Raw genomic sequence first — 195,813 nt, forward strand, 5'->3', positions numbered from 1 at the left:
ATTAAGGATTTAGTTAATTGTGCTGTAGACTGAATCAACTTAGAGGCGTATTGATAATCAAAAAAAGGATAACCTCGTTCTAAAAACCAATCACTCGCTATATATAATAAAATGGTTGCTTCATTGCGTTTAATGCTAAAAATTTCTGTATGGTTTACGATTAACAATTCCGTTTCAACTTTTATATTAGCTGTAAATTGTTGAATTTCTAATACTCCTTTTATTGGCAGTAATACTAGTATGCCATCTGTTACACGTTTAGTAGGGTAAAAATTATTAGAAATAATATTTAAACACTGTACTTCCATATTCCAACCTCTCTCATATTCTGTTATACACCATACATATAAAATCATTTTTATAAAATTGATTATTTCTTTTATATTTTCATCTTTTGAAAATAGAACATTCACTGTTTTAGTTTCAAAGTACATGTTTTACCATTACATAATTTTGAATATAATAATTTAATTTGTCAACATATTTTTTCATTCATCGTCCTTAATTCTAACTTTTTTATATTTTATTATTGATAAAATAAGTTGTTATATAACATTATTATGTAATCATAAATTAAAGTCATCGTTGCATGTAAATCTTATATTAGCTGAATATTGTGTAATGATCATTTTAAGATACTAGACAAATAAAAATTAAAAGCAAAATAATAATCTAAAAAACCGTAACTGAATTTCTGTAAAAATCCAGTTACGGCTCTCGCTTCTATTAGAATTTATAACTCATATTTTTTAATTTTAAATCTAATATTTACTTTTTAAATTTATTCGCAAGTCTTAGTACATATTTAATAATGTGTAATAAATTGATAAATAGGTTGAATCCCATTTCTCGTGGAGAATACTGACCACGTTTCATACGATTAAAATCATATATTGTATATAATAAGAATAATAGTAAGCCTACTACTGTAATGATTGTATGGAAAATTGGATTATGCACAAACATACCAATAATTCCAGCAACAATCAGAGCCACTAATGTTACAAATAAGTATTTACCCATTCCTGAAGCGTTATCGACAATGAAATAGCCAATTAAACCAAATGCGATAAAAGCACCTATTGCTAGTAACACATTCTTATAAAACACTTCTGGTCCTAAATTTTGCAAATAAGCTGTAAATGTAGCATAGGACAATAAACCGACAATAATTGCATATATATGTGAAATTACCAATCCATATTTACGTGCACGATTCGTTAAAACTGTAAATAAAACTAAAACTAGCAAGACGATAGAGAGTGGTTTTCTCCATTCCATGGGTAAAAACTGCCCCAAATAGCAACCAATGCCAAAAATAATCCAATAATAAATAAAGAATAACCATACTTTACCATACGCATGAGAATTGGATTTATCCTGCTTTGATTTAGATTGTTTTTGATTAATTTGTTGTGTTGATTCAGCCAATCATTTCACTCCTTAGATGTTATAACATCTTACACATTAATTAGAATGTATTCCTCAACATATCTGATTAATGTGCTTAAATGTTGTTAAAGTTTTGTTTATATAAAATACATTACTTTCATTTTCACTATTCCACCTAAAATCAAACATTTTAACTATCAATTCCAAAAAGATGTTAACGTTAATTGAATTCCACACGTTTTCTAATGTTACAAAGTCATAAATTTTTAAATGAATTTCAAAACCAAAATTTCGTTTAAAGTCCATAACAAAAGTATTTATTAGGTTTACATCTCAATGTTCTAAAATGTTAATAATGTTACATCTCTATAACAATAGACACAAGTCACCTAATTTTTGTTAGTATGTAACATGAATTCAATTAAAGAAAATCAAACAGATATATTTAATTTAAAATGAGTTATTTATATAGGTGTGAGGAGGAGTTCTTTTGAAAAAGTTTGCATTTGCAGTCACTGCTGCTTCAGGTGCAGCAGCATTTATTGCTAACCATGAAGCTGAAGCATCAACACAGCATACAGTACAATCAGGTGAGTCACTATGGACAATCTCAGAACAATATGGTGTTTCAGTAGATGAGATTAAACAAAACAATAACCTCGATAACAACATGGTATTTCCGGGACAAGTTATCGAAATTGGTGGAAGTGGTCAAAGCTCAAGTTCAAACGCTTCTTCACAAACATCAGGTGGTTCTTCACATACAGTTAAATCTGGTGAATCATTAAATATCATTGCTAACAATTATGGTGTTTCAGTTGATGCATTAATGTCAGCGAACAATCTAAATGGTTATTTAATCCAACCTGGTCAATCACTTAAGATTCCAAATGGATCAAGTGTTGGTGGTTCAGGTGGTTCTGGTAACACTGCTACACAATCGCCTTCTACTGGTAATAATTCTGCTAGTGACGCTAATTTATATGATTGGGGTCAATGTACATGGCATGTATTTAACCGTAGAGCAGAAACTGGACAACCAATTAGTACATATTGGTGGAATGCTGATCACTGGGCTAACAATGCTGCAGCAGACGGCTACACAGTAAACAACACGCCAACTGCTGGTTCTATCATGCAAAATTACGAAGGTCCAATTGGTCACGTTGCATATGTTGAGCAAGTAAATCCTGATGGCAGTATTTTAATATCAGAAATGAATTATAATACACCTCCAGGTACAGTAGATTATCGTACAATTCCAGCATCTACTGTTTCTAGCTATAATTACATTCATTAAAAAGAGGAAGCATCTTAAACCTCTAACATTAATAAATAAGCGTCAATTTCTATAAGGTTTTTATAGAAATTGACGCTTTATTTTGTTTACTTACTTTATTTATATATATTTTAATCTCGACAATCATTTATGACAACTACATAGCATTAGTCGAACACTACAAGCAAAGGCAGCGCACAGAAATGCACACACAAAAACACTACCTACTACCAATAAAGTCCCTATTATGTTGGTAGTATAAAATATTTTAGGATGATACGATATAGCATCTTGATAATTTAGTATAGTAGTGTTTATTAAATATACGTAAGTGCTTTTTTTAAGTATTTCAATATAAAATTATATATGTGTACATTATATTTTGACGAGATGCTTGAAGGAACAGGACAAGCTGAAGACTACAGGTTGAAGCTCCGTTCCTAAGAATACGAACCAACAATACGAATTATGGCATAAAACAAAGAAGCACTCAGATGAATTGAATCATCCGAGTGCTGTTTTTCTAGTATTTATGTCATAGAATCTTTATCTTGTATTTATTTTAAAGTCATTCAGCTATTTATTACTCATTTTTGTTAATATTTATAAAACAATATTAATTACAAAATATATTAAAGCAGCTAATAATGCTGAAATAGGCAATGTAATTACCCAAGTCACAATCATACGTTGTGCTGTATTCCATTTCACACCTTTAATGCGGTTAGAAGAACCCACACCTAATATAGATGAAGACACAACATGTGTCGTTGAAAGTGGGAAATGTAGTGATGACGCAACAAAAATAGTTAAAGCAGAAGATAAATCCGCTGCTGCACCATTAGCTGGACGTATTTTCATTATATTTCCACCAACTGTTTTGATAATTTTCCAACCACCAACAGCTGTACCCAACCCCATTGCAGTAGCACAGGCAATCTTAACCCATAATTGAGGCTCAGTGCTTGTACCTGTTTGGATATTCGCAACTATGAGTGCTAAAGTAATAATCCCCATTGATTTTTGTGCATCATTTGTACCATGTGAAAATGATTGTAATGAAGCTGTGAAAATTTGGAAAAATCTAAAGTTACGATTCGTTTTCGTTAGATTTGCATTTTTGAAAACTACTTTAACAATTGAATACATAATAAAACCAACACAAAACGCAATAACTGGTGATAAAAGTAATACTATGATTATTTTTGTAAAGCCTTGATAATGTAGTACAGCAAATGTACCTTGAGAAGCAATTGCTGCACCAGCAATTGATCCAATTAATGCATGTGAAGAAGAACTAGGTATTCCAAAAAACCAAGTTACTAAATTCCAAATAATTGCTGCCATAATAGCAGCTAAAACCACAACTAGACCATTTTCTAATTTAAATGGGTCTACAATATCTTTTGTTATCGTACTTGCAACTCCAGTAAATGTTAACGCACCAATAAAGTTCATAACTGACGCCAAAATAATCGCAGTTCTAGGAGTTAATGCACGTGTTGAAACAGCAGTAGCGACGGCATTGGCTGTATCATGGAAACCATTGATAAAGTCAAATATCAAAGAAAAAATAACGATAGCTACTGTGATAATCAAAATATATTCCATAAGTTAGGACTCCTTAGCTATTTTTCATTATTATTGTTTCAAAGTTATTCGCTACAGCTTGACATTTATCGGCAATTTCTTCTAAACTTTCATAAATCTCTTTGATTTTAATAAGCGTGATAGGATCAGTTTCACTGTTAAAAATATGTTTAATTGACTGACGTAATATACCATCACAGTTAGTTTCAAATTCTTTAATATTAATAGAATGAATGCGCATGTGAGATAATTTTTTATCGACAAGTAAGCCTACTGCTAATTTCATTTCAGCAATAGCTTTTTGGATATTATCAACAAATTCAGCCATATATTCATCGGTATATTCTATAGAGTACATTTCAAACATTGCTGATGTTTCTTCTATTGCATCTAAAACATCATCAATAGCGTTACATAAAGAGAGGATATCCTCACGTTCAATAGGTGTAATGAATGTTTGGTTCAAATCCGAAATCACTTGATGCATGAGCTCGTCACCATGTGATTCGTAAGTTTTAATATTATCTGAGTATGCTTTAAGGTCTAAGTGTGTATTAAAATCCATTTTACCAAATTCAATTGCTGCACGGTCTAAGTTGAAAACCATTTCTTCAAGTTTCACCATGAACTTATCTTTTTTCTTGTTAAACATTCAAAAAATCCTCCATTTACAGTGACCAATATAATCACCTTCAATAAATTTAAAAAATTACATTCTTTTCTAGACAAATTAAGATTGGCAAGATTTACAATAGACCCATTACTGTTTTAATTTTATTAAAATTATGTAAATGAGTTTTTGCTTACTAGGTTTAAAAAATCTCACAAATGTTGATTTGTCCTTATTTGAAAATAGCACAATTTTAACAATCCTACAATTAAATTTACAAATTCTTAACATTACATTTTCGTTAAATTAATAATTTTGTGTATATTGATCTGCGAAATTTATAATTTTTCAAAAATGATTTTAAAATCTATAAATTCATATATCAAAACACACAATAGCAATATTTGCATAATTACTATTTTTAAGCAACAATTATTTTTCTATATATCAAACTTAAATTAGATACAATTAGTTCAAAAGAAAGTTGATTTTTTGAATTTGTAGATACTATCAAAAATTTTATTCTGCGCTCTATTTCATCCTAAATAAAGTTAAATGTAGATATGTTTTATTTTAATTGCATCAAAGGTTGATAATAAAAAAAGACAATTTCTCCATAAAATTAGAAATTGCCTTCTTATCGTTCATCGCATCATTTATGCGTCAAACGTCGCTTTTTTAATGGTTATAGAGTTTTTTATACAATGTACATGAGCAATATCAATAATCAGATAACATGCTAACTATTTCATTTTGGTTTGGAAAAACAAATTGCACTTTCGTTCCATTATTAACTTCAGAATTGATATGAACAGTTATCCCTAATTTCTCTTTTACATTTTTCACCAAATATAAACCAATTCCAGAAGATGTCGTTTCATTACGATTTTCCGTTGAAGTAAAACCTTTATCAAAAATTCTCGGCAAATCTTTTTTGCTGATTCCTCTACCTTCATCCTTAATTTCCAACGTCACATGGTTTTCGAGTAGTTTGCCGCTTACATGAATCGTGCTGTTTTCACTGTATTTAACAGCATTGGAAAGAATTTGTCTTATCATCATGCGACACCATTTCGTATCTGTATATACTTTATAATTGTCATCAAATTCAAGTTCAAAATCTATACCTTTCGCTTGGCTAATATATCTAGTGATTTGTATTTCGTCTATAACTAAACGTTTTAAGTAAACATTTTCATAATACATATCTTTATTTTGCGACTCTAATCGAGTCAGAAATAGATGTTTATCTAGCATGTCATTGATACGTGTCCATTCAAATAAGAGTGCACGTCTTCTATTATCATCGCTTTCTTTTTCAATTAATAATTTTAAAGCAGTGACAGGCGTCTTAATATCATGCACAAAATCTGTTAACGCAGCTTCCGTAGATTTGATTTGTTGTTTTTGCTTAGTCACTAAACTTTTTTGTGTCGTAATTTGATGATATAAATATGCTAACATTTCTTCTTGGAACGGCGTATCGGCCAATGATTTATGCTTTAACGCTTCGGGTTCTATATTATCATCTAAGTGCTTATAAAACTTAACTTCTTTTAAATATGTAAATAATAAGAAAATACAGCTTAACCCTATATTTAAAATAATTATATATAAAACACTATTTACATTTAAATCATAATCTAAAAAAGCAATACCTAAAAAGATGAATTGTAAAACAAGCAACCAAAATATCCAGTTTTTACGTGAACGCAGGAATAACCATACCCATTTCATACTATCCATGAGCCATATATCCCTTACCGATTTTCGTTTCAATTGCATCTTTCATATTAATATCTGCAAGCTTTTTTCTTAACCGATTCACATTGACTGTTAATGTATTATCGCTGACAAATGCTTCATCATCCCAAAGTGCAGTTATTAATGTATCTCTAGTAACAATCGTATCTTGTTTTTTCACTAACATCTCTAAAATAATCATTTCTGTTTTAGATAAATATATGACTTGATCGTCTTTATTAATACTATCCTTAGTAAGGTCGAGTGTCGCTTGTTGCCAAGTTATGACTCTTTTCTCATCTATACTAAATTGATAAACGCGTCTATAAATCGCTTGTAGTTTAGCAATTAAAATGTTTGTATTAAATGGTTTTTGAACATAGTCATCTGCGCCTAATTCCATGCTCATTACCTGATCCATTGGATTATCTCTTGAAGATAAAAATAAAATTGGTGTGTTTGATATTTCGCGAATCTTTCTCGTCCAGTAAAACCCATCATATTTGGGTAGCTTAACATCCATAATAACTATTGCCGGATCAACCGCTTTAAACTTCTCTATTACAAGATTAAAATCATCGATACCATTAACATTAAAGTCCCACTGTTCCAACTCTTCACTAAGTTCCTTAAATAAAGTCATATCATCTTCCACTAATAAAATTTCCATAAGCTCACCTCAATTATTTTGTATATTTTATATTTTCCCCGGAGTTAATTCGACCTTGGTAATGTTTAATGCGGCAATCAATTTCAAATCCTCGCATCATTAAATCTTGGAAAGGTGATTGCATTAAGTAATAAACAGGCCAAGTTAATTTAGGAATATAATCAAACAAATGAACGATGACTTGTTGTGTGTCTTTTAATTTGCGAAATTCTAATTTCCCTTGCTTTTTTAAATTAGGTTTTACAATTCTACCACTCACAAGATGCAACGTAATGATGTCTTTTTCAGTGTTCTCTTTGCGTAGTACTAGTATAGGTTTGCGTTTGTTTTTCATGTACACAATGAAATTATCCCCTTGTTTTGCTGTATGCAACAATGTTCCTTTCGTTTCATCTAGCCACTTAAAATAATATGTTACCATTTGGCTTAATGTCCAATTCATCGGTAGTTGTATACTTAACGCACTTCTGACATCATCATATTTCGAAGTCTGTAACTCAACTGCTACGTGAGGGCGGGCGACTTCTGCCGTCGTTTCTTCTACTTCAGTACCGTATGCTGATAAACGCTGCTTCGTTTCAACATCGAAGCGACTACCACTAATATATATTATCTTACTCACACCTTGTTTGGCAGCAGCTCTCCCAAAATTATCTGCAGCTATCAAATTGATATCTCTAGCAGTTGCATGCGTCAGCTTAGCAGAATGCTTGGTTGGATCTAAATAAAATATTGCAATATCTATACCGTCCATAGCAGTTAAAACATCATTATAGTTATAAATATCTTTTTCAAGCCAAATAATTTCTTGATATTCTTTTTCTTTTGGATACTTAGACAATGTATATAAGATTCCTTCATCTTTAATGGATTCAATTAGATATTTTCCTATATAACCTGTAACACCCGCAAGCAATATATTTGGTTTCATTATACGACATCCTTTATCATATATTTTTCTTGTTTTAAATATTCCCTAGTAAATTCATGTTAATGATGTTAAGTTATACTATAACTGAGTTTTAAAAATTAGAAATGAGGAGTGGACATATATGGTTCATCAAATTCGAGAAATTGGTATCAACGATATAGAACCTTTTATAAAACTATTAAGTACAATCTATGATGAATCTGATTATTTGATATACAATCCTGGTGAGTATGCGCCCTCTAATACGGATGCTATTGCAACCTTAGAACATTATATAACTTCTCCTTCTAATGCAATTTATATTGCAGAAATCAATGGCGAACTCGTAGGATTTGCAATTGTCACTACCGAAAGTTTCGAACGTACACGACATGAAGCACACTTTTCTATGGGAGTTATAAGGCATTATCGTGAAAAAGGATTAGGACAATCATTAATTAATTCCATAGAAGCTTGGTGCTTAAACCATGACATTCACCGTATTGAAGTTGAAGTAGTTCCCGAAAATACGACCGCTGTTGATTTATTTAAAAGTGCAAACTATCAAGTCGAAGGAGAACTTAAAGATAAATTGTTTATTGATCATCGATATTATAATAAATATATCATGGCAAAATTACTAATTTAATGATTTTAATGTAATAAATTAGTAAATAGTTCCTTATTTGCAGTTTAATCGTTTTTGGATAAATATCCAAATGACAACTTCGTCTTCATCTATATTTTAACAATTAAACCATTATTGAAGTGTAGAAGATACCAACCAAACCTAGCTTGCTTACACCATTAGGTTATCACTTCCATATGTTCTGTATATCCTACTATTTCAATTTCAATCGTTTAGTCAAAAGAACGACTAAATTAAATCGAGTATATACATTATTAATAAAAAACACTTCCGTATGAATACATCTCATTTGCATTCAACGAAAGTGTTTTTTTATTTCCTTAAAACATTGATGTTATTTAAATCAAACATAGTTACATCATCGATATCTAATATGGGTTTAATTCAACTCCATTTGGATTCGCTTCTTCAGATTGATATTCCGTTTCAACGCCTGAAGAAGTTGTATTTCTGCTTAAAAACCTTAAGACGTCTTTCATATTTTGCTGTGATTCTGGCAATTCCATATGAAATTGATACTGATGTCTCAACTTATGAGAACCGTCATAAAATAATGTATCCACCGGTACGTCTGTTGACTTTAATTTTTTATAGAATTCAATATTCTGACTATAAAATGGGTCGGCATCGCCCACTGATAAAAATGTTGGCGGATAATCTTCTGTAACTTGATTGATGGTAGACATCTCACTTATATACTTAAATTGTTGTTCCCAATCTCGTTTTCCAGTATAGCTTTCCATAAAGAGCTGAATTCTTGGGAATTCTGTCGCTCTAACTGTCTTCATGTCATAAAAGCCACCAAAAAAGATAGCTGCTTTAAGCTGATCTGCTTCAAATTGTTGCTTAAAGTTCATATCCTCTCTTAAAGATTTATTCGTTTGTATTGCTGTATATTGGCTTGATAACTGCGCACCTGCAGAATCACCGCCAAAAATAACTTGATTGAAATCAATTGGTAACTCATGTTTATTTCTCTTAATAAAACTTACCGCTTGATCAATCTGTTGTAACTGGGTAGGATATTTAAAATCTGGTGCAAGTGCATAATTAATATTCACCACAATATATCCTTGTTCAGCAATTTTAGATAATAATGGGTTTTTATATTGTTTATCTCCCGCAATAAATCCTCCGCCATGCATCCAAAAGATGACTGGAAGTTTGTTATCTTGGTCTAATTCATTTGGCGTTAATATATCAAGTCGACTATTGGGTGCCCCTTTTCCATATGTGATATTTGTAAAAGCATTCACATTTTTATTATTAATTTGAACTTTTTCGTTTACTCTACTCGAGTTTTGTCTATCATACTGTAGTTTTAAAAGTACTGCCATAACTACTACAACCGTGACTATGATAAACGTTGTGATAAGGGTCCATTTATGTTTTTTCTTCATAGATTACCTTTCCTTTCGGAAGCATTGTACCATAATAAATAAATTCACAATAGTATTACAAGGATAATAAACTAGAAAACTCAGCTTGCATACGTTAGCAAGCTGAGTTATATCATATATCAATTTACAATTTTTCACTTTTAAAAGTTAAGCAATAAATTTCTTGTTTTGTCGTTTTCTACTGTAATACTTAATAAGTACTCCAATAACAACAATAAGACCAACATATCCCATTATTGGATATAAATAGTTGATTAAACCTGCGAAACCTACAAAGCTTAAACCATAAGCCACAAGTACCATAACTATGATAAAGATATGATATTTTTTACTATACGGTTCTGTAAATCTCGCTGCAAATGAATACATTAAACCAAGAATTGTATTATACATTACTGCTAACATAATTACTGATAACACTAGTGCTATCCAAGGATTAATTGCATTTGCTAATGTTAACATCGGAATATCTGCATCTTTGATTTTTGGAAATTCAGACTGTAATGCAAAGTTAATTAACGCTAATAACACGGTATAAATAATACCACCAAATAGCGCACCAGCGCCTGAAACACGACGTCTTGAAGCATCGCCGCCTATAGCGACAATAGTACTGAATCCTACCGCAAATGCAAGACCACCATAGTTAATACCTTTAAGTATACCTAACCATAAGCTGTCACTTGGTACAGTTTCGTTAACTTTACCTAATGAAATACTACCATTGAAAAGATAGTAAGCAGCAATAATAACTACTAATATAATTAAGAATGGCGTAACAATACCTAAAGCTCGTACGATTTTATTAAAGTCCATCAATAGTGTGATATATATTGCAATTACCATTATCAATGCACCTAACCACGTTGGTACACCGAAACTTTCTTGAAATGTTGATCCTGCTCCAGCAATCATAGTAACTGAAATACCAAATAAGAAAAAGATTAGTAAGTAATCTACGATTTTACTGAACGCATTTCCAAATAAGTAGTCCAAAGTTGATTCATGGTTTTGTGCGTCAAACGCAGTACCAATTTTCGCAACTTGTCTACCAATAAATCCTAAAATTAGCCCAGAAAGTAAAACACCAATATATGACCATAAGCCATATGGCGAGAAGAATTGCATAACTTCCTGTCCTGTTGAAAAGCCAGCACCTACTACGATACCGACGTAAGCGAAACCAATTTTTATAGCTTCTTTATTCAACCCCATGTGATAAATAACCTCCTCATAGTTAACACATTTTGTAATTATAACGTACTGACTGTAATTTGCAACATGAGAAAATTAAGATTTGCACAATTCATTAAAATTAAACATAATAGTTAAGCAATATATTTCTTTTTAATCATTCATTTTATCTTTTAAAAATAAATCGTCAATTCCAAGATACACTATAAATATGAATAAATTCCAATAACTTTTTGCAAATTTATACATTTCTAAATTTCATAATAATTCAAAAATTATAATGAAAAATTTTTTGAAAAAATTTTCATTGCTTCATCATCTAATGTACCAAACAAATATAAAAAATAAATTTAAGTCTTATTTTCATTAATGTTATAACAATAAAACAAAGAAAAACGAAGCAGAAACATTACTGATTTAAAATAAATACCTGAGCTATGCTCATGAAAAAGGCTGAGACAATCAATTTGTCTCAGCCTCAAAAAGTCATTTTCATATACAATTGTTTTCACATCAGAATTAAACACTATTCTATGATTTAACTGTCACTTACTCAAGTTAATGTGCATTTTTAAAACGATTAAGTTCATTGAAATCAACGACAACATTATCTAAACGTTTTGCTGTTTCTTTTAGTACATTACGCGCAACGCTATTTGTTGGATCTAGTTTAAGTATTTGACGAGAAATCTCTAATGCTTTTTTATCAGAAATGACTGGTTCAGGAACTGCATGTAATAACAACATCTGTAATAAGCTTTTTACTTCTTTGCCGTCAGTAAGTTTTATGGATGATTCTGCATGATAATATGCAGAATCTAAAGCACCTTGTAGTTCACTTAATGGATAAACGAGTAGTAGAAAAGCTAAGTCATGCATTTCTGCTGTTTCTTCAGTTTTCATCATATCTAAAATACATGTATAAAACATGATACTTTCCACTTCATGAGCGCTTGAGATATAAGCTTCTTCAAATTCCATAAAATCTGTCTGGGACATAAGACGGTATACTGATTCAAATTCGCCGTTTAAGACATGCTTTTGTATCAATTCTTTCATTGCAATGTCCTCCTAGATATCCAGATTTCTTTAACAGTTAAGTCTCATTTTACCATATCTTAATTATATATTCATATAAAAAAGAATATTTTTGTCAAGTTAATTGAAGCAGTTAGAACGACATACGCTATATATATCATTATAACTACTTGAAAGAGATCATTGATTAATACGTTGACTTAGCCAAATTTCGTATTCAACTCATCTAACACTTCATCTATAGTCTTTCCTACAGAAAGATTTACTGCTGCAGTAAAAGTACCTTCAACAATAGGGGCATCTATTTTTTCTAAACGATGCTCTCCCTCATACATCTCAATCGCTAAATCTGTATTCATTTCAGCAGAACCTATGTCATAAAAACATAATGCGTCGTCATCTACTTGATTCACCATTGTTTGGATATCATCATATGATGTGCCAATTTCACCATGCACACCACCTTGTGCTGTAATCTTAATATTCTCTCCTACCATTTGATTTACCAAAGCTTTTGTACCATCTGCTATCTCTTTACTATGGCTTACAATAATAATTTGTGTCATATTAATCAGCTCCTATTAATGCGTTTAAAATATATACACTGCTTTGTGCACCCGGGTCCACATGCCCTTTTGACGCTTCTTTAAAATAGGCTGCTCTACCTTTCGTTGCTTCTATATCCTTAGTTGCTTCTGCCAAAGATTGTAAATCTTCAAATGATAAAGTTTCACCATTATTTATCGCTTTGTTGGTACGTTCAATAACGTCATACATTGTCTTTTCATTTAACTCTACTTTCCCACGTTGCGCAACTGCCTCCGAAAATGTGTTAAGCATTGTTTTTAAATTCTCTTTATCAATTTCATCACCAACAACTTGAGACATTTTCACAAAACTAAATCCATAAAGTGGACCAGAAGCACCACCAATATTAGACATTAAAGTCATACCAGTAGATTTTAATAATGCAGACACAGAGCTATCATCTAGCTGGTCGGGCAAGGCTTTAAACCCTCTTAACATATTTACGCCATGATCACCGTCACCAATTGCTCTATCTAATTCTGTTAATAATGATTCTTTCTCTTCAAAGACATCAACTAAATTAAGCAATCTCTCTTTTAACTCTGACACATTCATTCCGCTTCACTTCCTAACCTATATTTTTTATTTAAGCATTAAAGTACGGGCTACTTGTCGGTGCAATCAATGCTTCATAAACTTGTTCCGTATATGGTAAAAATGTTATTGATAAACCTTCCATATCTAATGAAGTCATATAGTCTCCAACTAACCATAATTTCACATCTTTTTGTTTATCTTCGAGTTGTTGTGCCACGTATTTAGTTGCAATATTTAGTTCAGATAAAGGTGTAGCTCCCATACCGTTTATCATCACAATAAGTCGTTCATCATCTACCTCTTTCAATAATTCGGCAATCAATCGTTCAACGACTAAATCTACACTTTCAACTTTTTGGCGTGAGAGACCTTTTTCACCATGTATGCCGATACCAATCTCCATAGATTCATCATCTATATCAAAGCCATATTGACCTGTTGTTGGAACCAATGGTGGCGTTAAAGCCATACCTATTGATTTGATAGTTGGTAATAATTCATTTAATTTTTCTTTAATTTGCGATAGTGAGGCTCCGTTTTCTGCTAAATATCCAGCTATTTTATGCACAAATACTGTACCAGCAACACCTCTACGTTGCGCTTCATCACTAACAGCAACATCGTCTTTGACCACAACGGTTTCTACTTGGATATCTTCCATTTCTGCCATTTCTTGTGCCATTTCAAAATTCATGACATCACCTGCATAGTTTTTTACAACAAGCAGTACACCATCTCCATTGTCCACAGCTTTAATCGCACTTAAAATTTTATCTGGCGTTGGAGATGTAAATACCTCACCACACACTGCAGCATCTAACATACCTTGCGCTACGTAACCTGCATGTGCAGGCTCATGACCACTGCCACCACCAGATACAATCGCTACGCCTTTTTCTTTTTTATGTTTACGTACAACCACCGTATCAGCAATTACTTCGACATTTTTATTTGAAATCGAAAGACCATCTAACATATCTGGTAAAAATTGTGTTTTATCTTTAATGAGCTTTTTCATATTGAGGACCTCCTGTTTTCACTATTCACTTATAGTATACCCTACACACAAATGTAAACGCTAACAACTCAAAGGGTTTATTTAAAAAAAAGAGCGGGTTCTCAATCAATCTTTTTCAAAATTGATTCTAAAACCCGCCCATCTGTAAAGTTTTTCTTAAATGACTATCTAGTTATAACGAAATTTTATTGCATACTTATTTATTACACACAAACATTTAATGATTTCTATTTTCATATTTAAACTGATTTTGTTTTATACATTAAATATAAAAAATAAGGTGCGCCTATGATTGATACAACAATACCAGCTGGCATACCAGAAGGCTGTAATATCACTTGTCCGACAGTGTCTGCCAACACAAGTAAAAAGGCACCAATAAATATGGAAATTGGTAGAAACATTTGATGTCTCGGACCAACAATTGATTTAGCAATATGTGGACCTAACAAACCTATAAAACCAATAGCTCCTGCCACGGATACTGCAGCTGACGACAGAACTACTGCTATTAACAATAATACAATTCGTTCTCTACCAATTTTCACACCTACACCTTGAGCAATATGTTGATGCGTATTTAATAAATTTAAAACATTCGCTTTTAATAATAAAAACGGTATCAGTACAATGACCCAAGGTAAAAAGGCAATTACAAACGCCCATTCATCGCCCCAAATATTACCCGCAAGCCATGAAGCAATAAACTCTGATTGATCTTCGTCAAATGTTGACATTAACGTCAAGGACCCACCACTTAAAGCAGTAGCCATACCCACGCCTACTAACACCATACTTGCTGGTGTGATACCTTCTCCTTTATTATAACTAAATGAAAAAATAACTAGCGCAGTCAGTATACCACCGATCATACTTATAATTGGTAATACATATACAAAATTATCTGCATTCACTTGACCAACTACAATAAATAGTGCTATAGCAAACCCACTTCCTGCATTTATACCTAAAATACCAGGTTCCGCTAAAGGGTTTTTAGTTACACTTTGTATGATAGCTCCGCTCATTGCTAAAGCAGCACCAGCTAAAATAGTAATAACCATTCTCGGAAATCTAAATTCCATAAGTATGAGTGTGTCGGTATATTCACCTTGACCTATAAGCGTTTTAAAAAAAGTACCTATAGACATCTTATATTCACCTGAAGTCATACTCCAAGCACATGCAAATACCACCAATATTATAAGAATAATCATGGTAATGAACTGTTTATATCTTAATTTTGGGTCTATCATGAAAAGCGTCCTCCTCGTTTAACCAAATACAAGAAGTAAGGTACGCCAATAAATGAAATGATTGCACCTACTGGAGCTTCACCTAACATGCGCGCTACCGTATCAGCAACGAGTAGCAATAATCCGCCAATAACAGCAGTTAATGGCAGAACACGAGCGTAGTCTGTACCAACTAAATAACGTACAATATGTGGAACCATTAGTCCTACAAATGCTATTTGACCCACCATTGCTACGGCAATACCTGCCATAACCATGGATATAATCAAAGCAATTGCACGTGTTAAAGCAACATTTTGTCCCAATCCAATTGCTAAAGTTTCACCTAAATTTAAAATAGTTAGATGTTTACTCATCGCAATAATGATAACTAATGCAATAATAATAAATGGTGCTGCCCAAACAAGCTGCCCCCAAGTCGTACCAGAAACTCCACCAGCGCTCCAAAACGTTAAACTTTGATTTAATCTAAACAATAACGCTACACCTTGACTCAAGGCTGTTAGCAAAGCACTTACGGCAGCTCCGGCCAGTATAATTCTCATCGGATTAAAGCCATCACTTCTTGACCTGCCAATCATCAATACAATAAATCCACCCATGATTGCTCCGATAAATCCTGCAATCATAAGCACTATAAATGGTGCTGTTGGATAAAATGCAAAAGTTAGCGCTAACATAAATGAAGCGCCTGAATTTAATCCGATTAAACTCGGATCTGCTAAACCATTTTTAGTAACGCCTTGAATGACTGCACCTGAAGTCGCTAATGCTACACCTACAAGCATTGCTCCTATATCTCTTGGTATACGTATTTCACTAATAATATTATGTTGTTGATTCTTATTATCATAATTAAATATCGCATCAAATATTGTAGAAATGTGAATTTTAGCATCTCCAATCAATATTGATACCGTCAAAGCAATGACTAATAGAACCAAACTAATTATTAATGTTGTTGTGAAGCTTAATTTTCCCTTTTTTTGCGTAGCCATGATTACACCTAAATTTCTGAATAGCTTTTTCTACATAAATCATAGGTAACTAGCATAGGTTTCCCTGTTCTAGGGTCTGTACTAATCTCTACATCTATATTGAATACTTTTTCTAAGTTTTCTTTGGTTAAAACATCTTCTGTACCTCCAGCAGCAACAATGTCTCCTTGTTTCATCGTAATCAGATGATCTGAGAATCGAACTGCTTGATTAATATCATGCAACACCATAATAATAGTACAACCTTGTTCTTGATTTAATTGGGTAATTAATTCTAAAATTTCTAATTGATGTGAAATATCTAAATATGTTGTAGGCTCATCCAAGAAAATAATATCCGTTCTTTGAGCCAATGCCATCGCAATCCATACTCTCTGACGTTGACCACCACTCAAATCGTTGATAGAACGTAATCGGAATTCATAAGTACCTGTTACATTCATGGCCCAATCAATTTCCTTTTTATCTTCCGCAGAAAGTCTCCCAAATCCTTTTTGATGTGGAAAGCGACCATATGAAACAAGCTCTCCAACCGTAAGTCCATCGGCCACTTCTGGTGATTGTGGTAAAATCGCAATTTTTTTGGCAACTTCTTTTGTTGATTGTGTATGCAGATTTTCACCATCTAATTTAATTTCGCCATCTTTAATCGGTAAAAGACGTGACAATGCTTTTAGTAATGTAGACTTTCCACAACCATTGGGTCCTATAATAGATGTGATTTTACCAGTCGGAATATGAACATCTAAATTATCTACAATAACATTATCCCCATAACCTATCGTAACTTGTTCTCCTTCTAATCGAGTCATAATTTCCCTTCTTCCTAATACAAAATGTACCAAAAACAATCTATATCTATGTCATTTTTATTCTAATTTGTCCTTTAAATGATAATCATTATCACAGATGATATTATATCATTTTTTAGATATGATGACTAATAAATGTTTTATGATAGCAAGCAAAATGTATGGTTTATGAATATATTTTAAATTGCCATACAGTTTTTTTAGCAATATAAGAAAATTCTTAGTTATCGGATTATTGTAGCGATACTCAAATTAAAACCTTGATGTAGGATCTAATCCATACACCAAGGTTTTAATTAGCATTTTTTCATTTTTAATGTTCATCAATTAAGAAACCATTACCATAAACATCACGAACATCATGAATCACTAAGAATGCTTCGTTATCAATGCGTTTGATTAAACGTTTCGCTTTACTAACTTGCGTTTTAGTAATAACAACATACAATATGTCTTTTTCTTGTTTAGAGAAATAGCCTCTCCCATTTAAAATTGTCAACCCACGTCCTACCTGTTCATCAATCACTTTAGCTATTTCATCTGGTTTACTAGAAATAATCGTCATTGCTTTTTTCGTATTTAAACCTTCTATGACATAATCCATTACTTTTGTACCGATATAAAGTGAGATTACTGTAACCAACGCACTCGGAACAGGAATTACTGTTAATGAAATTGCAACAACAATTAAATCAAAGAACAACAGTGCATAAGGTGTACTAACATCTAAATATTTATTAGCAATTCTAGCTAAAATCGTTGTTCCTGCAGTTGTCCCTCCAGCAAGTACGATAATACCAATACCTAGACCTACAGACATGCCACCAAATACTGCATTAACTAAAATATTACCTGTCTCAATTTTCCAACTCACTGTTAATTCTAAAAATAGTGAGATTAATATTGTCGCTATTATCGTTAAATACATACTTCTCTTACTTAGAAACTTGTAACCTATAGCGATAAGTACTGCATTAAATACAAAGTTTGTTACACCAGGAGATATGTGAAAGGCATAATAAAGTACGATAGCTATACCGGTCACGCCTCCCTCGCCTAAATCAGCAGATATGATAAAAGTATTAACGCCTGCTGAAAATATAAATGACCCAATTATAACGAATAACAAATCTCGTACTGTTTTATTCACCCACATGACCCCCTCATATTAACTTCAATCAATTGAATATTAGCAAACTATCGAACATACCACAACAATATTTGAAAAAAATTCTGAATCACTTACTTGTAAAACCTTGATATTATAAGATTTCTTTTTATTACACTTTTAAAAGTTCAAAAATTCTGAATTTTCGGTTTACTTATACACTTTCCTTTGCTATAATAAAATTTATCTTCTTATTGATTGCCAATAAGAAGCCATCTCCTTTGTGTTGTTTATAGTAACATACAAAACAATTTTTGCTCGAGTATATTTTTAGTACCTAGTCCTTACTATTAATATACAATTAATTCATTTCCCGTATAAGCCAAGTAATATTGCATGTGTCTCCTCACGTCAATTACTTGGCTTTATTTTTTATTTTAAAATCATCATAATACATATACGAACAAGCATTAATATAAAAAAGGAGCGTTATTGACATCAATAATCAATTGATTTCTCACGCTCCTTTTTTTACCGTCTATTGATATCAACTAAGTAATTAATACAACTTTTACTTCAAGACGATCGATTATAAATTCACTGTATTTAATTTTCTTACATGATTGATAGACCTAGACAATTATTTCGACATATATCATCTTTAAGTGAGTCATTCACTTACAACCAATCATTACCAAGCAAACAAACCAACAAATCCAGCTGTCATTAACGATACTAAAATTCCTGCAAGCAACATCATTGGAACATATTGCGAAACAAAATCAGATGTTTTCTTATCTACAATGCCTTTCAATGTTCCAATAATCATCCCTATTGTTGAGAAGTTCGCAAACGATACTAAAAATGTTGCAATAACTGCACGTCTGTGTGGTGAGTATGAATCAATAACATCCTTAATTTGACCCATCACCACAAATTCGTTTGTCACAATTTTTTTCGCCATTTGTTGTGCCACTATCCATGCCTCATCAAACGGTAATCCTAGTAATAAAGCAAATGGATACATAAAAGTACCGAGAATTTGATCTAGGCCAAAACTTCCTTTTATACCAGCCCAACCACCGATAATACCTGTGATTAAATTAATAAAACGGTCAATTAAATCAGAAAGTGCAACAAAACTGATAACAAAAGCAATGATGATTAAAATCAATTTACCTGCATTTAATACTGAATCTCCTAAAAATGAGAAAAACGGCTGTTTTTCAATTTCTTCATTACGGATACTATAAATAATATCTTCTTTTTCTTCCACAGAAACAGGATTTAAAATAGAAGAAACTATAATTGCATTAATGATATTTAATGGAATAGCAGTTAGCACTAAGTCACCTGGTATCATCGATACATACGCGCCAACAATTGCACCAGATATCGAACTCATGGACATCATTGCCACTGTTAACACACGTGTTTCTTTCATGCGTTTCAATTGTTCATTTGAAACTGCTAATGCTTCTGTATTACCTAAAAACATCATTTCTATACCAAAGAAAGATTCGAATTTTGGCTGACGTGTAATTTTAGCTAAAGCCCAACCAATACCACCTATAACTTTGGGTAAAATATTAAAATACATCAAAATATCAAAAAGTGGTACTACTAATAGAATTGGAAATAGCGCACTCACAGCCATATCCATCATTTCTGTATTTGTCCAACTGGCAAAAGCAAATCCCGTACCTACATGTGCAGAATCAATAACCCATGATATACCATTTGCCAATAATTGAACCGCTGACTTCCCCCAAGGGAAATACATAAAGAACCATGCTAAGAATAAGTTGATTACGACTAAAATGCCAATAGATTTCCACTGGATATCTGATTTCTTTCTGGAAAAAAGTACAGCAATACCTAAAAACACAATTAACCCAATAATATTAATAAGTAAAAACATCATACACCCACCATTTCTTATTGAATAAATAACTACTTGAATATTTAAAAGCAACACTCGATTATGTATAAGAATTATTAAGATGAGTATATCTGCTCTCGCTCATTAAGTTAATTATCAATTTTAATTATATAGCAGCGAATATACTCATCTTAAATTTTGTAATCCATTTATTTAATTTCATTCTTGATAAAAATCTATCATTCCCCAAATGATTGTCACTTATGAATTCACAATAATTATACCATGTATGTACATTATATAAAATAAAAAATTTATGGTTCGTTTATAGTCAAAAAATATATTTATCCAGCATCCAATCATACGTGTTTTCAATATTACTTCGTTAAATTTTGTGTATGAACAAATTGTTGATATTTTTCATGATTACCAATCAAATCCTGATGAGTGCCTATGCCTGTCACACTACCGTTATCAATAAAAATAATTTGTTCAGCTTTTTTAATTGTAGATAGTCTGTGTGCAATCACGATTGTTGTTCTGTTTTCCATCAATTCTTCTAAAGCATCTTGAATCTTTCGCTCACTTTCGCTGTCTAAGTTAGCGGTTGCCTCATCCAATAATAAGATATCTGGATTTTTAACAAAACTTCTGGCAATATCTATACGTTGACGTTGGCCACCTGACAATTTCAAACCTCGCTCGCCAACAATTGTGTCATATCCATCTTCAAACGCTATAATAAATTCGTGACAATTTGCTAATTTTGCATAGTAAATTAATTCATCGTTTGAGACTTCACGATTAATGCCATATAAAATGTTGTCTCTGATTGAGCCATTCATCATTGAATTAGATTGCATGACATAACCTATTTTCTCACGCCAATGACCTAGATCTATATCATAAATCGATTGGTCGCCATAAGTGATATCACCTTGTTCTATGTCATACATTCGTTCAATAATATTGAAAATTGTACTCTTACCTGAACCAGAAGGTCCTACAAAAGCAGTAATACTACCAGATGGTATATCAAAACTCACATTTGTAAGAATTGGTTTATTACCGTATTTAAAATGTACATTTTCAAATGTTAAATTACCATCAATCATTGGTTTTGCTTGTTCTATTTCAAAAACTTCAGTAGGTTCTTCCATGATTTCATATATACGACTACTTGCCCCTACAGCCTTTTTATAATCTGTAACCAAAGTTGATAAATTAATGATAGGTTGCGTAAGTTGAATAACATAAAAAATCATTGCAATTAAGGTTCCTGCTGTGATTGCTCCAGTAGAAATTCGAATTGCACCAAAACCTAAGATAACTGCAATCGTTAAAAGCATAATTACACCAGATATAGGTTGTATAATAGCTGTAATCTTAGCTTGCTTTAGTCCTAAAAAGTATATTTCTTGTAAATTCTTATGAGCATTATTTAACTCAATTTTTTCAGTACGTGAAACTTTAACTAAGCGCATTTCTGTTAATACACGACCTAGTAAGCCACTGAAATTCGCAATCTCTGCCTGTGTTTTTTTAGAAATATTTTGCATAATTTTACCTAATGGAATCATAATTAATACAAATATAGGTATCGTGATAAAAGTCAGCAAAGTCATTTGCCAATCCATCACAAATAACATTATTAAAGAGCCGATAATAGTCAATACTGAAGGCAATAAGTTGGGCAATTTTTGTGAAATAAATTCATTGATTACTTTTGTATCGTCTGTCAAACGACTCATCAATTGTCCACTTTCATTTTTATCAAAAAAGGGCATTTTTAAGTGAATGATGTGTTTCCATAAAACGGATCGAATTGCATAAATGATTTTCTCACCAATTTTACTCAATAAATACAGTCCTATACCGCTAAGCAACGCATTCATAATAAATATAGAAATAAATGCTATGATAAACATCCAATTAATATTTTCAAAAGAAAATTTATCTACGAGCTTACCTGTAAAAAAAGGAACTACTAGTCCTGTAATACTACCTAATGAAGAAATTAAAACAGCTATGATAATAAGTCCAACAGGCCATGATAATTTTTTAAATAAGTAGAATAATGGATTCTCTTGATTCATATCTAAATTACCTCTTCTAAAAATATTTTAAATTACCTCTTACTTACATTAATTTTGAGCAGATTAATTTTAAAGTATTAAGTTAAATTAATTTCAATTTATTTTATCATGTTTTACACAATAATTTTCAATAAATTAGTTATAAAAAATATTCTTCTGTTTAATATTTTATAAACTACATACAATATGCTAAAATACCTCTATTGCAATAAAACAGAACATATTAAGAGGGAATGTAATTATGAGAAAGTTAATTCTGGCAATTGTAACTGTACTCTTCGTCGGTTCAATTATAACACCTTTTGCCAACGCTGAAACAGTCACACCTACACAGGCGGCAAATCAATATGGTTATAATGTTACTGATAATTATCAACCTGAAGGTGCAGTAAATATTGCCCAAACCGGTCAAATTCTTTACCAATATAACGCTGATAAAGATTGGTATCCTGCTTCGATGAGCAAATTGATGACCATGTATTTAACACTCGAAGCCGTTAATCGTGGGGATTTATCTTTAGATGATAAAGTTAAAATCACAGACAAACATTACAGCATGTCTACCTTGCCTGAATTAAGTAATACCAAGCTTTATCCTGGAGAGACTTACACGATTAAAGAGTTACTCCAAATCACTGTTTCAAATTCAAGTAATGCCGCAGCGCTTATATTAGGTCAAGAAGTATCTGGAAACCTTTCAGATTTTACAGATGCAATGAACAAAAAAGCAAAATCAATAGGTATGAAAGATACACATTTTGTTAATCCAACAGGTGCTGAAAATAAACAATTAAAAGACTTTGCACCAAAAAAATATAAAAATGAAGAGAATAATACATCAACCGCTAAAGATTTTGCAATTTTAGCTCAACGTACCATTCAAGATACACCAAAAATCATTTATTTCACTAAACAATTAGCTCCAACGCAACACGGTGTTACATATTACACGTTCAATCACTCTTTAGAGGGTGCGGATATGAGTTTAGAGGGGACAGATGGTTTAAAAACTGGCTCTAGTGACATTGCAGATTACAATCACACTATCACTACAAAAAGAGATAAATTTAGAATTAATCAAACAATAATGGGTGCTGGTAACTATGACAACTTAGGTGGCGAGAAACAACGTAATATGATGGGCAATGCCTTAATGAATATGTCTTTTGATCAATATAAATATAAAAAAATTATTTCAAAAGGCAATCACAAAATTAATGGAAAAACATATTATGTAGAAAAAGACTTATACGATGTACTTCCAAATGATTTCGATAAAAATGATTATAACTATGTAATTGAAGATGGTAAATTGCATATTGAATATGATCGAAAATTTATTTCCGATAAATACGGCCCACCAACTGTTAAAGTAAGCAAACCAATTATGCATCAAACTACGACAGTTGTGAAAACGACGTGGGATGAACATCCAATCCTCACTTTATTAGGAACGATATTAATCATAGCTGCAATCGCAATTATTATTTATCTTATTATCGAAACTTTCAAAAACAGAAAAAATCATAAATAAAGTCATGAATTATCAATGCCAAAATGATACCCCGAAAAGATGCTTTAACTTAGAAATCTTCTCGGGGTTTTTCATAGCTTGATCGTTCGATGACAAAACAAGTTGAGGCTGAGACATTACAATGTCCCAGCCTCACTTAATATATTTATTTAACATATGATTTATTAAAATTATAATTCAATATCAACAAATGACTGCTGATTTATTTTTCAGCATCACCATAAAGTTCTTTCTTGATTTTAGTAGTAGAAATACCTTCTGTACGGTTAAGGTAAATCACTTCACATTTATCTTTCAAGAAGTCAAACTCACCTTCCCAGTCGTGCCCCATTACAAAAGTATCTATTTCATAGCGATCGACGTCGATTTCTTTTTGTCCCCAGCCACTTTCAGGGATTACAAGATCAACATAACGAATAGACTCTAGCATCATCTTTCGTTGTTCATAATTATAATAAGACTTTTTATTTTTAATGCGATTAAATTCATCTGTAGATAGTGCAACTACTAAATAATCGCCCATTTCTCTAGCTCTTCTTAATAATTCAATGTGACCATAATGTAATAAATCATACGTTCCATAAGTAATAACACGTTTCATACGCTCATACTCCTTAACAAAATTTAATTAAAATTTACATTTTTTAAAAGTATAGCACACTGATTTGAAGTTTACGAACTATACCCAAAATTCATTTTTTTAATATTTGTTTTAATTTCATTTTACCTCTGAATTTTACACGTTTCGGTAACACTTCCATTTGAAAACGGTAATAATTCGGTCTACCAATGCCTACATTAAGTAATGCTTCTCGCCATTTTTTATATAACGCTTTATTCCAATTTTTTCCACATTGTTCAACAACCCTAATTATTCTAAACATTGCTTCTCCTGAATAATCTGCTTCTTGCATATTATTCATATAAGACGTTACGACATCTAAAAATGGTTCTGTTAATTTTTTATTATTTGTGAGAAATGCTTGCAACAAGTAACTGACAATGAGTTCATCCATACGATAACTGTAATAAATCCGTTCTTCTCTTAATAACAATGTGTGCATCACTCTATGTCTTACTTTAATCGCATCGCTCATATAATTTACAAAGCGATCTGCTCTTTGATCTGTCACCGACCCTTTTTCTTCATGATAACCATACACAATAAAAGGTAATAATTGCACATCTCGTGCTTTCTTATAAGCTGATATCATAAATGTATGCTCTTCACAAAACACTACATCTTCATCGAAGCGTAAATCTTTGAATGTCGCACTAAATAACTTGCCTCCTGGACCAATAGATTGCATCATTTCAGGACATTGTGCTAAATTCACTTTATCAAATTTTTGTATGGGTTGGTGTGTATAAAAACTTTGCCATGCACCTTTATTTAGTCTTCCAATTTGTCCTAGTACAATATCTACATGTTCATCCTGTTGAAAGTAATCTGCCATAGCATCGATACTATTTGGCAAAAATTCATCATCTGCATCTAAAAACATAAAAGCATCACCAGTAACATACTCCAATGCCTTATTTCTGCTCACAGCTGCACCTTGATTTGCTTGATTAATAATACGAATGTTTTTGTATGCTTTTTGTAGTCTTTCTAAAACTTGTTTACTTTCATCTGTTGATCCATCATTGATACAAATAATTTCATAATCTTGCTTTGTATCCACCGAGCTTATTGCTCTTTGAAGTGTATTTGCTGCATTATAGACAGGTATGATAATTGATATTTTCATGTTTTCACCATTTTCTCTATATGATTTATAACCTGAGTTAAGCTGTTTTGAACATTATAGTCATGCCAATTTTTGAACAATGGCATTAATGCACTTGCATGTGTTTGAAGTATATGAACGATGTCTTCTTCGCTATATGCTTTGTAAAATTCCGGAATTTCATAATAATATGAATTTAGCCCCCGTACTTTTTCATAATTTGCTTCATCATAGACATAAAAAAGTGTCGGCTTATTTAACAAACTTGCTTCTATTGCTAATGAGCTATAATCTGTGATGATAACGTCCGCCATAACCATGAGCGATTGTAGACTAATATTGTGTTGCTCATCTTGAGGTAGTGATGGATGTAACTTACTCATCAATGTGTATGAAGGCAATGCTGTTTCAAAACGCGCCTTATCAATAATCTGATTGGCTTGGTGATGCTCGCGATACGTTGGCACATAAAGCGCTAATTTATCATTGATACCATATTGTAACTTTAATGCTTGCTGCTTTTGTTTGATATCTAAATTTACATATGGAACAAGACGAGGCAATCCAGTTCTTAAAAATTGATCATCTTTCGCACCAAACGCGGATTTAAAACAATTCACCATTGGTTCGCCCCCTACTAAATATTTATCAGTAGCGCGATAAACATTTTTATATTGGTTCACCATTTTTTTATTATTTAAATCTACTTGGTGGTCAGTAAGTCCAAAATTTTTCAGTGCACCAACTGCGTGCCAAGTTTGAATGATTGTCTGTTGCGATTTCTTTTTGAAACCGCCAAACAATAAATAATATGTATCTATCACAATAATTTTTGCCGTACTCAAGGCCTTTATATGTTTAAAGACTTTTTTATTGCCCGCAGGTATAAATGTCACATTATCTAATTGTTCAACATATTTTCTATTACTTTCCTTGGCAATCACTGTCACTTCATAAGATTTTCGATTTAATGCTTCGATGATTGGAAGTACATCTTCAACAAATGTCATCATGACGACAATATGATGATGATTTATTTTTTCTTTATATATATCAAATTTAAAAAACTAATGATTGTCATATAAAGTTTTTTATTAACTGTCTCAAATTTCCACCGCCGGTAATTATTTATTCTCTTTTATTATAGCTATTTTATATTTAAAATTATAGAAAAATCCTTTAATGACTTTTAAGCCACCAAAGGATTAAATATAAATCGTCTTTGTCTGAATTCAATTACATAAAGTCTGCAAAATGATCTCTATAACGCATATGCAATATAGATCCTATGACAAATAAAAATACAATGATAAAGAAGTTATAAAATGTTAATTCCCAATGTGTAACAAAATACCATTCGTTATATAGAACCGATGCACGATACGCCTCAGCAAGATAATAAATTGGATTCAGTTGCATAACATCTTTAACAATACCTTCTGGCGGTACAATTAAAATAGATGAAGCAAAGAATACCATTCTCATCAATGCTTGAATTGCTGGTTGAGTATCTTTTACTAATACACCTAACGTAGAAGTAAACAATGCTACTGTTGTAGTAAAAATTAATGCAAATGGTACATATAAAAATAATTGTAATGTATAAATAGATGGATAATAACCACCTAACATACATAATAAAATAACAGCAACTAATAGTGCGATATGACCATAGAACCTACTCATCACTATATATGATGGTATAATTGATAACGGAAAATTCATCTTAGCGACATGGTTATATTTACTTGCGATTGATTTCGTACCTTCCAAAATACCTTGGTTCACAAAGAACCACATACTAATACCAACGAGCAACCAATAAATAAATGGGACACCCTCGATTGGATTATTAGTTCTAATTCCTAGACCAAATACAAACCAATAAACCATAATTTGCATTGCTGGATTAATTAATTCCCAAGCCATACCAAGGTAATTATTGGTGTTAGTAATTTTAACTTGGAATTGTGCTAACCTTTGAATTAGATAGAAATTTTTAAAATGCTCTTTTAAGACTACCCACACTGCACTCATTTAAATAAACCACACTTTCAATCAATTTGCTAATCATAATTATGCTATAAAAAGTCTACATTCAAATCTAATATACGCTTTGTTATTCATCTTAACAACCTATATTTAATTGGGTAAATTAAATATTTTATGTAATAAAAGCGGATGTGCTTACTCATATGATTGTTGTATAATAGAAAAACAACGAAGCTAAAATAACCTCATTTTAGTTGATTTTATAACTTAAATTCAGTAAACTTTAACAATTGTATAAGAACGTTATCTTAAAATTTGTACTCACTTACTTTACAATAGGTTAATAAATTTAACAACTCATATATAATATAATATACTATATACTATCTGCAAATAAGGAAGGTAAAATTATGAATGTATCGGTTAACATTGAACATGTAACTAAAGAATACCGCATCTATCGCAATAATAAAGAGCGTTTAAAAGATGCCTTAGTCCCTTTTAATAAAAACAAGACATTTTATGCGCTGAATGATTTGTCATTAACAGCATACGAAGGTGATGTTATAGGCCTTGTAGGCATCAATGGGTCAGGTAAATCTACGCTTAGTAATATTATTGGTGGTTCCCTATCTCCTACTGCTGGAGATGTGAATCGCCACGGTGAAGTTAGTGTGATTGCAATTAATGCTGGTTTAAATGGACAGTTAACAGGTATTGAAAACATAGAATTTAAAATGTTATGCATGGGATTCACAAGAAAACAGATTAAAGCCTTAACACCTGATATTATTGAATTCAGTGAACTAGGAGAATTCATTTATCAACCTGTTAAAAAATATTCTAGTGGTATGCGAGCCAAGTTAGGTTTCTCAATTAATATCACGACAAATCCAGACATTCTTGTCATTGACGAAGCATTATCAGTTGGAGACCAAACTTTTGCACAAAAATGTTTAGATAAAATTTACGAGTATAAAAAGCAAGGTAAAACTATTTTCTTCGTAAGCCATAATATGAAACAAGTGCGTGAATTTTGTACTAAAATCGCGTGGATAGAAGCTGGTAAATTAAAAAAATTCGGTGAACTAGACGAGGTTTTACCCGAATACGAAAAATTCTTAAACGGTTTTAAAAAATATTCCAAAGAGGAACAAAAAGCCTTTAGAAGTAAATTGGATAACTCAAGATTTGAAGTGAAATAATTTTATTGACTGTTAAATATCATAGATAACGACTGCACAATTGCATGACAATTTTAATAAATAAATCATAACTAAAATAAACTTATATTTGCTAAATATATCAAAGTCATTGTAGTAAAAAAATCGGCTATAGCTTAACAATGCTATAGCCGATTTTTTATTGCTTTGCTTTTTGCTTAATCACTTTAAATACAAACTTCGGTATGGCTTTCATTCTACCAAACCGTTTCCAATCAATGATAAAACGATAAATCCATTCGATATTTAATTTACGAAATATTTTGGGCGCTCTTTTTTTCGTTCCACTAAAAACTTCAATAGATCCGCCTACACCCATTAGTAATGTCTGTTTAAAATAATGATCATGACGTTCAATCCATTGTTCTTGCTTAGGATAACCCATACCAACGAAAACATAATCTGGATTAAATGAACTCACGCGTTTCAATACCGTTTCATCTTCTAAATTAAAATAGCCATGGTGATAATCAAAATGAATATTAGGGTATTTTTCACTTAATTTCTTCACAGCTTGAACGACAACCTCATCTTTTGCACCTAATAAAAAGACTTTTTGATAATTAGCATTAGCAATTTTCAAACATGCTTCCATTAATTCTATACCTGGAACACGTTCTTTCAAAGGGGTTTTAAGCAGTTTTGAAGCCATAACTACACCTGTACCATCAGGAATGACATAGTCTCCTTTGTTAATTAACTTACGATATGCTTCATTTTCAGTAGAAAAGTCAACTATTTCAGGATTAGCAGTTACAATAAATAAATTATTTTCAGATTGTGATTCAAAAAAAAGCTTTATACGGTCACGCATTTCTGTCAGCGTTACATTATCGAATAAAACAGATAATACGTTTACCTTTTCTAATTTATTAGCTCTTGTCATAATTGGTTATCTCCTAACTCAATTCTTTTTCTCGTTACCCTATAATACATTACTTGTAATATGAATACCGTTACTCTCGCATATATTACAATATTAATAAAACCTAGGTCAAACCGCTTTAAAATATAATATACATCAAAAGTCCAAATGATTTATGGATGATCTTACTTTATACTATTATATGTGAGATACTGTTTGATTATTATCGTATCTCGTAAAATATTAAATTTTCGTATTCTAAAAATGAGGTATTTCATGTCTAAGCTAAATGCGTTTTTCAGTTCTTCTATTCAATTACATCTTTATTGGATTGTTTTAGTGGCTATAATCTATATCATCATACATACTTATCGAAATAAACCTATCAACCAATTTTTAGATATCTATTTTAACTATATCCCTGTATTAACACATGAGTTTGGACATATATTATTTAATAAATTGAGCGGTGGACGAGCGAGAGACTTAGTGATTGTGGCAAGGCCAGCTGAGCGTCTAGCAACATCTCAACAAGGCTACGCCATAACACAATCAAAAAATAGTATTGGTCAGTCCATCACTACATTCGGTGGCTACGTTATGCCGCCATTGATGTTATATATAGGATTTCTATCTACGCAATATCAATATCCAAGCTTGTTTATCACTGCCTACCTATTAATATTTATATATTTTGTATGCTTAACATCTAGAAAGCTATTACCAATGTTCATAGTAATACTTTTAATTTTTTTATTATATTGCTTATTTAAAAGTGATAATCAATTAGCGATACTTTATGTTATATCCATTACACAACATTTTATCTTAGGTGTTTTATTAGGAGAAGTTCTTCAATCATCTTGGACAATATTCAAATTGACTTTCTCATCAAATGACATCACTTGGGATGGTAGCACTTTAAAAGCATTGACTCGTGTTCCAACCTTCCTCTATAGCTTCATTTGGATAGCGATCAATTTATTTACTGTATATCAATTATTCCGAGTTTACTTTATTCCTTAGACCTCTTCAAAAAGAGTCTAGGACATAAAATTATTGGGTAAGTGAAAAAGCCAATATCCATTGAAATAATATAAAAATCGGCTTTAATAGGTTGTATTTTGATAAGACTCTTGAGACAACAGGACAAACTGAAGACGACGGGCAGAAGCTGTCCTCTAAGAAAGCGAGCCAACAATACGCCGCAGCATTGAATAACAAGAAGCACACAGATAGATTGAATTAAATCATCTGTGTGCTATTTTTTAGGATTTATGACTCAGACTTTTTTCCTTTCAATATCACTATTAACTATTAAATATGACTACAATGTCCTTTTCAAGCTTTGTCTTATGCTTATTAGATAGACGATTTCAATTTTTTAAATCCTTCTAAGTTGCATATAAAAAACTTCAGTATGCAAATTCTTATTTTTCTGCATAAATATGTTCTGCATTATCATAACTCAGTACTGTCACTTTTTCTTCTTTCTGCACCATTACCACTTTATTGGTATCATCTTTATCTAATATTTTTATTTGTTCCCCAATCAATATGGATTTACTTGTTAAATAAACTAACAATTCTGTTCTATCTCGCACACGTTTTATCGTCACTATATCACCAGCTTCAAACGACAATAAATTTGTAGTATATATCTCTTTATATTTATTATCTCTAGGGATAATACCACCGTGCGGACAAGTGATTGGGTAATCTAATAATTTATCTAAACGTTCTACAAATAAGTGTGAAACTTTGTGTTCTAGCACCTCAGCTTCCTGATGTACCTCTTCCCAATTATATTCTAATATCTTAATTAAAAATAATTCTAATAATCGATGTCTTTTAATGATATCTAAGGTATATGTCAAACCTTCTTCTGACAATTGCACACCTTTATATGGCTTCGTTTCTACAAATCCCGATTTTTCTAAACGATTCACCATTTCACTTACAGATGGTGGTTTGATATTTAAATACTGGGATAACGTCTTGTTTGAAACGAAAGAATGATCGCCATTATGAGTCAAAATTGCTTTTAAATAATCTTCTTTTTCTTCAGTTAGCATGGTTTCACCTCTCAAGTCATTCACTTTATTGTATCACGAATCTACTTGACACGCTAAAAGTTAATGTTATATTATAAATTAAATTAGGTTAGCCTAAAATTTAATTTAAGGAGGTAGAAAAATGTTAGAAATTAATAACTTAAATCTCACTTTAGGGAATAAACATGTCTTGGAAAACATTAATTTAGAAATTCCCGTAAAAGGTGAAATTATAGGTATTATGGGACCCAATGGAGCAGGAAAATCTTCCTTACTCAAATCAATTATTGGTGAATTTAAGTCAACAGGTATCGCTAATTTACATAACATTGCTATACAACAAACACTTAAAAATGTTACATACATCCCACAAAAAGCACATATTGACTTAGACTTTCCAATTAAGGTAGAAGATGTTGTGCTCTCAGGTGCCTATAAAGATATTGGTTGGTTTAGGTTTGTTACCCCTAAAACAAGAGCTAGACTTAATCAACTACTATCAACATTAGAATTACAAGATTTAAGAAATCGACAAATTTCTGCACTCAGTGGAGGTCAATTACAAAGAGTTTTAGTAGCTAGAGCACTCATGACAGAAAGTACACTCTATCTTTTAGATGAACCATTTGTAGGTATCGATTTCCATAGTGAACAAATCATAATGACTCAATTAAATGAGCTTAAAGAAGCTGGGAAATTAATTTTAATTGTACACCATGATTTATCTAAAGCAGAAAAGTATTTTAATCGTGTTATTCTTTTAAACAAAACAATTCGTTTCTTTGGAGAAAGTCATGTTGCGATGCAACCTGACCATTTAAACGAAACTTTCTTAAACCCCACACAGGAAGAGCAACAAAAGTCAGAATCGGCATAAATAGAAAGGAAGTAACACGATATGGAATTTTTTCAACACCTATTTGAATACAAATTTTTAAGCAATGCATTGATTATTTCAATTGTTGTAGGAATCGTTTGTGGTACAGTAGGTTGCCTCATTGTATTAAGAGGCCTGTCCCTTATGGGAGACGCAATGAGTCACGCAGTTTTACCTGGGGTCGCATTATCATTTTTATTCGGCGTTCCTATGTTTGTTGGAGCGTTAGTGACAGGTATGATTGCTAGTATCTTTATCGGATTCATTACCAAAAGTAGTAAGACCAAACCTGATGCTGCGATAGGTATTAGTTTTACAGCATTTTTAGCTACCGGGGTCATTTTAATTAGTCTCATTAATAGTACCACCGACTTATATCATATTCTTTTCGGTAACCTATTAGCAGTGACACACGCTACTTTTTGGTCAACAGTCGTAGTTGGTTTAATCGTTATGATTTTAATTATAACTTTCTACAGACCATTAATGATATCCACATTCGACCCAATTTTTAGTAGAATGAGTGGTTTAAACACTACATTTTTACACTATTTCGTTATGCTATTGCTCTCACTCGTTACGGTAGCAAGCATACAAACAGTAGGTATTATATTAGTTGTCGCTTTATTGATTACGCCTGCTTCAGCTGCATTTTTAATCGCTAAAAAATTACATACGATGATGATCATTTCTAGTCTTATTAGTGTTATAAGTTCAATTGTCGGTATGTATTTTAGTTATATTTATAATATTCCAAGTGGTGCAACTATCGTCTTATGTGCGTTTATCATTTATATCATTATTTTCACTTGTAATAAAATGCAATTTTTCACAAAAAAAGGAGCAATTTAATGAAAAAACTATTAACAATTACAATGATTCTTTTATTATTTTTAAGTGCATGTGGTAAAGGAAACAACGATTCTAATTCTCAATCACATGAAAAAATAAAAGTTGTAACAACAAACTCAATCCTTTATGACATGGTCAAAAATGTTGGAGGCGATAACGTAGATATTCATAGTATCGTCCCAATCGGTCAAGATCCACATGAATATGAAGTAAAACCAAAAGATATTAAAGCATTGACAGATGCTGACGTTGTGTTTTATAACGGGCTAAACTTAGAAACAGGTAATGGTTGGTTTAAAAACGCATTATCACAAGCTAATAAGTCATATGAAGATGGTTCTGTTGTTAAAGTTTCAAAAAATGTTAAACCTTTATACTTAAACGGTGCTAAAGAAGGCGATGAATCAAAACAAGATCCACACGCTTGGTTAAGTTTAGATAATGGTATTAAATATGTAGAAGAAATAAGCAAAGCCTTGATTAAGAAAAATGACAAGTATAAAGATGATATTCAAAGTAATACCAAAGATTATATCGCTAAGTTAGAAGATTTGAAAAAAGAAAGTCATGATAAATTCAACGATATACCTAAAGAACAACGTGCAATGATCACAAGTGAAGGTGCTTTTAAATATTTCTCAAAACAGTTTGATATTAAACCTGGTTATATTTGGGAAATCAATACCGAAAAACAAGGTACCCCTGAACAAATGAAGCAAGCTGTAAAATTTGTTCAAGACAATAACCTTAAACATTTACTTGTAGAAACGAGTGTAGATAAGAAAAGTATGCAAAGTCTAAGTGAAGAAACAAACTTAGATATTTATGGAGAAGTATATACAGATTCTATAGGTAAAAAAGGCACTAAAGGAGATTCATATTTTAATATGATGCAAGAAAATATCAATACTGTTCACGGTAGTATGGAATAAAATAAGGCTATTTAACCTACATTGTAGGTGAATAGCCCCATACCGTACGTTTCCCTCCTAATGACGTACGGTATGGTGGTATTCAAGCCTTAAATCATCTATCTCCCTTAACTCCATCAATGGTTGGCTCCTCCCCCCATTGATGGAGATTTTTTTAGTCTTACTTTCAGCTTTGCTGAATTAGTAAGACTTATGCATGAGCAGCAGCTCAGGTAATCCTTAATACCATCGTTGTCGGGTTAAACGACGACATCTGTTTAATAAAATTAGATATCGTCGCTCATTCCCTTAAAACTTGAAAAGAAGAGGTAACTCATGACTTCTTTTATTTAAGTATGAATTAAACTTGCTAATTTATGCGCTTTAATCTGTTAAACTATCTACGATAATCATTTCATCATAATTAATCGCTTCACGTAATTTTAGCGCAGTAACTTCACTAATTTCTTCATCTTCAGAAAGTTCATTCAAAACACGACGCTGTTCTCTAAGTGCACCCAATTTAATTTTAGTAATTGAAGTTTCACTTTTTGGATTAAAGAAATTAGAAGGCGTTAAGTTTTCTATTCTCATTAAATAACTATCACAAATCATACCAACTTCTAATTTATTTGCTTCAGTTGTTTCCTTACCTAAACGACTGACTACACGATAATGCACTGTTCTCATAACATTAGAAATTTCTCTCAAGTTTTCAATCACTGATAATGAGGAAGCTGCATTTGTTCTCACTTTTGTTTTAATTCTACTTTTTAAGACAAACGTTTTCACTTCAACTTTAATACGTTGAATGAGAGATGATTGTTTATAAACCTGAGTACGTTCCGCATAGCGCATATAGTTATCTAGGATATTTGTTGTTATATCGCCATTAGATACCAAACTATTCAACGTATTATTTTCAACATCAAAAGCAATTTTTTGTAATCGTTCTAACTCTTTAGTATTTTCATCTTCGTTCTCAACAGTTTTAAGAAATGCTAATTTGTCATGGTATTCTTTGATAACATTTCCATATAAATAACTTGATTCTTCAGAGGATAATTTATTTAAGTGTTCTATAACTTTTTCTAGAATATACACCCGTGCTTGTTTAAAGTTCATACCGTGTTGCTTTGGTTGAACCGCATTAGGTGTCACAATAGGTAATAAAACCTGTGCAATAATTAAACTCATAATGACCATACCGGATGCGATAAATAATAAGTCATCTCTAAATACGAAAGAATGATGATCAGCCAACATATAAGGTAATGTCAAAGCAATTGCTAAAGATATTGTCCCGTGTACGCCACACAATGTCATAATAAAAGCATACATACCACGTTTTGGTGGTTTCTCAGTGACTTTCGTATTATCTTCATAATTCGTTAGTATTTTTTGGAATGGACTAATTGGTAAATAAAAATAAGGATATAAAACAAACACCCATAAAAATCTAAATAAATAAATTGCTAAAGCAATTAAAACTGTGACTACAATTAGAAAAATAAAATTATGGGGTTCATTTTCTATAATTCTGCCAACAAGTTCTGGAACTAAAAATCCTAAAATGGAAAAAACAAAACCGTTTAATGCATAACCCAATATATTCCAAGTATGGTTATAACTCATTTGTAATCTAGTACGTGCCTGTGCAATACGGTCACGTTCAAACCCATGAACCAAGCCTGCTACTACAGCTGCAATAATGCCTGACGCATGAAACATTTCAGCAACGAGATATGTAATAAAAGGCGTCACAAGTTGTATAAACGTAAACATATTTATATTTTCTATACCTCTTCTAGAAAGTGATACTCTAAACCTAACAAGTGCCACGCCAATAATTAAACCTACAATAAATCCACCAATAGAAGATATTAAAAACTGTTCAACAGCATTCACCATTGAAAAGCCACCCGTAATCAATGCAGCTACAGCAATTTTAAAAGATATGATACCAGCAGCATCATTTAATAATGACTCACCCTCTAAAATTGTCATAGAGCCTTTAGGGAGTACTTTACCATTCGTAATTGCTTGAACAGCAACGGCATCAGTTGGACATAAGATTGCGGCTAGCGCAAACGCAGCAGCTAACGGTAACTCGGGCCAAATCCAATGCACAAATAAACCAACTACGATTACTGTGGTTACTACAAGACCTAATGCCATCATTAAAACAGGTTTGATATAACGTCTTAAATGTACACGAGAAACTTTTACACCTTCAACAAATAATAGCGGTGCTATCAGAGCAACCATAAATAATTCTGAATCAAAATGGAATTCGACGGGAACTGGGGTAATATACAGTAACATACCGAGTATAATTTGTATAAAAGCTAAAGGGATTTTAGGTAATAAAATATGAACTAAAGAACTTGCGATTACTACAGCTAAAAATATAAGTATTGTTTCAAATATTTGCATGGTTTCACCTCTTTTCAACATTTAAACTTTCATAATTGCTGAGGTTGAAACAAAAATACAATCGTTTTATTTATGAACATATTGTGTCTCAAACTCTTTCATATCTTTGTTTGTATGAACAATGATATTTGTCAGATATGTACTTTTTAACATTAACACAATTACAAATATATATAATTTTATCATTTTTTTAGCAGCCGCTAAAATGTATTGCACTTCAACAATGATAAAATTTTGTTATTCTACAAACACCACGATGCCAATCAAATAACATCATATATAGAAACAACAGCGGGTTGGAAATCAAACTTAACTTTGATTTCCAACCCGCTTAGTCAAATACATAATTCCCAAATCAGTTATTTTCAAGCAAATAAATAGATGCTTAAATAACTGATTTATTTAATTTAATACATATCCTGATCTTTTTCATTCATTTTACGTCTACGCTCTTCCCGTATTTGAGCACGCTTTTTCAATTGTTCAAATGTATCATTTTCTGAAGCGCTTAATAAGATACTTGTTTGTTTAGGTGCATCACTTTTCCTGTACATATAAGCGCCCGTTCGGTATGCCGCTCTTGATATCAAGTGTCCACCTACTGGAGATGTTAAATTGATAAATACCAATGCCAAAATCATCCGAACACTTAAATAACCTTGTGAAGAAATAAAATAAATGACAACACCTACAAGTGTTAACAATACTGATAATGTTGAACTTTTCGTAGAGGCATGACTTCTTAAAAAGACATCTTGGAACTTAATCAAACCGATCGCACTAATTAAAGCGATAATACTACCCAAAAACATCATAAAAGCTGCAATTAAATTAACGATTTCGCTTGTTATTTGCATTAAAGACATGCCCCCCTTCTATAAATCTTGAAATAGAAACGGTGCTTACAAACGAAATGATCGCAATCAATAAGATAGAATCTAAGAAAGAAAATGTACCAAAGACAACACTTAACACACCGACAGTTGACATTAATATAGCACTAGCAGTATCAAATGCAACCACCCTATCAGCTGTCGTCGGTCCTTTTACTAACCGAAACAACGTTAAGATAAGTGCTATCCCAAATAAAATAATTGAACTTGTAATAAAGAAATTTATCAGTGATTCGATCATTCTGCCACCTCCAATATGAGTCCTTCATATTGTCTTATACTTTTAAGCAGTTTCTGTTTTTCTTTTTCAGAGATATCAATTGCATGTATAAAAATCTTTTTTCTCTCTTTTGAAATTCTAATAACCGTTGAACCCGGTGTAATGATAATTAGAATAGTCAAAAATGAAACTTCCCAATCAGTTTCTAAAGTCGTTTCATACCTAACTAAACCAGGATTTAAGTCTTTCGTTTTAAATAAAATGTAGTTGATTGTTGTCATACTTGATGTAATTAACTGATATAAGTATACCGTTAAAAATTTAAATGCTACCCAAACCTTTTTCAAATAAAATTGTTGGCCAAAAAAACGATGTAGGATATAAATAACGACTAAACCAATAAGATAACCTGAGAAGAAGGTAGAAGCTTTAAATGATTCTTCATCTTGAAATAACACCCATAAAAATGCAATGACCATATTAAGTAAGACTTGTCTCATTATTTCTCCTCCTTCACTAAATGAGGATTGACCATTTTTTCATATAATCCATCATCCATGTTTAAATGGGTAGCATTGTCAGTTACTTTGAAAATCAGTGGAGCTGCCAGCCCCATACCAATAATTGCGGCTACAAGGATACCAATCAAACCTTTACGATATTTAGGAATTGGTTTGAAGTCTATATGTTCACCTTTATCATCATTACCTAAATACATTGTGAAGAAAATTCTAAACAAGCTAAACATACCAATCAGGCTAGTTAAAATCATCAAAGTTAAACCTATATAATTACCATTTTCAACAGCACCTTTAAAAATAAACACTTTTCCTGGGAAACCGCTAAATGGAGGAACACCGCCAATGGCCAAAATCATTACCACAAATGCCACACCGAAGAATGGTTCTCTTTTAGCTAAACCATATAAATTTTTATATTGTCGATAACCAGTAATATATACTAAGCTACCAATAATAAAGAATAGTAAAGTTTTCACAACAATGTCATTTGTAAGATAAAAAATAGCACCATTGACACCTGAAATTGTATTTGAACCTAGACCTAAAATAATAAAACCGATAGAAAGAATCACTTGATATGCCGCAATTTTTTTAATATCTCGATAAGCTAAGACACCAAATGCGCCAATCAACATCGTGATACAAGACAAGACAACCAATAGTGGATGTGTAATACCACTATAATCATCAAATAACAATGTGAAAAAACGAATCAAGGCATAAGCGCCGACTTTTGTCATTAATGCCGCAAATAATGCTGCTAATTCAGTATTTAAAACAGCATATGCTTTTGGAAGCCACATGAATAATACAAGCGCAGCTTTTGCACCAAATGCAATTAAAAATACCATTGAAATAATTACTACTGAACTTTCACCCTGCATCTCAGTTAATCTTTGCGCTACTAAAGCAAAGTTTAAGGTGCCAGTAAGTTTATATAGTAAGCCGATACCTAATAATAATAACCAAGAACCTAAAATATTAAGTACAACGTAAATAATCGCTGCACGTAATTGTTCTACTGATTGTCCTAACGTAATTAACACAAACGACGCGAGCAACATTACTTCAAACATAACATATATATTAAATAAATCTGCAGTTAAAAATGAACCAATAACGCCTACTGTTAAAAACAGAATAAAACTCGGTAAGTAATAGCGAATTGCTCTTTTTTCTCTGCTACCAAAACCATACGCCATAATTAACGTAACGACAAAACTAGATGTCGTGACCATGAGTAAACTCAATGAGTCACCAACAAATTGAATACCATAAGGCGCTTTCCAACCACCAAAATCTAAAGCAATTGGCTTATGTTGCATAACATAAATCAACAACAATAAAGATATGATTGTCGTAATAGACATTGTGCCGATTGAAAAAATTCTTGATAATCTGCTATGTGTACGGATAAATACGAGTACAAGTGCACAAATTGCTGGAAGAAGTAATGGCAGAATTAACAAATTACTCATCATTATCGTCATCACCTCTTAACACATCAATTTCATCTTCTTTAGTTACTCGATACGTTCTATATACGAGTACAAGTAAAAATGCAGTCATAGCAAAACCTATCACAATAGCAGTCAATACAATAGCTTGTAATAACGGATCTACGAAGTTTTTACTCCCTTCACCAATAAGCGGTTCTACCATATTCTTACCATAGCGTCCCATGCTCATGATAATTAAATTTCCTGCGTGTGTATAAATTGAAATACCTATAACGATACGGATTAAATTGACTGATAATATCATATACGTTCCTATAAATATTAAAAAGCCAATCACCATTAACAATATCAAATTCATGAGCGACCACCACTTATGGATAGCATCACTGTTACAACAACGCCTACGACCGCTAATACAATACCTGCTTCAAAAAGTGTCACAGTCGTTAAATGTACTTCACCTAATATCGGCAATTGGACATATGCATCGGTTTGGTAAAGGAACGGTTTACCAAAAAACATTGGTATCACAGCAGTAGCAAATGATACTAATGAACCGATAATCATTAATATCCTAAAATCAAGTGGTAAGGCGACTAATACTTGTTTAACGTCGAAGGCCAAGAACATAAGTAAAAATGCAGAACTGAATACAAGTCCACCGATAAATCCACCACCAGGATTATTATGTCCTGCTAAAAATAAGTAGAACCCGAACGTTAACAATATAAATACAACAATTTTAGTAATTGTTCGTAAGACTACATCATTCTCTTTCATCTTGACCCCTCCGTTCTTTAAAGTTAAGTAATGTATAGATACCCAATCCAGCGATGATTAATACCATACCTTCAAATAAAGTATCCATAGCACGAAAATCACCAAGAATCGCATTTACAATATTTTTACCGCCTGCCAGTTTATATGCATCATGATAAAAAGTTGAAATCGTTGGCATCGTTTCACCCTGTTGTGCAATGAAGACAAGCGTGACTACAGTAACTGCCATCATCAATGAAACGATAATTTTAACAGCTTCTCGTTTCTTATGAACTTTTGAGCGTGGTACGTTTGGTAAGCGTGAAAAACTAACAATAAACAATATTGTAGTTATTGTTTCTACCACTAATTGTGTCAATGCTAAGTCTGGTGCTTTCATTAAAATGAAGAATATCGTTACACAATAACCAATAATACCGTTTAATATTACCATCGTTAAACGTTGACGAATAAACGTTAAAGCAATACCTAAAATAAAAACAACAATTAACGTGATGATTTCTAACGGCCCGAATTCACTGACATGTATCTGTTTAACGTCAGGAAAACCAGCTTGGATGATGCCATAAACAACAACTATAATGAAAACAGCTAACGTTAATATAATATAATGATTCAAACGGTTATTCATCAATGTACGAATACTGTACCCTGAATAATTTTCAAATTGCTTATATGAGTCTAAATAAACATCTGTTATAGATTTGACTCTAATTTTTTCAGATTGTTTTTTCCAATCAATTTTAAGCGCCGCTATAAAACCTACAACAATAACAATAAAACTTAACAATAGCGGTAAATTAAATCCGTGCCATTGTGAAATATGCGGTGCAACAGCATCTACTTTTTCTCCAATTGTGATACTTCGTAATGCCGGTAAAATAATATGATGTCCAAATAAATTTGGCACAAAAAACACTATCGGCAACAAAATCATCATAATTGCAGAAGGTAGCGTAAATAGAAATGGTTCATGAGGATTTTGTACTGGTGAATCATTATGTTTAATGTCTCCCCAAAAAACTTCCTTAATCATGTAAACTGCATAAATGAGCGTGAAAATACTAGCAACCACGCCTATTACTGCAATAATAATTGTTAAAATGATATTAAATTGTGGTAATTGATATGAACTTACTAAACCATCAAAAAACATTTCTTTACTTAAAAAGCCATTAAGAAATGGAATACCAGCCATAGATAAAGCTGAAAGTAACATAACCACATGCGTAATTGGCAGTACTTTTCTTAATCCAGATAATCGACGTATATCCCTTGTACCAGTTTCATGATCAATGATGCCGACACCCATAAACAAGGCACCTTTAAATAATGCGTGATTCATTAAATGGAAAAGTCCAGCGAAGAGAATAAGGCTATATACTTTAGACAGTTCACCTGTCGTATGTTGTGCAAAGCCACCACCGAGACCGACCATAGAAACAATCATACCTAGTTGACTGATTGTAGAATAAGCTAAAATACCTTTTAAATCATATTGTCGCGTAGCATTAACTGCCCCAAAAATCATCGTTATCAAACCAACAAAAGTAACACAATAAATATAAAAGTCACTTAGCCCTAAAACAGGTGTGAATCTAAATAGTAAAAATATACCTGCTTTTACCATTGTGGCAGAGTGTAGATAAGCACTCACGGGTGTCGGTGCTTCCATAGCTTTTGGCAACCAAATATGGAACGGGAATTGTGCTGATTTCGTAAATGCACCTAAAAGCAACAAGATAATAATCGGTATAAACAACTGACTATCCGCTATTTTATCACTTTGTGCGATTATCGATGTAATAGAATTTGTACCCGTAACAATATAAATCATGATAAAACCTGTTAATAGTGCAAGACCACCAAAAACTGTAATCATAAATGATTGGATAGCGCCAAATTGACTTGCACCTTTCCCGTACCAATAGGCAATGAGTAAGAAAGATGATACACTCGTCAATTCCCAAAATACATACATCAAAATTGTATTATTTGCTGTAACAATACCCAGCATGCTGAACATAAATAACAAGATATATATATAAAAACGTGGTAAATGATCATGTTCTTTTGATAAGTATTGTGTAGCATAATAAAATACTGCTAGACCAATGAGTGATATTAACAAACTAAAAAATAAACTTAATCCATCTAATCTAAAATCTATATTAATATCCAATAATGTAAGCCAAGGGATTTTAATTGCTACAAATTGCCCTTTCATTACTTGTGGCAATTGCCATAGAAAGTAAATAGAAGAAATGATCGGAGCTATTAAAGCGATTGGCCCAGCAAATTTATGAAAACTTCGTTTCGTCATTGTGAGCAAAAGTACCATCATAATTAAAACAATAGCACTCATTAAATAAACTAAACTCATCCTATACCCCCTTTAACTATAATTTACAAATTTAAAGCAATCGTTGTTTTGCTAGCTTTTGTAGAAATACCTATAAACTTCATCGTTTCAAAAGTTGTTTGATGTCCTAAGTACTTTTGAATAATCGATATTGAAATACCCGATTGATAAGCATGATATGCAAATGTTTTACGCAACGTCGTCAAACCAATATGTAACATCCCCAAATCTTCTGCAGCAAGATGAATAATACGATAAGCTTGCTGTCGGGATAGACCTTTCAATGTCCTATTAGACTGAAATAATAACTCATCATTCTTCAATTGTTGTTCTGATATATATGTCATTAATTCATTTCTCAAAGTTTCTGGTAACCTAATTTGAATTTTAGGTGCATGCATCTCTACCCAATAGTGTTTGATATCATCATCCTCTATTTTTACATCACTTACATTTAAATTTAATAATGAGGAAAGTTTCACACCAGTATGTATCGCAAACTTAAACAATAGATAATCACGCATGGATTTGGCTTTTAAAACCTCATACATCGCTTTTATCTCATTAGTATTCCTAATAGGATCTACTTGATTCATAAATTCACCTCTGAATTAATTAATGTTGCATATTTAATGATATAGCATGTTTTTGTCACATGAAAGTATTTTGTCTAATTTTTTCAAATTTTTTTAACCTATTTAAACTTAAACAACGATATATATAGTGAAAGGAGGTTAGACAAATGAATCAAATTAGTCACTTAGCCGTCACTATGTCGCGTCTAACATATGACAAAGATGGAAAAGCCACACAGTTTAAACGTCACTTCGCAAATCTGAATACGCAAGCAACAACGGATCAAATTAAAAGTTTTAAATCTATCATCGAACAAATCACTGGCGAAAAATTTGAAACAGTAGAAATCATCAAAACTGAAACAGTTAATTAAGGAGGTTAAACACTATGAGTCAAACGTTAGAACTTATATTCAATGATGCTGTTAACAAAGACATTAAATTACAATTACCCAAAATAGAGCATTTCATCAATGAAAGTACGGTTAAAGATGGAATGAATAAATTAATTGCTTTAGATATCTTACGCCCTAAGTCGGGAATCCCTACAACAGTACGAGCTGCACAAATCATAGATAAATCTACAAAATTAATTTTTGAAAACTAAATCAATTATTTTTGAAACATATACAATTTTCTAGTGAAGTAGAATAGTCACAAAAAGTTGATGTAAGCAAATTACACAAGCAATAGCAGCAGCCCTATGTACCTATACATGAGGCTGCTCGTTTGTTTTAAATAAAAAAAGTGACAAAACAACGAATCAAATTGTATTCGCTGTTTGTCACATATACTATATTATCGATGATTACTTTTGTTTCTAAGCGGTCTTAGCCTAACAGTATCACCGAAAAAAATTTTACTTTTCCCTAATTTTTTACACATTGCGTACTGACCAAAAACTTCTGTCACTTGAGCAAGATTCTTATATGATTTTCTAGGATTTAATACTTCAATAAATTGTTCTTTTTGAATACCTTCATTACTTCCCGCACCTATAAAAAAAGTCTCTTCATCTAATAAGCGTATGATCGAAAGTTGTTTCAATGTAAATTGTCACCACTTCTATATATTTTTAAACCATCAAAAATTCATCTTACTAATTTTTATAGGTCTTGATGTTTAATTTCAATTTAATAATTTTCTTTTTATTATAACATCAACATAAGCATTTTATTATATTTCATTAATTGTGTACATTATTTTATACTTTTCTTCTCTTCGATAAATAGAAATGAGCATAGGAAAATCCACACCTTTCCTATATAATATAATTATCTTAGGAGAAAGCGTGATTTAATGATTTTTTTATATTTAGTGGGAATTGTAGCTGGGATGGTTGTTCCTTTTCAAACTTCGATTAATTCAAGATTAAGTCTTTATACGAAATCTTCATTCTATGCATCTACAATTTCGTTTGCTACTGGAACCATCTTTTTAATCTTAATCAATTTAGTTACCAATCCACATGTCTTTACTACTAACTTTTATACGAATCAGTCATTGAGTTACATATGGTTTGTCGGAGGTATATTAGGCGTTATTTTTCTTACAGGAAATTTATTATTGTTGCCAAGATTAGGGGCCTCTTTAACCGTCGTAATGACAGTTGCTGGTCAAATTATTATGGGCGTTACAATTGATACTTTTGGTTGGTTTGGCGCAGATGTTGAACCTTTTACTATTTTTAAAGTACTTGGCATTCTCTTTTTAATGCTCGGAATTATACTTATGAATTATGTGCGTAGCAACCCGAAAGATAAAAACATGAATACGCAAGTATACATTTGGTTAATTATCGGTTTCATATTCGGTTTTTGTCCACCAATACAGACCGCAATTAACAGCGCATTAGGTCAACAGTTACATTCATCGATTTTAGCATCTTTAATTTCATTTGCGATTGGTACCATAACATTATTCATTTTAACTTTGCTCTTTAATAGAACGCTTAAAATGACGGCGTACAATCAGCACAAAGGTAAATTAAAACCAATTTATTTCATTGGTGGTGTTCTTGGCGTGATTTTTGTCACTACTAATATTATATTGATGCCACATCTCGGTGCTGCCTTAACAACAATTATTGTGATGTTAGGTCAAATGTTAATGGGCATAATTATTGATCACTTTGGATTATTAGGCACATATGTGAATAAAATTACGAAACGAAAAGTCGTTGGAATCATCGCCATGATGATTGGCATAGTGCTTTTAAGATTATTTTAAGTCATAACAGCTTAAGATGAAGGATAGTAGTTAATTTAGTTTAAAATGATTATGTCGTGCCACCTGCAATAATAGCAATGGTTCGGTGAACTTAATAATGAGAGGCTAAAACAATTAATTTGTTGTAGCCTCTTTTTTCTGTGGCGCAATCATTATAAACGCAGTATAATCAGTACAATAATACATCTAGAGGTGACCAATCTTTGAAACGTATCTTTATCATATTAGCCACATTATTAACCCTTTTTAGCACAATCGCCCTGTCCCTGTGGTTTTATTTAAAATCACAAAGTAATAACTTTGAAAAACAAATTGAAACAATAAAAGTGACTTATAAAAAATCACCACTTCTTATCGGAAGACAAGAACCTTATCAGTTAGTATCAATCAATTATAATCCTTCTCAAGGCGCTATCCACGACTGGTTCGTAAAAACCGAATCAAAAGTAGCACAAAACCAACCACTTTTTGAGTATTATAACCCTCACATTGAACAACTCATCACACAAAAACAAAAACTATTAGCTCAACTCACTAAGACGAGTAAACCTACTTCAACAGAACTTATTAACTTAAAAACTGAAATTTCCCACTTACAATCTAAATTGCGCACTACAATTTTTTCACCGATTTCTGGCACTATTATTATAAATCCATCGCGTATGTTTTCACAAAATCTTTCCTTTATTCAAATCTATGATCCTAAGCCTGTCATAAGAGCAGAAATTTCTGAGACAGAAAAAAATGTCTTACATATCAAAGACAAAGTGAAGATAACGAGTGATTTTACAAATAATAGTTTTGGTACGATTACACATATTGCTAAACTTCCAATCAATCAAACAAATTTATCTAAACCATCTAAATATTTGCTTGAAATTTCACCAAATTCTGATTACTTTTTTGGTAAACATGTAAAAATCGAAAAACCAACTACACAGATAGAAATACCAAGTACTGCAATAGGTAATGGACAATTTGTTTATTTACTAAGTAATAAAAAATTTATTAAAAGAGTTATTAAATCAGAAAAATCGGGTAATAAAAAAACTATGCTTATCATTGAAGGTTTAAAACCTGGAGATATCATAGCTAAAAATGTTGATACTGTGCGGCCCAAAAATTAGATGTACACAGTATAAACACATTAAATCTTTAAAATATAATTTGTTTTTTACAGTTTTTATCAAATAGTGGTAAATTGTAAATGTATAGCAATTATTATAATTAAATGATTGGTATTTAAATAATTGAATTAATAAATTTAAACATTACCGTACCGTTTAATCAGTTTTTTGTTTACTTGCTATTTTAATTTAGTTATAATAAACTAAATAATGCTAGTTTTAATATATTTTACCCAAATATATTAGAGCTGTAAATTATGACAAAAACTTTGTATTCAACTTTGAATTAAGACAAATTATTATACAAAAACATTTTTAATATGTATATTAGATTGGGCATATAAATTAGGGAGGAATTAAGAATGGCTATCACCAAAATTAACGATTGTTTTGAACTATTAGCAATGGTAACGTACGCTGATAAATTAAAAAGTATTATCAAAAAAGAGTTTTCAGTAAGTTTCGAAGAATTCGCTGTATTAACATATATTAGTGAACACGAAAGTGAAGAATATTATCTAAAAGATATTATTAACCACTTAAATTATAAACAACCTCAAGTTGTTAAAGCAGTTAAAAATTTATCTCAAGAAGATTATTTTGATAAGAAACGTAATGAACATGATGAAAGAACAGTTTTAATATTAGTTGATTCTAAACAACGCAAAAAAATCAATGAATTATTATCACGTGTTAATAAGCGTATTCAAGAAGCAAATGACGAAAAAGAAGTATAACTAACTTTAGCTTCCCACATATCATACCTATCAACACCAAAAACCACTTCGCTGAACGAATTCAGTGAAGTGGTTTTATATATGTTTTGAAAAATTTTTAATGTTTCATCCTACCTGATTTGTGCACTTTTATGTTATTGAATGTATTAGACTTTTTAACGCTAAATATTTATCGTTTGAAATCAAAAAATAAACATCGCATTGCTTCATCAATATCAGCGTTCTGAATATTCATTTGTTTTTACAAACGCTAAAAATACCTCTAGAAAGTGAATGGGTTCTTCTATATGAGGTGCATGTCCTGACTGGTTAAATTCAACCATTTCTAAATTGTGAAACACTTGATCGTATTTGCGTTTCATTTCTTGAGTGATCAATGGATCATAAATTCCATTTACAATTAATGTGGGAATATTGGTTTGTTCAAGTACAATATTTTGATTAAATACAGGGAATTCCATTAATGCTCTTGTTGCTACTGCACTTTCTTCAGCTGACTGTCTATTATAAATCAACTGGGACTGAAACCATTTTTTAGCTTTTTCTTGATCTTTATACATATAAGGTAATAATAAGATTAAAGATTCAGATTTATCAAAGCCTTCTATTTCATCTTCATGTTCAATCATTAATTTATTTAACTCTAATACACTATCAATAAGATTACATGCAATTAACGTTAATGATTCAACCTTGGATTCATATTTATCGACAAAATGTTTAGCAATCAGTCCACCCATATCATGACCTACTAAATGGGCTTTTTCAATATTTAGCTGTTTCATTAATAATTTCAAATCTTCTACGTGGTCTTTTAAATGATATGCATTCGATTTTGATGATTTACCATGTCCTCTAACATCATAAGTAATAACATCATAATTTTCTTTTAATTCATCTTTCAAAGTACATAGGGAAGCTAGATTACCATCTAAACCATGAATTAAAATTACAGGAAAGCCTAGACCCTCACGGATGTATGCCAATTCAGTGTTACAACTAATCTGTACTTTTTCCATTGTGGGCCACCTCCTTATATGATTTATATACCCTCGTTTTATAACGCATATGCTCAATTTCAAATATTTAACGGCAATCTTTATCTTCACTCTGACCTTATAATCTCGCCTTTTAAAACTAAAAAATACTCAACCCACAATTAATGTTTTTGACACATTAAATGCAAGTTGAGTATATACAACTGATTACACAATAATATCAGAAACCCATAAAGTAACTTTAATTTCTGGAAGATATTCTAATTGTGTAATAAATGATAACAATTAATAACAATACCCAAATGACAATAGACGCAATTTGTGTAATCACAGGATTACTAATCATCGCATCTATTGTTTTTTGACAAAACAACAACCCAATACCAGTAAACTCTAATCTTTTAAAATAGATGCCAGAAATACTAAATATGATACCTACAAAAAAGATAAATTGATGTGCATATAATGATACAGCGACAATGCCTAAATTAAACCCAAAAGCGTGTGCAAATACTAAGATAAGCGCTGCTGCTGCAACACTCAGCCCTATCACTCTTTCAAATTTATTACTATAGAGATAATTTTTCCAATCAATTCTCAAATAAATGAAGATTGAAATCGGTAAAATAATTAAACAATAAAAAATTGATAATCCAGTCGCTGCTTGGAACGGTACATACTGTTTATCATATAGATAGGATAATAAAATAAAATTGATAATAAAAAATACAATTGGGTTTAATTGTAAAGTAAATAAATTGCGTTGAATCGTTAAAATTATTTCAGCTGGTGATTTCTTTCTGTATTCGATATAATCCAAATCTTGTGCTTCTGATTTCTTTAACTCTTTTTTTAATTTTCCTTTAATATCATCGATAAGATTGGGAGAAAGACCTTTATGAGTGAAATAATCATTGATATTTTCTATTAATACTTTGTCATTAACTCTCATGATAGGCTCCTTTTTGTTAAATAAGTGCTTTATTCATTAATAAAATTAGACTTTCGCTTATTGTAACAATAAAATAACCGACAAGTATATAGCTTTAAACTTGTCGGTTTTGATTCATTTTAATAATTACAAGTGAAGATTATTTACTAATATCAATGCGATAAAGTTTAATATTTTTATCATTAGGTGATGGCGAACTAAATTGATAAGATACTTGATTATCTTGAACATATCCAAAGTTGCCTGTTACTTTATTATAATGTTCACGTGCAACTGCTTGGTTGCTTACAGCATTTTTCACTTCTTTATATGATGGTCCATTTGTATCGTTGTAACTCATTGATACACGTGTGATTTTACCATTATTTTTCTTACCATCTGCAGTTACCACTAGCACACCATTATCTTTTTTAAATTCATAATAATGTTCTGTGCCATCAGGTTTATATGAATAAATTGGTTTTTTATTATTTTTTAATACTGATTGAATAGAACTTCCTAATTTCGCACCTTCTAATGATCGATCTCCATGTTGCAATTCATTAACACTTTGGATAGAGTTCCCTGATGCTGCTTCAACATTTCCTGCCGAAATACCAGAAAATGCCAAACCTGTAACTAAAACTGCTGCACATAATTTTTTCATAAGCACTCTCTCCTTTATATTTAACTTACCTTCATTGTGCTTATTCACATTGTACTATAAATATTACTAAAATAACAGTAATGTTACAAAAAGATTACAAAACAGTGTATTGCTGTAATCTTTTCTAGGCATCTATCAAAGCTGAATAATTTAAGATGCTAATTGAAGATGTTGTTCTATAAACTTTCTTACTTCATTGATAAATTTATCTTTTTCTTCTACGAATGGATATAATCCTGATTCTTCAAAAACTTCAAATTGGGTATTTCCGATATAATCCGCAACTTCTTTTGCTTCGAATACTGTAGTTCTTTCTCCATGCTGTCCAACAATAATTAATGTAGGTAAATCTAAAGCTTTTAAATAATGCATGACATTATTGTCAATAAATGATTGTTTTACCGCTTCTATTTCTGCTTTCGTAGACATGTTGTTCGTATTTTCAATTTGCTTTAAGAATTTTTTAGCTTTTCTTTTGGAATAATATAATTGTTTATCAAGGAATTTTTGTTGTGTCTCATCATCCCAATTTCTAATTTTATCTGAATACTTTCTATATAATCGCTCTTCAGGCGTGATGTCATTCAATAGTGTAGGATTCACCATCGTTAATGATGACACTAATTCTGGGTATTGTGTAGCAAATAATGCGGCAATAGAACCACCTAATTCGTGAGCTATGATAGAGCATTCATTAATATATAAATAATCTAATAATTCCTTAATATCTTTCGCATATGTTCTAAATTTGATGTCATTCGGTTTGTCAGAATAGCCATGTCCTCTTAGATCAATGAGTACTACCTGATATGCTTTATTAAATTTAGTTTCTAAATCATTAAATACTGAAAAGTTATCAAAAGCAGTATGAATCATGACTATTGCTTTACCTTCACCACTCGTCTTGTAATTTAAAGCAACACCATCACTTGTTGTAAATAGGTTCATCATTTATCTCCCTTTCTTATTAATTGATAAAATGGAAAGTAATTCTTCCGTAGTTTTAATCGTAAAATCTACTTCTTCTGGTAAAGGTGTTAGATCATTTTCATTATCTTCATTAAACCAAACACTAATCATACCCATGGCCCTTGCAGGTGCTACATCATTGAGTGGATCATCACCAACATATATTGTTTCTTCAGGTTTGGTACCTAATTGCGACAACATATCTTCAAAAATTTTAGGATGGGGCTTGCGGTAACCTACAGTTTCAGATGTAGATAAATAATTGATACTATCTTCGATACCTAAAGCGTGCAGACGAAATTGTTTGATTTTTGACTTACCATTTGCAATCACACCAGTCAAATAACCATTCTCTGTTAATTTTTCTAAAGTATACTGTGTATCATAATATGGAAATACATATCTGTAAAAATGCATTTCAAAATCACTAAACAAATCTTTCCAAGTTAGTCGATCTACATGAAAATCTTTAATGAGCGCCTTATATAATTCAGGTTTATCGTGATCTTCATCATCATCTAGTGCTATAAATTTACGTTTGAAGTCTTCCAATTGTATGCGTACAAAATAGTCATGAAACCTTTCAAACTGCTCTTCTATAAATTTTTCTCGAGATTTCTTTCTGTCTAATAATGTCCCTTCTAAATCAAATACAATCGCTTTTACCTGAGTTAAATCCATAATCATAACCTCTTCAATCTTAGGTTTACCTTTTACTTAACCTTAATTAATAAATATCATTATATCGTATAAACCATCTCGAGACGATAGTAATCCTTAAGTTTATTCTATGCTCCGTGTCTGAGTGATCATGATGTAAAATAGTACTGGTATGCCTAATAATGCTAAAATAATACTAGCAGGAATTTCAAATGGGCTTAACAATATACTTCCTAACCAATCCGACATTACCATCACTATACCACCTATAAACATATTTAGTACCATTTGTTGTCCAAGATTGAACTGCTGACCCTGACGTCGTACAAGCTGTGGAATAATCATACCTATAAAACCAATGATGCCTACATATGCGACAATTACTGCAGTAATCAATGAAGCAATTAATAACACGCAATATGTTAATGATTGTACATTTAAACCTAAAGATGTTCCTTTCAAATGGCCTAGCTGTAATATCTTAATTTTTGGTATTAAACTACATAATACAATAATACCGATGAATAACGTAATACCTATATATATTACCTCGTTATACTCTGCAGATGAGAAACCGCCAAACATATAATTCACAATATTATTCATCTTCTGTTGATTAAAAATAATCAATACATAAAGAAATGCATTAAACAATGCACCTATCATAATACCGGATAAGATGAGTGTCCTTATCGGATAGCCTTTAGACATAGCAGTAGTAAGTGAGATCACTGTAATTAATGTTATAACACTAAAAATAACAGAAAAAACTGGTAACCATAAAAACGATAACCCTAATACTACAGCTATACCAGAACCAAAAGTTGCCCCACTTGCTAAACCTAATGTAAAGCTGTCGGCTAATGGGTTATTTAATAGCGTCTGAAACATATGACCTGCTAATGTTAAACCAATACCTGCTAATAATGCTTGAAGTGTTCTAGGCACTCTAACTTGAAATAATATAGATTGTGACAATGCTTCATTAATATTACCGATATTCCAAAGCATGCTTAGTAGCATACTGATAATGAGTAGGACGATACAAATAATAAGTGCTTTATTATATTTCATGTCTTTGCCACGCTTTCAATAAAATCGTTCAGTTATATTGAATGATAAAAATATTTATTGTTCGTTATTAAAATAGTATATATTTTTATGCTAAAAGTAAATATCACATGATAAGAAATTCATAAAGAAAACGTCAATTCTATATCATTTCTATAGCAATTGACGTTTATTTGTTAGCGAAAGCTATTTAGTTCCTAGGCTAATCTATCTTTGTGTTTTAGTAAATTACTATTCATAAATAGCTTCTTTCAATTTTTTCAATCCATCATCTATACGTGGACCTGGTCTTGATATTTCATCACCATTAACAGCTTTAACTTTATTGTGCTGTACCGCTTTAATTTGATTAAAACCACCACGTTTGTTAATCATTTTTTGATATTCAGATGATGAAATACCCATTGTTGATATCATCAAATCTGGATTTTGCTTAATAATATCTTCTTTACTCACCTTCTGCCAACCTTTTAAATTAGAAAAACTGTTTTCTGCTTTTAATTGTGTCAGCATATCATCAAAAAATGTTTCTTTACCTGCAGTGTATATTTCTGGTTCAGATGAAATTTCCATGAAAACTTTTTGCCCTTTTACATCATTAGGCACTGATTTTTTTACGTTTTCGATATTTTGTTTTGTTTCTTTAACGAGTTTTTTGGCTGCTTTTTCTTTATGCGTTACCTTACCAATTTGCATAAATGATTCATACATTTCATCAATAGATTGTGCATCTTTCACATAAACAACTTTCACACCACTATCTTTTAATCCTTTAAGTACTTTATCATTCGTCGCTTTTTGAGATTCATGTGCCAATATTAAATCTGGTTTGGCTTTCATCAATGACTCTTTATTAAGTTTCATCGCATCAAATTGTTTCTTATCTTTTACTTCTTTAGGATAATCATCTACAGTTGATACGCCTATCACATCATCACCCAAACCGAGTTCATATAAAATTTCCGTATTACTAGGCATTAGAGAAATAATACGTTTATAAGTGTGACCCTCAGATTGCCCTTCATCATGCTTTTGGTCTGACTTCGTACCACAAGCAGTTAAGACTACTACAAAAACAAGTAACAAACATAATAATTTATTCCATTTCTTCATACCTTAATCTCCTAATAGTTATTTTATTCTATATTACCAAACTCTCATCTCAATCGTTAAGTCTATTTTATGAAATTTAATTTTCAAAATAAGGATCTAAAAATGTATACTTGTTTTCATTTTTTCCATTAAAGTAATTTTTCCCAAAATTATCTAATAACGCATGAAATTCATTAGCATCTGCATTAGTAAATGTTTCAGGAAGTTCAATATGTCGCTTCAATTTCTCATAACTTTCTGTGTTGGTATAGCCTAGTTTTTTAAAAATTCTTCTAGTATAACTATCTGGAATAAAGACAACTTCTTCAAAAATATAAACTAAACACACATCTGCCGTTTCACTACCAATACCTTTGATTTCTAATAAAGCATTACGCAATTGAAGTTGATAATATGATCTTACAGCTTGATAATCAAAATCAAAACGTTTCAACCAGGCAAGTATATTCAAAATCGTTTTAGCTTTATTTTTATAAAATCCGCTTGATTTTATAAGCATTTGCAAAGATTCCAAATTCAAATTTAGCATCTGCTCTGGATCAAATTCAGTCTTCACCTTTAATTGTTCAAGCGCATAAGCAGCATTTCTCCAATTGGTATTTTGTACTAAAATCGCTCCTAATATCACTTCGATTTTAGACTCAGCAGGCCACCAATGTTGTGACCCCATATGTGAAGATAATAATTTATATAGCGACTGAATATCTAACATGTTAGCATTACCCTCCCAGTGATCACGATGAAGTAACCAATATCAAAAAAGAGCAAGTAAGGTTTGGTGATAGTACTGACGGAAATGCATCAAACTATGATTAACAAACCTAAACATGCTCTTAAATAAAGGACTACTTTAATTACATAATAATTACATTGATTCTGGCGCTGTTACGCCAACAAGGTTTAATGCATTATGTAATGTAATTCTCACTGCATCAATTAATGCAATCAACGCTTTTGTTTTTTCTAAATCATCTGTTAAAACTTTTTCATCATTGTAAAACTTATGGAAATGTGCTGCCAAATCTTGAATATAGTTTGTAATTCTATGTGGTGCTCTGTGTGTTGCGGCACTTTCAATCGTTGGTTCAAATTCAGCAATTTTTTTCATAAGCTCAGTCGCTTTATCGTTTGTGATAAACGAATAGTCTGCGTCAGTTGAAGGTTCAACACCTTTTTCTTTAGCTTGTTTTAAAATTGAACAAATACGTGCATGTGCATATTGTGCATAATATACCGGATTATCTTGTGATTCTTGCTTTGCTAATTCCATATCAAAATCAAAATGCGTATCAGGACTGCGCATCGTTAAGAAATATCTCGCGGCATCCACGCCTACTTCATCCATAATTTCACGTAAAGTAATTGCATTTCCAGTACGTTTACTCATTTTCACTTCTTGACCGTCCTGCATTAAGCGGACCATTTGCATAATTTGAATTTCAAGACGCTCGCTATCAACACCAAATGTTTCCATTGATGCTTTCAAACGCTGTATATAGCCATGGTGATCTGCACCAAATAAGTTTATTAATATATCGTTACCACGTTCAATTTTATCAAAATGGTATGCAATATCTGGTAAAAAGTAAGTATAATTACCATCTTTTTTAATCAATACACGATCTTTGTCATCTGAGAAATCGGTTGTACGTAACCATGTTGCACCATCTTCTTCGTAAGTGTAACCAAGTTCAGTCATTTTATTAAGTACTTGTTTGATTTCACCAGATTCATAAAGCGTTGTTTCGCTAAACCAATTATCATAATGTGTATTAAAATCAGCTAAGTCTTTTCTTAGTTTTTGCATTTCGTAATCGACGCCAAGTTGTCTGAATGTTTTAATACGTGCTTCTTCGTCTAAATCCTTTATTTCCGGTTGTTTCTCTGCCAAATCTTTACCAATATTGATGATATCTTTTCCGTGATAGCCACCTTCTGGCATTTCAAAAGAATCATCACCAAGCGCTTCAAAATAACGTGCTTCTATTGAACGAGCTAAATTGGTAATTTGATTACCAGCATCATTAATATAATATTCTCTTGTGACATTATAACCAGCCGCTTCTAATATATTGGCCAACGTATCGCCAACTGCAGCATTACGGGCATGACCTATATGTAAATCACCTGTAGGATTAGCCGATACATATTCTAATAAAATATTTTCACCATTTTTAACTTTTTTATGACCAAATTGATCACCATTATTGATTGCTTCAGTAATAATCGCAGTCAAATAAGCACTATCTAAATAAAAATTGATAAAACCAGGTCCTGCGATATCAACTTTTTCAACTTGTGCAGCCGTTGTATCCAAATTTTCAACAATTGCTGTTGCGATTTCGCGTGGATTACGTTTCGCTATTTTTGTTAAGACCATTGCTATGTTTGTTGAATAGTCACCATTTTTATTATCTTTTGGTATTTCGATTTTAATTTCAGGTATTTCATTCACGTCGGCAAGTTGTGCTTGTTGAATACTTTTCTTAATTTCTTCAACCAACTTTTGTTTGACTTGTTCGATTATGTTCATTTACGGCATCTCCTTGTAAGTAATTTCATATTGATAAGATCCCATCTTCTCTTCATCTTGAATTAAATCATAATGCACTTTCAATTTTCCACCATTATCATTTACAAAATGTAAAATAGAATGTGTATAAACGGTCAATGGTATGCGACCGCCACTAATTTCATACAAAGTAATCGTTTCCTCACCTTCTACAAAATGAAGGTTTAACTTAATATCACCATTGCGGATAATCTTTACTCCTGAACTTTCAATTTTAACTGTCACATTAACGATTGCTCCGTCTATCTTTTCTTGATAACGAATAAAATCGGCTTTACGTTTTTGCCAAGATCCTGTAGTAGACAATGAGAATTTTTCCTTATTATCGAATTGTTTAACCACTTGTTTCGTTTGGATTTCAACATTGTTCTCCAATGTAAGTTTCACCCTAATCTTTAAAATAATACAAACCATTATAGCATACTTGAAATATGCAAAACAGTTGCTAAATTAATTTAAATTCAATAATCTCCATTTTCAAAGTTCGTTTACAACACCTTCACAATATTCAAAAACCACACATAAAAAAAGTAGAAAAAACAAAATCAAAATCTGATTTCGTATTTCTACTCTTTTCAAATGACGCAAATATCCCAATGCATACGTTACATGCATTTAAATACCGATGTTCTTATGTTCTTCGTTTAATATCGTTGAACTCTTAAAAACCAATGATATTATACTGTTTCTAAAGCTTCATGCAATGAAGCATCAGAGTTATTCCACATATCTATATCATGCGATTTAAGAAACGCTGCTAATATTTTTTTATTTTGGTCACCTATTTGATCGATTTCAATATTATGTTTCATTGATTTATCCATCATATTTACATGTTCAGGCATACTTTTGTAACCTCTACGAATACTTCTATTTACTAATAAATAGCATGCTGTTAGTCCGGCATAGTAGGGTCCATTTTCACCACGTTCTGTTGTAACCCAACACAACCAATATTCTTTCGCCTCTTCACCTTCAACGGTCGCCTTATCTTTAATCCATTTGACACCTTTTTCAACACTAGAACGCGCATGCATGCCTGCAATATCAATAAATGCCTCTTCGTTTGCAACATCGATAAACACTGGTGCTACGTTATCTAAACTTATAGAACCAATATTGGTACCTTTGTGACCATCCAACGGATCATTTTTAATAATATTGAATTTAAATCCCTTATTTTCAGCCATCAGCTTCCACCTCCATTATTAAAACAAGTAGCGCTGCAATTGTTAAATTACAATCCTACATAAGTTGTCTATATTAAAATTTTGCCATATTTAACAAAGTGATAAAAGTCATCAATTTTTAAGTGCTTAATTTAATTCATCTAATATACTATTAATTGCATTTCTAACTTGGTCATCTTCTATATCAGAAATAAATTCTTTTGGATAATATAATTTATAATCTTGTCTGTTAATGCCAGTTATACTATGAATAACTAAGGATTGACTACTAATTTCTCTTATTTTACCATTACGTCTCAACAAATGAATCGGCTGTCTGTCTGATCCTGGACGGTCATAATCATAAGGTAAATCAGAAAAGGATTCACTTACAAAGTAATAATTCGGATCTATACCTGCCTGTATAAACAAATCTGTTAATTCTGTAATTGTAATAATAGAACCATCAAATGGCATATATTTAAACAAATCCCGATTAATAAATCTACGAGATAAATCACTTAATATAGCGTCATCTTCATTAATCCATGCTTTTAAGTAATAAACTACAACCGCTTCATCTAAATCTACATACTGTTCAATCGTCATAGATTCTTCAAAGAACGGTATAAAATCGGCAGGATATTTTTTAAAAGTGTACCCTTCATTATAAAGTTGCTTTGCTCGTTTCAAACAATTATTAAGCAACACTTCTCCACCTCGACTAACTGGATGGAAGTAAACTTGCCAATACATTTGGTAACGGCTCATAATGAAGTTCTCTACTGCATGCATACCACTTTCTTTAATAAGTACTTCATCTTTTGAAGGTCGCATCAATCTCAAAATACGTTCCATATCAAATTGCCCATACGTAACACCCGTAAAATATGCATCACGTTGCAAGTAATCCATTCTATCAGCATCTATTTGTGAAGAAATCATAGAGATGACCAATTTATTTTCATGTGTTTTATTAATAACATCAGCTACTTGCTGTGGAAAATCTTCAGAAACACGTCGTAATACACGATTTACTTCTGTCGGGCCAGTAATAATTTTTTGCGTAAATTGTTCATGATCTGTATTAAAAATCTTCTCGAAGCTATGTGAAAATGGTCCATGACCTAAGTCGTGTAATAATGCGGCACATAGTGCAAGTGGACGATCATCATTATTCCATGCTTCACGACCGTCAAACGAGTCATCAATTAATCTTCGAACAATCTCATATACACCTAATGAATGTCCAAATCTACTGTGTTCAGCGGTATGAAATGATAAGTATAATGTACCCAATTGCTTTATACGTCGTAAACGTTGAAATTCTTTCGTTTTAATCAAATCCCAAATCACTTGGTCTCTTACATGAATATATCTATGAATGGGGTCTTTAAATACTTTTTCTTCAGGTAACTTTTGTGTAGCATAAGTTGTAAAAGTCAATGTCGTCCTCCTATTCATACCTTGTTAATGTGCATCTATGATAAAGTTTTACGCATCAATGCTAAATCCATTTCTTCCCCATACATCACGTGCATATACGAGCGCACACGCTCAAACCCTTTTTGTTCATAAAAAGCTACCGCTTCATCATTCTTATTATCCACTTCTAAAAATACTTCATCATATTCATTTTGGAAATATGCCAAGCCTTCTTTCAGTAAATCAGAACCATATCCATGATGTTGCCACGAAGGTCTCACGTAATGGGCTGATAAGAATAATTCAGTGCCATATATAAAGTTAGCAAAACCAATGATCTGATCATCCTCTTCGATGACTAAAAATAATTGTTCTTCTAACCTTTTAAGTAAATGTTGTTCATTATATGAAGCAGCCAATAATTCATTTACAGTTTTAGCTGCATAGATATTTAAATAAGTATTATACCAAGCTTTTGTTGCTACATCTCTGATGCCTACAACATCTTCTGGCGCTGCTTTCCTAACTTTGTGCATGTTGGTTCCCCCTATTTATAGTAGGTAATAATACTCATATTATAACATAATTTTAGTGTTCAAAATACTTAATCTATTCATATGAAAATAGCTTGGACAATAGATAACATTGTCCAAACTATCTCTAAATATTACTTATTTAATGTATCTTGCCATTCTCGTGCGCGGTTTAATGCATACGAATCTTTATCAATATCTCCTGGTTTTTCAGCAGTTCCAATAATATAACCAGATAGCGTAGCACCTAAAAACTCTAAGCTATACTTGATTTGAGTGATACATGGCTTCGCTTTTACTTTTGGAAAATCTCCGCCGACAATAATGAGTCTAAAATCTTTTTCAGCCATTTTTGCCTTAAAATCCTTATAATTAGGATCCATTAAAGTTTCAGACCAATGATCAATGAATGCTTTCAAAGAGGCTGATATACTATACCAATACACGGGTGATGCAAAAACAATTGTATCACTGGCTAACACTTGATCTATCATTTTTTTATAATCATCTTCATAAGTATCAATCGTTGTCCCATCATGTCTCACATCTCTCACTGGATTCAATTGGTACTGAGTTAAATCAAACCATTTGTAGTCATGTCCTGATAAGGCCATTTTAGTCAATCGAGCAGTGTTTCCCTCCGGACGACTGCCCCCGAACAAAACTGTAATCATAATAATCTCCTTTTCATATATTAAAATATTCCATTAGAGATATCTTAATAATTTTACACAAAAGTTCATAAATATAACATGCGTTTACAATAGTATATTATAGCATTAAATGATTTGTAGGAAAATTTATATATATTTATATATTTCAACTAAAATTTAAAAACTTTATAAAATGGGCATAGGATAGAAACTTAATTTTCTTTTAAAAATTTCGTCATCTCAACCTGGAAATGATAACTAGAATGAATAAAAGTACACAGTGATGCCTGAGCTAAAACTTATACATAAGTCCACTCACTTATTTATTATTTTCTAGGAAATAGTTGATTTATTTTTTCAATCTCTTCTTGAGTTAAATTAACCTCTAAAGTTGTTAAATTGTCCACGACTTGATGTGGTTGCTTTGCGCCTGGAATCACGACATCCAATGAAGGCTGAGTTAAATAGAATGCAAGCACAATATGTGCAACATCTACATTATGATTATCTGCAATACCTCTCAACTCATCAATTTTCTCTAAATTTTCTTTGAATTTTTCACCTTGGAATTCTGGATTCTTAGCACGAATATCATCAAATTTTGTATTTTCAGTGTATTTGCCAGCTAAAAGACCTGAAACTAAAGGGAAATATGGAATAAATGTAATTTGATTTTCTTTTGTATATTCAAACACATCTTCATTTTCGCGATTTAATAAATTGTATTCCATTTGCACAACATCAACATAGCCGTCTTTATTCGCTTCTTTTAGTTGATCTAATGTAAAATTAGAAACTCCTATTGCTTTAATCTTACCTTCATCTTTTAAATCTTTTAATGCAGCAACTGCTTGATCTTTAGGCGTAGTATCATCTGGAAAATGAATATAATACAAATCAATATAATCTACTTGAAGACGTTTTAAGCTTTTTTCTACTTGATCTTTAAGAAATGCTGGATCATTAGACATTTTCACATTACCATCTTCATCAAAATAATGCGCACCCTTTGTGGCAATTGCAAACTCGTCTCTAGCAAATTCTTTAACCGCTTCTCCTACTAATTCTTCTGAACGTTCTGGACCATAAATATAGGCTGTATCTAACAATGTAATACCATTTCTAACAGCAGTGCGAACCGTTTCTTTACCTTTTTCTTCGTCTAAATCATTATAAAAATTATGTCCACCAACAGCATTTGTACCTAAAGCAATCGGTGATACCGTTACATTTGATTTTCCTAATTGAACTTTTTTCGTCAAAACAATCCAACTCCTTATATACTAATTTTGAAATATTTATAGAATCTCTGGCTCAAATTGTTTTTGTATCCCTTCATTACGAAAGATACTTTGACAATGCCATCAACAAACGCATGAACTGCTGAATACTATATAATATATCTCTACCCTTTTTCACTCAGTTTAATAATATGTTATACATATCGTATTTATGCACATAACAAAAATTACTTAACTTCATTAGTAATCATCGCTATTTTAATTATCTTGCCTCTCTAAAAAAGTATTGCCATGTAATTCAATTGTTTCAACTATTGCTAGCACAATTCGTTCGGAACACATATGATTTAACACGTAATGTTGAGACATAACAATATTAAGTTGCTGAATAACTTTTCTACCACTACTCAAAATTTAGCATGTTTTTGATGAGACCTTGAAGTAAAATGCTTAAAAATTACTTTTCAAAAATTTAGACATAATGGGACGTAGGACAGAATTCTAATTTTATTAAAATTATTTCGTCATCCACCTTTGCAAAGATGACTTGATTTGAAAAACATAAAATGATTTACCTAAGTTCAATCATCTACCTACAATATAAATGCACTGGGACAAATCAATTACAGAGATATACACATAAAAAAGTAGGATGCAATGCGTGTTACACCCTACTTACAAATCATTTTTATTTAATTATTGTAATATATTTTTAAAGTGTCCATTTAATTAATGTAGACGCATATGACAAGCCGCCACCAAACCCAACTAATAGCATGAGGTCACCTTTTTTAAGTTGATGCGCTTGGACAGCTAAGTCAATTGATAATGGAATCGTAGCCGATGACGTATTACCATAATATTGAAGACTCATTAGCGCTTTATCTTTAGAGAGGTTAGCCTTTTCACATATTGATTCTATCATTCTGGCATTAGCACTATGTGGTGCAAACCAATCTATGTCCTCTTTTTTATAATTCGTGTTACGTAACGTATTGTCAATAATATTCGGAACATTGCCGACAGCCCATTTATATACGCCACGACCATTTTGAACAATATAACCAGGATTTTGTAAATCTTCGCCAAACATAGTATGAGAAAGTTCTGAACAATATAAATGATGTCCTTTGTCACCGTCCGAGCCAGAACTACTAGATATAAAGCTCGTTTCATCTTCACTGTATTCTACTAAAAATACGCCTGCTCCATCACCAAACAAAATACATGTATTGCGGTCTGTGTAATCTGTAATTCGTGATAGTGTTTCCGCGCCAATAACTAGCACTTTTTTATTTTGACCAGATGTAATCAGACCATTAGCTATATTCAAACCATAGGCAAAACCTGCACAAGCTGCATTAATATCAATGGCCCCTGCATTTTTCAATCCAAGTTTCGCTTGCACATAAGATGCGACACTTGGGGTTTTATAATCTGGAGTCAATGTAGCATTGATAATCATATCAACATCATTTAATTCCACTTGATATTTCTCTTGCAAATCCAGCACTGCTTTATAACTGATATCACTCGTATATTCATCTTCAGCTACAATTCTTCTTTCAACAATCCCAGTTCTTTGTTGGATCCATTCATCAGAAGTATCAACAATCTTCTCGAAATCATGGTTATCCATTCTTTTTTTCGGTACATAAGCACCTTGCGCAGTAATTTTAGCAAACGAATTCATATCATAACTCCTTTTATCAATCTATAACTTTAAAATTTCAAATTCTTATTATTTATCATACGCTTCATACTAATGAATGATAACACAATCAATGCAACACCTATAACATAAATAATAATTTCTAACTATAAATAAATATAAATAATATTATTAATTTATAGTTATAATTTATCACATGAACTAAATGTATAATAATCTTTAATTGACTTTTCATAATTTTTAAATTAATATTCATTTTTGATAACGTTTACATTATTTTTTAAGTAAAGGAGCAACAAAATGGAAAGTGATGATATCAAGCACTTGGTTGAATCAGGTCAACTATCTGTAGGCATTGAATTAGGCTCTACGCGTATAAAGACCATTGCTATCGCACCTAATTGCGAAACAATTGCAACAGGTTCTTTTGAATGGGAGAACAAATATGAAAATGGTTATTGGACTTATTCCATTAATGATGTATGGGTAGGCATTCAAAAAAGTTATGCTGAAATGTCACAATCAATTAAGGATAACTATCATGTTCAAATTAAATCCTTAGCTTCTCTAGGAATTAGTGGTATGATGCATGGTTACTTAGCATTTGATGACAATGATGATTTATTAGTACCTTTCAGAACTTGGCGCAATAACAATGCGAATAAAGCAGCAAAATTGTTACGCGAAGATTTTAAAGTAAATATACCAGAACGCTGGAGCATCGCTCAGCTGTTCCAATCAGCAATAGATGACGAAGCACACGTCAAACAAGTTAGTTATCTAACTACCCTAGCTGGTTATGTTCATTGGTATTTAACAGATAAAAAAGTATTAGGTATTGGAGACGCATCTGGTATGTTCCCAGTTGACAGCGAACGTAAGCAATTCCGTCAAGATCTATTAAAACGTTTTAATACATTATTTCAAAATTTAGGTTACTCGCAAGACATTAACGATATGTTACCAAATGTCATTGTAGCTGGAGAAATTGCTGGTTACTTAACAAAAACAGGCGCTAAACTCATCGACCCAAATGGTGAACTGGAACCAGGGTGTCCAATGTGTGCACCAGAATCAGATGCTGCAACAGGCATGGTGGCAACGAATAGCGTAGCACCAAAAACCGGAAATGTTTCTGCAGGAACTAGTATATTTTCAATGATTGTACTAGAGAAACCGATTACTTATGTTTATCCTGAAGTAGACATTGTAACTACACCTGATGGTTATGATGTTGCGATGATACATGCTAATAATTGTACATCTGATATCAATGCTTGGGTTCATTTGTTTGAAGAAGTCTTCCAACTCATGAATGTAAAATATGATAAAAATGAACTTTTTACCAAGTTATTTGAAAGCGCTTTTAATGGAGATGAAGACTTAGGAAAATTATTATCTTATGGCTATATCTCCGGAGAATTCATAACGGATGTCAATCAAGGTTATCCGATGTTCCTACGTCACGTTGATAGTGAATTCAATATTGAAAACTTTATGAAAACACATATTTTTAGTGCCTTTAGTACTTTGAAAATTGGTATTGATTTATTAAAAGAAAATGAAGATATTCAAATTGATAGCATGCTAGGCCACGGTGGTATTTTTAAAACAGACAAAGTTGCACAATCCTATTTAGCTGCAGCATTAGAAACACCAGTCAGTGTTATGAAAACTGCTAGTGAAGGTGGCGCATGGGGTATCGCAATATTATCCCGTTATTTACTAGAAAATCAGTATACAAATTTGGCCAATTACTTAAACGTTAAAGCTTTTGATAACACTGACCAAATCACTTTAAACCCTAAATCTCAAGATGTTGAAAGTTTTAGAAATTATATTCAAAAATTTAAAACATTATTACCTCTCCAACGACAGATAGATGAGTATATTTAAAGTCGATTAACATTTTAGAAATCATATTTAAAGATTAGGAGAGATTTTTGTGGATACACTAAGTACAGATAGCTCTAAGCAATTTTTAGGCTTACCGTTAACTTTAATTTGGGGTTATATCGCAGTAGCTATTTTCATGACTGGTGATGGTATTGAACAAGCTTTTTTATCAAAATATATTGTTAGTCTTGGGTTTGAAGCACATCAAGCATCCGCAGTCTTAACACTTTATGGTCTTATTGTAGCAGTTGCATCTTGGCTTTCCGGTATTTTGGCTGAAATTTTTAGCCCGAGAAAAATAATGGCATTTGCGTTTATCATTTGGATTATTTTTCATATCGGTTTTTTAACTTTAGGGTTAGAGCAACATAGCTATCCAATGATGTTAATTATGTATGGTATTAGAGGCTTTGCCTATCCGATGTTTATCTATAGCTTCGTCGTCTGGATTACGTATTCAGCTCCAAAACATCGTCTAGCTTCAGCTATGGGCTGGTTCTGGGCAATGTATTCCGTGGGTATCGGGTTTTTAGGAACCTATCTACCTAGTTTTACAATACCTTGGATTGGATTTATGGGAACATTATGGTCTTCCATAATATTCATTTTAATCGGTGGTTTAATGGCCATGTTTTTAGTTAAAGATAGAAAAGGCTCTGAGAAAGAATCCGATAGATTAACGCCCAAAGAGATATTACTTGAATTCGCTAAAGGAATAACCATTTTAAAAAATCCTCAAGTTGCTATTGCTTGCGTAGTTAGAATCATTAACCAATTAGCCTTGTTTGGTCTTGTCGTTATCATGCCAATCGTATTCACTGATACCGTAGGATTTACTACATCAGAATGGTTGCGAATTTGGGGATTAATGTATATTGTAACTATTTTTACTAACCTATTTTGGGGTGTGGTTGGCGATAAAATCGGATGGGTACGACAAGTGCGGTGGTTTGGCTGTATGGGAATGGTGATTTCTACATTAGCATTTTACTATTTACCAATCTCGACTGGACCCAACATTTGGGTTGCTGGTGCAGTAGCGATTGTCTTTGGTTTTGCTGTCGCGGCATTTGTACCGATGTCAGCCATTTTCCCCATTTTAGAACCAAATCATAAAGGGGCAGCGGTTTCTATTCATAATTTATCTGCTGGCTTAAGCAACTTTGTCGGACCAGCTATCGCAACGTTAACCGTACCAATAGGAGGTCCTGTATTAACTATTTGGACATATGCAATTATTTATTTCATAGGATTTATACTAACTTTCTTTATGAAAGTTAACCAACCAAATCATTAAAAAGGACAGGAGTTTTAACATGACAAATATATTAGAACAATTTAAATTAGATGGAAAAGTAGCAATTGTAACAGGGGGTGCGATGGGCTTAGGCAAAGCCATGGCTACTGCATTAGCACAAGCTGGTGCTAACATCGTTATCGCTGACATTAATGAAGCGGTAGCTAATGATACTGCACAAGAAATTCGTGAAACTGAAAGCGTAGAAGCGATCGCTCTAAAAGTAGATGTTACAAATCCAGATGCTGTAAATCAAATGGTCGAAGAAGTTACAAAACAATTTAATAAAATTGATATTTTAGTTAATAATGCTGGCATGACGATTAATGCAAAAGCTGAAGAAATGTCATTTGAAGATTGGAATAAAGTTATAAATTTAAATCTGAACGGCATTTTCTTAGTTGCACAATCCGTTGGGCGTGTAATGATTAAACAAGGCTATGGTTCTATCATTAATACATCCTCTATGTCAGGACTAATTGCTAATAAACCTCAAGAACAATGTTCGTACAATGCTTCCAAAGCTGGTGTTATCATGTTGACGAAAAGTTTAGCTATGGAATGGTCAAAATACAATATTAAAGTAAACACAATTGCCCCGGGTTATATGAAAACAGAACTTACGAAACCTTTCTTTGATCAAGGTGGAGCAATGATTGAAGACTGGATGGGATTCACACCTATGGGCAGACCAGGCACACCAAATGAACTTGGTGGTATCGTTGTATATCTTGCATCTGATGCATCTTCATTTGCACAAGGTAGTGTCTTCACAATTGATGGTGGTTACACAGCACTATAAACATTAATAACATATAATGGTCTAGTTTCAATAATATATTAAATTAAAAAACACTTTTGCTCAATGCACATACAATATGTCGGCATGAACAAAAGTGTTTTTTTATATTCATTAGTACAAAAATGATTAAACTGCATTGTGCAATTCAATCATTTCATATGTGTCACCTTGAGTGTCTTTCACTTACTTTTCTTCTTAGCTAATTTTTCTTTCAGTTTGCGATCTTGTTCTTCCTTACGTCGTTTACGTTCCTCATTGCGTTTTCTAAGGCGCTCTTCCTCTTCAGGATCTCTAGGTTTTTGCAACTGTTTTTCAATTTTTTCCATAAGCTCATCTTCAGTTAAGGCTGCTAATGGGCGATTATTAACAAATGCAAAAGTTTTACGTCGACCAGGACCACAATACGATTGACAACCTATTTCTATTTCTGCATGAGGATCTAATTTTGTCAGTTTTTTCTGTAAAGATTTACAATTAACGCCCTGACAATCATCGCAGATTAAAAATTTATTTTGCAAAATCAATCCCCTCATCTTTCCAAACGTGAATGATTCACTCATTTTACTGATAAATTATGTGAAATATGCGCTCAATTTCCTATCAAAGCCACATCAATATATTTATAACGATAAATTACAACTCTAATTATTTTACTCTATTTTAAATTTTTTTCAAGTTATGCCCCATTAGATCTAAAAGTTGTGTATGAAAACATAGCATTTAACGTTCATGATACTACTTTTTTCTATATACTTTTCTGTCTGATTTTTATAATTCAATCAAAAATCGGCTGGACAAATCAATTGTCACAGCCGTGTCGCTTCTCAATTTATTATTACGATAGTATAACTTATATATGAGTTTCAACTCAACTAAAGCATTATCCCTGCTCATCCTTGCTAGGATTAGACAACGCAACATTTAAAAATTATTTTTCCTAAGTTTATTGTCCATGATAGATACTAAACTCTAACGGTTTCACTTCATTTTCTAGCCATTCTTTATAAATTGACTGTTTATCAACTTCATTATTAATGATTGTGATACCACAGTCACCGCCACCAGCGCCTGATGTTTTAGCAGCACCACCATATTTTTCAGCTACAGAGCATAACACTTTCAAATGTGCAGTTTCAATATCAATCGTAGCCTCATTATCCATGGATTGAATAATTTCACGATTCATCCGGATCATTTGCTGTACACCTTTGATATGATTCGTTTTAAAGGCATGAATTAATTTTTCTACGCAAGCATGTGAACGTTCTAAAAATTTCCCGTAAAATGTAGGGTCAGATTTCAAACGTTTCACTTCACTCACTAAGTGATGTGAAGACGCAGGCGATCCTGTCCAACCAATTAAGACTTCCATATTTTCTGGTGGTTGTAGTGGCTCAATATGTAAACCTGGCCAGTTTTTATTTAGTACTTCGTTGACAGAGGTATCTTCAATTTGTTGTGAAACCCACTCATGATCAAATGTACTATAAGCAAGCCAACCTGTGTATACACTAACTGCGATATCTCCACAAGAACTCAAACTTTGCAATTTCATATTTGCAATCACTGCAAGTTTATAAATATAAAGATTTGATAAATGCATCTCATAAAATTCATTTAAAGCTTTTACTACAGATACAAGTACTGCTGCACTTGAACCTAAACCGTATTTATGACCATTTGCGTCATCTAGATTACTATCTATCGTTAAATTAAAATGTTTTAGGTCAATGTGATTACTACTCACAAATTGCTCAAAAACTTCTATAGCTGTGATGACGTATTTTAATTGCTTTGCTGCATATAAATCAGATAAGACTATCTTATCTTCTTCTCTTTGAAATGTAACTGGTTCATGATGTAATGTCTTTGAGTGGATTGTACCTTCTGAAGCATTAGAGTCTTCAATTGAAGCCGTTACAAATCTATTAACAGCTATTAACACAGATTTATACCCAGGTTCAGTAACAGCATATTCACCTGCAATATAGAGCTTACCTGGCGCTTTTACTTGAATCATGTTATCTCTTCCTTACTCAATAATTTCAACACCTGTACGTGTAATGTCACTTGCAATAATTTGATCATCATTAAATGATTTTTTCAGTGCATCAATGACTGCCTGTTGATTTTTCTTTTCTACTAAAATTTTAACGTTGGGTCCTGCATCCATTGTGAAATAACAAGGGTAACCAGCTTCGCGACATTGATGTACAATATCCATAGCTAAATAACTATCTTCTACCATATATGTAAAAGGAGGCTGTGAACCTAAATTTGTTGCATGCATCCTCAAGCCATTCTCTTCAATAACTTCTCCTAAATACTTAAAATCTTTGTCTTTAATCGCATGCTTAACTGACGCTATGTCTTCATCTACATGATCTAACCAGTATTGGTAAAAACGAGATGTATCACGCGTATGTGACATACCAGCACGACTAGAAACTTTTTTTGTTTGATTATTGATCACGACAAATATCATTGACAAATCATCTTCCCAGTGATCTGCATCAATCGGGAAACTATATGATGATGCATCATCATGACCTTTTTCCCACTCTACAAAACCGCCATAGATACTTCTAGAAGCTGATCCTGATCCTCTTCGAGCAAGTCTAGATAATGCTTTACCCGTTAATCCAAGTTTTAAAGCTTCATTACATGCTGCTGCTAATGCGGCATAAGCACTTGCTGATGAGGCTAAACCTGCAGCTGTTGGTACGAAATTATCACTTTCGATATGCGCATACATAGATGTTTTACCCAGTTCTCTAACAATATCCATAAAACGACGAATTTTAGTTGCTTCAGCATCATCTACTGTTTGTCCATTTAAAATCAATAAATCTTTAGTATATTGTTCAGAAAAAGTTACTTTAGTCTCTGTATAAAACCGATCTAATGTTACCGACAAGCTATTATTCATTGGAATAATATAGGCTTCATCAGCTTTCCCCCAATATTTAATCAGTGCAATATTTGTATGTGCACGTGCTTTGCCACTACTAACCACCTTACTAACCTCCTAAATATTCAATCCATGTATGATGTGCACCTAACGATTGTGCACTTTCCACAATTTTTTCAGCCGTTTCTAAAGTAGAAGCTAGAACAATCATACTTCCGCCTCTACCTCCTCCAGTTAATTTACCAGCTATAGCACCTTGCTCTTTACTAACCTCTAACAATTGCTCAATTTTTTCATGACTAACAGTGAGTGTTCTTAAATTCTCTTGACACAAATTAAAGACCGTAGCAAGTTGTTCAAAGTTATGGTGTTCGATAGAATCTCGCGCTTCATGTACCAATTTGCCGATATGTTCGACAAAGCTAAGGTATCCACTATCCGCTTTACATAAATTATGTACGTCTTCTACTGCTTGTTTTGTTGAACCACGAATACCAGTGTCTATCACAACCATATACCCATTTAAATCTAAAGGCTTTAATGTAGTAACCTTTCCTTTTTGAAACCAAACTGGCTTGTTAGATACTATGGTTTGTGTATCTATCCCACTGGGTTTGCCATGCGCAATACGTTCTGCCCAATTCGCTTCTTCTATCAAAATCGCATCTGTTAAGGGTTTATTTATATAATCGAAACTCGCACGTACAAATGCGACTGCCATTGCAGCACTTGATCCTAGGCCTCTTGATGGTGGTAAGTTCGTATCTATAGAAACTTTGATGGGTGTTGCAATATCATATTTATCAATAAACCTCGTTATTACTGATTTTAAGTGTTCAGGTGCGTAAACCAATTCACCATCATACACTTCACTTTTAATATAGGAAGACTCTGATGCATTTAAAGACTCAATTAATGCACTCACTCTCCCTGTCGTAAATGGAATCGCAATTGCAGGCTCTCCAAATGTCACCGCGTGCTCACCTATTAAAATCACCTTGCCATTCGCTTCCCCATAACCTTGTTGTGCCATATTTTCAATCACCTTTAGTATTTTCTTTAAATTTAAATAATATATGCTTTGCACCGCGATTTTTATTAATCTCAATTTCATTCCTAGTTATCTTAACATTTCCCGGGAAATTTTGTGTTTAATAGCATTTCGCTATAGTATTCATGCTTTTCATTTTTAATCAAGCAACCATTACGTGCATTTTTACACAACTCAATCGATTTTCACACAAATCAAAGTATATTATCTCACAAATTTCATATATTGGCATACGTCTCGAGACATAGTTTTTTAATTTGTATCAAAATTGAACGAAATGAGCAAAAAGTTAATACCTGCTACTAATTATAAACAATACTTATTTATTATAAAACGCGATGACCTATTATTCAAAAACTTCACTTTATTTTATTAATTTATTTTTGATTTTTAACGTATACTTTCACTATATTACTTATTTAATTACTATAATTCAACAAATTATAGTCATCTTTCCATTATGCAATTATAAATAAAAAGACTAAAAACGAATACATTATATTGTATCGTTTCTAGTCTTTGTCTCATTCGTCCATTTTTTGATTAACTTTAGCATTTCGTTCAATCATCTTGTCAAAATAACCTTCATATCGTTGCCACTCATCATCCGTAATGTCTTCCATCGTCAAATTGGCGCCTAAATCTTTTAACGCATATAGTAACTGGAACATCACATCTTGAACTGTTAATGTTCTGCCTAATAATTGCGATAAAGATGCCATGCATTGAGGGTCAATATCTGGGTATTCAAATTTAGTACGCTCGCCTTGTAATGCGCGTTCATAAAATGCTTTCATCAATGCAGCGCGTTCACTGCCATCGCCTTCTACGCATAGATATACTTGGACAGCTATGCCACCTCGAACACGTCTTTGCGAAATACCGGCAAATTTCTTTCCATTTATACTTAAATCAAATTTACCTGGACAATATGATTGTTCAATCTCATAGGTCTCAATTTCAACATCATCATCTTCAAACATTTTCGACACTAATAAGTACATGACTGAAAATGCTTCATCAATCGTAATATCATGCTTGCCTTTAAAAATAAGTGAAATATTGAGTACACCTTGGTCTAATACAACACCTAGACCACCTGAGTTTCTCACAATCGCATTATACCCTCGTTCTTCAGTTAAATAGCGAATACCATCTTGCAAGTGCGGTAATCTTGAATCATGGATACCTAAAATAATTGTATGTTGATGTATCCAAGTACGTACCACACTGCTTGATAAATCTTTGCCTACACTTTCTGACAAAGTATCGTCAAATGCAAATGACTGCATCGGTGCTAAACCAGAAGAATGATCTACATAACGCCAAGTGGCACTATTAAAGTACTTACTTGCTAAATCCATTATTGTAATGTTTGTGCAGCAGTGATGATTGATAAATTATACACGTCTTCTATTGAACAACCACGAGATAAATCATTTACTGGTGAATTAAGACCTTGTAATACCGGGCCTACCGCATCATAACCACCAAGGCGTTGTGCGATTTTATATCCAATATTACCCGCTTCTAAACTTGGGAAAATAAATACATTTGCATCGCCTTGAATTTGTGCATCCGGTGCCTTTTTCTTAGCAACTTCAGGTACAATTGCTGCATCAAATTGGAATTCTCCATCAATAACCACATCTTTAAGTTGATCAGTTTCAACCTTTTCTTGTGCTAACGCTACCGCATTGGAAACTTTTTCAACATCATCCGATTTTGCAGAACCTTTTGTTGAAAAACTTAACATTGCTACACGTGGAGACATGCCAAAACTTTGAGCAGATTTTGCACTTTCTACCGCAATTTCCGCTAAATCTTGTGCTTCTAATGTAGGATTAATCGCACAATCACCAAAGATATATTGTTCTTCACCTTTGATCATAAAGAATATACCTGATGTTTTAGTTACACCTGGTTTTGTTTTTATAATTTGTAGGGCTGGACGAACGGTATCACCTGTAGAGTGCGCAGCACCACTTACTAAACCTTCAGCTTTACCAGTATATACTAGCATCGTACCAAAGTAATTTACGTCTTTTAACATTTCTTGAGCTTGGGCTTCAGTTGCTTTCCCTTTACGACGTTCAACAAAAGCTGTCACTAACTCTTGTTTCAAATCACTCGTTTCAGGATCGATAATTTCTAAGTTTGAAATATCTAAACCTTTGTCTTTAGCTAACGCATTAACATTTGCTTCATTACCTAATAAAACTGGTGTTACATAATCTGTACTTTGTAATTGTGTTGCCGCAGTTAATACGCGTTCATCTTCTCCTTCAGGTAAAACAATTTTCACATTTTTTCCTGACAATTTCTCTTGTAATACATCTAATAAAGACATATGGGCCTCCTCAAATTTTTAATACTATTATTTTTTCCATTACTATTATACGTCATTTTTTTATAGAATTCCATGTCACCAATTTGTAATCATTTACTTATGTTTTACAGTTACCTTTATGATAGAATTTTCAGTGTAGATATAGAATTATTTATAAAGGAGCGATTCAATATGCCACAAGCGCCAGAAACTTTAGATGGTTGGTATAGTTTACATTTATTATATGCTATAGATTGGGCTAGTTTACGTCTAGTCCCAGAAAATGAACGTCAAACGTTAGTTGAAGAGTTGCAATCATTTTTAGATAAACACAAAGAAGCACGTACGAACCATGTCGGCGATCACGCATTTTATAATATTACTGGTCAAAAAGCAGATATTCTTTTATGGGCATTACGTCCTGAATTAAAAGATTTAAATGCTTTTGAAAATGAATTTAACAAATTGAAAATCACTGACTTTTTAATTCCGACATACTCATATGTTTCGATTATTGAACTCGGCAATTATTTAGCAGGAAAATCTGACGAAGATCCATACGAAAATCCACATATCAAACCAAGATTATATCCAGAATTACCTCAATCCGAATATATTTGTTTCTATCCTATGGACAAACGTCGTAATGAAACTTATAACTGGTATATGTTGCCATTAGAAGAAAGACAAGAACTAATGTACAATCACGGTAAAATCGGTCGTCAATATGCTGGTAAAATCAAACAATTTATCACAGGCTCTATGGGCTTTGATGATTTCGAATGGGGTGTCACGCTATTTGCAGATGACCCACTTCAATTTAAAAAAATTGTTTCTGAAATGAGATTTGACGAAACGACGGCACGTTACGGTGATTTCGGCAGTTTCTATGTGGGTAACATTATCACCAAAGATAGTTTACCAACACTTTTTGAAATATAATTTATCACTATATTTTAACTAATGTTGTTTTTAATACAAATTACAATCTTTCTTGTTTTAGAGTATAATTTTATTTTTTATAAACTATGATCAACCCCTTCATTTAATAATGGAGGGGCTTTTTATATATCATTTTTTGCATTCATATATAACTACAATTACGTCTCAAACGTATATATTTTAGACGCACTGCCATTTATATTTTGCACTTTTAGGTACAATCACAATAAATCATTCAATACCTATGTTTGAATTTGACTACTAAATCTCAAAAGATAGCTATTGTCATAAGTTACATGTATTAGTCGCTCTTGCTTTCTACTTCGTTTGATTCGGTTCGCATGCTCCTCGCATGCATAAGTCGCTCTAACTTTCTACTTCGTAGAAAGTAGAGCGACTAAAAAAGGCACACTTGAAATAAAACAAGTGTGCCTGTCTGAATGTAGTGTGTTTGGGAGAACTTTAATCACTACTTAATTTAAGGGTCAACTGTTAAATATTGTCGCTACTCAATATTTTGTAACAGTCAACTAATACTATTTTAACCTATTTGAAATATTTGAAACATATTTGCATTACTAAAGTTGTATAAAACTCATTTTTTTAAAACACAATATGTGTCTTTTTACCTAACATATCATTTGAATAAAGTGTTACAATAAAAAATATTAACTTACTTATATATCCCATGAAAATACAGTTACGAATAGTTTAGTTAAATAAAATATAATTGGTGATTAAATGACAAGAAATGTTCAATACTCAGAAAATTATGAAGAAAAAATAGCAAAAGATGTCATAATCCTCGCTGGCAGAATCTTACTTGAGTCTGGGGCAGAAGGTTCGCGTGTAGAAGATACAATGACGCGTATTGCTTTCACGTTAGGTTATACAGAAAGTAATAGTTTTGTTACAAATACAGTCATTAATTTTATGTTACATAATGAATCTTATCCAAGGATTTATAGAATACGAACTAGAGACACCAATCTACATCGTATATCAAGAACCAATCGCGTTTCTAGACAACTTTCCGAGGGGACGCTATCAGTTGAAGATGCATATCAAGAATTACAAAAAATATATCATGAACAGAGCATTAATCATGATTTATTTTTTAAATTTATTGCCGCTGCGATTATCTCAATCAGTTTTCTATATTTACAAGGTGGTTATTTAGTGGATGTATTCACTGCACTCGTTGCAGGTGCTTTAGGGTATCTAGTTGTAGAACTTTTGAATAGAAATTTACACACTAAATTCATTCCAGAATTTATGGGGGCTCTCGTTATTGGAGCAGTGGCAGTGTTTGGAAATGCCATCATACAAGGTGGCTCTATTTCAACAATTATTATATCAGCTGTGATGCCAATCGTACCTGGTGTTTTAATTACAAATGCAATTCAAGATTTATTTAGCGGGCACATGTTAATGTTTACTACTAAATCATTAGAAGCACTAGTAACTGCCTTTGGTATTGGTGCAGGTGTCGGTACAATACTTATTATTTCTTAGGAGCAATGCTTATGTTTTGGATTTTAAATTTAATATTTAGTTATACCGCTTCACTCTTCTTCGGTATTATATTTGATGTTCCAAAATATTTATATAATGCTGTTGGAATTGTTGGTGCATGTGGTTGGATGGTTTATACATTGTTTTATGATGGTCTTGAACTTCATACAATTTATTCAAGCTTCTTTGGAAGTCTAGCATTGGGTTTACTTAGTCATGTAATGGCTCGCTATAAAAAAGAACCAGTGATTCTATTTATGGTACCAGGTATTATACCATTGGTGCCTGGAGGATTAGCCTTTGACGCTACTAAAAATCTTATTTTGTTAGACTTTAGTAAAGCTATTAACACGATGCTAGAAGTAACGCTAATTGCCGGCGCAATCGCTTTAGGCTTATTATTTGCTGATCAAATATCTAAACTCATCGTTTCTGGCACAAAATTTAGCAAAAAACACATATGAGCATTGAACATAAAAAATCTGAGGATCTTTAAAGTCCTCAGATTTTTTTATATTAGACATCATTATTTGATTTTAAAAACTCCTATCAATATGAACTTAAAGTCCACTGCTATTGATAGGAGTCGTTTCATATTCAAAATTTTTCAGAAAATCCGTTTCCAATAATTTATATGTTTATTTCATAAATAATCAATGATTAACTTCTATTTATGTGTTTGGTTCGTCACTTTATTCTCATTAATCAGATTCACTACTTCATCTTCAGAACGATTTAATATCAATTTACTTAGTTTATCATTATCCATTTGTTTTAATTTAGGATAACGAATTACGAAAAAGATTAATCCTATAATTAACCAACCAAATAATGCAATATAAGATGGCATTGATAGTCCAGCTGGTGAAACAGGAATTAATAATAGTAATAAGAAAACAAATGATACTACTGTACCTATAATCGCAAATGTCTTATATACCGGACCATAAGTGTTACTTGTTTTGTCATAGCTAAATAAACGCGCTGCTGATAAACATGTAATAAAGTAAGCGATTGAAACACCTGTAGATGACATATCAACGATCCATGTCAATGCTGTACGACCTAACCAAGGTGCAATCAATGTGATAGCTACAAGGAATATGATTGCGACATATGGTGTTTTATATTTATTATGCAGTTTACTAAATACTGAAGGCATAATACCTGAACGTCCCATTGAGAATAATAGGCGACTTGAACTCATTAAAAATCCATTTAAACCAGTAAAAATACCCATGATAATAGCAATCGCTAAAATTGCTAAACCTATATAGCCGAATGCACCACTCGTGACGGCACCTGTTAACCATAATTGCCCGTTCAAACTCGTTTCTGAGCTACTTAGCCAGCCTGTATATAAAATCATTAACACATATGTGAATGCTGCTGCTAACAAACTATACACAATCAGTTTAAACGTTTTATTTGGAGAAAAATCAAATTCTTCGGCAGTTTGTGGGATATTATCAAAACCTACATAAGCCCACGGTGCTACTGCAACTATCGTTACAATTGATGTAAGCCAGCCTTTTTCTTTGTTCGCTAATGGTTGTAAATTTTCCAATGAAAAATTATTACCAAAGAACGAGCCGAAAAATAGCAGTAAGATTGTAATGACCATTGCCACACAGAAATAAAATTGTAGTGACCCTGAAACACTCGTGCCCTTAATAGCAATAAACATAAATACAATCAATAACAATGATGCAATTAATATTTCGGTAATATAAACATCCCATCCTGCGATGGTATATAATTTACCTGTTTCTAAAACATCAGGTAATAAAAATTTAATTAATAAACTGAATGCAGTTGCGTTTAAGGCTACTACACAAATATAACCAAAAGTTAAAAACCAAGATGAGAAAAAACTTACGTATCTACCAAAACCTAAAAAGCTAAACGCAAAAGCCCCACCAGAAACTGGGAAGCGTTCAACAAGTGCGCCGTAGCTTACCGCAATTAAAATCATTAATAATGCGCCAATGACAATACCTATAGCTGCTGGAATAGGTCCAGATTGACCAATCCAATCACCAGGTAAAATAAATGCACCCCAGCCGATACATGAACCATAGGCAATTGCCCAAACAAATTTCTCAGACAAGTTTTGTTTTAAATCTCCTCTATCTACTTTCCTATCATTTTTTCCCATAAATAAAATTCACCTCATGGGATGTATTATACCCCTAAGATGAATTCTATAACAATTATAAATTTATAATTTAATCGTACCAATCACTAACATTAACCAACCTATAATAAATAAAATACCTCCAATTGGTGTAATTGCTCCAAGTATACGAATTTGAGTTAATGCTAAAATATATAGCGAACCACTGAAAAATACAATACCTAAGAATAATAGCCATCCTGCCCAATTCACATTAATTGACGTTGTACCACTTATAATTCCAATTAATAGTAAACCAAGGCCGTGATACATTTGATAAGTAGTTGCTTTTTCCCATACGGATAAATATTTATCCGATAACTTACCTTCCAAACCATGCGCGCCAAATGCACCAGTACCAACAGCCATTAAAGCATTTAAAGCACCGAGAATAATAAATAATTTCATAAAAATTAACCTCTCTTTCTTGAATTAAAAATCAAATATTGAATCTCCATTACCAATTTCATCATCTGTTACCAATTTATTAGCATTTAGTGAAGTATTAGCATTTGCAAATTTTGTCGATGAGGCAGGTACTTTTCCGCCCATTGCTTGAATTTCTTCTGCTGAGATGCCTTGCTTCTTACTTGCAGCAGTTTGTTCTACATTTCGAGATGATTTGAATGAATCAGACACTGAATACGTATTATCTTTAAAATGATGTTTGTTATTTGAACTATTTACGAGTGACGTTAGTGTATGAATGGCATAGATATGCTTTTCAAATTCTGCATCATTTTTAGCTTCATCTGCTTGAACTAGTTCTTGCTCAATAAGTTGAATAATTTTCTCTTTTTCCATTTATTTTACAACCCACTTTCACACCAGTTTATAGGTTCAATACCATTTTTTTGTAAATATGCATTTGTTAATGAATACGGTTTTGAACCGAAAAATCCGCGATATGCAGATAATGGGCTTGGATGTGGCGATTTAATAATATGATGTTTCGCTGTGTCAATCAGTTTTATTTTTTGTTGTGCAGGCTTACCCCACAATATAAACACAACATTGCTCAAATTTTCTGAAACTGTTTTAATGACTTCATCCGTAAAAGTTTCCCACCCTATGTCTCTGTGAGAATGCGCTTCTCCTTGTCGGACTGTCAAAACAGTATTTAATAATAAAACGCCTTCTCTTGCCCAATCTTGTAAATGTGGTGATTTTCTTACACAACCGATATCGTCTTCAAGTTCTTTATACATGTTTCTTAATGAAGGCGGAAATTTAGCATTCGGTTGCACAGAAAATGCTAAACCGTGTGCTTGATTTGGTCCGTGATAAGGATCTTGACCTAAGATAACAACTTTCACTTTTTCAAAAGGCGTTAAATCAAAAGCCTGATAAATATTTTCCCTATCTGGATATACTATCTTTGTCGTATATTCATTTTCTAAAAAATTATGCATTTCAGTAAAATCATGTTCTGTAGTAATTTTATGAAAAACATCCGACCATTCCATATCGCTCACCTCGATTAATATAGTAACATAAAGCACTACTTGCTCGCTCGTGTGATTAGTAGTACTCACTTTATCATAAACACAATTATAATGAATATATTTTATTTCATTTTAATATGTATCAGTAATAGAATCAAAAGGATATACTAATTTATTCATCATTGTAACCTTATTACATTGTAAACGTCATGATTTAGAATAGTCGACAAACGTGGTATGATATATATAAAAGCATATTTAGGAGTGAAAATTAATGGCATTGAAAAAAACTTTAACCATTGCTGGTTCAGATACAAGTGCTGGCGCAGGCATGCAAGCAGATTTAAAAACATTCCAAGAGTTAGGAACATACGGTATTGTTGCATTAACATCAATTGTAACAATGGATAAAGAATCTTGGTCTCATGATGTTACGCCAATTCCATTCGATGTTTTTGAAAAACAATTAGAAACAGCTATATCAATCGGTCCGGATGCAGTGAAGACGGGCATGCTAGGGACACAAGAAATTATCAAACGTGCCGGCGAAGCATATGTTGAATCTGGTGCGAACTACTTTGTAGTAGATCCAGTTATGGTATGCAAAGGAGAAAATGAAGTTTTAAATCCTGGCAATACTGATGCAATGATTGAATATTTGTTACCAAAAGCTACAGTCGTAACACCGAATTTATTCGAAGCTGGTCAACTTGCAAACCTCGGCACTTTAAAATCAATAGACGATATGAAAAAAGCTGCTGATATCATTCATCAACAAGGTGCACAACACGTTATAATTAAAGGTGGTAAAGCGTTAGATCAAGATAAATCTTATGACTTATACTATGATGGGGAAAACTACTATCAACTAACTACTGATATGTTCCAACAAAGTTATAATCACGGCGCTGGTTGTACATTTGCCGCAGCAACTACTGCATATTTAGCAAAAGGCAAATCTCCAAAAGAAGCCGTCATCGCTGCTAAAGCATTTGTTGCATCTGCAATTAAAAACGGTTGGAAAATGAACGACTTCGTCGGTCCTGTTGACCACGGTGCCTATAATCGTATAGAACACATTGATGTCGAAGTTACAGAAGTTTAATCAAATATAAACTAAGCGCACGTCCATTTCTGATGATGAACGTGCGCCTTTTTTAAGTTGATTTACTCATTTATGTTTTTATTTAACCACCGTATCCGCCATACCCAATATTCACTTCATTGACTTGGCCATCTTTCATTTCAAAGAAAACGGTTGGCCCATTATTTTGAGATTGATATGCGTATACACCTGTACCTTTAGGTTGTTTATCTGGTGTTTTAATCTTACTTAAATCTTTTCCATAAGCATCTTTGACTTGCTCATAAGTTAAGTTCCCTTTTATAGAAAAATTAACGTTACTTGCTATATTATCATCTTTTGAATAGTCTGAGAAAGTTTGGTCATATTTCTGAGTTGTCTTGCCACCCTCTACTGTTCTTGCACTTACATTCACGCCATTAAAAGTAACCTTGCCATATTTGATTCCATTTTTAAATTGTTCATTTAATAAAAAGCTAGGGTCGTTACCAGCATTTCCTTCATATTGATAATAAGGTGTTGTTGCTGCTTGTGCTTCGCTATGTGATACGCCTTCATCAGAAACGCTTATGCCTAATGTAGTTCCAAATACAATGCTTCCAGCTACAAAAGTCTTTGCAATCTTATTCATTCTGTATCACTCCATTTAAAATTTTGGAATCGCATTACGATTCGATTACAATGTTACATAAATGTTTCAAAAAGTGCAAATATAAACCAAATAAACAATATATTATTTTTGTTTTTTAATAGTATAAGCATTTAAGTGATAGTATTAATACAACAAAAATTGAAATAAAGTATTTTATGATTATACGACGTTCGACTGATAAAAAGTTGATACTGTAGACTCATGTATTTCGCATACATATCTATTATTATAATAAGTGTAGAGAGACAAGGAGGTATGACATCATGATTATCTACGAACAATCTTTTGAGAATGGTAACCCTATCTATGAAATTATCACCAAGACGTTCAAAACGATTTCTGTTAAATGCGATGAAAATTTCAGCAAGAATGAATTATATACGTTACTCTCTCTACTTGAAAGTGATGTTGATAACTTAAATGTAAGTTATTAGCTACACTTCAATACATCGATGAAAAAACAGAAGCATAAGTTCCAAGACTAAAATTAGAAGAAACAGAACAAAGAATTCCCCTTTAGAAATATGCGCCATGTATATGTAACTGTCCCATTATATATACATGGTATAACACATCCCTTATAAACACTCACCCTAAGTGGTACATAGTTAGGCAAAGATTGTCCCCTTTGTTTGCTTGGAGAGCACACTCGAAGCGATCCTAACTTATGTACCACTTTACTTATTTATATAAAACTTTAAATTCCTCAAACACTACAATAGTAGATTCGTTAAATGCCAATCCTAGAGATGCATAGTAAGGTTCAAAGAAATCAATATGTGCTTTACGCCAGTAAGCTAGTGACTTATCGCCTTCACCTTCTAAATAAGCGTGATGTGCAGAGACAGCATTAAAAGTTGTTTGATATACATGTGTTGTTTCAATCACACATTGTGGTTCCCCTTTTTTATTTAAAATCACGCTCACATCTCCCACTTGAGGTAGTGGTTCACCATCAACTTGATAAGTTTCGTAACCACTTGTCGTAGCCGTTTTTTCACCTTGTTTTACTAATTCTGCTAATGTATCCTCATCTACACCAAATGACCACGCTTCATATGTTTTGCCCTTATAAGATGGAAATAATTGTACAAATTTCTCCCAATATTGTTCTACTGTCATCATTTTCCCTCCCAAACTATGTATGTCCTTTTCCTTCTTAAACATAACATAAATAAATGATATAACCATTGCTATCCTATGTTATTCTACTACCAAAATGAGGCAATACACTAAAATATAAATATCTAGATTATTGCAAGAAATCTATTCTTTCTTGCAATAATAGTGAAATTTACTAAAAAAATAGGTACTCACTTCCTAACTCTAAAAGGAAATGAATAACCTATTTTTAAATTTCTACTATTCCGTTTTAGTATCGATAGCTAGCATACTTTTTTCTTAATAGTCATTTGTAATGTCATTCGGCTTATACGCGTTTATCGTCTGCCCACCATAAAGCTTTCTCAGGATTTTCCGTATAATAATCATATTCTTCATCGCTTTGAACATTTGGATATGAACCTTTAAGCGATTTACCTGCTGTGCTGACATGTAACAATGAAATAACGATAATCCCTATGACGCTCATTGCCGCTAAGTAATAAGCTGGTGAAAGCGGATCTCCTGTTTTCGCAACCAATGAAGAAGCAATTAACGGTGTTGTTCCACCAAATAATGATACTGACACATTAAATGTTACCGCCAATGTTCGATAACGGATATGCGTATAAAACATCGTTGGTAATGAACCTGGCATCGTTGCTTCATAAGTAGACAAGAAAAATCCTAACGTAAATATACCTACAATTATTAAAACCAACGAACCTGATTGGAATAACGCAAATGCCACAGTACTAAAGATAGCTGTGCCACATAGCCCGATTAAAAAGACTTTTTTCTCTCCGATGCGATCTGCAACTCTACCAAACATTAATGCCAATGGAATCATTACTGCCATGACAACCGTGATAAGTACAGAAACCGTTGTGCTATCTAATTTAATTATTTGTTGTAAATAAGATGGCATATATGAAGTTACCATATAATTAGTACAATTAAAGAATGCTACAGCTACAAAACATACAATAATATCTTTGTAGTAATATCGAACAATTGTGAAAAATCCGATGTTATCTCGTTTAGGTTGTGTAGCTATTTCATTTTCAAATACTGGAGATTCCTCTAATTTTCTTCTTAAATAAAAACCAAATATACCTAAAAATAGACCCAAAATAAATGGTATTCTCCATCCCCATGTAGCCATTTGTTCCTCATTTAAAAAGAAAAATAGTAAGCCACTGATTACTGATGCGGCGATATAACCTGATAATGTACCAATTTCCAAACCTGAACCTAGACCATTTCTAGATTTATCTGGTGAGGATTCAGCAACATAAACCATCGCACCTGCATACTCTCCACCAGTTGAAAACCCTTGAAGCACTCTACCTAATAATAGTAAAATTGGCGCCCATACACCTATTTGATCATATGTAGGTAATAAACCAATTAACAAAGTTGAAAATGCCATCATGATAATGGTTGTCGTTAAAACGACTTTCCTACCAAATTTATCACCAATAATACCAAAAATAATGCCACCTACTGGTCTTAATAAAAATGCAATTGCAAATGTGGCAAATGTAAATATCGTTTTTAACTGGTCATTTTCTACCGAACTAAAAAAGTTTTGCCCCAATATAACTGCTAGGTAAGAATATAACCCGAAATCGAACCATTCCATCGCATTACCAATACCGGTTGCAAATACAGTTTTTTTCGCAGTTCTAGGATTCACCTTATTAATATTACTTTTATCAAAATCTTGTTCATAATCCACGATTTAAGTCACTCCCTTAACATGTTTACTTATTATACTGAGTTCGGAGTGTATGTCAAACTGTTTCAAATTTTTTAAATTCTATTTTTTAATTTTTATACAAAAATTGTAGTTGTTTTTAAATATGGAAAAATTCATTTTATTTTTAAGTTTGTTATCTAGTTAAGGACAATTTTCAATGATTACTTATTTATTTTTCAAAATAGTAACTTTAACTTTATCATAATTATTTTTCACGATTAATTTATTATTGCTTTCAAAATCAAAATGAAGAAATTCATATGTATCAACTGGTTCAACATAATTAATTTTATAATTTTTCCAATTCAATTCATTGTATATCAATGCAATTTGTACAATCATTTGTCCTGGTACAATATGTTGATGCAAAGGATTCTCATCTTTGACAAGTCTCAAATATCGTTCTACATCGTTAGGTAATATCTGTATCATTTTTCACCTTCTCTAAAAACGTTTGCTTAATATATATACATTTAGTCAGATTTTTATTTATTTTCATTTCAAAGCTATATTTGATAAATTGACGAATCCTTTTTTGTTCGATTAATGTTAATTGCACTTGATATATGACATCAATTGCTAAGGGATGATATTGTTCAATTTCTGTTGATTTTAATAGTAACTTACTAGAAATAAACGGTTTGAACAATTCAAATTCGGGCCACAGGCTTGCACAATAAAGTGGTGAAACATCAACGCTATTCGTTTGTGCAAACAATTGATTATAAGCTTCTACATCTTTTTTTGGGAATATCATTTCTCGTTGTTCATGACCATCTTTCAAATAATGTGGCATTGCCCATACCTCCTCCAATACCCATAGTTGCAATTGTCCTATGTTTATTTTCCATATAGAATAGCCGTGTAACAAGTGCAGCACCACTTGCGCCATAAGGATGTCCAGTAGCTATCGCGCCACCATAAATATTTAATTTTTCAGCTGGTACGTTTAAAGCTTGTTGGCTTGCTAACACTTGTGATGCAAAAGCTTCATTTAATTCTATAGCATCGATATCATTTAAAGACAATTGCTGTTTTGCTAATAGTTTTTCTATAGCAGGCACAGGACCAATACCAAGTATATTTGGGTCTACACCTATAGTTACTTGGTCAATGAATGATAATCCACTGTGTATGCCATATGCTTTAGCAAGTGTTTTTTCCATGACAAGTAGTAGTACGGCACCGTCATTTTTCATACAACAATTGCCAGCAGTAATGCTCCCGTTTGGTAATAATGGCTTTAATCGATTTAGCGTTTGTTGCGTTAATTTAGGTTTAATACTTTCATCTTGTTGAAATGTTTCTCCTTTAATCATCAGTGGCGTTATCTCTTGAGTAATCTTACGATGGTTGTATGCATCAAGCGTTTTTTGATGACTGTGCCATGCGAATTCATCTTGTTCAAATCTTGATATACCATATCTTTCTGCAACATTTTCAGCTGCTTGTATCATAGATGGATCTTGGCCTTGAGGTGCAAATGATGCTCTTTCATAAAATTCTGGTAAATGTGTGTCATATACAGATTGTGGCCGCTTAATCTTCCAGGGTGCTCTGCTTGTACTTTCCACGCCACCTGCAATGTATATTGATCCTGCACCTGCTTGTATCATGCGACAGGCTTGATTTACAGCCTCTAATCCCGAACCACATTGGCGATCAACCGTCACACCTGGCACTTGTTGATTTAATCCAGCTTCTAAAAGTGCCTTTCGCGCAATATTACCTCCATTTCCGATAACATTACCTAAAATCACGTCATCTATATTATTAACAATTGCAGGGAAGTTATTTTTCAAATAATTGAATAGTGGCTGTAATAATAATTCAGGTTCTAAATGTCTCAATTTCCCACCATACTTCCCAAATGCTGTACGTTTCGCTGCTATAATTACCGCTTCATTCATTTATAATTCTCCTTTTAAATAGCATTGTTTCATACGTTCGCGCGCAATCTTTCCACTTGAGGTATAGACCATTCGCTTTACTTTAACTAGTTTCGATGGTATTTGGTAACGCGCTACATGATGTTTCATAATTTTTCTAAAATCGTTATAACGAACTGTATCATCACCGGTATATAGTAATACGGCAATTTCTCCAAATTTAGAATGTTTTTCACTGATAACAACTACTTCTTTGAATAAATTAATGGATTTTGCATGCTGTTCAATTTCAAACGGATAAACATTACGTCCACCAATAATCATACGATCATGCTTTCTACCATGTAAAAATAAATGTGCATGCGCGTCACATGATGCAAAATCTCCTGTTTCAATCCAACTATCATCGCTGACATCTTCATCAACATAACCACCAAATGACATATCACTTCTTATCTTTAGTAGGCCTATACCTGATACGTCAGGCTGTTCAATATTCACGTGCACGTTGTGAAACAATTTGCCAACAGATTCTAGTGGTGCACTATTATTGAAGTTATAACTAATAAAGCTAGCTTCTGATGTCCCAAAGAACTCAATTAGATCACTTTTAGGGAAACATTGTTGAATACGTTGACGAATATGTAAGCCAAGTTTATCCCCAGTACTTAAAATATAATGTTTTCCTTCTATTAAAATTTGAGTTGCAACGCAAGCTTGTATCATTGTTGGCACCATAAAACACGCTGTATTTACTTTTTGGTGTTGGATTGTCTGCATTAAACGCTTGGCTTCAAAATATCGCTGTCCAATAAATGTTCTACCTGTATATAATGCATAAATACATGCATATAACGATAAAGAATGCGACAACGGACCCGGAGCAACAACTGTATTTATCATTCTGTCAAATAATTGATCATTTTTGGAAAATGACTTAATCCAAGATAACTTTCCCCTATAATATGCTTTAGGTAAGCCTGTCGTTCCAGATGTAAAAGCGATATGTAACAAATCGTCATCGTCCTTGAAATTATCTTTTTGGGTCACATTATGTATACTTAAATCCTCTTCTTCCATAAGATATTGAACACCGTATTTTTCGACTAAATTGAAGGTTTGCACGCTCGACCATCTATCATCAAAAATACATGGTACACACTCACTTTTTAACAATGCTAAATAAATAATCATTGCCTTCTGCGGATGTCGTGTGACCAATCCTACAATGCTATGTTTAGGTATATTAGAAAATAAGTCACTTTTGTTATTTAATTCTTTAATTAATTCATCATATGTTAATGCTTGTTCATCAAAGCGCAAAGCAACTTGATGCGGTTGTTTCTTAGCGTGATTTTCTATTTTTTCTAAAATTTCCAAATGCAACACCCCTTTGTTAACTTTTATACAAAATATATTAACATTTAGGGCATAGAATAATATAATGAAAACATTTGGTGTCCAATGCCATAAAATCCCCAAATTTTTAATTCAAATTGAGTCATTTTGAATCTTGTTTTCCTTAAAATACAAAAAATGGCACAATTCGTGGTGAATTATCCCAATTTTAAGCATATAAAGCTATATTTCTAAATCTTTTTATTAAGTAAATGATTAAAAAAAGGGCAAGTATTCAAAATAAATACTTTTTGTATTTATTTCAATTACTTCCCCTAATTTGTTAGTAACATCAATTTATTAGTTATTCTTTGATAATCAAATATTCATATCTATTCACTCTCAGTTATCATTGAATGATTTAGTCAATATTGTTAATAATCAACGCATATGCTTTGTCTGATGTATCCTCATCTACTGTAATAGAATCTTTTTTATACCGCTTTAAAATGTTTATTACTCCCAAAATCGATAAATTAATACAAATGAAACCAATAATTCCTTTTACAAACTTCATAAATAATTCCCCTTTCCCATTACTTATATTAAACAACATAATCATACTTATTGAACTAAAAAAGAAATACTAATCGCTATATTTCATTTAAGTTTTTATCTTTATTGTCATCTTTATTTTCGATTGCATATTTCAATTTTTCTGCCAGCATATCCCCAAACGATTCTGAATAAGTATTTGTCATATGATCCATATCTCTATAAATTGCAACATTACCAATAACCGGTTTATATTGGTTATCTTCTTTGAAATATTCAGTTGGGTCAAATGTATACATATTATTATTGTTTTGTATAAACTTCTTCCAATACGATTGATCTTGTTGACTATGATAATTATTCATTTTATTAATTATTTTTTTCTCACCATACTTATCAAATTCCTCAGCAACGTTAAAATTATATGTTGGTATATCTCTAATTGCTAAAACGTCAATACCATAATCATTTTTTACAATATTGAGTTGATTTACCATTTGATCTTGCACCCACTTACTATCACTTGCAGCGGAAGTAGCATGTGAAACTACTAAGTCAATATCATCGTTGTTTTCCAAATATTTATTCACATTTTTTACCCACTTACCTTTATTCGAATCAGCTTCATAACCACTCGAAAAACGTGTGCCTGATTTAGTAATATTTAACACTCTATAATCATTTTTTTCTGCTGCTTTGATAAAGCCACCAAGCCAATGTTCTGAGTGAGAACTACCTACTAACGCAATAGTCGCTTTATAATCTTTTGTTTTACCATATTTTCCTACTTTAACATCTGTATCTTTGAGGTTTTGGTTACTTCCATCTTTGTGAGATTGTGGTAAGTCATCAAATGTATTTGCTGAGTTAGGTATTGGGTTCTGTTCTTTTACATTCAATTGTTTAAAAATAGCATTTACACCCGGATAATCTTTTGTATTGATAGGCTTGTCCATATTACTTTTATTTGAAAAATGTATTATGGATAGTGCAATGACCAATAACAAATTAATTGCTAACATCACTAAAATTGGTTTAAACGCTTTTTTGTTTATTTTATTATTTCTTATAGGCGCTTCAATATATTTAGTCATTAATAAAGATAGAACTATAGATAATAAAATAATTATAACCCCTTCTAATATTGAAGGATTTTCAGCTATTTTGTATTTGAAAAATGACAGTAATACCCAGTGCCATAAATAAATACCAAATGATATACCACCTAATTTTGTCATAATAGGTAAAGATAAAAATCTTTTCACACCATATTTAGTATCCACATTACCTGAGAGCACAATTAATAAAGCACATGTCATTGGCCATAAAGCAATGTAGCCAGGAAACATTGTAGAAACATCAAAGAGTGCCCCTGTTAATATCAATCCTACTAGACCTATCCACCCTATGATGGCAGCTACTTTTTTATTAATTTTAATACTAGCTAGGTTTACACATAACAACCCACCCAGTGCAAATTCCCATACTCTTGTAAAGGTTATAAAGTATGCGAAAGGTTGATTCACGATAGTAAGATATATCGAATAAATAAACGAAACAATAAATATGATTCCTAGAAAGAAATTGACAAGTTTCTTACCATTTGAAAGTGAATATCTTCTAACTAAAAATAGTACAAAAGTAAATAACAAAAACCAAATGATATAAAATTGTCCTTGTATGGACATAGCCCAAAAATGTTCTAATGGACTTTTCATTTGATTAGCATCTAAATAGTCGGTACTACTAAATGCCAATTGCCAATTTTGGTAATAAAATATGGAGGCTAATGATTCTTTAATTGTTTTCACTAAAATAGTCGAAGGTAAAAAGAATAAGCTTAATATTAATGTTACTAAAACAATAAATAATGCTGATGGTAGTAGTCTTTTCAACAACTTAGATATGTATGGCCAAAATTTATAATCACCTGTTCGGTTTATTGTAGAAATAATGGATGTAGTAATTAAAAAACCTGAGATTACAAAGAAAACATCTACACCACCTGATACTTTTCCAAACCAAATGTGATAAATTGCAACTAGCAAAGCTGCAACTATCCTTAAACCTTCTATTTCTGGTCTGAATTTTCTTTCTATGTCTATTAAATTTTTCCTATTTTCCATTTTGTTCTCCTTTAATTATGATCCTTTATAAAAAGAAGCAGGATAGAATTTTTCTATCCCACTCTAACAAAATCGATTAGAAACCGTACAAATTCCTAAGTATTTTTAAGAACTACTTAGGTCGTCTAAACCATCTACCTTACAAGATATTTATAGGTAAGCTTATAAATAACCAAATAAATGGTTGTACAATCAAATTACTTAAATCCAAAGTAATTATTGAGACTAAAATGTTAGCGTTCCTTCTCATTTTGTTTTTATTATTTAATTTTTTTCAAACATAATATGGTTTATTCAATAAATTCATGAACTAGATGTAACTTTGAGTGCCAGATTACCGTTGATTGTGGGATAAAATGTAGCAATTTTACCTGTAATTTTTACTTCTTTAGTAAAAGCATATTTAACATTTAATGTTTTGTAACTATCATACATAATCATAATATTAAAAATACCTAAAACTAATTTATCTAAATCTTTTTTATTTAATACAATTGTCAAAAAACCTTTGCTCAATGTAAATGTTTGAATGAATGTTGAATCTTGCCAATTTTTACGGTTTTCTAGTTGAATAGATGACACTCGTTCTTTGTCTAAGTTATGAATATCAATTTGCAAATATACATGTTCTTCAGAAACTTGTAAATTTTTCAGGTTACTAATTGGTGCGATATATTCAAAATGATAATCATCTACACTTGTTAAACTATAACGGTTATGATCGCGTTGTTCTAATAGCTTCACTCCTTGTTTCAACCATTCAAAGAAGTACACAAATTTCTCTAAGTCATTTTCATAAATAGCTTCTACAGCATTTTTAAATCTATAACTAATATTTTTAACAATTTTCTTTCTTACATAGTTATTATAATAAATACTTTTTATAATTTCAAAAACGCTTTCTTTTTCAGAATCATTTAAGTTGTTAAATACATGAGAATTACAATTATATAGCAAATCATATTCGACGATACGCAATAAAAATTTATCACGTGTTTTTGTATTTTTTATTTGTAAAGCTGCTTTAAAAATTTCAAAGTCGCTTTCCCTTTTTTTTATAAAATTCGTTCTTCTTATAATAGAAACGTTTTGAGACAATCTATTTAAATAACAACCTATATTATTAGTAGTAGTTGCACGTTTAGCCACATTAAACACATTCATAAAAAATAACTTATCTTCACCAAAGTGTAAGTCAGGTGAAAAATGAATGTTATTTTTTTTAATCAATTGACGGCTAATAAATTTACCACTAGGCCCTAAGTAATAATATAAGTATGGAATACTATTAGTTTGTTGATTAATATGGACTTGATCTGTCATAAACCGAGCATGAACTGATTGTTTATTGTCACTTACTTTTACTATTTTAGAAATAATCACATCACTTTTTAACCACTGTTTATTTTCAGCAATGTTTTCTAATATCGTAGGTTCTAACCAATCATCACCATCTAGAAAATATATAAAATCTCCTTTACTTAATTCAATTCCTTTATTTCTTGGATGTGACGGTCCACCACTGTTTTTGGGCAATCTATACATATTTAAATTTTCTGCTTCCGTATGTTGCACGATATCCCAAGTACAATCACTTGAATGATCGTCTATAACAATGATTTCATATTGTTTATTATTGAGTGTTTGGTTTACAACTGAATCTAATGTTTTTTTAATAAAATCTTCATTATTGAAGGTTGTTATGACAATCGAAAATAAAACTCTTTTCATATGTTACCTCCATGTAAATTATTTTCTTTTTGAAATTTGAATTATATTAACAATTATAGCCTATAGATTGTTATAATTATACTAATAAAAAAATATTTATTTTGGGAGGAAGTTTGTTGCAAAATATAATACAAGAAGGGTCAAACCTTAATATTTCTTTTAATGAAACAAATAGATCAATTGACAAATTATATATTAAAAACGAATATAACTCACTTTGTTATGAACCTATAGATGATACAGCTAACTTTAAGATTGATTTAAATGAAGTAATTTCTGTTTTTAAACAACAAGAGACGAATAAATTATATTTGGTCGTTGAAGAATCTGATGTAATTCTAACGACGCAAAAAAACCTGAAAGTTAATAACGCAAATTCAACTGTTTGCAATTTATCAGAAGTAACAGATGGTGACTTTTCTATCCATCCTTATATTACTAAAAATGGTTTTCTACACTTTTCAATGACTCAATATACACCTTCAAAAAATTATTTTTCAAGAAGACATATTGACTCATTTAGATTTAATAATCATGAAGCTAAAATCGAGGGACAATGTTCAATCATTAATTCAACCTTTGAAAACATAGCTCTGGTATTAGGAACACGATTTACGACTCGAAAAAAAATGATTACATTCCCAGCAAAGTCAATTACTAAAAGAAAACAGACAACTTACATAAATTTTTCATTAGATATTTATCATGAACTCATTGATTTCATGAAATATCCATTTGAAAACGGTGATATCATTGATATCTACTTAGAAATTGACATTCAAGAATCAAAATTACCTATTGAAGTTAAGTTGGGAAATCCTAGAATATTAGCAGAGCGCTTTCTTAAAGGGGAAATCATTACTGAATTCGAAAATGAAATCATCTCTATTACGCCTTATTTAACTATGAAAGGTCGCAACCTTTCATTTAGAGTCAATAGATATACAATCGATAGTTATTTAACTTATATACAAAATTTAAAAATGCCAAATATGAAATTACCCTTCAAAAAGCAAAATCAAAAGGTTTGGGTAATTGGTGAAAAATCGTATAAAGCTCAAGATAATGGTTATCACTTCTTTAAATATATGCGTACATACCATCCTGAATTACCTGTCTTTTACATAATTGAAAAAAACTCTATCGAAGCTAAAAATGTGCTTCCTTTTGGTAATGTTATTTACTATAAATCGCCAGAGCATTTCAACATTATGTTACATGCTGATTATATTTGTACAACACATCATCCCGAATTAATATTCCCTACTAATAGCGCCATTTACACAAAAAAGATTAAAGCAACTAGAGTCTTTTTACAACATGGTGTCTTAGGGGTTAAAAATTTATCAAATATTAATGGCAATCAACTGAAAGATTTCAATGTTGACCTTTTTATTGCAAGTTCTGAAAGAGAGAAAGAAATCGTAGTAAGAGATTTGAAGTTTGATAGTAAACAAGTTGTAGTGACAGGCTTAGCACGATTTGACGAACTTTTTAATCCGAAAGTTAATACCAAAGACCAAATTTTAATTATTCCAACATGGAGAGACTGGTTAATCAATTGGGAGCGACTAGAGGATTCTGAATATCTAGAAAATATCAACCAATTATTGAATAGTCCTAGTATTAAGTCTATTGCTAACAAAGGCAATGAAGTCATTTTCTGTTTACATCCTAATATGCAGCCTTTCATTGAATTATTTAATGTGCCAAATTATATTACAAGTATTAAACAAGGTGATGTTAACGTACAGAAACTAATCCAAGAAAGTAAATTAATGATTACTGACTATTCAAGTGTTGCATTTGATTTCAGCTTTTTAAACAAACCTGTGATTTATTATCAATTTGATAAACACGCATTTTTAGGTAATGAACCTTCACACCTTGATATAGAAAATGAATTACCTGGTACAATTGTTAATAATCAACATGATTTAGAATCATTGCTAAATAAAACGATTAGCAATCATTATCAAATCGATAAAGCAGTCGAAATAAAAGCAAATCGTTTCGTTAAATATCATGATCAACACAATAGCGAAAGAATTTTCGAAGCAGTCTTAAATCACAAAACAACTAACCAATTAAAAAGCAAATTTAAATATGATATATTGTCACAACATTTATTCAAACGTTTTAGAAAAAGTAAACAATACTTTAATGTAATGGATAAATATAACTCCGCTATTTCTAAGCTTGTACCAGTCAAAAAAGATTTAGTTGTATTTGAAAGTAATGTAGGCAAAGCTGTCAGTGACAGTCCAAAAGTTATTTATGACAAATTAAAAGCATATACTGACCATTACCAAATTGTATGGGTAAGTAATCAACAATTCCCTTTTAATGATCCTAACGTCATAACAGTAAAACGATTGTCACCGGAGTATTACCATTATTTATCACGTGCAAAATATTGGATAAATAACCAAAACTTCCCACATTATATTTCAAAACCTAAGGATACAATCTACATTCAGACATGGCATGGTACGCCTTTGAAAAAAATGCTAAATGATGTTGAAAGCTTTGAGGGTAGAGATGCGAACTATAAAAAACGCGTTAACGGAGCAATTCAATATTGGGATTATCTCGTTTCACCAAGTCCATATGCATCTGAATGTTTTAGATCAGCCTTTGAATTTCATAAAGATATATTAGAAGTTGGCTATCCACGCAATGATATATTCTACAATAACGATGTAGCTTATATTAATAATAAAAAAGAAAAAATCAAACAACGTTTGGGTATTCAAGATGATCGTAAAATCATCCTATACGCACCAACTTTCCGTGATGATGAAATTAATAAAGCTAAAAAGCATATCATCAACTTACAAATTGATTTACAAAAGATGCAAGAACAACTTAGTGAAGACTATATTTTAATTCTAAGGCCACATATAATTATTAGTAATGCATTAAAATTAGATAGTAGCTTAGACAATTTTGTAATTAACGGCAGTAAATATAACGATATCAGTGATTTATTCTTAATTACGGACATTTGTATCACGGATTACTCTTCTGTAATGTTTGATTTTGCTAATACTAGAAAACCTATGCTATTTTTCACTTACGATTTAGAACACTATAAAAACAGTTTGCGTGGATTTTATTTTGACTTTGAAAATGAAGCACCAGGTCCGCTTATAAAAACAAATGAAACATTAATACACGCAATTAAAAATATTGAACAAATTCAACAAGAATACAAAATGAAATACGAGCAATTTCACGAAAGATTTTGTTCATATGAGAACGGAACTGCAGCTCAAAGTATAGTAGAACGTTTCTTTTAACTAATGCACGTAATTATTATTAAAAATACAGTATATTTAATAACGTAAACAAATAAAATACCCACTCTATATGTATTCCTATTTGTTTATAATGTAAAAGATGTCAAAAATCTAATGATTAATATCAATGTTAGGAGTGAGTATTTGAAATCAAATAATCTCTATTTGATTTCTTAACTCACTCCTGTATTTATATCTAATACTATGTTCGAGAGGTGTTACCTAAATATGACCAATACATTGTCTATAATAGTCCCTTTTTTTAATAATGAAGATCACATTGAGCAATGTATCGCTTCATTAATGAATCAAACAGATAAAAATTTTAATTTAATATTAGTAAACGATGGTTCTACCGATACTTCAGAAAAGCGATTATTTAACCAAATCGATAATGATAATATAAATGTAAAGTACATTAAGTTCAATACAAATCAGGGCCATAGTCATGCAAGAAATGAAGCCATTGCTCATGTTAAAACGACTCATTTTTTATTTGTTGATGCTGATGATTTTCTTGCACCTTATACAGTTGAAATATATCTTAAATATTTAAAAAACTGTGATACCCTTATTGCTCCTATTACAGATTTTATTTTGAACATACCAACTGCATATACTGACGATACTTTGCAGGTTAATTATAAAAAAACACGAGAAAATGAAAGTAATATCTTAGCACAATATGCTATTGTTAACATTATTTTTAATACACGTATTGTGCTTCAACAAAAACTAATGTTTAATGAATCTTTGAATGTTTATTCAGATTGGTCGTTTGTCATCGACTATCTGAAATATGCAAAAACTTACGTTGATATTAAAGGAATCCCTTTCTATATTTGTGGGGAAATTTATGATCCATTGAATACAAATAAACTACGAGAACAATCTTTTGAATATTTATTTAAAGATTTTGTTAAAGCATCTCACGATGCACTTGCTCGCATCGAAGACCCAGTATTAAAACAATATGTACTTAAAAGTATATTAAAAGCTATCAAACTTTGGTTTGAACCCAGTGACCCTGATATTGAAAAGAAATATCGCATCGGTCATAAATCATTAACTAAATTAATTCCATTACTAATGCCAGCTATACAACGCGAAACCAAGTTTCTATTTAAAGTCGAATTATTATTATTACAACATACAAATTATCGATTGGCACTTTCTTTTAATAAGTGGAGATTACGTACAAGATATTTAAAAAATATCTTGCTAAACAAACCAAATAAAAACCTTTCTAAATATCTTTTATTCAATAAAAAGAAAGATGTAGACAATGAAACGATAGTGTTTGAATCTTTTAGTGGGAAAAATTATAACGATAGCCCAAAGTACATTTATGAACACATGCAACATAAATACCCTAATCTCAAATATTATTGGATTTATGACACACAAAACAAAGCAAATTTCCCTCAAGAATTAAATTTAATTGCTAAAAACAGTAAATCCTATTTCGACATTTATCGAAAAGCACATGTTTGGGTTACAAACGCTAGGATACCAGTGCACATCAACAAAAAGAATAATCAATTATATATTCAAACTTGGCATGGTACCCCACTTAAAAAATTAGCAAATGATATGAAAGTAGTACGAATGCCCAATACAACTACTGCATCTTATAAAAAATCATTTTATAACGCAACTCGCCGCTGGGATTACTTAATATCACCCAATGCCTATTCCACCGCTATTTTTCAATCAGCATTTTGGATGCAAAGAGAAAACATTTTAGAAATCGGTTATCCTAGAAATGATATTTTAGTCAATCATGCTCAGAACCAACCATATATTAATGAAATTAAAGCAAACTTAAATATACCTCTTGATAAAAAAGTTGTTTTATATGCACCAACATGGCGAGATGATGAATACGATGAAGCAGGTAATTATCAACAAACTGTACAACTAGATTTAACTAAACTCCGTGCAAATATTAGTGATCAATATATTATCTTATTACGCATGCACTATCTAATTGCAAATAAACTTGATTTGAGCGATTATGAAGACTTTATCGTTGATGTTTCCGATTATAGTGATATTTCTGAGCTTTACTTAATTAGCGATGGTTTAATCACGGATTATTCTTCCGTGATGTTTGATTATGGTGTTTTGAAACGCCCTCAATTTTTCTATGCTTATGATATAGAAAAATACAAAGAAAAATTACGTGGATTTTATATTGATTATTTCCATGAATTACCAGGTCCTATTTTCACAAACACTGATGAAGTGATTGAAGGCTTAAATCACTTTGCATATTATGCACAACAATACAGCGATAAAATAAACAGTTTTCATAATAAATTTTGTTCAATCGAAAATGGCCATGTTTCTCAATATATTGGTGATTTGATTTATAATAATATTCACAATCCTAAAAATTAATAATATTCAAACAAGCGTACGATTAAAATTAATTTGTAAAATTTCTCATAAAAAAAGAGCTAATCATTTGAGATTAGCTCTTTTCTATGAGGATGAGATTCATCGTTCACGTCCTCAACGAAAAAACGTTTTATTCTAATACACTACTCTAAATTAGCATGATTACTTTGCATCGTTTCCTCATCGACATTAAGTTCGTTCATTAAATCTAGTACTAAACTATCTAAAAAGACTTGCGCTGCTTGTTCAAACAAACTACCTAAGGGTTGTGCAGATCCTTCTGCATCATATTTTGTACCTGCAGGAAGTTCTATAACAGTGTTGGCCAATGCGCCAATTGCCGAATTTGGATTCGTAGATAATAACACAACTTCTGCATCAACAGATTTTGCTTTTTCAACTAATAATCTCAAGTGTTCCGTTGAACCTGAACCTGAAATGACAATAAATAAATCATTTTCAGTAATTGAAGGTGTAGTTGATTCTCCAACAACATAAGCAAATTTCCCAAGTTGATTTAAACGCATAGCAAAACTATTTGCTACAAATCCAGAACGTCCTTTACCTGCTACAAATACATGTTTTGCTTTAGTCACTTGCGATAAAAAAGCTTGTGTTTCACTATCTCTAACATGAGATAACGTATGATCTAACTCATCTAAAATCAAACGATAATTTGTAATTTCACTCATCTTATCTACCTTCAATCGCATCTCTACATTGTTTTGCTGCTTCAACTGGGTCATCTGCGTTAGCAATGCCGCCACCAACTACAACTAAATCTGGGTCCTCAGCTACCACTTCTTTAATTGTATCTGGTTTAATACCACCAATTACAGCAACTTTAGAATTGTTAATTACGGATTTAACTTGTCTTAAGCTTTCTAATGGTGATTCACCTTCTGCTTGTAAATCATAACCAGTATGCACAGCGATATAATCTGCACCTAATTCATCTAATTCTTTCGCACGTTTTTGTAAATCTTGTACTGCAATCATATCTACAAGTAATTCTTTATTATTTTTATGTGCTTCGTCTACCGCAGCTTTAATAGATGCATCTTCTGCAACACCTAGGATTGTAACTACATCTGCACCATACTTAACAGCTTGGCTTACTTCATAATCTGCCGCATCCATAATTTTTAAATCTGCAAGTACTTTCACACCATCGATATTATTATCTAAATGTTGTACAGCCGGTAATCCTTCATTAATCACAATAGGAGTACCAATTTCTACAATATCAACATAATCTTTAACTTTATTTGCAAGCTCTGCCGCTTCCTCTTTATTTAATAAATCAATTGCTAGTTGTAATTCCAAAATGATCATCCCTTCTTGATTTAATGATAGGCATGGAAATCATGACCTAACTTACTTTATTTAAAAACTTACGCATAAATGCTTTACCCTTAAAGTAATAATTTAAACTGAGAGATTATAAGCGAGGTGCTGCAGCGTCATCAACGTAAATTTCAACATCAGGATGTGCAAGCAGAATCGTAGCTGGAACCTGTTTATTAACTTCATGCTTAGCTAATTGTTCAATTGCTTCTCTTTTTTTCTCTCCAAATGCTAACAAAATGATTCTTTTCGCTTTTAAAATTGAAGCTAAACCCATGGACACAGCTTGTTTAGGTACTTCACTTTCATTATCAAAATAACGACTATTTGCATTGATTGTACTATCAGTTAAATCCACAACTTGAGTGGTACTATTCATATCAGTCCCTGGTTCATTAAAACCGATATGACCATTTTCACCAATACCTAATATTTGTATATCCATTGGTCCTTTTTGATTGATTAAATCTTCATATCGCTTCGTTTCTTCCATTAAGTTTTCTGCAGCTCCATCAGGAATGTGTATCAAAGATTTCGTAAAATGTGGATAACGATTAAATAAAATATCATTCATATAACGATGATAACTTTGTTCATGCGTCGCAGATAAACCGACATATTCATCTAGATTAAATGTTTCTATTCCAGATACATCTAATTGATTCTTTTGCAGTAAACTAACTAGAAATTCGTAAACTTCTACCATTGTCCCACCTGTAGCTAATCCTAATTTACTATGTGGTTGTTGACTCATTTGTTTAAACAATTCACATGCAACATAAAATGAAGCATATGCACTAGACCCTAAATTTGTGATTTTCATGTTATTGCCCTCCCAAATATATTAAATTTGTCATTAGCTATAAACAAAATGTGAATACACTTCTATTATACGTGCTTTTAATCGTTTTTACAGAAAATCGATATTTGATAAATTGTAATGATTGTTTAAAATGACTAAAAGTATAATGAGCAGACTAATACATTTTCATCGCTGTTTTTAGTAAAATAAATAGATAATCAAAATTTTATGTATAAATCTAAGTTGAAATTCATTTTTCAGGTAGAAAATGTTTCAAAGTCAGTTTACACTAAAGATTAGACTGATTATTTTTATTAACACTTGTATCGTACAATTTATTGCATAAAAATATAGGGGTTTGGAATCAAGGAGGCAAAAAGTTTGGAATCAATAATAGATGAAAAAGTACAAACATTACTTTCTTCATATGAAGATAAACCCGTGTATTTACATGTAGAGACGACGAATGGTGCATATGCTGCACATTTTGACCAACGTGTATTTAACGCGGGCACTTTTTTAAGAAATATTCAAGTCACTTTTGAGCATGCACAGCTTAAAGGTGGTAATAAAGACCCATATCGTGTAGGTTTAAAACTAAAAGATGGCGGTTGGGTCTACGTTCAAGGTTTAACACATTACGAAATAAATGAGCAAGGTGAATTTCTATTAGCTGGCTTTAACTATGAAGGTCAACTAGCTGCTGCTTTAGAAATAAGCACTCAACCATTTAAAGCATAAGGAGGATGAATCATGACAGAGGAAAGCCATGTATTAGTTATTTTTCCACATCCAGATGATGAATCATTCTCATCTGCAGGGACATTGGCACGTTATATAGATAATGGTGTACCAGTCACATACGCTTGTTTAACATTAGGTCAAATGGGACGTAATTTAGGTAACCCACCATTTGCCACTCGTGAATCTTTACCTGACATTCGTGAAAAAGAATTAGAAGCTGCGATGGCTGCCATTGGTATAACTGATTTACGCAAAATGGGCTTACGTGATAAAACTGTAGAATTTGAACCTCACGACGAAATGGATGAGATGGTACAGTCATTAATTGATGAATTAAATCCATCCGTCATCATATCGTTCTACCCTCAATTTGCAGTGCACCCAGACCATGAAGCTACAGCAGAAGCAGTCGTGAGAACTGTGGGACGCATGAAGCCATCAGAAAGACCCCGTCTACAACTTGTTGCATTTAGTAATGATGCGCCTGAAAAATTGGGTGAACCTGACATTCTAAATGAGATCAGTGATTATAAAGAGGTAAAACTTCGCGCGTTTGAAGCACACGCATCTCAAACAGGACCATTCTTAAAACAACTTGCTACACCTGATGTTTCTGGAGAAGCGCAAAGCTTTTTAGAAGTTGAACCTTATTGGACTTATAACTTTGAATCTTAAGTGGAGGCAATATCATGACAGAATTTGATTTATCAACTCGAGAAGGTCGATGGAAACATTTTGGTTCAGTTGATCCAATCGAAGGTACAAAACCAACCGTTAAAGAAGAAATGAAAGATTTGCAAAGTACGAACAAAAACTACTTATTTGAAATTGAAGAAGTAGGTATTAAAAATCTTGTATATCCTGTATTAGTTGACCGTTTTCAAACAGCTGGAAACTTCAGTTTCTCAACAAGCCTTAATCAAGATGAAAAAGGTATAAATATGAGCCGTATTCTAGAAAGTGTTGAAAAACACTATGACAACGGCATTGAATTAGATTTCGATTCTTTGTATCGTCTTTTGCGTAGCTTACAAGAACGCATGGAACAAAATGCTGCTGGCGTTGATGTTTCAGCTAAATGGTTCTTTGATCGCTACAGTCCAATCACGAATATCAAAGCTGTAGGCCATGCAGATGTGACATACGGTATGGCGATAAACAAGGAAAATATTACAAGAAAAGAAATTACACTACAAGCTGCAGTTACAACATTGTGCCCTTGTTCAAAAGAAATCAGTGAGTACTCGGCGCATAACCAACGCGGTATCATTACCGTTAAAGCAATTTTGAATAACGAAACTATTTTAACAGATGACTACAAAGAAAAAATTTTAGATGCAATGGAAGCCAACGCAAGTTCTATACTTTACCCTATATTAAAACGACCAGATGAAAAAAGTGTCACAGAACGCGCTTATGAAAATCCAAGATTTGTTGAAGATTTAATTCGCCTAATCGCAGCAGATTTAGTCGATTTTGATTGGATAGAGGGCTTTGACATTGAGTGTAGAAATGAAGAATCTATTCACCAACATGACGCTTTTGCAAAAATAAAATATAGAAAATAGTAATTATAACTATAAATTAACACAGCAAATCATCAAAAATAGGCTACTTAATTTCTAAATGATATAGAAATTTAGTAGCCTATTATTTTTTATTCAATTTTTATTTTAATTTCAAAACATTCTCTCAACAATTAAACTTTCCATCCTTACTAAATAATGTTATTTTTCTCCAAATTCATTAGTTAAATTTGTAATAGTAAAATTTTAATGGTTCATTTAAAAATACCACCACTAAATATATCCATCTACAACTAATTATAAAATAATGTATATTAACTGTTAAATTTTATTAATGTTCTATATACAATTTTCATATTAAAATAATTACAGTAGTAGTTTATAATTAATTTTTATTTTGATGTAAGTGGTGAAACCAATAAAATGGATGATACTTTTAAAATAAAACATGCGCAGTATGGCTCTATAAGCCAATTAAGCAGACCTCATTTTCTACATATTTTTTTAGTAACAGAAGGAGAATTTGTGGCTTTGAAAAACACTACTTTCCATCATTTTAAAGTAGGTGACATATTTCATATCCACGACTATGAATCCATTAAACAAATCTCTTTTAACGGTAGTTTAATCTGTCTTTCACTAAATAATTTTTACTATTATCAATACTTCCAGAAATTAAATTTTAACACGTTTAAACATATATCGTTAAAAAAAGAGATACGCCTCAAATTATTAGATATAATTGATGCGATTCAACATCAATCTATAACCAATCCGAACAATGTCATTAAAGATTTAATTAAAAGTATAAAATATTCTGAGCATCAAAATTTTCAAAGTTCTGAATTACAATGCAGTTATAAAACAACTTTAATTAAAGATGTCGTACAATATGTTAATACGCATTTAACGACTAAAATCACTTGCAAAGAAATTGCTAATTATTTTTTTGTAAATAATAGCTTTTTATCAAGAGAGTTTTCAACATTGATGAACTGTAAATTATCTCAATATATTACGTCATCTAAAATTCATGCTTCCATATGTGATTTGCTTAATGGTGATCATTTAAACATTGTTCAACAACGCTATGATTTTCGTAGTCAAAATGAATATTGTTATCTGTTCAATAATATTATTGGTTGCCAACCTTCTGATTTTAAATACCATAAGAAACTAGTCAGTAATTCAACATTTAAAATTCTATTTCTATCAACAATTTCAATTTAACGCATAAAAGCAAAATATTAAAAGTGTGGTGACAATATGAATACAATTATTTATGAAGAAAAAAGAGGATTGATTAATAAAGTAGTGAAACAAAATTTGAATCTTACGATTTCTGAGGTAATCATTTTGGATAAATTGCTCTATCTTAATAAGAATAAAATAAATGCCATTGAATTAAAAAAGTTATTACAAGTCCAAAATTCACCTGTTTCTTCACAAATCAACCATTTTATCGAACTTAACCTTTTAAAAAAATCTCGAGATCAATCTGATGAAAGATGTATTTATTTGCATGATATCAAGTTAGAAGAAATTAAACAGCTGATTGAACAGTATCATTTAATAGTTAATTCAATACTTCACAGTACTGCCTAATTAAACCTCAGCAACATAAGAGCGCATATGAAATCAAAGTAATGTTTGATTTCATATGCGCTCCAAAACCCTTTAGATTATGTACATAGTGAGATACAACTTGCATCGTAACCCCTATTCAAAAATGACTTCACATTATTTCAAGTGTTCATACGGACTATTTTTCACAAATGAAATAATTTGATCCACAAATAGTCTTGAACGTAATTGAAACTCCTCGTTATCCAAGTAATACGTACCATCATCTAATTTATTATAGTCTGTATCATGCGTCGCAATCTGCGTTGGTACTGCGATTCCGAGTAATGAACGTACTATCAAACGTAAATGAGACAATGGTTCAGAGCTTACAATTCCACCACTGTTACCGATTAATCCAACTGGTTTCATTTTAAAATCATCCATCGTTAAATGATCCAATGCATTTTTTAAAATACCAGAATATGACCCATGGTAGTTTGGTGTTCCTAATATAAAGAAATCTGCATTTCGCGCTTTCGTTTGTAATAATGTTAAATTATTTTTATACACTTCACTTGGTGAAGAAACGCCAGAGACATCCAGTTGATGAATTGGGTGTTCCGCTAGATCAAAGATCTCAACCTCAAAATATTGGTCTTCAAAATGACCTTTTAAATAATGAGCTAAAGCATTTGTATGCGAGCCCATTTTAGCACTCCCTATTATGATTAATCCTTTCATTTATCCTTTCACCTCATGCTATGATTTGTTATTTTCTCTAAGTAGTTTCATTATCGCTTTACCAACACCACTTTGTTCATTAGAGTCAGTTTCATATTTTGCGATTGCTTTAACTTCTGGAGCTGCATTCTCCATTGCAACTGAATAACCGACGCGTTCCAACATTGAAACATCATTCATATTATCACCGATTGCCATAACATTTTCCATATCAATATTTAGACGCTCTGCAATCGTGTTTAAAGCAATACCTTTTTGTGCATCTGAATGCGTAATTTCTATATTTCCGCGTGATGAAGAAGAAATTGCCAAACTTTCTGATTTTGCTAATGTTTCACTTACTCGATCAATTTTTTCTAAATCACTATCAAAAGCTAATATTTTCATCACAATTTCACCAGGTGTATCTTGAATTTTGTCATAATTCTCAACTACTTTTAATGTACCGTTATCTATACGTTTTTGAATGCCACTTTTAATTTTTTCTACATCTGCTTCTTGACCAGCACGTTGTGCAATATCAATATAAATCTCTAAGTCTCGTAATGGATTCTCAGTATAGATGCCTAAGTTGGTATACACTTGATAGAAAATGTTTTCTTTATTTAATTCTACCGTAATGCGATTTATGAGTTCTCTATTTAAATTTGAAGTGCTCATAATATTAAATGATTCATCTCTGACTTCTGCACCGTTCAAACAAATATATGGCACTTTTAAGTCTGTTTGATTGATTGGTGCATTTGCTTCATAAAATGCCCGACCAGTAGCAATGACTACAGTTATGCCTTGTGATTGTGCATATTTGATAGCTTGGATATTTTCTTCTGATATTTCATGTGCAGCGTTCAATAACGTACCATCCATATCTGTTGCAATTAAATTTATCATTGATTTACCTCGTTTCTACTTTATCTCAAAACACCGATTGAATACTCATTTACAAATTGCCATAATTTTGTAACACATTTCATATTTTACCAAATGTTTCACTATTTGTATTATCCTCTGTTCGTATGATTTTCTTTTTTTGTCTAATATCTTTAAAAAATGTCTTCAATAAATGGCTACATTCCTCTGCTAATACACCTGTAGTAACTTTGGCCCGATGGTTAAATCGCGATTCTTGCAACAGATCCATCAAACTACCTGCACAACCACCTTTTAAGTCTTGTGCACCATAGATTACTTCGGGAATACGACTCATGACGATTGCACCTGAACACATTACACAAGGTTCCAAAGTAACATAAAGTTTACAGGACGCTAACCTCCAACTATTAAGCTGTTTTGCAGCTTTTTGAATCGCAATATGTTCAGCATGTGCAGTAGGATCTTGAGTGGATTCTCGTAAATTGTGCGCTCGTGAAATAACTTCATTATCTTTCACGACAATAGCTCCAATTGGTACTTCTCCAATAGCACCAGCTTTCCGCGCTTCTTCTAGCGCAATTTTCATATAAAATTGGTCAGTATACATGTGTCTATCACCTCACATATGGTACAATATTTATTGTCTATTTTAACATTGGAGCGGTAAAAACATGAAAAAACAATTTATTGCTGTTGAAGGGCCGATTGGCGTCGGTAAATCTTCATTAGCACATAAACTTAGCCAGACTTTTAATTATTATGAAGAAAAAGAAATCGTAAATGAAAATCCTTTTCTATCCGATTTTTATGAAGATATTTCCAAATGGAGTTTTCAAACAGAAATGTTCTTTTTATGTAATCGTTACAAACAATTTCAAGATCTTGAAGCAATTTCTACAGGTATTGTAAGTGATTACCATATTTATAAAAATAAAATATTTGCAAATAATACTTTAACACCTTCTGAATTCAATAAATTCTCTAGAATTTATGATATTTTAACTGAAGATTTAGAAATGCCAAATGTGATTATCTTTCTAGATGCAGATTTAGAAATATTGAAAAAGCGTATCGCGTTACGTAATCGTAGCTTCGAACATCAGATTGAAGACGACTACTTACTTAATTTAAAACGTGATTACAATGCCTATTATCGTTCGTTAAAAGCAGATGGTGAAAGTGTCATTCGAATAGATACGACTGATTTAGATTTTATGAAGCAAGAAAATGATTATAATTATATTTTAGATTTAGTGCAACCATTGATTGGAGGAAAAGATGATGAATAAATACGGTATCCCTCAAGATGCTGTGATAACAATCGCTGGTACAGTCGGCGTTGGAAAATCAACATTAACGAAAGCATTGGCACAAAGATTAAATTTTAAAACATCGTTTGAAAATGTAGATCATAACCCTTATCTAGATAAGTTTTATCATGATTTTGAACGTTGGAGCTTTCATCTACAAATTTATTTTTTAGCAGAGCGCTTCAAAGAACAAAAACGTATGTTTGAATATGGCGGCGGCTTTATCCAAGATCGCTCTATATACGAAGATGTTGATATTTTTGCTAAGATGCATGAAGAACAAGGGACAATGAGTCCAGAAGACTTCAACACATATTCCGAACTATTTAATGCTATGGTCATGACACCATACTTCCCAAAACCAGATGTACTTATCTATTTAGAATGTGATTATGATGAAGTGATTGATCGCATCAAACAACGTGGTCGACAAATGGAAATTGAAACAGATCCAGAATATTGGAAAAAATTATTCAAACGATATGAAGATTGGATTAGTGAATTCAATGCGTGTCCAGTTGTAAGAGTGAACATCAATGAATATGATTTACATGCAGATCCAGAATCACTAAATCCTGTTATTGATAAAATCCGTCACATTATTGAAACTTATAGAAATGTAGATCAACGATAATACGTTTGTTGCTTAAAACATTTGCAAAATCAAGAATAGTACCATATAAAACAGATTTTGTAATGTAGAACAAAACGCAGGACAACAATATCTTTTGAAAGAAATCAATTCTTTCCTGCACGCACCATCAAGTTAACCCATTACCTGAGCCATTGCTCATGCATAAGTCCCACTAACCCAACAAGTTGGGAAGTGGGACTTTATTCAATATGTTTACGATAAATAATCTTTTCTATCTCGTCTTCATCTACATACTTACTATAATAATATTCATCAGTTTGGTCGAGACCAAATGTACTTGCTTTATCTTCGTCTTCAGTACCTATATATAATTGCCCCTCTAAGTCTTGATATAAATCAAAAATAGCACCACTATATCTCGCTTCTTGATATAGTTCATAAAGTTCATCAACATCATCTCTCGCTACATGTTTATAATATAATGTATGTGCAGCGTGACGATGCGTTTGTGCTTCAAAACCATGTTCCGTAGCTCGTTCATCCTCAGTGACCAACAATACTTCATTACTTACAATTTCTACAACTTTATATGTTTCACCGCGATAATTTGCATATCTTCCATCAATCATTCAACCACCTCGTTTACGTTTTTTTACAAATAGAGACTAAGACATAATAGATTCGTACCAACCCCATCCCATATTGACAGTAGGTGATTGAACTCAAAATGTGCTTTAAATCAAGTTTTTTCAATTCTAGCCATACTTGCCAAGGTGGAACGACGAAATCTATTTAATAAAATTAGATTTCTGTCCCGCTCCTATATTTTGTGGATTAGTCCTATTATTATAATATGTCCACTACACTATTTGCAGTTTCAAAAATATAATCCGCTTTAGTAAATGATTCTTTTAAACCAACACCTGTTAAAACTGCAACTTTCAACCCTAATTTAGCATTGATGCCAGTTTGGATATCATTCGCAGTATCACCGATAATGGCTACATTTTCAGGTTCTACATCATATCTATAAAAAAGTGGATTTAGCACTTCAGGATTTGGTTTTTCAACGGCATCCGCTTCAGTAGAAATCACAATATCGAAGTAATGGTCGAATTGCGTGTATTCCAAGAATTGTTCTACCCCTCTTTTAGAATCACTTGTCACAATACCTAGTTTGTAACCTCTTTGCTTTAACGTATCTAATGTTTCACTGATGCCTTCAACTAAAACATTTTCTGGCACCCTATTATCGACGAGCACTTGACTTCTTTGTTGAGCCCAACTTGTTACATCTTGATTTGCAATTTTACAAAATGCCTCAATCATTTCATCTAATGCGCCTGAAGCCATAATCGTACCTGGTTGAATTTCACCATCTATAACACCTAAATACGCATAACCTTCATCTATATCGTCAATTGCATCCTTATATGTTTCCATAAAATCATCAACGAGTTGCAATCCGATTTTCATCCAACTGCGATCAAAATATATGATTGTACCATCTTTATCAAATAATATCCATTCCATGTTTTAAACAGCTCCTATGTTTAACAATATGTATCCCTCAACTTACTACTTAATTTTAATATAAAAATCGTTCTTAAAACAAATAACTCAACTAACATACCGATTGTAAACACCGTTTAAAATCCAAATATTTAGGTTATGAGATATAGTAATACCTATAAAAGAGGTGAATAGTTTGGCGCCTAACCCTAATGTTAAAATTGAAACCATTTCTTGCGACAGTGATGATTCAATTCCCAACAACCCTAAATATACCGTGCTGCTATATAAAAATGTAATCAAACAAGAAGAAAGACCTCTAGATATTTTAAATAAAAACAATTGGTCAAACGCTTGGCGTAGCGGCATATTTCCAATACATCATTATCATAGCAATACACATGAAGTCCTAATTGTCGTTTCAGGAAATGCCATCGTACAACTAGGTGGTGAATTTGGTCCTCATGTAGATATTCAGCAAGGCGATGTCATTATCATACCAGCTGGTTATGGTCATAAACGAGTTCACAGTTATCATAATTTTGCAGTAATAGGTGCCTATCCAAATGGTCAAGATTATGATTTTTGTACTGGAAACCCTGACGAATGGCCACAAAATATAGAGAACATCAAAAACGCAAGTTTACCTGACACAGATCCAATATATGGCAAAGATGGCCCGCTATTTAAATATTGGCATTAAGTTAAACCATCGCAGACTGTCTGTTAATAGTTTTCAACAAAAAAGAAGGAGCAAGACGCTGAAATCTTTAGTAACGTGAGATTTCTGACTTGCTCCTTTTATTGTGCTGTTTATTGTTATCTTTTGGGGAGAAATTTAATATCTTGGTACGACTACTCTCCAACCATTCGGATCCTCAAGCTTACCACTTTGAATACCAACATAATGATCATATAAATTTTGAGTTACTTCTCCTGTTTCATTATTATTAATAACGATTTCAGTATCGCCGTATTTTAATTGACCAACTGGTGAAATCACCGCTGCTGTTCCAGTACCGAACACCTCAGTCAATTCACCATTATGATGCGCTTCAATCAATTCATCGATAGATACACGACGTTCTTCTACCTCATAACCTAAGTTTTGCGCTAATTCAATAACTGTTTTTCGTGTGATACCTGGTAAAATACTACCATTTAATGCAGGTGTTACCACTTTTCCATTTTCTACAAAGAAGATATTCATACTGCCGACTTCTTCCACATATTTCTGCTCTACACCATCTAACCATAGTACTTGGTCATAGCCTTGTGCTGATGCATTTGTTTGTGCTAAAAGGCTAGCCGCATAGTTACCAGCTACTTTTGCATGTCCAACACCACCACGGACAGCACGTACATATTCATCTTCTACATAAATTTTTGTTGGATTTAAAGAGTCACCACCGTAATAAGAACCTGAAGGCGATAAAATAATTAATAACTTATATGAATATGAAGGTCGTACACCTAAAATACCCTCTGTAGCAAATACATATGGTCGTATGTATAATGATTGGCCTTCTCCTTCTGGTACCCAATCACGTTCGATATCTACTAATTGTTTTAAACCTTCTAATAACGTATCTTCATCAACTTGAGGCATATCTAGACGTGCTAAAGAATTGTTAATACGTTTAAAATTTTCAGATGGACGGAATAAATCTACTTCGCCGTCATGTTTATAAGCTTTCAATCCTTCGAATACTGCTTGTCCATAATGTAATACTTGGGCCGCTGGAGAAAGTTCAATCGGTCCATAAGGCACAATTTTCAAATCATGCCATCCTTGATCAGTATCGTAATCGAAACTTAGCATATAATCTGTGAAATATTCCCCAAATCCTAAATTACTTGGATCTGGTTTTTCTTTAAGGCTTTCACGCTGTATCAATTTTATTTTTTCTGACATGACTGTTTCCTCCAATGTTCTATTAATAACTAATACATTAAATTATACCAATCAGAATAGTTTCATTCAATAATTTTCAAAAAATTTAAAAAATAACAACATCTTTGGTTAAACTAATGAAATTAATTGATTCAAGTGTAACATCATATAGAAGATAATACATAGATGTCACTGATTAAAGCATGAACGTTCACATCTTTTGAGATACTACGGAAATCGATATTGATATATCACAATCTATTAATATTAGTAACTAAGTTCAAAATTTTCATTGATATTGTGTAGTGAACGATAGGGAAAAGGCTTTTTTGAGTATTAAAAGCTGTACAAAAGTATTGTACAACACTAACACTCAAGGAACGTCATAACTGCAAGATTATATGGCTAAACCATATATCAGACAAGAAGCATTCACGTACATGATGATATAACTTCAAATATAAAAAGCACTAATCCAAAGTGAATTAGCGCTCTTACTTTTTAAAAGTTTATACCTTAATCGCTTTGTCATCGATTATTTCAAAAGTAATTATCTTACTTTATCTTTATTTGAGATTTCTTTAAGCATAACTTCTGTCATTTTAGTCAAATCATATTTAGGATTAAAGCCCCACTCTGCTCTAGCACAACTTGTATCAATACTATTTGGCCAACTGTCAGCAATACCTTGTCTGTCTGGGTCAACTTCGTAATTTAATTTAAAATCTGGGTAATGCTCTTGAATTGCCGCTTTGACCATTTCTGGTTCAATGCTCATCGCACTCAAATTATAGGCGTTACGATTAATTAATTTTACGCCGTCTGCTTCCATTAACTTGATAATAGCGTCAATTGCATCTTCCATATACATCATATCCATAAATGTATCTTTAGCAATATAGCTTGTATACTGACCTTCACGAACTGCTTTAAAATAAATATCTACTGCATAATCTGTTGTACCGCCACCAGGCTCTTTAATATGTGATATTAATCCAGGGAATCTAACACTTCTTGTATCTACACCAAATTTATCAAAGTAATATTGGCATAATAGCTCACCAGCAACTTTGTTAACGCCATACATAGAAGTTGGTCGTTGAATCGTAACCTGTGGTGTGTTCACTTTCGGTGTTGAAGGACCAAAAGCTCCAATTGAACTTGGTGTAAAGAATTGTAAGTCATATTCTCGAGCTACTTCTAAAGCATTTAAAAGACCACCCATATTTAAATCCCATGCAAATTGTGGATTTTTTTCAGCTGTTGCAGATAATAATGCCGCCATATGCATAAATGTATCTGGTTTAAAAGACTCAACAATTTCCGTCATTCTGTTTTTATCTGTAACATCTAAAATTTCAAATGGTCCATTAGCAATCGCCGAACCTGTTTCTGGTTCTCTAATATCTGTGGCAAGTACATTATCATTGCCATATAACGCTCTACATTTTACTACGAGCTCAGTACCAATTTGACCTAAAGCACCTGTAATCATTATCTTTTTCATAATCAAAAACTCCCTTGTTTATTACAGAAATCGTAATGTATTTTCGTAGTGGACAAACATCTATCATTTACAAACATTGTACTATAAAAGCGCTTTTTTGTATACTACGCGTGTACATGAATCAACTAATTATATTTTACGATATTGTCGTTGTAAGCTAATGATTGTTAAGCTTTTGACTTCTCGCTATATAGGAAATTTTTATAATATATAGATTTTGACATTTCTTTGGTAATTTGATATAAAACAAACAAATACAATATGTGGAGATGATGATATGTTGCATAACAATGCTTCATTATTAATACAAAGCAATTACTGTCTATAGTATGATGCTTTGTTTAAAATTTCTTTTCACAAAGCATCTTTTGCTTTTAAGAATTATAATGTGAAAGGAATTTAAAAAAATTGGAAAAACAAATTTATCCATATCAATTTAACTATATTAAAGAACGAATCGCACATTTACTTAATGCTTATAAATCAGTAAATGACTTAAATACAATTGCTTCTATAAAAGAAACAACTAAAATAGACATTTATCAGCAGTTTCATCAAACAGATGATACGTTGACTGAAGCGATTGAAAAATTAATGAACATACGTATTACTAAAGTACAAGTAGATAAAATATTAGAAACTTTACAGACATACGTTATACCCTTTGAACACCCTTCAAAAAAACAAGTCGAAAAAACTTTTCGTAAAATTAAAAAGCTTAAATCACCGCTTATTAGTGATGAAATTCTATTGGAAAGTACTTATATCGGATGGAACGATATCGCTTCAAACAGAAAATTTATCATCTATTATAACGAGCAAGGAACTTTAACAGGTTTTTATGGCGACATTGCTAACCAAACCGTTAAGGGCTATTGCGCAATTTGTAATAAAGAATCTAATGTCGCTCTATTTATGCGTAAAACACGTACTTCTGGTGATGGACAATATACCAAAAAAGGTGACTATATTTGTTTTGACAGTATCAAATGTAATCAACAATTGTCGGATATTACACAATTTTATCAATTCGTCGATAAAATCCACTCATAAGTTTTATAGTTCCGCTAGTATGATCATTATGTTAGTACTTTAACTTCAAAATACAAAGAATTACTTGAGCTTTCGCTCATGCATAACTCCCACTAACCCAACAAGTTGGGAAGTGTTTCAAAGGTTTACCTGAGCTTCCGCTCATGCATAAGTCCCACTAACCCAACAAGTTGGGAAGTGCTTTAAAGGTTTACCTGAGCTTCCGCTCATGCATAAGTCCCACTAACCCAATAAATTGGGAAGTGGGACTTTAATTTTTCAAATACTCAATAAAAGTACGAATGGTTTGTTCGTTCACGCGATCAACATTTGTTAAAGCTGTAAAATAAATATAATAATCAAATGGTGAGCCAATGGGAAGCATCTCAATCAAACCATTAAGTATGAACGGATCATCTTCTAGCATCAAACTCGATACAATACTTACACCCAACCCCTCGGAAACTGTTTTAATCAATACACTTGGATTATTCGTTCTAAACACAATTTTTAATGGACCATTTTCATCTTCAAATGCTTTAAAATTATTATGATAAAAATTGCGATCATACAAGACAAAAGGAAATTGTTTAATTGATTCCATTTCAACCATGCTTTTTAATGATAGTTTAGATTTTTTAGGTACAATTAATTTAAAATCAGTAGATAAATTCAATGAATGTGGGACGATGTGATGACTAAAAGTTTCATTTTCAGTTTTTCCTATAAGCCCGATATCAATCTCATTATTTTCAATCATTTTTATAATTTCTTGTCTATCACTTTCAAATACTTCTACGTCAATATGCGCATAGTCTTTTTTAAAATTTGATAAAGCTTTTGGTACAATTTTATTAAATAAGGTTGGTATCGTTGCTATTTTTAATGAACCTTTGATATTACTATGCAATGCCTCTACTTCCGATAATAAACTCGTCTGAGCTTCTAAAATATCTATAATTAAAGGTATAAGTCGCTTTCCAACTTCCGTTGGCAATGTCCCTTTACGTGAACGATTAAAAATTTTATACCCTAACTCTGACTCTAAATTAGCAATAGACTGACTCATCGCTGATTGGCTAATATGCATTGCTTCCGAAGCGTGAACAATAGATTCTAACTCATAAATCTTTTTAACATACGATAATTGTTCAAAATTCATTGTATCCTCCTTATATCAGTAAAGCTTATGTAAACTTAAAAAATTCTAATTATACATTAGTATACATTATCTATTATAATAAATGATGGTTGAAAAAATTTATATTAAAGGACGGTATTAAATATGTACGATAAACTCTGGTCAAAAGATTTTATCTTCATTACAATGACAAACTTTTTAATGTATTTAATCCATTATACATTAATCGTCACTGTCACTATATTTACAATTGATAAATACCACGCTTCAGAAAGTATGGGTGGTTTAGCAGCTGGTATATTTATCATCGGTATGTTATTTGGACGCTTAGTTTCTGGCAGAATTATCGATAATCTGCAGCCTAAAAAAGTATTAATATATGGTATTATTTTCTCAATTATTACAGTTGGCTTATACTTTGCAATCAACAGTCTTCTTATATTAATGATCGTAAGATTACTGCATGGTATTGCTTTTGGTTTATCGTCAACTGCAACTGGAACCATTTCATCTAGAATTATTCCAGATAAACGAAAAGGTGAAGGTATCGGTTATTATGCATTAAGCGTAACGACCGCTTCAGCAATCGGACCATTCACTGGTATTATATTAAATCAAAGATTTGGTTTTGAATCTATTTTTATCGTTAGCTTGGCAGTCATTATTTTCGCTTTTGTTATCTCATTGTTTATCAAAGGGTTACCAAAAGCAGAACCGTCAACAACAGACAATAATTCCAAGGAAAAAGGACTTAGTGCTTATATCCAAAAAGAAGCATTACCAATATCTGTTGTAATCATCTTCGTTGGTATCGCTTATTCTAGTGTACTATCATTTTTAACTGTTTATACAGAACAAATCAATCTTGCTACGGCATCTAGTTTCTTCTTTATTGTATATGCAGTGAGTACATTTGTTACACGTCCGTTTACTGGAAAAATTTATGATCATTACGGTGAAAATAAAGTGATGTATCCAGTATTAATTAGTTTCATGCTTGGACTTATACTTTTAAGCGCAACACACACAAGTTTATTATTGCTTATTTCAGCAATTTTCATTGGCGTTGGATATGGTACAATCATTCCAAGCGCACAAGCTATTGCTATACAACAGTCTCCAGTTAAAAAAATTGGACTCGCGACTTCTACATTCTATATGTTTGCAGATTTCGGCGCTGGTATAGGACCATTTATTTTAGGTGTGATTATTCCAATTATGGGTTATCGTAACCTATATATCACCATGGCTGCGCTCGTTATTTTATCAATTGTACTTTATTTCCTATTACATGGAAAAAAAGCAGCTAAAAACAACAATTATTAATATAATCATTTATAATCTAATCTAATCATCTAAATGTGGATGTAACAAAATTTGTCATCTACCATATACTTATATCACATTAATAAGGCAAGCAAACGAAAACGAACTGTCGTTTGCTTGCCTTATGTTTTGGAAGCATTTTTAATGCCTTTCACTTTAAATCACAGCTAAGCTGGCTTCAATTTCAGTTTTTTTCGCATCAAAATCACAATCCTGTTGTGATAATGGCTTGCCTGTTTCGGCAATACTTTTGATACTTTCGGTTTGAAATTGCCAACCAGCAAAATCTAATGTAATATGTGGAAATTCAAAAGGTAAATATTCATAAAAAATGAGTTCTACATATGATTGATGTTCAAATAATTCAAATTTCACTTTTCCAATATCCCATGTAAAACCAATCGTTTTATTTGGTTCGAAATGTGTAATACGCATTTCTAAATCTTCACTATCGTCTAAGTGAAACAACATTTTCCCGCCTTCTATTCGTTCTTGAAATGACAACTGCGGAAACCATTGCTGTATCCCTTCTGTAGTACTTAAATAATCAAAAATACGATGCACGTCACTCTTAATTTTCAAATTTATTGTTTGATAAACGCCTGATTTATCTTTAGCATACTGTATTGCCATTTTTTCCCTCCTAAAAATAGGAATATAACCTATCAGTAATCATTACTTTGGTTATATTCCCTAAAATTATTTTTATTATACTTTTTCTTTAACTTGTGATTGAATCGCTCTTTCTTTTTTCGTGTAATTAAAATAGATAAGCCCCAGTAAGATAAACCATATTGGTGATAATACAACACCCATTCTTGTGTCAGGTACAATAAATAATATCAACAACACAAAGACAAAGAATAATTGTACAAATCTTGCAGTGTGAATACCACCTGGTAACTTAAACTGACTTTCTTTGTGATGGTTAGGATTTGATTTCGCATATTTTGCATACGCATGCATGATGAACATCCATACAACAACTAACAAAATAGTTGAAATTGCCGTTACATAGAAAAATACTTGAGTCGCATTTGGAATAAAATAATTTAACAGTACAGTTATAGACAGTAATGCACAAGTGACAAGTATTGCAACAAAAGGGACACCTCTATGATTCGTCTTCATTAGCAAATGGTGTGTTTGACCTTTTTCTGATAGTCCAAATAGTATTCTACTATTCGCAAAAATACCACTATTACAAGCTGATGATGCTGCAGTAAGTACTACAAAATTGATTAAACCAGCTGCAAATGGTACGCCTATTAATGCGAATAAGCTGACAAATGGACTGTTGTTCGGATCTATATCTTGCCAAGGAATAATTGACATCATAACTGCTAAGGCCCCTACATAAAACAATAAGATACGTATAGGCACACTATTGATTGCTTTAGGTATCGTCTTATGTGGATTTCTCGTTTCACCTGCTGTAATACCTAGAATTTCTATACCTGTAAATGAAAAAACAACCATTTGAAATGACATAAAGAAACCTGAAGCACCATGTGTAAATAATCCACCATTACTATAAATATTAGATATACTCGTTTTTCCAAATGGCGTTTGAATCGCAAATATAATCATCACTACACCTACAACTATGAGTGCTAGTATAGTCACAACTTTAATAATGGCAAACCAAAATTCTAACTCACCAAACATTTTCGTACTCGTTAAGTTGAAAGTCATGAGTATCAAGATACAAGCTAATGATGTAATCCAATTTGGTAAATCTGGAACCCAATATTCTACATATTTAGCAACAGCTGTAATTTCTGCCATACCTGAAGTTATCCATGTTAACCAGTACGTCCATCCTGTTACAAAACCAGCAAAAGCTCCAATTTGATCATGAGCTATATCTGCAAATGTTTTGTATTTCGTATTAGCAAGTAACATTTCCCCCATTGCGCGCATAAATAAAAATAAAACAAAACCTACAATTATGTAAGTGAGTAATATCGATGGTCCAGTCAAACTGATAGACTGACCCGCCCCTAAAAATAGGCCAGTACCAATGGCGCCACCAATAGCAATAAGTTGAATGTGTCTATTGCTTAACTCTCTGTTTAATTTATTTGTCATAAATTTGCTCCAATTCCTTTGTTTTAAAACATAATCAACATATAGAACTTAAAATCATACCCCTTAATTTCAAATTGCAAAATACTATAAATCAAAAATGTTTGATTGTATAATATTATTTTTTCTGAAAATTACAACTATTCTTCAAAATTATTTTAAATAAAAATGTGTTATTACACTATTGCTTCATTTATACTATAAAGTTTATTAGTGAATTACTATTTTATTTATTTTTACTTTCATTGTACATCATGATATTTGCGTGCTATATCTTCGTTGTGTGTTAAAGTCTATGGTAATTGTAAATAATTCATGTTAAAAAAGTATGTCTCTTAATGCTTCACAGCTATAATAAAGTAGTTACATTATGGCATAGTTCTTAACTCAGATAGACAAGTCACAGTACAATGTGGAACAAAAAATATAGCCTTTCTAATAGATATACATGTATTTAATCATTACTATCCATTTACTCATCCCTATAAACCGATTGTAACTATAAACGATTACTCATATTTAAGTAACATTAAATTTTACTATCTACAACATCATATACCTTTCTATATCTATTAATTTTTCAGTATAATTAATCAATTATACGACGCTGTTTTTCAACACTATAAGCAATCACTTAAAGTTCTCGGCTATAATCACCCCCTATCCAAGCCTAAAACTAGACAATTTCTCTCCAAAAAATCATATATTTTGTATTAATTGAATTTTCAAACTTTTATAAAAATTCAGTCATTATGTATTGATTTTATACCTTATTATCGATAACATTTATATATAAGTAACTTATAAGCATTGAAGTAATGATAGAGGAGATAAACATGACAGAAAACAATAACTTAGTAACTTCGACTCAAGAAATTATGAAAGAAGCCTTACATAAATTAGGGTTTGACGATGGTATGTATGAACTTGTCAAAGAGCCTTTAAGATTTTTAGAAATACGAATTCCTGTACGTATGGATGATGGCACTGTTAAAACTTTTAAAGGCTATCGTGCACAACACAATCAAGCCGTAGGACCTACCAAAGGTGGTATCCGCTTCCATCCTGATGTGAATGTTGAGGAAGTGAAAGCATTATCCATGTGGATGACAATGAAGTGCGGCATCACAAACTTACCTTTTGGTGGTGGTAAAGGTGGCGTCATATGTGATCCAAGAGAAATGAGTAATTTAGAACTAGAACGTTTATCACGTGGTTATGTTAAAGCTATTTCACAATTTGTAGGACCTGCCAGTGATATTCCAGCACCAGATGTTTATACAAACCCACAAATCATGTCTTGGATGATGGACGAATACAGTAAAATCAACCGCTCAAATGCATTTGCATTTATTACAGGCAAACCGCTTTCATTAGGTGGTTCACAAGGACGTAATCGAGCCACAGCGCTAGGTGCTGTAATCACAATTGAAGAAGCTGCGAAACATCGAAATATTAATATCGAAGGTTCTCGTGTAGCGATTCAAGGTTTTGGCAATGCCGGAAGTTTTATTGCTAAAATTTTGCATGATAAAGGGGCTAAAATTGTCGCGATATCAGAAAGTCGAGGCGCTTTATATAATCCTGAGGGTCTGGATATTGAACATCTTCTAGCGTTAAAAGAACAACATGGTCGTGTAACACCATTATTTGAAGACGTCATTCCTAATGAAAAATTATTTGAACTCGACTGCGACATTTTGATTCCTGCTGCATTATCTAATCAAATTACAGAAACAAATGCCCATTTAATTCAAGCTAAAATTGTAGCAGAAGCAGCTAATGGTCCTACGACACAAGAAGCGACTAAAATATTAACCCAACGCGACGTTTTAATCATACCAGATGTACTTGCTAGTGCAGGTGGTGTTACAGTATCTTACTTCGAATGGGTGCAAAATAATCAAGGCTATTATTGGTCTGAAGAAGAAATTATCACGAAACTTGAAGAAAAAATGGTTGAAGCATTTAATAAAATTTATGATTTAGCAGAAAATAGAAAAATGGATATGCGTTTAGCAGCTTATGTTGTAGGTCTAAAACGTACGGCTGAAGCAACGCGTTTCCGTGGTTGGGCATAATACTTTATTCCCTATTCCATGTTGCAAAAAGCTGATTCAAATTTGAATCAGCTTATTTTTTATACCTTAGTTTTTACTCTCAGACTATATTTCTATATAAAAATACTTTCCTATTGAAATATTTTCATTTTCAAAAGGTTTAAAAATAGAATTTTCTGAATTTATTTGAAATAAAAAATTATCCAATATATACTTATTTACAACAAAGGGGAGGTTATACAATATGAAAAACAATATTTATGGTAATGTACCATGCTTTTTAAATAGTAAAAATCTCACATCTACAGATAATTTAGATACAGATGTCATAATTTATGGTGCGCCTTTTGAAGGTGAAAGCACTTGGGGTGACTATACTGGCGTTGAATTAGGTCCAAAGCAAATTAGAGTTTGCTCAGCACGTTACAGTCAATATTTACCAGAATTAAACCATATTGATATTAGTGAACATTTAACAATGGGCGATGTAGGTGATGTGCCTTTTGTTGCGCACAATAATCAACAAAGCTACGAAAATATTGAAAAATTCACTAAAAAGCTATGGGAAAGCGAGAAATTTTTAGTTGGTTTTGGTGGTGAACATGGTGTCACTTACCCTATTCTGAAGTCACTGGCGGAAACGGGTAAAAAAGTGGGCATTATACATTTGGATGCGCATTATGATAACATGCCCGATTATGAAGGAGAACCCTACGCACGTAACACTCCATTCATGAGACTATATGAAACAGATGGTATACGTAATGAAAGTATCATTCATACAGGTATTCATGGTCCTAGAAACAAACCAGAAACAGGCCGTTACGCTCAAGAAGCTGGTGCAGTAACACTTACGATCAATGATATTAGAGCTGCTAAGGATTTAAAACAATATGCTAGAGATATTTATGCACAGGCGAGTAAAGATGTAGATGTCGTGTATTTAACAATATGTAGTGATGTACTAGACTTTGCCTTTAATCCAGGCGGGCCAGTAGATGGCAATGGACTAAGTTCTTATGAGCTATTAACAATGATATATGAATTTGGTGCATTAGGCTTATGCGGTATGGATTATGTTGAAGTTTACCCAATGCAAGACGCTAACCAAAACTCTGCCCATTTCGTTTCAACAGCTGTATTATATGTACTTGCGGGCCATGTGAATTATTTAAATAACACAAAATAAATGAGGGGTGATGACATTGGTCAAAAATGTAAGGAAGATTATTAAATCTCTCGGTCCTGGTATGATTATCACCGCTTCATTTATAGGTCCCGGAACCGTTACAACGATGACACAAGGTGGTGCGGGGTTTGGTTATAGCCTGTTATGGGCTGTTGTTTTCTCAATTGTTGCAACCATCGTGCTCCAAGAAATGATTATTCGACTATCACTCGTAACAAGAGAAGGTTTAGGCGAAGCGATACAAGAATTATTTGCCCATAAAGTAGGAAAACTAATTATTGTATGGTTTACATTAATAGCTGTAACCATTGGTTGTGCTGCTTACATCAGTGGCGATTTAATTGGAACTTCACTTGGTGCAGCATATCTATTAAATTTACCAGAAAACCTAGTAGCACCTATTATCGGTTTTATTATTTTACTCATCGGGTTATTTGGTAATTATAAATTTTTAGAAAAAATAATGATTTTCTTGATGGTCATCATGGGCATTATCTTTATTACAACTATGATCGTCATTAAGCCTGATATTTTTGGTATTTTAAAAGGTGTATTTGTACCTACAATTCCGAACGGTTCTATAATAACTGTCATAGCATTAATCGGAACGACTGTAGTTCCTTATAATTTCTTCATCCATTCCACAGCGGTACACGAACGTTTTAATGGTATAAAAGAACTCAAATTTGCGCGTTGGGATACTATTATTTCGATTACTGTTGGTGGTATCATTTCAGCAGCTATTCTTATTGCTGCTGCCACATTAATTCGTGGTGATGAAGTCAAAAGTATTATTCAACTTTCTGGTCCACTCAAACCTGTTTTAGGCGATGCCGCTCCCTTTGCAATTAGCATCGGTTTGTTTGCAGCAGGGCTTTCATCTGCTATTGCTTCCCCTACTGGAGCGGCAGCTACAATAAGCAGCTTATTAGGGTGGAAAGGTGGCATGGAAAGCAAAAAATACAAGATTGTCTTTGCAGTCATTATCCTTATTGGTATTACAACATCCTCACTCGGATTTGAACCATTAGAAGTATTATTAGTGGCACAAGCCTTAAATGGTATTATTTTACCCATCGTTGCTATATTAATTTTTATTATCATCAACAAGAAAAATCTAATGGGCCGTTTTGTCAATAACATTTGGCTTAATATTATCGGTTTTGTTGTCGTTTTAATCGTTACTTTCTTAGGTCTTTATAGTCTAGTCGACGCAATTACTAGCTTTCTATCTTAAATAAAAAAGACGTATAGTCCAATTATATACAAAATTGGTTACTATACGTCTTTTATTTATGTTTTTAGTGATTACATTAAACGTTTTTCACTAAATTTATTATAAACCCATCTAACTAATAGCGCAGCACTGATAAACAGGCCGATATAACCGAATGTTTTAAACACGAAATTCACTAGATCGACAAAGCCAATAAAACTTAAGATAAACGCCACAATTAAAGAAATTGTTAATAGTGCAACATAACCTTTACTACTTGGTCGTGTAAATCTACTTAAAAATGGATACAACATACCGATACAGCTATTGAAAATAACACCTATCATCACCGCTGACATAAATATACCTATATAAGGGTGTATATCATTTGCCAATAATAATGTAGGAATGTCTACACTATTAGCGTTTTGGATATTAGCCATTAATCCACACGTCATAATTAATAACAATATACTAAAAGATAGGCCACCATAAAATGCTCCCCTGCGTGCTGTTTTATGACTCATAGCATCACTACCAACGATGGTTAAGAAACTAAAGCTATTGCCAATGATTAATCCTCCATAAACAATCGCATCCCACCACCATATGGAACTAGATGTTTTAGATGGTTTTGTGTAATGTTCTACCTCTGAAAATGGAATTGTAGGATTGATAATATTATAGCCCGCAATCACTAAAACTGCGATGACTAAAAATGGTGTCACTACACTTAGTATTGTCATGATTTTATTAAATCTAAGTTGTAGCACAATAAAAAGCAAAATTACAATTGCTAATGAACCTGTCCACATTGGAAGCCCAAATCCTTGATAAAGTGCAGAGCCGCCGCCTGCAATCATAACAACAGTTAAGCCAAATAAAAAGAAAATAGTTAAATAATCAATAATCTTACCTACATACTTTCCGAAAATATGGTTCAATGAAATTTCATATGTATTCGCATCCAAGCGATAACCAATTTTTGAAATTTGCCTAGTCGCAAACGTTACAATAATACCTGTAAGAATCACTGCAATATATGCATAATTTCCATGGTTAACAAAGAATTGTAAAAGTTCTTGGCCAGTTGTAAATCCTGCGCCAACTATAAAACTAAGATAAGCGAGCGCAGTCTTAACTGCTGCCTTATTATCTTTACTCATTGATCATACATCCCCTTCGAAGTTAGTTACTATGTACTATTTATCAGGTTTTCAAAACAAACAATCATTGTGCTAAAAGATTAAAAATACATATGTCGAAGCAAATAAGAGCGAGACAAACATCATACTTTTCTAGTAGATTCCTTTGTCCCGCCCAACAAAAGTAACTAGGATGAAAGTACAGTTCATCTAGTCAACTTTTCACTTCATTCAACATATAACAATCATATTCAATCAAATCAAGGCCATTTAGCGATGCTTAAAAAACACCACAACACTTTAAATTTGAACCTAAATAGCTCCTGCCTCTTCTAAATTTTTCCCTTTTGTTTCCGGTGCCATATAAATCGACAGTATAAAACCAATAAATAATAGTGCCGATGAAATATACATTGTTACACTTAATCCATAATTTTCTAAAATCATCGGAAAGAAAAATGTACTTAAAGCAGATGCTGATCGACTCACAGTAGTAGTAAAACCTCCACCTGTACCACGTACATATGTAGGGAATAGTTCATATGGATAAATCCATTGATGACTGCCCATAGCTGTATTGAAAATACCGTAAATAATAAATAGTACAAGTATCATTAAAAATGGAGCGTTGCCACCAGATACTATACCTAATGATAACAAAGCTAGCGCAGTAATCAAGAAGGGCCATATCAAAGTAGGTCTTCTTCCATATTTTTCAACTAAGTATAATGCTGGAAAAATACCTATTAAATAAAACATATTGATAGCAAATATTTTTTCCGTCCTAATTAGAAGATGTATTATATCGCAATAATATTACTTACCATGACACATAGAATAACAACAATGTTAACCAGACAATCAAACAAAAAAATCAACACTTTCATCCTTATAACAATGAAAGTGTTGATTTTTATTTGATTTATTTTATTTAATTTATACACCAGAATATGATGAGAAGCCACCATCTACTGGAACCACAATACCTGTTACAAAACCGCTCATATCATGGTCCATTAACCAATACAATGTACCTAAAATATCTTCAGGTACACCAAAACGATCCATTGGCGTTTGTGAAAGAATTTTTTGAGCACGTTCTGAATAAGAACCGTCTTCATTTCTTAGCAATGCCTTATTTTGATTTGTTTCGAAAAATCCTGGTGCAATTGCATTAACACGAATTTGCCCTGCAAAATAAGTGCTCAACCATTGAGTAAAGTTACTTACTGAAGCTTTTGCACCGCTGTAGGCTGGAATTTTTGTCAACGGCGTAAAGGCGTTCATAGATGAAATATTGATAATTGTTCCTGTTTCAGATGCCACAACATCTTTGCCGAATACTTGTGATGGTAAAAATGTTCCAGTATAGTTTAATTTAAATACATTATCTACACCTTCTTCTGTGAGATCAAAGAACGTTTTGTCGCCTGCTTTATCGTACATTTCATCATTCGTTGTCGCATCAGGATGATTACCACCGGCGCCATTGATAAGTATTGTAATTGCACCAAATTTATCATTGAATGTTTGTTTCGCTTGCTCTAAAGCTGATTTATCTAGCACATCTGCAACGAGCGCTACAGTTTGTTGTCTATTTTTATCAATTTCATCTTGTAATTCTATAATTTTGTCTTCTGAACGACCTAATATACCTACATTAGCACCTTTTTCTACAAGTGCTTTGACAAAAGTAGAACCAATCACACCTGTCGCACCTGTAATAACGACATTAACATCTTTGAATTGTGTTGCCATTATTTACTCACTCCTTCTATTAAGCCATTAATATAAGTTGCACCTAAAGCTCTATCAAACAAGCCATAACCAGCTTTACCTGTTTCTCCCCAGATCATACGTCCATGGTCAGGTCTGATAGTCCCTTTGTAATCAATATCTCTCAGTGCTTCAGTAACAGCTTTCATATCTACTGAGCCATCTTTAGATAAGTGGCCTGTTTCTATAAATGAATTATCACCAATACGTTTAACATTGCGCATGTGTACAAAATGAATGTGATCACCAAATGTACGAATCATATTCGGTAAATCGTTTTCTGCTAATGAACCTAATGAACCAGTACAGAAACAAATACCATTATGTGTATCATTACTAATAGCTAATAAGCGTTCGTAGCTTTCTTTGTTTTTAATGATACGTGGTATGCCAAATATCGGCCAAGGTGGATCGTCCGGATGTATCGCCAGATCCACATCATGTTCGATAGCAGTTGGTAACACAGCATCTAAGAAGTATTTCAGATTGTCCCATAATTGTTCATCTGAGGTTTCACGATAGGATGTAATCAGTTGATTCATCTCTTCACGCGAGTAACTTTCATCCCAACCTGGTAGATTTAAATTCGTCGTTAGTGGATCAATATCTTTAATTTGATCATGGTTATAAATCAGTGTATTGGAACCATCTGACAAGTCATAGTCTAATTGTGAACGTGTCCAATCAAATACCGGCATAAAGTTATAAGTTACTGTTTTAACACCATTTTCTGCGAGATTAATCAATGAAGTTTTATAGTTTTCAATGAGTTGATCGCGTTTCTCTGTACCAAGCTTTATTTCCTCACTGACAGGTAAACTTTCTACAACTTCAAATTTCAAACCTGCATCTTCAATTGACTGTTTTAATGCTGCAATTCTTTCTTTAGTCCAAACTTCTCCAACTGGAATGTCATAAATTGCTGTAACAATTTGTTTCATATCTGGAATTTGTCTAATATTATTTAATGTTACTGGGTCATCTTCCCCATACCAACGAAATGATAATTCCATGGTTATACCTCCTCAACGCCTTCTATTTTGAATAATTTTACTGCATTGTTATAACAAATATCTTTCACTATTTGAGTGATAGTTTCTTCTGATAATTGAATCTCACCTTTTTCAATTCTATCTCCTAAGAAATTACATAATATTCTTCTAAAGTACTCATGACGTGTATACGAAATCATGCTACGTGAATCTGTGAGCATGCCTACAAATTTAGATAATAAGCCGACATTAGCATACTCTACTAAATGTTGTTCCATACCTTCTTTTGTATCGTTAAACCACCATGCAGCACCGAGTTGGACTTTGTGATGACTATTTGTAAAGTTCCCTGCAGTTGCTTGTACCATTAAATGATCATTGCCATTATTTGGGTAAATAATGGTATCTGATAATGCATGATTTTGCTCAAGATGATCTAGTAAAGCATTTAATTTTTTAGCACTCAACTGTTCACCTACACTATCAAAACCACTATCTGGTCCTGTAATTTTAAACATGTTTGAGTTATTATTTCTTGTTGGTCCAAGGTGGAATTGTACAACCCAACCTAATTCTTCATAAACTTTACTAATTTCAGTTAATATATAACCTGCTAATTCATATTGTTCAGTTTCTGTTACTTGTTCGCCGCGTTTGAGCGCATTATAAATTTCAGTTGCTGTGTCAACCGTTGCTGTTACTAAAGGTGTCTTTTCAAAACTTTGGTCTGAACTGCGCGCACCTTGTCTATCAAAATAATGTACACGTGCTTTTAATGCATCAATATAAGTATTTAAATCTTGGATGTCGCAATCAGTCGCTTGATTCAATTGGTCAATTTTTGTATTGATAGATTCATGATTTAAGAAAACATAACTATCCGGTCTAAATGTAGGTATAACTTTAAATGTAACGTTGCTATCTTCGTTTAATAATTTATGATATTTTAAGTCATCACATGGATCATCTGTCGTACATACCACCTTAACATTACTTTGCTTAATTAGATTTTGTGGTGTATGTGAAGGTTTTGCTAACTTTTTATTTAATGATTTATATAATTTACTGATATTCACTTTATCTAAATCTGTATCCTCATTAAAATAGCGTTTTAATTCTAATGCACACCAATGATACATCGGATTTACAATCGCATACGGTAACATATGCATAAATGCTTGGAATTTATCAAAATCATCAACACTGCCTGTAATAAAAGCTTCCTCAATGCCATAAGCTCTCATTAAACGCCATTTATAATGATCTCCACCTAGCCATAACTGTGTAATATTATCATAATTTTTATTTTCGTAAATTTCTTTTGGATCTAAGTGACAATGAAAATCATAAATCGGTAAATCTTTAACTTTCTGGTATAGTTTTACTGCTGTTTTACTATTTAATAAAAAATTGTCATTAATTAAAGTCATATAATTGCTCCTTTTCTATAATCCTAATAATTTTGGAAGGAATAATGATAATTGTGGTATAAAAGTAATGATTAGCATTAAAATAATTAAAGCTACAAAATATGGAATTAAATATTTAAATACTGATTCAACACGTACACCGCCTACACTTGCTCCTACAAACAACGCACTACCAACTGGTGGTGTGATATTACCAATACATAAGTTAAAAGCGATAATGATACCAAAATGAATGGGATCAAGACCTAATACTTCTGAAATCGGTAAAAAGATTGGTGTAAATATAAGTACTGCTGGTGTAATGTCCATAAAAGTACCAATGACTAATAAGATAACGTTGATTAATAATAACAGTGCAATTGGATTGTCAGTCATTGAGATAATGCCATTGGATATTGCTTCCGGTAAGCCGGTATAACTCATCACAAGTGAAAATAACGCCGAAGCGGTGATTAGAAATAAAATCATACCGCTAATTTCAGCTGTTTCTTTGATAACGTTGGATAATTGTTTGATTTTTAAGCTTTTATAAATTAGCGAAAGTACTACAGAATATAAAACTGCGACCGCTGCACCTTCTGTTGCTGTAAAGATTCCTCCGACAATACCACCAATCACTACTACTATTAAAAATAAACTCGGTAATGCATCCAATGTTAAGAATAATCTATCTTTCCAACTAATTTTCTCTGATACTTTATAACCTTGTTTTTTCGCCATGACATAAGCAACAATCATACAAGCAATACCCCATAGAATTCCTGGAATATAACCCGCGATAAATAACGCTGCAATGGATGTCCCGCCGCTGACTAATGAATAAACAATCAATAGTGAACTCGGTGGGATAAGTAAACCTGACGGTGCTGAAGCGATATTTGCTGCTGCTGAATATTCTTTTTTATAACCTTGCGCTTTTTCCATTGGTCCCATGATACGACCCATGGCAGCAGCTGCTGCAACACTAGAACCAGAAATGGAACCAAAAAGCATATTCCCAACAATGTTGGTATGCGCTAATGATCCTGGCAATCTGCCAACGAGTACCTTCGCAAAGTTAACTAATCTAAATGCAATGCCGCCGTTATTCATGATGATACCTGCTAGCACAAATAACGGAATCGCTAACATCGTAAAATCATCAATGCCCGTAACCATACGCTGTGCTGCAGTTACGATAGTGACATCGAATGGTAAGATCAATAATAGCGTAATAATAGAACTTAAAATAATCGCTAATGCAATCGGTAAGCCAATGATAAGAAAGATGAAGAATGTGATGAATAATACTAATCCCGCAATCATTGTCATAAGCCATCACCGCCTTCAAGCTCATCACGCGCTTGAATTGTAGTCATTGTCTCTTTACTAAATAAATTATAAAATGCATAGAAAATAATAAATATTCCTGAAACTGGCAATGCACTATACATTGCAGCCATTGATAAACCTGTTGACGGCGCGATTTGAGACCAAGTTAACTTCACAACTTCAAAACCGCCCCAAATCATGAGCACGAGTGCCACGATAATTAATATAATGTCCGAAATCTTTTCCAAGTATAACTGTACTTTCTCAGGCAATTTTTCTCTGATAAATACAATGGCAATATGCTGTTTGATTCCAAAGACATAGCTTGCACTCAATAACCCAAACCATATCAACAAGAATCTAACAATTTCTTCACTCGTCGTACTCGGTGTGTTAAAAATAAAGCGTGTTGCAACTTGATAAACCGATAAAATAACCATAACAAAAAGCGTTATACCAGCTAGCGTTAACAACAATTTATCAATGATTTGCTTTGCTTTTTTCATAGCGCTGTTCCTCCTTCTCGATTAGTTTATAATCCGCTTTCGTATCCGGATTATTTTTAAATTCATCTTGAAGAGGTTTTGAAGTCGCTTTAAATGTAGATTTGTCTACATCGTGAAACTTCACGTCCATTTTTTCTGTCGCTGTTTTTTTAGCATCGCTCACTGCTTTATCCCAAATTACTTCATGTTTTTTTGTGGAATAATCTGCTGCATCTTCTAACCATTTTTGTTGTTGTTTCGTCAAGCTGTCATAGGTCTCTTTGTTCATGATTAAAATATCAGGTACGGTTGCATGTTCTGTGTAGTAATAATTTTTTGCAACTTCACCATGGTTATTCGTTGTTAAAGATGTTTCATTATTTTCTGCTGCATCAATAACACCTGATTGCATTGCAGTATACACTTCACCATAATCCATCGGTGTTGGCGTGCCACCTAACGATTTAATTAAATCTACACTTGTTTTGCCTGGCTGAACACGAATCTTCAAGCCTTTCAAATCTTTGTTGTCTTTGATTTCTTTGTCTTTCGTATAGATATTACGCATACCTGCATCATAATAAGTAATACCTAAAAATCCTTGGTCCCCTGTCGATTTAAAGAAAGCGTCTTGTACGTTTTTACGTTTCATTACGTGTCGATAATTTTCTTCTGACTCAAATAAATACGGCATATTAAATAATGAATACGTTGGCGAAAAACTTTCCAATGCCCCAGCCGAAACTTTAGTCATTTGAATTGCATTCGTCTGTGTCATTTCTATTGCTTCACGCTCACTACCGAGCTGACCATTCGGATAAATATTCACTTTTATTTGACCATGTGATTCTTTTTCTAATCTATCTTTAAAAATTTTTAATGATTTATGGACAGGATGTTCCGTTGGCTGATTATGCGCTAACATGATCTCTTTTGTCTTTGTTTTAGCAATCGTCTCCTTATTTGTAAGCAACATCGATACCATCCCCATCGTAAAGAATGCGCTTACAAGAAGGAGTGTAAATTTCTTCATAAAGATTATACCCCTTATATTGCAATTTTTATCGTTTCAGTTCTCCAAAATGCGTTGATAAATTAAATACATCACTTTCTTGTACACTTAGTGCATCTTCATTTGTCGTATGTTGTAGAACAGAACATTTCGTTGCAAAATCTACTGTATCTTCTGGTTGCCATGCTTTATTCAATCCATGTAATACACCTGCCATAAATGCATCACCAGCACCGATTCTGTTTAAAACAGTGTAAGTATATGCTTGGCCTTCAATATATTTTTCTTTTGTCAGCATAATACCTTGTAATGTACTTTGTTCTATATTTCTATTACTTGAAGCCATCAAATCAATGTCGTATTCGGATTGAATTGTTTTTGCACATGTCTGTATATCATCATCTAAATCATTAGTTTCAAGCAAATGTGTAGCATCTTTTTTTCCAAAAAATAGAACATCGACAAATGGTAAAATTGACTTTATTATTGGTACTGCTGTTTCTTTTGACCATAAGTTACTTCTAAAATTAATATCGAACACTATGTTAACGCCTTGTTGCTTTAGTTGCTTTAATACATCGACAATTTGATGACGAATCATTTTATTTACAGCTAACGTAATACCTGTAAATACAAAGAAATCTCCACTTTGAGCATTGATTTCTTCCATTACATCTTCACCATGATTCGCAAATGTTGAATGTTCGCGATCATAAATCACTTTGCCACTACGAAAGCCGAAACTCTCTTCCATATAATATGTACCAATTCGGCCATTATTATATTTCACTGAAGCAGTACCTACACGTGTTTGAAACATTTTTTGTAATGCTAAATGTCCTAGCGCGTGATTGGGTAATACCGTTAACATTTCAGTCGTATGTCCAAATTGTGCTAGTGTCACAAGTGCGTTCAATTCTGCACCACCAACATTTACTTTAAACGTATTGGCATCTTTCAACTGTTCATAATTTGGTGGCGTGTAACGTAATAATACTTCACCAAAACCATAGACCGTCATTGTTATACCTCACTTTTTATTTCTGAAATATATCTTTCTAAAGCATCTTTTCCTTCTTGTTGATAAATTTTTGTTATTTCGCTTCCAATGCCAACTGCAAAACTTCCAGCATCTAACCATGCTTTATGGTTTTCTTTACCAACGCCACCTGTAGGCACAATTTCAATTTGTGGTAATGGCCCTTTGAAATCTTTAATTGACTTAGGTGTGAATTGCGTCGCTGGGAATAATTTAAGGACTTTGCAACCATAACGTAATGATTCAACCATTTCTTTAACAGTCATACAGCCCGGAATATATGGCACATCATATAAGTTAGCGATTTTCGCTGTTTCTTTATCAAAAGATGGGCTAACGATAAATTTCGCACCATTTAAAATGGCAGTACGTGCAGAAATACTGTCTAACACTGTTCCTGCACCAATCAATGCGTCGTCTCTTTTTGATAATTCAGCTATAATTTCTATAGCGTTCGGCGTTGTTAAAGTAACCTCAATTGTGTGTAGGCCTTTATCAATAATGGTATGTGCAATATCTAAAAAAGATTTTGCATCTTCAGTTCGCATGACAGCAATGTGTTTGCCTTGTTGAATCTCTTTCATTGTATTCATTGAATCCATGTCTTCAACCCCTCAAAAATGATATCAATTACAATACCCTTCAAAATAACAACGTTGTTATTTTTGTACAAAAAAATATTGTAATGCTTATCTCTATGGTATAATTAATTTGCATTTAAATCAATCAATTTCAAGGAGAAATTTTATGGCTGTAACTTTAAAAGATGTTGCTGAAGCCTGTGGTGTCAGCTATTCCACAGTTAGTAAAGCACTTAAAAATTCTCATCTCGTAAAACCAAAAACCAAAAATTTAATTCAACAAAAAGCTTTAGAAATGAATTATATACCTAATCATTCTGCTAGAGCACTTGTTTCAAAGAAAAGTGGCACAATTGGATTAATCTGGCCTTCTGTAGATCGTGTAGCGGTTACACACCTTATTTCAGAAATCAATCACGCTATCAAAGATTTAGGTTATGTCATGTTTGTGTCGATAGACGATGTCGCTGCCGCTTCGAAAAAATTTGTTGAATTCGGTTGTGATGGTATCGTTATTTTTGATGAAGGTGACGCAACAAACTTATCTCCAGAAATTTATAACAATGTCCCAGTCGTTGCCTATGGTGTCGATCGTGACATCCCTTATCCGATTATAAACGTAAACCATTCAGAAGCGATGATCATGGCAATTGAAGCATTGATTGATCAGGACATTGATCACATTGATTATATTGGTGATGTACATACAAATGATACACGTCAAATCGCAAAAAAAGAAGCGATTGCTCAATATTGTGACAAACACAAGATAAATTATCGTATCATTGATTCTACAAGTTTGAATGCAATTGAAACGGAATCTGCCGTTAAACAATTTTTACAAACACACGCACTTGCACCAGGCATGATTTGTGGCAGCTATGATATAACAGTCGGTACAATAAATGCACTAGGACCACAAGATCACCCCATCTTGTATTCATATGACAATATCCCTCAAATTAAAAAATTAGATTACCCAGTCAACGCGATTGGCGTTCCAACCGCTGAAATTGCTCAAACGATTGTAGCAACTTTAGATAAAGTTATTAAAGATGAAGCAACTGAGTCGGCCTATCATCTTCACCCTAAAATACAAAAAAACATTTAAAATAAACATGCCCAAACCTATTGCTAAGGTTTGGGCATGTTTATATGTTTGTTTGATGTTTGACAAGAGGGTCGTTTATTAAACTGTACTGATTTAGAAGATAAGCTTAGTTTTTAAATATCATTGCTCAATAATATAATAATGAATAAGAATAGGGTGTCCTTATTTTAGTGAATGAATGGGGAGAGTTATTATATTAGTTAAATTCTATATAAATTTGTTATGAGCTTTAAATTATGAAACGCTTATATAGTTAATATTTTGGCGCTAGGGATTATCATAAATGTTTTAACTTTTATTCTTCTATTAAGCATCAGTACTTACTACCTCTATATGTCTATTATATTACGCACTGAAATATGATTAAAATACATAGTTGGAATATATAACATTCTGTTATGGAATACATGTTTCATAAACTATAGTCGCTTTGTTAAGCATCATTATCTAGTATCTTTTAAAAATTTAATCCATTCGTGAGTTACATAATTCATATAGCTATCTTTTTTCCAAATAACTCCCAAATTCCATGACACATCTGCACCTGAAATTTCTATACCCACAAGGTCTTCATTTAAAATATTTACGATACTTTCTGGTAATATACTCACACCGATGCCATCTCGAATCATATTTTCAATAAAAGTAATTTGAGACATTTTAGCAACCGTTTTTGGATGAAAACCAACTTTTCTACAACTTTCAATAATTTGATCTTTTAAATAGTAATCATCATGAAACATAATAAAACGTTCATTTTTCAAATCACCTAGATAGACTGGTCCTTGTTTCGCAAGCATCGCATCTTTGTTTACGACTAGCAATAACTTTTCATTATATAGTGGGATAGCATGGTAGATATCATTATCTACAGGTAACGTAGTAATGCCTACATCAATTTCATCATTATTTAAATAAGACTCTACAGCTTTGCCTCCACCTTCAATAACTTCGTATGTCACTTTTGGATATTTACTATGAAAATGATTTAAACTTTCTGTAAAAAGTCTCACGTTCATAATTGCTGATATACCAACTCTAATATGGCCTTTTTCTAAATTTGTTACATCTCCCATTTCTAATGATAAATCATCTAGCACCGCTAAAGCTTCCACGCATTTATCATAAAAAATCTGGCCGATATCCGTTAAAATAATATGCTTTTTTCTTCTATCAAATAAAGTGATATTAAATTCGTCTTCAATACTTTTAATATTTTTACTTATTGTAGATTGCGCAATATATAAATGCTCGGATGCTTGTGTCATCCCCCCATTTTTCACAACTTCTACAAAATATTTCATTTGCTTTATTTCCATGTTTAACCCCTCTGCACCAATCTAAGTTTCGCTTACTTGAATTTATTTTAATGACTTAATAGCTGTTTCTGCCGCTGTTTGAATAACTTTATCATCAGGTTTCGCATCTTTATCTGATTTTTTCGTGTAAATAGCAAGAATAATTGGCTTATTTTGCTTTTTTGGATATATAAAAGCTAAATCGTTTCGACTACCATAGGTTAAACCTTGACCACTTTTATCTCCTACAACATCATCCTTAGATACAGCTGCTTTTATTAACGTATCTCCAGTTTCATTATGAATCATTGTATGCTTTAGTAATTCAAGGTTGGCTTTGCTCATATTTTCACTATGTAGAAGATGATTGAACGTTGTTGCAGCTCTTTTAGGTGTGGTTGTATCATCTGTACTTTGTGGATCATATAAATTTAAATCTGGTTCGGGTCTTTGTGGATTAGATATATGGTCTCCACGATGTATGAGTGCTTGTTGAAATTCTTTAATTCCACCTATTTCTTCGATGACTTTATTATTAGCTGTATTATCACTCTGCAACATAGAAGCTTTTATTAATGCTTTTAACGTCATTTGCTTGCCGATATATTTTTCAGTGACGGGTGAATAAGCGACAATGTCATCTTTGGATATCGCTATTTTTTTATTTAGTTCTGACGTTGGCCTGTTTTGTAATAATATACCACTTGAAATTGCTTTATATGTAGATGCAAATGCAAACCGTTCACCTGATTTGTGCTGTACCACTTTGCCATTAGCTGTATTGACACCATAAACCCCTACAATTGTATCATTATCTTGTTCTATTTGATCAAAACTTTTTGCATCAGCGACCTTTCCTGTCACTGTGAGTAAAAAAAGCCCAAACAAAACACTTAAATAGAATTTTTTCAAGTTTTCAATCCCCCTATTCACATTTGAAAGCAATACGCTATACTTACGTTTAACTATAATCATAAATATAACAAAACACAATTATCTTTATTACGCCTAACCATTAACGAGTAGAAATAATTGGGACTAAATATATACTTCAGTAACTTTAAAATTTAAAAATACTGCAATTAAGCTTTTCATCAACAAAATCTGCTACATTCACTCTTAATAAATACTTTATTTTATTGACTATACAACAGAATAGGCTGAGACATTTAATTTGCCCCAGCCAAAGCATACAATTTCAATTAAAGTAACTGTTGCTATAATCTCAAAAACGTGCGATTTCAAATCATCTCTGAGTTGAATCTTAACTTTATTAATACTATTTAAACTACTGACCAATTGTTATTTCCACCAAATTATCATTTTGATCAAAGAAAGCAGTATAAAAGCCATTATTTGTTTCATATTTCACATAAGTGCCATCTTTATTGCCTAATTTACCTTCTCCTATGATTTCATTTGAAGTATGAGCCTTCTTAAATGTTGACTTAGATACTGAATCAGGTTTTGTGAAGAAAGTAAGTTGCACCACTTCATTGTCACTATTAAATTCTACGCTTGTATCATAAATTTTCTTAGAATGATCAAATTCTTTCTTGGCATTAGTGTCAACTTTATAACCATCAATCGTAACATTGTCATATTTTAAAGCACGTACGAAGTTATAATCTTGAGTAAAAGATGGATCATATGTTGTATAACCTTCGTAATTATACCAAGGTGTTGTTTGTGCTTGTGAACGAACACCATTTTCACTATTTGCACCGCTTGCGCCACCTTCACCGTGTCCCCACTTTTGGACTTGCTCTGCTGCTTGCGCTGTTGGACTACTCGTTGAGATATATGCTGCTGAAGAACCGACAACCAGTGTAGATACAACGACAGTTGCTGAAATTAACTTTCCAACTTTCCGCATAATAAATCACTCCTTATTTGTAGTCTTACATATGCAAAGTGTAATTGTTCACTTTCATCATACACCTCTCCATTTTATTTTCAAGTAAAATTACACTTTTTATGAATATTAGTACAAATTAAATATGAAAATACTTTATTGATGTAGCTTTGATGTTATGTTAAACATTTTATTGTTTATATTAGAAAAGTGCTTGAGCTAAAACCATACTGCAATGTATTTTTAATTGGTATAGTAAACATAATAAATAATTTAAAAAGGATGGTTTATCATGATCTATATTTTACAAGTTGATTTTCCAATCGATGGTCCTTTTGGACAAGAGATGTCCAGACAATTCGCTGATTTAGCGAAATCTATAAATGGAGAACCAGGTTTTTTATGGAAAATTTGGACAGAAAATGCTGATGAAAAAGAAGCGGGTGGCATTTATGCATTTGATAGTTACAAAAATGCTAAAAACTATTTAAACATGCATAGTGAGCGCCTACAATCCATGGGTGTCCCAACTGTAAATGCTAAAATATTTGCTACAAATGACGCACTTACTAAAATCACACATGGACGATTAACATAACCGTATTGGGATGATAAAATACAACAAGCCTTTCAAATGTACACACATCTCGTGTGTTTTGAAAGGCTTTTTAGACATAGATTGAACGAAAAAAATAAATATTTTTAAAAATGATAATTTTCCAGATTATTATTTATTCATTTGTGACATTTCATTGATAAAATCTTGATACGTGATTTCATTTTTAGATAACCTAGCCACAAGCATATACATTTGTTCATTTTTAGTAAATTCAGTTTTATATAAATCTTGTTCTCTTTCGCTCTCATTATCTAAAGGATTGACGACGTCCTTTGATTTTGAAAATGCATCATAATACCTAATCCCAAACAAGCGTTGTGAGAATCCATCTATATGAATACCATCTGGATTTGCCGTTAAGCCTTCTGCTGTAACAAAGTAACAATCATGTTGTTTCTGCGCGACGTTCTTGATACTGTTATTAATTTCTTGATACTCTGTAGCACTAGCGCCAAACCCTTCTTTTCCTAAAAACGTTCCTAACAATCCAATGACAAAAGTAAGTTTAGGCAATTCAAGTGCTTCTCTAAAATAATCAATGAGGTGTGATAATTTTGTTTCATATGTTTGAAATTTATTATTTTGACTATCACTTTCACCTTGATGCCATAAAACACCAATCAATTCAGACGTTTCCATAGCAAATCTCGCTTCACTTACAGCATGCCGCGTCAGCATACTTTCATCTGACCATTCTTCAATAGAAGTACCTCCATCAGCACATGGAATGAACCCTATTGTTTCATTTGGATGATCATCGAGCCATTGCTTTGCAAACGATGCAGCTGGTCCAATTCCAGCGACAGAACGATCGCTATGTATCGGTTCTTCCATCATTTGCCATCTACCATTTCTAAGCATAAAAATACGTTCATCAATGATGGGATTTACACTATCTAAAAATCCTCTTCCTGCCATATTTGATTGACCAATTAGTAAGATTGATTTCATAACGTTGTTCCTTTCAATTTTTTAGTTTTTTAATTAACTGCTAGTAGCTATTTTTCAGTGACTATTTTAAATATATGTAAGCATATCATTTTTTTCTTAAACTTACCCAAATTTCATATTAGAAAGTGCTAGGCTTTATATATAATTATTATAAAAATAAATTCATATAAACTTTACTTTTAATACTAATTATCATATTATGGAATGGATTTTGAGAGGAGTTTTTATTTTGGAGAGGAAAATGGAACTCACCTATGCTAGAGCGATATTTTGTATCGCAATAGTCATCGTCCATTGTTTAACCGGTTTAGTAAACGATTATCACATTTCACAATTTGAAAAATCATTTTATAGTTTTTTACAAGTTATTTTATTATTTGCAACACCTTGCTTTATTATTTTGTCCGAAACATTATTAGGTATGCGATATTCAACTAAAATTCCGCAAAACTTTTTACTTAAGCGTTTGAAATTTATTTTAATTCCTTATGCTATATTTGGTTTATTTATCACTTTTAGACTATTTCTTGGTGATAATTCAGATAAATCATTTTGGGAAATCTTTTTAAATATCGTAGTGGAAGGTAAATTTTTCGGATGGTTTGTACTTGTTATTTTTCAGTTTTATATATTACATCGCTTATTTTATAAATTATTGAGTAAAGTCAATCCTATTTTTGTACTTGTTGTTACCTTTATCATTAGTTTTGGACATTCTTATTTAATGTATTACAGTACTGCTTATCTTGAATTCTGGGATTTTTATCCTTTGTTCAGTAGAACCATTATTTTATATTGGCTATTTTACTTTGTTGTTGGTTTCTACTTCGGTAAATATTATGATACTGTTATTCATTTTTTAAAGCGTCATTTAGTTTGGCTTCTATTGATTTGGCTATTGGCTTTATCCTATATGGCATTTAATTTTTCTTATTTAGACGTACATCTAAATGAGTCTAATCGATTTGATTTAGTCTTATTTTCTGCAATCAGTTTTGTATTTATCGTCTATTTATCTAAATTTTTAACTCGGTTTAATTTAGTATTTGTGTTTTTAATAAGCGAAATATCATTTTTCATATACTTAGCACACCAAATCATTGTAGATTTTATTTCTAGATCGCTAGCATCATTTGTTACATTCCCACCACTATTTTTAATCTTAAGTTCTATTTTCACACTTGGATTTTGTATTGGATTAGCGATAATACTATCTTTTATTCCATATATAAGAATTGTTGTAGGAAGAAATACACTACAGCCTATGGTTATCAATAATTATAAACATCATAGTTAAAGTGTAAAAGTTACTATATAAACATGGCATTTCAAATAAACAAGCACATTATAAATTGAAGGCTTTTAAATATAAAAAGGACGCATCCATTTCATATGGATGCGTCCTTTATTTTGGGCTTGAGCATTATTTCTCATCCCTCAGTTATATGATACTTTAGTCATCTAATAAATGATAAAATTGTTCAATCGCTTCTTTATTATATAATTCTGGATCAAATTTGGCATAAACAGGTGTTTCCTTATTAATAAACTGTTGTATGCTTGTTTGTAATGATTCAGCATCATTAAAACTCAACATTCCATACTTGCCATAATCAAGTACATATTGATTGGCTGGTATATCTGATGCCAGAATATCTATACCAACAGTCAACGCCTCTAATAAGACCATTGATTGCCCTTCGTAATAAGACGGTAAAACAAACAGATCACAATCTCTCATAATATTAAATGGATTTCTTTTTTGTCCCATTAAAAATACATGCTCTGATAAATCTAATGACGTAATTAGTTTATTTAGTTGATTTTTGAGTGGGCCATCACCTAAAATGTATAATTTCGCGTTAGGATTTGCTTCCACCACGCCGCTAAACGCTTGAATCAAATTATCAAATCCTTTTTCAGGAGATAATCTTCCCATTGTCATCACTTTATAATCGGATTGATGGAACGGTACGCTTGTAATTTGCTTATCCTGTTCTCTTACAATGACACGTTCCCCATTTTTCATAAAGATATCATTATCTTCATCCACCAAATTATAAATTCTATCTAAGTTAATGGTATTCATCGATGATTTAAATTTATCTTTTGTTTTTCTATTCGCTATTTTTTTAACATTTTCCTGCTTAGTCACTTCAGACACACTTACGAGCTTATCATAATAAGGATATAAGGACATCACACCTTTTAGATTAGCGTAATGCGGTCTCACACCGTTCACTTTACGCTCCATATCCATTTTCATATCACTGTGCAAGTAGATTAATTTTCTTTTAGCTTTGCTCGCTAACAAGATTTCAGACCAAAACATCGCATAGCCACTGAAATCCATAACGACATCAAACGCTGAGTTACCAAACACTTTTCTAAATTCGCGTTGATACAAAGCATCCGGATAAATTTTTTCTTCAATTTTCGACTTGATGCCTCTATTGCGTACCAATAGGTTACGATAGTATTCTGAAGTGTTTGCCAACAATGGTCCTTTTCTTAAAATAACCCTCACATTGTCATTTAAGCTATATAGATTATCTATCACATCTTTATTTCTATTGAATCCAAGATAAACCGTAATATCATATCTATCATAATCAACATTTTCTAATAAATTCAGGATCGATGTTGTTATGCCATTAGGTTTCATACCACCTGGATATATTAAAATACGCTCTTTTCTGTTGTTTTGAACGCCATTTTTGGGTGCATCATGATGAAACACTTGATTGACAACTCTTTCCGTTACTTGTCCATCATCGTAATTCACAAATTTTTGTTTATATTTTTGATAGTTCCCCTTATATTGTGCTAGCATGCGCTGTGATTCTTGGACAGTAGCTACCAATGCTTCAATTGAGTGCACACTTGGACCTGGAAGACTATCCACAGGAAGATAAAATCCTCTGTCTTCTTCATAGGCTTTATAATCGGGTGTATAAAAAATAATAGGTTTATCTGTAACTAAATAATCAAAAAAGATACTTGAGTAATCAGTTACAAGCAAATCAACAATACTGAGTAATTCATTCGTATCAAATGTATCTTCCACTAAGTATTTTTTTAATTTTTTATTACCTACTGCTTTTTTATAAATAAACGGATGAACTTTTAATAACACTTGATAATGTGTTTGTTTATTTAATGACTCAATCAGCGCTTCAATTTCTTCAATATTATCTTCTGGTGTACTGACCGTTTGGCCACGCCATGTCGGTGAAAAGAGTAAAATCGGCGCATCTGTTAATTTAATGCCTTGTTGCTTTAATTTCTGCATAACTTCTTTTGACCGTGCATTTAGCGTTGCATCTATTCTAGGATAACCAATTTCTAAAATTGCTTCATCATTTAAACCGTCTAATTTAAATGCTTTTTTAAAAATATCTGTCGTATGTTGGTTAGGTGAAATAATATAGTCAGAACTTAAAAAGTTACGAATTGTATTTTGTGATTCTAATAAATTATGTTTGATATCTAACCCCATTGCTTTTAAAGGTGTACCATGCCAAGTATTAACATATATTTGATTTGGCTTTTTCGTAAAATACGTTGGAAACGTCGCATTATTGATGAGATATTTACACTTTGTTAAATAATGTAAATAGTCTTCACTTTCTTTAACTATAAATTTTACATTTTTATATTTACTATATTTTTTAGAAAATGCTTTTTGCATTTTTTGAGATGCTACGACCCAAATATGTATATATTTTTGATAATCAGGATTGTTCATTAAATATTTAAATATTGCATAAGGACTATCTGTCATACTTTGTCCATCTCTAACTTGATACAAAATATGCTTGTCATCTACTTCAATCGTTTTATATAGATTTGCATAATGCATAATATTTCTTGTGTATTTACTTCTAAGTTGTAATTTCAATGGTTCCGAAATGAATTTTAATTTTCTTTTTGTTTGATTTAATACAAACTTTTTCGTTTTACCAATCATTCTTCCACCTCTTAATTTATCTTATCTGTATTCGAGTAATTAATATATTCAGTTAAACCTGACATAATATCATATTGTGGATTAAATCCTAGCGCTTCCAAACCTTTGATATCAGCACAAGAATGTTTAATGTCCCCGCTTCTTGATTCAGCAAACTGATAATTTATAGTTTTATTATAAACCATTTTGAACTTATCGAAAATTTCTAATAATGATATTTGTTTACCAGTAGCTAAGTTGTAAATTTTGCCATTCGTTACTTCATTATCTAACACTATTGAAACTGCTCGCACCAAATCTTTTACGTATACAAAATCTCTCGTTTGCTCTCCATCCCCAAAAAATGTGAATGTTTCGTTATTTTTAAATTTATTATCTATAATAGATAATACACCAGAGTATGGTGAATGAGGATCTTGTCTCGGTCCATATATATTAAAGAATCTTAAAGCAGTTGTTGGCAGTTGATATAGTGTATTGTAAATTTTTGTATATTGTTCCCCAGCATATTTTTCCACAGCGTAAGGTGATTCAGGATCAATGAACGTTTCGACTTGTTTTGGCAATCCTTCGGTATTACCATAAACGGCCGCTGATGATGCAAAAATAAATTTCTTCAAATTATGATTATATTGACGATTGGCTTCTAAGAGATTTAATGTGCCATTTATATTGACAGACTGAGACTTTATAGGGTCATTTATTGTTTCTACAACACTAACTACGGCTGCTAAATGAATGACGATATCAAATTGTTCTTTCTCTACTAAGGATGTCACAAATGATGTATTAAGCACATCATTTTCAATGAAATGCGCATCATCTATAAATTCGACATTCGAACGATGTCCTGTGCTTAAATTATCTAATATAAACACCTCATTAGCTTTGTTAAAGTGTTCTGCTAAGTGCGATCCAATAAATCCAGCACCGCCTGTAATTAGTAGTTTCATTTTTCATCCTCCTATATACTCAAGTCATAATATACTTATCGTCAATTTTATTAATATAATACGTTGAACACCTTATTTTTATTATAAAAATAAAATAGTATTACAAATAAAATTATAAATTTAGTTAATTTACGTCTTCTATATATTAGTATGAGTTTAACAATTTTGACGAACAAATCAAAAGAAATCGAGGTGAAATTGTAATAATAATTGAATAATGCTACCAAGAACTTTACAAAAAATCTTTTGATCCTTATTTAAATAAAGTTATTTATAATATGTTTTATTTTTGGTCTAAGTATAGTTTGAAAATTTTGATTTTAAAAATCATTATAAAAAGCGTTCCGCCATAAGTATCCTTTAAAGTATAAAATAATACCTACATTATACTATAAAGCAATACAGCGAAACGCTTAATAATTTTACTATAGCCTATCAAAATTTTACTTTATCAACCTTATATATAAATTACTGCACGTCATTATTTTTCTGTGCTTTTTGATAAAAATAGTTAGCCACAATAATATCTACAATGGCTACACCTACAGATTTAAATACGGTAATTTCATCATCACTTTCGCGTCCAGCTAAATGAGAACTGACAATTTCACCTAGTTCGCCATATAAATCTTTTTCTCCAAACAGACCTTCTTTTATTGGGGTAATTAAATCTCCTGTTTCTTCTAATGCCGCTTCCGATGCTTCTACAATTACTTTATCTGCATTGGCTATAGCGTGTGAAGGCAACTCTTGCATATCTGATTTAAAAGAACCTACAGCATTCACATGCACTCCAGCTTCTAATGATTTATTAAAAACAGGTTGCGTGGCGTTGGTTGCAGTGACAATAACATCAGCATTAGCTATAGCATCATCAACATTTTCCATCACTGTCACATCTACGTATTGATATTGCTGTTGTACTGTTTCTGCAAATGTCACAGCTTTACGATATGTTCTGTTATATAGTTGAATACGCTTGATATCTCTAACAGCTAGTACAGCTTCAATTAATCCTTGTGCTTGATCGCCTGTCCCTATGACACATAATGTTTCTGCATTTTCACGAGCAAGGTATTTTGTAGCTACGCCAGAAATTGCGCCTGTACGAATTTTGGTTAAGTAAGAACCTTCTAATACAGCTAATGTTTCACCAGTTTCATAATCTGATAATATGACAGAACCAACAATGGTATTTTTACCTATCTTTGTATTATTAGGGGCCATTGTTACTGTTTTAAGCCCCACAACTTTCAATTCATCAGATAAAGCCGGCATAACTAGATAACGATTGTCTTCATTAAAAGGAAGTACATAACGTAAAGGGGTATCCGTCTTCCCTTCAGAATAGGCCTGTAAAGATTCGGCTACCGCTTCAACGACTTCTTCCATGTTTAATAATTCAGCTTGTTCATGTGCATCAATAAATTTCATAAGCCACCTCTATTCTTTTACATTTTCTGACTCTAAAATGTTGCTCTTCTTTTCAAATTTATTTTCAAATAAGATTATTCCTATAAATCCAACGACAAGTAAAGGAATGATAATCCAAGCCATATGATTATCGACATACACAGACACACAATATATCGCTAATAATAGCGTTATGGCCAACATATTTTTAATAAACAGCAACCAATAATCCGTTTTCACACTAAACCATGTTTGTTGCTGATTATCCTCTATTTTAATATGATATATCGTAAACTTTAAATGTGTAATCAACATATAAATAAATGCTAAAATACCGATTACCAACAAGATTTTATGAAATATTCCGTTAGGAACCACATCTGCAGCCGCTGCAAATATAATAGCGATAACAAAACTTTTCAGTTCTGCATTTTTCTTCATATCAATCCCCGCACCTTTGTCATTAATTCAATCTCTATTGTTACAATAACATAATTACGCGGAATTTTAAGTTTGGCTAAGAGCTAACTTTTTAAAAATAGATAATGATCTACCTATGAATACATCGTACAATATGTGGAAAAACATCTAACGATTCAAGCAATTTACAAAATAAGCATCTGTATACTTTTGTACTTGCTCAAGTGTGGCACCTTCTTGAAGTTCAACCAATTTCATAACTTTATCTTCAAATTTAAAAACAGCTAAATCTGTGATTAACGTATTAACAACACCTGCGCCTGTTAAAGGCAACTCACATTTTGATTTTATCTTAGATTCACCATGTTTATTCATATGGTCCATGATAACGACCACTTTTTGAGCTCCAACCACCAAATCCATCGCACCGCCCATACCTTTTACGAGCTTGCCAGGAATCATGTAGTTTGCTAAATCACCTGTTTCCGAAACTTCCATACCACCAAGAATTGCTAAATCAATATGCCCGCCGCGTATCATCGCAAATGATTCTGCATTATCGAAATAGGAAGCCCCTTTAGCAGCAGTAACCGTTTCTTTACCTGCATTAATCAAATCTGGATCCACTTCATCTTCAGTAGGATATGGGCCAATACCAAGCAAACCATTTTCAGATTGGAAAAAGACATTTTCCACATGATCATTCATCTCATTTGCTACAAGTGTTGGCATACCAATACCTAAATTTATTACCATATCACTATGAATTTCTTGTGCTGCACGCTGAATAATCTTCTTACGTTGTGTTTGTTTATCCATGTTATACCTCCTTCACTGTACGTTTTTCTATGCGTTTTTCAAAATGTTTGCCTAGATAGATATAATCCACATATACACCTGACAGATGTACATCATCTGGGTCAATTTCACCTAATTCAACAATTTCTTCTACTTCAACGACAGTAGTCTTGGCGGCCATAGCACATAAAGGATTAAAATTACGCGCTGTTTTTTCAAATACTAAATTACCAAATGTATCCGCCTTTTGAGCCTTCACAATACCAAAATCGCCTGTAATGGCACGTTCCATAATGTACGTTTCACCGTCAAATTCTCGTGATTCTTTACCTTCAGCGATCAAAGTACCCACACCTGTTTTTGTGTAAAATGCTGGAATACCTGCACCGCCTGCACGTAGTTTTTCAGCCAACGTACCTTGAGGTGTTAGTGTTACATCTAACTCACCATTGATCAGCTGTTGCTCAAATATTTTATTTTCACCCACATACGAGCTAACCATTTTATCTATTTGTTTTTTCTCAAGTAAACGGCCCAATCCAAAATCATCTACACCACAGTTATTACTTACTACGGTCAATCCTTTTGTACCTTTTGTACGAATCGCTTCAATGGCATGCTCTGGTATCCCGCATAGCCCAAAACCACCGGCAAGTACTGTCATGCCATTTTCTAAATGCTCAAATGCTGTATGTATGTCTTGAATGACTTTAGACATGTTATAACCTCACTTCTTTTTTAAAATTAATACCTAGTATTAAAAACAATTATACTTGAAATTTTTTGCGAAGTCTTTTATTTCATGTTGCCGTTTTCATAAATAAATATAAATTTTTATTTTACTTTTAAAATTAGTTTCAATAAAATTATAAAAAAGCAGATAAAGTCCGTATAATTGTGTAAAAGTAAAAAGGCCATATAACAGTCCTTTTACGGTACAATGTTTTTAACGACAAAAACATACCCAGGAGGACTTTTACATGACCCAAGTACATTTTACACTGAAAAGCGAAGAGATTCAAAGCATTATTGAATATTCTGTAAAGGATGACGTTTCTAAAAATATTTTAACAACGGTATTTAATCAACTAATGGAAAATCAACGAACAGAATATATTCAAGCAAAAGAATATGAACGAACAGAAAACCGACAAAGTCAACGAAATGGCTATTATGAGCGCAGCTTTACGACACGTGTAGGCACGCTAGAATTAAAAGTACCCAGAACACGTGATGGCCATTTTTCACCCACAGTGTTTGAACGTTATCAACGAAACGAAAAAGCCCTCATGGCTTCAATGTTGGAAATGTATGTATCAGGCGTTTCAACTCGTAAAGTATCAAAAATTGTGGAAGAACTTTGTGGTAAATCCGTCTCTAAGTCCTTCGTTTCTAGCTTAACAGAACAGCTAGAACCTATGGTTAACGAGTGGCAGAATCGTTTATTATCAGAAAAAAATTATCCTTACTTAATGACCGATGTACTCTATATAAAAGTACGAGAAGAAAATCGAGTACTCTCAAAAAGCTGTCATATAGCGATTGGAATAACCAAAGATGGCGACCGTGAAATTATCGGCTTCATGATTCAAAGTGGCGAAAGCGAAGAGACCTGGACAACATTTTTTGAATACCTAAAAGAACGCGGTTTACAAGGTACGGAACTCGTTATTTCTGATGCGCACAAAGGATTAGTCTCTGCCATTAGAAAATCCTTCACCAACGTAAGTTGGCAAAGATGCCAAGTTCACTTCCTAAGAAATATCTTTACCACCATTCCTAAAAAAAATTCAAAATCTTTCAGAGAAGCTGTTAAAGGAATTTTTAAGTTCACAGATATTAACTTAGCGCGTGAGGCTAAAAATCGATTGATTCATGATTATATCGATCAACCAAAATATTCAAAAGCTTGCGCATCATTGGATGATGGATTCGAAGACGCCTTTCAATATACCGTACAAGGAAATTCCCACAATCGACTAAAGAGTACCAATCTAATTGAACGACTGAATCAAGAAGTACGCAGAAGAGAAAAGATTATTCGCATCTTCCCCAATCAAACATCAGCCAATCGCTTAATTGGAGCCGTTCTTATGGACCTACATGATGAATGGATTTATTCTTCAAGAAAATACATCAATTTTGATAAGTAGAAATGGTAAAAACATTGTATAGCATTTTACACAGGAGTCTGGACTTGACTAAAAAGCAAGTTTCAAATATGAAACTTGCTTTTTAGTTAATCGAATTTTTTATTTAATAACATTTTATTTAGTAACATCAACTGTTCAGGAACACTATTTCTAGAAACATCAGGATGATTAACAATATGGTTATCTATCTTATTAATTACTTTAACTTTTTCTCCTTTGATTTTTGAAATCATCGAATAATTAAAAGCGACGTTTTCAGATCCTATAATATACTTTTCATTATTACTTTTCTTAGACAAATAATTATTAATGTCTCCGCTTATATCTTCTTTTCTTAACCCCTTTAAAAAATGTTCATCTTTAATATTATATTCACCAAGACTTAAAATAGGATCAACTGCCAGACATTTCAAATCTAATATAGATGAATAATATAAAGCTCCAGTTCCACCTTTTGATGCACCATAGAGAACAATATTTTTAATATCAAGATTATTTTTAACATTTTCAATCGCTTTAATAATGTCTTCTTCCATATTCGGATTATTTATTGTATTTATATAATGTGAGCCGTGTGAACAATTTAAATCCATTATCCGCATAGTATACACATTTTTAACTAAACTTCTCTCAATATTATTAAAGAATTTAGGGAACATTCTATCAGACATTAAGTAGCTATCATAAACATCACCAGGAGGCATACATGTAAAAATAATTAATAATGTAAAAGAATCTAATTTTTCATTCATTTTTTTCATCAGGTTCATCTAAAGTGTAAAAAACACTATTCTCTTGATACAAATCCTTTCGTTTCCATAGTTCTTTAATGAATTTCCTTTTATATAATTTAGAAATACCATCTTTGTGGAAATATAATATATAATCATTTTTCAGTAATCTTTTGTATAAATTGTATATTTTTTTGTTATTCCTAGATAATTCTATAATGTTTTTATCACTATTTAGAACAACTTCAATAGCTTTTGTACCCAAAATTTCAAAATCATAATCTACATAAATTCTTTGTACTGTTTTGACTTCATCTTTTAGAACTACACCTCTCCCCTTCTCCTTTATAATGATGTTCAATAATTTATTTAAAAAATCGTTATAAAACTCTTTTCTAAAATGTAAATAATATTTTCCCCATAAATGATTTTCATCTAAATAATATTGTGTTGATGTCATATCCAAAATAGAAACCGAATAGTTATTCACAATATAACTATCAAATTTATCCCAAACTTTATTCATTTCTTTAAATTCTTGTAGAGGTATATTTTTAGCTATTCTCCAATCAGTTAAAGTACTGCCATCTTTAAACAAATCTGTAAACCTGGCTTTGACTAAAACTATTTTACACTCAGGTAAATATGTCTGTATAAAATCAAAGAATTTTTCTAAAGAATTTTTCCAAATTCTAAAATATTCATTGAAATTTTCAGCTATATTAACAGGTTCTAAGTTTTTTAATTGAGGAATGTTTATATAATTCGGGTTATTTGTTATATATTGATCATCTTCTAGCTTTAACACTCCAAATTTCACATCTGGATCTAGATCAATAAGTAAATAATCTGGCTTTTCAACTTTTAACTTTTCTAAAAAATTTTTGTTAAATTCTTTATTTAATATATCTTGCACATATAAAGTTTTATCTATAAATTCTTTCGTTACTTCCAATTTATTCGGTTCGGACATCAAACTAGGTATAGTTGTTTGGTTTTGATGCCCAATAATCTGGAAATAGGCTTTATAATTTGGATTGAATTTAGTGTTAAAATTATCTCTTGTAACACATGAACCAATCGTTGCAATTTTAATCATATATCCTCCTTAATTTCAAACTTTATTTTTTAAGTATTATCCACTTAAAATATTTCATTCAATATTTTTTCGTACTATTTTCATTATCATGACACATTAATCTACTGATTAATCCTGAATAGTTTATTTGTTTTATATTTTTTATTTGTAAAGCTAATTTATACTCATTTAATGATGCTATAGGGAAATTACCTAATTCAAATATATTAAAATAAAACCCAACACTACTGTTATAGTCCTTCATGTCTTCTTGCATTAAAAATATTGGTTTATTTAAATGTGCAAAATCAAAAATTGTTGATGAATAATCAGTAATCATAATATCTGAAAGAATGTATAGTTCTTGTATATCTACAAATTCATTATAAAAACAATGAATTCTATGATCTAAGTTATTATATTGAGGCCTTAATGAACTTTCATTTGGATGTAACTTAACTATAATCTCATATTCATTTGGTAAATAGGCTAATAATTCCTTTAAATCAATACTAGTCACTTGATTACGTTTTTGTTTTCGCCAAGTAGGACAGTATAATATATATTTTTTATTTGTATTTTGCATGAAAAGGTATTTTCTTTGTAACCTTCTCCATTCTTCATCAGTTTGGAACTTTAGTAAATATTCATTTTTAGGAGCTCCATATTCCAATATTTTCAATTCTTTATTATCGTGTAATTGAAATGCAGAACTTAACAGCATACTATTTACATTTGAAGATGTAATTAGATAATCCCATTTATACATTCTTGGTTTAAATTGTGATAATTGATAATTTTTTTCTTTTTCATCGCTCAAATCACTAACCATTTTTTTTAGAGGAAAACCATGCCATGTTTGAATAAACACTTGATCTTTATGTTTATATACTTTATCCCAAGAATTACCATTTATAAATATATATTTAGACATTCTAAATTTTTCAATATAATCTTTACTTCCAAATCTAACAGGCTTAAACCCATGGTTTCTAATTTCTATATCTACAAGTGAATTAATTGAACTTACAAAAATTTCTTTATCTTCAAAGAAATTTTTAATGCCTAATGCTATATACTTTGGATCACCACTGAAATTATTCCCATGGAAAGATTCAATGAATACTTTATTTTCTTGTGGAATGATTTCATTTAGCTTTTGCTTATACAAGTTTGTTTCTTTTTGTTTATAATGCTCTTTTAACTTATTATTTAAAAACTTATTGGAAAAAATTTTATTTAAAATCGGTAAAGATTTCATTTTTTAAATTGTTCTTTTTTCTTATTCAAGTTTTTTAATTCATTCTTTTCTCTTGATTTAAGTACAAATTTTTTCCCATATTTATTTTTAAAGAAAAATTCTTTTGACATATTACTATTGTTAATTATATTTTTTAGATTATTAACATATTCATTACTATAATTTGAATTTAAAAATGTGTCATTTAATTTATTAACATCTTCTTCACGATCTGTTTTTGTATATTTACTATCTAATATAGAAGTGATTAATACACTATCTTTTCTAATATTTTTTCTAGGAATTTAATACCATTATACTGTGAATAGACCTCTTCTAAAACATTATCGTCACCAGGATAAATAAGTGCTCTATTCCCTCTAGCTAATGTTTCTAATATTGAATAACCTAACGTTTCATATGGTGAAGATGAAATATATATATAATTAAGCGGTTCTTTTTCATTAATATGAACATTATTTTGTAAATTATAATATTTCACTAAATTTTTATACAATAATTCTGATGGACCATAACCTATAATATATAGTTGAATATCATTTCTATCTGTGTTTTTACTATATAGTTTATTAATTTTATTACGTAGGAAATATCTTTAATATTATCTTCGAACCTTGCTTTTATTAAAAGATTTCTTTTCGTATTTATAGGCTTTCTCTTGAGATCAATATGTTCAGCATTTACATACTGGGAAAACACTGAGTTATATTTGTATTTCTCTATAAATTTTTCTTTTATAGTATCTGTACTTACTCTTATACTATCAATGTATTCTAAACCTAAATCCAGTGAGTCATCTATATATTCTAATGGGCCATGAATTTCACCAATTATTTTAATCTTTTTGTTTTTTTGTTTAACCTCTTTAGCATAAATAAATAGTTCTTCTCTTGTGATAATTAGTAAATCTCCTGCTGCGATTTTAATAAAATCATCAAATTTATAAAACTGAACATTATTATTATTTATACCTTCATGTATAATTAAGCGCGTTATATCGTCACTTTCAAAATCTAATATATTAAAGTAATTAACATTATTACCATTCTTCAAAAATGATTTTATTAAATTTATGTTACTTCTTGATGTGCCTTCTTTGGCAAAGATATTGTATCCCAATATATTAATATTCATTTTCTCACCTTTCGTTCCCTAATCTTTTTACTTTTAAAAATTCCCTAAATTCAATAAAAGTTATTTTCGAAATAAACTAAACTCTGCTAATTATACATTATTATTTTATTTATATCTATGTTATATTACATTTTTGAATTAAATTTTCAATTTTTAAATATTTTAAACATAAAAAAAGTTGCCATTTTCTTACATGGCAACTTTTAATAATTATGCTATTTTATGCGATTTCTATCTGGAAACGACGAACGACTGTGCCATCATCTAAAGTTGAAGATTCTATTTCTTCCCCACCATTGTGTAAGATGACAGCTGCAGAGGCTTCATTATCTTTTTCACAAGTAATCAGCGCTTCTTGTACGCCAATACGTGATAAGTAGTCTAATGACTTTTTCAAAATTTTATTCCCAAAGCCCTTGCCTCGGTAGCTCTTACGAACACCGTAGCCAACATGGCCGCCAATAATTTTTAATTTTTCATTCAAATGATGGCGAATATTGGCAGCGCCAATAATCTTATCATCATCAATTAAAAACAATGTCGTATTATCTACTGTCTCATCATTAGATTTGTTATCTGCTAATTCATGTACAATTTCTTCAAAATTATTGTATTTGGTAATATTCGTAATCTCAGGCACTACCTTTTCATCGTGATCTATCCATTCTTTCATATAATCACAATATAATGTTTCGTCAGCCATTGTTAACTCTCTAAATTCAACCATGTTGACACTCCTTCCTTTTAGTTGCTATCCCATTGGTTCGTCATGTGTATTGAGATAATACACGTAGTTGTCAGTCCATTGTCCATGTTCGAAAATAAATCCTTTTCGAATACATTCAAATGCAAAGCCTAATTTTTCAATTAACTGAATAGAAGGTTGATTATCCAAATTGATGTGTGCTTCTATTCTATGAAACTTTAAAGTCTCTTTCGTTTGTTTCACAAGTTCTGATAAAGCTTCATAAGCATACCCTTGATGCCAGTATTGATTATGGATAAAATAACCGATTTCTGCCCATTGAAATTGATCGCGGCTTAAATTTTTAATGTTAAGCATACCAAGATGACGTCCCGTTTTATCAAAGATGCCAAATATATACAAATCATCATCTTTAATCGCTTGTTGATGCTTTAAAACCATTGCCGCAAACCATGGTTCCGTGGCATCTGACATGTCTACTTGGCCTTTATCATGCTTGTATTGCGCAGGATAACGATTTACAAATCCTGACAACCATGACTCATAATCATTTTCTTCTAACGGTCTAATGATAAGCCGTTGTGTAGTGAAATGCAACCCTAAATTATTTTTCATTGAAAAACCCCTTAACATAAGGCGTCAGCAACCAAAACTATAACATCATTTGGCATAAAATCAACCTTTTAATTTATTAAAAATATGAACTGCTTCTAAGGACGATTTCACTCGTCATGAAGATCATTCATGATCATCGTGAGTATATCATTTTGTGTCATCATTTCAGTACTCAATTTCTCATTTTTACATTTAATGTATCTTTTTCAACAAACCAACTTGCAAGTTTTTGTACACTAAAATCGGTATATGCTTTTGAGTGATGTCTTCTCACGGTTTCTGCATAAGGTAAGTCGAAATAATAAATATAGCTTTTAATATGCGTACTTGAAATAATGCTCTGTAACATATTACCATATTTTTCTTTATTGAAAATACCCTCTACAATAACATATTTACAATGTGCTATGCCAAATAGTGTAATGTATTTTATTAGCTCAATTGATAAATTGCCTGGTCTATCTGAGACGTTTAACATATGGCGTCTTATTTCATCTTGACCCACGCGCATGACACCATTACCCAACATGCTTTGTAAGTTACGGGCAATAGTCGTTTTGCCACTACCAGAGTTACCTCTTAATAATATTAGTTTTGTCATTGTATCGCCCTATCCTCTAGATAAATTGTGATTTATGTATATACTTTCATAAGTGTTAAACTTATACCCTATCAAAGTGATTAAAATCAAAAAAGCTAGACCCTTTATATCCATACAAATAGGATATAAGCAGTCTAGCATTTTGTTGCTTCATTTATTTTTTATATTCATTCGTTTTATAAATTGGAGTTAGCGTTAAATTGTACCTAGTTCTTTACCTACTTTTTCATATGCCGCTAATGCTTGATCAAGCATTTCTTTTGTATGTGCAGCTGTAGGCATATTACGAACACGGCCCGTACCTTTAGGCACTGTTGGAAAGACGATGGATTTCACATAGATACCTTCATCTTTTAAGCGGCTACTAAATGCTTGTGTTTCTTTTTCGTCACCTATGATTACTGGTGTAATTGGTGATTCAGAATTACCAATGTCAAAACCTAATTTTTTCAATCCGTCTTTTAAGTAATTACCATTTTCCCAAAGTTTATCGTGTAATTCTGTTGATGCCATTAATTTCTTAACAGCTTCAGTGATGGCTTTTGTATCACCGGGCGCTAATGATGTTGAGAATAAGAATGGTCTTGATTGTGCTTTCAACCAATCGATCAATGATTGTGTACCAGCTACATAACCACCGACAACACCAATCGCTTTAGATAATGTACCAATTTGGAAGTCAATTTTATCTTGAAGGCCAAAATGTTTCACTGTACCTGCACCATTGCCCATGACACCAGAGCCATGTGCGTCATCAACATATGTGATTAAACCGAATTCTTCTGCAATTTCTACGATTTCTGGTAATTTAGCAACATCGCCATCCATACTAAATACACCGTCAGTAATATACATTACTTTATTGTATTGTCCAGATTCAACAGCTTCTTTCGCTTTAGCGCGTAAATCGTCCATATCTGAATGGTTGACGCGTATAATTTTCGCTTTAGATAAACGACATCCATCAATAATTGATGCGTGGTTTAATTCATCTGATAGGATAGCATCATTTTTATTCATCACAGCTGAAATGGCTGCCATGTTACAATTAAAACCTGATTGGTATGCAATCGCTGCCTCTGTACCTTTAAACTTCGCAAGTGTTTCTTCCAATTCGTCATGAAGGTCTAATGTACCGTTAATAGATCTTACTGCACCTGCACCTACGCCATGAGTGTCTATGGCATCTTTGGCAGCTTGTTTTAAATCTTCATCTGTTGCAAGTCCTAAATAGTTATTTGAAGACAAATTAACATAGTTTTTCCCGTTTATTTTAATCTCTGGTCCATTTGCACCTTCAATTGTATCAATTTCATTATAAAGTCCATTATCTTTTAAATATTGAATATTTTCATCTAAAAAGCCATGTAGTGACTGTACCACTGGAAATCCCCCTTTGAGTTATCTACTATTTAATCCTATCATAACCCATTTTCTTGTATCAGGAAAGTAGAATCACACGATTTATTAAAGCGTTTTCTACAATCTAATTAAAGTCACAATAATTGTCTCTACAGTAAAGTCATTTAAAATGATATAATAGAATAATCATTTTAAGGAAGAAGGGTTGAAGTTGTTTGATTGGTTTCAACTAGCAAGAGAAAAGGAAAACAGAATGATACAAATACGTCGCTATTTGCATCAATATCCTGAATTATCATTTGAGGAGTATCATACACGTGACTACATCCTAAATCAACTCAGCCAACTATCATGCGAGGTACGGTCGCCCGTTGGAAGAAATGGTATTGTCGCAACATTTAGTGCACAAGGAGACGGTCCAACGATTGCATTACGTGCTGATTTTGATGCTTTACCTATCAATGAACTCACTGAAGTAGATTACAAGTCTAAAAATCCTGGTGCAATGCATGCATGTGGGCACGATGGTCATACTGCAATACTACTAGCCGTTGCTGAAATCATCGACGCACATAAAAGCAAATTAAATGGTGATGTCGTGCTAATTTTCCAATATGGTGAAGAAATTATGCCAGGTGGCTCACAAGAAATGATTGATGATGGCTGCTTACAAAACGTAGATAGAATATATGGAAACCATCTGTGGAGTGGCTATCCTACCGGCACAATTTATTCTCGTCCTGGTGCGATGATGGCCTCTCCAGATGAATTCAACGTAACGATTCATGGTCAAGGTGGACACGGTGCGAAGCCACACGAAACCATCGATCCTGTTGTCATTATGGCTGAATTTATCATTAGTGCGCAAAAAATTGTTTCTAGAACGATTGATCCAGTAAAACAAGCTGTTATTAGCTTCGGTATGGTACAATCTGGTTCGGCAGATAATGTCATTCCAGATACTGCATTTTGTAAAGGAACGGTGCGTACTTTTGATACAGAAGTACAAGCACATGTGATGCACAAGATGGATAAGCTATTGCAAGGGTTGGCTGTTGCGAATGATATTACTTATGATTTTGATTATATTAAAGGTTATTTGCCTGTCCACAATAATCCTAAATGCTTTGACATCGTTAAACAAGCTTCAAATGAGATGAATTTAAGATTTAACGAATCTGAATTAATGATGATTGGCGAGGACTTTTCACATTATCAAAAAGTACGTCCAGGTGCATTCTTTTTAACAGGTTGTGGTAACCCTGAAAAAGATACCACACATCCACACCATAGCCCATATTTCAATCTAGATGAAAAGGCATTAAAATATAGTGCCAGCCAGTTTTTAAAAATATTAGAGTTGGAAAATGTAATTAAGCCCTAGGCCTGAATAGCCTAGGGTCTTTTTATTTCCAAATATCTTACACTTTAAATTTCAACCTTAATCATAATATTATTCAGTTGAAAAATAAATATTACATCAAAAATAAAAAAGAGCCTCCAACATGGAGACTCTTCAAATCTATATTAAAGATAAGATATCTTATTTGTAGATTTCAGTTACAACGCCTGATCCAACAGTACGTCCACCTTCACGGATAGAGAAACGTGTACCGTCTTCGATAGCGATTGGAGAAATTAGTTCAACTTCCATTTCAACATTGTCGCCAGGCATAACCATTTCAGTACCTTCTGGTAAAGTAACAACGCCTGTTACGTCAGTAGTACGGAAATAGAATTGTGGGCGGTAGTTACTGAAGAATGGAGTATGACGTCCACCTTCATCTTTAGATAAAACGTAAACTTCCGCTTTAAACTTTGTATGTGGTGTAATTGAACCAGGAGCAGCTAAAACTTGACCACGTTGGATGTCTTCACGTGCAACACCACGTAATAACGCACCAATGTTGTCACCAGCTTCAGCATAGTCTAATAATTTACGGAACATTTCTACACCAGTAACAGTTGTTTTGCTTGATTCTTCTTGCATACCGATGATTTCAACTTCTTCACCGACTTTGATTTGACCACGTTCAACACGGCCTGTAGCAACAGTACCACGACCAGTGATTGAGAATACGTCCTCAACTGGCATCATGAATGGTTTGTCAGAATCACGTTCTGGTGTTGGAATGAATTCGTCAACAGCTTGCATTAAGTCTAAGATTTTTTGCTCATAGTCAGCGTCGCCTTCAAGTGCTTTTAATGCTGAACCAGAGATTACAGGTACATCGTCACCTGGGAAGTCATATTCGCTTAATAAGTCACGAACTTCCATTTCTACTAATTCTAATAATTCTTCATCGTCAACCATGTCAACTTTGTTTAAGAATACAACTAATGCTGGAACACCAACGTTACGTGATAAAAGGATGTGTTCACGAGTTTGTGGCATTGGACCATCTGCAGCAGATACTACTAAGATAGCTCCGTCCATTTGTGCAGCACCAGTGATCATGTTTTTAACATAGTCAGCGTGTCCTGGGCAGTCAACGTGAGCATAGTGACGTTTGTCAGTAGTATACTCGATGTGTGCAGTATTAATTGTAATACCACGTTCTTTTTCTTCTGGAGCGTTGTCAATCATGTCGTATGATTGTGCAACAGTGTCACCATTTTTTGCTAAAACAGTTGCGATAGCAGCTGTTAAAGTAGTTTTACCATGGTCAACGTGTCCGATTGTACCAATATTGGCATGTTCTTTTGAGCGATCGAATTTTTCTTTAGCCATTATAAAATCTCTCCTATTCGTTAGAAAAATAATTGTTAAATTTATCTCTCATGACAGTTTCTCACCATCATGAGAAGATGATTAATTTAGTTTAAAAGGACCATACAGTACCTTTATAATGCATTTTCCCTAAAAAATCAATTAATAAAACTGTAAGCCATATAATTATGCTTTACATGTATTGTACAGACTGTCACTGCACAATACAAGTCTAATTATTCAGCTGTTTTATTACCACTGTTTTTCTTAATTATATCTTCAGAAATTGATTTTGGAACTTCTGCATAGTGATCGAAGTACATTGTGTATGTTCCACGACCTTGTGTATTAGAACGTAATGAAGTTGCATAACCGAACATTTCTGAAAGTGGTACAAAGGCATTTACAACTTGTGCATTACCACGAGGTTCCATACCATCAACACGTCCACGACGAGATGTTACATCACCCATGATGTCACCCATGTATTCTTCAGGCATTTCAATTGTAACTTTCATCATTGGTTCTAAGATAACTGGTTCACATTTTTTAGCTGCTTCTTTAAGCGCTAATGATGCAGCGATTTTGAAGGCCATTTCTGATGAATCGACATCATGATATGAACCATCAAATAATTTTGCTTTAACATCAATTAATGGATAACCAGCTAATACACCGTTTTCCATAGCATCTTTAAGTCCTGCTTCAACTGATGGAATGTATTCACGAGGAACTACACCACCAACGATAGCGTTTTCGAATTCGAAACCGCCGCCTGTTTCGTTCGGTTCAAATTCAATTTTAACGTCACCGTATTGTCCACGACCACCAGATTGACGCGCGAATTTACCTTGAACTTGTGCTGATTGCTTAAATGTTTCACGGTATGAAACCATTGGCGCACCAACATTACATTCAACGTTAAATTCTTTTTTCATACGGTCAACTAAGATGTCTAAGTGAAGCTCACCCATACCACCGATGATAACTTGTCCAGTTTCTTCGTCAGTGTGTGCATGGAATGTTGGGTCTTCTTCTTGTAATTTAACTAAAGCTGTAGTCATTTTGTCTTGGTCAGCTTTAGATTTTGGTTCAACTGATAAGTGAATAACAGGTTCTGGGAAGTCCATTGATTCCAAGATAATGTCATTTTTCTCACCACATAAAGTATCACCAGTACCAGTTTCTTTTAGACCTACCGCAGCAGCGATATCTCCTGAGTAAACTGTGTTAAGCTCTTGACGAGAGTTAGCGTGCATTTGTAGTAAACGACCTACACGTTCACGTTTATTCTTCGTAGAGTTTTTAACATAAGAACCAGAAGTTAATGTACCTGAGTACACACGGAAGAATGTTAACTTACCAACATAAGGGTCAGTCATTACTTTGAACGCTAGTGCAGCGAACTCAGCATTGTCATCCGCTTTTGCGATAACTTCTTCTTCTGGATCATCAGCACGGTGACCGATAATTGGTTTAACATCTAATGGTGAAGGTAAATAGTCAATTACTGCGTTAAGCATTAATTGAACACCTTTGTTTTTGAAGGCAGTACCAACAAGAACTGGGTAGAATTCAATATTATTAGTTGCTTGACGAATAGCGTCTTTTAATTCAGCTACAGTAATTTCTTCGTCACCAAGATATTTTTCCATTAATTCATCACTTGTTTCAGCTACTGCTTCAATAAGTGTTGCACGAGCTTCTTCAGCTCTTTCTTTTTGATCTTCAGGAATTTCAATTTCTTCAATTTCAGTTCCTAAGTCATTGTTGTATTTGAAACATTTCATTTCAACTAAGTCGATGATTGCTTCAAATTCATCTTCCGCACCAATTGGTAATTGGATTGGTTGTGCATTCGCTTGTAGGCGATCATGAATTGTGCTTACAGCATATTCAAAGTTCGCACCTAGTTTATCCATTTTGTTTACGAATACAATACGAGGAACGCCGTAAGTTGTTGCTTGACGCCAAACTGTTTCAGTTTGAGGTTCAACACCTGATTGCGCATCAAGTACTGTAACCGCACCATCAAGTACACGTAATGAACGTTCAACTTCAACAGTGAAGTCTACGTGTCCAGGTGTATCGATGATGTTTACACGGTGATCATCCCATGAAGCTGTTGTTGCAGCTGATGTGATTGTAATACCGCGGTCTTGCTCCTGTTCCATCCAGTCCATTTGTGAAGCTCCTTCATGAGTTTCACCAATTTTATGGATACGTCCAGTATAGTAAAGAATACGTTCAGTCGTAGTTGTTTTACCAGCATCGATGTGAGCCATGATACCGATATTACGAGTTCTTTCTAAACTAAAATCTCTAGCCATGTATTTTTCTCCTTCCAGTATAACTGCGAATAAATACTATAAATATGGCGATGCCCTAAGCATGCACCTAGATAGTAAACTATCAATGTGGAACATGCTCAGGGAAAACCTACTATCCTACCAACGATAGTGAGCGAAGGCTTTGTTAGCTTCAGCCATTTTATGAACGTCTTCACGTTTCTTAACTGCACCACCAGTGTTGTTTGCAGCGTCTAAAATTTCGTTAGCTAAACGTTCTTCCATCGTTTTTTCACCACGAAGACGTGAATAGTTAACTAACCAACGAAGGCCTAAAGTAGTACGACGTTCTGGACGAACTTCTACAGGTACTTGATAGTTAGAGCCACCTACACGACGTGCTTTAACTTCTAATACTGGCATAATGTTGTCGATAGCTTCTTCGAAAACTTCGATAGCTTCACGACCACTGCGTTCTTGAACTAATTCAAATGCAGAATAAAGAATTTTTTGAGCTGTTCCACGTTTACCATCTAACATAATTTTGTTAATTAATTTAGTAACTAATTTTGAGTTATGAATTGGATCTGGTAATACGTCTCTTTTTGGTACTGATCCTTTACGAGGCATAATATAAATCCTCCCTTCCTAATTATAATATATTTTCATTCTTTATAACGAAAATTTACGCAATCTTAAACTTATTTTTTAGGTTTTTTAGTTCCGTATAATGAACGACCTTGTCTACGACCGTCAACACCTGAAGTATCAAGTGCACCACGTACGATGTGGTAACGTACACCAGGTAAGTCTTTTACACGTCCACCACGTACAAGTACAACACTGTGTTCTTGTAAGTTGTGTCCGATACCAGGGATATACGCGTTAATTTCGATGTTGTTAGACAAACGCACACGAGCATATTTACGTAACGCAGAGTTAGGTTTTTTAGGTGTCATAGTACCTACACGTGTACAAACACCACGTTTTTGCGGTGAGTTTAAGCTAGTGTACTTTTTCTTTTTACTGTTGTAGTTTCTGTTCAATGCTGGTGAATCATAGTTTTTTGATTTGCTTTGTCTTGGTTTACGTACTAATTGGTTAATAGTTGGCATGAAATATGTCCTCCTCTCTTCTTTTATAATCCCACACATCCAGGTGGTTCATTTTAAAGGTAAATAAAATTTAGTAAGAAAAATCTTACTAATCTCATTTCAATAATGCAACAACAGTCGCATTAACGTTTATACCTACATACTTTCCTAAAGCTCGTTTGCTCTCGAAAAATGAGATAGATATGTTTTTTTGATTGATTTGACTTAACACGCGAGTCATTAGATGAACTTCAACGTCTTCAGCGATAATCAATGATGTCACTTGATCTTTATTCAAAGCTTTTAGCGTCTGTTTAAGACCAATAACATAGTGTTGTTTGTTAAAGCGTGCAACTTTTTCATTAGACATCTAAATATCCTCCAAAGTTCTGCTTGCATCAACCTTAATAATAATAACATCAAAATTACTGCGTAGTCAACTTTAATTAGCATTTTTTGCAGAAAATATATAAAAAAATAAAAGAGCGAAATAAAGATCAAATGTTACCATCTCATCTTTTATTTCGCCCAAAGTAAAATGGTCAGTCACTTAAGACATAGACACGTGTTGCAATCCTACAACTTCAACACATGTCTATATGTTTATACAAGCTCAAATGAATGCTAAACCATTTCATATTTTAAAAGCAATACTAGATTTCAGTTGGTTGAATCTCTTCAACAACTTCTTCTGGTGTCGCTTTATCATACTGTACATCACTGTAACGTCTCATACCTGTACCAGCTGGGATGAGCTTACCAATAATAACGTTCTCTTTAAGTCCAAGTAAGTTATCACGTTTACCTTTGATAGCAGCATCTGTAAGTACACGTGTTGTTTCTTGGAATGAAGCTGCTGATAAGAAGCTTTCAGTTTCAAGAGAAGCTTTTGTTATACCTAATAATACAGGTTTAGATGTTGCTGGACGTTTACGTTCTTTGAATGCTTCGCGGTTCGCATCTGTAAAGTTATGAATATCTACAAGTGCACCTGGAAGTAATTTCGTATCTCCAGCTTCAATGATACGTACTTTACGTAACATTTGTCTTACCATAACTTCAACGTGTTTATCATCAATTTCAACACCTTGCATACGGTAAACTTTTTGAACTTCTTTTAATAAATAACTTTCTGTTGCATTCAAGCCAGATATAGATAAGAAGTTCTTAGGTTCAATTGAACCTTCTGTGAGTGCTTCACCACGTTCAACACTTTGGCCAACTTCAACTTTTAATCTTGAAGTACCTGAAGCTAGGTAAGATTTCGTTTCATTTGCGCCTTTGATGACGATTTCTTGTTGACGATCTTTGGCAACGCTAATGTCATCTACGACACCTTCAATTTCAGTCACGACTGCTTGACCTTTAGGGTTACGCGCCTCGAAAATCTCTTGGATACGAGGAAGACCTTGCGTGATATCACTACCTGCTACACCACCTGTGTGGAATGTACGCATTGTAAGCTGTGTACCTGGTTCACCGATGGATTGGGCAGCAATTGTACCAACTGCTTCACCAACTTCAACTTTTTCACCAGTAGCAAGGTTTTTACCATAACATTTTTCACATACACCATGACGTGTATTACATGTGAATGCTGAACGGATATACATTTCTTCTATACCAGCGTCTGTGATTTTCTTAGCAATTTCTGCTGTTACTAACTCATCTGGACGAACGATGACTTCATCTGTTTCTGGATGGCGAATCGTTTCTTTAGAATAACGACCTTCAATACGTTCGCTGAATGGTTCAATCATTTCAGTACCTTCTTTAATATCAGATACAAGTAAACCACGGTCCGTACCACAGTCTTCTTCACGAACGATAACATCTTGTGCCACATCAACAAGACGACGAGTAAGATAACCAGAGTCCGCTGTTTTAAGTGCTGTATCGGCAAGACCTTTACGTGCACCATGTGTAGAGATAAAGTATTCTAACACTGTTAAACCTTCACGGAATGATGAAGTGATTGGTAATTCAATAATCTTACCGGATGGTGCAGCCATAAGTCCACGCATACCTGCTAACTGTGTAAAGTTAGATGCGTTACCACGGGCACCAGAGTCACTCATCATAAAGATTGGGTTTGTTTTTTCAAGTGATCCCATTAATTCGTTTTGAATTTGGTCTTTGGCATCAGTCCAAATTTCAACAACTGCATTGTAACGTTCAAATTCAGTAATTAAACCACGGTTGAATTGTTTTTGTACTTTTTCAACTAGTTTTTCATGTTCATCTAAAATTTGTTGCTTATCTGGTAAAACCACAATGTCAGATACACCGACAGTGATACCAGCTTTAGAAGAGAATTTGAATCCTAAGTCTTTCATTCTATCTAACATCATAGATGTATCTGTGATGCTGAATCGATTAAAGACTTCTGCAATGATATTTCCTAAGAAATTCTTGTTGAATGGTTCGATGAGTGGTTGTTCATCAAAATATGCTTTTAATCCACCCTCACCTAATTCTGTCGCAGAAACAAAGTATTTGTCTGGCGTACTGTTTTCAAGGTTATATTTTGTTGGTTCGTTAATATATGCAAATGAATCAGGAATGATTTCATTAAAGATTACTTTACCAACAGATGTTGTTAAAATTTTATGATTTTGCGCTTCTGTAAATGTTGGGTTATTAAATGAACTTGCATGCACACCTATACGTGTGTGTAAATGTACATAACCATTCGCATAAGCTTTCAACACTTCGTTTGTATCATTATAAATTGTACCAGTATTTACTGCATCTTTACGTTCTAAAGTAAGGTAATAGTTACCTAATACCATATCTTGTGATGGTGTAACAACAGGTTTACCATCTTTAGGGTTTAAGATGTTTTGTGCTGCAAGCATAAGCATACGTGCTTCTGCTTGTGCTTCTTTAGATAATGGTACGTGAACAGCCATTTGGTCACCATCAAAGTCAGCGTTATAAGCTGTAGTTGCAAGTGGATGTAGACGAATCGCACGACCTTCTACAAGTGTAGGTTCAAATGCTTGGATACCTAATCTATGCAGCGTTGGTGCACGGTTTAAAAGAACTGGATGTTCTTTAATGACGTCTTCTAGTACATCCCATACTTCATCATCCATACGTTCAATCTTGCTTTTCGCATTTTTAATGTTTGTCGCAATTTCACGTTGAACTAATTCTTTCATGATGAAAGGTTTAAACAACTCTAAAGCCATTTCTTTAGGTAAGCCACATTGATACATCTTCAAGCTTGGTCCAACAGCGATAACGGAACGGCCTGAATAGTCAACACGTTTACCTAATAAGTTTTGACGGAAACGACCTTGTTTACCTTTAAGCATATGTGACAATGATTTTAATGGACGGTTACCTGGTCCAGTTACTGGACGACCACGGCGACCATTATCGATAAGTGCATCAACTGCTTCTTGTAACATACGTTTTTCGTTTTGTACGATGATGCCAGGAGCACCTAAATCTAATAAACGTTTTAAACGGTTGTTACGGTTGATGACACGGCGATATAAATCATTTAAATCACTTGTTGCAAAACGTCCACCGTCTAATTGAACCATTGGTCTGATTTCTGGTGGAATTATTGGAAGTACATCCAATACCATCCAAGCTGGATTATTACCAGAATGTCTGAATGATTCAACTACTTCTAATCGTTTAATCGCACGTGTAAGTCTTTGTCCTGTTGCAGACTCTAACTCATCACGCAATTCTTTTAATTCTGTATCCAAATCAATTTCATCTAATAATTCTTTGATACCTTCAGCACCCATTTTAGCTGTAAATTGACCAGGGAATTTATCATAGTACTCTCTGAATTCTGCTTCAGATAGTAATGTCTTTTTCTCTAATCCAGTTGGGCCAGGATTTACAACAACATAAGAAGCAAAATAAATGACTTCTTCTAATGCTCTTGGTGACATATCTAATAATAGTCCCATGCGGCTTGGAATACCTTTGAAGTACCAAATATGTGAAACTGGCGCAGCTAATTCAATGTGTCCCATTCTTTCACGGCGCACTTTAGATTTAGTTACTTCTACTCCACATCTATCACAAACCATACCTTTATAGCGTACACGTTTGTATTTACCACAACTACATTCCCAGTCTTTTGTAGGTCCGAAAATTCTCTCACAGAATAGACCATCTTTTTCTGGTTTTAAAGTACGATAGTTAATTGTTTCTGGCTTTTTAACCTCACCAAAAGACCATGAACGGATTTTTTCAGGTGAAGCAAGTCCTATTTTCATATAATGGAAATTATTTACATCAATCAAGGAGCCTACCTCCTTCAATTTAGATTAGCTGTGCAAATTGATTGATTGCTCTTTATCAATAATAGATAAGGCCATAATGAGGCAAGTACGATGACTTTACCCCAAAATGGTATATCTTTTTATAAACTTAAATGCGATCTGTATTAGTCAGTAATTTCTTTTTGTGATTGTGGCGCTTCTTTTTGTTGAAGGTCCACTTTACGTTCTACTGCATCTTCATCTTCGTTATCTTGCATGTCGATTTCATTGTCATGCTCATCCATAATCTTAACATCTAATCCTAAACTTTGAAGTTCTTTCATCAATACTCTGAATGATTCAGGAACACCAGGTTTAGTAATGTTTTCACCTTTAACAATAGATTCATAAGTTTTTACACGACCTACTGTATCATCAGATTTATAAGTTAAGATTTCTTGAAGTGTGTATGCAGCACCGTAAGCTTCAAGTGCCCATACTTCCATCTCACCGAAACGTTGTCCACCGAATTGTGCTTTACCACCTAATGGTTGTTGCGTAACAAGTGAGTATGGTCCAGTTGAACGTGCGTGTAATTTATCGTCAACCATGTGTGCAAGTTTCAACATATACATAACGCCGACTGAGATTCTGTTATCGAATGGTTCACCCGTACGTCCATCGTATAATACTGTCTTACCGTCACGTGCCATACCAGCTTCTTCAATCGTTGACCATACATCTTCATCACTCGCACCATCAAATACTGGTGAAGCAACATGAATACCTAAGTTTTTAGCAGCCATACCTAAATGTAACTCTAATACTTGTCCGATATTCATACGTGATGGAACACCTAGTGGGTTCAACATGATGTCGATTGGTGTACCGTCTGGTAAGTAAGGCATATCTTCTTCAGGAACTAACTTAGAGATAACACCTTTGTTACCGTGACGACCACACATTTTGTCACCAACATGTATTTTACGTTTTTGAACGATATAAACACGTACTAATTGGTTTACACCTGGAGATAATGTGTCATCTCCTTCTTCACGGTTGAAGACTTTAACGTCTAGAACAATACCGCCTGCACCATGAGGTACACGTAATGATGTATCACGTACTTCACGTGCTTTTTCACCGAATATCGCATGTAATAAGCGTTCTTCTGCTGTTAATTCTGTTACACCTTTAGGCGTTACTTTACCTACTAAAATGTCTCCGTCATTAACTTCAGCACCTACGTATACAATACCACGGTCATCTAAGTTTTTAAGCGCACTATCTGAAACGTTAGGAATATCACGTGTAATTTCTTCAGGTCCTAGTTTTGTATCACGTGCTTCTGATTCATATTCTTCAATATGGATAGAAGTATATACGTCATCTTTCACTAGGCGTTCGCTCATAATTACAGCATCTTCATAGTTGTAACCGTCCCATGTCATGAATCCGACAACTACGTTTCTACCTAACGCCATTTCACCAAGTTCCATTGAAGGACCATCGGCTAAAATTTCACCTTTCGTTACGACATCACCTGTAGCAACGATTGGTCTTTGGTTATAACAAGTACCTGTGTTTGAGCGTTTGAACTTAGCTAACGGATAGCGATCGATTTCGCCTTCGTATTCTTGTCCATCTTCTTCGATAAGTTGACGTACAAGAATTTCATTAGATTCAACGTGTTCAACACGGCCTTTATGTTTAGCGACAATTGCAGCACCAGAGTCACGAGCTGCTACGTGTTCCATACCAGTACCTACGAAAGGTGATTCTGGATTCATCAATGGTACTGCTTGACGTTGCATGTTTGCACCCATTAATGCACGGTTAGAGTCATCGTTTTCTAAGAATGGAATACATGCTGTTGCTGCAGAAACAACTTGTTTAGGAGATACATCCATGTAATCCATTTTTTCTTTGGCCATAACTGTGTTGTTACCACGGAAACGACAAACAACTTCATCGTCTAAGAAACGACCATTTTCATCTAGTTTAGAATTCGCTTGTGCTACTACATAGCTATCTTCTTCATCAGCTGTTAAATAATCGATTTGATCTGTGATACTATTCGTCTCAAGATCTACTTTACGATATGGTGTTTCAATGAAACCAAATTCATTTACACGTGCATAACTTGATAATGAGTTGATCAAACCAATGTTTGGTCCCTCTGGTGTTTCGATTGGACACATACGGCCATAGTGAGAGTAGTGAACGTCACGCACTTCCATTTGAGCACGTTCACGTGTTAAACCACCAGGTCCTAATGCTGATAGACGACGTTTATGTGTCAATTCTGCTAATGGATTGGCTTGGTCCATGAATTGTGACAATTGAGAACTACCAAAGAATTCTTTAATTGACGCAATAACTGGACGGATATTAATTAATTGTTGTGGCGTAATTGAATCTGTGTCTTGAATAGACATTCTTTCACGTACCACACGTTCCATTCTTGATAAACCAATACGGAATTGGTTTTGTAGTAACTCCCCTACTGAACGTAGACGACGATTACCTAAATGGTCAATATCATCTGTGAATCCAATACCACTTAATAAATTAAAGAAATATGACATTGATGCGATGATGTCAGCTGGTGTAATACATTTCACTTCTGAATCTGGGAATGCATTACCAATAACTGTTGTTGTGCGGCCTTCTTCATCATTAGGAACATATACTTTAATAGATTGAATTTCTACTGGTTCATCAATCACAGTACCTTCAAGTTCAAAAACTTCACTGTTCGCATTAGATTCTAATACATCCATGATTTCATCTAAATTACGACGATCTAGGACAGTACCTTCTTCAGCTACAATTTCACCTGTTTCAGCATTAACAATTGGTTCTGCTAATTTTTGATTGAATAAGCGGTGTTTTAAATGAAGTTTTTTATTCGCTTTATAACGACCCACGCTTGCTAAATCATAACGTTTCGGATCGAAGAAACGTGAGTATAGTAAGCTTTTCGCATTTTCTACTGTCGGAGGTTCACCTGGGCGTAAACGCTCATAAATTTCTAATAGTGCTTGATCAGTATTTTCAGTACCATCTTTTTCTAATGTATTACGTAAGTACTCATTGTCTCCTAAAAGATCAATGATTTCTTGATCTGTTGAGAAACCTAAAGCTCTCAATAATACTGTTAGTGGTAATTTTCTTGTTCTATCAATACGTACATAAACTACATCTTTGGCATCAGTTTCATACTCTAACCATGCGCCACGGTTAGGAATAATTGTTGCATCATAGTTTGTGCGACCATTTTTATCTAATTTTTCATTAAAGTAAACGGATGGTGAACGAACTAATTGCGATACGATTACACGCTCAGCACCATTAATCACAAATGTACCTGTATCTGTCATTAATGGGAAATCACCCATAAATACTTCTTGCTCTTTCACTTCGCCTGTTTCTTTAATGATTAGACGTACTTTTACACGTAGAGGTGCAGAATACGTCGTATCACGGTTTTTCGATTCTTCTAAATCATATTTTGATTCTCCAAGTCTGTAATCAACAAACTCTAAAGACAGATTTCCTGTGAAATCTTCAATCGGTGAAATGTCTCTAAACATTTCATATAAACCTTCTTCTAAGAACCACTCGTAAGACTTAGTTTGAATCTCAATTAAATTCGGTAATTCTAATACCTCTGAAATTCTCGCATAGTTTCTACGTTTACGATGTCTTCCATATTGGACAAATTGACCTGCCAAACAGATTCACCCCTCAAAAATTGCGTGTTTACTTTTACTAAATCAGCAAATATAATTAGACAAAAAGAAAACGGTAGCATAACTCATGACACCATTTTCTATTTCACCTTATATACTTTGTTAATTTATACGTAAAAGTACACACTTATTGAACATAATTTTTTACATTCTATTACTATATCAGAACAGTGGTTTTTAATCAACCTTTTACACTTCTTAATATATAATAGCCTTTGTGCTTTTCTAATACTTCTACATTACCAAATGTTTCTTCCATTTTTTTCTTCGCAGATGGCATACCTTGTTTCTTTTGAATCACAACATAAAGGGCACCATTCGCTTTTAATTTATGATGCGCATCAGTTAAGATGCTATGAACTACTTTTTTTCCTGCTCTAATCGGTGGATTCGTTAATACAAAATCAAAAGCATTATCCTCTACTTGCGATAACCCATCACTTTCTTTGATCTCTACATTCTCTAAATGATTTTGCGTTTTATTTTTAATCGATAAGGAAAGTGCGCGTTGATTTACATCAACCATCGTTATTTCATGGTGCGGAGACACTTTTGCAATCATCAAACCAATCGGTCCATAACCACAACCAACATCTATAATTTTTTTAGTAGGACCCGGGGGATTTTCTTTCAAAAAAGTATTGATTAATAAATCTGAACCAAAGTCTATTTTCCCTTTAGAAAATACACCTGAATCAGTAACTAATTTTAAATCATAGTTTTTGTAGGAATACGTAAAAGGAAGTTCAGCGCTTTCTACTTCAGGATTTTCATCATAGTAATGACTCATGACTACACCTCTTTTAATCTAATTCATCTTAGATTAATACTATACCCTCAACAAAACTTTGTAACAACAAACGATTCATTCAGGATAGATCAAATAAGATAAAACCCCGTTATAACGATAACGGGGTTTTCATTTCTCAAAGATTTCAGGATATCCACATTGCATTTAAGATTAGCGTATCGAAATAGCTAATGTGTTAAACTGCTTGAATAACCTTCAATATATAATTATGAACTGTTAGCCAGCTAGAATTATTTTAATTCTACTGTAGCGCCAACTTCTTCTAATGCTTCTTTAAGTTTTTCAGCTTCTTCAGTTGGTAAAGCTTCTTTGATTACTTTAGGAGCTCCGTCAACTAATTCTTTAGCATCTTTTAATCCTAAGCCAGTAGCTTCTTTAACAGCTTTAACGACTTTGATTTTAGATGATCCAGCTGATGTTAATTCAACATCAAATTCTGTTTTTTCTTCAGCAGCGTCTCCGCCACCTGCTGCACCTGCTGCTGCTACTGGAGCTGCTGCAGTTACACCAAATTCTTCTTCAATTGCTTTTACTAAGTCGTTTAATTCTAAAACTGACATTTCTTTAATTGCTTCAATGATTTGTTCTTGATTAGCCATTTTAATATTCCTCCATTAATTTTATTAGTTTTATGCGCAATTATTCAGCGCTTTCTTCGTTTTGTTCTTTATCTTCTCCAACAGCTTTAACTGCATAAGCGAAATTGCGTACTGGAGCTTGTAATACTGATAAAAGCATAGAAACAAGACCGTCGTGTGATGGTAATGTACCAACTGTGTTAACTTCTTCAGCAGAAATAACACTGCCTTCCATAACACCTACTTTAATTTCTAAAGCTTTATGTTCTTTAGCAAATCCTGCTAATACTTTTGCTGGAGCAACAACATCTTCTGTTGAAGTAGCAACTGCAGTAGGACCTACTAAGTGTTCATTTAAATCTTCTAAGCCAACTTGATCAGCAGCACGACGAACCATTGTATTTTTCAATACTTTGAATTCAACGCCAGCTTCACGTAATTGTGAACGTAATTCAGTTACTTCTGAAACAGTTAGACCGCGGTAGTCAACGATTACAGTAGATACTGAATTCTTTAATGATTCAGCAATTACATCAACTTGTTGTTTTTTAGCTTCGATGATAGCAGACATTTAGACACCTCCATAGTTTATTTATTTGGTGCTTTTAATCTTGATTACAACTGCTAATTACGTCAATTAACAGCTTTATCTCAATAAAAAAAGCACTTTCTACCCACGGCAAAAAGTGCTTGAAAGATCTAAAAATCTTCACGTTCAAGTCAATTTTAGCCTCGGTAGGATTATTTTTAAGTTATGACTAACTCCTACTGTCTTAGGTAAAATAATACATTAACCAATATAACTGGTTAAATATAATATGTCAATATATTTTTAAAGATAAGACTGAATATATCCATCCAGTCTTATCATCATTTATATTTAAGATTAAAGTTTGAAGCTAGAAGTATCGACTTTTACGCCAGGACCCATTGTTGTTGTAACAGCAACAGATTTGAAGTAAGTACCTTTAGCTGAAGATGGTTTTGCTTTAGTTAACACATCTTGTAAAGCTTTGAAGTTTTCAACAAGTTTGTCAGTATCAAATGATACTTTACCAATAGAAGCATGTACAATACCAGCTTTTTCAGCACGATATTCTACTTTACCTGCTTTGATTTCTTCAACTGCTTTTGTAACGTCCATTGTTACAGTTCCAGTTTTAGGGTTTGGCATTAAACCTTTAGGTCCTAATACACGACCAAGTTTACCAACTTCACCCATCATATCTGGTGTAGCTACTACTACGTCAAAGTCAAACCAACCTTGTTGGATTTGTTGAACATATTCACCTTCACCAACGAAATCTGCACCTGCTGCTTCTGCTTCAGCTGCTTTGTCTCCTTTTGCGAATACCAATACACGTTGTGATTTACCTGTACCATTTGGAAGTACAACTGCACCACGGATTTGTTGATCATTTTTACGTGTATCAATTCCTAAACGGAATGCTACTTCAACTGATGCGTCAAAGTTAGCAATACTTGTTTCTTTAGCTAATTCAACTGCTTCTTCCACACTATAGTGTTTTTGGCGGTCAATTTTATTAGCTACTTCTTGAAATCTTTTACTTTTCTTAGCCATTTCATGTCCTCCTTTAGTGGTTTTAGCGGAATTTCCTCCCACATTTACTCGCATTTGCAAGTTAAGAGCAGATAACAGAGAGGTTTTAATCATATTTCATCTCAGGAAACACTTCCTAAATAAATGACAATTTCCCTCTTATTACGACAATATTGAACGCTTTGATCCTGTTTGTCATTTCTGTCATCTGCTTCATCGTCAATCTATGTTTTCGTTGATTTTTTTATATTATTGAACTGTGATACCCATACTACGTGCAGTACCTTCGATAATACGCATAGCTGCTTCTTCGTCTGCAGCGTTTAAATCTTGCATTTTTTGGTTTGCAATTTCACGTACTTGATCTTTAGTTACTGTAGCAACTTTGTTTTTGTTAGGTTCACCAGAACCTTTTTCAACGCCAGCTGCTTTTTTAAGTAGTACTGGAGCCGGTGGAGTTTTTGTAATGAATGTAAATGAACGATCTTCATAAACACTGATTTCTACCGGAATAATTAAACCTGCATCTTCTTGTGTACGTGCGTTGAATTCCTTACAGAATCCCATAATGTTCACACCTGCTTGACCTAATGCTGGACCAACTGGTGGTGCTGGGTTTGCTTTACCTGCAGGAATTTGTAATTTAACAACTTTTTCTACTTTTTTAGCCACGATGTGCACCTCCTTGATATCGTGATGTGGTCACAGGACTCAGTTTTGTCCTCCCACTCTTCTACATTTCGTGACGAAATGAACGCTCTATAAGCGTGACCACAGTATTATAACATCTACTCAAATCATAAAGCAAGAGTAAAATGGAACTTTTTTTTATAGAACCCCTTATCATTTTAATGATTAGGGGTTCTTAATGCATGAGCCCTAGCTCAGGTATTCCTTACACTGAATCATTTTAATGATTAGGGGTTCTTAATGCATGAGCCCTAGCTCAGGTATTCCTTACACTGAATCATTTTAATGATTAGGGGTTCTTAATGCATGAGCCCTAGCTCAGGTATTCCTTACACTGAATCATTTTAATGATTAGGGGTTCTTAATGCATGAGCCCTAGCTCAGGTATTCCTTACACTGAATCATTTTAATGATTAGGGGTTCTTAATGCATGAGCCCTAGCTCAGGTATTCCTTACACTGAATCATTTTAATGATTAGGGGTTCTTAATGCATGTAAAGTAATATTTCTTGCTTTAACAAGTCTAGTATTACTTATATACCTTTATAATTTTTCAATTTGATCGAATTCTACTTCAACAGGTGTTTCTCTACCAAACATGTCTACAAGAACTGTCAATTTAAACTTATCCGCTTCAATTTCTTGAACTTCACCAACTTGATTCGCAAATGGACCTGATTTGATTTGAACTTGCTCACCTAAATCTAATTCAACATCAATTGTTTTTTCTTTCATGCCCATTTGTTTCAAGATGAAACGTGCTTCTTCAGGTAATAATGGATTTGGTTTTGACCCAGCACCTGCTGAACCAACAAATCCTGTAACACCCGGTGTGTTTCTCACAATATACCATGATTCATCAGTCATGATTAATTCGACTAATACATAGCCAGGAAATGTTTTTTTAGTTAACGTTTTAGCTTTACCATCTTTAACTTGTGTTTCTTCTTCTTCAGGTATAACCACTCTGAATATCAATTCAGTCATATTCATAGATTCCACACGTTTTTCTAAATTCTTCTTAACTTTGTTCTCATAACCAGAATAAGTATGCACAGCATACCAACGCTTTGCGCCAACTTCCTCAGACATGTCGTCACTCCTATCTATTTAATTAACTCTATAACTCTACCAATACCTAAATCTAAGACATAGAAGAAGGCTAAGAAAAATACTACCGTTGACACAACAATAATAGTATATTTAAATAATTCTTCTTTCGTTGGCCAACTCGTCTTTTCCATTTCTGACTTTACGCCTTGAAAGAAATTTTCTTTTTTAGCCATTAGCAATACCTCCATATTAATTCGATTTTCTCATTTGCTTATACATACGACAAATTAAGCAAATACAATACTCACAACTAAATTGGAAGGTTATATTTACTCAATTACTAAATCTAATATACCGACATTATTTCGCTTCTTTATGAACTGTATGTGCGTTACATCTTGGACAATACTTCTTCAATGTCAATCTTGATGTAAGGTTACTTTGCTTTGGAACATTATAATTTCTATTTCCACACGTTTCACAGCTTAATGGCACTTTTTTCATTTCACTTCACCTTACTCATTATAATACCAATCTACTATACATAACATCTCTGTCAATTGTCAATCTTCCACTATTGCTTTCTATTAATCCAAAAATCATTTTATACGTATCCATAACTGTTTTTAGTCATGATACTTTTGCTTAAAAACACGCTTTAATTTCAGTTTACATCTATGTATCGAATTGTAAACTATCTTAACATTTAGATTTAAGATATGGGCAACCTCTGATGGTTTATAATCATTTAAAATATATTTTATAATACCTTGTTCTAACTCTGTTAATTTTTCAACACTTTGATGCAACAAAACCAGGGTTTCTCTTCTTAAAATAATGTCATCCGGTTGCCTCACTTGCCTTAACACTTGGACACTACTTAACATTTCATTTTCTAATAACCTTTGTCGTCTTACATCAGCTAATTTTTTTCGTATATAATCATTTCTGGCATTTTTGATAGTGCGATTTACGTAATGTGCTAACGGTATGTCTTTTGAAAAATCAAATTGACTTATCGCTTTGAATAATTTCAAAAGTATTTCTTGTTGTAAATCTTCTTTATCATCAGGATGTATTGTGAAATGATTTAAACATTTTCTAATATGTGGTTGTATTTGCTCAAGTAAATCGATTAGGAAATGAATATCTTGGCGTTTGCTTTTTGAAACTGGTATTGATTCTTGATGTTTTATTCTTTGGTGCATGCTTTTTTATCCTTTCAATCAGAATAAAGTTAGCATACAAAGGACGCTATAAAAAAAGCAAGGGGCCAATCTTCTTATTTGTGATTGTTACCCCTTCTAATTTTTTCAAATTCTTCCAAAATTTCATTTGATAGTTCTATACGTGTGCGTGGTTTCTGCTCATTGAACCCTTCAAGCTTTTTTGAAACCGAAACTTCATTTTCTCTCAAGTCTCTCCACATTTCTCTAGAAGAGATACGATAAGCTCCCGCACCAAATATGGCATGTTGCTCACTCATATCACTTGTTACCACTGTGATATGTCTTGTATGTTTGTCGTATAAATCATAAACATATTTTTCTATAAAACTATCTGCTGTTTCTTTTTCTTTAGTAAAGACAATCTTTACACCGTGATACATATATTCTGATGACATGCCGGATTGTTCATAGGCATCAAACACACATACAACCTCATCTGCTATAACTGCATTATAATTTGCAATCGCAGTTAATAGCTGATCGCGTGCTTCTTCCAAATTTTCTTGGGCTATTTGACTTAAATCTTGTGATTGGCCAATCATATTGTAACCGTCTATAATCAAGAAACGATCCTTCATGATTTTTCTCCAATCTGATTACGTTTACGATAGACTTCATACATCATTAAGCTTGCCGCAACAGAAGCATTCAAACTATTTACATGCCCTACCATTGGAATATTTATATAAAAGTCACATTTATCTTTGGTAAGTCTGCTCATGCCTTGCCCTTCACTTCCGATAACAATCGCTAGCGACATACCAGCGTCCATTTCACGATAATCTGTTGAATTTTCGGCTTCTGTACCGACCACCCAGTATCCATGGTCTTTTAATGTTTCAATGGTATTCGCCAAATTTGTAACACGCATGACAGGGACATGTTCAATCGCACCAGTAGAAGCTTTTGCAACAGTCTGCGTAAGTGCAACCGATCGCCTTTTAGGAATAATAATGCCATCTACTCCTGAAGCATCAGCCGTTCTTAAAATCGACCCTAAATTATGAGGATCTTCTAAGCCATCCAAAATTAAAACAGTTGATAGTTTTTCATTGTTCTTTTGCTGTGCTAAAAACGCATCAAAATCTGCATATTCATATGGTGCGATGTATGCAGCGACACCTTGGTGAGGCGCATCAGACAAACCATCTAATTTTGATTTTGGCACTGCTTGTACAATGATTTTATTACTATTTGCCTTTTTTAAAATATCATTAATTTGTCCTTTTTTCACTGTATCTTGAATTAAAACCTTATTAATTGTATGTCCGGAAACAATCGCTTCTTTTACGGCATGACGACCTACTATAACAATCTCTTCCAAAGTCTCACTACCTTTCATCTACATTTTTTACGATGCGTTCAAGCAACATGGTGAGTCGCTCTTGGTTTTTTTCTAGATATAAAAATCCGAGGATTGCTTCTAAACCCGAACTTTTTCGATAAGTTTGAATATCTGTGTTTTTCGCCTTAGTATAACTCTTCGCATTTCTACCACGACGAACAATATCTAATTCTTCCGCTGTAAACCAGTTATTTTCTAATAAGTGCTCAAGCGATTGTGCCTGACTTTTTGCAGATACGTAACGCTTGGCTTCTTGGTGTAGTCGATTGGGCTTAGCTTTTAACTTCAATATAATGTACTCTCTTACGAATTGATCTAATACTGCATCACCCATATATGCCAAAGTTAATGGATTTAATAACTTATTATCCATATTAACCACGTTTGAATCTCACACCTTGTGGCGTATCTTCTAAAATAATATTTTGTTCTTTTAACTGGTCACGGATTTCGTCTGCACGTGCAAAATCTTTATTTTGTCGCGCCTGATTTCGTTCTTCAATGAGTGCTTCAACATCTTCATCTAATAATTCATCGTTGTTTGATGCTTTTAAAGGAACGCCTAAGACATCACTGAAGATTTGATACACTTCTTTAAATCGTGCAATCACTTTAGTAGATGTCGTATTTTCTAATACGTATTTATTCGCTAATTTTGATAAATCATACCAAGCTGTAATGGCATTAGCCGTATTAAAATCGTCGTTCATAACCGTTTCAAATTGGTCTAATATTTGATTGATTTCATCAATATAATGATCTTGTGTTTCAATATTAGTTGCAATTGTTTCACGTTCTTCAATGGCTTGATAACTATTGCGAATACGTTCTAACCCACTTTTAGCCGCCCCAACAAGTTCCATATTATAGTTGATTGGACTTCTATAATGTACACTTATCATGAAAAAGCGTAAGACGTCCGGATCAATTTCTTTAATAATGTCATGCACTAAGACAAAATTGCCCAATGACTTACTCATTTTTTCATTATCTATGTTAATGAAACCATTGTGCATCCAATAGTTTGCGAATGGGGCATGGTTATGCGCTTCAGATTGTGCAATTTCATTTTCATGATGAGGGAATTGTAAATCTGTACCACCCGCATGAATATCAATTGTTGCACCTAGCTCGTGATAAGCCATCACCGAACACTCAATATGCCAGCCTGGTCTACCTTTGCCAAATGGACTATCCCAACTGATTTCATCTGGTTTCGCTTGTTTCCATAACGTAAAATCAAGAGCGTCTTCTTTTTGTTCCCCTTGTTCAATACGCGCACCTACTTTTAAATCGTTCAGCGATTGATGGCTTAATTTACCATAATCTTCAAACTTACGTGTTCTGAAATAAACGTCGCCACCGCTTTCATATGCATAGCCTTCATCAATAAGTTCTTTTATAAACTTAATAATATCGTCCATATGATTCATGACTCTTGGATTTGAAGTCGCTTTTTTGACATTTAATGCACCCACATCTTCATAAAATGCATCGATATAGCGATTAGCTATTGTATTTACAGGCTCATTTAATTCTTTAGAGCGTTTTATTAATTTATCATCTACGTCCGTAAAGTTTGAAACGTAAATCACTTCATAACCTTGGTACTCAAGATATCTTCTGACAACATCATAGTTAATTGCAGGTCTTGCGTTTCCAATATGAATGTAATTATATACAGTTGGTCCACAAACATACATTTTAACCTTACCTGGTTCTATTGACTTAAACGTTTCTTTTTGACGTGTGAGTGTATTATATAATGTAATCATCTTGAATCTCTCCATTTCTTGTTTTCTCAAGTTGTTTCTCTAATTGTTTTAATTGCTCATAAATTGGATCAGGTAAATTACGATGATCAAATGTTTTGCCAATTCTTCTTCCGTCTTGTTTTACGATATGCCCTGGTATACCAACCACTGTAGAATAGCTAGGTACCGAGTTTAACACTACGGAATTTGCGCCAATATTAACATTTGAATTAATTTTAATATTACCGAGTACTTTTGCTCCTGCTGCAATTAAAACATTGTCTCCAATATCAGGATGACGCTTCCCTTTCTCTTTACCTGTCCCACCTAAAGTAACGCCTTGATAGATTGTGACATTATCACCAATCCTACATGTTTCTCCTATCACTACGCCCATACCATGGTCAATAAATAAACGCTTGCCAATTTGAGCACCTGGATGTATTTCTATTCCAGTAAAAAAACGTGTGATTTGAGAAATCAATCTGGCTAATACATATTTTTTCTTTTTATATAAAGCATGTGCAACTAAGTGACTCCACACTGCATGTACACCAGCATAAGATGTAACTACCTCTAATGTTGTACGTGCTGCTGGGTCTTGCTCAAACACCATATTTACATCATCTTTGATTCTTTTCAAAATTTCAAACAAGGTTGCGACCTCCTTATTAAAAAAGCACCTCCAACATCATACTGTTAGAGGTGCTTTGCACGGTTCCACTCTTTTTTAATAAGCTGATTCCTCAATCACATAGCAATACAACTTATATTGACTCATTTGCATTATTCAATTCATCAAACTAAAGGTGCATTCAACAATTTTTGTGTTGTGCTCACAGCGACCGCACACTCTCTTGACACATACCATTGCATACTAATCCTTTAGCTCATTCACATATTATAATAGTTGGTAACTTGTAATTTTTCAAGTGTTATACATTTAATCTATGTTATTCACTCTACGCATTAAACGTATTTTTTTAAGCGTTGTAGCACTTTGTCTTTGCCTAAAACTTCAATTGTATTTGGCAGTTCTGGTCCGTGCATTTGTCCAGTTACAGCTACACGTATCGGCATAAATAATTGCTTACCTTTGATACCTGTTTCTTTTTGAACTTCTTTAATTGTTTTTTTAATTTCGTCAGCTTCAAAAGTTTCTAATGCTTCTAATTTGCCATATAAATGATTCATTAGTTCTGGAACTTGTTCACCATTAATAACTTCTTGCTCATCTTCACCTAGTGTTTGTTCGTCTCGGAAGAAAATTTCAGATAATGGAACAATTTCTCCAGCGTAACTCATTTCTTTCTGATAAAGTGCAATCAGTTTACGCCCCCACGCTTTATCTTCTTCAGAAGGATTTTCAGGCAATAATTCTGCTTTTACTAAATGTGGAAAAGCAAGTTCAAATACTGTTTCAGTATCTTTTTGTTTCATATATTGGTTGTTAATCCAAGCTAATTTTTGTTTATCGAAAAATGCAGGTGATTTAGATAAACGTTTTTCGTCGAAGATTTTGATAAATTCTTCTTTAGAGTAGATTTCATCTTCACCTTCCGGAGACCAACCTAACAACGTAATAAAGTTGAATAAGGCCTCAGGTAAGTAACCCAAGTCTCTATACTGTTCAATAAATTGAAGGATTTGGCCATCACGTTTACTTAATTTTTTACGTTCTTCATTTACAATTAGTGACATATGTGCAAATCTTGGTGGTTCCCAACCAAATGTGTCATAAATCATTAATTGTTTTGGAGTATTTGAAATATGGTCGTCGCCACGTATAACATCTGAAATTTCCATGTAATGATCATCAACAGCTACGGCAAAATTATATGTTGGTACACCATCTTTTTTAACAATTACCCAATCTCCCATATTGTTTGAATCAAATGAAATTTCGCCTTTAACCATATCATCGAATTTATAAGTTGTATCTTTTGGAACGCGGAAACGAATAGAAGGTTTACGTCCTTCTGCTTCAAATTGTTGACGTTCTTCCTCTGTTAAATGTGCATGTTTACCACCATAACGCGGCATTTCACCACGCGCAATTTGTTGTTCACGTTCCGCTTCTAACTCTTCTTCAGTCATATAACATTTATATGCTTTATCTTCATCTAATAATTGTTGAATAAGCGGGTTGTATATTTCAGCACGTTCTGACTGACGGTAAGGGCCATAACCTTTATCCTTATCTACTGATTCGTCCCAATCAATACCTAGCCATTTTAGATTATCGAACTGTGATGATTCTCCATCCTCTAAATTACGTTTGCTATCTGTATCTTCTATACGTATTACAAAATCACCATCATAATGTTTAGCAAATAAATAGTTAAATAATGCAGTTCTTGCATTACCAATATGCAAATAACCTGTTGGACTTGGCGCATATCTAACTCTTACACGATTACTCATTATGTTCACTCCTGTTTAAAATTAATTTTTTATTTTCAATTTCATTGCTTTCATTTTTACTGTGTCTATCTATTACACACAGTAATATATCAATACGAATCCAATGAAGTTCATATTAAAAAATAATGTTTCAGCATTTAAAGTATATTGCTTATTCGCTTACTTATAATATCATAGCTCATCATTTTTTAAAGCATCACTATATTAAAATCAAACATTTTTTGTTTTTAATTTCACGGCATAATTCTAAATATAGTAATACAATTTCGCTATCTATTGTAGCACTTTAAAGCTGATTATGATATTACCACGCTTAAATTTAATTGTTTATAAATGAATTCTTTTGTCACTTGGTCATTCAGTGTTTTTACGTAAAAAAGGTTTCATGTGAAACTGTAACTGTAGTTGCTACATTTCATATGAAACCTAACTGCTATTTCAATATATTTTTTTAGCAAAAATAATCCGACCCGAAGATGTTTGCAATAAACTGACGACTTCTAAATCAATGTGTTCGCCAATATGTTTTTTAGCATTGTCTACAACTACCATCGTACCATCTTCTAAATAACCCACTGCTTGTCCAGCTTCTTTACCCATCTTAGTTAACAATAAGTTAAGTCGATCACCTTGATGGACTGTTGGCTTAATGGCTTCTGATAAGTCATTAACATTGAGTACTTGAATGCCTTGTATATGACAAACTTTGTTCAGATTAAAATCTGTAGTGATAATTTGAGCTCTATAATGCAGCGCGAGTTTAATTAACATAGCGTCTATATCACTGTGTGATTTTGTAGGTTGAATAATACGTGTAGGGTGCTGTGCATCGTGTAATGCATTAAGCATATCTAAGCCTCTTTGACCTTTTTCTCTCTTCACACTATCATTCGCATCCGCAATAACTTGCAATTCATTAATCACACCTTGTGGAATTAAAATCTCACCATCTACAAAGCCACATTCTAAAACATCTAGAATACGTCCATCTATAATTGCACTCGTATCAATCACCTTTGGCATCGCATTACGTGTATTCATAGCCATAGAACGCGTCATATTTTCTGGCAAAAACAAAAGCATTTCATCACGTTTACGTAAACCAAATTGAAATCCTAAATACCCCAATATGATTGTAACAATGATTGGTACAAAATGATTTAACACGTTGTTGCCAATAATTTGGAAAATAAATGAAATCATTACAGAAATAAGCAAACCTATAATGAGCCCAATTGTGGCAAACAATATTTCTATCGCACTTTGACGCATAATCATTTGTTCTAAATCTTTCATTGCTAAAGTTACTTTCTTAATAAACCAACCAAAGATAGCAAAAAACAGTATAATCCCTAGTAGTCCATTGAAATAATTATTTGTAAGTAGCATGAAATGACTCAATCCAGCATCTGCAATAATCTCTGGAATAAGATACACGCCTAAACTTGCGCCCAATATGATATAGCACAAGATTACAATGAGTCTTATCATGTTCAAATGCTAACGCTCCTTTCGCATGAAAGCTATTATGACTTCATAAGCCATGTAACCATTTAAATAAATGTCGTTGATCAATGTTTTGATAAGGCATATTTTAATGCCTCATGGACATTTGTCACACCAATGACTTTAATGTTGCTCGGGAATTCCCAACCCCCAATATTAGATTCAGGAATAATAATGCGTTTAAAACCTAATTTTTCCGCTTCTTGTACACGTTGTTCAATGCGAGAAACACGTCTCACTTCCCCTGTTAAACCAACTTCGCCGATAAAACAGTCTAAGCCATCTACAGTTAAATCTTTAAAGCTTGAGGCAGTAGCAATAATGATTCCTAAATCAACAGCAGGTTCTGTTAATCTTACGCCACCAGCTACTTTAATATAGGCATCTTGTTGTTGCAGTAAATAATTTTCTTTTTTCTCTAATACAGCCATTAACAAACTTAAACGATTGTGATCTATTCCTGTCGCCATACGTCTAGGATTATTAAATGTTGTGGGTGTCACTAACGCTTGAACCTCAATTAATAATGGTCGCGTACCTTCCATAGTAGACACGATTGTCGAACCTGGAACATTTGTAGACCGTTCTTCTAAAAACATTTCTGAAGGATTTTTAACACCTTTCAATCCACTCTGTTTCATTTCAAAAATACCCATTTCATTTGTAGAGCCAAAGCGATTTTTTACCGCTCTTAAAATCCGATAAGCATGATGCTCATCACCTTCAAAATAAAGCACCGTATCTACCATATGTTCTAGCAAACGAGGTCCCGCAATCTGACCTTCTTTCGTAACGTGACCAACAATAAACGTCGCGATATTTAGTTGTTTAGCTATATTCATCAAGCTCTGTGTACTCTCTCTCACCTGAGATACCGAACCGGGTGCAGAACTGATTTCAGGGTGAAAAATAGTCTGAATAGAATCTACAACAAGCAAATCAGGCTTCAATTGTTTAACTGTTTCATGTATCACTTCTAAATCTGTTTCTGCAAATACATTTAAATGACTTGACTCTTCATCTAATCGATCTGCTCTTAATTTTGTTTGATTTAATGATTCTTCACCAGTTATATATAAAACGTTTTTCTCTTGTGATAACGCTGCACATATTTGAAGCAATAGTGTTGATTTACCGATACCTGGATCGCCACCAATCAACACAAGTGAACCATTAACGATTCCGCCACCAAGCACTCGATTAAACTCTGCTGAATTCGTTTTAACACGTGGTGTTGTCTCATGCTTTATATCATTTAACTTCTGTACTTTGGATGTATTTTCACGACTGCGCACACCATGTTTCGGACTTGTCGATTTCTGTTCTATGATTTCTTCCATTTGATTCCATCCACCACAGTTAGGACATTTCCCCATCCATTTAGGTGACTGATAACCACATGCCATGCATTCAAAAATCACTTTCTTTTTGGCCAAAACTGCACCTCCATCTTTATTGAACAAATCTATTTTATACCTATGTTTATGTAAAAACAAATTTTATTTACAAATGATTTATTTTGATATTTTATATGCTAAATAAATAGCTTTATATTGTAATATATAAATGAATATATTGCAAAAATCTATTTTTAAAAATAACACTATTATGCCTATAGCACCATCAAAAAGATATACTTTATTGATATCCAAATTAGCCTACAAGGTCATATCATACTTTCACCATACTGTATCGTAGTTTTTGAAATTAAAAAAGCGTTTCTCAAGGTTGAAATAAATACTTGAGAAACGCTTTGGCACTATGACCTATATTGATTTATCTAATTTTATGATTCAGAAGTTTCTTTTTCTTTTTCATCTTCTGTTCTATCTTTAATGTTATATTTATATTCCTTACCGTCATGGTCGATATAAACATTTTTACCTTCAATTTGATTGCCGTCTAAGATTAACTCACTTAAGTTATCTTCAATCGTTTTTTGGATTTCTCGAATAAGTGGTCTCGCACCATATTCTGGATCGTATCCTTCTTCAGCGATGCGTTCTTTAGCTGCATCAGAAACGATAATATCAATATCTTGTTCTGATAAACGATCTGTAAGTTTATTTACCATCATTGTTACAATTTCTTTCAACTCATCTTGTGACAGTTTGTGGAATACAATGATGTCATCTACACGGTTTAAGAATTCTGGACGGAAAGCATTTTTCAATTCTTTCATCATTGTTTTACGGATAGATTCATAGTCTTGACCTTCTGATGCGCCACCAAATCCAGCAAAACGTTGATCTTGCAATTCTTGCGCACCCACGTTAGATGTCATAATAATCACTGTGTTACGGAAGTCTACTTGACGACCTTTAGTATCTGTTAAATGTCCATCATCTAATACTTGCAACAAGATGTTAAATACATCAGGATGCGCTTTTTCGATTTCATCAAATAATATAACTGAATATGGTTTGCGTCTTACTTTTTCAGTTAATTGACCGCCATCATCATGACCAACATAACCTGGAGGCGCTCCTACTAAACGACTGACAGCATGTTTTTCCATAAACTCACTCATGTCAACACGAATCATTGCGTCATCTTCACCAAACATTGTTTCTGCTAGTGCACGTGCTAATTCTGTCTTACCGACACCTGTAGGTCCTAAGAATATAAAGCTACCTATTGGTCTTTGAGGATCTTTTAATCCTGCTCTTGCACGTCTTACTGCTTTACTGATTGATGTCACTGCTTCTTTTTGACCAATGACACGTTTGTGTAACGTATCTTCCAAGTTAAGCAAGCGATCAGATTCTGTTTCATTAATTTTTGTTAATGGAATGCCAGTCCAACCAGCGATAACTTCACCGATATCCTCTTCAGATAAGGATGTGTTCGCACCGTTTTGGCTATTTTTCCAATTATTGTTTGCTTCTTCGTATTGTTTTTCTAATTTAGTTTGTTTATCACGTAAATTAGCTGCATTTTCAAATTCTTGTGCATGTACAGCTGCATCTTTTTCATTTTTCACTTGCTCAATTTCTTGTTCCAACTCTTTTAAGTTTGGTGGTGTTGTATGACTTTTTAGTCTTACTTTTGAGCTTGCTTCATCAATTAAGTCAATCGCTTTATCTGGTAAGAAACGATCAGAAACATAGCGATGACTTAGTTTTGCTGCTGATTCTAAAGCTTCATCAGAGATGTTGATGCGGTGATGTGCTTCATAACGATCACGTAATCCTTTTAAGATTTCAATCGTATCTTCAACAGTTGGTTCATCTACTTGAACAGGTTGGAAACGACGTTCTAACGCAGCATCCTTTTCAATGTTTTTACGATATTCATCTAGTGTAGTCGCACCGATACATTGTAATTCGCCACGGGCTAATGCTGGTTTTAAGATGTTTGATGCATCAATTGCACCTTCTGCACCACCAGCACCTACTAATGTGTGAAGCTCATCAATGAACAGAATGACATTACCTGCTTGGTGAATTTCTTCCATTACTTTTTTCAAACGTTCTTCAAATTCGCCACGATATTTCGTACCAGCAACGACTGTTCCCATATCTAATGACATCACACGTTTACCTTTAAGTGTTTCAGGAACTTCATTATTAACAATTGCAAGTGCTAAACCTTCAGCAATTGCCGTTTTACCGACACCTGGTTCCCCAATTAATACTGGGTTGTTCTTAGTACGTCTACTCAACACTTCAATGACACGTGTGATTTCTTTATCTCTGCCAATAACAGGATCCAACGTGCCATCATTAGCAATTACTGTTAAGTCACGAGCAAGACTATCTAAAGTTGGTGTATTATTAGATTTGTTTGCCTGCGCATTTTTATTGCTCATTTCAGGGCTTCCTAAAGCTTTCACTACTTGCGCGCGTGCTTTCGTAATGTTTAAGTCTAGATTAGCAAAAACACGTGCAGCTACACCTTCATTTTCTCTAATTAAACCAAGTAATATATGCTCGGTACCAACGAAATTGTGGTGTAATTTTCTTGCTTCGTCCATTGATAACTCAATAACTTTTTTAGCACGTGGTGTGTAATGTAACGCACCCATTTGTTCTTGACCGTGACCAATTAATTTTTCAACTTCTGTTACTACTTTTTCTTCAGTAATATCAAAGGATTCCAACACTTTTGCTGCAATACCTTCTGGTTCTTTCATTAAACCTAAAAGTAAATGTTCTGTTCCTATATTTGAATGATTTAAGCGAATTGCTTCTTCTTGAGCATGTGCCAATACACGTTGTGCACGTTCTGTCAGTCTACCAAATAACATAGCATGACCTCCTAATTTATATGTTCTCTTAAAATATCTGCTCTTTTTTCGTTAACTGTTCTATCATCTTCATCATCTAATAAGAATGGTGATTGAATAGCAACCATCAACTCATTAAACTTAAAGTCTTTTAATTCAATATAGTCTAAATCTATACCTAATTTCACTTCACTTAATCTAAATGATGCTTCTTCCATAGATATTAGTCTACTATATTTTAAGATACCTAACGAACGATATACTCTATCTAAAGTTTCAATTTTATTATGCTTGCTAAGTCGTTCGCGAATTTGCATCTCTTCGTTAATAATTTGTTGTACTACTTCAGTTAAACTTTCAATAATTTCTTCTTCTGTTTTTCCAAGCGTCAGTTGATTGGAAATTTGATAAATGTGACCGTATACTTGGGAACCTTCGCCATAAATACCTCTTATTGTGAATCCAAAACGATTGATTGTTTGAGCGATTCTATTCATCCGCTTCATAATCGTAAGTCCCGGTAAATGTAACATTACGCTGGCTCTCATACCAGTACCGATATTCGTCGGACATGTTGTTAAATAACCGAGTGTTTCATCAAAACTTACATCTAACTCACTGTCTAATGTGTCATCCAGTGCGGAAGCTTTTTCATATAATGTTTGCAATGATAAATCATTTCCCATGGCTTGAATTCGTATATGATCTTCTTCATTAACCATAATGCTTAAAGATTCATCTTCATTTAAAAGTACTGCAGCAGCAGGTCTTTTTATTAACTCGGGACTGATAAGATGTTTCGCTACAAGTTTATATTTACTCTGCTGGTCCATCGTGTCTAACCTCTGTATAAACATGTTAGGAAGCGCATCTTGAACTTCATTTATCACTCTATTACCATCTTGTTCGGATGCAAACATCAAAGGGTGTACATGATTTTCTAAATTTCTAGCCAAACGCAATCTCGAAGACATTACGATTGGACTTTCTGCCTCGTCTCTCATCCACTCACTAATGTGGGTGCTGATATCATTCTTACTCATCATGTTTCACCTCGCTGTCTTCTTTCAATGCCTTAATTTCATCTCTAACAACTGCAGCCTCTTCAAAATTTTGTTCTTCAATTAACTGATTTAAATAAGTTGTTTTCTCTTCTATTTGTTTTTTCAAAGCTAACTTTCTATGTGAAGAGCGTGGTGTTTTTCCAGTGTGTTCAATTTGACCACCTTGTACACGTCGTACAATATCGACAATGTCATCTTTAAAAGTTGCGTAGCAGTCTGCACAACCAAATTTACCAACATGCGCAATATCTTTTAATGTCATTTGACAAGTAGGACATCTCTTTTCTTCTTTAAATGCAATTTCATCGAAATCAATACCGTGTTTCGCTGCTAAATGTTGTAATATTTGTTTTACTACAAACGCACCTTCAATGTCATCTTGTGACTGCATTTGTTGGTTTTGAGTCCACGGGTTACCGCCTTGTGCGCATGTGGCACAAACCCATTTTTCATGTACACCATCTTGCCCTTTAACTGCTAACTTTACTTCTGCTTCATTTAAATGACAATTTTCGCACAGCACGACCAAACACCTCTCTTAATTTCTTTAATAATAATTTATTACATGTAATATTCGTTTCACTATATTAGCACGTATAATATCTCTTGATAATACATCCATTTTTAAAGTTTCTCTATCGATTACAGCGTAAATCATTTTTGCTTCACGTTCACTGATATATGCTTTATCTAATAAACCATCTATGATGTAATAAGCTTGTTGCTGTGAAATAGATGGTCCGATGAGTTGAAGTAAATGATTAATGTAACCTGTTTCATCTTTGTTTTCAATTTTAGTGATTCGAATATAACCACCGCCACCTCTTTTACTTTCTATTTCATAACCATGTTCATTTGTAAAACGTGTTTTGATCACATAGTTTAGTTGAGAAGGCACACAGTCAAACCGCTGTGCAATATTGGCACGTTGAATTTCAACAACGTCTTCATTGGTGTCTTCAAATAATTTTTTAATGTACTGTTCTATGATGTCGGACATGTTATGCATGATTATCACCTCTTTTGACCTTCTTTGACTATATTATATGACCAACTTTGACCTTTTTCAACCAATATGTTTTAAATTTTTTCAATTTTGGATGTAAGTAAGCGCTTGTTTATTGTATTATAGGAGTTAAGAAAAAATTTAAAGGGATGAATTATTATGCATATTATTATCGGTTTAATTGGTATTGCTGTGTTTCTTGGGTTAGCTTTACTCTTTAGTTCTGACAGAAAAAATATTCGCTGGCAATACATTGGCTTATTACTCATAATACAACTTGTATTTGCTTTTATATTATTAAAAACAAAATTTGGTATTACGGTCATTGGTGGCATTTCAGATGGCTTTAATTACTTATTAGCTAAAGCTGCTGAAGGTGTCAATTTTGTATTTGGTGGATTTGAATTTGTAGATCCTAAAAATCCTCCATTCTTCTTCAATGTATTATTACCAATCGTTTTTATTTCAGCATTAATTGGTATCTTACAATACACAAGAATATTGCCATTCATTATTAACTATTTAGGTTTAGCCATTTCTAAAGTAAATGGGATGGGTCGCTTAGAGTCATATAATGCGGTAGCAGCAGCAATTTTGGGTCAATCAGAGGTTTTCATTTCACTCAAAAAAGAATTAGCACATATCCCTAAACAACGTCTTTATACATTGACTGCTTCCGCGATGTCTACGGTATCGGCTTCTATTATCGGTGCTTATTTTACATTAATCGAGCCTAGATATGTAGTTACTGCAGTAGTACTAAACTTATTTGGCGGGTTTATCATTGCTTCTATTATTAATCCATATAAAGTAGATGTAAAAGAAGATAAATTAATCGTTGAAGAAAGTGAGACGGAAAAACAGTCCTTCTTCGAAATGTTAGGGGAATACATTTTAGATGGGTTTAAAGTTGCTGTAATCGTTGGTGCGATGCTGATTGGTTATATAGCAATTATCGCTTTGTTAAACGGTGTTGTAAGTGCTATTTTCACTGCAGCTTCAGGTGGAAGTATTACATGGGATTTCCAAACTTTAATTGGATTTATATTTGCACCATTAGCATTTTTAATTGGGGTACCATGGGACGATGCTGTTCAAGCTGGTTCTATTATGGCAACAAAATTACTATCTAATGAATTTGTAGCCATGCAAAGCTTAAATGAAGTTAAAAATATCAGTGAACACGCAAAAGGTGTAATCTCTGTCTTTGTTGTATCTTTTGCTAACTTTAGTTCTATTGGTATTATTTCTGGCGCAATCAAATCGCTTAATAATGAAAAAGGTGATATGGTAGCACGTTTTGGTTTAAAACTTTTATTTGGTGCCACACTTGTGTCATTTATTTCTGCAGCAATCGCAGGTTTCTTTATCTAATTAAACTGACAAAAAGCAGGTCAATCCATTTTGGAATTGACCTGCTTTTTTACGTTATATTAAACTTGCTCAATTGTAGCCTTTGCTACAATATGTTCAATGAAATATTGCGTTACGCGATAATCTTCTGTTAACTCTGGATGGAAAGAAACACCTAAATAGCGTCCTTCTTGAACTGCTACTATTTTCTCACCAACCGAGCTCAATATTGTGGCATTCCCATGGACTTGGGCTATATGAGGGGCTCTGATAAATACCCCTTCTATATCTTCTGCAATGCCAGTAATATTTAAATGACTTTCAAAACTATCTACTTGTCTGCCAAATGAATTTCGTTGGACCGTAATATCTAATTTGTTGAGATATCCTTCTTCACCAACAATATCTTTTGCCATAACTATAAGCCCTGCACAAGTGCCAAACATAGGTAATTCAGATTGTTGTAATGCTTCTTTAAACCCATATATATTCATTAAACGACGTAACGTTGTCGATTCACCACCAGGTAGTATGAGCCCATCAATTTCCTCTAATTGCTCCACATGTTTTATGGCAATACCTTCGTGTCCACTTAATTCAATATGCTTCAAATGTTCTCTCACAGCACCCTGTAAAGCTAAAACACCTATTTTCATATTACCAACCACGCTCTTGCATACGTTCTTCTAGTGACAAATCATTAATGTCTAAACCTTTCATTGCTGTACCTAACTCTTTAGCTAATCTACCAATTAATTCATAATCTTGGTAATGCGTCGTAGCTTGTACAATTGCTTTTGCAAATTTTTCAGGATCTTCTGATTTAAAAATACCAGAACCAACAAATACACCATCTGCACCTAATTCCATCATCAAAGCAGCGTCTTGAGGTGTTGCTACACCACCAGCTGCAAAATTCACCACTGGCAATTTACCGTTTTCTTTAATTGATTTTAATACTTCAAAAGGTGCACCTATGTTTTTAGCTTCCGTCATAATTTCATCATCATTCATAACTGTTATGCGACTCACTTCAGCATTGACTTGTCTAATATGTCTAACAGCTTCAACGATATTACCAGTACCAGGTTCACCTTTCGTACGTAACATTGCCGCTCCTTCACCTATGCGACGCGCTGCTTCACCTAAATTACGACAGCCACAAACAAATGGTACTGTAAAAGTATCTTTACGTAAGTGGTACTCTTCATCAGCTGGTGTTAAGACTTCTGATTCATCAATATAGTCAACACCCATTGCTTCTAGTACACGTGCTTCTGTTATATGACCAATACGACCTTTAGCCATGACAGGTATAGAAACAGCATTCATTACTTCTTCAACAATTTTAGGATTTGCCATTCTAGCAACACCACCAGCTGCTCTAATATCAGAAGGAACACGTTCTAACGCCATTACAGCAACTGCCCCTGCTTCTTCCGCAATCTTCGCTTGTTCAGCATTGACAACGTCCATGATGACGCCGCCTTTTTGCATTTCAGCCATTCCTCTTTTGACTCTTTCTGATCCAGTAAATTTAGACATTTTATTTACCCCTTTACTTAGTTGATTAAATTCATTTTAAAAGATAAACTGGTATTTAAAAAGGTACACTTTCAAAATAATTTAGGGGGTCAGTTTATTGTCTAAAAATCATCTCTATATTAATTTATATGAAAATTTAAAACAACAAATCATAGAAGGTCAATACAAATCTGAAGATAAGTTTCCGTCTAAACGTGCATTAGGCCAACATTTATCTGTAAGCAATACAACAATTGAACATGCGTATCAGCTCTTATTAGATGAAGGATATATTTACTCCAAACCGCGTTCAGGCTATTTTGTTTCAGATATAGAAACGCTTCCTGTTATCGCAAGAAATATGGACCAATCCCAACATCATAATTACTCAAAAAATAATCATGAAGTGACACAATCAGTCCGTTCACTGGCATTTAATTTATCAGAGATTGATGCAGAATACTTCCCTATGAAACAATTTAGAAAATATGCAAAAGATGCATTTGAAGATGAAGAAATTGATTTACTACAACATGTTAATTCAAAAGGCGAGATTTCATTAAGACAAGAAATTGCACATTACTTATTTAATAGTCGTGGCGTTAACTGTAGACCTGAACAAATTATCATCGGTTCTTCAACAGAACAACTAATAAATCTTTTAACTGACATTTTAAATGACGGTCGTTTTTTAATAGAAAATCCTAGTTATCCACCCATTAAGCAAGTACTAGATAAAAAGCAAATTGCTTATCTTCAAGTACCTGTAAATAGTACAGGAATAGAAATTACGTCCTTTCAGAAATCCAATAATAATATCGCATATGTCACACCATCACACCAATTCCCCACAGGCTATGTTATGAGTTTAAAAAAAAGAACCCAACTCATCAATTGGGCACAACAAAGTACTGATAGATACATTATTGAAGATGATTATGATTCTGAGTTTCGCTACTTCGGTAAACCAATACCTGCTCTACAAAGTTTAGACACTAAAGATAAGGTCATATATATTAGTACCTTTTCCAAATCATTATTTCCAAGCTGTCGAATTGCATATTTAGTTTTACCAAATAATTTACTTTCAAAATATGACAACTTGGCAAATAAAGAAGGAAACACAGTGCCGGCACATACACAAAAAATGATTTCACTCTTTATGAAATCAGGGAGTTTTGAAAGGCATCTTAATAAAATGAGAAACGTGTATCGCCATAAACTAACAACAATTTTAAATGCATTAACACCTTATCAATCGCAATTAAAAATAGATGGTGCTTTAGCTGGTATGCATTTTACACTCACTGTCAAAAATCATTTGACTATGGGGCAATGCTTAGAACGTGCAAAGGAAAATGATTTAAAAATAATACCATTTAGTAAATATGATAGTGATCAAAACACAGTTAAATTTATTCTAGGTTTCGGTGGTATTCCGATATCCCAACTCAAAGAACATACAGACGCACTAATCAAAACACTGACAGTCTAGTATATATTATTGATAGTTCGACTTTTATATTTCTTATAAATTTATATGTTATTGAAATACTGTGACTTATGCATGGGCTTTAGCTCATGCATTCCTTTTACTATTTCACGCTTTCCTCACTCACTAACCGCTTGTAAGCTCATTTCGTCTTTCGTTTACTTCGTCAGCTTCAAACGCTTTCTTTTGTCAGTTTGCAGTTCTTCGAACTGGAAGTTAAGCTCCTTTTATGTAAAAAAAAGACCCTTTCGGTCTCGGCTCATCGCATCCTATTTACTTGCCTGTAAAGTCACACTTCTTAATTTTAATTTTTACCTTTGACACTTATATATCTTATGAATTTATATGTTATTGGAATAGTGTGACTTATGCATGAGCTTTAGCTCATGTATTCCTCTTTACCTACTCTTGCGGAACGTAAGTCAGCTACCTTCGGCGCTAAGCAGCTTTCCTGACTTCAGGCAAGCGCTCGTAAAGTACCACTCTCAATTTATTGAGATAGCGGTACTTATGCATGAGTTTTTGCTCATGCATTCCTTTTACTATTTCACGCTTTCCTCACTCACTTACCGCTTGTAAGCTCATTTCGTCTCTCGTTTACTTCGTCAGCTTCAAACGTTTTCTTTTGTCAGTTTGCAGTTCTTCGAACTGGGAAGTTAAGCTCCTTTTACGTAAAAAAAAGACCCTTTCGGGTCTTGATTGCCTGGCAACGTCCTACTCTTGCGGAACGTAAGTCCGACTACCATCGGCGCTAAGGAGCTTAACTTCTGTGTTCGGCATGGGAACAGGTGTGACCTCCTTGCTATAGTCACCAGACAATGTCATGTATAAAATTTATACACTCAAAACTAGATTGTAAGTAAAATTTAGTTTAACCAACAAAACTTTTAAATTTGATTAAGTCTTCGATCGATTAGTATTCGTCAGCTCCACATATCGCTATGCTTCCACCTCGAACCTATTAACCTCATCATCTTTGAGGGATCTTATAACCGAAGTTGGGAAATCTCATCTTGAGGGGGGCTTCATGCTTAGATGCTTTCAGCACTTATCCCGTCCATACATAGCTACCCAGCGATGCCGTTGGCACGACAACTGGTACACCAGAGGTATGTCCATCCCGGTCCTCTCGTACTAAGGACAGCTCCTCTCAAATTTCCTACGCCCACGACGGATAGGGACCGAACTGTCTCACGACGTTCTGAACCCAGCTCGCGTACCGCTTTAATGGGCGAACAGCCCAACCCTTGGGACCGACTACAGCCCCAGGATGCGATGAGCCGACATCGAGGTGCCAAACCTCCCCGTCGATGTGAACTCTTGGGGAGATAAGCCTGTTATCCCCGGGGTAGCTTTTATCCGTTGAGCGATGGCCCTTCCATGCGGAACCACCGGATCACTAAGTCCGTCTTTCGACCCTGCTCGACTTGTAAGTCTCGCAGTCAAGCTTCCTTGTGCCTTTACACTCTATGAATGATTTCCAACCATTCTGAGGAAACCTTTGAGCGCCTCCGTTACTCTTTAGGAGGCGACCGCCCCAGTCAAACTGTCCATCTGACACTGTCTCCCACCATGATTAATGGTGCGGGTTAGAAATCCAATACAGCGAGGGTAGTATCCCACCAACGCCTCCACGTAAGCTAGCGCTCACGTATCTAAGGCTCCTACCTATCCTGTACAAGCTGTACCGAATTTCAATATCAGACTACAGTAAAGCTCCACGGGGTCTTTCCGTCCTGTCGCGGGTAACCTGCATCTTCACAGGTACTATGATTTCACCGAGTCTCTCGTTGAGACAGTGCCCAAATCGTTACGCCTTTCGTGCGGGTCGGAACTTACCCGACAAGGAATTTCGCTACCTTAGGACCGTTATAGTTACGGCCGCCGTTTACTGGGGCTTCGATTCGTAGCTTCGCAGAAGCTAACCACTCCTCTTAACCTTCCAGCACCGGGCAGGCGTCAGCCCCTATACATCACCTTACGGTTTAGCAGAGACCTGTGTTTTTGATAAACAGTCGCTTGGGCCTATTCACTGCGGCTCTCCTGGGCGTGAACCCTAAAGAGCACCCCTTCTCCCGAAGTTACGGGGTCATTTTGCCGAGTTCCTTAACGAGAGTTCGCTCGCTCACCTTAGAATTCTCATCTTGACTACCTGTGTCGGTTTGCGGTACGGGCACCATAAATCTAGCTAGAGGCTTTTCTCGGCAGTGTGAAATCAACGACTCGAGGAAACAATTTCCTCTCCCCATCACAGCTTGACCTTATGAGTGCCGGATTTGCCTAACACTCAGTCTTACTGCTTGGACGTACAATCCAATCGTACGCTTCGCCTATCCTACTGCGTCCCCCATCGCTTAAAACGATTCATGGTGGTACAGGAATATCAACCTGTTATCCATCGCCTACGCCTATCGGCCTCAGCTTAGGACCCGACTAACCCAGAGCGGACGAGCCTTCCTCTGGAAACCTTAGTCAATCGGTGGACGGGATTCTCACCCGTCTTTCGCTACTCACACCGGCATTCTCACTTCTAAGCGCTCCACATGTCCTTGCGATCATGCTTCAACGCCCTTAGAACGCTCTCCTACCATTGTCCTACGGACAATCCACAGCTTCGGTAATATGTTTAGCCCCGGTACATTTTCGGCGCAGTATCACTCGACTAGTGAGCTATTACGCACTCTTTAAATGATGGCTGCTTCTAAGCCAACATACTAG

185 protein-coding genes, 2 rRNA genes, 1 pseudogene and 1 other annotated feature (2 of these 189 cut by a window edge) are annotated in these 195,813 nt (G+C 32.9%); of the genes and pseudogenes, 43 read left to right on the forward strand and 145 right to left on the reverse strand.

Annotation, left to right across the window (positions count from 1 at the left end; translation table 11 throughout):
* Together JG554_RS10860 and JG554_RS10865 are read right to left on the reverse strand one after the other, a co-directional pair.
* Positions 1-308, reverse strand: partial view of a helix-turn-helix transcriptional regulator gene (locus JG554_RS10860; protein ID WP_107360326.1) — the 5' end (the start) only. Its footprint begins 1,843 nt before the window's first position; only the first 308 of its 2,151 coding nucleotides appear in the window; the start codon lies at positions 306-308; the stop codon falls past the left edge of the window.
* Positions 309-768: 460 nt separating this feature from the next.
* Complete coding sequence (locus JG554_RS10865) at positions 769-1,431, reverse strand: Bax inhibitor-1/YccA family protein (protein WP_107360148.1); 663 nt, start codon at positions 1,429-1,431, stop codon at positions 769-771.
* A 451-nt stretch (positions 1,432-1,882) separates the two neighbouring features.
* Between JG554_RS10865 and JG554_RS10870 the strand changes: the two genes are divergently transcribed.
* Entirely contained in the window at positions 1,883-2,692 is an 810-nt protein-coding gene (locus tag JG554_RS10870) for a LysM peptidoglycan-binding domain-containing protein (RefSeq protein ID WP_107360149.1), read from the forward strand.
* Between the two features lie 582 nt (positions 2,693-3,274).
* Here JG554_RS10870 and JG554_RS10875 read toward each other — a convergent pair.
* The 5 genes from JG554_RS10875 to JG554_RS10895 form a co-directional block, all read right to left on the reverse strand.
* A complete protein-coding gene (locus tag JG554_RS10875) occupies positions 3,275-4,282 on the reverse strand; it encodes an inorganic phosphate transporter (protein WP_046207339.1) in 1,008 nt (335 codons plus the stop codon).
* 13 nt (positions 4,283-4,295) lie between these two features.
* Complete coding sequence (locus JG554_RS10880; RefSeq protein WP_019468170.1) at positions 4,296-4,913, reverse strand: DUF47 domain-containing protein; 618 nt, start codon at positions 4,911-4,913, stop codon at positions 4,296-4,298.
* Positions 4,914-5,591: 678 nt separating this feature from the next.
* Entirely contained in the window at positions 5,592-6,617 is a 1,026-nt protein-coding gene (locus JG554_RS10885) for a sensor histidine kinase (RefSeq protein ID WP_046207338.1), read from the reverse strand.
* Entirely contained in the window at positions 6,610-7,284 is a 675-nt protein-coding gene (locus JG554_RS10890; protein ID WP_046207337.1) for a response regulator transcription factor, read from the reverse strand. Before JG554_RS10890 ends, JG554_RS10885 begins: the two co-directional genes overlap by 8 nt.
* A 13-nt stretch (positions 7,285-7,297) precedes the next feature.
* Positions 7,298-8,215: an NAD-dependent epimerase/dehydratase family protein gene (locus JG554_RS10895; RefSeq protein WP_046207336.1), complete on the reverse strand. Its 918-nt coding sequence runs from the start codon at positions 8,213-8,215 to the stop codon at positions 7,298-7,300.
* 121 nt (positions 8,216-8,336) lie between these two features.
* Between JG554_RS10895 and JG554_RS10900 the strand changes: the two genes are divergently transcribed.
* Positions 8,337-8,843 (forward strand): GNAT family N-acetyltransferase, encoded by a 507-nt coding sequence (locus JG554_RS10900; protein ID WP_203265304.1) that lies wholly within the window; start codon positions 8,337-8,339, stop codon positions 8,841-8,843.
* 368 nt (positions 8,844-9,211) lie between these two features.
* Here JG554_RS10900 and JG554_RS10905 read toward each other — a convergent pair whose 3' ends face one another.
* The 12 genes from JG554_RS10905 to JG554_RS10960 form a co-directional block, all read right to left on the reverse strand.
* Entirely contained in the window at positions 9,212-10,243 is a 1,032-nt protein-coding gene (locus JG554_RS10905) for an alpha/beta hydrolase (RefSeq protein ID WP_070038992.1), read from the reverse strand.
* A 147-nt stretch (positions 10,244-10,390) separates the two neighbouring features.
* Entirely contained in the window at positions 10,391-11,458 is a 1,068-nt protein-coding gene (locus JG554_RS10910; RefSeq protein ID WP_064209560.1) for a YkvI family membrane protein, read from the reverse strand.
* 537 nt (positions 11,459-11,995) lie between these two features.
* Positions 11,996-12,496 (reverse strand): hypothetical protein, encoded by a 501-nt coding sequence (locus JG554_RS10915; protein ID WP_046207332.1) that lies wholly within the window; start codon positions 12,494-12,496, stop codon positions 11,996-11,998.
* A 179-nt stretch (positions 12,497-12,675) separates the two neighbouring features.
* On the reverse strand, positions 12,676-13,041 hold the full coding sequence (gene dhaM, locus JG554_RS10920; RefSeq protein WP_046207331.1) for a dihydroxyacetone kinase phosphoryl donor subunit DhaM: 366 nt from the start codon (positions 13,039-13,041) through the stop codon (positions 12,676-12,678).
* 1 nt (position 13,042) lies between these two features.
* Complete coding sequence (gene dhaL, locus JG554_RS10925) at positions 13,043-13,618, reverse strand: dihydroxyacetone kinase subunit DhaL (RefSeq protein ID WP_070657597.1); 576 nt, start codon at positions 13,616-13,618, stop codon at positions 13,043-13,045.
* Positions 13,619-13,649: 31 nt separating this feature from the next.
* A complete protein-coding gene (gene dhaK / locus JG554_RS10930; RefSeq protein ID WP_107360151.1) occupies positions 13,650-14,618 on the reverse strand; it encodes a dihydroxyacetone kinase subunit DhaK in 969 nt (322 codons plus the stop codon).
* A gap of 239 nt (positions 14,619-14,857) precedes the next feature.
* On the reverse strand, positions 14,858-15,874 hold the full coding sequence (locus JG554_RS10935; RefSeq protein ID WP_046207328.1) for a FecCD family ABC transporter permease: 1,017 nt from the start codon (positions 15,872-15,874) through the stop codon (positions 14,858-14,860).
* Positions 15,871-16,872, reverse strand: a complete 1,002-nt coding sequence (locus tag JG554_RS10940) for a FecCD family ABC transporter permease (protein ID WP_046207327.1) — start codon at positions 16,870-16,872, stop codon at positions 15,871-15,873. Before JG554_RS10940 ends, JG554_RS10935 begins: the two co-directional genes overlap by 4 nt.
* 8 nt (positions 16,873-16,880) lie before the next feature.
* Entirely contained in the window at positions 16,881-17,684 is an 804-nt protein-coding gene (locus JG554_RS10945; RefSeq protein WP_046207326.1) for an ABC transporter ATP-binding protein, read from the reverse strand.
* A gap of 313 nt (positions 17,685-17,997) precedes the next feature.
* The gene (locus tag JG554_RS10950) at positions 17,998-18,834 is read right to left on the reverse strand and encodes a YitT family protein (protein ID WP_046207325.1); all 837 of its coding nucleotides are present in this window, start codon (positions 18,832-18,834) and stop codon (positions 17,998-18,000) included.
* 649 nt (positions 18,835-19,483) lie between these two features.
* Complete coding sequence (locus JG554_RS10955; protein ID WP_070038985.1) at positions 19,484-20,713, reverse strand: NupC/NupG family nucleoside CNT transporter; 1,230 nt, start codon at positions 20,711-20,713, stop codon at positions 19,484-19,486.
* 338 nt (positions 20,714-21,051) lie between these two features.
* Positions 21,052-22,770 (reverse strand): ABC transporter ATP-binding protein, encoded by a 1,719-nt coding sequence (locus JG554_RS10960; RefSeq protein ID WP_107360152.1) that lies wholly within the window; start codon positions 22,768-22,770, stop codon positions 21,052-21,054.
* Positions 22,771-23,011: 241 nt separating this feature from the next.
* On the opposite strand from JG554_RS10960, the gene pbp4 reads away from it, so the two are divergent.
* Positions 23,012-24,304 carry a penicillin-binding protein PBP4 gene (gene pbp4 / locus JG554_RS10965; protein ID WP_107360153.1) on the forward strand — a complete coding sequence of 431 codons (1,293 nt, stop codon included), beginning with the start codon at positions 23,012-23,014 and terminating at the stop codon, positions 24,302-24,304.
* A 202-nt stretch (positions 24,305-24,506) separates the two neighbouring features.
* Here pbp4 and tagD read toward each other — a convergent pair whose 3' ends face one another.
* From tagD to JG554_RS10985, 4 genes and pseudogenes are all read right to left on the reverse strand, one after another.
* Entirely contained in the window at positions 24,507-24,905 is a 399-nt protein-coding gene (tagD, locus tag JG554_RS10970) for a glycerol-3-phosphate cytidylyltransferase (protein ID WP_019468395.1), read from the reverse strand.
* 91 nt (positions 24,906-24,996) lie between these two features.
* Positions 24,997-26,055, reverse strand: coding sequence for a glycosyltransferase family 2 protein (locus JG554_RS10975; protein ID WP_070038982.1), 1,059 nt, complete (start codon positions 26,053-26,055; stop codon positions 24,997-24,999).
* A pseudogene (gene tarB, locus JG554_RS10980) lies at positions 26,052-27,115 on the reverse strand (teichoic acid glycerol-phosphate primase TarB). The gene JG554_RS10975 and the pseudogene tarB overlap by 4 nt, the downstream one beginning before the upstream one ends.
* 155 nt (positions 27,116-27,270) lie before the next feature.
* Positions 27,271-28,071 carry an ABC transporter permease gene (locus JG554_RS10985; RefSeq protein WP_019468398.1) on the reverse strand — a complete coding sequence of 267 codons (801 nt, stop codon included), beginning with the start codon at positions 28,069-28,071 and terminating at the stop codon, positions 27,271-27,273.
* A gap of 365 nt (positions 28,072-28,436) precedes the next feature.
* Between JG554_RS10985 and tagH the strand changes: the two genes are divergently transcribed.
* Entirely contained in the window at positions 28,437-29,231 is a 795-nt protein-coding gene (gene tagH, locus JG554_RS10990; protein ID WP_046207318.1) for a teichoic acids export ABC transporter ATP-binding subunit TagH, read from the forward strand.
* Positions 29,232-29,388: 157 nt separating this feature from the next.
* Here the strand turns inward: tagH and tarA are convergent, their stop codons facing one another.
* On the reverse strand, positions 29,389-30,135 hold the full coding sequence (tarA, locus tag JG554_RS10995) for an N-acetylglucosaminyldiphosphoundecaprenol N-acetyl-beta-D-mannosaminyltransferase TarA (RefSeq protein ID WP_107360155.1): 747 nt from the start codon (positions 30,133-30,135) through the stop codon (positions 29,389-29,391).
* A gap of 255 nt (positions 30,136-30,390) precedes the next feature.
* Here tarA and JG554_RS11000 point away from each other — a divergent pair, with 255 nt between their 5' ends.
* A complete protein-coding gene (locus tag JG554_RS11000) occupies positions 30,391-31,140 on the forward strand; it encodes a M50 family metallopeptidase (RefSeq protein WP_070038975.1) in 750 nt (249 codons plus the stop codon).
* A gap of 404 nt (positions 31,141-31,544) precedes the next feature.
* On the opposite strand, the gene JG554_RS11005 is transcribed toward JG554_RS11000, so the two are convergent.
* Positions 31,545-32,189, reverse strand: a complete 645-nt coding sequence (locus JG554_RS11005; RefSeq protein ID WP_046207315.1) for a metal-dependent transcriptional regulator — start codon at positions 32,187-32,189, stop codon at positions 31,545-31,547.
* Between the two features lie 121 nt (positions 32,190-32,310).
* Here JG554_RS11005 and JG554_RS11010 point away from each other — a divergent pair, with 121 nt between their 5' ends.
* Genes JG554_RS11010 through mntC form a run of 3 tightly spaced genes read left to right on the forward strand, consistent with a single transcriptional unit; the run spans position 32,311 to position 34,829 of the window.
* Positions 32,311-33,045 (forward strand): metal ABC transporter ATP-binding protein, encoded by a 735-nt coding sequence (locus JG554_RS11010; RefSeq protein WP_046207314.1) that lies wholly within the window; start codon positions 32,311-32,313, stop codon positions 33,043-33,045.
* Positions 33,046-33,066: 21 nt separating this feature from the next.
* On the forward strand, positions 33,067-33,897 hold the full coding sequence (locus JG554_RS11015; protein WP_064209569.1) for a metal ABC transporter permease: 831 nt from the start codon (positions 33,067-33,069) through the stop codon (positions 33,895-33,897).
* The gene (gene mntC / locus JG554_RS11020) at positions 33,897-34,829 is read left to right on the forward strand and encodes a manganese ABC transporter substrate-binding lipoprotein MntC (RefSeq protein ID WP_064209570.1); all 933 of its coding nucleotides are present in this window, start codon (positions 33,897-33,899) and stop codon (positions 34,827-34,829) included. The genes JG554_RS11015 and mntC overlap by 1 nt, the downstream gene beginning before the upstream one ends.
* Positions 34,830-35,192: 363 nt before the next feature.
* Here mntC and JG554_RS11025 read toward each other — a convergent pair whose 3' ends face one another.
* From JG554_RS11025 to JG554_RS11065, 9 genes are all read right to left on the reverse strand, one after another.
* Positions 35,193-37,244: a cation:proton antiporter gene (locus JG554_RS11025; protein WP_046207311.1), complete on the reverse strand. Its 2,052-nt coding sequence runs from the start codon at positions 37,242-37,244 to the stop codon at positions 35,193-35,195.
* Positions 37,245-37,651: 407 nt separating this feature from the next.
* Entirely contained in the window at positions 37,652-38,101 is a 450-nt protein-coding gene (locus JG554_RS11030) for a Na+/H+ antiporter subunit G (RefSeq protein WP_046207310.1), read from the reverse strand.
* Positions 38,076-38,378: a Na+/H+ antiporter Mnh2 subunit F gene (gene mnhF2 / locus JG554_RS11035; RefSeq protein ID WP_046207309.1), complete on the reverse strand. Its 303-nt coding sequence runs from the start codon at positions 38,376-38,378 to the stop codon at positions 38,076-38,078. The genes JG554_RS11030 and mnhF2 overlap by 26 nt, the downstream gene beginning before the upstream one ends.
* A complete protein-coding gene (gene mnhE2, locus JG554_RS11040) occupies positions 38,375-38,857 on the reverse strand; it encodes a Na+/H+ antiporter Mnh2 subunit E (protein ID WP_040029960.1) in 483 nt (160 codons plus the stop codon). Before mnhE2 ends, mnhF2 begins: the two co-directional genes overlap by 4 nt.
* Positions 38,857-40,359 (reverse strand): Na+/H+ antiporter Mnh2 subunit D, encoded by a 1,503-nt coding sequence (mnhD2, locus tag JG554_RS11045; RefSeq protein WP_107360157.1) that lies wholly within the window; start codon positions 40,357-40,359, stop codon positions 38,857-38,859. The genes mnhE2 and mnhD2 overlap by 1 nt, the downstream gene beginning before the upstream one ends.
* Positions 40,349-40,696 (reverse strand): Na+/H+ antiporter Mnh2 subunit C, encoded by a 348-nt coding sequence (gene mnhC2 / locus JG554_RS11050; RefSeq protein WP_019468411.1) that lies wholly within the window; start codon positions 40,694-40,696, stop codon positions 40,349-40,351. The genes mnhD2 and mnhC2 overlap by 11 nt, the downstream gene beginning before the upstream one ends.
* On the reverse strand, positions 40,693-41,118 hold the full coding sequence (mnhB2, locus tag JG554_RS11055; protein WP_019468412.1) for a Na+/H+ antiporter Mnh2 subunit B: 426 nt from the start codon (positions 41,116-41,118) through the stop codon (positions 40,693-40,695). Before mnhB2 ends, mnhC2 begins: the two co-directional genes overlap by 4 nt.
* The gene (locus JG554_RS11060; protein WP_107360158.1) at positions 41,105-43,501 is read right to left on the reverse strand and encodes a DUF4040 family protein; all 2,397 of its coding nucleotides are present in this window, start codon (positions 43,499-43,501) and stop codon (positions 41,105-41,107) included. The genes mnhB2 and JG554_RS11060 overlap by 14 nt, the downstream gene beginning before the upstream one ends.
* Positions 43,502-43,524: 23 nt before the next feature.
* Positions 43,525-44,076 (reverse strand): tyrosine-type recombinase/integrase, encoded by a 552-nt coding sequence (locus tag JG554_RS11065; RefSeq protein WP_046207306.1) that lies wholly within the window; start codon positions 44,074-44,076, stop codon positions 43,525-43,527.
* Positions 44,077-44,222: 146 nt separating this feature from the next.
* Here JG554_RS11065 and sroA point away from each other — a divergent pair, with 146 nt between their 5' ends.
* Positions 44,223-44,429, forward strand: coding sequence for a sigS mRNA-stabilizing protein SroA (gene sroA, locus JG554_RS11070; RefSeq protein ID WP_046207305.1), 207 nt, complete (start codon positions 44,223-44,225; stop codon positions 44,427-44,429).
* Between the two features lie 14 nt (positions 44,430-44,443).
* Positions 44,444-44,662, forward strand: coding sequence for a DUF2922 domain-containing protein (locus JG554_RS11075; RefSeq protein WP_046207304.1), 219 nt, complete (start codon positions 44,444-44,446; stop codon positions 44,660-44,662).
* Positions 44,663-44,853: 191 nt separating this feature from the next.
* Here JG554_RS11075 and JG554_RS11080 read toward each other — a convergent pair whose 3' ends face one another.
* Positions 44,854-45,102 (reverse strand): hypothetical protein, encoded by a 249-nt coding sequence (locus JG554_RS11080; protein ID WP_046207303.1) that lies wholly within the window; start codon positions 45,100-45,102, stop codon positions 44,854-44,856.
* Positions 45,103-45,354: 252 nt separating this feature from the next.
* On the opposite strand from JG554_RS11080, the gene JG554_RS11085 reads away from it, so the two are divergent.
* The 3 genes from JG554_RS11085 (at position 45,355) to sarA (ending at position 48,148) form a co-directional block, all read left to right on the forward strand.
* Positions 45,355-46,284, forward strand: coding sequence for a DMT family transporter (locus tag JG554_RS11085; RefSeq protein WP_046207302.1), 930 nt, complete (start codon positions 45,355-45,357; stop codon positions 46,282-46,284).
* A gap of 203 nt (positions 46,285-46,487) precedes the next feature.
* Entirely contained in the window at positions 46,488-47,411 is a 924-nt protein-coding gene (locus JG554_RS11090; protein ID WP_107360159.1) for an efflux RND transporter periplasmic adaptor subunit, read from the forward strand.
* Between the two features lie 362 nt (positions 47,412-47,773).
* Positions 47,774-48,148, forward strand: coding sequence for a global transcriptional regulator SarA (gene sarA, locus JG554_RS11095; protein WP_019468421.1), 375 nt, complete (start codon positions 47,774-47,776; stop codon positions 48,146-48,148).
* 215 nt (positions 48,149-48,363) lie between these two features.
* Here the strand turns inward: sarA and JG554_RS11100 are convergent, their stop codons facing one another.
* The 16 genes from JG554_RS11100 to JG554_RS11175 all read right to left on the reverse strand — a co-directional run bounded on the left by JG554_RS11100 (position 48,364) and on the right by JG554_RS11175 (position 63,843).
* The gene (locus JG554_RS11100; RefSeq protein WP_046207300.1) at positions 48,364-49,167 is read right to left on the reverse strand and encodes an alpha/beta fold hydrolase; all 804 of its coding nucleotides are present in this window, start codon (positions 49,165-49,167) and stop codon (positions 48,364-48,366) included.
* 220 nt (positions 49,168-49,387) lie between these two features.
* A complete protein-coding gene (locus tag JG554_RS11105; protein WP_046207299.1) occupies positions 49,388-50,098 on the reverse strand; it encodes a hypothetical protein in 711 nt (236 codons plus the stop codon).
* A gap of 139 nt (positions 50,099-50,237) precedes the next feature.
* Positions 50,238-50,744, reverse strand: coding sequence for an SA0570 family protein (locus JG554_RS11110; RefSeq protein WP_046207298.1), 507 nt, complete (start codon positions 50,742-50,744; stop codon positions 50,238-50,240).
* A 150-nt stretch (positions 50,745-50,894) separates the two neighbouring features.
* Positions 50,895-51,692 carry an alpha/beta fold hydrolase gene (locus JG554_RS11115; RefSeq protein ID WP_046207297.1) on the reverse strand — a complete coding sequence of 266 codons (798 nt, stop codon included), beginning with the start codon at positions 51,690-51,692 and terminating at the stop codon, positions 50,895-50,897.
* A 3-nt stretch (positions 51,693-51,695) separates the two neighbouring features.
* Complete coding sequence (locus tag JG554_RS11120) at positions 51,696-52,394, reverse strand: HAD family hydrolase (protein WP_046207296.1); 699 nt, start codon at positions 52,392-52,394, stop codon at positions 51,696-51,698.
* A gap of 102 nt (positions 52,395-52,496) precedes the next feature.
* Positions 52,497-53,447, reverse strand: coding sequence for a FecCD family ABC transporter permease (locus JG554_RS11125; protein WP_070657579.1), 951 nt, complete (start codon positions 53,445-53,447; stop codon positions 52,497-52,499).
* Between the two features lie 228 nt (positions 53,448-53,675).
* Entirely contained in the window at positions 53,676-54,557 is an 882-nt protein-coding gene (locus JG554_RS11130; RefSeq protein ID WP_046207294.1) for an ABC transporter substrate-binding protein, read from the reverse strand.
* Positions 54,558-54,633: 76 nt separating this feature from the next.
* Positions 54,634-55,269 (reverse strand): endonuclease III domain-containing protein, encoded by a 636-nt coding sequence (locus JG554_RS11135; RefSeq protein ID WP_046207293.1) that lies wholly within the window; start codon positions 55,267-55,269, stop codon positions 54,634-54,636.
* Positions 55,270-55,422: 153 nt separating this feature from the next.
* Positions 55,423-57,090: an arginine--tRNA ligase gene (gene argS, locus JG554_RS11140; RefSeq protein ID WP_107360004.1), complete on the reverse strand. Its 1,668-nt coding sequence runs from the start codon at positions 57,088-57,090 to the stop codon at positions 55,423-55,425.
* Complete coding sequence (locus JG554_RS11145; RefSeq protein ID WP_046207291.1) at positions 57,091-57,504, reverse strand: YwiB family protein; 414 nt, start codon at positions 57,502-57,504, stop codon at positions 57,091-57,093.
* A gap of 302 nt (positions 57,505-57,806) precedes the next feature.
* A complete protein-coding gene (locus JG554_RS11150) occupies positions 57,807-58,319 on the reverse strand; it encodes a YwhD family protein (RefSeq protein ID WP_046207290.1) in 513 nt (170 codons plus the stop codon).
* Between the two features lie 126 nt (positions 58,320-58,445).
* A complete protein-coding gene (locus JG554_RS11155) occupies positions 58,446-59,762 on the reverse strand; it encodes an HD domain-containing protein (protein ID WP_174894800.1) in 1,317 nt (438 codons plus the stop codon).
* 17 nt (positions 59,763-59,779) lie between these two features.
* Positions 59,780-60,259, reverse strand: a complete 480-nt coding sequence (locus JG554_RS11160; protein WP_064209583.1) for a GNAT family N-acetyltransferase — start codon at positions 60,257-60,259, stop codon at positions 59,780-59,782.
* 131 nt (positions 60,260-60,390) lie between these two features.
* Positions 60,391-60,930, reverse strand: coding sequence for a flavodoxin family protein (locus tag JG554_RS11165; protein ID WP_070038947.1), 540 nt, complete (start codon positions 60,928-60,930; stop codon positions 60,391-60,393).
* Between the two features lie 305 nt (positions 60,931-61,235).
* Complete coding sequence (locus JG554_RS11170; protein WP_070657572.1) at positions 61,236-62,171, reverse strand: aldo/keto reductase; 936 nt, start codon at positions 62,169-62,171, stop codon at positions 61,236-61,238.
* Between the two features lie 691 nt (positions 62,172-62,862).
* Complete coding sequence (locus tag JG554_RS11175; RefSeq protein WP_107360005.1) at positions 62,863-63,843, reverse strand: ketoacyl-ACP synthase III; 981 nt, start codon at positions 63,841-63,843, stop codon at positions 62,863-62,865.
* A gap of 279 nt (positions 63,844-64,122) precedes the next feature.
* Between JG554_RS11175 and JG554_RS11180 the strand changes: the two genes are divergently transcribed.
* From JG554_RS11180 to JG554_RS11190, 3 genes are read left to right on the forward strand one after another with little or no spacing between them, the layout of a single operon-like run.
* Complete coding sequence (locus tag JG554_RS11180; RefSeq protein ID WP_070657568.1) at positions 64,123-65,718, forward strand: xylulokinase; 1,596 nt, start codon at positions 64,123-64,125, stop codon at positions 65,716-65,718.
* Between the two features lie 49 nt (positions 65,719-65,767).
* A complete protein-coding gene (locus JG554_RS11185; protein ID WP_107360006.1) occupies positions 65,768-67,015 on the forward strand; it encodes an MFS transporter in 1,248 nt (415 codons plus the stop codon).
* A gap of 19 nt (positions 67,016-67,034) precedes the next feature.
* A complete protein-coding gene (locus JG554_RS11190; protein ID WP_046207282.1) occupies positions 67,035-67,817 on the forward strand; it encodes an SDR family NAD(P)-dependent oxidoreductase in 783 nt (260 codons plus the stop codon).
* 179 nt (positions 67,818-67,996) lie between these two features.
* Here JG554_RS11190 and JG554_RS11195 read toward each other — a convergent pair whose 3' ends face one another.
* The 6 genes from JG554_RS11195 to pta all read right to left on the reverse strand — a co-directional run bounded on the left by JG554_RS11195 (position 67,997) and on the right by pta (position 74,129).
* Positions 67,997-68,335 carry a YuzB family protein gene (locus tag JG554_RS11195; protein ID WP_064209587.1) on the reverse strand — a complete coding sequence of 113 codons (339 nt, stop codon included), beginning with the start codon at positions 68,333-68,335 and terminating at the stop codon, positions 67,997-67,999.
* Positions 68,336-68,760: 425 nt separating this feature from the next.
* Positions 68,761-69,837 carry a phosphomevalonate kinase gene (locus tag JG554_RS11200; protein WP_046207280.1) on the reverse strand — a complete coding sequence of 359 codons (1,077 nt, stop codon included), beginning with the start codon at positions 69,835-69,837 and terminating at the stop codon, positions 68,761-68,763.
* 12 nt (positions 69,838-69,849) lie between these two features.
* The gene (gene mvaD, locus JG554_RS11205) at positions 69,850-70,833 is read right to left on the reverse strand and encodes a diphosphomevalonate decarboxylase (protein ID WP_046207279.1); all 984 of its coding nucleotides are present in this window, start codon (positions 70,831-70,833) and stop codon (positions 69,850-69,852) included.
* A gap of 4 nt (positions 70,834-70,837) precedes the next feature.
* The gene (gene mvk, locus JG554_RS11210; protein WP_064209590.1) at positions 70,838-71,761 is read right to left on the reverse strand and encodes a mevalonate kinase; all 924 of its coding nucleotides are present in this window, start codon (positions 71,759-71,761) and stop codon (positions 70,838-70,840) included.
* 542 nt (positions 71,762-72,303) lie between these two features.
* Positions 72,304-73,143, reverse strand: a complete 840-nt coding sequence (locus tag JG554_RS11215) for a lipoate--protein ligase family protein (RefSeq protein WP_046207277.1) — start codon at positions 73,141-73,143, stop codon at positions 72,304-72,306.
* Complete coding sequence (gene pta / locus JG554_RS11220) at positions 73,143-74,129, reverse strand: phosphate acetyltransferase (protein WP_046207276.1); 987 nt, start codon at positions 74,127-74,129, stop codon at positions 73,143-73,145. Before pta ends, JG554_RS11215 begins: the two co-directional genes overlap by 1 nt.
* 171 nt (positions 74,130-74,300) lie before the next feature.
* Here pta and hemQ point away from each other — a divergent pair, with 171 nt between their 5' ends.
* From hemQ to JG554_RS11235, 3 genes are all read left to right on the forward strand, one after another.
* Positions 74,301-75,050, forward strand: coding sequence for a hydrogen peroxide-dependent heme synthase (hemQ, locus tag JG554_RS11225; RefSeq protein WP_046207275.1), 750 nt, complete (start codon positions 74,301-74,303; stop codon positions 75,048-75,050).
* A gap of 741 nt (positions 75,051-75,791) precedes the next feature.
* Positions 75,792-76,565: a threonine/serine exporter family protein gene (locus JG554_RS11230; protein WP_046207274.1), complete on the forward strand. Its 774-nt coding sequence runs from the start codon at positions 75,792-75,794 to the stop codon at positions 76,563-76,565.
* Positions 76,566-76,576: 11 nt separating this feature from the next.
* Positions 76,577-77,029, forward strand: a complete 453-nt coding sequence (locus JG554_RS11235; protein WP_046207273.1) for a threonine/serine exporter family protein — start codon at positions 76,577-76,579, stop codon at positions 77,027-77,029.
* Positions 77,030-77,232: 203 nt separating this feature from the next.
* Here the strand turns inward: JG554_RS11235 and JG554_RS11240 are convergent, their stop codons facing one another.
* From JG554_RS11240 to JG554_RS11255, 4 genes are all read right to left on the reverse strand, one after another.
* Entirely contained in the window at positions 77,233-78,723 is a 1,491-nt protein-coding gene (locus JG554_RS11240) for an APC family permease (RefSeq protein ID WP_107360007.1), read from the reverse strand.
* Positions 78,724-78,786: 63 nt separating this feature from the next.
* On the reverse strand, positions 78,787-79,149 hold the full coding sequence (locus JG554_RS11245) for a DUF423 domain-containing protein (protein WP_046207271.1): 363 nt from the start codon (positions 79,147-79,149) through the stop codon (positions 78,787-78,789).
* Between the two features lie 24 nt (positions 79,150-79,173).
* Entirely contained in the window at positions 79,174-79,545 is a 372-nt protein-coding gene (locus JG554_RS11250) for a DUF5327 family protein (protein WP_064209593.1), read from the reverse strand.
* A 5-nt stretch (positions 79,546-79,550) separates the two neighbouring features.
* The gene (locus JG554_RS11255) at positions 79,551-80,216 is read right to left on the reverse strand and encodes a uracil-DNA glycosylase (RefSeq protein WP_256277550.1); all 666 of its coding nucleotides are present in this window, start codon (positions 80,214-80,216) and stop codon (positions 79,551-79,553) included.
* Between the two features lie 244 nt (positions 80,217-80,460).
* Between JG554_RS11255 and thiD the strand changes: the two genes are divergently transcribed.
* Positions 80,461-81,291 carry a bifunctional hydroxymethylpyrimidine kinase/phosphomethylpyrimidine kinase gene (gene thiD, locus JG554_RS11260; RefSeq protein WP_046207268.1) on the forward strand — a complete coding sequence of 277 codons (831 nt, stop codon included), beginning with the start codon at positions 80,461-80,463 and terminating at the stop codon, positions 81,289-81,291.
* Between the two features lie 82 nt (positions 81,292-81,373).
* Here the strand turns inward: thiD and isaB (JG554_RS11265) are convergent, their stop codons facing one another.
* Positions 81,374-81,901 carry an immunodominant staphylococcal antigen IsaB family protein gene (gene isaB / locus JG554_RS11265; protein ID WP_019468208.1) on the reverse strand — a complete coding sequence of 176 codons (528 nt, stop codon included), beginning with the start codon at positions 81,899-81,901 and terminating at the stop codon, positions 81,374-81,376.
* 284 nt (positions 81,902-82,185) lie between these two features.
* Between isaB (JG554_RS11265) and vraX the strand changes: the two genes are divergently transcribed.
* Positions 82,186-82,356 (forward strand): C1q-binding complement inhibitor VraX, encoded by a 171-nt coding sequence (vraX, locus tag JG554_RS11270; protein WP_019468209.1) that lies wholly within the window; start codon positions 82,186-82,188, stop codon positions 82,354-82,356.
* A gap of 247 nt (positions 82,357-82,603) precedes the next feature.
* Here vraX and JG554_RS11275 read toward each other — a convergent pair whose 3' ends face one another.
* From JG554_RS11275 to JG554_RS11315, 9 genes are all read right to left on the reverse strand, one after another.
* Positions 82,604-83,044: an ASCH domain-containing protein gene (locus JG554_RS11275; RefSeq protein ID WP_107360008.1), complete on the reverse strand. Its 441-nt coding sequence runs from the start codon at positions 83,042-83,044 to the stop codon at positions 82,604-82,606.
* A 307-nt stretch (positions 83,045-83,351) separates the two neighbouring features.
* The gene (locus tag JG554_RS11280; RefSeq protein WP_046207266.1) at positions 83,352-84,764 is read right to left on the reverse strand and encodes an MFS transporter; all 1,413 of its coding nucleotides are present in this window, start codon (positions 84,762-84,764) and stop codon (positions 83,352-83,354) included.
* Positions 84,765-84,950: 186 nt separating this feature from the next.
* Positions 84,951-85,217, reverse strand: a complete 267-nt coding sequence (locus tag JG554_RS11285) for a hypothetical protein (protein ID WP_070038917.1) — start codon at positions 85,215-85,217, stop codon at positions 84,951-84,953.
* On the reverse strand, positions 85,198-85,581 hold the full coding sequence (locus JG554_RS11290; protein WP_046207264.1) for a hypothetical protein: 384 nt from the start codon (positions 85,579-85,581) through the stop codon (positions 85,198-85,200). Before JG554_RS11290 ends, JG554_RS11285 begins: the two co-directional genes overlap by 20 nt.
* Positions 85,553-86,695 carry a thiolase family protein gene (locus JG554_RS11295; RefSeq protein WP_203265305.1) on the reverse strand — a complete coding sequence of 381 codons (1,143 nt, stop codon included), beginning with the start codon at positions 86,693-86,695 and terminating at the stop codon, positions 85,553-85,555. Before JG554_RS11295 ends, JG554_RS11290 begins: the two co-directional genes overlap by 29 nt.
* Positions 86,696-88,063 (reverse strand): AMP-binding protein, encoded by a 1,368-nt coding sequence (locus JG554_RS11300; RefSeq protein ID WP_238394765.1) that lies wholly within the window; start codon positions 88,061-88,063, stop codon positions 86,696-86,698.
* Positions 88,064-88,433: 370 nt separating this feature from the next.
* Complete coding sequence (locus tag JG554_RS11305) at positions 88,434-88,589, reverse strand: hypothetical protein (RefSeq protein WP_157948047.1); 156 nt, start codon at positions 88,587-88,589, stop codon at positions 88,434-88,436.
* Positions 88,590-88,665: 76 nt separating this feature from the next.
* On the reverse strand, positions 88,666-90,693 hold the full coding sequence (locus JG554_RS11310; RefSeq protein ID WP_203265306.1) for an acyltransferase family protein: 2,028 nt from the start codon (positions 90,691-90,693) through the stop codon (positions 88,666-88,668).
* 303 nt (positions 90,694-90,996) lie between these two features.
* A complete protein-coding gene (locus JG554_RS11315; RefSeq protein WP_192946083.1) occupies positions 90,997-92,424 on the reverse strand; it encodes a glycosyltransferase family 2 protein in 1,428 nt (475 codons plus the stop codon).
* A 116-nt stretch (positions 92,425-92,540) separates the two neighbouring features.
* Here JG554_RS11315 and JG554_RS11320 point away from each other — a divergent pair, with 116 nt between their 5' ends.
* Both JG554_RS11320 and JG554_RS11325 read left to right on the forward strand, forming a co-directional pair.
* Positions 92,541-95,726 carry a CDP-glycerol glycerophosphotransferase family protein gene (locus JG554_RS11320; protein WP_203265307.1) on the forward strand — a complete coding sequence of 1,062 codons (3,186 nt, stop codon included), beginning with the start codon at positions 92,541-92,543 and terminating at the stop codon, positions 95,724-95,726.
* A gap of 228 nt (positions 95,727-95,954) precedes the next feature.
* Positions 95,955-98,129 carry a bifunctional glycosyltransferase/CDP-glycerol:glycerophosphate glycerophosphotransferase gene (locus JG554_RS11325; RefSeq protein ID WP_119505780.1) on the forward strand — a complete coding sequence of 725 codons (2,175 nt, stop codon included), beginning with the start codon at positions 95,955-95,957 and terminating at the stop codon, positions 98,127-98,129.
* 143 nt (positions 98,130-98,272) lie between these two features.
* Here the strand turns inward: JG554_RS11325 and hxlB are convergent, their stop codons facing one another.
* The 3 genes from hxlB to JG554_RS11340 all read right to left on the reverse strand — a co-directional run bounded on the left by hxlB (position 98,273) and on the right by JG554_RS11340 (position 100,299).
* Positions 98,273-98,821 carry a 6-phospho-3-hexuloisomerase gene (hxlB, locus tag JG554_RS11330; protein ID WP_046207261.1) on the reverse strand — a complete coding sequence of 183 codons (549 nt, stop codon included), beginning with the start codon at positions 98,819-98,821 and terminating at the stop codon, positions 98,273-98,275.
* Between the two features lies 1 nt (position 98,822).
* A complete protein-coding gene (gene hxlA / locus JG554_RS11335) occupies positions 98,823-99,455 on the reverse strand; it encodes a 3-hexulose-6-phosphate synthase (RefSeq protein WP_070039425.1) in 633 nt (210 codons plus the stop codon).
* Positions 99,456-99,570: 115 nt separating this feature from the next.
* Complete coding sequence (locus JG554_RS11340) at positions 99,571-100,299, reverse strand: glucosamine-6-phosphate deaminase (RefSeq protein ID WP_046207259.1); 729 nt, start codon at positions 100,297-100,299, stop codon at positions 99,571-99,573.
* Positions 100,300-100,659: 360 nt separating this feature from the next.
* Between JG554_RS11340 and JG554_RS11345 the strand changes: the two genes are divergently transcribed.
* The 5 genes from JG554_RS11345 to JG554_RS11365 all read left to right on the forward strand — a co-directional run bounded on the left by JG554_RS11345 (position 100,660) and on the right by JG554_RS11365 (position 104,153).
* Positions 100,660-101,019 (forward strand): YojF family protein, encoded by a 360-nt coding sequence (locus tag JG554_RS11345; RefSeq protein ID WP_040029939.1) that lies wholly within the window; start codon positions 100,660-100,662, stop codon positions 101,017-101,019.
* Between the two features lie 12 nt (positions 101,020-101,031).
* Positions 101,032-101,697: a bacillithiol biosynthesis deacetylase BshB2 gene (bshB2, locus tag JG554_RS11350; protein ID WP_019468220.1), complete on the forward strand. Its 666-nt coding sequence runs from the start codon at positions 101,032-101,034 to the stop codon at positions 101,695-101,697.
* Between the two features lie 14 nt (positions 101,698-101,711).
* Positions 101,712-102,590 carry a GTP cyclohydrolase FolE2 gene (folE2, locus tag JG554_RS11355; protein WP_046207256.1) on the forward strand — a complete coding sequence of 293 codons (879 nt, stop codon included), beginning with the start codon at positions 101,712-101,714 and terminating at the stop codon, positions 102,588-102,590.
* A 381-nt stretch (positions 102,591-102,971) separates the two neighbouring features.
* A complete protein-coding gene (locus JG554_RS11360) occupies positions 102,972-103,778 on the forward strand; it encodes a helix-turn-helix transcriptional regulator (RefSeq protein WP_107360014.1) in 807 nt (268 codons plus the stop codon).
* Between the two features lie 36 nt (positions 103,779-103,814).
* Positions 103,815-104,153, forward strand: a complete 339-nt coding sequence (locus JG554_RS11365; RefSeq protein ID WP_046207254.1) for a transcriptional regulator, SarA/Rot family — start codon at positions 103,815-103,817, stop codon at positions 104,151-104,153.
* 135 nt (positions 104,154-104,288) lie between these two features.
* Here JG554_RS11365 and JG554_RS11370 read toward each other — a convergent pair whose 3' ends face one another.
* The 3 genes from JG554_RS11370 to tadA all read right to left on the reverse strand — a co-directional run bounded on the left by JG554_RS11370 (position 104,289) and on the right by tadA (position 106,335).
* Positions 104,289-104,855, reverse strand: coding sequence for an NADPH-dependent FMN reductase (locus JG554_RS11370; protein WP_046207253.1), 567 nt, complete (start codon positions 104,853-104,855; stop codon positions 104,289-104,291).
* 18 nt (positions 104,856-104,873) lie between these two features.
* A complete protein-coding gene (locus JG554_RS11375) occupies positions 104,874-105,746 on the reverse strand; it encodes a Cof-type HAD-IIB family hydrolase (RefSeq protein ID WP_046207252.1) in 873 nt (290 codons plus the stop codon).
* Between the two features lie 79 nt (positions 105,747-105,825).
* Positions 105,826-106,335 carry a tRNA adenosine(34) deaminase TadA gene (tadA, locus tag JG554_RS11380; RefSeq protein WP_046207251.1) on the reverse strand — a complete coding sequence of 170 codons (510 nt, stop codon included), beginning with the start codon at positions 106,333-106,335 and terminating at the stop codon, positions 105,826-105,828.
* A 64-nt stretch (positions 106,336-106,399) separates the two neighbouring features.
* On the opposite strand from tadA, the gene JG554_RS11385 reads away from it, so the two are divergent.
* Positions 106,400-107,017: a deoxynucleoside kinase gene (locus JG554_RS11385; protein ID WP_046207250.1), complete on the forward strand. Its 618-nt coding sequence runs from the start codon at positions 106,400-106,402 to the stop codon at positions 107,015-107,017.
* Positions 107,010-107,672, forward strand: a complete 663-nt coding sequence (locus JG554_RS11390; protein WP_040029931.1) for a deoxynucleoside kinase — start codon at positions 107,010-107,012, stop codon at positions 107,670-107,672. Before JG554_RS11385 ends, JG554_RS11390 begins: the two co-directional genes overlap by 8 nt.
* Before the next feature lie 200 nt (positions 107,673-107,872).
* Here JG554_RS11390 and JG554_RS11395 read toward each other — a convergent pair whose 3' ends face one another.
* Complete coding sequence (locus JG554_RS11395) at positions 107,873-108,262, reverse strand: hypothetical protein (protein WP_046207248.1); 390 nt, start codon at positions 108,260-108,262, stop codon at positions 107,873-107,875.
* A 217-nt stretch (positions 108,263-108,479) separates the two neighbouring features.
* The gene (locus JG554_RS11400) at positions 108,480-109,166 is read right to left on the reverse strand and encodes an HAD family hydrolase (RefSeq protein ID WP_070657538.1); all 687 of its coding nucleotides are present in this window, start codon (positions 109,164-109,166) and stop codon (positions 108,480-108,482) included.
* A 166-nt stretch (positions 109,167-109,332) separates the two neighbouring features.
* On the opposite strand from JG554_RS11400, the gene JG554_RS11405 reads away from it, so the two are divergent.
* Complete coding sequence (locus JG554_RS11405; RefSeq protein ID WP_398572587.1) at positions 109,333-109,848, forward strand: cupin domain-containing protein; 516 nt, start codon at positions 109,333-109,335, stop codon at positions 109,846-109,848.
* Between the two features lie 135 nt (positions 109,849-109,983).
* Here the strand turns inward: JG554_RS11405 and JG554_RS11410 are convergent, their stop codons facing one another.
* Both JG554_RS11410 and JG554_RS11415 read right to left on the reverse strand, forming a co-directional pair.
* Positions 109,984-111,060, reverse strand: coding sequence for a branched-chain amino acid aminotransferase (locus JG554_RS11410; RefSeq protein WP_040029928.1), 1,077 nt, complete (start codon positions 111,058-111,060; stop codon positions 109,984-109,986).
* Between the two features lie 529 nt (positions 111,061-111,589).
* The gene (locus JG554_RS11415) at positions 111,590-112,546 is read right to left on the reverse strand and encodes an NAD-dependent epimerase/dehydratase family protein (protein WP_046207245.1); all 957 of its coding nucleotides are present in this window, start codon (positions 112,544-112,546) and stop codon (positions 111,590-111,592) included.
* A 408-nt stretch (positions 112,547-112,954) separates the two neighbouring features.
* Between JG554_RS11415 and fusF the strand changes: the two genes are divergently transcribed.
* Complete coding sequence (gene fusF, locus JG554_RS11420; RefSeq protein ID WP_040029926.1) at positions 112,955-113,599, forward strand: fusidic acid resistance EF-G-binding protein FusF; 645 nt, start codon at positions 112,955-112,957, stop codon at positions 113,597-113,599.
* Positions 113,600-113,849: 250 nt separating this feature from the next.
* Here the strand turns inward: fusF and JG554_RS11425 are convergent, their stop codons facing one another.
* A complete protein-coding gene (locus tag JG554_RS11425) occupies positions 113,850-114,740 on the reverse strand; it encodes a LysR family transcriptional regulator (RefSeq protein ID WP_040029925.1) in 891 nt (296 codons plus the stop codon).
* Positions 114,741-114,863: 123 nt separating this feature from the next.
* Here JG554_RS11425 and JG554_RS11430 point away from each other — a divergent pair, with 123 nt between their 5' ends.
* Complete coding sequence (locus tag JG554_RS11430; protein ID WP_070039435.1) at positions 114,864-116,045, forward strand: MFS transporter; 1,182 nt, start codon at positions 114,864-114,866, stop codon at positions 116,043-116,045.
* Between the two features lie 156 nt (positions 116,046-116,201).
* Here JG554_RS11430 and JG554_RS11435 read toward each other — a convergent pair whose 3' ends face one another.
* Both JG554_RS11435 and JG554_RS11440 read right to left on the reverse strand, forming a co-directional pair.
* Positions 116,202-116,678 (reverse strand): SRPBCC domain-containing protein, encoded by a 477-nt coding sequence (locus tag JG554_RS11435; protein ID WP_040029923.1) that lies wholly within the window; start codon positions 116,676-116,678, stop codon positions 116,202-116,204.
* 75 nt (positions 116,679-116,753) lie between these two features.
* Positions 116,754-118,136, reverse strand: coding sequence for an amino acid permease (locus JG554_RS11440; RefSeq protein ID WP_064209864.1), 1,383 nt, complete (start codon positions 118,134-118,136; stop codon positions 116,754-116,756).
* Positions 118,137-118,969: 833 nt separating this feature from the next.
* On the opposite strand from JG554_RS11440, the gene JG554_RS11445 reads away from it, so the two are divergent.
* The 3 genes from JG554_RS11445 to JG554_RS11455 all read left to right on the forward strand — a co-directional run bounded on the left by JG554_RS11445 (position 118,970) and on the right by JG554_RS11455 (position 122,619).
* Complete coding sequence (locus tag JG554_RS11445; protein WP_046207239.1) at positions 118,970-120,214, forward strand: Glu/Leu/Phe/Val family dehydrogenase; 1,245 nt, start codon at positions 118,970-118,972, stop codon at positions 120,212-120,214.
* 223 nt (positions 120,215-120,437) lie between these two features.
* Positions 120,438-121,382 carry an agmatinase family protein gene (locus tag JG554_RS11450; RefSeq protein ID WP_040029920.1) on the forward strand — a complete coding sequence of 315 codons (945 nt, stop codon included), beginning with the start codon at positions 120,438-120,440 and terminating at the stop codon, positions 121,380-121,382.
* A 61-nt stretch (positions 121,383-121,443) separates the two neighbouring features.
* Positions 121,444-122,619 carry an Nramp family divalent metal transporter gene (locus JG554_RS11455; protein ID WP_371090922.1) on the forward strand — a complete coding sequence of 392 codons (1,176 nt, stop codon included), beginning with the start codon at positions 121,444-121,446 and terminating at the stop codon, positions 122,617-122,619.
* Between the two features lie 71 nt (positions 122,620-122,690).
* On the opposite strand, the gene JG554_RS11460 is transcribed toward JG554_RS11455, so the two are convergent.
* The 10 genes from JG554_RS11460 to eda form a co-directional block, all read right to left on the reverse strand.
* Positions 122,691-123,764 carry a YkvI family membrane protein gene (locus tag JG554_RS11460; protein WP_064209867.1) on the reverse strand — a complete coding sequence of 358 codons (1,074 nt, stop codon included), beginning with the start codon at positions 123,762-123,764 and terminating at the stop codon, positions 122,691-122,693.
* A gap of 291 nt (positions 123,765-124,055) precedes the next feature.
* Positions 124,056-124,502 carry an MFS transporter gene (locus JG554_RS11465; protein ID WP_107360017.1) on the reverse strand — a complete coding sequence of 149 codons (447 nt, stop codon included), beginning with the start codon at positions 124,500-124,502 and terminating at the stop codon, positions 124,056-124,058.
* 177 nt (positions 124,503-124,679) lie between these two features.
* The gene (locus tag JG554_RS11470) at positions 124,680-125,501 is read right to left on the reverse strand and encodes an SDR family oxidoreductase (protein WP_046207234.1); all 822 of its coding nucleotides are present in this window, start codon (positions 125,499-125,501) and stop codon (positions 124,680-124,682) included.
* Positions 125,501-126,532 carry a mannonate dehydratase gene (gene uxuA, locus JG554_RS11475; RefSeq protein WP_046207233.1) on the reverse strand — a complete coding sequence of 344 codons (1,032 nt, stop codon included), beginning with the start codon at positions 126,530-126,532 and terminating at the stop codon, positions 125,501-125,503. The genes JG554_RS11470 and uxuA overlap by 1 nt, the downstream gene beginning before the upstream one ends.
* 2 nt (positions 126,533-126,534) lie before the next feature.
* On the reverse strand, positions 126,535-127,941 hold the full coding sequence (uxaC, locus tag JG554_RS11480) for a glucuronate isomerase (protein WP_040029914.1): 1,407 nt from the start codon (positions 127,939-127,941) through the stop codon (positions 126,535-126,537).
* A 15-nt stretch (positions 127,942-127,956) separates the two neighbouring features.
* On the reverse strand, positions 127,957-129,252 hold the full coding sequence (locus JG554_RS11485) for a TRAP transporter large permease (protein WP_046207232.1): 1,296 nt from the start codon (positions 129,250-129,252) through the stop codon (positions 127,957-127,959).
* The gene (locus JG554_RS11490) at positions 129,249-129,758 is read right to left on the reverse strand and encodes a TRAP transporter small permease (RefSeq protein ID WP_107360019.1); all 510 of its coding nucleotides are present in this window, start codon (positions 129,756-129,758) and stop codon (positions 129,249-129,251) included. Before JG554_RS11490 ends, JG554_RS11485 begins: the two co-directional genes overlap by 4 nt.
* Positions 129,733-130,770: a TRAP transporter substrate-binding protein gene (locus JG554_RS11495; protein ID WP_070657509.1), complete on the reverse strand. Its 1,038-nt coding sequence runs from the start codon at positions 130,768-130,770 to the stop codon at positions 129,733-129,735. Before JG554_RS11495 ends, JG554_RS11490 begins: the two co-directional genes overlap by 26 nt.
* A 28-nt stretch (positions 130,771-130,798) precedes the next feature.
* A complete protein-coding gene (locus tag JG554_RS11500) occupies positions 130,799-131,770 on the reverse strand; it encodes a sugar kinase (protein ID WP_064209877.1) in 972 nt (323 codons plus the stop codon).
* A 2-nt stretch (positions 131,771-131,772) separates the two neighbouring features.
* Positions 131,773-132,390 (reverse strand): bifunctional 4-hydroxy-2-oxoglutarate aldolase/2-dehydro-3-deoxy-phosphogluconate aldolase, encoded by a 618-nt coding sequence (eda, locus tag JG554_RS11505; RefSeq protein WP_046207228.1) that lies wholly within the window; start codon positions 132,388-132,390, stop codon positions 131,773-131,775.
* A 145-nt stretch (positions 132,391-132,535) separates the two neighbouring features.
* Here eda and JG554_RS11510 point away from each other — a divergent pair, with 145 nt between their 5' ends.
* Positions 132,536-133,480: a LacI family DNA-binding transcriptional regulator gene (locus tag JG554_RS11510; protein ID WP_203265308.1), complete on the forward strand. Its 945-nt coding sequence runs from the start codon at positions 132,536-132,538 to the stop codon at positions 133,478-133,480.
* 443 nt (positions 133,481-133,923) lie between these two features.
* Here JG554_RS11510 and cidR read toward each other — a convergent pair whose 3' ends face one another.
* The 3 genes from cidR to isaB (JG554_RS11525) form a co-directional block, all read right to left on the reverse strand.
* Positions 133,924-134,799, reverse strand: a complete 876-nt coding sequence (cidR, locus tag JG554_RS11515) for a cidABC operon transcriptional activator CidR (RefSeq protein ID WP_040029908.1) — start codon at positions 134,797-134,799, stop codon at positions 133,924-133,926.
* Between the two features lie 42 nt (positions 134,800-134,841).
* Positions 134,842-135,690, reverse strand: a complete 849-nt coding sequence (bla, locus tag JG554_RS11520; RefSeq protein ID WP_107360021.1) for a class A beta-lactamase — start codon at positions 135,688-135,690, stop codon at positions 134,842-134,844.
* A gap of 376 nt (positions 135,691-136,066) precedes the next feature.
* Positions 136,067-136,654, reverse strand: coding sequence for an immunodominant staphylococcal antigen IsaB family protein (gene isaB / locus JG554_RS11525; protein ID WP_107360022.1), 588 nt, complete (start codon positions 136,652-136,654; stop codon positions 136,067-136,069).
* 271 nt (positions 136,655-136,925) lie between these two features.
* Here isaB (JG554_RS11525) and JG554_RS11530 point away from each other — a divergent pair, with 271 nt between their 5' ends.
* Positions 136,926-137,231 carry a monooxygenase gene (locus tag JG554_RS11530; protein ID WP_040029905.1) on the forward strand — a complete coding sequence of 102 codons (306 nt, stop codon included), beginning with the start codon at positions 136,926-136,928 and terminating at the stop codon, positions 137,229-137,231.
* A gap of 129 nt (positions 137,232-137,360) precedes the next feature.
* Here the strand turns inward: JG554_RS11530 and JG554_RS11535 are convergent, their stop codons facing one another.
* Positions 137,361-138,203, reverse strand: a complete 843-nt coding sequence (locus JG554_RS11535; RefSeq protein WP_040029904.1) for a sialate O-acetylesterase — start codon at positions 138,201-138,203, stop codon at positions 137,361-137,363.
* Between the two features lie 229 nt (positions 138,204-138,432).
* Here JG554_RS11535 and JG554_RS11540 point away from each other — a divergent pair, with 229 nt between their 5' ends.
* Complete coding sequence (locus JG554_RS11540; RefSeq protein ID WP_107360023.1) at positions 138,433-139,500, forward strand: acyltransferase family protein; 1,068 nt, start codon at positions 138,433-138,435, stop codon at positions 139,498-139,500.
* A 156-nt stretch (positions 139,501-139,656) separates the two neighbouring features.
* On the opposite strand, the gene JG554_RS11545 is transcribed toward JG554_RS11540, so the two are convergent.
* The 6 genes from JG554_RS11545 to JG554_RS11570 all read right to left on the reverse strand — a co-directional run bounded on the left by JG554_RS11545 (position 139,657) and on the right by JG554_RS11570 (position 146,475).
* Entirely contained in the window at positions 139,657-142,173 is a 2,517-nt protein-coding gene (locus JG554_RS11545) for a glycosyltransferase (RefSeq protein WP_107360024.1), read from the reverse strand.
* A gap of 11 nt (positions 142,174-142,184) precedes the next feature.
* Positions 142,185-143,126 carry an NAD-dependent epimerase/dehydratase family protein gene (locus tag JG554_RS11550; protein WP_107360025.1) on the reverse strand — a complete coding sequence of 314 codons (942 nt, stop codon included), beginning with the start codon at positions 143,124-143,126 and terminating at the stop codon, positions 142,185-142,187.
* Positions 143,127-143,594: 468 nt separating this feature from the next.
* Positions 143,595-144,560 (reverse strand): ornithine cyclodeaminase family protein, encoded by a 966-nt coding sequence (locus JG554_RS11555; RefSeq protein ID WP_107360026.1) that lies wholly within the window; start codon positions 144,558-144,560, stop codon positions 143,595-143,597.
* 9 nt (positions 144,561-144,569) lie between these two features.
* The gene (locus tag JG554_RS11560; protein WP_040029899.1) at positions 144,570-144,980 is read right to left on the reverse strand and encodes a hypothetical protein; all 411 of its coding nucleotides are present in this window, start codon (positions 144,978-144,980) and stop codon (positions 144,570-144,572) included.
* A gap of 147 nt (positions 144,981-145,127) precedes the next feature.
* A complete protein-coding gene (locus JG554_RS11565; protein WP_107360027.1) occupies positions 145,128-145,778 on the reverse strand; it encodes a 3-oxoacid CoA-transferase subunit B in 651 nt (216 codons plus the stop codon).
* Position 145,779: 1 nt separating this feature from the next.
* Positions 145,780-146,475, reverse strand: coding sequence for a CoA transferase subunit A (locus JG554_RS11570; protein ID WP_064209884.1), 696 nt, complete (start codon positions 146,473-146,475; stop codon positions 145,780-145,782).
* Between the two features lie 262 nt (positions 146,476-146,737).
* On the opposite strand from JG554_RS11570, the gene JG554_RS11575 reads away from it, so the two are divergent.
* Complete coding sequence (locus JG554_RS11575) at positions 146,738-147,910, forward strand: IS256-like element IS256 family transposase (RefSeq protein WP_000195429.1); 1,173 nt, start codon at positions 146,738-146,740, stop codon at positions 147,908-147,910.
* A gap of 86 nt (positions 147,911-147,996) precedes the next feature.
* On the opposite strand, the gene JG554_RS11580 is transcribed toward JG554_RS11575, so the two are convergent.
* The 9 genes from JG554_RS11580 to JG554_RS11610 all read right to left on the reverse strand — a co-directional run bounded on the left by JG554_RS11580 (position 147,997) and on the right by JG554_RS11610 (position 155,419).
* On the reverse strand, positions 147,997-148,662 hold the full coding sequence (locus JG554_RS11580; protein WP_238394766.1) for an accessory Sec system protein Asp2: 666 nt from the start codon (positions 148,660-148,662) through the stop codon (positions 147,997-147,999).
* Positions 148,655-149,740 carry a DUF6270 domain-containing protein gene (locus tag JG554_RS11585; protein WP_203265310.1) on the reverse strand — a complete coding sequence of 362 codons (1,086 nt, stop codon included), beginning with the start codon at positions 149,738-149,740 and terminating at the stop codon, positions 148,655-148,657. Before JG554_RS11585 ends, JG554_RS11580 begins: the two co-directional genes overlap by 8 nt.
* A gap of 58 nt (positions 149,741-149,798) precedes the next feature.
* Complete coding sequence (locus tag JG554_RS13245) at positions 149,799-150,980, reverse strand: CDP-glycerol glycerophosphotransferase family protein (RefSeq protein WP_238394767.1); 1,182 nt, start codon at positions 150,978-150,980, stop codon at positions 149,799-149,801.
* A 247-nt stretch (positions 150,981-151,227) separates the two neighbouring features.
* Positions 151,228-151,461, reverse strand: a complete 234-nt coding sequence (locus tag JG554_RS13250; RefSeq protein WP_238394768.1) for a hypothetical protein — start codon at positions 151,459-151,461, stop codon at positions 151,228-151,230.
* A gap of 35 nt (positions 151,462-151,496) precedes the next feature.
* Positions 151,497-152,114, reverse strand: a complete 618-nt coding sequence (locus tag JG554_RS13255) for a hypothetical protein (RefSeq protein ID WP_238394769.1) — start codon at positions 152,112-152,114, stop codon at positions 151,497-151,499.
* 220 nt (positions 152,115-152,334) lie between these two features.
* Complete coding sequence (locus JG554_RS11595) at positions 152,335-152,841, reverse strand: GNAT family N-acetyltransferase (RefSeq protein WP_070039462.1); 507 nt, start codon at positions 152,839-152,841, stop codon at positions 152,335-152,337.
* A 24-nt stretch (positions 152,842-152,865) separates the two neighbouring features.
* Positions 152,866-153,435, reverse strand: coding sequence for a GNAT family N-acetyltransferase (locus JG554_RS11600; protein WP_070039463.1), 570 nt, complete (start codon positions 153,433-153,435; stop codon positions 152,866-152,868).
* Between the two features lie 172 nt (positions 153,436-153,607).
* Entirely contained in the window at positions 153,608-154,036 is a 429-nt protein-coding gene (locus tag JG554_RS11605) for an AAA family ATPase (RefSeq protein WP_238394770.1), read from the reverse strand.
* A 195-nt stretch (positions 154,037-154,231) separates the two neighbouring features.
* Positions 154,232-155,419 carry a glycine C-acetyltransferase gene (locus tag JG554_RS11610; protein ID WP_046207675.1) on the reverse strand — a complete coding sequence of 396 codons (1,188 nt, stop codon included), beginning with the start codon at positions 155,417-155,419 and terminating at the stop codon, positions 154,232-154,234.
* Between the two features lie 190 nt (positions 155,420-155,609).
* On the opposite strand from JG554_RS11610, the gene JG554_RS11615 reads away from it, so the two are divergent.
* The gene (locus JG554_RS11615; RefSeq protein ID WP_046207676.1) at positions 155,610-156,782 is read left to right on the forward strand and encodes a M20 family metallopeptidase; all 1,173 of its coding nucleotides are present in this window, start codon (positions 155,610-155,612) and stop codon (positions 156,780-156,782) included.
* 159 nt (positions 156,783-156,941) lie between these two features.
* Here JG554_RS11615 and tuf read toward each other — a convergent pair whose 3' ends face one another.
* From tuf to JG554_RS11755, 28 genes are all read right to left on the reverse strand, one after another.
* The gene (gene tuf / locus JG554_RS11620) at positions 156,942-158,129 is read right to left on the reverse strand and encodes an elongation factor Tu (RefSeq protein WP_046207677.1); all 1,188 of its coding nucleotides are present in this window, start codon (positions 158,127-158,129) and stop codon (positions 156,942-156,944) included.
* Between the two features lie 215 nt (positions 158,130-158,344).
* On the reverse strand, positions 158,345-160,438 hold the full coding sequence (gene fusA, locus JG554_RS11625) for an elongation factor G (protein ID WP_046207678.1): 2,094 nt from the start codon (positions 160,436-160,438) through the stop codon (positions 158,345-158,347).
* A 117-nt stretch (positions 160,439-160,555) separates the two neighbouring features.
* Positions 160,556-161,026, reverse strand: a complete 471-nt coding sequence (rpsG, locus tag JG554_RS11630) for a 30S ribosomal protein S7 (protein WP_019468564.1) — start codon at positions 161,024-161,026, stop codon at positions 160,556-160,558.
* Positions 161,027-161,097: 71 nt separating this feature from the next.
* The gene (gene rpsL / locus JG554_RS11635) at positions 161,098-161,511 is read right to left on the reverse strand and encodes a 30S ribosomal protein S12 (protein ID WP_019468565.1); all 414 of its coding nucleotides are present in this window, start codon (positions 161,509-161,511) and stop codon (positions 161,098-161,100) included.
* Between the two features lie 94 nt (positions 161,512-161,605).
* Complete coding sequence (locus tag JG554_RS11640) at positions 161,606-161,860, reverse strand: ribosomal L7Ae/L30e/S12e/Gadd45 family protein (protein ID WP_046207679.1); 255 nt, start codon at positions 161,858-161,860, stop codon at positions 161,606-161,608.
* A gap of 283 nt (positions 161,861-162,143) precedes the next feature.
* Positions 162,144-165,737, reverse strand: a complete 3,594-nt coding sequence (rpoC, locus tag JG554_RS11645) for a DNA-directed RNA polymerase subunit beta' (protein WP_169926877.1) — start codon at positions 165,735-165,737, stop codon at positions 162,144-162,146.
* A 170-nt stretch (positions 165,738-165,907) separates the two neighbouring features.
* A complete protein-coding gene (gene rpoB, locus JG554_RS11650) occupies positions 165,908-169,459 on the reverse strand; it encodes a DNA-directed RNA polymerase subunit beta (protein ID WP_064209891.1) in 3,552 nt (1,183 codons plus the stop codon).
* Between the two features lie 199 nt (positions 169,460-169,658).
* The gene (locus tag JG554_RS11655; protein WP_070657486.1) at positions 169,659-170,267 is read right to left on the reverse strand and encodes a class I SAM-dependent methyltransferase; all 609 of its coding nucleotides are present in this window, start codon (positions 170,265-170,267) and stop codon (positions 169,659-169,661) included.
* A 251-nt stretch (positions 170,268-170,518) separates the two neighbouring features.
* Positions 170,519-170,887 carry a 50S ribosomal protein L7/L12 gene (rplL, locus tag JG554_RS11660; protein ID WP_046207683.1) on the reverse strand — a complete coding sequence of 123 codons (369 nt, stop codon included), beginning with the start codon at positions 170,885-170,887 and terminating at the stop codon, positions 170,519-170,521.
* A gap of 40 nt (positions 170,888-170,927) precedes the next feature.
* Positions 170,928-171,437, reverse strand: a complete 510-nt coding sequence (gene rplJ, locus JG554_RS11665) for a 50S ribosomal protein L10 (protein ID WP_046207684.1) — start codon at positions 171,435-171,437, stop codon at positions 170,928-170,930.
* Positions 171,438-171,514: 77 nt separating this feature from the next.
* Positions 171,515-171,662: a sequence feature (ribosomal protein L10 leader region), on the reverse strand.
* A 90-nt stretch (positions 171,663-171,752) separates the two neighbouring features.
* Complete coding sequence (rplA, locus tag JG554_RS11670; RefSeq protein ID WP_046207685.1) at positions 171,753-172,448, reverse strand: 50S ribosomal protein L1; 696 nt, start codon at positions 172,446-172,448, stop codon at positions 171,753-171,755.
* Between the two features lie 228 nt (positions 172,449-172,676).
* Positions 172,677-173,099 (reverse strand): 50S ribosomal protein L11, encoded by a 423-nt coding sequence (gene rplK / locus JG554_RS11675; RefSeq protein ID WP_019468573.1) that lies wholly within the window; start codon positions 173,097-173,099, stop codon positions 172,677-172,679.
* A gap of 561 nt (positions 173,100-173,660) precedes the next feature.
* A complete protein-coding gene (gene nusG / locus JG554_RS11680) occupies positions 173,661-174,209 on the reverse strand; it encodes a transcription termination/antitermination protein NusG (protein ID WP_019468574.1) in 549 nt (182 codons plus the stop codon).
* Positions 174,210-174,223: 14 nt separating this feature from the next.
* Positions 174,224-174,403 carry a preprotein translocase subunit SecE gene (gene secE, locus JG554_RS11685; RefSeq protein ID WP_046207686.1) on the reverse strand — a complete coding sequence of 60 codons (180 nt, stop codon included), beginning with the start codon at positions 174,401-174,403 and terminating at the stop codon, positions 174,224-174,226.
* Between the two features lie 127 nt (positions 174,404-174,530).
* Positions 174,531-174,674 carry a 50S ribosomal protein L33 gene (gene rpmG, locus JG554_RS11690; protein ID WP_071560108.1) on the reverse strand — a complete coding sequence of 48 codons (144 nt, stop codon included), beginning with the start codon at positions 174,672-174,674 and terminating at the stop codon, positions 174,531-174,533.
* A gap of 122 nt (positions 174,675-174,796) precedes the next feature.
* Entirely contained in the window at positions 174,797-175,378 is a 582-nt protein-coding gene (locus tag JG554_RS11695) for a sigma-70 family RNA polymerase sigma factor (protein WP_107360030.1), read from the reverse strand.
* A gap of 74 nt (positions 175,379-175,452) precedes the next feature.
* Positions 175,453-175,977, reverse strand: a complete 525-nt coding sequence (locus tag JG554_RS11700; protein ID WP_019468577.1) for an NYN domain-containing protein — start codon at positions 175,975-175,977, stop codon at positions 175,453-175,455.
* Entirely contained in the window at positions 175,974-176,723 is a 750-nt protein-coding gene (gene rlmB / locus JG554_RS11705; protein WP_046207688.1) for a 23S rRNA (guanosine(2251)-2'-O)-methyltransferase RlmB, read from the reverse strand. Before rlmB ends, JG554_RS11700 begins: the two co-directional genes overlap by 4 nt.
* 7 nt (positions 176,724-176,730) lie before the next feature.
* The gene (locus JG554_RS11710) at positions 176,731-177,117 is read right to left on the reverse strand and encodes a Mini-ribonuclease 3 (RefSeq protein WP_064209902.1); all 387 of its coding nucleotides are present in this window, start codon (positions 177,115-177,117) and stop codon (positions 176,731-176,733) included.
* Between the two features lies 1 nt (position 177,118).
* The gene (gene cysS, locus JG554_RS11715) at positions 177,119-178,519 is read right to left on the reverse strand and encodes a cysteine--tRNA ligase (RefSeq protein ID WP_064209893.1); all 1,401 of its coding nucleotides are present in this window, start codon (positions 178,517-178,519) and stop codon (positions 177,119-177,121) included.
* Entirely contained in the window at positions 178,503-179,144 is a 642-nt protein-coding gene (cysE, locus tag JG554_RS11720) for a serine O-acetyltransferase (RefSeq protein ID WP_046207703.1), read from the reverse strand. Before cysE ends, cysS begins: the two co-directional genes overlap by 17 nt.
* Positions 179,145-179,467: 323 nt before the next feature.
* Complete coding sequence (gltX, locus tag JG554_RS11725) at positions 179,468-180,922, reverse strand: glutamate--tRNA ligase (RefSeq protein WP_107360031.1); 1,455 nt, start codon at positions 180,920-180,922, stop codon at positions 179,468-179,470.
* Positions 180,923-181,360: 438 nt separating this feature from the next.
* Positions 181,361-182,419: a PIN/TRAM domain-containing protein gene (locus tag JG554_RS11730; protein WP_070039491.1), complete on the reverse strand. Its 1,059-nt coding sequence runs from the start codon at positions 182,417-182,419 to the stop codon at positions 181,361-181,363.
* 74 nt (positions 182,420-182,493) lie between these two features.
* Positions 182,494-183,864, reverse strand: coding sequence for a DNA repair protein RadA (gene radA / locus JG554_RS11735; protein ID WP_107360032.1), 1,371 nt, complete (start codon positions 183,862-183,864; stop codon positions 182,494-182,496).
* 350 nt (positions 183,865-184,214) lie between these two features.
* On the reverse strand, positions 184,215-186,677 hold the full coding sequence (locus tag JG554_RS11740; RefSeq protein WP_046207694.1) for an ATP-dependent Clp protease ATP-binding subunit: 2,463 nt from the start codon (positions 186,675-186,677) through the stop codon (positions 184,215-184,217).
* Between the two features lie 11 nt (positions 186,678-186,688).
* A complete protein-coding gene (locus JG554_RS11745) occupies positions 186,689-187,699 on the reverse strand; it encodes a protein arginine kinase (protein WP_182478087.1) in 1,011 nt (336 codons plus the stop codon).
* The gene (locus JG554_RS11750) at positions 187,692-188,243 is read right to left on the reverse strand and encodes a UvrB/UvrC motif-containing protein (RefSeq protein ID WP_046207696.1); all 552 of its coding nucleotides are present in this window, start codon (positions 188,241-188,243) and stop codon (positions 187,692-187,694) included. Before JG554_RS11750 ends, JG554_RS11745 begins: the two co-directional genes overlap by 8 nt.
* A gap of 24 nt (positions 188,244-188,267) precedes the next feature.
* A complete protein-coding gene (locus JG554_RS11755; RefSeq protein ID WP_019468588.1) occupies positions 188,268-188,729 on the reverse strand; it encodes a CtsR family transcriptional regulator in 462 nt (153 codons plus the stop codon).
* Between the two features lie 156 nt (positions 188,730-188,885).
* On the opposite strand from JG554_RS11755, the gene JG554_RS11760 reads away from it, so the two are divergent.
* A complete protein-coding gene (locus JG554_RS11760) occupies positions 188,886-190,100 on the forward strand; it encodes a NupC/NupG family nucleoside CNT transporter (RefSeq protein ID WP_046207697.1) in 1,215 nt (404 codons plus the stop codon).
* A 59-nt stretch (positions 190,101-190,159) separates the two neighbouring features.
* Here the strand turns inward: JG554_RS11760 and pdxT are convergent, their stop codons facing one another.
* Both pdxT and pdxS read right to left on the reverse strand, forming a co-directional pair.
* On the reverse strand, positions 190,160-190,735 hold the full coding sequence (pdxT, locus tag JG554_RS11765; RefSeq protein WP_064209899.1) for a pyridoxal 5'-phosphate synthase glutaminase subunit PdxT: 576 nt from the start codon (positions 190,733-190,735) through the stop codon (positions 190,160-190,162).
* Between the two features lies 1 nt (position 190,736).
* Positions 190,737-191,624, reverse strand: a complete 888-nt coding sequence (gene pdxS / locus JG554_RS11770) for a pyridoxal 5'-phosphate synthase lyase subunit PdxS (protein WP_064209900.1) — start codon at positions 191,622-191,624, stop codon at positions 190,737-190,739.
* A gap of 97 nt (positions 191,625-191,721) precedes the next feature.
* Here pdxS and pdxR point away from each other — a divergent pair, with 97 nt between their 5' ends.
* Positions 191,722-193,098, forward strand: coding sequence for a MocR-like pyridoxine biosynthesis transcription factor PdxR (gene pdxR / locus JG554_RS11775; RefSeq protein ID WP_064209901.1), 1,377 nt, complete (start codon positions 191,722-191,724; stop codon positions 193,096-193,098).
* A gap of 698 nt (positions 193,099-193,796) precedes the next feature.
* On the opposite strand, the gene rrf is transcribed toward pdxR, so the two are convergent.
* Positions 193,797-193,911, reverse strand: a 5S ribosomal RNA gene (gene rrf, locus JG554_RS11780).
* A 77-nt stretch (positions 193,912-193,988) separates the two neighbouring features.
* A 23S ribosomal RNA gene (locus JG554_RS11785) occupies positions 193,989-195,813 on the reverse strand (it continues 1,093 nt past the right edge of the window).

Source organism: Staphylococcus sp. 11-B-312, assembly GCF_016743055.1.
Classification (GTDB): Bacteria; Bacillota; Bacilli; order Staphylococcales; family Staphylococcaceae; genus Staphylococcus; species Staphylococcus ureilyticus.

Excerpts from the sequence above, each read along its gene's own strand:
- JG554_RS11245 (WP_046207271.1), bottom strand. The coding sequence starts at position 79,149 with ATGAAATTATTTATTATTCTCGGTGCTTTAAATGCTTTAATGGCTGTT.
- JG554_RS10910 (WP_064209560.1), bottom strand. The coding sequence starts at position 11,458 with ATGGGGTTGAATAAAGAAGCTATAAAAATTGGTTTCGCTTACGTCGGT.
- JG554_RS11155 (WP_174894800.1), bottom strand. The coding sequence starts at position 59,762 with ATGAATAGGAGGACGACATTGACTTTTACAACTTATGCTACACAAAAG.
- pbp4 (WP_107360153.1), top strand. The coding sequence starts at position 23,012 with ATGAGAAAGTTAATTCTGGCAATTGTAACTGTACTCTTCGTCGGTTCA.
- JG554_RS11100 (WP_046207300.1), bottom strand. The coding sequence starts at position 49,167 with ATGGAAAAAGTACAGATTAGTTGTAACACTGAATTGGCATACATCCGT.
- JG554_RS11370 (WP_046207253.1), bottom strand. The coding sequence starts at position 104,855 with ATGAAAGGATTAATCATAATAGGGAGTGCTAAAATGGGCTCGCATACA.
- JG554_RS11530 (WP_040029905.1), top strand. The coding sequence starts at position 136,926 with ATGATCTATATTTTACAAGTTGATTTTCCAATCGATGGTCCTTTTGGA.
- argS (WP_107360004.1), bottom strand. The coding sequence starts at position 57,090 with ATGAACATAATCGAACAAGTCAAACAAAAGTTGGTTGAAGAAATTAAG.
- JG554_RS11025 (WP_046207311.1), bottom strand. The coding sequence starts at position 37,244 with ATGCAAATATTTGAAACAATACTTATATTTTTAGCTGTAGTAATCGCA.
- JG554_RS11275 (WP_107360008.1), bottom strand. The coding sequence starts at position 83,044 with ATGACAGTAGAACAATATTGGGAGAAATTTGTACAATTATTTCCATCT.
- JG554_RS11710 (WP_064209902.1), bottom strand. The coding sequence starts at position 177,117 with ATGGATAATAAGTTATTAAATCCATTAACTTTGGCATATATGGGTGAT.
- JG554_RS11570 (WP_064209884.1), bottom strand. The coding sequence starts at position 146,475 with ATGTCTAAAGTCATTCAAGACATACATACAGCATTTGAGCATTTAGAA.
- JG554_RS11740 (WP_046207694.1), bottom strand. The coding sequence starts at position 186,677 with ATGTTATTTGGTAGACTGACAGAACGTGCACAACGTGTATTGGCACAT.
- uxuA (WP_046207233.1), bottom strand. The coding sequence starts at position 126,532 with ATGGAATTATCATTTCGTTGGTATGGGGAAGATGACCCAGTAACATTA.
- JG554_RS11655 (WP_070657486.1), bottom strand. The coding sequence starts at position 170,267 with ATGAGTCATTACTATGATGAAAATCCTGAAGTAGAAAGCGCTGAACTT.
- JG554_RS11165 (WP_070038947.1), bottom strand. The coding sequence starts at position 60,930 with ATGATTACAGTTTTGTTCGGGGGCAGTCGTCCGGAGGGAAACACTGCT.
- JG554_RS11695 (WP_107360030.1), bottom strand. The coding sequence starts at position 175,378 with ATGCACCAAAGAATAAAACATCAAGAATCAATACCAGTTTCAAAAAGC.
- sarA (WP_019468421.1), top strand. The coding sequence starts at position 47,774 with ATGGCTATCACCAAAATTAACGATTGTTTTGAACTATTAGCAATGGTA.
- JG554_RS10905 (WP_070038992.1), bottom strand. The coding sequence starts at position 10,243 with ATGAAGAAAAAACATAAATGGACCCTTATCACAACGTTTATCATAGTC.
- JG554_RS11065 (WP_046207306.1), bottom strand. The coding sequence starts at position 44,076 with ATGAATCAAGTAGATCCTATTAGGAATACTAATGAGATAAAAGCGATG.
- JG554_RS11410 (WP_040029928.1), bottom strand. The coding sequence starts at position 111,060 with ATGTCAGAAAAAATAAAATTGATACAGCGTGAAAGCCTTAAAGAAAAA.
- vraX (WP_019468209.1), top strand. The coding sequence starts at position 82,186 with ATGATTATCTACGAACAATCTTTTGAGAATGGTAACCCTATCTATGAA.
- folE2 (WP_046207256.1), top strand. The coding sequence starts at position 101,712 with ATGACAGAATTTGATTTATCAACTCGAGAAGGTCGATGGAAACATTTT.
- tagH (WP_046207318.1), top strand. The coding sequence starts at position 28,437 with ATGAATGTATCGGTTAACATTGAACATGTAACTAAAGAATACCGCATC.
- JG554_RS11015 (WP_064209569.1), top strand. The coding sequence starts at position 33,067 with ATGGAATTTTTTCAACACCTATTTGAATACAAATTTTTAAGCAATGCA.
- JG554_RS11230 (WP_046207274.1), top strand. The coding sequence starts at position 75,792 with ATGACAAGAAATGTTCAATACTCAGAAAATTATGAAGAAAAAATAGCA.
- JG554_RS11385 (WP_046207250.1), top strand. The coding sequence starts at position 106,400 with ATGAAAAAACAATTTATTGCTGTTGAAGGGCCGATTGGCGTCGGTAAA.
- JG554_RS11470 (WP_046207234.1), bottom strand. The coding sequence starts at position 125,501 with ATGGCAACACAATTCAAAGATGTTAATGTCGTTATTACAGGTGCGACA.
- bshB2 (WP_019468220.1), top strand. The coding sequence starts at position 101,032 with ATGACAGAGGAAAGCCATGTATTAGTTATTTTTCCACATCCAGATGAT.
- JG554_RS11400 (WP_070657538.1), bottom strand. The coding sequence starts at position 109,166 with ATGGAATGGATATTATTTGATAAAGATGGTACAATCATATATTTTGAT.
- JG554_RS10935 (WP_046207328.1), bottom strand. The coding sequence starts at position 15,874 with ATGATAGACCCAAAATTAAGATATAAACAGTTCATTACCATGATTATT.
- JG554_RS11395 (WP_046207248.1), bottom strand. The coding sequence starts at position 108,262 with ATGATTGATGGAAGATATGCAAATTATCGCGGTGAAACATATAAAGTT.
- thiD (WP_046207268.1), top strand. The coding sequence starts at position 80,461 with ATGGCATTGAAAAAAACTTTAACCATTGCTGGTTCAGATACAAGTGCT.
- JG554_RS11125 (WP_070657579.1), bottom strand. The coding sequence starts at position 53,447 with ATGAAATATAATAAAGCACTTATTATTTGTATCGTCCTACTCATTATC.
- JG554_RS11375 (WP_046207252.1), bottom strand. The coding sequence starts at position 105,746 with ATGATAAATTTAATTGCAACAGATATGGATGGTACGTTATTGAACGCT.
- JG554_RS11310 (WP_203265306.1), bottom strand. The coding sequence starts at position 90,693 with ATGGAAAATAGGAAAAATTTAATAGACATAGAAAGAAAATTCAGACCA.
- JG554_RS11445 (WP_046207239.1), top strand. The coding sequence starts at position 118,970 with ATGACAGAAAACAATAACTTAGTAACTTCGACTCAAGAAATTATGAAA.
- JG554_RS11365 (WP_046207254.1), top strand. The coding sequence starts at position 103,815 with ATGAATACAATTATTTATGAAGAAAAAAGAGGATTGATTAATAAAGTA.
- JG554_RS11190 (WP_046207282.1), top strand. The coding sequence starts at position 67,035 with ATGACAAATATATTAGAACAATTTAAATTAGATGGAAAAGTAGCAATT.
- dhaM (WP_046207331.1), bottom strand. The coding sequence starts at position 13,041 with ATGACACAAATTATTATTGTAAGCCATAGTAAAGAGATAGCAGATGGT.
- JG554_RS11535 (WP_040029904.1), bottom strand. The coding sequence starts at position 138,203 with ATGAAATCAATCTTACTAATTGGTCAATCAAATATGGCAGGAAGAGGA.
- JG554_RS11510 (WP_203265308.1), top strand. The coding sequence starts at position 132,536 with ATGGCTGTAACTTTAAAAGATGTTGCTGAAGCCTGTGGTGTCAGCTAT.
- rplA (WP_046207685.1), bottom strand. The coding sequence starts at position 172,448 with ATGGCTAAGAAAAGTAAAAGATTTCAAGAAGTAGCTAATAAAATTGAC.
- JG554_RS11130 (WP_046207294.1), bottom strand. The coding sequence starts at position 54,557 with ATGAAGAAATGGAATAAATTATTATGTTTGTTACTTGTTTTTGTAGTA.
- JG554_RS11160 (WP_064209583.1), bottom strand. The coding sequence starts at position 60,259 with ATGCACAAAGTTAGGAAAGCAGCGCCAGAAGATGTTGTAGGCATCAGA.
- JG554_RS11010 (WP_046207314.1), top strand. The coding sequence starts at position 32,311 with ATGTTAGAAATTAATAACTTAAATCTCACTTTAGGGAATAAACATGTC.
- JG554_RS11760 (WP_046207697.1), top strand. The coding sequence starts at position 188,886 with ATGCATATTATTATCGGTTTAATTGGTATTGCTGTGTTTCTTGGGTTA.
- mnhC2 (WP_019468411.1), bottom strand. The coding sequence starts at position 40,696 with ATGAATTTGATATTGTTAATGGTGATTGGCTTTTTAATATTTATAGGA.
- JG554_RS11000 (WP_070038975.1), top strand. The coding sequence starts at position 30,391 with ATGTCTAAGCTAAATGCGTTTTTCAGTTCTTCTATTCAATTACATCTT.
- JG554_RS11600 (WP_070039463.1), bottom strand. The coding sequence starts at position 153,435 with ATGAAAAATAATTTAGGGTTGCATTTCACTACACAACGGCTTATCATT.
- JG554_RS10885 (WP_046207338.1), bottom strand. The coding sequence starts at position 6,617 with ATGGATAGTATGAAATGGGTATGGTTATTCCTGCGTTCACGTAAAAAC.
- JG554_RS10880 (WP_019468170.1), bottom strand. The coding sequence starts at position 4,913 with ATGTTTAACAAGAAAAAAGATAAGTTCATGGTGAAACTTGAAGAAATG.
- JG554_RS11200 (WP_046207280.1), bottom strand. The coding sequence starts at position 69,837 with ATGATTCAAGTAAAAGCGCCAGGTAAGCTCTATATTGCAGGTGAATAT.
- isaB (WP_019468208.1), bottom strand. The coding sequence starts at position 81,901 with ATGAATAAGATTGCAAAGACTTTTGTAGCTGGAAGCATTGTATTTGGA.
- JG554_RS11305 (WP_157948047.1), bottom strand. The coding sequence starts at position 88,589 with ATGAAGTTTGTAAAAGGAATTATTGGTTTCATTTGTATTAATTTATCG.
- JG554_RS11545 (WP_107360024.1), bottom strand. The coding sequence starts at position 142,173 with ATGATTGGTAAAACGAAAAAGTTTGTATTAAATCAAACAAAAAGAAAA.
- pdxS (WP_064209900.1), bottom strand. The coding sequence starts at position 191,624 with ATGTCTAAATTTACTGGATCAGAAAGAGTCAAAAGAGGAATGGCTGAA.
- mnhB2 (WP_019468412.1), bottom strand. The coding sequence starts at position 41,118 with ATGAAAGAGAATGATGTAGTCTTACGAACAATTACTAAAATTGTTGTA.
- JG554_RS10900 (WP_203265304.1), top strand. The coding sequence starts at position 8,337 with ATGGTTCATCAAATTCGAGAAATTGGTATCAACGATATAGAACCTTTT.
- nusG (WP_019468574.1), bottom strand. The coding sequence starts at position 174,209 with ATGTCTGAGGAAGTTGGCGCAAAGCGTTGGTATGCTGTGCATACTTAT.
- JG554_RS11550 (WP_107360025.1), bottom strand. The coding sequence starts at position 143,126 with ATGAAACTACTAATTACAGGCGGTGCTGGATTTATTGGATCGCACTTA.
- JG554_RS10945 (WP_046207326.1), bottom strand. The coding sequence starts at position 17,684 with ATGACTCGATTAGAAGGAGAACAAGTTACGATAGGTTATGGGGATAAT.
- rplL (WP_046207683.1), bottom strand. The coding sequence starts at position 170,887 with ATGGCTAATCAAGAACAAATCATTGAAGCAATTAAAGAAATGTCAGTT.
- JG554_RS11150 (WP_046207290.1), bottom strand. The coding sequence starts at position 58,319 with ATGGCTGAAAATAAGGGATTTAAATTCAATATTATTAAAAATGATCCG.
- secE (WP_046207686.1), bottom strand. The coding sequence starts at position 174,403 with ATGGCTAAAAAAGAAAATTTCTTTCAAGGCGTAAAGTCAGAAATGGAA.
- JG554_RS10955 (WP_070038985.1), bottom strand. The coding sequence starts at position 20,713 with ATGTTTTTACTTATTAATATTATTGGGTTAATTGTGTTTTTAGGTATT.
- JG554_RS10890 (WP_046207337.1), bottom strand. The coding sequence starts at position 7,284 with ATGGAAATTTTATTAGTGGAAGATGATATGACTTTATTTAAGGAACTT.
- JG554_RS11030 (WP_046207310.1), bottom strand. The coding sequence starts at position 38,101 with ATGCAAATAACAAGCGAAATCGTTAATTTAATTGCAGCTTTTATGATG.
- mntC (WP_064209570.1), top strand. The coding sequence starts at position 33,897 with ATGAAAAAACTATTAACAATTACAATGATTCTTTTATTATTTTTAAGT.
- JG554_RS11575 (WP_000195429.1), top strand. The coding sequence starts at position 146,738 with ATGACCCAAGTACATTTTACACTGAAAAGCGAAGAGATTCAAAGCATT.
- JG554_RS11250 (WP_064209593.1), bottom strand. The coding sequence starts at position 79,545 with ATGGAAAAAGAGAAAATTATTCAACTTATTGAGCAAGAACTAGTTCAA.
- JG554_RS11430 (WP_070039435.1), top strand. The coding sequence starts at position 114,864 with ATGTACGATAAACTCTGGTCAAAAGATTTTATCTTCATTACAATGACA.
- JG554_RS11360 (WP_107360014.1), top strand. The coding sequence starts at position 102,972 with ATGGATGATACTTTTAAAATAAAACATGCGCAGTATGGCTCTATAAGC.
- JG554_RS11325 (WP_119505780.1), top strand. The coding sequence starts at position 95,955 with ATGACCAATACATTGTCTATAATAGTCCCTTTTTTTAATAATGAAGAT.
- JG554_RS10940 (WP_046207327.1), bottom strand. The coding sequence starts at position 16,872 with ATGGCTACGCAAAAAAAGGGAAAATTAAGCTTCACAACAACATTAATA.
- eda (WP_046207228.1), bottom strand. The coding sequence starts at position 132,390 with ATGGATTCAATGAATACAATGAAAGAGATTCAACAAGGCAAACACATT.
- JG554_RS11425 (WP_040029925.1), bottom strand. The coding sequence starts at position 114,740 with ATGAATTTTGAACAATTATCGTATGTTAAAAAGATTTATGAGTTAGAA.
- JG554_RS10875 (WP_046207339.1), bottom strand. The coding sequence starts at position 4,282 with ATGGAATATATTTTGATTATCACAGTAGCTATCGTTATTTTTTCTTTG.
- JG554_RS10985 (WP_019468398.1), bottom strand. The coding sequence starts at position 28,071 with ATGAGTGCAGTGTGGGTAGTCTTAAAAGAGCATTTTAAAAATTTCTAT.
- JG554_RS11560 (WP_040029899.1), bottom strand. The coding sequence starts at position 144,980 with ATGAAGAAAAATGCAGAACTGAAAAGTTTTGTTATCGCTATTATATTT.
- JG554_RS11440 (WP_064209864.1), bottom strand. The coding sequence starts at position 118,136 with ATGACAAATAAATTAAACAGAGAGTTAAGCAATAGACACATTCAACTT.
- gltX (WP_107360031.1), bottom strand. The coding sequence starts at position 180,922 with ATGAGTAATCGTGTAAGAGTTAGATATGCGCCAAGTCCAACAGGTTAT.
- JG554_RS11340 (WP_046207259.1), bottom strand. The coding sequence starts at position 100,299 with ATGAAAATCACAAATTTAGGGTCTAGTGCATATGCTTCATTTTATGTT.
- JG554_RS11215 (WP_046207277.1), bottom strand. The coding sequence starts at position 73,143 with ATGGATTTAGCAAGTAAGTACTTTAATAGTGCCACTTGGCGTTATGTA.
- JG554_RS10960 (WP_107360152.1), bottom strand. The coding sequence starts at position 22,770 with ATGAATCAAGAGAATCCATTATTCTACTTATTTAAAAAATTATCATGG.
- JG554_RS11745 (WP_182478087.1), bottom strand. The coding sequence starts at position 187,699 with ATGAGTAAGAATGATATCAGCACCCACATTAGTGAGTGGATGAGAGAC.
- rplJ (WP_046207684.1), bottom strand. The coding sequence starts at position 171,437 with ATGTCTGCTATCATCGAAGCTAAAAAACAACAAGTTGATGTAATTGCT.
- JG554_RS11565 (WP_107360027.1), bottom strand. The coding sequence starts at position 145,778 with ATGGATAAACAAACACAACGTAAGAAGATTATTCAGCGTGCAGCACAA.
- JG554_RS11415 (WP_046207245.1), bottom strand. The coding sequence starts at position 112,546 with ATGAAAAAGATAATGATTACAGGTGCTTTAGGTCAAATTGGTACTGAG.
- pta (WP_046207276.1), bottom strand. The coding sequence starts at position 74,129 with ATGTCTTTATTAGATGTATTACAAGAGAAATTGTCAGGAAAAAATGTG.
- JG554_RS11240 (WP_107360007.1), bottom strand. The coding sequence starts at position 78,723 with ATGGGAAAAAATGATAGGAAAGTAGATAGAGGAGATTTAAAACAAAAC.
- rpsL (WP_019468565.1), bottom strand. The coding sequence starts at position 161,511 with ATGCCAACTATTAACCAATTAGTACGTAAACCAAGACAAAGCAAATCA.
- JG554_RS11285 (WP_070038917.1), bottom strand. The coding sequence starts at position 85,217 with ATGATACAGATATTACCTAACGATGTAGAACGATATTTGAGACTTGTC.
- JG554_RS11465 (WP_107360017.1), bottom strand. The coding sequence starts at position 124,502 with ATGTTTTATTTAATAGGTATTTTTCCAGCATTATACTTAGTTGAAAAA.
- pdxT (WP_064209899.1), bottom strand. The coding sequence starts at position 190,735 with ATGAAAATAGGTGTTTTAGCTTTACAGGGTGCTGTGAGAGAACATTTG.
- JG554_RS11435 (WP_040029923.1), bottom strand. The coding sequence starts at position 116,678 with ATGGCAATACAGTATGCTAAAGATAAATCAGGCGTTTATCAAACAATA.
- JG554_RS11120 (WP_046207296.1), bottom strand. The coding sequence starts at position 52,394 with ATGGATTTAACTCAGGTAAAAGCGATTGTATTTGATTTAGAAGGGACA.
- hemQ (WP_046207275.1), top strand. The coding sequence starts at position 74,301 with ATGCCACAAGCGCCAGAAACTTTAGATGGTTGGTATAGTTTACATTTA.
- JG554_RS11495 (WP_070657509.1), bottom strand. The coding sequence starts at position 130,770 with ATGAAGAAATTTACACTCCTTCTTGTAAGCGCATTCTTTACGATGGGG.
- JG554_RS11175 (WP_107360005.1), bottom strand. The coding sequence starts at position 63,843 with ATGAATTCGTTTGCTAAAATTACTGCGCAAGGTGCTTATGTACCGAAA.
- mvk (WP_064209590.1), bottom strand. The coding sequence starts at position 71,761 with ATGGCACAACAAGGTTATGGGGAAGCGAATGGCAAGGTGATTTTAATA.
- JG554_RS11500 (WP_064209877.1), bottom strand. The coding sequence starts at position 131,770 with ATGACGGTCTATGGTTTTGGTGAAGTATTATTACGTTACACGCCACCA.
- tuf (WP_046207677.1), bottom strand. The coding sequence starts at position 158,129 with ATGGCTAAAGAAAAATTCGATCGCTCAAAAGAACATGCCAATATTGGT.
- JG554_RS11580 (WP_238394766.1), bottom strand. The coding sequence starts at position 148,662 with ATGAATGAAAAATTAGATTCTTTTACATTATTAATTATTTTTACATGT.
- JG554_RS13255 (WP_238394769.1), bottom strand. The coding sequence starts at position 152,114 with ATGAATATTAATATATTGGGATACAATATCTTTGCCAAAGAAGGCACA.
- cidR (WP_040029908.1), bottom strand. The coding sequence starts at position 134,799 with ATGGAAATAAAGCAAATGAAATATTTTGTAGAAGTTGTGAAAAATGGG.
- JG554_RS11585 (WP_203265310.1), bottom strand. The coding sequence starts at position 149,740 with ATGATTAAAATTGCAACGATTGGTTCATGTGTTACAAGAGATAATTTT.
- JG554_RS11490 (WP_107360019.1), bottom strand. The coding sequence starts at position 129,758 with ATGAAAAAAGCAAAGCAAATCATTGATAAATTGTTGTTAACGCTAGCT.
- JG554_RS11315 (WP_192946083.1), bottom strand. The coding sequence starts at position 92,424 with ATGAAAAGAGTTTTATTTTCGATTGTCATAACAACCTTCAATAATGAA.
- uxaC (WP_040029914.1), bottom strand. The coding sequence starts at position 127,941 with ATGACTTTAATTAATGACAATTTTTTATTAAATAGTAAAACAGCAGTA.
- JG554_RS11390 (WP_040029931.1), top strand. The coding sequence starts at position 107,010 with ATGAATAAATACGGTATCCCTCAAGATGCTGTGATAACAATCGCTGGT.
- JG554_RS11460 (WP_064209867.1), bottom strand. The coding sequence starts at position 123,764 with ATGAGTAAAGATAATAAGGCAGCAGTTAAGACTGCGCTCGCTTATCTT.
- JG554_RS11235 (WP_046207273.1), top strand. The coding sequence starts at position 76,577 with ATGTTTTGGATTTTAAATTTAATATTTAGTTATACCGCTTCACTCTTC.
- JG554_RS11060 (WP_107360158.1), bottom strand. The coding sequence starts at position 43,501 with ATGAGTTTAGTTTATTTAATGAGTGCTATTGTTTTAATTATGATGGTA.
- JG554_RS10915 (WP_046207332.1), bottom strand. The coding sequence starts at position 12,496 with ATGAAAGAATTGATACAAAAGCATGTCTTAAACGGCGAATTTGAATCA.
- JG554_RS11455 (WP_371090922.1), top strand. The coding sequence starts at position 121,444 with ATGATTATCACCGCTTCATTTATAGGTCCCGGAACCGTTACAACGATG.
- rpmG (WP_071560108.1), bottom strand. The coding sequence starts at position 174,674 with ATGAAAAAAGTGCCATTAAGCTGTGAAACGTGTGGAAATAGAAATTAT.
- JG554_RS10975 (WP_070038982.1), bottom strand. The coding sequence starts at position 26,055 with ATGAAAATATCAATTATCATACCTGTCTATAATGCAGCAAATACACTT.
- mnhF2 (WP_046207309.1), bottom strand. The coding sequence starts at position 38,378 with ATGATCGAATCACTGATAAATTTCTTTATTACAAGTTCAATTATTTTA.
- rpsG (WP_019468564.1), bottom strand. The coding sequence starts at position 161,026 with ATGCCTCGTAAAGGATCAGTACCAAAAAGAGACGTATTACCAGATCCA.
- JG554_RS11605 (WP_238394770.1), bottom strand. The coding sequence starts at position 154,036 with ATGACAAAACTAATATTATTAAGAGGTAACTCTGGTAGTGGCAAAACG.
- JG554_RS11755 (WP_019468588.1), bottom strand. The coding sequence starts at position 188,729 with ATGCATAACATGTCCGACATCATAGAACAGTACATTAAAAAATTATTT.
- dhaL (WP_070657597.1), bottom strand. The coding sequence starts at position 13,618 with ATGAATGTGTCAGAGTTAAAAGAGAGATTGCTTAATTTAGTTGATGTC.
- JG554_RS11450 (WP_040029920.1), top strand. The coding sequence starts at position 120,438 with ATGAAAAACAATATTTATGGTAATGTACCATGCTTTTTAAATAGTAAA.
- tadA (WP_046207251.1), bottom strand. The coding sequence starts at position 106,335 with ATGTATACTGACCAATTTTATATGAAAATTGCGCTAGAAGAAGCGCGG.
- JG554_RS11005 (WP_046207315.1), bottom strand. The coding sequence starts at position 32,189 with ATGCTAACTGAAGAAAAAGAAGATTATTTAAAAGCAATTTTGACTCAT.
- JG554_RS11595 (WP_070039462.1), bottom strand. The coding sequence starts at position 152,841 with ATGGTTGAATTTAGAGAGTTAACAATGGCTGACGAAACATTATATTGT.
- hxlB (WP_046207261.1), bottom strand. The coding sequence starts at position 98,821 with ATGAGTGAAATTACAAATTATCGTTTGATTTTAGATGAGTTAGATCAT.
- mnhE2 (WP_040029960.1), bottom strand. The coding sequence starts at position 38,857 with ATGAGACAAGTCTTACTTAATATGGTCATTGCATTTTTATGGGTGTTA.
- JG554_RS11105 (WP_046207299.1), bottom strand. The coding sequence starts at position 50,098 with ATGAGAGTTAATGACAAAGTATTAATAGAAAATATCAATGATTATTTC.
- JG554_RS11115 (WP_046207297.1), bottom strand. The coding sequence starts at position 51,692 with ATGAACCTATTTACAACAAGTGATGGTGTTGCTTTAAATTACAAGACG.
- JG554_RS13245 (WP_238394767.1), bottom strand. The coding sequence starts at position 150,980 with ATGAAATCTTTACCGATTTTAAATAAAATTTTTTCCAATAAGTTTTTA.
- JG554_RS11485 (WP_046207232.1), bottom strand. The coding sequence starts at position 129,252 with ATGACAATGATTGCGGGATTAGTATTATTCATCACATTCTTCATCTTT.
- JG554_RS11110 (WP_046207298.1), bottom strand. The coding sequence starts at position 50,744 with ATGAAAAAATTATGTGCAGCAGTTTTAGTTACAGGTTTGGCATTTTCT.
- JG554_RS10895 (WP_046207336.1), bottom strand. The coding sequence starts at position 8,215 with ATGAAACCAAATATATTGCTTGCGGGTGTTACAGGTTATATAGGAAAA.
- JG554_RS11700 (WP_019468577.1), bottom strand. The coding sequence starts at position 175,977 with ATGAAGGATCGTTTCTTGATTATAGACGGTTACAATATGATTGGCCAA.
- sroA (WP_046207305.1), top strand. The coding sequence starts at position 44,223 with ATGAATCAAATTAGTCACTTAGCCGTCACTATGTCGCGTCTAACATAT.
- JG554_RS11290 (WP_046207264.1), bottom strand. The coding sequence starts at position 85,581 with ATGCCACATTATTTGAAAGATGGTCATGAACAACGAGAAATGATATTC.
- fusA (WP_046207678.1), bottom strand. The coding sequence starts at position 160,438 with ATGGCTAGAGATTTTAGTTTAGAAAGAACTCGTAATATCGGTATCATG.
- JG554_RS11085 (WP_046207302.1), top strand. The coding sequence starts at position 45,355 with ATGATTTTTTTATATTTAGTGGGAATTGTAGCTGGGATGGTTGTTCCT.
- JG554_RS11135 (WP_046207293.1), bottom strand. The coding sequence starts at position 55,269 with ATGTTAGATATTCAGTCGCTATATAAATTATTATCTTCACATATGGGG.
- rpoC (WP_169926877.1), bottom strand. The coding sequence starts at position 165,737 with ATGAAAATAGGACTTGCTTCACCTGAAAAAATCCGTTCATGGTCTTTT.
- JG554_RS11075 (WP_046207304.1), top strand. The coding sequence starts at position 44,444 with ATGAGTCAAACGTTAGAACTTATATTCAATGATGCTGTTAACAAAGAC.
- tagD (WP_019468395.1), bottom strand. The coding sequence starts at position 24,905 with ATGAAACGTGTTATTACTTATGGAACGTATGATTTATTACATTATGGT.
- isaB (WP_107360022.1), bottom strand. The coding sequence starts at position 136,654 with ATGCGGAAAGTTGGAAAGTTAATTTCAGCAACTGTCGTTGTATCTACA.
- JG554_RS11555 (WP_107360026.1), bottom strand. The coding sequence starts at position 144,560 with ATGAAATTTATTGATGCACATGAACAAGCTGAATTATTAAACATGGAA.
- tarA (WP_107360155.1), bottom strand. The coding sequence starts at position 30,135 with ATGACAAGAGCTAATAAATTAGAAAAGGTAAACGTATTATCTGTTTTA.
- dhaK (WP_107360151.1), bottom strand. The coding sequence starts at position 14,618 with ATGAAAAAGCTCATTAAAGATAAAACACAATTTTTACCAGATATGTTA.
- JG554_RS11180 (WP_070657568.1), top strand. The coding sequence starts at position 64,123 with ATGGAAAGTGATGATATCAAGCACTTGGTTGAATCAGGTCAACTATCT.
- cysS (WP_064209893.1), bottom strand. The coding sequence starts at position 178,519 with ATGATTACATTATATAATACACTCACACGTCAAAAAGAAACGTTTAAG.
- JG554_RS11295 (WP_203265305.1), bottom strand. The coding sequence starts at position 86,695 with ATGAATGAAGCGGTAATTATAGCAGCGAAACGTACAGCATTTGGGAAG.
- mnhD2 (WP_107360157.1), bottom strand. The coding sequence starts at position 40,359 with ATGATGAGTAATTTGTTAATTCTGCCATTACTTCTTCCAGCAATTTGT.
- JG554_RS11640 (WP_046207679.1), bottom strand. The coding sequence starts at position 161,860 with ATGTCTAATGAAAAAGTTGCACGCTTTAACAAACAACACTATGTTATT.